Below are 218,315 nucleotides of genomic sequence, written 5' to 3'. Positions count from 1 at the left end.
AGAATAATCTCCAGCCCCCTTTCGGGGGCTTCTAAACCCCATGAGGAGGAATCAGTAGTGAAGAAAGAAATTATCTTCTCTGAAGAACCAAAAACTTTTGACTTTGATGCAATAGAGATTGGACTTGCTTCACCTGAGAAAATCAAAGAATGGTCCTACGGAGAGGTAAAGCTTCCTGAAACTCTTAACTATAGAACACTAAAACCAGAAAGAGATGGTCTTTTCTGTGCAAGGATCTTTGGTCCAATCAGGGACTGGGAGTGTCTTTGTGGAAAGTACAGGGGTTCCAAGTATGCAGGAGTCATTTGTGATAGGTGTGGTGTTGAAGTAACACTTTCCAAGGAGAGAAGAAAGAGATTTGGACATATTGAGCTTGCCGCTCCTTGTACTCACATCTGGTATGTGAAATCTGTTCCCAGTAAGATTGGTGCTCTCTTAGGGCTCTCTGTCAGGGAAGTTGAAAGGGTTGTCTATTTTGAGAGCTACATCGTTCTCGATCCAGGTGACGAAGAGGAAACCGGTCTCAAGAAATTCCAAATCCTCACAGAAGAGGAATACAGAGAAAAAGTGGAAGAGTTCGGTGAAGATGCTTTTGAAGTTGGTATCGGTGCTGCCGGCATAAAAGAAGCTCTAAAGAGGGTTGACGTTGAGGAACTTGCTGAGGAGCTCCGTGAAGAGATAAAGATGTACTCCGGTGAGATTAGCTCCATCAACGCAGACCTCCAGAAGAGACTTCCAAACGTATTTAAGGCTGCAGTTGAAACACTCTCTTACTACACAGGACTCTCTGAAGACACAATTGTTGGTATTGTGAAGAATGTACTTGTCGTTGTTACAGACCCAGGCGATTCAAACTTAGAGAAGGGACAGATAATTGAGTACAACGAATACAAAGTTTTAAAGGATAAAGTAAACATTGAAGTCGAGAGGGGCGGAAAAGCTCTTGACTGGTATGTTGATTTCCTGATCGAACAGGGTAAGATCCAGAGTAAGGAGCTCCTCAAAGAGGAGATAAGGAGAGCAACAAGAAAGGACACAACAGAAGCAAAACTTAAAAAACTGGTTAGAAGGCTTAAAATCGTTGAGTCTTTCCTCAACTCAAATAACAAACCTGAGTGGATGGTTCTTGAAGTCCTTCCAGTTCTTCCACCAGAACTCCGTCCACTTGTTCCTCTTGAAGGTGGAAGATTTGCAACTTCTGACCTTAACGATCTCTACAGAAGGGTTATAAACAGGAATAACAGACTTAAAAGGCTCATTGAACTCGATGCTCCAGACATCATCATCAGAAACGAAAAGCGTATGCTTCAAGAAGCTGTTGACACTCTCATAGATAACGGCAGAAGAGGAAGACCTGTTAAGAGTTCAAAAGGCCATCCACTTAAGTCCCTCTCCGACGTTCTAAGGGGTAAGCAGGGTAGGTTCAGACAGAACCTCCTTGGTAAGAGGGTTGACTACTCAGGTCGTGCTGTCATCGTTATCGGTCCTGAACTTGAAATGCACCAGTGTGGTCTTCCAAAGGTAATGGCTCTTGAGCTCTTTAAGCCTTTCATCTATAGAAGACTTGAAGAAAAGGGCTACGCCAACACAGTAAAGCAAGCCAAGAAAATGGTTGAAAGGCAGGAGCCAGAGGTCTGGGAGTGCCTTGAAGAGGTTATCAAAGAACATCCAGTTCTCCTGAACCGTGCTCCAACACTCCACAGGGTATCTATTCAGGCGTTTGAACCGGTTCTCGTTGAAGGTAAAGCTATTAAACTTCATCCACTTGTCTGTACTGCGTTCAACGCAGACTTTGACGGTGACCAGATGGCTGTTCACGTTCCACTCTCCTTAGAGGCACAGCTTGAAGCCTACACACTCATGCTCTCAACACAGAACATCCTTTCACCAGCCCACGGAAAGCCACTGGCAGTTCCATCACAGGACATGGTATTGGGTCTCTACTATATGACCCTTGAAAAACCTGGAGCTAAGGGAGAAGGTAAAGCATTTGCTTCCATAGATGAAGTTCTAAAAGCCCTTGACCTTGGAGAAGTTGAGCTCCATGCAAGGATTAAGGTAAGACTTCCAGGAAATAAGACCAAATCTGGAAAGCCAGAGATAATTACAACTACAGTTGGAAGGGTTAAGTTCAACACACTCCTTCCAGAAAACTACCCATTTGTAAACAAAGTAATGACCAAGAAAGCCGTTGCTGAGCTCATTGCAGATATTCACAAGAAGCTCGGAAACGAGATTACGGTTGATATGCTCGACAGGATCAAAGAAGCTGGTTTCATTCAGGCTACACTCGGCGGACTTTCAATCGGAATTGATGACCTTCACATTCCACCATCCAAGAAGGAGCTTATCGAGAAAGCCAAAAAAGAAGTTGCTGAGATTGAAGAAGGATACAGAAAGGGGCTTCTCTCCCAAGATGAGCGTTACAACAAGATCGTTGATATATGGACAAGGGTTACAGAGCAGCTCACAAAAGACATGATGGAATACATGAAGAGCCACGACCTTGATTCCCGTGGAAGGCTTCCAAACGATGGAACTTTCAACCCAGTATTCATGATGCTCCAATCTGGAGCCCGTGGTAGCCAGACACAGATCAGACAGCTTGCCGGTATGAGAGGTCTTATGGCTAAGCCTTCCGGTGAGATTATTGAAACACCAATTATTTCTAACTTCCGTGAAGGTCTAACAGTTCTTGAGTACTTCATCTCAACTCACGGTGCAAGAAAAGGTCTTGCAGATACTGCTCTGAAGACTGCTGACGCTGGTTATCTAACAAGAAGACTTGCAGACGTTGCACAAGACGTCATCGTTACAATGGAAGACTGTGGATGTGACGATGGAATCGAAGTCTCTGCACTGATTGAAGCCGGTGAAATCGTTATCCCTCTCTCCAAGAGAATTGCTGGAAGATATGCGGCTGAAGACATTGTTGACCCCATGACGGGAGAGGTTTTAGTTAGAAAGGACGAGGAAATTACAGACGAGATTGCCGAAAGAATTGAAGACCTTGGAATTGACTCAGTTAAGATAAGGTCTGTCCTTACCTGCCGTGCACCATTTGGAGTCTGTGCAAAGTGTTACGGTAGGGACCTTGCAAGGAGAAGACCAGTTCAGCTTGGTGAATCAGTCGGTATCATCGCTGCACAGTCCATCGGTGAACCGGGTACTCAGCTGACGATGCGTACGTTCCACATTGGTGGTATCGCTATGCGCGGTGCTGAAGCTTCTGAGTACAGAGCCAAGCACGACGGTATTGTAAGGATATTTGATGTCAATACTATTACCGATAAGGATGGAAATACAGTTGTTATCAACAGAGCTGGAAAGATTGCAGTCGTTGATGAAAAGAGCGGTAAGCATCTTGAAAGATACGACCTCCCATACGCTGCAATTCTCAAAGTTAAGGATGGAGAAAAAGTCGAGAAAGGACAGATCCTTGCAGAATGGGATCCTCACGCCATTCCAATTCTTGCCCTCAGGAAAGGAACTGTTAAGTTCAAGGACATCATTCCTGGGTTAACAATTTCTGAGACAGAACCTGTTGTTCTTGAGTATAGAACGCTGCCTTACGAGCCAACTATAGAACTTCTCGATGAAGAAGGAAACGTTATTGACTTCTACCCACTTCCAGTTGGCGCAAGGATAATGGTTAAAGAGGGTGAAAAGGTCGAGATTGGAGCTCAGCTTGCAAGACTCCCAAGGAAGATCGGAGGAACAAAGGACATTACAGGTGGTCTTCCAAGGGTTGCAGAGCTCTTTGAAGCAAGGAAACCAAAGGATACTGCTATCCTTGCAGAGATTAGCGGTAAGGTTTATATCGAAACTGAGAAAAACAAGAAGATAATCACAATTCTTGATCCAGAAACTGGCGTTAAGAGGGAATACGAAGTTCCAAAGGGTAAGTACATCTATGTAAGAACCGGAGACTACGTTAAAGCTGGAGAGCCACTAACAGATGGACAGCTCAATCCACACGACATCCTTACAATCCTTGGAGAAAGGGCTGTTGCAAGGTTCCTCCTTGATGAAGTTCAATCTGTTTACAGGGCTCAGGGTGTTGATATCAACGACAAACACTTCGAGGTAATCATCAAAAAGATGCTCTCCAAGGTTAGAATTGAGGATTCCGGAGACAGCAACTTCCTTGTTGAAGAGGTTGTTGATAGAGAGGAGTTTGAGAAGGTTAGAGATCAACTCTTCAAAGAGGGCAAGAGACCTCCAAAGGCAAGGCCTGTTCTTACAGGTATAACAAAGGCTGCACTTTCTACAGACTCATTCATCTCTGCAGCTTCCTTCCAGGAGACAACAAGAGTTCTCTCAGAAGCTGCAATTGCAGGTAAACGTGATTACCTGAGAGGTCTCAAAGAAAACGTAATTATCGGAAGACTTATCCCTGCTGGAACAGGAAGGAAAGAGTACAGAAAAGTTACTTGGGACTACTGCGAAAAAGTTGAAGAGAAGCAGTAAACTTAGCCAGTAAAACCATTCAAGCCCCGCCAAATGGCGGGGCTTTTTATTATCACCAATTTCTTCCTTTGACTTACCCACCTTTAATTTCCTTATCCCAAACTCCCTCTTTCAACCTCCCCTAAGCTGTAACAATCTTTTATTCAATATTGCATTTATCAGGATATTTAGTATGATTCATTATGATATTTTTCATACTATTTAGGCGGGAGAATGGAAGATGATGAGAAGATTGCTACTTATATCCGCTCTTTTCTGCTTACCAGCTTCTGCTCAAGAAGTTTTAATAGAATCTTCATCCTTAGTGGGACCCCAACAGACAGAACAAAAGGTATCTTCCCAGCAGATATCTCTGAAAAAGGATCTTGACCTACTACCAGGACTGACTTTAGCAGTATTGAGTAGTACAGTATCTCCAAGGGATAAATTTTTCCTTAGAGGTTTCAGTCCGGAAAGATTCTACATTTATATGGATGAGTTTCCTCTCAATGGTTCAGGTATAAGGGGTAACTTCTACGTTGATTTATCAACTTTAAGTCCTGAAGAGATAAAGAAAGTTGAAATTATCTATGGTCCTTCGGTCATTTATGGCTCAAATCCTGGCGGAAATATTGTCATCAAAACAAAAGGATTCCCGACTGAGAACAGACTTGAAATCGATTCGATCACAGGTTCATATGGAATGTTCAAAACCAACGTTAACTACAGAGGAACCTTTGGAACTACCGGGATAGATATATCAGCTGGTGGAGTAAAGAGTGATGGGTACCTGAGAAACGACTTTTTAAACAGTATCCACGGAAAATTCACACTTTACCAGATAGTAGGTGACTCTACAGTTTTAAAACTCTTTACAGAAAGATATAGGGTAAAAGACGGTTTACCTGTTCTTAACGATCCAAACAATCCAGCTACTAACTACGATAGCGATCATCCTGTAGTCGAGGAGACCTACTTCAGCTTAGCCTGTGCTCCTTACTGTAAGCTCAAACTAATCTACAAAGATGGTGAGAACTACATTGAGAGAACAACGGACAGATACGGACTTTCACTGTCAAGGGACACAGGAAATGGACTTCTGAACTTTACAGTCTACACAAATAGGAACTACAAGAAAGAAAGATACTACGGATTCTTTAAAACTCCGTCGGGAGAAGTGAAACTGACTGACCTTAGATTTGACGGGCAGGACGACAGAACTTATGGGTTCAGAACAACCTACGAGGACTTTTCAATCTTTGGTGGTGAAGGAACCACTGGTTTTGAATTTCAAAACTCTGGATACGGTCAGATAGATAAAAATGGCACTCTTTTTGTTTCTGAAAACCACAATGCTCTAAGAAGATTTGCCCTCTTTGGAGAGCTCAAAAAAGAGTTCTCTCTTTTCACCGTTAAAGCTGGTGTAAGAGTTGAAAAATGGAAAGGTAACAGCATCACTGACGCACCAAACATCGAAGGAACGGAAATTCTTCCATCAGTAACATTAAGCAAAAGAATTGGAAGTACAGAGTTCTTCGTAGGAGCTGGCAGAGTTTACAGACCTCCAAAGGCAGAGGAGATTCTCTGGTATAGCAAGGAATATTCCGCTATCAAAAACATAGGCTACAACTATGACCTAAAAGCAGAAAGGGGCTGGGACTATGAAGCAGGAATCAGGAAGGAGTTTTCAAATCTAAAACTCACAGCAAGAATCTACAGATATGAAATGAGAGATTTCATAGTGAGCAACTTTGAAGCAGCAAAAGACGTTTTAGGACAGAGTTTTCCATACAGGATAGTAGAAAACCTCAGCTACTACAGATTAAATGGAGCTGAAATAAGCGAAAACTGGAGTCCTTTAAAAAATATCTCGATATATGCTGCCTATACTTACCAGGATTCAAAGGTTTCTGCTTCTCAGTTTACACCTGACAAAACTCCAGACCCTTCAGTTTTAATTCCAAAGCATAAGTTCACAACAGCGGTAACAAAGAGAGAAGTAATAAAAAATGACTCTTTAACGCTATCTGGAATCTTCTACTCCAAAAGAAAAGGTTATGAGGAAAAAGTTCCAGGATTTGGAGTTTTTAACGTCTCCTATTCCATCTCACCAGTTAAAAACGTTACGTTTAACCTTCAGATAAACAACTTGTTCGATAAAAAGTACTTCTACATTGAAAACTATGAAATGCCTGGAAGAAACTACCTACTTTCCATGAAAGTAATCTTTTAGCCGTCTTTTAAACCTTCCATGTCCCGAGGCTTTCCCGGGACCTCCCTTTCCTCCTTTAGAGGAGGATTTTCTTTTACAGAAGGAGCTCCGGGATTTGAGAAATGGAAGAAATACCAGAAACAACTTCAAATCCGTTCTTTTTAGCCTCTTTCTCCCTTAACTCCTCAAGTTTTACCCTTCTCACTTCACCTGTTAGACCTATCTCCCCGAACAAAACAAGATCTTCCTTCACAGGTCTCGCAAGATAACTGGAGATAATAGCAGCAGCCACGGGAAGATCAATGGCAGGCTCTTCAACTTTCACACCGCCAACAACGTTTACAAATACGTCAAAGTTCCGCAAAGGATAGCCAAGCTCCTTCTCAATAACTGCAACGATGATCGAAAGCCTGTTGGCATCAATCCCTTTTGCCCTTCTCTGAGGAGTGGAGAAAACAGCTCTTGTTACAAGTGCCTGAACCTCTAAAAGCAGAGGTCTACTTCCTTCTATGCCTGCAAATATCACAGACCCAGGTTTCCCAACAGGTCTTTCAGAGAGGAAGAATTCTGAAGGATTAGGAACCTCTACAAGTCCTCTTTCTGTCATCTTAAAAACGGCGAGCTCTCCAGTAGAGCCAAACCTGTTCTTGAGACTTTTAAAGACCCTAAGATTGTAGCCTTTATCTCCTTCAAACTGGAAAACTGCATCGACAATGTGCTCTAAAACCTTTGGTCCTGCAATGGTTCCTTCTTTTGTTACATGACCAACGATAAAAGAAGTCATTTTTTTCGTTTTTGAAATGTTTGTTATAAAAGCAGCTGATTCTCTGACCTGAGAAACAGAACCGGCAGCAGATTCTATGTAGGGAAGATAGAGGGTCTGGATAGAATCAAAAACAGCAAAAGCTGGTTTAATCTTCTCTATCTGTTTTGCAATCTCTTCAAGGTTGTTCTCGGCAAGAACGTAAATATCCTGATTTTTAATGCCCAATCTCTTCGCTCTTAGGGCAATTTGCTCAGGAGACTCCTCTGCAGTAATGTAGAGAACTTTTCCGCAATTTGAAAATCTATCTGAAAGCTGCAGGAGAAAAGTGGATTTTCCGATTCCCGGTTCACCGGAAAGAAGGGAAACAGAACCTTTAACAACACCTCCACCAAGAACTCTATCAAACTCGGAGATTTCGGAGAGTATTCTCTCAGCCTTCTCTTCTCCTATCCTTTCCAGAGGTAGAGGCACTGTTATCGAAGGTTTTACCCAGCATGTTCTTATATTTCTCTCCTGAGTGCTTGAAGTTTCTACTTCCTCAACGAGACTTCCCCAACTACCACACTCAGGACATTTTCCTGCCCATTTGGGAGTTTTATAACCACACTTTTGACAGACGTAAACGTTTTTCCTCTTTGCCATTTCTACCTTTAAAATACAAGTTTTGCGATGTTATAGACTACAAAAGCAACTATCCACGCTGTAGTTAACTCTATTGCTACAGAAAAGACTGGCCACTTCCAAGAACCGCTCTCCTGCTTTATCGCCGCAATTGTTGCAACACATGGAATATAGAGAAGTATAAAGACCATGTAAGCCAGTGCACTTTCTGGAGCAAAAACATGAGAAAGTGCATGGACAACATTCTCTTCACTACCGTAGAGGGTTCCAAGCGTACCGACAATAACCTCCTTTGCGAGTGCTCCGAATATAAGAGCAACAACAGGTTTCCAGTCATCTATACCAAGTGGTTCAAAGAGCGGAACAAGGAATTTCCCGACATGACCGATCAAACTATTCTCACTGGCGTACTCAACTCCCGCAGGAAGTGTTGCAAGGGCCCAGATAAAGACAGAAACTGCTAAGATAATGGTTCCTGCCTTATAGACAAACTCCCTTACCTCAATCCATGTTTGATTAAAAACCACATTCCAAGAAGGAAGCTTGTATGCAGGAAGCTCTATAAAGAACTCTTCTCCTTCCTGACGGAAAAACCGGGAAAGAATCAAAGCAAGAAAGAGAGCAAGGAAAACCCCAGCAAGGTAGAGGAAGAAAATAACCAGAGACTGATACTCTCCGAAAAACGCTGCCACAAAAACCGTATAGAGAGGAAGCCTTGCACTACAGGAAATCCAGGGGATTATGAGCATCGTAATTAGTCTCTCGGTAGACGATCTCATTGCTCTTGTGGCATAAACTGCTGGGACGTTACACCCAAAACCGAGGATCATTGGAATGACAGAAGCTCCACTTAAACCAAAGAGTCTCATAAAGTTATCCCAGAGAGCAGCTGCTCTCGCCATGTAGCCTGTGTCTTCAAGGATTGACATCAGGAGATAGAGAATTCCTAAAACGGGAAGAAAGACCATTACCGCACCGACACCAGCAAGAACACCGTCATTTATGAGGGATATCACAAAATTGGGAAGGAAGGAAAGATACTTTGAGACAAACTCCGGAAGCAGCTCGCCAAAAATTGAATCAATGAAATCACTTATCGGAGCACTCCAGTAAAACGTAAGTTTAAAAACAAGCCACATAATGAAGAGGAAAATGGGAATTCCCGAAAGAGGATGGGTTACAAACTTATCTATTTTATCGCTGAATCTCTCCTGAGGGAGTTCTACAACATTCTTTATTGATTTTCTGGCAATCTGAGAAGCTAAGTTGAACCTCTCTCTTGCAATATAGGATGGAAGATCACACTTATGTTTTCTTTCAAGAGTTGATTTTATAACTTCAATCTCTTTAAACACCTCATCTGCAAAAACCAGTCTCTTCTTTGCTTCTTCAATAATTTCAGGGTCATTTTCAAGGAGTTTTATGACGAACCATCTTTTGTTATAAGGAAGATTCTCTTCCTTTATTTTCAAAAGCAAAAGAGAGATGGCATTTTCAAGATCTTCTGAATACACAGGAACTATGCCTTCTGGTTTCAAATCACCAGTAGCAACTCTTAAGATTGTTTCAGAAAGTTCCTCAAGCCCTTTCTTTTTAGTAGCTGAAACAGAAACAACTGGCAATTTAAGAATTCTTTCCAGCACTTTTTCATCTATTGAATATCCTGTATTCTCCAGCTCATCTATCTTGTTGAGGACAAGAACCGGCTTAATTCCCATCTCAAGGAGTTCTAAAGTAAGGTAGAGATTCCTACCAAGAAGCGTAACATCGACAACGTTCAGAACTACGTCATAGTTCTCTTTAAGTAGGAAATTCCTGGCTACCCTTTCTTCAAGGGTGTAAGAGGTTAAACTGTAAATTCCTGGAAGGTCAATGAGCTCTATGTCAACACCACGAAAGTTGTACTTTCCAGTTTTCTTCTGAACAGTAACTCCAGGCCAGTTTCCAATCTTCTCGCTGGTTCCAGCAAGAGCATTCATTATTGCGGTTTTTCCAACGTTAGGATTACCAGCAAGAGCTACCTTTAAGCTTCTCTTCATTCTTCCTCCACCTCAATTCGGGCTGCCATACCTTTTCCAAGAGCAAGGCGAGTTCCAGAAACCTCAATAATCATAGGACCTGGTAGAGACTTTACAACTTTCACAGTTGCTCCTGGATAGATTCCTATCGCTGCAAGTCTGTTTTTCATTCCCATTCCGCCAGTAACGTCTACAACCCTTGCACTCTTCCCAGCAGGAATATTTATAAGTCGCATATTAACCTCCTCTCTTTAGTTAGATAATATTAACTTTTTAAGTATTGTCAACACAATCTTCTGCGAGCCTCTGCCACTCTAATCTTTCAACTCTCTAATCTTATGAGATATAATTGTTTGCAAACACATACGGGAGGAGAAAATGGACGTAAAGAAAATACCCGCTGGAAAGAATGTCCCAGAAGATATCTATGCGGTTATAGAGATTCCTCAAGGTTCAAACGTTAAGTACGAAGTAGATAAGGAAAGCGGAGCGATTTTCGTTGACAGGTTCCTTTTTACTCCGATGTTCTATCCAGCAAATTACGGCTTTGTTCCAAACACACTTGCCGATGATGGAGATCCAATAGATGTTCTTGTCATCTCCAGGCAGCCAGTAGTTCCTGGAAGTGTCATCAGATGCAGACCTATAGGCGTTCTTGTAATGGAAGATGAGAGTGGACAGGATGAGAAGATTCTCGCAGTTCCAGTTGATAAGCTTGATCTGACTTTCAAAAATATTAAAGAGATAACAGACCTTCCAGAAGCCACGCTGAATGAAATCAAACACTTCTTTGAGCACTACAAAGACCTTGAGCCTGGAAAGTGGGTAAAAGTTAAAGAGTTCAAAGGCAGCGACGTTGCAAAAGAGATGATTAAAAAAGCTGTTGAAAACTATAATGAGTAACGAGTAAGGTGGGCTATGCCCACCAATTTAATTTATAAAATACAGCTCAAATTCTCTCTCTTCACTTTTACATGATACTTCTTTTTTAGCTCCTCCAGAAACTCCTTCTCCTTTTCTCTCAACTTTTCACGGGAAAGCCTTAAGTTAATGTAACTCTTAGCTTCGGTAAGCGTTATTTGCTTTTGAGGAACAACCTTGAGAATCTTTATAACAACAAACCTATTTTCTCCAAGATCTGCAACGATAACGTTTTCTTTATTTCCACTCATGAAAATCAGTGTTCCGATCGGATCCTTAGGATCATTGTAGTAGTACTTAGGTTTTGAGTTGAACTGTCCAAATCGCCTTGCCACATTCTTCCAGTCCTTAGAGGCAAGTTCCTTCTTCGCTTCCATCGCTTTATCTTTAGAATTGAAGTAGAAGACGACTGCTTGAGCCTTTTCAGGCATCAGAAACTTGTCTTTGTTCTTTTCATAAAACTCCTTTATTTCTTCATCAGAGATTTTTATACCCCTTTTTAGCTCTTTTCTGAAAATGTTAATGGCTTTTGTAGCAAAGTATTCTGTAAATGTCCTCTGAAATTCAGGATTTCTATCATATCCATTCTCAACAGCTTTTCTATAGAAATACTCCGTCAAAAACTTCTCGGTGAGCTTTTCTTTAGCCTTTTTCTCATCCTTCTTTATCGGCATCTTCAGTTCAATTCCACAGCAGGAGGCAATCAACATCTTGCCATCTTTCTTGAATTGAAGCTTTTTTCTGACCTCATCGTAAATCTCTTCCACAGCCCTGTCGTAAGCTTTTACTTTTAGTTCATTTCTTATAAACTTCTTGTCTGCTTCTGTCATCTTTGATGGATCTTTGTCAGGGAAGAGCTCCTTAAATCTTTTTACAATATCTTTTTCCGTAACAGTTTTTGCTCGTTTCTCAGCCTCAGTAGAGACGTAGTACCTTGCCAAATACTCCTTTTTAAACTCTTCCATCTTTTCGTTAAGCCCATATTTCTTTGCAAGTCCTGAATCTTCAACGTACTTGACCACAAGACGTCTATTTATCATCCTTTCAAGAAGATCTTCCGGATGTGAAGCGAAAAACTTTTTTGCCTTTGGATTTAGAAGCCCCTTGACGTATTTGTAATCCCCAACAGTAATTCTGATATTATTTCCAGTAACTAAGGTTGTGTTTTCAGAACAAACAACCTCTTTCTTCTCTTTCTGAAATTTTGAAACAGTCTGAGTTTTACTTCCTGTATCGCAAGAAATAAGAAGAGATGATAAAAGAGAAATTATTAAAAGTTTCCTCATTGATACCTCCAAAGAAATTTGAAAAATTCTATAAAAAACCCCCTGCCACGACTTAGCGTAACAGGGGGTAATTGCGTCATATTTTTAGTGCTTTTTCCTTCTAAATCTAAAGAGTCCAAGTAAGCCAGAGAGAAGAACTCCAAGGTTGAAGAGTCCGGAAGTTGGTGTAGCAGGTGTTACTGAACAACCACCTCCACCGCCACCTGATATAGTGGTAGAAGTTGTCACTGGAGTGGTAGAACCTTCTCCAAGAACGACGGTTACAGGCTCGGAAGCTTTCACAATCACTTCAGGGTTTACTACAGCTTCTATTGTTCCGTTACTAATTCCGGTTATTTCAGCTTCAACTTCTTTATCTCCTACAAGGGCTTTAACAACGGGATTGTTTACAAGTTCCGTAACATTTTCAAACTTAACTTTAAACTCGGTTGAAGCTTCAAACTTTAAAGCAACAGCAATTCTGCTAAGTTGTAACTCCGATGCAAGATTCAGGAGCTCCGCCCTTTCATCATCGTTATCACCAAGAACATCAAAAATCGTTGCATAAGTGGTAACAACCTTTACTTCAGCCTCTCTGTTATCAACTTTGACTTTTATCTCAGCTTCTGTTCCGTTGGTTGAAACTGTAGAATTCTCTATCTCAAGGATTTCAACAGAACTGCTAACTTTCTTTAGTACAGATATAGCCAACTCTCCTTCCTCTTCTGCTCGTGCATTTGCCCTAATAGCTGCTATATTTAACGTTAGTTTCTTAGAATAAGAATCGTAAGAAGCCCATCCTCTATCTATTGCCTCTCTCATTGTAATGGACTCTGGATGGAATTTCTCCTCATCTACTTCGTAATGAACGCTATTACCTTCAGACTTCCTGACTTTGACGATGGTTACATAGTTGAGGTAGAGATCATCTATGCTGGCAACCCCAAGATCAGCAAGATTGAACTCAAGTTTTTCAATATAGTGGGAAAGGATCATTGGAGTAAAGACCGGTTCTACTCCTTCTCTCTCACCAGCATCCATTATTTCATCAGCAAGGTGCTCAAAACCAAGGAGCTCTGGAAGTTCGTTTTTGAGTCTAATTATGATAGCCCTTCTTGGGAACTCTCCTTCGTCGAGAACTTCGGTCTCAACTTCAACTGGAATTCCTTCAAATTTCATCAACCATTTCTTGTTCTTCCATTCATCTGGAGCTGATGCAGGAACAGCAAATGCGATACCATCAACCCCTGAGCTTTCAACAGGAATTGGAACAAGATGTCTATCAATATCAATGCCATTATTGAGGGCGTTAACAAGAATATCGCCAGACCTTGTTACCATGACCTCAAAGGTCTGGTTATCAATTTTCATATTACCGTAGTTTGGAGAACCGTCAGAATTTTCTGGTGAGTTGAAGAAGACCCTCACAGCTTCCTTGTATGCAGAAGGTGGAATCTTAACGGGAACTGTGACAATCTCTCTACCAAGTCCAAAGAATTTAACATTTCCGTTTTCATCTCTCTCGATAAGAGAAGACAATGTAGTGTCTCCGTTAATATCATTCATGTTAGCCTGAGGTAGTCTTCCCCTCTTGACATCGTGGCAGGAGTTACAGTTCAGTTCTTCGCCGTTAATGGTCTTTCCAGCTCCAAGAGCATACTCTTTTGGTAAGACCCCATGGTCAATGCTAAACGGAGCTGTCCAGATGTAGAAAACAGGATCAGGATTGTGAACACCTTCTTTTGTGAGTACATCTGTAAGAGCTGCTTTCATTGCCTGATATTCAGTATCTGTGTCGATTTCAGGGAGATAGTCTCCGTTGTCATCGCAGATAAAGTCTCCCTTGATAGTCTTAACACAGACCTTCCCGTTCTGGATGAAGTAGGCCGGAATATTCTTATCAGCAGATGGCGAATACTCTGCACCATCAAGAGCAGCTGCCATTTCTCTTGTATAGAGGACTTTCCCTGTTGATTTGTCGCACCAGGTTACAAGTGTGAGAGGGTCTGCAATTCTATACATGAACTTCTGTCCACCTGCTTCGTCCGGTCTGAATCCGTTATTAATAATTACTGGAGCCCAGACCCATGGGAATGAATCATTCGGAACTTTCCAGATACGAAACATTTCCTGACCTTTTCTGAGAGCAGCTTGTCTTGGATCAAAGTCTGTTTTGTAAATAGGAACAACCTTATCAATCAATCCCTTATCCGGATCCCATATACTCCTGGCTATTGGGAATGGCTGAGGTGCACCATACCCTGCAATTGGCATAAACGGTCCAAATCCTGGAGTAAACATATCTACAGGAAGTGGAATGGTGGTGTTATTTCCGAAATCATAATCAAGCATTCTGTTGTCAAAGTTGTAGGAGTATCCAAGGACATCATAGAAAGCTCTGAATGTCCAGTGGGTTTTGTATGGAATATGACACACTTCACAGGAGATTTTTTCCATGTGGATGGAAGCACCACCTTCTGGACCAAAAGCACTTGTGTGAACTTCAGCTGCAAGTTCCCTTGAGCCACCGAAGTGACAGTCTAAGCAGGTTTTCAGGGATGGATTGTAATCTAAGGACTGATCCCAGTGACCTCCCCAGTCGTTACCCTTCAAGAAGTCGTGATGGACTGGGTGGAGCTCTTTCTCTTCAGTGGAAAGTGAACCTTCACCGTGACAGGAAAGACAGGTCATACCCCCTTCTTCACTATCAAAGTGAACATCGTAACCAATAGGGATTGGATTTTCATCATCTATAGCCTGGACAGACTTGGCGGTGAGCATTCTTCCGAAAGCCTGTTGTTTCTGGGTTTCATTGCTGAAGTCAACATCTACAAAAGCATCAGGGGGTAAGTTGCCCTTGTCTTCTCCGCCTAAGTGGATATCGTACGAGAAGACATCTCCTCTCTTAACAATTTCAGCTCCCAAGCCAAGAGTTCCCTTTCTTGTTACCCAGGTATAAACAGGAACTGTTCCGTTGTCTGTATCAACAGTACCGCTTTGGTAAGGAATAGCCATGTGGCAATAGGAACAAACATATCCCCACTCTTTATTTTTTGTTCCATTGGTCATATCTGGATAAGGATGAGAACCATCTCCTAAGGCTGTTGGAACAGAGTAATAGTAATCTTCTGGTGTTAACTCTTCAGAAGGAGTGTCCTTGTCTCCTCCCCTGTTTTCCAGTATAGGAAGGGCTACAGACTTTTCAGCATCAAATTCGTCTGCATCGTAGTAAACTTCTGGGATCCATATATCACCCTTCTTGACAAATCTTACATAGGCAAGTGGAACGCCGTCCTGGTCGGTATCAACTCCCATGAGAGAAGCTGTTGAAATATATTTAAAGAAATATCCTGCAAAGGTTCTATAAACAGTTTGATTATAATCATCTTTGAATGTAACTGCTCCACCATTTACATAAACTTCACCACCATCTTTGTCTTTTGTTGATTCGGGATGTTCGAAATAAACAACTCTTGCAACTTCCCTTGTCGCACCATTTGCGTTGTTGGGATAGAGGAAGAACCTGTTATCTGTCCCGTTTACTATTCCATTTATGAACTCCGTAGCGTTGTCTGGTTGGTAAACAGCCGCAAGAACCCGAACAGGAACTGAGTTATAGTAAGCAGAATCAACTTTTTCAACGGTTTTTCCATCAATGATCTCACCAACCTTTGGAGGAACACCAAGAGAAATAACGATAGTTTCGTTATCTGCCGTCATTCCCTTGAATACCATGACCCTTGGGTTGGCAGGCATAATTGGTTCTACAGTAACGTTATTAATTACCGTTTTTATCTTCTTAGGAGAAGATGCATCGGCATGACACATGAAACAGTCTGTATCATTTACTCCAGAACGCTTAAAGTTGAAGACCTTGGGCTTACCGATGTATCCGGCTCCAACGTCATAATCGGAATATCCAAGAAAGTCGCCGTCTATTCCGACCTTTGACAAAATGGTCTCATTATCGACAAACCATTCCTTCTCTGAAAGCTGTTCAAAAAGATCTGTCCCAAGTTTCTTTTCAAGTAGCTCATCAAGAGGCTCATTTTCCCTTCCAAACTGTGCGGGACCACCTCCAGCGTGACAGGAGTTACAGGTTATATTCTGATTGACAGTTCCCATGTCGAAGTTGAAACCTTTATATGCATTAGCATCTGCTGGGTTTACTCCATCAACAGCGCTGTCTGGAACAGCAGGGTCTGTAAGAGGATTCTTTGCCGCCAACTGGCGGTAGGAAGGTGGTCACCAGCCCCCATAGTGAGACTTGCTCCTGAAGTAACGCATCTTTAAAACAACGTTTGTTACAAAATCCTTTGTTCCTGTGTCATCTCCCTTTGTCTCACCGTCCATCCAGCCCATATCGTGGAGACCGACAGCTCCGTGATGGGACATTCTTACATCTTCTACAATCTTCTCGTGACACTGGGCACAGGTTTTTTCAAAGCTTACTGGATTACCTCTTAAAAGGATTGTCTCATTCCCTGCGTTGTTATCAATAGTTACATTGTCTGTTGAATTTAGAGTATTAACGATTGGGTTTCCTTCCAAATCCAGAAGCTTTACTGCAGGGTGTTGAGCAAACCCCTGAGAAGCAAGCATGGCAGACATTATGAAGCCGGTAGTAAGCGAAAGCTTACTTCTCCTCCATTTTGTTCCCATCTTTACCTCCGAATTTTTACAAAATTTTTACAATGCATTTTTTATGATTTTAGCAAAATATATATAAATTGCAAGGAATATTCTGATAATTTTATATTAAGAATGGCTGGGGCATTTTATATCCCAAGAGCTCTAGAGCTTTTGCTGTTACCTTCCTTCCTCTTGGTGTTCTTACAATAAGTCCCAGCTCTATTAGATATGGCTCATGAACGTTTTCTATTGTGTCAACGTCTTCTTTCAGAACCGTTGCAAGAGCGTTTAATCCTACAGGTCCCCCTTTGAACGTTTCAGCTATTGTTTTGAGAATTTTCCTATCCATATGGTCAAGACCGTGGGAATCGATTCCGAGCTCTGTCAGAATTTCCTCAGTCCTCTTTTCATCTATTTTATCCCAGTTATTGACGGTTGCATAATCTCTAAATCTTTTTAACAACTGATTGAGAATTCTTGGAGTTCCTCTGCTACAGCGGGCTAAAACTTCCAGAGCTCTTTCTGTCATGTTGATGCCCAGCTTGATAGAGTTTCTCTTTGCTATCTCTTTAAGCTCCGGAACAGAATAGAGCTCCAGTCTGCAGATGATTCCGAACCTCGACCTGAACGGTGGAGTCAATAGATTAAGTCTGGTAGTTGCTCCAATCAGTGTAAATCGCGGAAGGTCTATTGAAAAACTCTTAGCCCTTGTCCCTCCAGTGACAATATCAATTCTGAAATCTTCCATTGCAGAATAAATGCTTTCCTCTATTGTTCTGTTTAGTCTGTGGATTTCATCAATGAAAAGAACATCCCCCTCATTCAGTGATGTTATCAGTGCTACAAGATCCCCTTTTCTTTCTATTGTGGGAGCAGAAACAATCTTTATCTCCCTTCCCAACTCTTTTGCAATTATCATTGAAAGAGTCGTCTTTCCAGTTCCTGGAGGTCCATAGAAAAGAACATGGTCAAGGGGTTCTCCCCGCCGTTTTGCCGATTCTATGGCAACCTTTAAAATTTTCCGGACCTTTTCCTGTCCTAAAAATTCTTCAAGTCTTTCAGGACGTTCTATCAAAACTTTCTCCCGGAGAGTTTCTTAATGATTTCCTTCACCACTTCCTCAATTGATCTATCCTTAACTTTTAAATCTATTTCTTTGACAGCACTCATGATCTCTTTTCTACTGTAACCCAAAGAAGCAAGAATTTCAAAGAGTTCCTCAGGAATACTCTCTTCCTTCACCAACTTTCCTTTCAATTCTAAGATAACCCTTTCGGAAAGCTTTTTACCAAGCCCCGGAACAGTAGAGAGGGTTTTTACATCCATAGAGGAAACAATCTCTTTAAGCTCCTCATAGGAAAAATGAGAAATGATGCTCATTGCAACTTTTGAACCAACTTTTGGAACTTTTAAGAGCTCTTCAAAAAACTCTCTTTCCTCCCTTGTTCTAAAACCATAAAGGGATGGTGTCCCTTCTGGAGGAAATATGAGCTTTGTAAAGAGCTCCAAACTATCCCCTTCTCCTACCTCTGTAAGAAGACTCAAAGGAACAAATACACGAAAAGCAATACTTCCACAGAGAAGAGAAACGCTATCCGGATACTTGAATATAACTTGACCTTTTAAGCAATCAATCATCTCTACTTAAACGAAAGGTTTTCAAGAAATCCTTTTATTCTAAAAGAAAAAGTTTGCCCCTTAAACGGCTCTACATAGGGAGTTAGCTTTACTCTAAGATTCACGTAAGACTTTTCTATCTGGCGAACATTCAGATTAACATAGCCTTTCACTGACAACCTTGCATCCTTACCCTTTCCCTGCACATCAATATCAACAACATTTTTCCTTTTAACTTTATAGGTTACCTTAACATCCCCTATGTCGGCACTCTGGAGAGAAAGAAGTCCAAATACAATCTTCCTTAGTTTAAGGTTTTGTAGTTTAAAGTTTCCCAAACCACCTACTAAACTGTTCTTTGTGAAAGAAAGAGTGCCACTGCCGAAAAGAACGCCGGATATAGAAAAAGGAAGAGAACTTTTCTTCAGACAGTTATCTACTCTCAGCTTTTCAAGTTTAAACTTTACACTACGGATAGGGTAATTGGCGTCTGCTTTTAAAATACCTCCACAGACCCTTGCCAGAACGTTAAATCTCTTCTCTTCTGATAGAAGAGAAGAAACTTGCGGATTTATGATAACTTTATCAAATTCAAAGGGTAGAAAAGAAAGTTTGACATCATCTAATTCAACCTTCAAAGGTAATCTTCTAACTTCAACCTTTTTGCAGGAAATCTTCTGATGACATAGACTGTTTTCAACAAATCTCTCTATCGGGAAAGTGAGGTAGAGAAAAAAAGGAAACGAAAGCAGGAATATAAGAACAACAATCAGCTTTCTCATTCTACTCTCCTGTAAAAGTTAAAAGTCACCTTTCCCGATACCAGTCCGTTTTCATCCATATCGGAAATTTCAATTCCCGTACAGCGAAAATAGTAGGAGCTCCTTTCTAGATTGTAGATTAAAGAAGTCACCTTATTAAGAGGTGTTTCTCCAAAATCAACAGAGACCATCTTAACTTCTATACCTTCAATTCCTTTACCTATTGAAACTTTCAAATTTTTAAGATTCATTCCAGCCTTTTCTGCTTGAGATTTCACATAAGTTGTAAGATTAAGCGTCTTTCCGTTATCAACTCTCCGGAGAACTGGATCCAGTTCTTTTTTCAGAACAATAAGTTCCTCAAGGGAAGGTTTTATCTTTTCAACTTTTTCCTGGAGTTTCCTTTCCTTTTCAACGAAAGTGTTTGTCATGCTCTTAAGGGGGAAATAGACAAGAATTACATAGAGCAGAAATATAAAAACGGGAACTCCCAAAAAGATAACAAATCTCTCCCGCTCGTCGAGGCCCGAAAGATACTCAATCACAAAATCCTTTACTCTTTCAAACACCAGATTTAACTCCTGAAACCGAAATTGAGAACTGAATTCCCTTAGTAACTTTTTTAACCTTATCAGTATTTACCTTTTCAAAGTACTTTGATAGATTATCGGTAAAGACTTTAAGAGATTTCTCTTCATCCGCATAGCCAGATATACGAAAACTCTCAGAAACGGCAGAACCTTCAAGCTTCAAAATCTTAATACCTTCTACAACCGATTTTGATACTCCAGAAAGAGAAAAGAGAATAGAAGGTTTATCAAGTAGAAGAAACGACTTTAGTTCTTTAAGTTTTGAGAGCTTTTGAGAAACCTGAATCTCTGGTGCAAGAACTTTTTCTTGCAGAACTTTCCTAACCACTTTTTTATACTCTTTTGAGACCAACTCATAATTTTTCTTTTCATGAATGTAGGTAAAGAACTGTGAAACCGTAAAAAGAATGGTAGCTGCAAGAATAATCGCTCCTCCCGTGATAAGTGCACTTCTATGTTTGATGAAAAACTCAGAACTGAAAAGGGAGAACTCTTTAAATGCAGCTTTGCAGGAAGCTTTTCTGAAATGGTAAAGACCAAAAGCATTAAAGTACAATGGAGTTTCTTTTCCGAAAACCTCTATTTCCGGTATTTCCAGTGATTGAACGTACTCCTTTAAAATATTCATAAACTCACTATCTAAAGCACCTCCTCCAACAACAATCACTCTTCCTTCAAGGCGGGGAGTAATCCTCTCTTCTAAAAAAGCTTTGTTCTTTTTCAGAAAAGGAAAACCCGCTCTGAAAATTTCCACTTCTTTTAGTTTTCCTGCTTTTAGAGAAAGGATTGCCGTCTTTGCAGCCCCGAAATCAACAATTGTTAAATCTTCTTCTCCATAGAGAATAGCAGCAGCCGTGGCTGCGCCAATAATGTCAACGGTTATGACTGAGGATTCTTTTAAACTTCTATCCAGTGAATCTATAGTTTCCTTCTTTTCAATAAATATCAGAAATTCGCAACCTCTTTTCTCTTTCCTGACAGGGCAGAAAGAGATAGTAAGATTTTCCGGTTCAACGCCTATATCGGCAGAAACATCGTTGAGTATCATCTTTCGTAGCTGAGATCCGCGGCAAACAGGATAAAAAGACTTTTTAACAAAAACTGTCTTTGAAGAGACTCCCGTTATAAAACTCTTTCCCTCTTTTAGACCTGTTCCAAACTTTTCGCCATCAAACCATTTTATTGCAGCCGAACCTGCATCAATTCCAATCATTCAACTACCTTCCACTCAAGAACTCTATTTCTATCAGTAAATGCTACTACGTTTACAATAGAGTCACCATAAGAAGCAGTAACTTCCATCTTGAAGTAGTCACACCTGTTTGTTATTAAAGGTTTAATCAAAAAGTAGAGCTCCTCTGTAAATCCAGGTAAATTTTTTATATCCTCCAGTCTTTTTATTGGTCGATTCTCAATTATACTATCTACCGCTGTCTCATCCATCTGCTCAGAAAGAGCAAGAAGAAGTTCCTTTGAAGCAGAATTGACGTTTATCCTTCCATCTCCATACACAGTAAGGTAATTTGAAAGCCTTTTAAACGTATTTGCATCAATTCCCTTAACGTAAAGGATTTCAAAAAGGCTTTTAGTAGCTCTGTTGGAGGGTCTATATCCAAGTCCTTCATAGTAGTAACTCTCTGCTCCGTTGTCTGTCACGGTGTCGTCTGAATCTATCCAGTCTTTGAGGGTTGCTGCAGTGTCGGTGTTGAGCTCAAGGTTTTCAAATAGTCTGATAGCCATTTTGTAGTAAAGGGAACTACTGAGTTTGTTTACGTTGAACTTTCCACATTCATCGGCAATTCTTACTGAGAGAAAAATTCCTCTATAGTTATAGACTATGGGACTGTACCAATCATCTCCTTCACCGTCGTAGCCGTTATTATCATTTTTCAAATAGTTTAGACCTATCTTTATGGCAGAAACCGCGGCGTGGTAAGCAACGACATAGTCCCGAAAAGATTCTGACTTTGAAACGCTTCTGGTAGATAGAAAGTAGACGGAAAAGAGAAAAGAAGTTACAACCGCAATCATAACGAGAACAAGGAAGAGGACAAACCCCTTCCTACTCTTTGAAGAACTCAAGAATCTTCTCCTCATCGGGAGAGTTAATTACGCCCTTCTCAGTTATTATTCCCGTTATGTTCTCATGGGGAGTGACATCGAAGGCGGGATTCTTTACCTTCGCACCGTAAGGAGCGATTCGACAATCCTTACAATGACAGCAAAGAACCTCATCCGGACTTCTCTCCTCAATTGGTATCTCTTTTCCACTTCGTAAGGAAAGATCAAAAGTTGAAGTTGGAGCAGCTACATAAAAAGGAATACCATGTTCTTTTGCCAGAACAGAAAGGGAATAAGTTCCAATTTTGTTGGCGGTATCACCATTCAGAGCAATTCTGTCCGCTCCAACAATAATACAGGTAATCTCTCCAAGAGACATAAAGTAGCCCGCCATGTTGTCGGTTATGAGGTAGTAAGGAATCCCTTCTTGCTGGAGTTCCCAGGCGGTAAGCCTTGCTCCCTGAAGGTAAGGCCTTGTTTCATCAACATATACAACGATATCCTTACCTGATTCTACTGCTGCTCTTATAACCCCAAGAGCCGTTCCATAACCAGCAGTAGCCAGAGCTCCAGTATTACAGTGGGTGAGAATAACCTCTCTTGAACCAAGGAGCTCAGCTCCGTAGTAGCCTATTTTCTTGTTGGTTTCAACATCCTGTCTCTCTATGTTTATCGCTTCTGTTTCGAGGGCTGCAACAATATCTTCTTCTTTGAATCCCGCCTGAACAATTTTCTTCATCCTCTTTAAAGCCCAGAAAAGATTTACAGCTGTAGGTCTTGTTGCAGCAAGTCTGTTTATAATGAGCTCCATTTTCGCTTTAAAATCAACAAAACTTTTCGTTTCCATCAAAAGCTGCTTTGCACCGAGGGCAACTCCGTAAGCTGCAACGACTCCAATAGCTGGAGCTCCTCTTACAACCATCTGCTCTATAGCTTGAGCAACACACTCGTAATCTTTACACTCAATCCACTCTTCTTTAAGAGGAAGCTTTTTCTGGTCAAGAAGCAAAAGAGATTCTCCAGTCCACTTCAGAGGACGAATATCCTTAATTCTCCCCATACTAAGCCTCCTTTTTAACTACAAGAACTGGACACTTAGCGTTCTTTATCACAGCTTTTGCAGTACTTCCCATCTCTAAGATTCTTTCAAGGAGTCCTTTACCGTGGTAGCCTATAACTATTACGTTAACCTTTTCTTCATCTGCGATCCTTACAATTTCCTCCTTAGGGTCGCCAATGGTCATAATCCTTTTAACTGTGAATCCCAGTTGTTCCAGTTCATCAGCCATCATGTTGAGCATTTCCTCATGTCTCTTCAGAATTTCCTTCTCTATTTCAGGTATATGGGCATAGATAGTCGCCACATCCATAGCAAACGGGTCATCAAACTGAGGAAGGCTGAACTCTAAGGGATGAATCACATGAAGAATAACCACTTCCTGAGCGTTTGCCTCTTTCAACTTTAAAACGTAATCCTTTGCAACTTCAGCAAGTTCAGAAAAATCTGTAGGATAGAGAACTTTCTTGAAAAGTGGCATTTTTCACCTCAAAAACTTTTAATTAACAAAATCATACCATTTCCTTTTTTGCCTTTTGCCACAACTCTTCCATTTCATCAATGGTCATATCCTTTAACTCTTTCCCGCTCTCTTTTGCCAGCTTCTCCATAAACCTGAATCTTTTTTCAAACTTGTCGTTAGACTTAGAAAGTGCAATTTCCGGATGAACTCCAAGAAACCTTGCAAGGTTTACAGCCATAAATAGAAAATCTCCAACTTCTTCCTCAACTTTTTTCTTGTCTCTACTTTTTAGAGCCTCTTCTATCTCGTTAAGCTCCTCTATTACCTTTTCTTTTATTCCTTCAAAATTGCTCCAGTCGAAACCGACTTTCACAGCTCTTTTCTGGAGCTTGTAAGCCCTTTCAAGGGCAGGTAAAGACTTAGGAATTCCGTCCATCTCGGATTCTCTTTTTTTACCCTCCTGCTCTTTAAACTTTTCCCACTCCCTTAAAACATCTTCAGCATCTTTTATGTCGTCTCTATCACCAAAAACGTGGGGATGGCGGAAAACCAGCTTTCTTGCTATGGAGTCAACAACATTGTTAATATCAAACTTACTCTTCTCCTTAGCAATCTGGGAGTGGAAAACTATCTGAAGGAGGAGATCTCCAAGTTCTTCCTTTAAGTTCTCATAGTTATTATCCTTTATAGCATCTACAACTTCGTAAGTCTCCTCTATTAAATAAGGAATAAGACTTTCGTGGGTTTGCTTCCTGTCCCATGGACACCCTTCTGGAGATCTCAATTTCTCCATAATCTTTACAAGATCATCAAACGTATATTTCTCCTTCATTGTCTATCTCCTCAATTAAGTTGGAATACTATAATTTAGAATTCCGTAATTTTAATCCCACGGAGGAAAAATGATTAAGATCTTCAATACACTCACAGAGAGAAAAGAAGAATTTAAGCCTTTAGAAGATAAAACCGTAAGGATGTACGTCTGTGGTCCCACAGTCTATGACCACGCTCACATTGGACATGCAAGGAGTGCCGTTGTTTTTGACGTCATAAGAAGATGGCTTGAGTATAAAGGTTATAAGGTCATCTACGTCAGGAACTACACGGATGTTGACGATAAGATAATCAAACGGTCAAGAGAAGAAGGAATTCCCTGGTATGAGGTAGCTGAGAAGTATATAAAATCCTACGAAGAGGACATGGAAGCTCTCAATGTAAAAGAGCCAACTTACAAGCCAAGAGTTACTGAACATATAAGAGAAATTATCGAAATGATAGATGGTCTTATAGATAAAGGTTATGCCTACGAAGCTGGTGGAGATGTTTATTTTTCAGTTGAAAAGTTTCCGGAGTATGGAAAGCTTTCAAAGAGAAAGATTGATGAATTAATAGCCGGAGCGAGAATAGAACCGGGGGAGAAGAAAAGAAATCCTCTCGATTTTGCCCTCTGGAAAAAATCAAAGGAGGGAGAACCTGGCTGGGAATCTCCGTGGGGAATCGGAAGGCCGGGATGGCACATAGAGTGCTCAGCCATGTCAATGAAATACCTCGGTGAAACGATGGATATCCATGGCGGAGGACTGGATTTAATATTCCCCCACCATGAAAATGAGATTGCCCAATCAGAAGCCTACACAGGAAAAAACTTCGTTTGCTACTGGATTCACAACGGCTTTGTTATGGTAAACAAAGAGAAGATGAGTAAATCCCTCGGTAACTTTTTTACAATAAAGGATATCCTTAAAGAATTCTCTCCGGACGTTCTAAGGCTCTTCCTCATCTCCACCCACTACAGGAGCCCGATAGATTTCTCTTTTGAGAGATTGAAAGATGTAGAAAAGAGTTTTAAAAGACTAATAAACTTTGTCAAGTCAAAAAGCATCATCGATTCTATTCCTGAAAGCAAAGAAGAAGAAGGAATAATTGCAAATGACATTAAAAGTTTCAGAATCAGGTTCGAACATGCAATGGACGATGACTTTAATACTGCAAAGGCATTAGGTGTTATTTTTGAATTAGTAGGATACGGAAACTTTCAGCTCAAATTAGCACTTGAGAAAAATAGATTGTATATCTACGAGAAAAAGTGGCTTTTGGAAGCTATTGAATTCGTAGAAAACAGCCTCAAAGTGCTTGGATTTAGATTAGAAGAAGAAAAAAAATCTGAGATTGAAGATAAACTTATAAAACTGCTCATCGACGTCAGAAGTGAACTCCGCAAAAGAAAAGCCTTTGATCTGGCAGATTTAATAAGGGATAGATTAAAGGAACTCGGAATAACCTTAGAGGACCTGCCATCCGGAACAATTTATAAGAGGAGCTGAAATGGGAATATACGATAGAGACTACTACAAAGAAAAGCATGAAAAGAAAAAAAGTTCAAAGGTATTTTCATTTGTAAGGTGGCTTTTTATAGTCCTTTTTATCCTTGCCTTCATTGTCTATGTTCTGGCAATCTTTTCAGAACATTAAATTAAAAAAGCCCCCATTACGGGGGCTTTAAGAAATCTTATTTAAACTCTAATTTCTCTTTCTTCTGAATCTCAATCCGATAGCACCCAGTCCCATAAGCAAGAAGTTGACAATTCCTGAAACTGGAGAAGTAGCTGGTGCAATTGAACAACCACCTCCTCCACCGCCTGCAGCAGTTGTTTCGGCTTCAGGATAACTCTCTGATGAAGCTGTTCCGACTACAGCAAAGTAGCTAAGGTGTGTTCTTGAGAATGAAACGTAAGGGTTATTAGGATCAACCTCAAACTCTCCTATTTTCGTCCAGGTCTTTCCATCTTCACTGGAAATAACAATTACCTTTCCAGAAACTTTATCTGGATCATACTTAAGTGTTATGTGAATAGGTTCTTTAAATTCGTTTGTCTTAGTGTGAATATCCAAAATCTCTGATGCAAGCACAGGTGTCTTGATACCTTCTTCCCGTGCCTTCTCAATTGCAGACTCTTCAAGTTCAGGTTCTTCCACCTTTTCTATCTTGATAATTGTCGGTGTATCCACTGCTCGCGCTGGAATAGAAACCGTAATACCCTCTTGAGATGTAACACTGCCCTCAACTGTAACAAGCGCAAAAGCTGCATATTCCTTGCTTTCAACAGGAACAGACTCAAACTGACCAAGAGCACCCTGGGTTAGTCCCATTATTTCTCTGCCATCTGGAGTTCTGACAGTAGTAACTCCTTCTGGTACACGCCAACCACCGTAAGCTTTTGATTCTTCAATAGCTTTCTCTGGAAGAGCAAATGGAGCAAGAGTTATAAACCTTCCAGCGTTAAAGTCTCCACTCTTCACGGCTGGACTGTACCTGTTCTTTGATTCATCTGAATTGTGGCACGCATTACAGGAGAGAGGACCTGACCTTTGAGCTCCAAGAGCATATTTAGCTGGAAGAACTCCATGGTCAATACCGAAAGGAGCAATTCCCAAGAATATGACAGGATTGTGAGGATGGTTCGGGTCTTCTTCGTTAAGAACCTGAATTAAAGCATCTTTCATAGCATCGTATTCATAATTGCTATCAATTTCTGGCACCATATCTCCATCGTTATCGTAAATAAACTTGCCGTTTATTAGCTGAACTGCTGCTACCATTCCCGTATCGTTTCCATTGGCATCCTTCATGGAAATAGCAGGTTTGACAGTGTCAGCCTCTGCCTGAGATGCAGAAACCATAGTTATTGCTGGAACTTCTTTTTGTGGATCTTCTGGATCGATAGTTGATCTTCCTATTGGCTTACCAGTATTTGGATCAATAGCAACCCCTCTGACAGCAGCGTGAAGCTCTCTGACAAAGAGAACTTTTCCTGTAGATGCGTCCATCCAGGTTGCAACAGTAATTGGGTTAATTAAACCTGCTCTTACGACATCATTACCATTATCATCAATTGTATGTCTCCTTACTATTGCTGGTGCCCATCTCCATGGGAAAAGGAACGGTTTCATCTGCGGATTAGCACCTGTTGCCCACATACCAAACATTGTTCCGTTATCGTTCCACCTCATAAGAGCCCTGTTTGGATCCATATCGATCATTGTCATAGGAACAATTGCATCTCCACCGTCATCAGTTGTCTGAGTAATCGTAAAGGCATAGTTAACACCGTAAGTCGGAGATGGAGAGAATGCTGGAATGGCCCACTCAGGTGGGAACTGATACATTGTTACATTTCCGTTGTCCACTACAAACTTCATAAATCTATTGTCAAATTGGCTGGAATAACCTATAAGATCGTTGAAGAATCTAAAACTCCAATATGTCTTATAGGGAATATGGCAAACCTGACACATCATAGAGTTTATGTGAACTGAAGCTGCCGGTCCGAAGTAAGCTTCGTGTTCCTTAGCTGCATCAGCATCAGAACCCCAGTGACACTTTGTACAGGTCTGAAGTGAAGGATTGTAGTCAAGTGCCGGCATTACCTCACCTGCAGGATCATTTCCTTTCAAGAAGTTATGAGGATTGTGGTGTGATTTTTCTTCATCAGAGAGATTGTCTTGACCGTGACAGGAAAGACAAGAAAGATTTCCTTCATCCTCAGCAAAGTGAACATCATATCCAGAGGGAAGTCCCGCTGTAGCGTTGTTCGGATCAGCTATTGTTCCATCTGGATTCATAAATATTGGAGCATCTGTTGTATCACCCTCTGCCTCTCTGCTGAAAACAGCAGCTCTTTTTACGACATCAGCGCCCATTCCAATAATCCCACGTCTTACGTACCAAGATGGATAGCTGTTGCCGTTCATATCAAACCATCTGTTATCCCTGTCTGGTATTGCAAAGTGACACTGGGCACACATCAGAGTAAGTTCGTCATCTTTCCTATCTGCAGGTAAAGATTTGCTAACTCCAGCTTCTTTTGAACTATCTGCTTTACAGAGAGTATAGTGTCCACTCGTTTCAAGAATTGGCAGCTTGACACTTGAAAGGTCAGCATCTTTTGCATAGTAAGCAACAGCCTTAAACGTCCCATCTTCCTGTTTTTCAAGTTTTACGAAAGCCAGAGGTTTGGAAGGATCATCAGGATTAGCAACTCCCATCAAAGTTCCAGTATCAGCCCAACCGAAGAAGAAACCTGCCCTTCCAAGGTTTACGAACGGCTTTGGATTACTCATATCCATTGGATTGTAAGAGAACATGTCGTTTATTGTTGTAGCTCTAAGGAACATACCAGCGCCGACGTAAGGTTGACCTTCAACTGTTGATTCAAAGAAAGCATTTCTCAAGTAATCTCTTGCAGAAAAGTTTGGAGCTCCGGGGTCGATGAAGAAAGTGGAAGTGAAATTACCAAGAGCTGGAGCAGTTGTATTATTCATGGTACAGATTGTTGAGTTATCTGCAGGATTCACTATATTTATGTTGTAATCTGGGCTATAAAGATCTCCTTTTCTTATGGCTTCTGTTAACTGAGAAACTACGATTGTTCTTAATGTCATGTTATCAGTAGCGTTTATATTTTCCAAACAGTTTGTAATCTCTTCGTTATAATAAAGGTTTATTATTCTTTCTAAAGGATTAGAGTAAAATGCCACTGAGTCTATTGTGTAATTATTACTAATTTCGGTGGAATTTAAACTTGGTGGGAAACCAAGTGAAATTTCAACAACTTCCCCCTCTGCATTTTTCTTTTCAAAAATAAAAACTCTTGGATTAGCAGGTGTAGGATTGTCGGCACGCCATATACCTGTTTCTACAGACAGATTCTGAGATCTGTCAGCGTGACAGAGAAAACAATCTGTATCAAGAACTCCAGACTTCTTCCAATTGAACTTATGAGGTTTACCTAAGTAACCTCTTGAGTATTCATCAGGTGTATAAGAAAATGCGTCACCATCCACTTTACTGTTGCTGTAAGTTGCATTTGAGAAGAAACCAGTTCCATCTGTTGAGTTATCCCAGGTTGAAATCTTATCGTGTCTTTCTGCAGAATCCCTGTCAAACTCTAAGATTCCACCGGAGTGGCATGATGAACATGTAAATGCCTTATCTGGTGTTCCCAAATCCATTGAGTAAGCAGTATTTCCTCTAAAGTCTGTTCCATTGTTTACATCTGGAGCAAGTCCTGGTTCGTTAGCAGGATTTTTAGCCGCCAACTGGCGGTAAGAAGGTGGTCACCATGCTCCATCGTCACCAAAAGAACGGAGAAACTTCCTAAAATCTTTACCAGCTTTTACCCTTTCAGCTCCGTAGTTGTCCGCCAGTTCCTCCCATCCACGTCCTATATGGTAGGCTGCATGAATAGGACCTGGAGAATTAACACCGCCGCTTACATCTCCCGTTATTTCTTTGTGACATGCACCACACGTAGCTTCCCAGCTTACAGGATTTCCCTCACAGTACTCGATGCCGTTGATAGGAAGACAGTTGTTCGGCTTAAGGGTAACAGCAATATCTGTACCGTTAATATCCTTTAACGGCACATCGGGGTGGGAGTAAGCCGTAGTTGAACCGGTTAAGGCTCCCAAGGCAAAGAGAGAAGCGACTGAAAGAACCTTTCTTAGGGATCTTGAAGCCATGACAGCCTCCTCTATTTAGAATTAGCATCTAATATCTTATTTTATATCTAATCTTCGAAAATTACAAAACAAGAAATAAAGTATTAACTTTTTAAAATATAAAATTTTCTTTATAAATGAAACAATCCTAACACATAAACTAACATTTGAAGAAGCTGAAATCGTAGGTGTTATTTGGAATAACAGAGAAAATCCAGCCAAACTATTGGAAATTAACGGAATTTGCTATCAAAATCTGGAAAATAGGAACATCCCCTTTTTGTTATTTTTTGTAAAAGTTAGTCCAATCACAATCTTAATTTTGAAAAAAAAGTGGAACAGAATAACGGGACTATCCGTGACTATTCGGGATATAACGAAACACTTAATAATCTGATTATAGCAAAGAATTTTAGACTAACGTGATATCCTAAAATCCTCAGGTGTTCCATTTTTTTTCAAAAAGGTGTTCCATAGTTTTTCAAAATACTAATGCTTTTAATATTTAACTACCAGGTGGGTAGCCTTTTTTCTTGGGTATGAGCGGGGAAGATGTACATACCTGCAGGGGACACAACACCGTAGTAGTAAATGTTTTAATTGTGGGGAACAAGAAGTTACAAATTTTTTACATAATAGGTTATATCTTCTTGGTCTCTCTTTTTGAGAAATGGAAATTTATCAAGTAACTCTTTCAAATCTTTATCCTTTGTGGCTTTAGGAGCACTTCCGGTAAAGATAATTACAGCAAAAGTTTTATACTTCCATTCATACTTAGGGAATTTTCTCATAAACGCTTTTATGGTCTCTTTTATTTGTTTAACAGCGTGGTTTGTATCACTTCCTTTAAGCTCTATGAATGTAACGCTTTTTAAGGGATTTTCCGAATTATTCGTGTTAACGAACAAAATGAAATCGCAGAAGTTGCTGGAATTTAAGCAGTTATCAGGTTCACTATCCCTACAGTTTCCTTCATGCTGTGGATCAACTACAAAAAGACAAGCTATCTCATTAGGTTCTATTTTACAAATAAATTTTGCATTGTTTTCTTCACAAGAAATGATTTTCCGTCTCTCCGGGCATTTGTAGCTATGTCTTGTAAGACAAGCAGATAGCGTATCAGTAAGCCTATTGTAGAATTCACACTCACACATAGAAACTTCTTCTCCCTAAATCTTATAGTAAAGCTGAGATATCTCCTCAGAAACAGAACTAAAGGTTTCCCAGTCAATAATTCCTGTTTCGGAATCCAAGATGTTCTTTACTTCTCCGTCATCCGAAAAAAGGTAAACAGAAACCTTATTTTTAGCTATAAACACATCTTTGGTTCTGAGAAAAAACATAGAAGCTAAATCATCTGGATTTTTTTCTTTTGACTTAACAGCATTATCAGCTTCTATCAAGTTTATAAGATGGTCTACTATGTAGGGAGAATGGGTCGTGGTAAGAACCCTAATTCCTTTATTCACCATGAAAGATAGAAATTCAACCATTTTAACTTGGGCTCTTGGATGTAGGTTGTTTTCAGGTTCATCTATTATTAAAAGGTCATTTTCCTCAGCTTTATAAGCAATGTAAGCATAAAGTCCTCCAAGACTCTTAATCATAGAAGAGGAAACCATAATAGGAAGTGTTACTCCGCCGTTTGTTTTGTAAACAATCCCTGTTTCGTCAATTTTGATTTCACCCTCTATTATTTCCTGTAAAAAGGAAAGTAAAAGCTTATTTAGAGAGTTTTCTTTAGGCTTCAAAGAGGCAAGACGCTGAACGAAATCTTTGAAATCTTTGACAGGAACCGGATAGTTGTAGTTGAAATTCTTTGGACGTAACAACTTGTGGATATTATTTAGTTCTTCAACCGTACGTTCTATATTTTGCAGTAATGTTACCCTTTGTGAAAGGGCTTTTTCAAAGAGTTTAGCATCTTGAATAAGTCTTCTTAACAGGTTTAAGATTCTCCTCAAGGATGCTCCAATTTCAGAAAGATTGTAAATGGAACCTTCACCAAGGTTAATAAGATTAGAGAAAGTTATGAGAGTATTCCTCTCAACCGGAAGGTTGAAGGGATTACCAAATAGACTTCGTACAATAGTCTTTATAATCAAAGATAAGTAGCATTCATAAGCTAACGAACGTTCAAAACAGTCTTCAAACCACTTACTACGAGCAAACTGATTAAAGGTTCTATTAAATAAGTCTAATAATTCCTTGAATTCCTTTTCTTTTTTCTTAGTTGGCCAATACAAAGTGATTTTTAGGTTTTTTACTTGTTCTTTATTAATGGAAATAAAGTAAGGAAATTCTTTTGCTACATAGCTTAAATAGTCCTTTATCAGCTTTTTAATGAAGGGGATGTCTTCCTCTGTAAAAAAAGGAGAAACTCTTTCTTGTTGTGCGAGTAATTCAATATACTTTGCTACTTTTGGAAGATAGTTTTGGACAAAATCAACCTTTATCTTCAGATTCCAAGGCCTACTCCATGTGAAGTTACTTACATAGTTTTCAATTGTCTCTTCAGAAGCTATTGAATGAATCACATAAGCCATCCAAGTCTTGTTAGTGTTATTCTTACCAACAAAGACTGTTAAATTGCCTACTTTTATCCGAGCGTCCTTAATGTTCCCTAAGTTTTTTATCCTTAGTTGAAGCGTTACCATTTCATCTCCAAGAAAAGTCCAGTAATTCTATATTAGTTATCATAGCAAACTGTTAACATTTGTTGTCAAGCAATCGAGAGAGTATTTAAAAAATCCTCCAGAAAACTGAAAACGTCCAGAAATTGAATAGCACAAACTTTGACACAACAAAGAGTTGAGCTAACTAATAACCTCTTGTCCTCTATAGCTTCTTTAAATTCGGGGAAGTGGTCTCGTAAGACGATGAAGAGGTTGACGAGTAGCTCGTTGGCGTCGCTATAGACTTCTGAATTGATGGTCTACTCCAAAAACTTCAACGTAGGTCATTTTTGTGTAGTTCTCAGGAAATTGGCTAATGATCCAGCTTGCTAAACGTGATTTTCCTCCAATGTAAGGAATCATCTCTTTCCTCCTTTTGTTTCAAAATAGGAAAGAATAGATGAATTGTGTTTCAAAAAGGGAAGATTCTGAAACAACAGGAGGGGAACGGCAGGAGTTCAAGGATGTCTCCTATCTCCCAGTATTTAATTTTTTGAGAATCTCTGTTTTTTCTTTACTTCCAGCAGAGCTCCCAAAGTAAAAGGCAAATATTTGAGTGGTTATGGTAGAGAGAACTCCGAGGATGTAAATCACAATGTCTTTCTTATCCCCAGTAAACTGTCCTCGAGCAAAGTAAAAAAAGAGCAGGAAGGTTGCTATTACTGTTGTTAAAGCAAGGACAGAGGGGAAAATCTTATTTATAAATGGAGCTGAATCCGAAGTAGAAACTTTCGCATAGGTTTCTCTGGCACTTTGAGTATCCTGTAGGTAGGCTTTCTCTCTTTCAAGTTGTAGCTGTCCTTCTTTAAGCTGTAGTTCGGCTTTCTTTATCATCTGCTCAAACTTTTCTTCATCTGTCGTAACAAAATCATCTACGAGGTCTTTTACGCCATCTATTATTGATTTTCCCAGTCCGCCTGTAAGGAAATTCAAGAAACCCATGACATAGCCTCCAGTGCACGGTTGACCCATCCTCTTAAGTAAAGAGCGTATCTCTTCGGGTTTTTGTTCGCTAATGCCGTATAGAACGCTATCCTTGCAAGGGTAAAGTCCCTGATAAGATCTTCTTCTGGAACTGAATCAAGAGCCTGTAGTGTTATGACTCCCAATATTCCGTCTGTTTTAACTCCAAGGATTTTTTGAAGTAGTTTCACTGTCTGCTTTACGCCGAGATTGACTGCTGTTTCAAAAAGTAGGCTTTTTACTTTTTCATCTTTCACTTTTTCAAATGGCTTGTAGAAGTTGTCGTAGTAAAAGCTCTCTACAAGCTCAAAAGGCGGTTTTTGACCTCTATCTATCCATTTCCAACCTTCCCACGTGGGGTGAGCCTTGCGATAGATGCCAGCGTAGGTTTCTGCTTGCTCTGTAGGATTGCGGTGAAGTTTAAGACCGCCTTCAAGCTGTAACACTTTTGGGAGTACCTCTTTGAACGCCACTTTTCACCTCTGGGAGTTTTGTGGAGTATTCAAACTGGAGAAGTGGAGACTTCAAGAATAGACGGGGACTGACTTCTGAAGGATGAGTGTTTTTGAGAAGTTCTACTCCTGCCTGCTTAAATGCTGTGAATACCAATTCAGAGCAGAACCATCTGTTCTTGCTTTCCAGATTCGGATTAAAGAAGACAAATCCTAAAATTCCAAGCCAGTCGTAAGGTTTTCCTATCTGTCTCTGGAGGAAGTGTCTGATTTCGTCTCTCTGCTCTTTTGTGACTTCTACTGAGTAAACAGCAAATTCCGTTCCTGGAGTATGGACTTCTGAAAACTTTCCGTATCTTACTCCGTTCCACCAGGCTTCTATGACAACCGGATCGTTCCTGTCTTTAAGGTCAACAATGAAGGCTATATGAGTAAAGGGGAAGCCCCACTGCCTTATCCTTATAGGCTGGCTTGTAAGGGACTTCCCTATGGAAGCAAGGATATACACTTTGAGGAGGTCTCTCGCTCCCATTGTTAAACCTCAAGTGGAATTTCTGAATAGGCATCCTCACAGAGTTTCTTCACGTCAAGCTGGAGTAACTCTTCAAGGGTCATTGAGTCTATTTGACTCTCAAGCTCTCCTTCCTTATCCCAGATTTCCTCTTTCCAGTTGAATATCCTGGCAATCTCCACTGCACGGGCAAGAAGAGGAAGGATTTTCTGGACAGACTCGTCTGATAGTCCTTTTGCCTTTAAGTCTTCAATTGCCTGCTCTTGCGTGTAAGCTCCAGCTACAAATAGAGCAATTTTCTGCTTAACTTCATCTGTGGTAATTGCAATGCCTTCCTGTGCTGCTATGTAGAGAATCCTTCCTTCTATTACCTGAGCTTCTGAGGTTATGTCTGCAAGGTCTTCGTCTAATTCAGAGAGTTTTTGGTGGATGTAGGAGTCAGTTCTACTTGAAATACCCTGTTTTACCACCTCTTTCGCATCACCTTCATCAATCTGCCCGAATCTGGGTAATGTTCCCCATTGCTCTATCCATTTTTGTAATGATTTCCTATTCCAGCAAATTTCCTGCAGATCATTCTTCGCAAGGGTTTCCATCCTTTCCTCCTTAAGTAGCTTTTTCAAGAATTGCTGAAAGTGCTGTGTTAGCTAAGCATGATGGATGAGTAAGGATAATCTCTACTGGTGTTAAGGGATCATCTGTTCCAAATGAAAAGCGGAGCAAATCTATACGATCCCAAGCTATTATTGAACCAACATCCTTACCTATTGATTGAAGTAAGTGCCAGCCTTTTGCGAGGTGTAGATTACTATTTCCAGTTTCAGAACCATCAACCAAAAGAGTAGTACCCAAGTATTCTGGAACTACCACGAAACCTAAATCCAAGAAAACATCTCTGCTAAACCAGATCCAAATTTGTCCTTGAGAGCTACAATTTTTAGAGCGGGTTCTCGGATTTTTATTTATTACATCCACCTGAATGTGAAATTCCCTTTCGGTGTCCTGACTTTCTATGTGAACTTTAACTGCTTTGTAAACTGCGGTTTTATAATCAGCCATTGGATGTAGATCAACAGTTAACAAATGATTTCCATTTGCATCGTAAAGGTCTGATTGAGTAGGCGTCCCGTCATCATTCGGGTTTGTATCATGCTTTAGAATACAGCCTGTTGTTATGGCTATTGTTCCGGAGCTTCCATAAGACGTGGCAACAATAGTGTTTTCATTCCAGCTGGCTCCTATTAATTGAGTTCCTACAAACTCCCCTCTCGCACCAGCTATAAATCCGTCAATCTTACTTTTTCCATAGTTAACTAAATCATTAACCTGCTGGTCCCACTTATCACTCTGGGTTGTCCATCGTTCCAGGAGCTGGGAAGTGTTATCTTTTACCTCCAGAAGAAGTTCAGTTAAATCTGCCATCGTAACCTCCTTAAATGAGTTTTGTTATTGAAGCTTTTCCTGTAATTTTTCTGTATTGACCTGCTTCATTTAAGCCATAAGTGAGGGTTGAATTACCTGATGAACCGTTCGATTTGTGAAAAACGAATTCCCCGTAGCTCCCTCCACCACTTGTGTTATCTACGTCATAGGCTATCGTTCCCTTGAAAAGTACTGAATCTTGTGTAACAAGAAGTGTTCCTTTTATCGCAAGTGGTTCTCCAGACTCTATTCCCGTATCCCAGGTTACATCTTCAAATCCAAAAATGTTTTTTCCTTTGTCTATTACTTCTGACCACGTTATTAGAATCGCTATTTCGTACACACCGTAGCCTATGTTAGTAAAGATTATAGATTCTGTGTTTGTCACAGTAACACAGGCTGTTTCTCCTACACCACTTGGAGCTTCAAGACTTTCAATTAATTTTTTGTAACTTTGAAGTTCTTCTTTCTTTGCAAAATTCTCATCCACGTAAGAAATCTTGGCATAACTGTCTAAGTTAGAGGTTCTTACAAAAGTATTATCGACATAGGTTTTATCTGCTTTTGTATCTTTCAGGTTTTGAACCTGATCTTTAAGGTTATCTATCTCCGCCTGGAATCCTGCAATAACATCTGAGTCAACTTTGTCTTTTACCTGCTGGAGGAGTTTTTCTATTCGGTCTATCTCTTCTTCTACCTCTTGAAGTTTACTTGTGTTAACAAGGTTTAGCTTTTCTGTTAGGGTGGTAATAGCCTGCCCTATTCTTGCAAGGACTGTCTGGTCTGTGAGTTGTTCCAAGAGCAAGTTCTCTTCTGTTTTGTCTGCTCTTTCCTCTAATGCAGTTATCCTCGGTACATGGACATTTTCAAGTTCCTCTTTTACAGCATTGGCAGTTGCGATGGCTTCATCTGCTTTCTCCTTGATGGCTACAATCGCAATTTCATGGTTTGTGAGAATTCGGGATATCTGAGCAAACTCTTCCGTGTAAAGAAGTTTCAGGTCTGGATTACTCTCAACTATCTCTATCTTGTCCAGAGGAACGTCTGTTACTCTTACGGATATTCCAGTCAAAAGCTTTAGATTTTTGTTTTTCCATGCAATAGGAACTTCTGGATGAGACCAGACAAAAGCGAGAGTGCCGTCTTCAAGATACCAGCCTATTTCCCTTATCCAAAATTCAGGGGCATCTTCTGGAAGAAGAGCCGATAGATCCATATAGCCATCGGAAGGGAAAACCTTTCCAGAAGCAATTGGAACTCTGATTATTTCGTTTTTTAGACTTGTTTGGCTTTTCTTTGGAGTATATCCTGCATCCCCAAAACCTATGTGAGTGAGCTTTAGCCTTACTTCTGGAAGTCCACTAACTTGAAAGAATTTTTGCAATCCTGCTGTTGTGGTTATCGGAATTAGTTTAATCTCTTCTGCCATTAGTTGATTCCTCCAGTGAGGTTAATCCTGACAAAGGCAACTGAGTTGAAACTGCCTGTAACTGCACAAGTAGAGGAGAAATTCCATTCTGTTTCTGTTGATTCAAAGGAAGCTTTCAAGAAACCATCTGCGGTAACGTTTCCAGCGAAGATTGAGATTCCGTCTCCAGCGGTGATTACTTTTTCGCTGTTTTCCTCAAAAGTGGCAGTGGTGAAAGTAACTGGCTTTATGCCAGTTCCGAGGATTTTGTATTCTCCATCCTGGGACATAAGGATTTTCTTTTCACTGTCTTCTTCAAATGTGGCTTTTGTGAAGGTGGAGAGGTTAGAGCTTGTTGCTATTTTCTGCTCGTTTTCAAGGAAGACGTTGAACTTTAGTTCTTCTAACCAGCTTCTTTCGTTTTTGTAGGCATTTATGAGGTCAAGGAGTTTTTCTTGAACTTCCGGTGTTAAGGTAATTCCAGCTTCTAATAGACTATTGAAGAAGAGGTCTATCTTGAATCTGTAAGCTTTTCCATCGTATTCAAACCATTCTGTTACTCTTCCACCAAGATTCAGGGTTTCAAGAACTTTCTCTATTGCGTATTTTGTTCCCTTATAGCGGTGAAGTTCTATTGAATTTTTAACAAGGTTCCTCTTTTCTTCAACGGTTTTGGCAAGGTCGTAGCCTTCTACGTGGAACTGCCAGGCAAGTAAATCAAGAAGAGACTCATCTTCTATTTCGTCTATACGGGGGTATATGACAACATTGGTTATCAGTTCCTTGACTTTTTGAAGTTCTGGGTCGGTGGCAGAAAGAAGTGCCTTTATAATTGGGTCATTCAATAGATTCGGAGGTGTTATTTCTCTAAACATTTTCTGCACCTCCGTAGATGATTTCTACTTCTTCAACCTGTGCCACCTGGCTGGCGTCCACAGGTAGAAAATGAGGAGAATGGACTTCCACCCGTTTTACTCCTTGAACAGACATTACAAGGTCTATAAGACGGGAAGGGTTTACATCGTAGCCGATTTTTGATTTTGTTTCGTCTATGAATTGGAAAACTTTTTCTTTTACCTGCTGGTCTATAGACCCTTGAAGTGGAACATAGTCCTTCCTTATGTAATAGGTCATTCTTATGTTGTAAGTTACAATCTCAGGAGCTTTTACTTCCACAAGGTCTGTAAGTGGACGTACTTTTTCATCATTGAGGGTCTCTTCTACGAGGGAGAGAATTTCGGGGGTTGGGAGTTTTCCGTCTTTCATCAGAACTATAACGGTTACTCTGCCAGGTTCTGGGGAGAAAACAGAAACATCAGCTATTTCCTGATGGGCGGACTTTGCAAAGTAGATGTACGCTCCACGGCTTCCGGCGTTACTGAATTTTTCTGGTGCTATTCTGATTCTCTCTCTTAACCTTTCGTCATCTTCTTCGTCTGAACCGTAAAGGGAAGTTGTAATGTTTTCAACTTTGATCACGTAGGGAAGAGGAGTAACTAAAAGATTTATCTGTCCAGGCTGGAAGCCATTGCCAACTGTACCGGGAGTTTCACATTCAGCTTCTACATCAACGAAAGTTTCTCCAGGTTTGATTACTACTTCTTCTACTGTCTTAAAGAAAATTTTCTGATCCGGTGTTACCTCAGTTCCCTGTGGGATTACAACAGGGAAGGTTTTTGGAGAATCTATGTGAAAACGGACAGTTGTCCTTGAAGGGGTAGCAGGGAGCCTTTTCACTCCCAGAAGTTCCCCAAGTCTATCAAGAGCCTCTCCCCGTGCGAAGGCGAGGAGGTTTTGATTGGCAGCATCGTTTATCTGGAAGTTTTGAACAGAAACCACGTAGGCAAGAAGAGATACCAGCAGATTAACGGGGTCAGCAGGATAGATTTTTCTGTTTAAAAGTTCTCCAGCCCTGTTAAGAATTTTTTGATATGTTTTCTGTGAGTCATACTCCACGAATTTCAGCATCTTTTCCCTGCCGGTCGGTTTTACATAAGACTAATACCGGCAGGGTGGACAGGGTGGGCAACGATGGGCAGTCAGAGGAGGATCCAATTGCTTCTGTTTCCCACAAACTCAATTAGCCCTTTTCTTGGAACTTTCCAAATCCCCTCAATTTTGGCAGCTTCGAGTTTACCGGATTTGATCCATCTCCTTACGGTCTTCTTTGAGACTCCAAGAAGCCGTGCAATTTCTGGAACAGAAAAAAAGAGTTGGTCAGGTAGTTCTCTTTCAAGTTTTTCCTTAACGTAAAGAAAGTAGTAGTCAAGTTCCTTTGAAATTCTTTCCTTAAGTGTTGGATACATTTACTACCCCGAATTTTGTTTCGATTGTGACGGTTGCTTTTACTTCCCCTTCATTGCTTGTTTCAATTTTGATCTTTCTTACCTTTGCTCTTTTTTCCCCTCTTTCAATCTGGAAGTAAATTTCTTCTTTCATCTTCATTTCAAGCTCTGGACTAAGTGTATCAACTATTTGCCAGCTTACTCCAAAATCCCTCATAAGAGGGACAGTTCCTTTTGGTGTTGAGAGTATCGTTCTGACGTTTTGAATTATCTCTTCAAGCTCGGTTTCAGGGTTGACTACCAACATTTTGAACATCCTCTTTTAAGATTAAGTTTACCAAAATCTGCAAGGGGTTGCCATGTTTATCCGTTCTGCCACTTTCCTCTCGTAACTCCTCTATAACGAATCTGCCTTTTACGTAATCTCCAATAATCAAAAGGTAACTCTCTCCTCTTTCAAGATACTCTCTGAGTTTTTCAACTTCAGCGGCAGGGTTGCAGAAAGAGTGGTGGAATTTGATGGACATCTCAATCTGTTCTGGTTCAAGTCCCGTGAAGTGGAGTTTCTCTTTTTCTCCAAAGATAGAAATTCTGGCGTATTTGGCTCTTGAAGAGCGATTAAGAGTCTCTGGAGTTTTAAGAAGTTGAAAAATCACTTCTCCTAACTTTCCCCACATTTTCAACCTCAGTGAGTGTGATGTGGTGTGTTTCCACCCTCATCAATTATTGAACCTGTAGCGTGAATGTTTCCGTCCACCTCTACGTTTCCTTCAACGGTGAGACTTCCCACAATCCTGAAATCTCCTTCAAGAAATCCCATAGTAGGAGAATTGTTTTGAAGGTTTATGGCTGGAGCTTGCAATGTGATTTTTGTTTTGCTTTTAACAAGAACATCTTTTTCAACAACGGCGGACATGTGTCCGCTTACCTCTATTTCAACGTCTCCTTTTACGTTTGCTGTTAGTTTGTGATTGGCAGTGTCGTATTCAATGACTGTTCCATCTTCAAATTTTGTGTGAAATTTGTTTTTATCTTTAACTGGAGGAGGGTTGTCGGCGTGGTAAACTGTGCCGATTATGAAGCCATCGGTAGTTCCAGACTGAGGCAGGAGAAGGCAAAGGACTTTTTGACCTTCTCTTAAGGGCATGTAACTTTTGTTCTGATAGGTAAAAGGTTCTACAATCTGGAGTTCTCTTGAAATAACAGTTTCAAAGTCTTTGAATTCAACAATTGCAGTATGGTTGTCTGGATTGTACCGTTTGACCGTTCCCACTTTCACCGTGTTCATAATGAGCTGGAAAAGTTTTTGAATTTCTGAAATCATTACAGTCTCCTAAGCGTTAGCGTGGTTTTATAACCGCCTGAATCAACTTGATGCCTTGATTCCTCTATCAAATAGTTTCCTGTGAACAAATCTCCAAGCTCCAGTCTTACTACCGTTCCTGCAACTAAGGACATATCTCCTTCAACTGTTAAGCTGCCAGAAGTTCTCCAGCGGTTTCTTTTCTTTAGTTCTGCTATTGCTCTTTTCTTTGCCTGCTCTAACGATTCCACCTTGTCATGAACTTTCAGGATTTCTCCAACAGGAACGTCTTTTAGAACATAAGTGTAGGAAAGGTCTTTGTTTTTGACCGGATCGTGATAATAGACTGTGCATGACTTAAAGATTGAGTGGGTCTGGTCTTCAAGGTCAATGTCTATTAGCTGATTTTCAGTTATCACAGCTATTGGTTCCTGATTCTCAAATTCGTCTCTTTCCACAAAGAAAAGCCTATCTGGCTGAATCTTGAGGTAGCAGTTCCATCGGTCAGCAAGGCTTTTCAAAAATTCTGCATCTGTCTGCTGGTTCTGCTGGAGGTTTTCTATTTGAATGTCTTCTATTTTCACAACCGGAATCAGGCTGTTTTCCTGTGCTATCTGAGAGACGATTTTTGAAAGGCTTGTGTTTTTGAAGTTTCTATTTCTTTTCGTTTTGTGGATTTCAGAATTTCTCCTGATTGCTGTTGCCTCTATTGAGAACGTGTAGAGTCTTCTTCTCATGGAGTCTATCCTGAATTTTCCACAAAAGTAGCCATCTATGAAGGCTGAAATTTCAGCATCGGGAGTGGGATAAGAGGTAAGAGAAAACTCTTTATCCTCGTTGTAAAGTTCAAGGGAGAGTGTATCTGCCTTTTCGGTGGAGTCTGTGTATGTCAGGGAAATCAGGTATTTTTCGAGGGCTTTCGTAACGTCTCTGTTTTCGTAAAGTATTTTCAGTTCGACTTTACGGGGCATGGTTACCTCTTCCAGATGGGCAGTTTGTCTGTTTTAACTTCTTCTGGCTTTTCAGGAACTATTACTTTCAGGTTGGCAGGTAGAAGCTCGTATTTTGCAAGCTCCGGGTTAGCTTCAAGTAGCAGGTGCATAAAGTTTTCGTTTCCGTAATACCTTTTTGCAATTTCATCCCAGGCTTCATTATGATGTGTAATGTGTTCCAACACCATAGCCAATCCTCATCTCCTTTCTTAACTGTTCTCTCTGGAGTTTTTCCACTTCTGCCCTTACGATTTTTGCTATTTCTATGGCATCTTCCCTGTTAGCCTTTCCGTTTACCGTTATGTGGATGTGGATTTCGTTATGGTGGTGAATGGCCGGTGAATTGTGGGTTGAAATGTGGCTGATTGATAGGGGTTTCTGGTAAGGAACGGGAAAAGAGGGCTGTGCGAGTCCAGTTGTTAAAAGTGCAGGGAAAATTAGAGGCGGAAGGTTGACTTCTGGTAGTCTGGAGAGGATGAATTTAACTGGCTGGAAGAGTGGGGTGAGCGAAAGTTTGGGAAGTTTCTCCAGTGCAAGTTTTACTGTCTGAACAAGTGGAGGGAAGTTGATTTCTGGTAGTCTGGCAGGCTGGAAAAGTGGAGTGAGTGTCTGGATTAGCGGTGGGAGTTTAACTTCTGGTAATCTGGAAAGGAGAAATCTGATAGGCTGGAAAATGGAAAGGGGCTTGATTTCGGGAAGTGTAAGGGAAGGTAGCGAAATGTCTGGAGCTTTGTGAAGGAGTTTAAGAGGCTGGACAGATGTCCGAATCTGGACAGGTGTCCAGAAGAAATCTTCTACCTTTTTCATTATTGAGGAGACTTTAGCAATTAGAGAATCTTCCTTTATTCCTTCTGCTATGGTTTCAACAAATCGCAAGCCTGTTTTGTGAAGGTCTGATAGTGGTCCTTCTTTTGCAGGAGAGAAAGGAAGGAGGTTTCTAACTTTTGAAAGAGTTCCTTTAACTGCATTGATAAGTCCTCCAGCTTTTGACTTGATTCCTTCTACGAAAGTGGAAATGAGCCTTTCACCTGTTTTGAAAAGGTTTATGCTTTTCAGAAAGTTGAATACAGACTGCCATTCTTTGTAGATGATTCCAAAGGGAGAGAAGTTGAGAAAAAATTTCATCAATCCTGAAAAAATATCAAATACCGGGATAGACATTAACTCATTTAATTTACTCCATCCTTCTTTCACAAAAGAGATAGCTTTTCCAAGTAGCTTAAAACTTTCCACAACTGCAAAAATCGGAGTTAATGGAAGTTTTAGGATTTCTCCTACAAGGTGTCCAACAGCAAATCCCCACTCTTTTGTTGCTTTTCCGCCGTCATCTACAAGTTTGAGTATTGAAGAGATAAGGTTTCCCACTGGTTTTAGTATAGATCCTATTAAGGAGATTCCTTTCGCTACTCCTGAAAAAACAGGAGATAGAAAGGAAAAACTGTCTGCAAGTCCTTTGAAGAATCCTTCAAAGAAGTGCTTTATAGGTTTCCAGAATTTGTAAATCAGTAGAGCAGTTCCAGCTAATGCTGCACCTATCCAGATCCAGAAAAGTGGATTGGTGAGAGTGGCAACCGTTAGTGCTCTTATACCTGCAAGAACCGTTTTTAACGAAGTAAACAGGTTTGTTTTTAGAGTAAGGGCAAGGTTTTTAAGTCCTGAAATGGAAAGTAAGTTTGTCTTTGCCCAGAGGATTTGAGCTTTTGCAGTCTCTACTATTGCATTTTTGACAGTGGACAGTGCAGTTACAGCAGTAGCTTTTAAGTCAAGAAGTTTGTATTTTGTTTTCAAGAGTTCAAATTGAAGGAAGTTAAGGAATCCTCCTCTGTATTGAATTGTGTTTATTAACTGCTCTATTCTTAAAATCTCATAAAGTTTTTTGCCTGCTTTTCTGGTAAGTTCCAGTCCTTCAATGAAAAGAGATAGAGTTTTCGAAGCTACAGCGGTAACTGCTGCTACTCCTGCAATTGATGTCAGGATGAGTCCAAAACCGCCAATTCCGATTCCCACTACTTTAGCAAGGGTGGAATGCTCAGAAATCAGGCTTTTTATTGAAAGTGAAAGTTTTGTGAGTCCTGATGCCAGGAGATTAACAGCAGGTAAGAGGAAGGAACCGAAGGCTATTTTTGTTGAAGCAATAGCTTGAGACAGTCTATTGAATGCGAACCAGGTTGACTCGCTCATTTTTTTGAAGGCTTCGTCTGTTTCGCCACCTACTTGCTGGAACTCTTTAAGGGTGTTAACAAAACTCTCAGGGTCAGCTATGAACATATTGACCACTTTTTGAGCTTCTACACTTCCAAAAATTTCAGAAAGCATCTTTGCCTGTTCGGCTTCTGTTAAGCCTGCCTGTTTCATTGCATCGGTTATCTCTTTGAGGGTCCCAACAAGTCCTTTTTGTTTTAAGGTTTCTTTGTTTACAGTTATTCCGAGTTTCTGGAAGGCTTTTTCTGCCTGTGTGGTGGGAGAGATAAGGGCGTTTACGATTTCCCTGATAGAGGTCATTGTTTGAGCTGTATCAAGACCTTTAGCGGTTGCGGTGGCAACGATGGCGGAGAATTCTTTGAACTTAACACCTGCAGAGGAAATTATCGCTGCCACTCCACCGATGTTGCGGGCGATTTCCGTGAATGTGGTCCTACCTTTAGCAACGGTTTTGAATATGTAATCGGAAGCTTCTTTGAGGTTAAGTCCCCATGCTTTCATTACAGTTATGAGGGTGTTGTTGGCAGTTGAAATATCGCTCACTCCAGCAACTGCAGATTTACCTGCTACTTTGATGATTTCAAGGGCTTTCTTTGGGTCAAAACCTGAGGAGATTGCATCGTAAAAGGCTTTTGTGACTGCACTCTTTTCCTGTCCCAGAGAAACTGAAATTTCAAGAAGCTGGCTGGAGTAGAGTTTTTTAAACTTTTCAAAGTCGGTTTTGACAAGAGTTGAAGCTTCTGCAAGTCCTTTTTCAAATTCGGTTGCATCGGTGACTACGCTTTTCAGTCCGAGCGTTATCGCTCCACCTATCGTTCCAAGTTTCACAGTTAAGCTCTCAAGTTTTTCTCCAAAACTGTCAAGATTCTTAGGGTCAAAGGTTTTCTTGATTGTGTTTCTTAACTTTTCAAAACCGCTTTTCGCTTCATTTGTTTCTTTGACAAGTTTTTTCACTTTTTTTACGCTTTCTTCAAAAGAGGAGACCTTCCCAATGCTTTCGACTATGCTTTTGAATTCGTTGGTTTTCCTTGATGTCTCTGCTATTGCCCTTAAAAAGTTATCTGCGAAAAGGCTCAGTCCGATAGCAAGCTCGAGATTAGATGCCATTTCAAATCCTCTGGCATAAATTCAAATTTGCTATGGAAGTGGTAATCGGTATCTTGATTCTTCTGTTTATAGCTATTGTTTCTATTGGTTTCCTTCTCTTCATGGTAGGAGGAGGTATCTATTTTCTCCTTTCTCTCCCCGAAAGAGTCAGGGAAAGAAAAATCAGGAAAGTTAACCGTAAGTATCTAAAGAAGAGGCTCTCTTATCTTCCCTGATTTTTTCAAGTTCGCTCCACTTTCTCAGTAGGTAGAAAATTCTTTTAAGTTCCATTCTCATAAACTCCGAGTATGTAATCCCGACCTCCTTTAAAAGTAGAACAGGAAGGAGATCGGGACGGTCAAACTTTCTTATCCCACTATTTGCAAAAAATGTCTGTAGAGCTTCAGAAAATCCCTAATAGGCATTGTTCTCAGTTCTGGCTCGGTAACTTTCTTTCCATCGATTTCTACGAGGAGTTCCATCAACGCAATCACAATATCTTTGAATCCCGGTGTTCCGTTTGTTACGGCTTCAGCGGTTTCAACTGCGGTAAGAAAATCTTCTCCAGTTCCGTCATAAATAACTGCTTTCCTGTTTTCTGATAGTTCAACTTCGGCTAATACTTTCCTTTCTTGCATCCTCTACCTCCATTTTGTCTATTATCCCATTCCGAGATTTTTCCTAACATCGGAAAGGTGATCTTTGCCGTTTATGATGCAGATGCAGTTAAGAGGGTCAACCTCGTAAATTGTCTTTCCGTCAACTTCGAGCTTGTAGTAGGTTACCGAGAACTCAAGCTCCGAGTCCTGTGGCTTGTTCATTTCAAGTTTTCCGGGATTAAGCGAGAGAGGTAAAACTTTCATTGAGGCAACAAGTCCAAATGACCTGAATGTCCCGGAAGCCGGGTCGTATTGCTGAAGTGCCCCGTAAACGGTTATGAGGTGATCCTCGGGTTCAAGGAGTCTGGCAAAATCTTTTGTGGTAGTGGAGAATTTGAGTTTCAATTTCATTTCTTTTACGTGACCGATGGTAGGAGTATTAACTTCCCCACTTATACCAAGGGGGGACATTTTGTCTGATAGGAATTCAACCTTTGGAAGTTCTACACTTGCTGTGCCTGCGATTACATTTCCTTCGAGATAGACTTTGGCATTTTGAACCTTGTCGGGAATCGTGGCCATTTCTCACCTCCAATTAACTGCCGAACAGTGTTTTCCAGTAATTGGGGTCGTACTCGGTTATGAAGTGGATCTCCCTTGCAGGGGAAGGTGGCGTAAACCAGACGTGGAATGTGGCTATTCCGTCCATGAGGTCTGTAATCGGGTTCTCCTCTTCTACGAAGGCAATCCTGCCACCAAGGATGTCTTCCCTTGCAGAGAGACCGTTGAGCCTTGTCTGGTAGGAGTCAACGATTGTTCTTGTGAACCTTCTTGTTATGGGGGTATCAACCTTCTGGTTAAAAGTGAGAATCAGCTCGTTATTGAGGAAGTTGAACATGTGGCGAACATTGTCGAAGGTGTCTTTTGGGTCTGTGGAGGATGGATAGGCGGCAGTTCTTGCTCCCCAGAACACCCATCCATTGGCATTGTTAAAAAGCGGAGTTACTCCCTGACCTGCTAAGTAGTTTGCCTGGTCAAGTCCGAGGTGAAAGTCAGAATCGTTTATGTAGAGAGGCTTGTTTGAGACAGTTTTTGATGGAATTCCAGAGTTTTCTGCATCTATGCGGGCTTTTCTGAATGCTGCCAGGGTAGAAGGATGATATTTCTTCTCTCCTGAAATGCCTTTTCCAAGGAGAGCCTTAATCTGTGGGAACTTTAAGCCGTTATCTACAAGGTATGCTGGAGCATCGGTGTATTTTTCAACCTCAATATCAACATAAGCCATAGCCTTGAAGTGTCCGTTAATTGCACCTGCTTTTGCTGCCATTGCCGTTGCAACAGCAGGATCCTTTGAAAATCCAGGAGCTATGAGGATTGATGGAACAAGGCGGAATCTCGGATAGACTTCTTCTACAACTTCAAGTCCAGAAGGTTTTAAGGTAACCGGGTCAATTCCTCCTATGACCTGTGAGGAGCTTATAGAAGAGGCGTCGTTTCCAACGCTTATGAAAATCACAGGAGATACAGCTTCAAGGGCGAATGCAACCTGAGCGACTTCTTCAAGGGTATGTTTTTCCCAGTCTCCGCTAATACCAAAGGTATCTCCATACTCTTCAAGGGTGAAAATCGGAACCGCTTTGTTTACAGGTCCTTCTTTTGCAGTTCCAATTGCTACTGCAATTGTGCCTGTTCTAACAGGAGGCAGGAGACTGGTTGGTTTTTCTTCTACGGTTACTCCTCTTGGGTAGGGAGATGTTCCCATTATTTGCCTCCTTTATCTTTTTTGGCTTTTTTCTGCTGTTCCTTGATGTACTTGCGTCTTTCCTCTTCAAGTTCTTTCTCTTTTTCGGGGGAGTATTCAGAAAGAGAGATGAAGAACTTTTTGAGTTCTTCCGGAGCGTAGTGAGGAACTTCGGTGAATATTTGACCTTTTCTGAGGAAGAACTTTTCGTTGATGATTGTGGGACCAGCGTAGATTACTCTGGTATCTTTGGAATTGGTTTGTTTTTTGGTTTTCTCAGAAGATTCTTGTTCTCTTTGTTCCTGAACGGCTTTTTCATTAACTTCTACTTCTTGAACCTGCTCTTTCTTTTTTGCCATAACACCCTCCGGGAGTGGATTTGTTTTAGGTTAACTCCCGAAGGGTGGACAGGGTGGGCAACGGTGGGCTATTGGTTTTTCAGTTTAGAAATTAATCTCTTTACCCCTACAGATTCATCAAGGGATAGTGCTTTTTGGGCTAACTTTAAAGCTTCTTGCTTTTTTCCATTCTCGTAGGCATATTCGGCAAGTAACCTATAAGTAAAAGCTATGTCTTTTACGTCTCTCTTTTGATCTATAATCTGCTCCAAAAAGGGTAAAAGTTCTTTCAAAGAAAGTATTTTATGTTTTCTAACAAGTTTTAAAATGTAGTGAAATTCCGGGATTTTAGGCTCAGCAATGAAAAAAGAAAGAAGCTTTTTAACTGCTAACTTAGAAACTTCTCCGTTAAGATAGACCAGTTCAAAGGCTTTTCCAAAACTTCTGGTCTTAAGAGAGTTGGAGTTTTCCATCGTGAAAAGTTCAGCGTAGGATAAGTGAAGAGGTTTGGGAAGCAAATTACCTGGGGCGTTTCCAACACTCTCTATAATAACCGGATACTTCCTCTTCCCTGGGAGAATTCTAAAAGTACCTGTAATTCCGTTGTAGAGGAAGTTTGCTATTAGACTTGGTTTTCCTTTCTTTTCTTGGCAAATCCCCACCAATTTTGACTTCGATAGGACTGTGAGAATGGGAAAAATGTAAAAGTATTCAGCTAATTTCTCAGCACTGGTTGGCGTCAAGTGAAAGAGAGTACCGTAATTATAGAAACTTTTTGGCTTGAAGAGAAAAAGAACATAACCGCTGGAGGCATTTTTCTCAAACTGGTAGGCAGGAGGAATGATTTGAACAAACTTTACTGGAGTTTCGCCGATAAGGAGGTTTTTACTCACGTTAGCAATTTTAATCTTCCTTTCTTGAAGAACCGCAAATAGCTGTTCTCCTGCGAGTTTTATAGGAAAGCCGAACATGCTTAAGCCCATGTCGGCAAGTTTCAGTGAGCCTCCTTCCAATTTCAGTTTCCTATTGAACTTTACACAGCCTTCACAGACTTCAGGACACCTTAGAATAGAGAGTTCTTTGACCCTTTCTTTCGCTTTTGTGTCCTTGGATTCGGAGTGGATTGATTGAGATGTGGAACTTTCAGATTTTAACTTATTTGTAGCTTCTACATTTGTAGGTTCTACAACTTTTATGTCTACTCCCGTCAAAGATTCAGCTTCCGTTCTTAGCGGAAGGCTAATAGCAAGCTTTTCCTTATTTCCGGATTCTTCTATTCTGTTTTCTCTTTTGGACAGACGGAAACCAAACCACAGCCCACCTATAATTAACAAAGTTAGGATTATGAAGGCTTCCATAGTCCTATTTCCTACTTTGCCTTTCTCTTTATAGTCCTATAAGCTTTGAACATTTCAAGAAGATCTATTTCTCCAAAATTATCTGTTCCCCAGCGTTTAAGGGCTTCTTCCCTTGGATCAATACCTGCCCTACCACAAGCGAAATAGAATTTTTTTATCATTATGTGTCTTTCATACGGAGGAATCTTGTTCTTGTACAAAACCCCAGCAACTGAATCAATCCAGCTGTTCAAATAACGAAAAACACACTTAACCTTTTCTTTAGGTAAGAGATCTATTTTGGAATACCTACACCTTCTTTGAAGCTCAGAATGAATAGTAGGAAAGAGGTTTTTAGTAATTCTGAAGTCTAACTTTAAGCTTCTCTTTGAAAAGCCGTGATTAAGAGCTTTATTTATTAGCTCAACAAGCTCTTCTATAAGATCTTTTATTGTGCGTTGAGTAGAAGAATCAGCATAAAGAGATTCATCTCTGATTATCTTAATTTTCTTGACTTCTCCAACATGAACCTTTTCGGCTTTATGTATAACCGTGCTGTTTTCATAATGATTATTAGCTATTATTTGCTCAACTTCTATTTTTGAAAATTCTGCGAGTTTCCGGAAGATTAATTCCTCAGAAACTCCATATCTCTGATGAAGGTCTTTTACCCAAGCTCTTGTTAAGTTCTCGAGTTCTTTTTCCCATTCGGCTTTCCACTCCCCTCCCATCCTCTATCTCCGTATGCTACAGCGTCATACATGTTTCAACTGAGGATTCAAGAAGTTTGGCTTTCCCTTCTTTCCTCATGCTGGCTACCACATGGGTAAAGTAGTTCCATAACAATTCAGCTTTTATATCCCTTTTCTTAAGTAAAGATACTTTGAGTCCAAGTTCTTTAGCCTCTTTCCATCTTATTGGTCTACCGTGACTAAGGTGTCTGTTTGCATCTGATAGATACCGAGCAATATCATCTGCTTTTTGTCTTCTTTGCTGCTGTGGCAGGTTCTTAAGCATATACTTGGTAAGCAACTTCTTAGCTAATTCCTCAGCATGTTTTATGGTTTTACTTGCCCAGTCCAAGGTGGTTAAGTCTATGGATTGAAGTAGCATAGCAGCAATTGTTGGATTAAGCTGATTTGAGGAAAGCCAGTTCGTGAGAAGTTTAACACTATCAAGAACAGAGTGAGCAGGTCTCCAAACTTCTCCAGAGGGTGTCTTTATTCGAATCTGAGGGTCAATGGGACCAAGTTCTGAGCTTTCCAGCATGTAGATTCTATCGCTACCAAGAGAAATGATTGTTGCTGCTGACTTTGCTCTTTCTGGAATAGCAACATAGAACCGACGGCAGTTTTCCCTAAGAATCTCAACGAGTTTTTCAGCAATATCTGGGTCTCCACCGTAGCTGTGGAGAATCAACAGAATAGATTGGACTTTCCTTTCAAGTTTGGATAGCGGTTCGTTAAAGAGCAGAGGATCCCATTGGTCAATGGGAAGTCCCAGAGGGGAAATGTAGCTTATAACTAACGAGACTCTAAATTCCTCAGCAATTCGTTGAAGGAACCCTCTCCTTACATACTTGTCGTTGTTAAAAGCTTTATAGAGAGGGGTAAGAGGTTGTTGCTCCTTCACCATAGAAGAAACTCCTTTCTTCTTTTTCTTTACGGAAAATGCCGTTTTCCCCGTAATATATTTCCCTGACCAGTTTCATTGCTCTGTTGGCTTCTTCAATTATTTCCTGAAGACCGGTAGAACGTCTAAATTCCTCCATTTCTTTTACAAAACGCTTAAGATCTTCTATATCCTTAACTTCTTTCGCCTTCACCATTTTCCACCTCCTTGCAAATCAATCAATGCTGATGGGAGTCTTTACGGTCAAAGTAATAGGGAATAGCTACCATCATTACAGCAAATATTGTAATGATTGCACCGATAATAAAGACGACAGCTATGGCGAAGGTATCACTCATCTTTCAACTCCTTTAATAAGAGTTCAATCTTTATAGCCAACCCTCCAATCATTAGGAGGAGAGTTAGCGACGCCCACATTCCTACAATTGCAATCCAGAAAGCAAGCTCATCGTTCCTTTTGAATAACATTCCTAACGTACCGCCAGCACTTGCTATCAAGAATGCTGACAGCACTTTCAGAACTTCTATATAGAAATCTACTTTCTCTTTAATATATTCCTTATTCATTCTCTTAGCTGTTTTGACTACCAACTAATTAAGTTAAAAAAATTTTAACATACTCATGGCTTAACTTCTGAAGTTCTTCTCTCCATTTAGTTTCTTCCTTGTCTTTCAAAGGCTTAATCTTTTTGTAAAGGAACTTAATCATTTCCATCACCTCTTCTTCAGGAACTCCTTTTAAAAGTCCTGCTTTGTAATATTCCTCTATTGTTTCCGTTATCCTCTGGAAAAGTTCTCTGTCGATAAGGGAAGTAGCTGGAAGAGAAGAAGATGGAGATTCTTTTTTTACAAATATTTCTCCTTCGCCAAGAAGCAACCAGTTTAGGTTGATACCGAATTCGGTTGCAATAGCTTTAAGCTTTTCAGTAGTGGGTTCGAATTCTCCTTTTTCCCATCTTCTTACCACTGTATCCATTACCCCGATTCTTCTTCCAAACTCTCTTTGAGTTAACCCTAATTTCCTTCTTAACTCTTTGATTCTAATTCCAACTTCGCCTTTCATAATAACCTCCAACAAATAGAACATTTTAGGTTGACAACAGACCGATACTGTTCTATATTTCCTTGTAGGCTGACATACCAGCTAACAAGAAAATCCTATCAGAAGGAGGAGCAAATGGGCAAAGTGGTAATCAAAGAAGTAAAACGACGGCTCTACATGAAGGACAAGAATCTTACTCAAATGGCAAAAGATCTGGGAATTTCATACTCCTACATGCTGGATGTCCTGCACGGAAGAAGAAAGTCAATACCTCTAATTGAGCGAATAGCTGCTTATCTGAATTTTCCTGAGCTCGTGGAGCTCTACGAAGAAGAGTTTGCAGGAGTTAAGTGATGTGGTATCTGGAACTGCTTGTATTGATTGTTTTCTTTGTCTGGTACTGTTTGCCGGATGTTGATTCAGAGCTTGAGGGCAGTGAAGATGAATGGAGGAGGTTCACCGATGGAGTTTAAGACAGGAGAAAAGAAATTCAGGGACTACCTGAAAGAAGCCATGGAGGAGTTAGAAAAGGAGAACTGGAACTACGAAAAATGCAGAAAGGCGGTAGAAGGGGCGGTTTCGGTGGTGATTGATAACACGACCGAAGAGGTGGTCAAAGTAAAGGCAGGGAATCCCGAAACAGCTTTAGCACAGGCACTTTCAAGGTTAACACCCGGAGTAAAAACCATTGTGGAGGAGGCGTAAGCCATGGCAAAGATAATGAAATACAGGGTTTCAGAGTTGGAGATTCCGCAGGGACTACTTCCCAGGGTCATAACCGGAACGGTAGAGGAGAAGGTTAAGGAATATGCAGACCTTATGGAGAACGGAGTGGAGTTTGACCCGATAAAGGTATGGGAAAGGGAAGACGGAAGAGTTTGGGTAGTTGACGGAGTTCACAGAATCGAGGCAAGCAGGAGAATCGGAAGAGAATACATAGAAGGCGAACCGCTAAACATAAAAGACGAGCTCCACTACAGAATGGAAGCAATCAAGCACAACCTGAAGCACGGACTTGCATTAAGACCGGAAGAGCGGAAGCTCTGTGCTCAACAACTCTACCTTGCAGGAGTTGACCCGGTTAACATTCAGAGGCTCTTCGGAGTCAGCGATAGAACAATCAGGAGATGGCTATCGGACATAAAGAGCGAGAAGAAAGAGGAACTAAGAGAAAAGATTAAAGAACTCCATAAGAAAGGCTATGGAGTAAGGGAAATTGCCAGAAAACTTGAGATTGAGCCTTCCACAGTTTCACGGGTGTTGCAAAACGGACACGATGTCCAAAATGCAACACTTACAGACAATCATTCTCAACAACACAAACCAGACTCTTACAGTTTAACACATTCCAGCTCTTCATCAGTTAGAGATATTCTGGACAACCCCGAAAAGTTAGTTGAAGAGGAAGAAAGGGAGATTGCCTCTGCTGAGGATGACATTCCTGAAGCACTGAAAAAGTTTGAAAGCTCCGAAATGAAGGCAAAAGTCATTGAGCAGATAAGGAAGGCGAAAGAGAGGGAGGAGAGAAAGAAGAAAGAGAAGAAGCTAAAGACAAAAGAGGAAATCATTGCTGAAATCTGGGGAAAACTCTACGAGCCACTTGCCGAGTATCAGGTCAGGTTCTGTGAGGATACAGGTCAACGGGACTTCAGGCTTGAGGACATGCTTGCCTTCATTGACGAAATCAAGAAGTTCTTCACAACCGGCAGGTATCTGACGGAAAAGGACTACCTTACCTGGCTTGGTATATGGAGAGCAAGAAAAACAGAAGGATACAAACAATTTTAAGGAGGAATTATGAAAGCAGAACTTTTAGACAAGAAACGAACGGATAAAGCCGCAAGACTGGTTGAACTGGAGGTTTTGCCTTACGAAGGCGGACAGATAACTGGTAACGAGAAAGAGCCAAGCCTTGTTGCCTTTGCAAATCTTCTGACTGCAAAAGGAATTACGAAAGAAACAGTCTTTTTAGATGATGGAACTCTTGAAATCAGCTTTTACCGTAGGGGAAAGCTCAAAAGAGTTTTCAGAATTGAACCTAAACCTTATTAAGGAGGTAATAGGAGGAAAACATGAATCCACGCCAATTTGAAGAGCGATTCAGGAGAAAACAGGAAGAGATAGAAAGACATCAAAAAGCAGTGAGAAAACTCTCCTTCTTAGCAATTGTAATGGGATTTTTTATGTGGAGTCTTCTTATAAGCTCTGTGGTCTTTGCAATAAAAACCTTCTGTGGAGGTCATTGAAATGGAAGTGAGAACAGTAAAACCTGATGCACTCAAAGAGTATCTTTCATTTCTTCGCAAAGACGTCGGGATAGATGCTGACAGGTTTATTCTCCTTGAAGAAGAGCCTGCAGTTTACGTTGATCCTGATGTTAGGGTAAAGGTTGGTTCCATAGCTGATTTACGGGTAAAAACTGATTTCCTGCTCGAAGATGGGATGTTGAAAAAAGTTTGTTTACTAAAACCTCGACCTACCACAGATCTTGAAGATGTCTGGAGAAGTAAATGGAAAAAGTATGTTGAGAGAAGAAAACTACTTGAAGGAGGTGAGGAAAATGTGCAACGTGAATCCTGTTGAAGTAGAAGAAACACCGACCCCCGAAGGGATCAGCACAGAACAAGAACAACAAATAAACCTGACCAGCCTTCTTAATGAGTATGAACAACTCGAAGCCAGATTGCAAGAGCTTACCGAGAGAAAGCAATGGATAAGGAAAATGATTCACGGAGAACTTGCAACTCAAAACATTCAAGAAACTTCGGTTATCACCGCAAGTGGAACAAAGTTTGTTCTCCGAATCCAGAAGACCCGTAGAGAAAGGGTTGATGTAAAGCTCCTTCGAGCAGACTTAGGAGAGAAGGCAGAAAAGTATATCACCGTTACTGAGTCTGAATTCCTGTCAATTAGACCAGCAAAGAAGAATCAAAACGAGTTAATTGGAGGAGGTAAAAAATGAGAAAGGTAAAGATAGAGGTAGAAATTTTTCTAAAAGGGAATCCACCTTATATAACTTCGGCAGAAGTTACCAGAGTAATTGAAATTCAAGGGGAACTGACCCAGGATGACCTTGAAGAGATAGAAGAAAATTACTCCCTTTACATCCCTAAAAGCCTGTTAAACCAAAAGAATTTGGAGGCAAATTCAGGAGGATCGAGATGAGAATTTTACTGGAAGTCATAAAAAAGGAAACAACTAAATACTTAGTAGAAGTCGATGAAGAACGGTTAAGGAAAGAAATCCCTCTTTCTATTGAACCCATAGAGGCTTTTGAAAAAGCACTTCTCAAAAATTCACTAATAGAGTTAGAGATGAAAGGGATTATCAAGAACATTCAGGAATATTCAAGAATAGTAAAAGAGCTTAAACCAAAAGAATTTGGAGGTAAGTGATGGGAGATACAGCGGTTAAGAATATAAAAATCCTTGTTGCCGACGATGGCACACAATGGACTGAGGAAGAAGTTAAAGATTACCTCAAGTATCACGTATCTGCAAAGAATATTACGGAGGAAGATGTAAGAGAATTCTTCCGCTACTGCAAAGCCAGAAAGCTCAATCCCTACGACGTTTATCTCCAGAAATACAGAGTCAGGAAAGGTAACACAGAGGAGTGGAAAACAGTCATCGTTGTTTCGAAATATGCTTTCTTCAAAAGAGCAGAAAGGAGCGGGAAGTTTGCAGGTTACAGAGCCGGAGTAATCGTCCAGGGAAAAAGCGGAAAACTTGTGTACAGAGAAGGAAGTATCGTTCTTGATGGCGAAAAGCTAATCGGAGGCTGGGCAGAAATCCACAGAACGGACTGGAAAATTCCGGCAAGAGTGGAAGTTAGCCTATCCGAATATCTACGTAAGGATAAAAACGGAAAAACTTTTGATATGTGGGAAGAAAAACCTGGAACAATGATTCGAAAGGTTGCGTTGGTACACGGATTAAGGGAGGCATTTCCGGATGAGGTTGGCGGACTGGAAATTATCGGTGATAGCGGCAATGATGACTTTAGGGGAAGAATTGAAGAAGCTGGATCAGATGAATCTGAATACACGTGGGACGAAGAAGAAACTCAGGAAGGAGAAAAGGAAGAAGAGAAGAAAGATTCAGAAAGCGAGCAGAAGGAAGAACCGAAGATAACGGAGAAACAGAGAATTTGTCTCATGGCAGAAGCCAGGAAGTTGTGGGGAAAGGATTACATAGAGAAGTTTCACCAGGTAATCAAAACCAGGTATGGTAAAGAATCCTCAAAAGAACTGACAGTCAAAGAAGCTTCCCGGCTTATAGATGAACTTAAAAAGCTCAATGGTTCAACAAAGGAGAGTTAATCATGTGGGCAGGGTATAGGAAATTGACGTTTGTTAATGCTTTCAGGTTTGACGGAGATTACACGACAGAAGAAGTCAATCAGCTTGTTTCCGAATTCATTCGAAACGGAGGAGTAAAGGAAGATAAATCCAGACTCGTCTGGTATGTGAAGAGCTTAAAGCTCAACGAGGAGTATATCTTCATCAAGACCAGCGAGGAGATTAAATCCAAATCGGGTCTTGTGACTGTATTCAGACCTGTTTCAACACTTTCCTAAATTTCGCCCGCCCTGTGCGGGCTACTTCAAGAAAAGGGGAAGGAAATGAAGGAAAGCAAAAAAGCACTCAAAGAAAAAGCAAAAGAACTAAAAGAAAAAGGATACTCCATAAGAGAGATATGCCAGATTTTGGGAAAGTCAATAGCCACAGTCCACAGGTGGGTAAGTGAAAAAGGAGAAAAGGAAAAAAGAGAACCCAGACTTTTCCAATACATTAGAAAACTTGAAGAAACGGAACTCTACGAAAAATTACTTGAACTCCTCTTTTACAAGGTAAAAGAAAAAGGACACGACAGGTATCTGCCTCTTGCAAAAGTTTATCACGCACTACAGGTAGAACTGGAAATGGCTGGAATCTCGGTAGGCTACCACAGATTCAGACAAATAGTAAAAGCAATAGTAGTGGGAAGGCTTGGAAAGAACTGGGAAGAATTCATATACAAAAGGAAAAGCAGAGGAGTTAACACAAAAACCTCTTATGGAGCAGTTGAAAGACCCCGTGAGGTTCTTGAAGTTGACCTCACAGGTTACGAGTTCGGAGGAAAGAACTACGCTCTAATTTTTGCATTCGATCTTTACACGGGATTTGTTTTCCCTCCGTTCATAATTGAAAACAAAGAAAAAGGTAAAGGAGTGAACCACTATAACAAAGCATTCAACTCGATGGAAGTTGCACTTTACCTTGTTGAAATTTTCCAGAAAGCTGGAGTTCCAAAAGTTGTAAAAACGGATAACGAAAAAATCCTGAAAAGCCAGCTAATAAAAAGTGGACTTAAAAAGTTGGGAGTAACACTTTCAAACACATATCCTAACAGACCCAACCAAAAAGTTATCGAGGTTGTCATAAAAGAACTTAAAAGCTACCTGAGGCTTCACAGAAGAAATGCAGAAACCATAGAAGAGCTAACACAACTTGCAGTTGAAAGCTACAACAGAAACTACCACAACTTTAAACACCTCAGCGAAAAAGTAATCCCTGCCGAACTTTTCAAAGGATACTCAAGGAAACTCGATGAAACCGTTATAAAAACCGCATTTGTTGAAATCAAGGAAAGAACCCTTAAAGACAACGAAATCCAGATAGACAACCTCATATATCAACTCAACTATCCAAAGAAAAGAGAAAAAGTCATTGTTCACAGATTTCTCCACGACCTTACGCAGGTTGCAGTCTATTCAAAATCGACAGGTGAATTCATAGGAATTGCAAGGCTCTTCTCAAAACCACCGAAAGGAATAGAGACCACAGTTGAATTCAAGCAGGAGAAACTACGCTCAAAGAGGATAGACAGGAGAGAGAAGAAGGTAAAAGAAGAACTTGTGAGGCTTCAACAAGAAAAGGAACCTGCCGTAAAACTCGAAGAGTTATCCCAACAGGAAAAAAAGGTTGTAGTTCTTGAAGAAATTGAAAACAACCTGCTACTTGAGAACACTTTTGAAGAAGAAGGTCAACCCAAAGGGCTGACCCTTGAGGACCTTGACTTCTGAAGGAGGTAAAAACATGAGGACACACGTTCAAATTGCAATGGAAAAAGCAGTCAAAAGCCTAATTCAATTCTACCACGAAAGAGGAGAGCCTCTTCACGGTGCAATGTGGGGAGTTTGGATGAGTGGAAAGACAAGAGCTGCTGTTTCCCTTTCCAAGAAAAACAGAATAATTAGATACCTCAAATTTCCTGAGAGAAACGTGACTGATACACAATTTGTAAAAAGCATAGCTCTTTCACTTGGTTTGGGACCTGGTAGAAGTTTCATAGAAACACTTGACAACATAAAGGAAACTGTCAATCACAGGGGTGGAATTTACGTTATCGTGATTGATGAAGCCCAAAGGTTATTTGCAAAAAAGAAATTCCTCTCTATCCTCAAGGATCTTTCTGAAGAAGTTGATCTTATTTATCTTTTCTTGGGAGACAGAAATCTATCAAGGTATCTTCATCCAACGTACCATTCTTTAGTAAAAAGAATTCTCATAAGAAAAGAAATTGCTCCGATAGAAAGGGAAACAGTATCTGTTTTGTTAAAGAAGCACGGATACAATTCTGAAAGTTCTGAAATCCTGGTTTCCCTTCTGAAAAAAGAAGGAATCACCACGGGAGAACTTGACATTGCACTTCATCTGGCACGGAAGAAAAAAGTAGAAAAGCTAACAGAAGAAGAATTGAGAATCTTCCTTGAAGCTGCTGTGGAGGGAATACGATGAGAAGAAGTGACATCTGGGTGGCAATAGAGGATTTAAAAGTTTTCCAGATTAGAGAGCTTGTTGACTATCTCCACAGAGAGTGGGATTTTCTTCCCAAAAGCCAGGTAAAAAAGAAAGTCTGGACATCTATCCAGAGCTGGATAAAAGACGGTCTAATTGTAAGAGTTCATAAAGAACCGCCAATATTTGCACATTCAGAACACAAAAGTAACTGGAAAGAAATTTATAAAAATAAAATCAAATTTTGTTCTCATTGTGGAAAGCCTTTCATTCCAAGATCGCCAAATCAAAAGTTCTGTCACAGGAAACTCTGTGACAGAGACCGTCAGTTACTCAAAAAGAAAAACTTCAAGAGAAAACCAAGATGGAAGGAAGAAGAAGTAAAACTCCTCTGGGAAACCTTTGGACTCAAAGGTTTTTCCAAAGAGAAAGCAGAAGAACTCTCCCAAAAACTTGGCAGAAGTGTAACAGCAATCAAAGAAAAATATAGGGAATTAAGGAGGGCGACACAATGCGTTTAGACACGGTAATCAAAAGAGTGGAGCTAACAATTTTTTACATTGAAGAAGGTGAATTTGTGAAAGCCTACAGGGCACTCAGGGATTTAAGAAAAAAACTTCTTGAAGAGAGGGAAAAGAAAAAGGAGAAAGAACTTTCAAGAGAACCAGAAGTCAGGAAACTAATTAGCTGGTATGAGAATTTATGGAATGGGACACCACCGGAGTTTTACAAGTACGGCGAACCGAGAAAAGTTATAGGAAAACACTTCAAAGACCTCATAAAGATTTACAGAAACAACAACTTAGATGTTGAAGACCTGAAAATGGAATACGAAGCCTTCAAAGAAGCAAACCTTAAACTTATCGGCTGGAAGAAGAAACTACTCGGAAACAGAGGAATAGTTCAGTTCCGCTACGTTCTCCCCCAATGGAAAGGAATTTCCGACACAGAACAGAAAAAATGGACAACGTCCGAGAATGAAAGAGGTCTTGACTACTATACAGGTCAGGTAAATGACGAAGAACTCGAATTTTGAGGTAGGCAATGCTTGTGGCGAAAAGCCTTTCTGAGCTTGAAAGAAGGTTCCCTGATTCAATGATTTATGAACAGGAAAGTTGTTATTTCGTTTTTACGAAAACAGGGGTTATCAGATTCCTCAAGCCAAGAAACAAAGAAGAAATAGCTAAAAGACTTAAAGAAGGAAGATTTCCTCAAAAATACATAACTGCAATTATGAAAGAGAAGGAGAGGACAGAGGCTTTAAAAGCTGTCCTCTCCGCAAGAAAGGGAGTGTTGCTATCCGGAAAGGCAGGAACGGGGAAAACTTTCGCTTGTATTTTGAAAATAGCATTTCTTTTGAGAAACTACAAGGTAAACCTTCCCCTTTACGTTCCTCTTCAAAATCTCGGAGATGTATTTGAATACAAAAAGTTAATCTGGTTATACGACTCTTTTCTCCTTGACGACTTAAATCCAAACCTTGGGGAATGGGAAAGAAAACTTGTGGTGGAAACGATTTACCATGCTTATAATGAAAACAAACCACTTTTCATAACCAGCAACGCTAATTTCAGAGTAATTGCTCACTTCCTTAAAGAAGAACCTCTCATTTCAAGGCTTTTAGAGATGTGTGAAGTCAAAACAGTCACAGGAGAAGACCTGAGAGTCACGAAATAGCCCACCGTTGCCCACCCTGTCCACCCTTCGGGAGTTAACCTAAAACAAATCCACTCCCGGAGGGTGTTATGGGAAGCGAAGAAGCAAAGAAGCAGAATCAGGAACAACATAACAGCGAACAGCATAATAACAGTCAAGAACAAAACCAGAATACTCAAAACCAGTCTCAAACACAGCCCGCACCTGACCCTGAAAAAATACTACAGGAGAAGCTGAAAGAGTTAGGATTTAACTCCCTTGAAGAGTTAAAAGCCCTCAAAGAGAAAGCCGAAAAAGCTTCAAAGGAGTCTCCAGAAGACAAAAACCTCAAAGAAGAACTTACAAAACTCCAGACACAACTAAAAGAACTTGAATCTGCTTACAGAACTGAAAAGGTAAGAGCTTCCATTGTTGCTTCTGCCACAAAGCTTGGTGTCATAGACCCCGACATGGTGGTTCTCCTTGCAAAAGAAAAGGCAGAAGTAAAAGATGGCAAAGTCCTTGTTGACGGTAAGACCGTAGAGGAGTTCCTCAGCGAACTTAAAGAACAGAAGGCGTATCTCTTTAGAGCATCTGACAAAGAAGGTTCTGGAGCTGGAGTAGCAAAGGAACCTCCAAAAGAGAAATCAACCGATGAAAAGCTATCAAAACTACTTGATTAAGGAGGGTTACAATGCCAGATGCTATTCTTTCAGGACTTATGACAGAACTTGAAAAACAGGTTCAGGATGAAGTTCTTCAAGGTGTTATTGAAACGATTGTCTCAACAGATGAAATTTTCAACATCTTGCCTTTCAGGAAAGTAGAAGGTTCTGGTTTGAAAGTTACATGGGAAAAAGAAATACCCGAAGCCGATTTCATTGATCCTACAGACACCATTCCGCAAAGTAGTGGAACAAAACTTGACCAGTTTACAGAAACTGTGAAAGTAATCGCAAGGAACATAGATATTCCCAAGTTTTCCACAGAGGTGGAAGGTGCACCGATTCTCCCCTTTATCAAAGGCGAAATTAAGGCAATAAGCAGGGCTTACAGGCGAGCAATGTTTACAGGCAATTCTTCAACAAATCCAAAAGTTTTTGACGGACTTCAAAAGCAAATTGCCCGCATAGAGTCTAAAGGACTCCAGAGAAGCATAGATGCAGGAAAAAATCCCCTTGCCTTTTCCATGCTTGACGAACTTATAGCCCTTATGAAACTCGGCGTTGACGCAATAGTAATGCATCCAAGGGCATACATAGCGTACAAAGAACTCCTGAGACAGAAAGGGAATACAGATTCTGCAACGCTCCAGCTCAAGAACTTTGGACGTCCCGTTCTCACCTTTGATGGAAAACCTGTTCTCCAGAGTGAATATGCCCCTCTAACAACGGATGCGGATGGTAATGCTCTAACAGAGATTTATGGTCTCTACTTTTCTGTTGCAGACGGTGTAACGGGACTTTACGGCGGAAACGGTGGAGCCGGGATACAGTACAGAAAATTAGGAGATGTCCAGGATAAACTGGCAATCAGATACAGGTTTGAATGGTATTGTGGATTCACTGTTCTATCTCCATACGCCGTTGCTGTTGTCAAGAACGTTAAAGTGGAGTGATAGATGTCAATTGAAATAACAATAATGCAAAACTTTGACTTTACTAAAATCTCCCGTAAGCTCCTCCAGCTTGCGGGAGCTACTTTGGGTTTTATAGGGGATTCATACGTTAATCAGACAGTTGAAAGGATTAAAAGAAAAAAGCTTTTCAAAAGCAGGACTGGTAATCTCATTCAGTCCATAATGGCAGTTCCAGAATCGGAAACAAGAGTTGTAATCTACGGAGCAGGGAAGAATAACTTTCTTCAATACGGTAGATTCCTTGAGTTCGGCACAAAAGGACCCTACACCATAAGACCAAAAGAGAGAAAAGCTCTCAAAATACCGACTTCAAAAGGCTTTATCTTTAGAAGAAAAGTTCTCCACCCCGGTATAAAAGCAAGACACTACTTCTTTGGAGACTATGAACAGAAAATGAAAACCGCAGTGGAAGAGGGAAGGCTTTACTTCCGTTCAAAGTTCCCGGAGGTTCTAAATGACTGAGTTCATTACCTTAGAAGAACTTGAAGGGAGTTCCGTATCTGTTGATGAGAAAAATATTGAAAGGGCGAACCTGTATGTTGAACGGGTTCTTGCAAAACTTGGAGTTTCTCCTTCCATTTTTCCGGAGCTCAAAGACAACCCACATTTAAAAGAACTTGCAAGGGTCTATGCCTGCTACATCTCCGTAATTGACTATTACACAGGGGACGGAAACGAAAGCGAATACAACGAAAAAGTAAAAAACTACAGAGAACTACTCAAAAGCCTTGAAAATTCAATAACTCTTGAAGCCCTTGGACTGACCAGCACAACAACCCAGAAGATAGGCTACGCATCTTTCCCGATAAGGAGAGGCTAATGTGGTTCGGGTTCATAGAAGAGCTTAAGAAAAGACTTGAAAAAGGAACCGGGGTAAACGTTTACATAGGCATTGACCAGCCGAGGGACGTAAGGCAGTTTCCTTTTATTTCGATTATCCCTGCTGAGTTTACAGAAGAAGCGGATAAAAAGGTAATGATTCTTGCCATAGCCTTTGGTGTGAGAGAAGAGGAGAAAATTCCAGAAGACCCCGCCCCAATGTATGAAAGAGGTGTTAACAATATCCTCAACCTTATGGGTCAAATAGAGAAAGTCCTTTCAGAAATCAAAATTGGACAGTTTCAGGTACTTGAGGAAAAAGAAACAGTTAGAAATTTCGAAGTAAAAGCTCCGAAGTTCTTAATGGAAATGCACATAGCTGTTGCCGTTCCAAAGTTTGCTCCAGCAATGGAGGACTTTTGATGAAAAACCCAAAAGCTAAGGGCACAAGGTTTGAAAGGGAAGTGAAAAAACTTTTTGAAGAAAAAGGTTTCACAGTTGTTCGTTCTGCTGCCTCTCTTGGAAAGGCAGATCTTTTTGTCGAAGGCATTGGCTCAATTCAGTGCAAAGCGAGAAAAAGACTTTCTCTATACAACCTTTTTGATGGAGCAGACGTTCTTGTTGTTAAAGCAGATAGGAAAGAACCTCTTGTAGTTATTCCCGTTAAGAAATTCCTGGAGGTAGTGAATGGACAGCCTGACGCAGGTAATTAGTCTGATTGGTAACGGTGGATGGGTGGCAATAGGTATTTTCCTCGGGTTTTTCATCCAGAGGCTTGACAGGAGAATGGAAAGGCTTGAAGGAAAGATAGAGGCAATGAGAGAAGAGTACGTTCTCAGGGAAGAGCACTACAGGGACATTTCAGGATGGAAAGGAGAAATTAACAGACTTGATGCAAAGATAGACAGACTGACAGAACTAATCCTTGGAGGACGCAGATGAAGGAACTTCGAGGACAGATTCTTGACTTCCTGAAAAGGGTTTACCCTCATACGATAGAGGAGCTTGGGATTATAAGTGTCTTTTACGAATATTACAGCGATAAAGATATTCGTCAGTCCCTTGAGTATCTGGTTGACAAGGGATACGTTGCAAAAGAGAAGAAAAACCATCCTTACAGAAGAAGGAAAAGCCTCAATTTTTACAAAATCACTGCTAAAGGAATAGACCTCCTTGAAGGAACGATAGAAGATGTAGGGATAATCCTGGAGGATGAATAATGCCAAGGCGAAGTAAAGCCAATCTGTACGACCTGATTACTCGCATTGTTCACATGTATGAAAGAGAAAAACTCTCCTTTAAAGAGATAGAGTCAATTCTGAGGTCGGAAGGCTATAACATCTCAAAAGCTTCTATTTACAGAGCTTACCGCTCCTATGCAGAGGCAGCAGAGGACTACAAGAAAATCTACGAAGAGACAAAAGCTCTTATAGACACCCTAAAAGAAAACCCTGCAACCGATGTTATAGAGAGCATCTCGGTTATCCTTGCAAATAGACTTTTCAAGTTTGTCAAGGACATTGAATCAATGGACTTTGATGACCCCCACGAGCTAATCTCCTCCGTTCAAAAGCTTGCAAAGACCATCTCTCAACTTCAAAAGACACGGGAAGAGAGGGAGAAAAAAGCAATGGAGATTCTCCAGAAAGGGGCGGAAGAAGGTAAGGTTGATGCCGAAATAATCAGAAAGATACAGGAACTGTATGGAGCGTAAAAGAGATGGCAATTCTCCTGCCGTATCAGGTTGAAATAGTTAAAGGAATTGATTCCCACAAATTCAGTGTGGCGAAAATGGCAAGACAGACAGGAAAGTCCTTCGTAGTTTCCTACTGGGCAACAAAAAGAGCAGCTACAAAGCCGAATCACACAATAGTTGTAGTCTCTCCAACAGAAAGACAGTCAAAGCTATTTGTTGACAAAGTAAAACTCCACGTAAAAGCAATGAAGTTAACGGGAGTTAAGTTTTTTGAAAATGCAGAACTTAAAAAGTTAGAGGTCAACTTTCCAAACGGAAGTCAGATAATAGCCCTTCCTGCCAACCCTGACGGTATCAGAGGTTTCTCCGGTGATGTCATAATGGATGAAGTTGCTTTCTTTAGAGACTGGCAGGAAGTTTACAGAGCTGTTTTCCCCATCATTACCAGAAAAAAGGACTACAAACTGATAGCCATATCCACCCCTTTTGGTAAAAACGACCTTTTCTATTACCTGTGGAGCATAAGTGAGAACAATCCCAAGTGGTTCAGATACTCCCTGAACATTTTTGAGGCAGTGGAAAAAGGGCTTTCCGTTGACATAGAGGAACTCCGAGCAGGCATAAAAAACGAAGATGCATGGAAAACGGAATACCTTGTTGAATTCATAGATGAAGCCGATGCAGTCCTTCCTTACGAATTAATTCAAAAGTGTGAAATGCCAAAAGAAGAAATCCTTGCAAAAGACATAAGAAAGCTCAAAGGAGACCTATACTGCGGGGTTGACGTCGGAAGGAGAAAAGACCTGACAGTTATCACTTTACTTGAAAAGCTCGGAGACGTTCTCTATTTAAGGAGAATAGAAGAGCTAAAAAAGACCCCTTTCAGAAAACAGCTTGAAATAATTGACCATTACGCTTACTACTGCCGTAAATTGGCAATAGACGAAACAGGAATTGGAATGCAACTTGCAGAAGAACTGAAAGAGAAAAGAGGCTCAAAAATCCTTCCTGTCCACTTTTCAGCCAAAACAAAGGAAGAACTTGCGGAAAAGCTCCGTGTGAAATTCCAGGACAGGCTAATACGAATTCCATCAGATCCCGACTTGAGGGAAGACCTGCACTCCGTTAGGAAAACTGTAACTGATGCAGGCAACATAAGGTATGAAGGTTCTACGAAAGAAAGCCACGCCGATAGGTTCTGGAGCTTAGCATTAGCCGTTTACGCTGCAGGTCAAAAAACCTTTAACTTCATCTTCAAGGGGGTAAAAATCCCATGGCTATAAACTTTGACCTTGACTACCAGTTTCTCAAAGATTCCTACACAGGAAGAGGTGGATACCTTGACGGAAAATACCTCGTTAAATTTCCCAACGAAAGCGATGAAAAGTTCAAGAACCGCAAAGAATACACTCCTTTTTTCAACTTCTGCAAGAAAATCGTCAACTCAATAGTTGGACACGTTTTCAAAAAATCTCCTGTCAGAAAAATAGAAGATTCTCCATGGTATGAAACCTTTATGAACAACACAGATCGGCGGGGAACTTATATAGATGACAAAATGAACCAACTCCTTAAACTTACCCTTATTAACGGAGTAATCTTCACAATTGTTGATAAACCAAGAATCTCCGTAAAAACAGCATTAGAAGAAAAAGAGCTCAAAGTTTTTCCATACATTACTTTCAGAAAGCCAACACAACTACACGACTACTCAATAGATGAGTTTGGAAATCTTACATACATCGTATTTAAAGAAGTCAATCCCGAAAATCCTCAGAACTTTATCTACCGTAAGTACACCGAAAATGAATGGTTTATAGCAGACGATGACCAATTTTCAAAAATAAGAGACTCTGGAGAGCATAAACTTGGAGTGGTTCCTGTAATTCCTTTCTCTGTTACCCAGCTTGAAGACGACGAAGTTCTCTCCACTCCTTTCATCCTTGAAATAGCAAGACTCCAGAAAGACTTTTACAATGTCGTTAGTGAATTAAGAACAATTTTGAGAGACAACACCTTTCCTATTCTTACCTTCCCTATAAAAGATGATTCTTCAGTAGAAGCTCTCAGAAATCAGGGACTTTCCCTTTCCACAAACAACGGACTCCTCTATAACGCAGAAGCTGGAGCAAAACCCGAATTCATAGCTCCACCTTCTGAACCTGCGGAAGTTTACCTCTCTTACATGGAAGTCCTTATAAGACAAATCTTTAAAGAAGTGAACCTTGACTTTGCAAATTCAAAAGCTGAATCTGGACTTGCCAAACAGTACGATTACCTTGAGTTCACTACAATGCTTGTGAACTTTGCTAATGCCTTAGAAGCTTGTGAGTACAGAATCGCAGAACTTGTAGGAAAGTGGCTTGACGAAGAATTCAAAGGCTATATTGAATACTCCAAACAGTTTACAATTCTCGACGCTGAACAGTTCATAAACAACGTTCTTACAGTCCTTGACAGACCTGACTTGCCGCCAATACTTCACAACGAACTTATGAAACTTACAGCAAGGTTTATTTTAAACCCATTTAAAGATGAAAAAGAACTTGATCAGATAGAAAACGCCATAGACTCAAGTGAGGACTACGAGCTGAAACTGAGAGCTGAAGGATGGAACAGTTAGAAAGAGCAAGACAAGAAGTCCTTAATTACCTTGAAGAAAACCTTGACCGTTTATCAAAAGATCAAGAAAAACTCGTAGAAGAAATAATTGCTTATCTTTCCGCTAAAGACTACGTAATAGACAGAAAGCTCCTGAAGATGATTTATGAAATAATAGAAGAAAACTACCGCTTCATAGAAACCTTCCTTAAAAACCTTACAGTTGAGAAACTACCTCTTCCAGGAGAAGTTGACAACAATGCCTTCAGACAAAAACTTCTTGATAGACTTTTCAACTTTCTTTACCCTGATGGGCTTAACCTTTCAGAAAGACTCTGGAAAAGAAAAGAAGAAGCAAAAAAAGAATTCTTCCAGGTTCTCAAACAGCAACTTCACCTAAGACGGTCAGCTGTCCAGACTGCTTATAAAATTCAGTACCACATGGAAAAGAAGCTTGGCAGAAAGTTTGCAAAGCTAACGAAAGAAGAAATAAAACTCATAGAAAAGCTTCGCCAGAATGCTAAAGCTATGATAAAGGGAGAAATCTCAAAGAAAAAGTGGAATTCCATCTTAAAACAATACGAACGCTACATTGAACAAAGAAAAGAGACTGGTGTATTGCACGCTCACAAAACACTTTTAAGAGAACTTACAAGAGCTGTAGAAGAAGCCTCAACAAGGGCAGTTGATGAAGCAGTTCACTGGTACATGTATAACAAGCAACTCTATAACCTTAAAAGGATAGCCAGAACAGAAACGGCAAGGATACTTAACACAGCAGTAGTGGAGGCTTACAAAGACAATCCCTTTGTAGTAGGATTCAAGTGGAATCTAAATCCAGCTCACAAAATAACAGACATCTGCGATAAATATGCTTCGGTTGATTTTGGTCTTGGGAAAGGAGTCTTTCCTGCAGATAGATTGCCGATGTGTCCTGCTCACCCTAATTGTATGTGTAAGCTCACTCCAGTATTCAAATAATTAACCATAAATCTGGGATATTTTGAAAAAATATGGAACACCGTGTAAAAACAAAAAAATTTGGAACAGGGACGTGATAAATAACGGGACTTACAGGGATTTGGCGGGATATTCTGGGACAGAGAATATTAGTGTATGATGAAAGTGGGGCGTTCCATTTTTTCTGCATGGTGTTCCATTTTTCTTGTATAGTGTTTCATCTTTTGTTGTATCCATCGGGTTGCTACCTTTCATAATATTCTTATATACCCTCTACAAACTCAGAAAATGAAATATTAGGTAAGTTAGCTTCTATTCCTTCAGCAATTTCTTTTCCTAATTTCCTGGCATTTGAAATTGGAGTATTAGTGTGAATGACTATTTGTCGGATATAGACAGTGTTAACACTTCTCTTTTCTGTCTTTTGAATTGTAGCCCTGGAGTATTCAACCTCAGGTAAACGAGGAAACTCTATTTCAGGAAGCAGTCTCTGTGGAAAGATACCTGTTATCTGTGGAAATTTAAAAGGTAAAAGTTTAGGAACTAAAGGAAACTCCTGCTTCAGTTTAGGAAGCCTAAAGGCTTGGAGGTTGGGAATTATATTCAAGACTTGATTGAGCTTCGGAAGTCCAAAAGATAAAACTTTTGGAATTATAGAAAGTGTATGTGTTAATCTCGGAAGAGAAGGAATCTTAAATGCTTGTATAGTTGGGATAACTCTTAAAATCTGTTTTAAATCTGGAATCTTGAAGGGTAAAAGTTTAGGGACTAAAGAAAATATATGCGTAGGAGAAAAAGAGCTGAAGATAGATTTCAGTTTCCCTACCACTGTATTCACTTTGTAGATTAGAGGATCTCCTTTTATCCCTTCGGCAAATGTTTTCACAAATGCCAGTCCTGTTCTGTGAAGATCTGATAGTGGTCCTTCTTTTGCAGGTGAAAAGGGAAGGAAGTTCCTGATTTTTCTTACTACCTCTTTTACAGCATTGACCGGTTTCATAAGGGTAGATTTAATTCCTTCTGTTAGAGTCTCCAGGATTCTTTTTCCTGCTTTAAAAAGATTTATGGATTTAATAAAGTCGTATAGTTTCTTAAATGCCATGATTGGAAATGTTGTTGGATTAATCCATAGGTAAACTTTCAGGAGAGTTCCCCAATATTTGGTTACAAGACCAACAGCAGAAGCTGTTAAATTGATGAAGAACGCAAGACCACTGGCAATTTTACCTATTATCCAGGCTATACCTTTTGCGGCTTGAAGTCCCAATCTTGCAAATGTTAGAAAAGCATTATTGTTCGGTTTAACATCCAATCCGAATAGTCTGCCTACTGCATTAATCAGTGGAGATATAGCCCGTCCAAGATTAGCGAAAGCCTCTTTTATAGGCTGAAGAGCCTGCTTGATGTAGGAAAAACCTTCCTTAAATCCCATGAAGAAAGCTTTAATCCTGTCCAAGTACAAATATTGCCAGATGGCAGAGAAGGATTTCTTGACTTTATCCCAGTTTTTATAAATGAGGTAGGCACCAAATGCTATAGCTGTGACAACTGCCCCTATTGGAGTAAATGTGAACCGGATTGCTTGAATTGTGGCTGTTTTGATTACCGAAGCTGCAAGTCTCAATGCTGGAACAAAACCTGTAACTAAGCTCCTTGCTGTTGAAACAGAAAATGTACGAATTGCTTCAAAAGCAGAAACAGCAGTTCTTTTTATTTCCGTAAAGACGGATTTAAATATGCTTCTGTAGGAAACGGTTTGTCTCATCGGCACAATATAATTCATGGTGTTCGGCTGTACAGCCGTTCCAAACTTCAGCACATTGATAGTTTCTTTTAGAGATTTTTTTAGAGTTGCAAGCGAAGCTATTCCTTTTACAATCCCCATTCCCAGGAGTCCAAGAACAGCCAGAAACCCACCAACGGCGAGAGTCAGAGCTCCAAAAGCTCCAACAGGAAGGAAAACTATTTTCGCAAGAGTTTGATGCTGATTTATAAAAGTTGCAATTGGTGAAAGAACGTAAGTAAATGTAGAAGCAATAGCATTAAGAGGAGGAAGGAAAACAGAACCTATGGTTGTAGCTATGTTAGAAAGAGTATTTTTAAGTTTTTGGAACTGGGCAGCAGTTGTTTCTGAAAGAGCTTGAAACTCCTGTTCCATTGAGCCTAAGTATTTCTTTCCAGATATTTCGGCTAATTTTTGTTTGAGACTATCAATATTATTCACAAATACTGCCATCTTTGTTGCATGTTCAGCTCCAAACAGCTTTGCAAGCGCATTTATTCTCTCCGTGCTGGATAACTTTTTAAGACCTTCAAACAATCTTACAAGTGCCTGTTCAGGATGAACCTTTTGAAGTTCCAAAAATTCTTGTCTTGTTATACCAAGCTTTCCCAGTACACCCATTATATCTTTATTCATTGATAGAAGTCTTTGAAGAGACATGCTTAAAGCTGTTCCAACTACTTCGGAAGCATAACCTGCTTCCTTCATCGCTGCACCAAAAACAGCTGCGTAACGGGCGCTTAGACCAAACTGCTGAGCTACAGGACCAACTCTTTTAAGAATATCAATTATGTCCCTTGCCTCAGCTCCCATCGTGTTGGACAGATAATTGATAGTATCTCCTACTTCTTTTAGTAGTTTAATCGTCGGTATCCCAAAGGCTTTTTTAATTTGACCAAAAGCTTTACCTGCTTCTTCCGGTAACATGTCAAAAGCAAAAGCTGCTTTAGTAACCATCTTGGTAAATTCAATTAACTGTTTTCCTTTTAAAGTGGAATCCATTTGAGCAAGGCTTGCTGAAAGTCTCGCTATTTCATTCCGGGAGATAGGTATCTCTGTGGAGAGTTTCATGAAAGCCGTGGAATATCTTGTGAGCTCTCTTTCTGAAGCTCCAACGACTTTGTTAAATTCTGCCATAACCTGTTCATACTTAATGGCTTCATAGACTGGAAAAGCAAAGGTTCCTGATATTGTTCCACCAATAACGGCAAGCTGTTTCCCCAGCTCTGCCAGTTTGTAGGAAGCTCCCCATAGATCTTCAAGAGCTTTCTTTGCTTTTTGAGTTTCTATATGAAGCTTTTGAAGAGGAGAAGTAAACCTATCAACAACTTCAAGAACTACGCCAACTTTAAACCAGTCAGCTGTCCAATCCATTATTTACCTCGGATTATGGTCTTAATTACATGTCCAGGAAATTCTTTCGCAACTTCTGTTTTTGCTTTTTCAAAGAATCTCTTAGGTTTGATTGTTGCTTGCTTTCGTAACTTGAATTGAGGTTTTGGTTTGCCTTTGCCTTTTTGAACGTAGATTACACCATCTTTAACAAACACAGAATAACCATCCATCTTTGCAGCATCCAAGTAAACTCGTACACTTCCAAACTTTTCAACTTTCTTTCTAACTTTTTTGGAAACAGGAATCGCCAGATATTTGGCTTTAAAGGGCTTAATTGTTGCTCCAAATTCGTGAGCTGGGGCGTATTCAATATTGGTGCCAACAACTGCCCAGCCTTTTCCATACTCTATTTGAATAGACCTTCTTAAAGTTCCCGTATCGTGGGGTGCATTTTCAACTGCCACTTTTTGAGCTAATGATGCCATATTTTTTAAAACTTGCTGACGGCGTTGCTCAAATTCCTGAAGATTTTTCTTTATCCAGTTGTTAAGTTTGTCAAACCCGAATGTTCCACTCATTTCTCACTCTCATTCCAGTTTTTGTCCGGATTGTAGTCAGATTGTTCAGCTTGAACGATTTCAGGTAGGAGATCCTTGACGACTTCTCTACCCTCTTCTGGAGAAATGATTCCACTTCCAACAAGCTGTGCAACAGACCTGACAACTGCCTCAAGGTCTTTTTTGCTCGGCTCTGGAAATTGAACAGTCGTTTTATAAGAAGAAAACTTTTTACCTTCATAAGCTTCAAGGGTTTTAAGAATTAATCTGTTAGCTTTCTGGAGAGCTTCCTTCCAGATTAACTGACGTCTTTTGGTTTTTCTGATTATTGGGTGAAGCTGTTCTTTTACGCTTGCCCAGGATGAAGGAGTATGAGAACCGAATAGAAATTCTGGAGTTTCGGAGAGGACAACTATGTTGTAAAAAAGAGTTTGCAGAAAGTCTTTGAGTTCTCCAAAGGGTCTTTGGGATTCAAGGAAATAGGCTTTGCTGCCTGAGGGTAAAACAAGAGCTTTCTGAGAAGTCCATTTTCCTTCTTTGATTTGTTTTTCAAGGGATTGTGTATCCTCTGTTTCTATTACAGGGATTGGTGTACCGTGGTACTTAATATTTTTCCTGGCAGCTTCAATAATGTCTTCGTAAGCTTTGATAACCTTATAGAGAGCCTCATTTATATCGCCAGTTCCGTAAAGTTCACCATTAAACCTTTCATAGGCAATATGAACGATAGGAATTTCCTTGATGCGGTTAGGACGGATTTCTGTAAGTTTGCCGTTTCTGAAAAGTCTAATACAATCTTTTGTTAATTCCTGTCTTATTTCCTCTCCACCAAGTTCAAGAGGTAGTCTGTGGGTTATGATAACTTTTTCATAATTTCTGAGGTCGAGAGGGTTAGGTTTTATGGACACTTTACTTGGAAATAGAGAGATGAGATCAATGCCGTTGTTGTAGCCAACGAATATGTAGCTGTTCCCGCAAAGTGAAGAATCTCTTGCTGTTGAAATCAGAAGTTCATGATTGTCCGCCCAGATTTCGTTGAGTATCTCCTGAGCTTCTTCATCTTCTGCCTCGATAGAGGGAAGTTCTGAGAAGAGAAAGCTTGCAGATATGTTAACAATCGCTTTGATAAAGAAGTTTTCTCTATAAGCTTTTTTCAGGATTTCAGGATCAAGTTGAGATAAATCATCCTCGGTGGAAGACAGAAAGTTGTCAATGAGGGTGGCAACTTTTCGAATGGGTGAACGGAAAATGTCAAAAAAGCCCATACTGAACTCCAGAGGGTTTTAGAGGAAATTAGGGATAGAGCTTGGATTTGATTAGGACAGATGGGACAGAAAATCAGGCGGTTTGTTTTTGTTCCATTTCTCGGGATAAATACTTCTTTAGACTTTGAAACCTATCAGGGAGACAATTGGCAAAAAGTTCCAGATTACCGTAAAGTTTTTCTATTTCGGAAGAGTGCTTCTTGAAGAATTCATCAACTTTAGGTTTAAGGACGGAAACACTAAGGGCTCTCTCAAGGACAGGAGCATCTGTAGCAAGAAATTCGTCATCGTCAAATCCTTGCTCTATTAGAATGTTAATATATCTTTCAAGTTCTTTAAGGTTTTCCTTTGCCATCACCCAACCTTCTAACTTCCTTTTCAATTCCTTTAGATTTACCAGCTCTTTTAAGCATTTCTTCCTGCTCTTTTACATAATTTAAGACCCTTTCCATTGGAGTGCTACCAAATTCTTCCCCTGGTTTGAAGAATGTTCTCACTTTCAGTGTTTCCGCATCGATTATCGCAAGAGAGCCTGTTTTGAATTTGACAAAAAGGTATTTTCCGGGACCTTCTATGTCGTCAAAATAAAAAACCCTTGAAGCTTTAAGAATTGTATCTCTTACAAGCTCTTGCAGTTTCTTCTTGTACTTTTGCTTGCTTTCTTCTGTTAGGTTTTCCCACTTAACTTTGAAAAATTCTGAGAGGTGTTTTTGAAGCTTCTTTTCGAACTCTTTTTCTGACTGCCATTCCAGGGTTTCCCTTCTTGCCATGCTGAAAATAGTAGAACACTTTTTTATGTCCCTGGTCTTCCTTTTGCTGAATTCTCTTTCTTCTTTTGAAACAAGATCCGTGTTTTTTGTTGCTACCGGAACTGCAACACATGTACAGTGCGGATGCATGGGAATGTCATTGGCAACTTCCCTTTTGAAGATTCTTTCACAACGGGCTTCGCACTTAGGGCAGGGAGATTTACCACACAGCCATTTGATTTCCGTTACTCCCATCTTCTGCCAGATAGCAAGATTACTCTGAGTGTAAGCTCTGGCAGTTTCTGTCCTGGCTATGGCAACTGCTCTACTGTAAGAATCTCTAAATACTTTGTTTGAGGGTAAGGGAAGTTTTGCGATTCTTCTTGCTATTTTTGGAATTGACTCTCCCTGTAAGATTCCAAGAGAAAGCTCTTTCTTGATGGCATTGATAAGATCGTCGGAAAGCTTGTCTGAAAAAGTCAAAGCATAAGTGGTTAGAAACTTTACTGTTTCTGTGGGAACCTTAAAAAGAGAAGTTGCAACCGGAACGGCGTCCGGGAACTCTTTTTGGATTAATTTTGCAAGCTCTTCTGTATGTTTCTCAGCATTTGCTTTTTGTTTTTGAATTTGTTCTTTCAAGAGGTTGTTAAGTTTTTTATTAAAGCCTTCTTGCTCTTTGGAACCGTAAATGATTTTGTCTATTTCCTTTTTTAGTTTATTGAGTCTCCAGGCTTGATAAGGTGTAACTTCATCATCCTCCTGGGCAAGTAGATGAACTACTTCTTTTTGAGTTTCCTGAAGAAGTTTGATAACTTCCTTTTCGAGAGCTAAGCCGTCTTTGAGCATTCTCTTTCTTGCTTCAAGAGCAAGGCGTTTAAGTTTGCTGTGAAGTTTTTTCTTTTTCCTATCATCAGACATCGACAAGCTCCAGTTCTACCTTTAGTGCTACTCTTTTGCTTCCTATCATATAATCCTGCAGAGAGATTATTCTAAATGTTCTTCCATAGGCAGTAAGCTGGTCCCCAACTTCAATATCTATCTCTCCAGGAAGAAAAGCGGTTGAGGTGCTTTTTTCTATAAATCCTAATTCATCAGTGGAAGCTTTTGTGGATGGAAGAGGTAAATAACCTTCAGTCGTGAAAGATGTCCCACTGGATTTCAAGATAACGATTTCTGTTTTTTCAAAAGGAAATTTTTCAAAAAGTTTTTCAAAGGTTTCAGGGCTAATCATAAACAGGTTCCTCCGGTGGAAGTTTTACAATGCCACCAGCAAACTTAATCTTTGATTCTTCTTGTTTTAGAAGTTTTTCATAATGGGAAAGCGTTTCTTTTAAGCTGTTGAGTCTATCTGTTTCTCTTGCCTCAAGGTCTCCAATCCTTGCTGACTGGAGGGAAGAAATTTCTCTCACAATAAGAGCAATACAAAGTTTATAAAGAGCAATGTTTTCATTTGGCTCATTAACATAGTCACTCGCAAGCTCGATGGCGATTTCTTCGGATGCAAATGGAAGCCGTATTAAGGCTTTCTGGGCAATTGTTTTCGGATCAGTCATCTGGTCACTCCTGAAGAAAAGAGGGCGAAAAGCCCTCAATTATTAAGGAAGCTTGATCTTAATTCCTGTTCTTGTATCTGTAATGATTCCGTTGTAGCGTTCAGTGAAAACGATGTCTATAGACTGCGTTGTAATGTTGAAATCCCTATCAACTCTCAGACCCTGCCTGTGCTGGTAGTACTGATCAGTCTTTGGAAGAGTAAGAGTGATTGGATCGGTTGGATCATAGTGAACGGTATCTATAACCTCAAAATCAAAAGTCAGTCTTTCTCCTCTTTCAGCTGCAACGGCAGAATCTTTCTTTGCCTGTAAGAGTGCAGCTGCAATTTCAGGAGCACAGACTGCAATTGGTTTCTTGAGGTAATCTCTTCCAACGTTTCTTCTAAGCTTTGCCCATGCAGTATTTAGAGTCTTTATCCAGGAATCTGTGAAGCTTATCTCTTCATACTTTGTATTTTTCAAAAGATTCCACATGAATTTCGCTTTGTTGTTAACAGCTTCTACTTTGGCTCTCCAGATGGCATCTTCTATTTTCCACCACTTATTGTCTTCAAGCCAATTTCTGTAGAGTCTAATTCCTGCTGCATAGGTAAGGTTCTTAAGTGCTACTGTTTTGCCTTTAGTGAAGTAAGTGAATTCAACCGTTTCACCAGGCTTGAGTTCCTTGAAGGTTACAGCCTGACTTCCTACTTGGTATTCTTCAAATTCGGAATCGGAATTTACTGTTCTAAATATCTGCATCCAGCGGTCGTCAACTTCAGGGAGTATCTTGTCGAGATCCACAACTACAGGCTTGGGAGGTTTCATTGCTTCTGGTGGATAGGAAGCAGCAGCTTGAAGTTTTGCTTTGAGGATTTCCTCTCCTCTTTCTCTTGGAATAGGAGTTCCGGTTTCATCGTAAAGACCTGCTTTTAAGAACTTATCGACAGCAGAAAGAAAATCATTTCTCAGTTTTCCATCATCAAGAATCTGGCTTGCATGAATCTTCTCTGGATCTTTGACAATTATTCCCGGCATTTCCAATAACCTCCGTTAATAAAGTTCGGGCATAAGGGTTATGTAAACAGTTTCTTCACCACTTGCCTTTGCTTTAAAGGCTTTCCCTACTTTTGGATTGGTGTCGTCAGATTCGTCATACGGCTTTACTTTTCCATTTCCTGCATACTGAAGAACGGTTCCACTCGCAATTTCAACGGATGAATCTGCTACCGGAACGTCAAAGACACCTCTCACCATTAGAATTCCTTCTTCTCCAGGCAGGATGTCTTCAAAAGGGACTCCTACCCAGTTACCTACCTTAACGAGGGTATCTTTCGCAAGAGTGTCAGTTCCAGTGTTAGTAATTCTTACTCTATCGTCCCGCTCGTATCTAAGCATTTTCAATTCCTCCTTTCAGGGTTTAGTAAGTCATGAATGGAGAGTCTTTTTCCCTGGTTTCTGTCTCAGTTGGCGGATTAATTGTCCCCGTCCCTGCAGTTAGCTTTGGAAGATTTTCTTTAAAGGTAGCTGTAAGCTTTTCTATTTGCTCTTTCGTCGTTGCAACTTCAAGTGATGCCTTCAGTATGTCTCTTACATCTTCTGGAACTTCGGAAAGTTTTTGTGCTTTCAGCTGGTCAAGTTCAAGCTTTGCTTTTTCGGCTTTGAGTTTCTCTACTTCTTCTGTTCTCGCTTTAAGTTCAGCCTGAAGTTTTTCGATTTCACCTTCTTTGAGTTTTAGTTCTGCCTGAAGCTTTTCTACCTGCGCCTGTAAAGCTTTAAGCTTCTCTTCCACCTTGTCCTCCGTATTATTAGGTTTTTTAGCATCAAGTCTTTTGGCATCTGGATGAGCACCTCTAAAGACGAGAGAGATTTCGTCTGCTTCAAAATCTTCAATGGTGATTACCCTCTCCTCCCCTTCTGAAACGGTGTATTCCTTGATTGATCCTCCAATAGAAACTGCTTTAATTGGAGTGGGTTTCATTTTTATTAGAGCAATGAGTTTTTCCTGTCCCTGTTTCGGAATCCTCAAGAATGCTATGACTTCTTTTTCTTTGTCTCCTTTGATTTCTGTTTTTGAAACTACTCCAACAACGTTTTCTACACTCTCCCAATGCTCAAGCAGGACAGGTTTCCCTTTAAGGGTTTTCCCTGCTTTTTCAACTGCCCGGGAAGAGAAAACGACGGTTGTAGGCTCGTAATTAACAAGAGGAGTCATCTGTATTCCAGAAGAGATAGCCCTGACCGGGATTTCAACGTAATCATCTGTTTCCACTAAGTCATAACCTGAAGCAGAAGCCTGGAGAATAAGAGTTCTGTTTTCCATTTCCTTCTCCTGAAGGTTTCATGGAGATAGATTAAGGCAGGAAAGTAGAGTTGATTAGGACAGATGGGACAGAGTGAAAGAATCAGGCGTTCACAACAGGGTTATCAGTATCGGCAGAAGGTGGAAGGGGTTTCTGTTTTGCCCATTCAGCAAAAGAAAGCTGGGTCTTCCCTTCCATCTTTTCTTTTTCCCACTTCACGAGTAACTCACGGCAGTATTCCGAGGTGTTTTGCTCTGTGCAGGTTTTTGTTTTCTGATCCTGAGATGCTGTGGTTTCAGCCTGAGCTGTTTTTTTCTCTTTATTTAATTCTGGAGGAATGTATTCTATTAACTCAAGAACTGCCTCTATTCCATCCTCTACTTCCCTCGTTCTGAAAGAGGAGACCTGTACCTGCTTTATTCCTCTTGCTCGGGTGTGAACGTCAACAATTTTCCATACTGCAGGACGGGAGTTAACAAGCTTTGTGAAGAGCTTGTTAAGTTTTTCTGCTTTTTCAATCGCTGTTACTCCTGAGTCCTCATCATCGTAAAGGGAAAAGTTGATAGTGATTGACGCTGGTTCATAACCCTGATATTCACGAGAGAGGGACGAATTTCCGTCGCCAGACGTATCGTCCCAGCGAATGTTTTTCTGGATTTCAATGCCATTTTCGATTTCTACGGGAAGAATAGCTTCTTCTCCAGTCTCGCAGATTAACTTGACAACTTTCACATCTTCCATTGACATCATTCCGTCCCTTCAACTACCGTGATATTCAGAGAGTTAATTACTGGAAGTTCACCTTTTGCAACAGGAACGTCCGCCGATGGAGAGTTAATCTCAACTTTTGAAACTCCTGCAATTTCCATCAGAGGATAAATAAGGCTCGAAATCGTTACGTCTTTAGAGATTCTGAACCTACGGTTATCGTAATCAAAGATTACCGATTTGTATTCTTCGTTATATACAAAGAGAGCGTTTATTCTTCTTTCAGCTTCTGCTTTTATGAGGTCTATTTCCGTAAAACCTGGGTAAGTGTAAATGGTTACGTCAATATCTATAGCTTTGGGTGTTGGAGCCTTAACAAGGACGTCGGCTGCTGGAGTCTTTTTGAGATTCATTACCTCCTGAACTTTTGTTATCAGGTCACTTGTTGGAAGTCCGGCGGTAGAGACGATGTAAACGTCAACTGTTCCCTGCCCTCTTGGATGCTGGTCATCTATTTCAACGTCCACTACACCATCAATGGATAAAGCCCAGTACTTATAATAATCTGCTATTTGCAGCGACAAAGTAGCCCACCTTAAGATGCACCTCTGGCGTAAAGATTCATCGTCTTCCTGATCCGTTCCTTCCTCTATCAGCCAATCTGGAGAATTGTAAACGGAATCTATACCGGGTATGTAAGTGGTGAGTATGGAAATCATGCCTTCGCCGACATTGTATTTTGCACCTGTTTCTTCGGACTCAACTTTAACTGCAATTTCAGATTGACCATCCTGGAGGACTTTCTCTTCTATGGTTATGTAACGGAGTTCTTCCCCGAAGATATTAGGTGGAGTTTTGATGATGGTCCCCTTTGGTATTAAGACGTTTCCAGAAGTATCTTCTCTTCTGAATAGAACGTAGCCCACGGCTTTTTTGGCTGGTTTCCTTTCTATTCCCAAGCCTGCAGCATGTAGATCCAGCCAGCTGCCCCGTGCAGTAACAACAAAAAGATTAGGAACAATGTGTTCTTTGAGCAGGTCATAAAGTTGCTTAATAAGCTCAGAATTTACTTCAAGAAGTGTTCTATAGATACCACCTACGTTGTAGTTTGTGATTTTGGGATTCTTCTGTCTTGAAATTGCAATGCTTTCTGTAAGAAGTTCTTCGAAAGTAGGGTAATCAGTAATAGCTTGAAGGAGAACGTCATAATCAACCATAGCTTAGCCCTCTCTTGTGTTTACCACTCTTGCAACCACTTCGCCGGTATTTCTGTCAACAGAAATGATGAGATTAAAAGGGTTATTGAATCCAACAGGTGTAACGGTAAGAAGAATTTTTATAGAGCGAAGTGTTAAATCTTTTCTTGTTGCCTTTGCTTCCAGAACTCTTGGGTCTTTTTCAACCTCGTCTTCTATAGCTGATAAAAGGTCAAGCTCTGTAATAGGATCCCACTGGCGTTTAATGAAACGGTATAGATCAATGCCATAATCGGGATGGGCGAAATGAGAACCTTTCACCGTTTTAAGCCTGTTAATAATGTCCTGAGCCAGGCAGTAAAGGTCGGAAACCAGCGTCAGGTCCCCAGAAGGCAAAACCTGAAAATCCCCGTTTTGACAAAAAATGTCAATACCGAAATCAGCTGGCATTTTATTCTTCCCCCACTATTTGGTGAGGCTGACTTGTACTTCCACCGTCATCTCCTGTGTGGATGTGGATGTTGTAAGTCTCCCGAAGGGTTCTGAGAGAACCCTTCTTTCCATTCCAGTCAGAAATATCCTTGCTTGCTTTAATGTTTCCCTCAACAAACAAATCTCCATAAAAGTAGAATCCTGCTGGAGCTGTAAGCTCAACCTTGTTGTATTTCCCCTTCCAGAGATTGGGAATTATTTCGACCATATCGTTTGATGGATGATCAGGAATAGACTTAAAGTATGGAAGAAATCCGTCTATTACAGGGTAGGAAAGTTCTCCATAAAGAAAAGAAACCTTACAGATAGTTCCCCTTTCTGGAAGAAAGAAGATTCCTCTATTGTTTCCTATTCCAATTGCAAGAATTGGAACGTCAGGGATAACAAGGTCTGAATCTGCAAACTCTCCATTTTCTTTAAGCTCAATTAATCTGACGTCAGCTGAATAGAAGCAGTTAAGAAAAGAGGATTTGCCGGCAGAGGTGTAGACTCTTTCCACTTTTCCCAGAACTGGAGGAACCGGAATAATTCCAAGTTTCTCAATAAGCTTTTTCTGGTTTTCAAGATTTTTTCTAACCATAGTGGATAAAAAGATAGAGGGGAAAAGGAAGGAAAATTAGGACAGGTGGGACAAGGTTGTTAACCCCCTTTAATTAAGGAGATCAGATAAAAAAAAGGAATCATTGTTTGATACATTCTCTATTAATTTTGGCTCATATAAAAAAGAAAAAGAAGGATGGAGGGTTACCTGATGTACTTGTTTAAGGTAATTTCTCACTTCTACTTCTATAGAATTTCCCGCAAATAGTACAGGCTTAATGAAAACGTTGAACTCCTGAAAGTCGTTTAAAAACAAGAACATCAAGGCAAACTTTATCCCAAATTCAAACTTCTTAATGGTTTTTGAAGCCTTTTTTTCATCTACGGAAGACTTTACCTCGACCGGGAGAATGGCTAATTCCCTCCTCGTGAGGTTACATGCAAAGATGAGTGTTTCCGGTTTCTTGGCCTCAAAGGCAAAGAGCTTTATATCCTCATCTCGCCTTCCTCTCGTATCCACCTTTAACTGCCAAACCCTTTCGTAGTCGGTATCGTCTATTAGGATTTCAACCTGCTTCAAAGTTGCTTTTTTATCTTCTTCTTCCACTGTAATAGTAGAACCAACAACAAGCTCCTCAATGGCTCCAGAAAGCTTAATAAACCTTAGAATATCACTTTTTTTGACTTTCACCATTTCTTCTACTTGCCAGTTTGAATATCTCTTCTCTTAATATTCTTGAGTCTAAGAAAACCTTTTCTTGATTTTTGGCGAAGTCGCTCAGGAGTAGACCAAATCCTCTATCTTCATAGGGAATAATCTCTTCGCCACTAAAGAAGTAAGCACCCACACTTCGGGGCTCAAGAGATAGCCTTGGATCAAGCTCAAGGTACCCTATCAATTCTTCTAACTCTTCCTCAGGCAAGGCTTCTTTTAACTTTCCGAAAAGAAGATAGTTTTCCAGAACTCGAACAAAAAGCGTACTGTGCGTCGTAAGTAAAAGCTTATTTCCATTCTTAACAAAATCAATTAGAAACTCAGCAAATCTAACTTTTGTCTCTGGGTGAAGGTGAATTTCTGGTTCATCAATAATGAAGAACAACTTTCCCAATAAGTACGATTCAAAAAGCACGTAGAATAGAGAAAGTTGGTTAACCATTGAAGAGGAAAGGGTCATAGGAAGTTCAATGTCCGCTGATCTGTAGGAAAAGCTTGGAATTGGGACAACTTCTTCTGAAACTTCTACTTGGATCTGACCCTTAAGAATTTCTACGAGTTTACTAAGAAGTTTAGTATTCTTCATATTTAATACTGATTCAGGGGGTATTATTTTCATTTTATGCTTCTTAAACTCTGAAATCTCCAGTAAGGTATCAAATATCAGCTTCTCCACTGGCTCTGTGTAGGTTTTCCTTTCGTGGATTTTACCCTCAACTATTGACTCACTTTGAGCCTTAATGAGCTTACTTATTACTATTGGAATAGATGTTCTAAACGCTGGAAGGTAAAAAGTCTTGTCCACTCCTATCAAAGGTTTAATTAAGATATCTCTAAGAGTAATTGCCAATAAAACCTGAAATCTACTTTTAAGTTTATTGGGATCAACGAGGAAGTTAACTTTGTATGAATTCCTTCTCTTTTTTACACTACCAAGAAACGGTAAAAACCTATTTTTGTAGTCTGAATCATATCTTAGATATCGAATACGTTTTAGGAACTCATGGGGATCTATTTCTAACTCAAACTTTATAGCCTCATGGGGAATTCTATCCCCATAGATATCTGGTAACTCTTGATGCAAGTATTCCCCAAGAACTTTTTCAAAGAGTTTAATAACTTCCTCATTAATCCTTAGAAATGGGATATTACTGTCCTTTTTTACCAGTTTCTCTATCTGTTTTATGTAGGAAGAATGCAAGAGATAATTAAGAAAATCTGTTTCCTTCGGTTTATAGAATATGCTCCAAATTAGTTGGGATACATAAGTTTTACCAGAATTATTGGGGCCAACAAAAATAATGAGGTCCTTCCCAAGGTCTATTTCACACTCCTTCTTTATCGGTGGAAAACTCTTAATTTTAAGTCTTATCAACTTTTATCTCCGTAGTTTCTATCTTCCAGCTTCTATGCAAGAAGCCAAAACCTTTAAGTACTTATGTGCCAACCTATTGTAATCTGATTTCAAGGCAGCTACCTGCTCCAAACTGAGCCTAAGCTCTCCTGTTATAGGAGTGATTGTATAATTGTTACATATTCTGAGACAAATATTAAGTTTCATTTGTCTTTCTTTCCCCACGATTATTCACATTTTTCCGTCCTTTAATCATTCAATAATTCTCTACAAAACGGTCCAAGTCTCCAATTTTCATTTTTACAGTATTTCAGATAGGCTCTGTAGAGAGAAGAATTTCTTTTGTAAGGTTCTGAGTTATTAAGTACATAGAAGTGGAAGACATTCTTTTTCTCAGGTTCTATGTTCCTGTAAATGTCGAGAGCAACTTTGTTAGGCATTTTAATTCCGATAATTAGCTTCCCTCTGTTGTAAAAGTCAACGTAGGTATAAACTGGCAAATGCTTTGCTTCATCTAAGTATTCAACTACATAAGGTATAGAGGCAATAGCTTCAGAAAAGTCAAAAATTTTTCTATCAAACTCAACTAAAAGATGCAGATTTCCCAATTCGTCAAAACCATAATCAACACGAGATGCAAAACCCATAAGGATAGGATTCTTCTTAAGATTGTTAAGAATATCTTTTAAAGGTTTTTTGGGAGATGTGCTTTTAGAGATTTCTGTTTCATTGGAATTAGGAGTTGAAGAACTTTCTAAAGTTGGCTGTTCAGGAGCTGTTAATCCTACTATGAAAAAGGATATAAGAGCAATAATGCCAGCGGTTTTCTTGGATTTCTTCTTAATCCAAGCATAGACAAAATATCCGAAAGAAATGATAAATACTATGGCAAACAGATAAGCAAGAATTTCCATTGTCCCTCCTTATTAATTCTCATTTAGATTTTCTTTTCCTCGTTGCATACCTTGTATAGACATACCAGATATGTCCCGGTAAAGCTTCTCCAAGAGTTAGTGAAAACTTTTGAAGACAGTAAAGCTCTAAGTCTTCTTTTGATTTACCATTAGCTTTTGCTACTCCAAAAAGTTTTCTTAGTAAATACCGTTTGCTTATGTTTATGTCCCAAATTTTTCTTTTAACAAACTGGTTTAGCAAAGCACTTTCCCAATTTCTAAGGAACGTCAAAGCAGATTGATAATGCTTTCTTGGAAGCATCTTGTAATCGGTTATCTCATATTTGTCATGAATAACTTTCCAAACTTGGACAAATGCTTTCCTTCTTTCTCTGGCTGTTATTCCATGGGGACTGCGGATTCTATGTTCTCGAGCCTGCAACTCAAGTGGAACTATTCTGTGAACGAAGTCACGTAGAGTTTTACGTTCCTTTTCGGAAAGCTCGGGTTGTAATTGAGCCTTTACTTTTGAATTGTGAAAGTGGTTATGAATCTCTTTTTTTACATTCCCGAGTATAGAAACAAAGTTTTCCTTCCCTTTGATTTCTATTCCAGAAAAAAACTTTTGAACTTCCTCATCTTCCATTAGCTTTTCTAACTGCTTGAGCTTCTTTTCCAGATCCTCCCTTCCCATGGGTAACCTCTATGCTGTTATTGCTTCTATTAATTTCTCTCCTTTCTTTTCAAGTTTTTCTTTTATCTTGCCTATACCCTCATCTTCTTCAAGGAATTCTATTAGTATTCTTGCAACCTTTATCCTTTGCTTTTTAGAGAGTTCTATTCCTTTCTTTTTCTCCAGTTTCCTAACTATTCTCAACGCCAGAATTAGAACATCTAACTCCTCTTCTGTAAACTCTTCAAGGAGTTCTTCCAGATCAGGTTTCTTCTTAACAAACATCTCCCCCTTACCGTGGCGGAGCCATTCCGGATTGACGGAAAAAGTTTGCTCGATAAGGCGAAGAACTCTTTCGGATGGTTCATTTCTGCCACTCTCCCATTCCTGAATAGAACGTTTTGAACGTCCCAATTTCTCGGCAAACTTTACCTGAGTTAATCCCAGTTGTTTCCTAAGTAGCTTAAGTCTCTCTCCAATATTGTCCATCTTTTAACTTTCCAAAGATAGTGGTGCAAAAACCACTCAGGTGGAAAATGCACCGCCGGTAAATATTCAAAATTTCGCCAACATCTATTGACAAGGTTCAAAAATGAACCTATAATTCCTTATAGAGCATAGGCATATAGCAAAGCACAACCCACTAACGAGGTAATAAATATGATAGCACAAAAACGCTACCTCAAAAAGAGAGAGATAAGCAAGATAAAGAAGTTGCTAAAAGAGAGGGGATTTACCTACAACGACCTTGCAGAGCTCCTTGGCAAATCTCACTGGGCAATCAAGAACGTAGTCAATGGATACACCTATTCCTACGGAATAGCAAAAGGAATAGAAAAAGCACTGGGAGTAGAGGGACTTTTCCCATACGTCAAAGAAATGGAGGAAAGAGAAAGAAAACGCAAGTTAGCAATAGAAACAGCAAAGAAAAATCTGAAGGGGGTTAAGTAATGGAAAAGTTAGAGAAGAAAGAAGCATACAAAAAACTGGCTAACAAAATCCTGCGTGAAGGTGTGCAGGAACTGCTGGCTCAAGGACATTCGATTCCTGCTGCAGCGAAAATACTTGGAATCAGCGAATACCAAATGGTTGACATCTGGTACAAGAACAAGGTTGTCTCTTTCCCAAAAGTTGTTGAGATGGTTGAAAACGGTTGCAAGGGAATTGTCGACGGACTTGCAGACCTTTGCAACTGTGTGGTTGTTCAGCTACCTGAGCAATTTGAACCGTTGCAGAAGGGAAAGGAAGCAGCGAAAGTTCTCAAGGAAGTGGGGGAAGTTATTGAAAAGTTTGGAGAGGCTATTGAAGACGAGAAAGTAACAGGAGAAGAAAGAGCAATTCTGAAAAAAGAAATCAAAGAAGCGATTGTGACTCTGTTAGCTTTAGAACTCAGAGTAGAAGAAGCTTACAGGGAGGGCGAGTGATGGAGTATCTCGCCCTCCTGTTTCTGATTTTGTGGTTTGCCCTCTCTCTGCCAGACGAGGAGTAAGCGATGCAGAACTTTGACGTTCTTTTCACGCTGATTCTTTTTGGTGCAGCTACCTACTTCGGAATTTTAAAACCAACCTTGGAGGCTCTAAAAATGAAAAATATGAAAAAAGAAAAGAAAAATCAAGTAAGAGTGGTGGTAGATAGCTTAACCCAGACCGAAATCACCCTCCAACTGAAAGACGAGGAACTCTCTGACGAATCCATTGTTCTATCAAAAACGCTTCAGAAACTAACTGCTGGAGGTGAAAAATGAGAATTACTCCAGAGGCGTATTTAGCTACGATGTTTAGATTTCTTGGAAATGGGCTTCGTGAAGATGAAAGAGCTGATGTAGCGATCTGTATTCTCGATGAGCTTGAAAAAGTAGCGGGAATTAAGTTTTCATCCGAGGAAAGAAAAGAACTCACGAGTCAGGTTGCAGATCTCTTAAACCAGGGAACAACAATTCAAGATGTTGGAAGATTCATCAATTTTAAATTTGGGAAGTCAAAGAATCCATCTGTATCAGAACTCCCCTCCATCAATATTTATTTCCTCTGTTGCTGTCCTTCAAAGAAAAAATACCAGCTAACACTTGGAGACGGCACAAAGATACCTCTCCTCGATAAGAAATCGGTAATTGGAGAAATTACCAGAGATTTCCTGAAAAACGGCGTTATCAGGAAAGCAATCACTGGAGGAAATGAAAAATGCTAATTGCCAAGCCATGCCACACTTCCGAAGAAATTGCTGATTTTGTCAATACTTATTCAGAGCTTGTGGATGGTTATGGAGTTGTTAGAGAAGTAATCCCTCCGGTGGTTATCCTCTTTGTCCAGGAAGGCAAAGAAGAAGAAGCCAAAAGGATCAGAGATGAATTAGAGCAACTCCAAAAAGTAAAAGGAGAGGAGAACAAATAATGGCTCGTTTGGAGTTCACCGCCAAAGAACTTGCTGAGAAGTTAGGCGTAAGTATCGGAACATTCAGGAACCAGTATGCAAACAACTTAGAGCGTATCAATAAACGTCTTGAAGCAGTTGGAGAAAGCTTCAGGGTGGTAGAGAAAAAGAGAATTGGAAAGCATGTCTATTTCATTCTTTCCGATGCTCATGAAGTCCCTCCTTCCAACTTTTCTGCCGAGGGTACCTCCTCTATCGTGGACATCTCCAAGCCTGTTTCTCCTCTCCTTGATGAGGCAGGTTCACCCCCGCCTGCCTCTTCTTTTTCGCCTGCACTTACCGAACACGAAAAAGAGATACTCAATGTCTTGAAAGAAAAGGATAAAAGGGAAGTCTGGAAGAGATTGGTAATTGCAAAAGATCCATCTTCCGTAAACCAAAAAGCAAAGAAATATGGACTACCCAAATCAACAATTTCAAGATGGGTAAAAGCATACGCAGAAAAAGGAATTATTGGACTTATTCCATGGAGAAGGGAACCAGAGGAAATACCCGAAAAAATAAAAAGAGAAGCAGAAAAGATATACGCAAATTCCCATATAACCATCAGGGACATTCACAGAAGACTTGAGGTGTTAATGGCAGAACTTGGTGAATATGTCTCTTATGAAAGACTTAAGAAGTATCTACAGGAGCTCCACAAAAACTTTAAATACGAAGTAACCCTAAGAAAATACGGAAGGAGTGCTGCTATGAAATTTACACCGAAAATCGGGAGGTGGAAAAAGAAAAATCCATTCGCCGTATGGCAGGCGGATCATACGAGAATGGATAACTGGGTTGTTTTCTCAGACGGCAGAGTTGACCGTCCCTGGTTTTCTGCCGTGATTGATGAAGCTACCGGTTATATCCTGACATGGGAAATCTCAGAAAGACAGCCGAACGCAAGAGTTACCACCTTCCTCTTCATAGATGCAATAGAAAGGTGGGGACTTCCGGAAGCTGTAAGGATAGACAGGGGTAAGGACTTCGTTTCAAAAAGAGTGGAAAGCGGATTTGAAGCCCTCGGAGTGGAAGTCATAAAGTGCCATCCCAGAGCTCCCTGGGAAAAGGGACAGGTGGAAAACCTTATGGGAATAATAAAGAAGGGGTTCTGTCCACAATTAATGAATTGCTATACCTACAGGAATCCCAGAGACAGAGAAGCTCTTCCAAAAGAGAAAGTCCAGCCTGTTCCTATTAATGACTACATAGTCAAACTAATGAACTACATCAAGGACAGGAATGCTCAGATCGCCCACCAAAAAAGGCTTGTTATTCCTGAAGAACCATTTGGATTCAACCCACTTGCATATTACTACTTCTTAGAAGAGAAAGAAAGGACGGTTGATAGAGGTGAAATTCATATTGACGGAATTACCTATAGAGCAAAAGAGCTTCTTGATTCTAAATGGTTCGGAGAAAAGGTAATCTGCAAGTTAGACGATGAGGATGCTTCTCACATTTGGGTATTCACTCCAGAAGGAGACTTCATCTGTGAGGCATTCGCCGATGGCTCTGGATACCAAGTTCCTCTTGAAGTGTTAAGAGATGAGAAGAAAAAGCTTGCAAAGAACAGGAAGGTAATAGCAAAGGCAAGAGAAGAGATAGTAAAAGTAAAAACAAAACAGAAAGCAAGAGAATTTCAGGACTTGAAAGCTTCCCAGGAGAGCTATGCAAGAGTAAACCAGTCTAAGACAGAGTGGGATAGGTCTCTAAGAGAATTAGAAAGAATAGAAAAACCTCTTGAAATTCCAGAGGTTTTCAGGAGTGGAGAAGTAATCACGTTCCTTTACGAGAACAGAAACAGGATTTCGGAAATTCCAGAGTGGGTAATCGAAAAATTCAATGAAATCAAAGTAAATCCAAGATATTCAAGGATTTACAAAGAAGAAATAAAAGCTGTGGAGGAAGCTCTCACTTCCTCCACGAAGGGGGTTAAGTAATGGAAAAGTTAGCACTAACAACGGCGGTGAAAATGCTAACAGACATCTGCTATGAACTTAAAGAATATGCCGAAATGGGAATAGAAGCAATAGGCTTAATGTACGGAGTATATGGAATAGGAAAGACAAAAGCTTCTCAACTCGTAGCAGATCCTACAAGTGAAGATCACATACCGTTTGTTGCGAGAGTAAAGTGTGACCCTGGAATCAAAACTCCATCCCAGCTCGTCAGGGCGATAGCCTCAGCAATAAAAGCACCTCCCTCCAGAAACTACCACGAAGGAAAAATCTTGCTTAAAACAAGAATCAAACATAAAGCCCAATATGTTTTTGTCTTAGATGAAGCAAGCTTTGTCTTGAGAAGAAGAGAAACTGCACTTGCGATAAAAGATATCCTTGAAGAATATATGACTCCATTTGTTTTACTTGGAAATGAAGAACTCCCTGCATTAGTTGAAAAGTATGGTGGTCTAAATGAAAGGGTTAAGAGAAGAGTCAACCTTGACGTAGTAACAGAGCTTGACATCAAAGCAATTTTTGACTCTCTCAGTATTCCACAAGAAGAAGAACTTATAAAAACTGTTTATGGACTTGTTAAGAAAAAGAACGCTTCAATCCTAAAGCTTTCAGCAGCTCTCAAACTTGCCTACTTAGAAAACAAAAAACTAACAAAGAAAGCCATAGAAGAAGCTCTGGATAGAGTAATTCTGGGGGTGTAGGGATGATTCTCCAGATTTACGAAGAAATTTACAAAAGAAAAACCTTTACCATCCCCCAGATAGTTGATGCCCTTATGCCGGAGTATGGAATATGTGGAAGGGATTACATAAGAAAAATGGTAAGCCAGGCGGTATTTAAGTTGGTTAGAGAAGGACAGATCAGGAAAGTTGGCGATGACCCTGTGGTTTTCGAGAATCTTTACCCGACGGAAGAAAATCCAGAGGAAGTAAGTTTCAAGATCTGTCCTGTATGCGGAAAAAAGTTTTATCCAAGGAGAGGGGTTCAGGATAAGTACTGTTCTCGCAGGTGCTACGAAAGAGCAAAAACCAAAAGAAGAAAAGCAGACACCAGGAGAAGGGTAAGAGCGTATATGCATTCAGCAGACGGAAGAGCTAAAAACAAAGGAAAGAAGTGGACACCTTTAGATGATCAGCTTCTAAGAAAGCTGCTTGAAAAGAAGATGACTCATAAGGAAATAGCCGAAAAGCTCGGGAGGACTGTTTACTCGGTCAGATGGAGAGTTCAAAAACTCGGATTAGCAGGAGGGGTAAACCATGGCTAATGGAACATTTGAAGAAATTACAAAGCTTGGGATTCAGAACAGAAGACCTGACCTCTATAGGCTTCTTCAAAAAATTGGAGCAAGACCAAGAGGTTACGCTGAGATTGAAATCAAGAGGATTAAAAGAGACCAAGGAATTTACCCAAGAGAAGCAACAGACTGGGACAGAGTGGAAATCTACACAGAAGCAATCCAGGAAGGAGCGGTATTTCCTCCTGTTCTTGTGGCTGCTGAACCAGAAAACCTTTTACTTGATGGCAACCACAGACTCGATGCTCACGAGCAAGCTGGGCATGAAAAAATCTGGATTGAAAGGTGGGATGTCCCAAAACATTATCTGAAACTTATAGCACAGGCAGCAAACACAGAAGCTGGAAACATAGACACTCCTTTGAGTGGAAAGGAAAAGAAGAGAGCAATAATCCAGGACTGGGAAGATGGAATCAGGGATGTAGAACTGATTGCAACTGCACTCAAGACTTCTGTTAAGTATGTCAGAAACGTTCTTTCAAAGGCTGGATTGATAAAGTCCAGAAAAGGAAAGATGAAAGAAAGGGCGAAAGAACTGAGAGAGCAAGGACTTTCTTATAGGGAAATAGCTAAGAAATTAGAGGAAGAGTTTAATGAAAAAATAGAACATACAACAGTTGTAAGGTGGTTTAAAGATAGTGGTGCAAAAACCACTCAGGTGGAAAATGCACCACTTACCCCCACCGTCCGTTCCACCCTTGATTCTCCTGAAAAACTCGTAGAGCAGGAAGAAAGAGAACTTTTAAGAGCAGAGGAAGAGGAGAACAAGACAAAACTTCCAGAGGATCCAACAAGACCTGCAAAGCCAATAAAGGAGGCAGATACTAAACCTCTCGTTGAGCAGGTTTGGTATTGGCAGAGGAAGTATGGGTTTGACGAAAACGACGCAAAAGCTTCGGTTGAACTTGCAAAAATGGGAGAGACAAATGAGAAATTGATACTTGCTCTTGCTAACCAAAGAAGAAGAGAAAACGGACTTCCTGAATACTATGAAAACCCCAACTGGCAGCGTGAACCTCATCCATTTGAACTGGAGAGACAGAAAAAAGCATTAGAAAGAAGCAGAGTAGATATTTTGTGGGAAAAGTTCATTAAAGAGATAGAGACTTTCATCAAATCCTTAGACATGATTGCTCACTACTTTGAACTCTTTACTTACAAGCTGGAAAATGAGCCAGAGGTAATGAAATACGTTAATGATCCTCGTCTCGGCGGTGGGTGGTTTGTTTTCAAAGTCCTTTTCAAGCACATCATGGATAAGGACTATGACGACACCACCTTAGACATCATCAAAGGTCTTGGCGATGAAAGAGTAGGAGTAATGGCAGACTTCCTTCATACTCTCGTAGAAAAAGGAGCAGAAAGATACCTCTGCCAACAGTGCAAAACATCTCTTGAAGACAGGAAATTCCACTGCAAAGAGCTTGTAAAGAAAGCCGCCATCCAGACCCTCAAGGCTCATGGGCTAAAGGTTGAATACTACAAGGACAAACACCCTTACTGGTTTATCAAGGACATTCTTGACAAGCTTGAAAAGTGAGAGGTGAAAGATGGCAAGGTGCAGATACAAAAGCCTTCTGAAAGAGGTAACAAAAGCAGAAGAGTTCCTCACCGAGGGAGATAGATTAAATGCTCTCGTTAAGATAAAGAAGATAAAAGAAATCCTTGAATCCGAAGTTAAGAAAATGGAGGAGAAGGGTGTAAACCCTGAAATTCCTGAACTTCTCTCCTGGGCTTATAGAACATACGAAGAGGAAACAGGAAATCCATACGCCAAGAACTGGGGAAGAGACGGGAAAATACTTGCAGAAATCCTTCAGCAACTAAAGGACCATTCAAAAGAGCTTGGCATACCAGAATCTGAAATATTCCAGGCTCTCTGGCAACTGTTTATTAACAGATACAGAAGGAATAGAGCAAAAGGATTTCCGTTCTTCAAAACAGAACTTCAAAAACTTTACGAATGGTGGAGAAAAGAAGCAGACGCCCCTATCGACTTTGGTGCTGATTCCATCAACACTGAACCTGGAGAAAACGAGAACTACTATCCAGGAGAGTTTTAACCGTGATTTACGAGGAAGTCATGAAAACAGCAGAAAAAACAATTCTCTGTGATAAGTGTAGCCTCATTTACTTCAATGGGTTTAGAGACATAAACGGTTGTAGAAAGTTTCACAAGCTATCCCATAAAGAATGTCGTTCGATGAGGGAGTATCTTTCCCTTGAAAGACGGTTCTTGTCTGAATCTGGAGTTCCAGAAAAGCTCCTTGATTCACTCTACCATCCACCGTACATCGAACTTGAATCCCTTCTCTACATGAAAGAGAAGATGAGGGAGCTCCTTTCTGGTAGATGGTTCATGCTTATCGGTAAAACAGGACTTGGAAAATCTTTTGCTGCTGCCTGGGCAATGAGAACTTTCCTGAGAGTGAAGTTTTCAATTGAATGGATCAGCAACCTCAAAGGAAGCTTTTACTGGATACCTGTTAGAAGGGTTGAGACCTTTATTAAGCTATCTGAACAGCAGGTGGAGTTTTACGAAAAAGTAAAAAATGCAACCCTTGTAGTTCTTGACGATATTGGAGAAGAAGCACCAGACGGAAAACCAAACTGGAAAACCCGTTACATTTCCTACCTCATAGAAGAGAGATACGACAGGAACAAACCAACCATTTTCACAACTAATCTCCAGATAACTCCTGAAAACAAAGAAAGGATTATCTCAACCCTCTATGGAAAAAGAGTTTTCTCAAGACTTGAAGAAGTCTGCACTTATAAAGGCTTTTGGGGTGAAGACATAAGGAGAACCAGATGAAAGGAGGAGTCATGGTAGGAGAACTTGCAGATAGGAAACGAACGGATAAAGCTGCAAGGCTGGTTGAACTGGAGATTCTGCCTTATGAAGGCGGACAACTCATTGGTCATGAAAAAGAGCCGAGCCTTGTGGCTTTTGCAAATCTTCTAAATGCAAAAGGAATTACGAAAGAAACACTCTTTCTGGATGATGGAACTCTTGAAATCAGCTTTTACCGTAGGGGAAAGCTCAAAAGAGTTTTCAGAATTGAACCTAAACCTTATTAAGGAGGTAATAGGAGGAAAACATGAATCCACGCCAATTTGAAGAGCGATTCAGGAGAAAACAGGAAGAGATAGAAAGACATCAAAAAGCAGTGAGAAAACTCTCCTTCTTAGCAATTGTAATGGGATTTTTTATGTGGAGTCTTCTTATAAGCTCTGTGGTCTTTGCAATAAAAACCTTCTGTGGAGGTCATTGAAATGGAAGTGAGAACAGTAAAACCTGATGCACTCAAAGAGTATCTTTCATTTCTTCGCAAAGACGTCGGGATAGATGCTGACAGGTTTATTCTCCTTGAAGAAGAGCCTGCAGTTTACGTTGATCCTGATGTTAGGGTAAAGGTTGGTTCCATAGCTGATTTACGGGTAAAAACTGATTTCCTGCTCGAAGATGGGATGTTGAAAAAAGTTTGTTTACTAAAACCTCGACCTACCACAGATCTTGAAGATGTCTGGAGAAGTAAATGGAAAAAGTATGTTGAGAGAAGAAAACTACTTGAAGGAGGTGAGGAAAATGTGCAACGTGAATCCTGTTGAAGTAGAAGAAACACCGATCCCCGAAGGGATCGGCAGAGTAGAACAAGAACAACAAATAAATCTGACCAGCCTTCTTAATGAGTATGAAGAAATTGAAGCTCAAATTCAAGAGCTGAATGACAGAAAGCGGCAGATTAGGAACATTATCCACGGAGAACTGGTTGATCAGAACGTTCAAGAAACCTTGGTTATCACTGCAAGCGGGACAAAGTTTGTCCTAAGAATCCAAAAGGTTAAGAGAGAAACTGTTGACAAAAAACTCCTCAGAGCAGATCTGGGAGAGAAGGCAGAAAGGTATATCACCGTTACGGAAACAGAATTCCTCTCAATCAGACCTGCCAAGAAAAATCAGAATGAAATAAAGGAGGTGGACAATGGAAAAGACAATGACATCCGCTTCTAATATAAAAATCCTTGTTGCCGATGATGGTACACAGTGGACAGAAGAAGAAATCAGGGACTATCTCAAGTATCACGTGTCTGCAAAGAACATTACAGAAGAAGATGTAAGGAATTTCTTCCGCTACTGCAAAGCCAGAAAACTTAATCCCTATGACGTTTATCTCCAGAAATACAGAGCTAGGAAAGGTAACACAGAGGAGTGGAAAACTGTCATCGTTGTTTCGAAATATGCTTTCTTCAAAAGAGCAGAAAGGAGCGGGAAATTTGCAGGTTACAGAGCTGGAGTAATCGTCCAGGGAAAAAACGGAAAGCTTGTGTATAGAGAAGGAAGTATCGTTCTTGATGGCGAAAAGCTAATCGGAGGCTGGGCAGAAATCCACAGAACGGACTGGAAAATTCCGGCAAGAGTGGAAGTTAGCCTATCCGAATATCTACGTAAGGATAAAAACGGAAAAACTTTTGATATGTGGGAAGAGAAACCTGGAACAATGATTCGAAAGGTTTCGTTGGTACACGGATTAAGGGAGGCATTTCCAGATGAGGTTGGCGGACTGGAAATTATCGGTGATAGCGTCAATGATGACCTTAGGGGAAGAGTTGAAGAAGTTGGATCAGATGAATCTGAATACACGTGGGACGAAGAAGAAACTCAGGAAGGAAAAGAGGAAGAAGAGAAGAAAAATCCAGAAAGCAAGCAGAAGGAAGAACCGAAGATAACAGAGAAGCAGAGAAATTGTCTCATGGCAGAAGCCAGGAAGTTGTGGGGAAAGGATTACATAGAGAAGTTCCATCAGGTAATCAAAACCAGGTATGGTAAAGAATCTTCAAAAGAACTGACAGTCAAAGAAGCTTCCAAGCTTATAGATGAGCTTAAGAAGTTAAACGGTTCACGGGGGAGCTAATCATGTGGTCAGCATTTAGAAGAATACCATTTATTAAATCCTTTCGTTACGATGGAGAGTATACAACCGAAGAGGTTCAAAACATCATCAAGGAACTTGGTGAAGTAACCGAGGATAAAGCAACGCTCGTCTGGTATGTGAGAAGCGAAAGGCTAAGAGAAGAATACATCTTTATCAGAACTACAGAGGAAATCAAATCTGGAACAGGTATAGCGACAATCTTTAAACCGATATCAACACTTTCCTGAGATCCTGCCCGCCTTGTGCGGGCTACTCCAAAGAAGCGGAGGAGAAATGCCTCGGGTAAACGTAGAACTAACAGAGAAAGAGGTTAAAGAAATAATCCTCAAGACTAAAAAGAGCGTTGCAGAGGGCATTAAAGAGCTAATTACGCAAAACAAGGATAGACTTTCCCTCTCAAAAGAGGAGCTTCAGGAGCTTGTAAACGGAGTGGTTTTTTCCCACACCAACAATCTACTTTCAGAATTAAAGGAACTTTTCAAGGTTACTTCAAAGAGCAAATCTTCGACGATAGACAAAAAAGAGTTTGAAAGAACAAGAAGTGCCTTGCTGAAAGAGATAGATGATCTAAGATCCAAATTGGCATACCTTGAAAGGAAATTTGACCAGACGGATACAGACCTAAGGGTTTTTGTGGCTAAGAGGCTTGATGAACTAAAGGAAGAACTGCCTAAAAAAGAGTTGAACAACCTGAAAGCAGAGCTTGCAGCCTTATATAAAAAACTCCCCCAGCTTAAAGAGGAACTTCAAGAAGAAGTTAAAAAAGTAAGCTATTGGACTGTAGAAATGATGATAACCGTTGGCAGACTTAAAGGGGAAGTGATTAAACTTAAAGATAGGGTAGAAGCTCTCGAACGTGGAGTAAGAGTATGCAGCACCAGCCACAAAAAAGAATAAACATGGGCTTAATGAAATTTAGAAGAGTGTTAACAAACTCTGTAAGGATTGCTTTTCTACCTATTGTGATTATCTCAGGAGTGCTGTTCCTGCTGTTTGCTGGCATCTTTTTCATCTCCTGGTCTATCGTCTTTCATCAAGAAGATAATTTTTCAAAAAGAAACAGTTAGGACGGCTGGGACGGCTGTCCCATCTGTCCTAATATCCTTTCCTCTTTTCCCCTAACTTTTCCTTAAAACTTACTGGAGGATCCAAATGCTTGAGATTGCTATCCAGCTTGATGGGAAAGAGTACCTCTTCAACTGTAAAAAACCAGCAGAAAAAGTAATTGAAGCCTTCTTTGATCTGACTCTTTCAGGAAAAGTTGAAAAAGCCAATAAGCTCCTCGTTAATTCCTGTCTTGATGAAGAATCCCTGAAAACCTTTGAGGATGCTCCAGAAGAGGTCAAAGCTGCCTTTGTTTCCGCACTCTCAGAAGCTCTCGGTGCTGTTATTAATAATCCCTACGTCGAAGGAAAAGCTCTCTTTGTTCCCGTTTACGACCCGGAAATTGATGCTGAAATTTACCAGGAATTTGTACTTAAAAATCTCCCGTTTTCTGAACTAAAACAACTAATAGAAAAAGCAGGTGGAAGAAACCTCTTTAAGACAAGCAAAAATGCCATTCTTGATGTAGTTGAAGAAAGAGAAAAGATGGAGGAACTACTTTCTGAATATCCGCTACTTGCTCCAAGGATCTTTGCAGCAATCACTGAAAGTGTGACAAACAGAACCAGGGTAGTAGTAAAAAAGTTCAAGAATTCAAAACAGTCATAGAGAAAAGCGGGATTCACCAGCTGGAGGCACTAATTCTGAAGCACTTTAAGAGACTTCCAGAAACTGAAGAAGAGTTTATAAAGCTTGGCGGTTATGCTCTATGGCTGGAAGACAAAGAAACTGAAAGGTTAAGGCAAATTTATGAAAGCGATTAGAAAACCTTCTTTCAGACTAATAATGGGTGGAGCGGAAATTACAGACTCCCTCCTGGAGTTCAAAGTTATCCGTTCCGCCTTCTTCCATTCCCAGACTCTTAAGCTAAAAATATCAGGAACAGAACCAAACATTGATAGTCAGGTTTCCCTTGAAATTGGCTACTACTCAGATTTACACACCGTTTTTAAAGGCTACGTGACAAACGTCTATCAGCGAAAAAGAATAGAGATAGAAGCCAAAGATGAGTACGTAAACCTTGAAAGAAAAACAGCAACCGTATGCTTTAACAGAATTACTCCAGGAGAAATTGTTAAATCCCTTGTCAGGTACCCATTATTATTAACAGGCAGATCCTTCCAGCAAAAGCACCACTTTCCCATCTGGAACGAATCAATAGACAGAGCTTTAAGAAGAATAGAAAAAACCTGGAATCTGAAGGACTGGTGCTGGTATTTTGATATTGACGGAACATTTCACTGGCATGAATTCAGGGAAGTGAAAAACTCTGAGATTTCTCTCTCTTCTGAAGAGATAGCTTTTTTTAAGCCTTCAGATAACCCTCAAAAACCAACTATTCTCATTCCCCTTTTCATACTTCCACAAATAGAGCCGTGCCATTCAATAGAGGTTAACGGCAAAAGGTTCATTATTGAAACTGTTATCCATCAATTTGAAAAGCAGAAGTTGTTATCGATTCTTTACTTGTCCCGCCTGTCCTAATCAAACCATTTTCGTTGCTTATCCTCAAAAGAGAAAAGCAACCAAGGAGATGGAATGCTGTGAACAAAAAAAGTAAAGGGATAAGGTTTGAAAGGGAAGTGAAAAGACTTTTTGAAAAAGCTGGCTTTTCCGCAGTCAGATCGGCTGCAAGTCTTGGAAAGGCAGACCTTTTTGTTGAAGGCATTGGTTCAATTCAGTGTAAAGCAAGGAAAACCTTTAACGTTTATAACCTATTTGACGGTGCAGACTTCCTGGTTCTGAAAGCAGATAGGAAAGAACCATTAATTGTTATGCCTCTTTCCAGATTCCTCTGTGACTTTGCAATACCAGGAGTGAAAAGATGAACGAATGGCAGGTAGGTATAACCTTAGGACAACTTGTGGGAACCGTTGGAACTCTAATCTGGTTCACGAGAGGTTTGAAAGCGGATTTTCAGAAATTCCAGGACGAACACAATAAGCAGCTGGAAAAAATGAAAGAAAAACACGACAAACTAAGAGAAGAACTACTCAGGGATTATCTGAGGAAAGATGAGTTTATCGTTCTCAACAACAAATTAGAAGCTACCATGAAAGAAAAATTTGACGAGCTGAAGGAACTCATTCTTACCCTTACCGAAAGGAGGTAACCGTGAAAAAGATTAAAGCACAGACCAATGGATTAATTCTCAAATTTTTAAGCAAGGTATATCCCGATGGACTCACTCTCAAGCTTATAGAAGGACTTTTATATGACTGGAAAATTTTTACGACTGAGGGAGAGCTCCTCAAAGAGAATATAAGATACCTACTGAACAAGAAATATGTTGAAGTAAAAGACGTTGATTTTCCTTCTTTATCTTCCAGCATTAAGAAAGTCTATCTGACGGCAAAGGGTAAAGCTCTTCTTGAAGGGGAATTCATAGATCACAATGTAGAGCTGGAGATATGAGATGGGAAGGAGACATAACCTTGACAAATACCCAGAAGCAAAAAAAGAAGCAATAAAAATGTATCAGGAAGGTAAGACGATAAGAGAAATTGAAAAGGAAATAAAGGTAAAGTTCCCAAATGCTCAGACCTCAAAATCCGCAATTCACAGGATAATCAAGAAGATAAGACCCTTCTTGCAGCTAAGAGATGCTGGAGTAATTAGCGACAATGATATAAACCTCATAGCCCAGGCGGAAAACTTGTCAGCTCTATCCTATGGTCTTCTTATGGAAGTAATAGCTGAATGGCAAGAAAAAGGCACAATTGAAGAAGCAAAGCTTGATAAATTGATGGATCTGCTTGCAACAGCCGGAAGACTTGGAAGAGATGCAGCTTACATAGAAAAGACTAAAAACCAGCTTCTTCAGTTTACAGAAAAGCTCTTCGAAAAGGTTACTGCAGTTATAGTCAAGAACATTCCGGATGAAGAGACAAGGGAAAGAATTCTGAGGGAACTAAGAGATGAGTTACAAGCTTGAAGCTTTTGATAGAGCCATACAAAAAACCAAGAAGGAATTACCCAAAGCCGATCCAGAAAAGAAAAAGAGAATTGAAAAAGCAAAAAACGACTTCTGGTTCTTCTGCCATTACTACCTTTCTCACAAATTTTTCTCGGAACCTGCTCCCTATCAAAAAATACTTCTTGAAATTTTCAACAAAAGAGCAGTTACCCCTGAAATGGTGGAAGAATTAAAGAACTGGACTGATCCAGAAGACTGGAAGTATTTAAGACCTGTTAAAGGAATCAAAGGAATTATCAATATAGAACCTCGTGGACACGGTAAAACGACAAGGGCAGAAGCCTACCTTCTCTGGAATGCTCTTTTTGCTAAGCACAAAAACATAATGGTAGTTGCAGCTTCTAAAGAAGCAGCAGAGGAGATACTTGAAAACATCAAACTTGAAGTTGAGGAAAATGAAAGGATATATGAGGACTTTGGAGAAGTAGAAGGTTCTGTCTGGAAAAGTGACCGTATAAAGTTCAAGAATGGAGTGAATATCTCCGGAAAAGGAATAGACGGAAGACTCAGAGGTTCAAGGAAAGGAGCGGTAAGACCTGATCTAATTCTTTGTGATGACCTTCTAAAGGATGAAGCTGCTGAAAGTGCTACTTTACGAGAGAAAATTTACCGCCGTTTTAAAAGAGCCGTTCTTCCTATGGCAGATAGAGACGCTTTCCTGATATTTACCAATACTGTTCTTCATCACGATGATCTTCCATCAAGGCTATTGAGAGAGTATGAAAACGGAGACTTTCCAGACTGGTTTGCAGTTAAGTTCAAGGCTATTATTAAAACTGATAAAGGAGAAAAAGCACTCTGGGAAAGCTACTGGAGCTTAGATAGGCTTTATGACAAAAAAAGAAAAATCGGCAGCATAGCCTTTGCGACAGAATATCTGAATGAACCTTTAAGTGAAGAGGACATGGTATTTAAACCCGATTGGATTCAATACTACGAGCCCTCGGAAATAACAGATAAGCTTTCAAAAGGAAAACTTGAAATAGTAATGGCAGTTGATCCTGCAACCGGTAAGAAGACAGGAGACTATTCGGCAATTGTTACGGTTGGCAAGGATAAAGAGACAGGTATTATCTATGTTCTTGACGCCTTTGGTGAAAAAATTTCAGACCTAAAACTTATAAACAAAATAATTGAGAAATATCTGGCATTCAGACCTAAAAGGATAATTTTTGAAGAAGTTGTATTTCAAGAGATTTATAAAAATCAGGTAATGAGGGAAGCAAGTAAAAAGGGAATTCACTTACCAGTTAAAGGAATAAAGCCAAAGGTAAACAAAGAAATGAGAATACAGAAACTTGCTCCTCTTGTAGAGAACGGACTAATCAGATTCAAAAAGAACCAGAAACTTTTGATTGATCAGCTTGTCGAGTTCCCCAAAGGAGCCCATGACGACTTGCCAGATGCTTTAGTTTACACAATTGATGCCCTTGAGAAGAAGACTGGAACTTCAAAATTCATAGATAGCCTATGGAAATACTTTGACTGATTGTGCTACAATTACTTAACCGCTTTCAAGAGGCAGACGTGCCAGCAGCATACATTTGCAATTCCTACATAGATAGACAGCTGAACGAGCTAATTAGACAAAAAGAAAAACTACTTAAACAAATTGCTTCATTATCACAGCAGTTAGAAGAAGTAGAAAAACAAATAATGAGCTTATTCCCAAGAAGAGAAGCAATTATTGTTGATTATGAGGAGTGGGTAAGACAGCGTTCTATTGAGCTTTTTGGGGAAGTTAAGAAACTCTATCCCATAAGACACGTAGCACAAATTCTCGGAAGAGGAAAATCAACAATACATAGAAGGGTGGAAGAAGGACACGTTAAAACTGTAGCCGGTCTGATTCCATTTGATGAAGTAGTCAAGCTGGCAGCTTTCTACGACAGCTTTCGGCGATAAAAATTTCACTCTGTCCCATCTGTCCTAATCAACTCTACTTTCCCGCCTTAATCTATCTCCATGAAACCTTCAGTTGAGAAATTAATGGAGAGACTAACACAAATGTTTGAAGACATTGTTCCGACAGTCAGAGGACATCAGGGATTTCATAACAAAGCCAAGGCTCCAATGCTTGCTCTTCTCTACTCAGGACAGAACTTAAGGAAATCACCTCAGAGATTCAAAACTCTCCCAAATGAAAGCCTGAAACAGACGATTATCATCAGGAAAACCCACGACATTCTTTATCACTTTCAGCTTGTCCTCCTTACAAAAAAAAATGCTGACGCAATAGCAGATTCCGTGATAGACAGGGTTATAGAAAATCGAATTCTCACAGACGAAAACGGAAACCCTTTAGAACTCTCCATTTCTCCATTTGAGTTTGACGAGGAAGAAAGTAAAGAAGGAGCGAACAAGTACCGTGCAACCCTGACTGTAAAGGGAATTATCGCCAACTCAAAAGCTTTTTCCTGGATAACAGAATACAGCGACGAGGTGAGCTATGAAAGCTAAAGAAATTGCAGAAAAATTTTTAGTCAAAAAAACGAAAGTGAGAAAGGGAAATGAAGAAAAAGAAATCGTCCTCAGAGACCGAATGTACATCTTCGACGGCATTAAAGAAGCTTTTGGAATCAAGGATGACACAGAGATAACTGAAACACAATTCAAAGAAATGCTCAACACATTTTTGAAGAGCAAATCTCACGAAACGCCGAAGCTCCAGAAAGAAGTTAAACATCAAGCCAAAGGAGGAGAACAATGAACCTTCTTGAAGGACAGGTATCAATACTTCCGGACGTTGATATACGGTTCTGGGATGGGGCACTCGGAAGAATTCCATCAACAGGAACAGGAGTCTTTATAACAATTGGACTTAAAACGGCAGAAGGAGAGGCAGAAATAGGCAAGGTTTACAGGCTGTCCCTTCCTTCAGATCCAGACACTCCAATTAAACTTTTTGGAAACGGAGAATATGCAAATAAGCTCCTTGATGCGGCTTCTTGCGGTGCAAATGTCATCTTTGCAGCTGCTGCTAATTCAGACTCCACTGATGACATCCTGTCTGCAGTAGAAGAAGCAGTTGAACAGTCTCTTGTAAATGGAGATGCAATCTTTGAAGGCATCATTGTAATGGTACCGGTTGACAAATCCACAGCTGCAGCCATCGGGAGCTATCTCACAAGTCTTGTTTCCCGCCACATATACGTTTGGGCACTCCTTGAGGCAAGACCTAAAACAAAAGGCGAAAAGATGGACGACTACGTAACAAACCTCATTTCTGAGTGGGAAGGATTTATCCACCCGAGAGTTGCTGCTTCAGCATTCTGTGCAACAGTCACAAACTTAAAAGGAAATACTGGTTTCCGAAATGCTATTGGTTCTTTAACTAAAAATACGCTCTAAGTCCCCTTCCGTAAGGGAGGGGATACAGAGCGACGCCGCAAGGCGTTGTTGACAAGCGTCGGTTCTGACTATAGAATAAAAGCATGGAATACAAGCTGGACAAGGGATGTCATTCTGTATATTCACTTCAGTTCCACCTTGTATTAGTGGTAAAGTATAGGAAAAAAGTTCTTGTAGGAAAACTTGCGGATAGGCTAAAAGAGATAGTTGTGGAAGTAGCAGAACACTTTGGTATTGAGATAATAGAACAGGAGACAGATAAAGACCACATTCACATTTTGTTTTCCGCAAGACCTACGATTATGCTTTCAAGATTTGTGAACTCGCTCAAATCAGTAACCTCAAGGAAACTTAGGAGAGAGTTTCCAGAAGTTATGAAAAGAGAGTTGTGGGGTGGGAAGTTTTGGTCTCCATCCTACTTCATAGCGACAACTGGACAGGTCAAACTGGAGGACGTAAAGAGATATGTCCAGAGTCAAGGAAGAAGATAAGTTTTTGCTTACTTATAAGTTCAGAGCTTATCCTACAGCGTTACAGGAATACAAACTGGAAAACTGGCTTTTTGCTTTATGCTGGCTCTACAACCATGCACTTGAAGAAAGAAAAAGAGTCTGGAAGGAAGAACAGAGGACTGTAAAGTATTCGGAACAGCAAAACAATCTACCTAAGCTCAAGAAAAAAGAACCGATACTAAAACTTGTCCACTCTCAGGTTCTCCAGGATACACTCAGGAGAGTAGATAAAGCATTTCAGAAGTTTTTTCAGGACATAAAGAGAAAGAAAAAAGGAGAAAAGGTTAAGGTAGGATATCCCAAAAAGAAACCGACAGCGAAATACAAGTCCCTCACATTTCCACAAGTCTGGATGAAACAGAAAGGGGAAATAGTTCCTATAATCAAATTGGAAAAGAAAAACAACCGATTTGCATATCTCCACTTACCTAAAATAGGTAAGCTCAAAATAAGACTCCATAGAGAAATAGACTGGACGAAAGCAAAAACAGTAACGATAAAGAAGGAACCATCGGGAAGCTGGTATGTATGCGTGAGCGTAGAAGTTGACCTTGACCAGATACTCAAAGAAGCTGAAGAAAGAGTGAGGGAAAGAGAAAAAGCAATAGGAATAGACTTAGGCGTAAAACATCTTGCGGTAACGAGTGAAAAAGAATTCATAGAGCATCCTAAGTTTTTACAGAAACTTGAAAAAAGACTAAAACGACAGCAGAAGAAACTCTCCAGAAAAGAGAAAGGAAGCTCAAACTTTGAGAAGCAGAGAAAGAGAGTAGCTAAGGTTCACGAAAAGATAAAGAACGCAAGGAAGGACTTCCTTCACAAGCTATCAAGATACCTTGTTGACAACTATGACTTGATAACCTTTGAAGACCTTGACATACCTGCACTTGTAGAGGATAACAGATTAGCAAAACTGATACTTGATGCAGGATGGGGAACTCTTATTGCCTTTGCTACCTATAAAGCTGTAATGGCAGGGGCAAGGGTAGTAAGAGTGAATCCTGCATACACGAGTCAAAAGTGTAGTGTATGTGGACACAAAGTTCCGAAGACCTTAGCAGACAGGATACACAAATGTCCTATTTGTGGAGTAGAGCTTGATAGAGACTACAACGCAAGTGTAAACATACTGGAAGAAGGGCTCACCCACCTTACGGGTGGTAGGGTCGGAGCGACCCGAACTTACGCCTGTGGAGAGGGCACTGGCGGGGTCTCCTCAAAAGAGGGGATTAGCTATCCCTCGCTGAAGCAGGAATCCCAAGCGGGTCTTCTGGGTGGGAGTCCATCCCTACCAGAAGCTCCGTCCGTAAGGGCGGAGTAGTTCACCAGGACTTCTTGCCAGGGCAAAGGTTTCGCAGGACATTGGAGAAGTTGGAGCATTTCCTATTCCAAACATCGTTTCACTTCCTGAGGATCTCAAATATTCTCATATCTACGCTCTTGACCAGGCAAGATTTATCACCGGTAGAACCTACGACGGATATGCAGGTTACTACGTAACAAACCCCAACATGATGATGCCAGAAACTTCAGACTATGCTTTCATTTATGCCCGCAGGGTAGCAGATAAAGCAGCAAAGATTACGAGAAAAACAATCCTCCCAAGACTTAAAGGAGAAGTTTTACCTCCTGCAAATGATAACCCTGAAAGTCCAACAAAACCGACAAAATCTCCAACGATGCAGGAGCTTAAGGGCTTAATAGAACATGCACTTCACTACGGAATGTATAAAGAAGGAGAACTTTACGGATACAGGGTAATTATTCCTGAGGATCAGGATCTCTGGGCAACAAGAAAGCTCAAAATCAAGACAAAACTTGCTCCAACTCCTCACATGGACTGGATAACAGTTGACCAGTCTTTTGAAAACCCATTCCTGACAATCGGAGGATAACGCCATGGCTTTGATGGTTAACGGTAGAGAGGTTGATTGGGGACAGGTTGAAATAGGAATAGCAGACTGTCCACAAACATTAAAGGACCACATTATCGGCATTGAGTACGAAGATAAAGAAAACGTGAAACCCAGATATGGAAGAGGAAACGTTCCCATTGGCTGGACTAAAGGAAGATTTGAGGGAAATGGAAAACTCACTTTGACAGCCACGGGATTTCAAATTCTCATGGACTGGGTTAGAGGAAAAGGAAAAGAGAGAGTTTCTCAAATACCACCTTTTCCAATTGTCATAACCTATCTCGATGACGAAACCAATGTGATGATGAAAGACACTATTCCTTCTGTAAAGCTTGATAACCCAAAGACCAAGGCAAACGAAGGAGACGAAAAGATAGACGTTGAAATCTCCTTCATCATTCTCCAGCCAATCAAGTGGAGGGAGAAAGTCTAATGATAGAAAAGTGGCTCTGGGAACTACTACCATCATCTTTTAAAACGTCCAACAAGGAACCAGAAGATACTGACGTTTATAAGCTCCTTAAAACCTGGGCAAGTGTAGCTGAAGGTTTCAGGCAATCTGCTTTTTCTGCCAGACGTCAAAAGTTCCCGGAGCTTTCTGACGACAAAGTTCTCTATTTGCTTGGAAAAGAAAGAAATCTTGAGAAGTTTAGATACGAAGGTTCTGATGAATTTCGAGAAAGAATTAGGAAATCTGTTGATTTTTGGTTCCAAGCTGGAAGCGTAGAAACCCTAAAGGAAATTCTAACAATTTATGGATTCCCTGGGGTAGAAATTAAATCTGTTAGACGGGAAGATCCTGAAAAGTGGGCTGAGTTTGATGTTGCTCTGGAAAGAAGAACTCTAATCGAAAATGTGAAAGAAAGAGTAGAGCTTGTAACGAATGTAATCAACCATCTAAAACCTGCCCATGAAAAGTTAAGGTATTTTCAGTTGAATTTTATATTTGAGACTGAACACCAAATAGCAGCAAGCTCTAACCTCTCCACCTTCACAAAAGCCACATTTGAAGAAGACAGTGAAAAGAAAATCCTTATGTCCCAGGATGGAGAATACAAAATCCTCGGAACTGGCATAAAGCCAGTTACTTTTACCACTGCCACTTTTGAGGAAAACAGCGAAAAAGTAATCACCGCTGGAGACGGAGTTTCAATCTTTGCTGGAAACGTTACCGCAGATGGTTTCTTGAAAGCTTCCTTTGAATCAACAGAAACAGAATGGGATTTCTCCTCTACTTGTGCAGTTACAGGCAGTTTCAACTCAGTTGCCTTTATCAGGATTAACCTCACTGGAGGAATCAACTAATGGCAGAAGAAATTAAACTAATACCGATAACCACAACAGCAGGATTGCAAAAATTCTTTCAGGTTAGTGGACTTCCAGAAGTAAGACTAAAGCTTACTCATATAGGTTTTGGAGATGCAGGATATACTCCAGAGAAAAGCCAAACAAGTCTGAAAAACGAAATAATCAGAGTTCCAATTGCTTCTGGAAAGGTTTTCCCTTCCGATGGCTACATGGACTTATCTGCCCTCCTTCCAGAAGATGCTCCTGAATTCTGGATAAGGGAGATAGGCTGGTATCTTGAAGACGGCACTCTCGCTTTTGTCTGGTCTCATCCAGAAGTTCCTATTGCATGGAAAAATAAAAATCTAAAGCTTTTGACTGGAATATCTGTAAGAGTAACAGACGTTCCTCTGGACAAGATAGAGATAGTTGAAAGCAATCCAGACCTGAAACTTCTTTACACGGAAGAGTTTGCTCAAGTTTCCCGAATTCTCACAAACCATGAAATTGCGATTGTAGCCATTAAAGATAAGGCAGACGAAGCCATTGAAATTGCAAACGACATAAAAGAAAGACTTGAAGCTCTACTACCTTATGTCAGCAGTATTGATGAAAAGACAGCTGACATAGAGAACAACCTTCTCCTTGAACAACTTACAGATCAGACGGTTCTTGCAAGAATAGGGCAGGCTATTACCACCCTTACGGAAAAGCTGAACCTTGTTAACACAAGTAAACTTCAAGAGGTAGAAGAAGAGATAGACCGAATAGAAAAACTCCTCCAGCAGGTCAAGGACAAAGTTGACTCAGATGTAGTTGCAGGTTTCCAGAAAGAAATAGACAGCCTCAAAAGTCAAGTTGATTCCCTGAAAGACTCAAAAGCAGATAAAACTTATGTTGATAATACTTTTGTAAAAACCACAACTCTTGAAGATTACGCAACTAAAAGCTACGTAGATAACAACTTCACGAAAACAGCAGACTTTACCACTTCAAAAAGACGTTTTTCCGATTCTTCACCAACCCTTAGAGTAGGAGATTCTATCGTAGTTGAATTTGATGGGACTGAAGCCAAAGTATCTTCAATCTTAGAAAAGGGGATCTACACCGTGGCAGTTTTTGTGGATGACTGCCACGGCAACAACGGAACGCCGGTAATACAGATAACAGACAACAAAGGAAATGTTCAAGAGTTTAAACCGATTGGAGACGGAACAATCAATGACGACGCACTCTTCCTATTCAGACTTTTCTGCGGAAACGAGGGACTAACCATAGTTGGAGAGGCAAGCTACGACATAGACACAAGCAGAAGTTTTAACAGCACCTATTCTTCCTTCAATCAGCACTTTGACTTTGGTGTAGATGCTTCAACGGTAAGAGACATCATATTCAAAGTTTTAGACAACAACGGCAGTGCCATTTCAATAGCTGGAAAACTCTCAATAACCAAACTCATATAAAGGAGGTAAGCGATGGACTTAACACAAACGATACTGGAGCTTAAAGAAAACACTTCTGAACTTTTACAACGCTGGACAACCCAGAGCGATAAGTGGAACCAGCAGGTTAATGATTTAGTTAACTATGGGAAAAGTAAGATTGATGGGTTTATAGCTGGAGCAGAAGCAACAATAAAAAGTTGGTGGGCACCAATATTCTACGTTAATCAGCAAACTGGCAGTGACAACAATGAAGGTTCAGAATCTTCTCCTTTTCAGAGCCTCAAAAAGGCAATTGATTCCGTTCCAGTAGGCGGATATGGCATAGTTGTGCTTCAGGATAACTACACACTTCAAGAAAATATAGATGTTAGAAACAAGACTATTTCTGTTGTCGGTACATATTCTTCCGACCAAGATGATTTTAAAGAACTTTTTGCATCTGCCTATGAAACTTGGACAGGAAAGGCATCTGTACACGGCTTCCATCTTTATGGAAGTGCAACAATAGGTTTTCGTGGCTTGAAGATTACATTAGGTCACATAGATAACAAGAACGTAGAAAATTACTCAGGGGACGCAGGCTTTATAAAGCTTGGTACAGGAAGTATACCCATAACAGCAGGAATTAACTTCAACAGGTGTGCAATTCATTATACAGGGACTTGCAATGGCAACATAATACCCATACTTGCTATTCCTTACTGGGACACAGGAACGTTTGCCCATTTAAACTTCTATGCATCCTCAATTACTTTACCAGTTTCGAGTGGGAGTTTTATAAGAGTCCACGGGATTTTAGGACTAACTGTAAAAGGAACTTCGCTTAAAGACGAGAGTTCGAATGACTTAGAGTGGAAAGGGGTTATCGCAGGCATCATAGAAGACACTAATGGAAGACCAATAAACATTATCTCTACAACTGTTCTATAAGGAGGGTAAAAATGATAAGAGTACTTAAAGTAGGAAAAACCATATACAGAAACTTTAATCCCAAGGTAGTAAAACCAGTTGCTTTTGATGAACAAGGAAATCCAGTTCAATTTGAAGAGTCTTATGCTCTTCAAGAATTATCGAATGAAAACATTGCAAAAGGATATTTTAAGGACACTCTCTCTTGGTTCACTGACTTCTACATCCAGCAAAAACTCTCTGAAATAGACGAAGACCTTGCAGACATAACCTCAGAAGCTCAGGTAATAGAAGGAAGGATTCTCTACATAGCAGCACAGGAAGGCATTGCAATTACCACAGATGAAGTTAAGCAGAAAATTGCTCTATTTGTAGCTGGAGCTTACACGCAAGAGCAAGCAATTGAAGACTTAAAGGCAAAAGGACTATCAGACGAGTCTGTCCAGAAAATCCTTCCTCTTCTTGCCCGTGCAGTGGAGATTGCCAGGATATTCAACTGGAAAGAAGAAATCTGGGATAAGGAAGGAGAGCTTGAGAGTCAAATAGACTCAATGAACCTTGAAGAACTCCTCCAGCTTGATGTGAAGAAACTCTGTGAGGATACCTATTCAGAAATTCCACTTGAGGTTTAACAATGGGAGCGAGAGACCTCCTCAAAGTGTATATCCTTGCTTCCATAGGGAAGTCCCTTACAAGCCAGCCTATAAGGATAAGGCAGTGGGGCTTCCCCTTTACTCATATAGCCTTCATTGTTGACCTTAAAGACAGGAACGATCCGGTTGTTATCGAAGCCTGGTGGAACGGAGTAAGATACGGAAAGTTTTCAGAAGTCCACACACCAGGGACAGAGTTTGCTGTTTACTCAGTAGAAGTCACAAAAGAGCAGAGAGATGAAATAAGACACTTCCTCCAGAGACAGATAGGGAAACCTTACGACTGGCTTGGAATTTTAGGATTTGTCTTCTTTAATCCGAATCTGGAAAGCAAGAACAGATGGTTCTGCTCTGAATTGGTATTCACAGCATTTAAGCAGGCAGGAGTAGAACTTCTGAAAAACACTCATCCTTCAGAAGTCAGTCCCCGTCTATTCTTGAAGTCTCCACTTCTCCGGTTTGAATACTCCACAAAACTCCCAGAGGTGAAAAGTGGCGTTCAAAGAGGTACTCCCAAAAGTGTTACAGCTTGAAGGCGGTCTTAAACTTCACCGCAATCCTACAGAGCAAGCAGAAACTTACGCTGGCATCTATCGCAAGGCTCATCCAGAATGGGAAGGTTGGAAATGGATAGATAGAGGTCAAAAACCGCCTTTTGAGCTTGTAGAGAGCTTTTACTACGACAACTTCTACAAGCCATTTGAAAAAGTGAAAGATGAAAAAGTAAAAAGCCTACTTTTTGAAACAGCAGTCAATCTCGGCGTGAAGCAGACAGTGAAACTACTTCAAAAAGTCCTTGGAGTTAAAACAGACGGAATATTGGGAGTCATAACACTGCAGGCTCTTGATTCAGTTCCAGAAGAAGATTTTATCAGGGACTTTACCCTTGCAAGGATAGCGTTCTATACGGCATTAGCGAACAAAAACCCGAAGAGATACGCCCTTTACTTAAGAGGATGGGTCAACCGTGCACTGGAGGCTATGTCATGGGTTTCTTGAATTTCCTTACAGGCGGACTGGGAAAATCAATAATAGATGGCGTAAAAGACCTCGTAGATGATTTTGTTACGACAGATGAAGAAAAGTTTGAGCAGATGATAAAGAAAGCCGAACTACAGCTTAAAGAAGGACAGCTACAACTTGAAAGAGAGAAAGCCTACCTACAGGATACTCAAAGTGCCAGAGAAACCTATGCGAAAGTTTCTACTTCGGATTCAGCTCCATTTATAAATAAGATTTTCCCCTCTGTCCTTGCTTTAACAACAGTAATAGCAACCTTCCTGCTCTTTTTTTACTTTGCTCGAGGACAGTTTACTGGGGATAAGAAAGACATTGTGATTTACATCCTCGGAGTTCTCTCTACCATAACCACTCAAATATTTGCCTTTTACTTTGGGAGCTCTGCTGGAAGTAAAGAAAAAACAGAGATTCTCAAAAAATTAAACACTGGGAGATAGGAGACATCCTTGAACTCCTGCCGTTCCCCTCCTGTTGTTTCAGAATCTTCCCTTTTTGAAACACAATTCATCTATTCTTTCCTATTTTGAAACAAAAGGAGGAAAGAGATGATTCCTTACATTGGAGGAAAATCACGTTTAGCAAGCTGGATCATTAGCCAATTTCCTGAGAACTACACAAGAATGACCTACGTTGAACCTTTTGGTGGTGCTGGCTGGGTTCTATTCAAAAAAGAGAAATCACTGGTAGAGGTCTATAACGATAAGGATGAAATGCTTGTCAACCTCTTCATCGTTCTCAGGGACCACTTTCAGGAGTTCCGCAGAAGAGCTCATAGAACTCTCTACTCCCGACGGATATTTACCCTTGCAGTAGAACAAATAAGGAACAACTACTTCAAAGACAACATAGATAAAGCTGTTGCTTTTGCTGTTTCTGTTGTTCAATCCTTCTCAGGAACACGACATAGCTGGTCATACGGGATTTCTAAAAAAAGCAGAAGCGAAAACTGGCTTGCTTTCCTGAGAAGACTAAATGAAATCAGATACAGACTTTCAACTGTTCAGATAGAATGTTTAGACTTCAGAAAAGTTATTGAGAAATACGACACTCCTAACACACTTTTCTATCTTGATCCTCCCTACGTTGGAAAAGAAAGCTATTACCAGGGAGGCTTTACCGAAAAGGATCATATAGAACTTGCAGAACTTTTGAAAAACATAAAAGGCAAGTTTCTTCTTTCTTACTATCCCTGTGAACTTGTAGAGGAACTTTATAAGGATTTTAATTGGGAAACGAAAGAAGTTAGTAAATTCAGCTCTTATGCGAAAGAGAGGAGCCGTCCACGAGGGACAGAGCTCCTCATAAGAAACTTTTAAGTGGCAGTATGTCCCCCTTTGGGGGGACATTTATAATCATAAAACCTGGTCATAAAATAATAGCATATTATCAGTTTTGACTTTTTTCTAAAATTCTCTTTTATGGGAAAGGCAAAACGTATCTTACAACTCATTAGAAACAAAGAAAGAAATGCTCACTTACTTGTAAATCCAGTTCTATGGGAACTCTTTGGAATGACATGTCGAGAAGAGGGGGTTTCCGCCAACCATAAGATATCCGAATTAGTCTTAGAATATCTTGAGGAAAAAGGAGTTCTTGAAAAGTTTCTTAATGGAGAAATTAACATAGAAGAGGGTAAAAACTAATCCGTTTTGGTATAGATAACAGCCTTCAATAATTAGTGATGTCTAACATTATTTGTCATGATTAATGAAAGGGATACAAGAAAAATGGAACAGATAACTTTTATAATATGCTAATATTGATTGAGAGATTTAATCTTGCTGAAGTGTGATATATCATGACATATCATGATACGTTGTTCCATTTTTCCTTGTTTTTACATTAATCTTGCTGAAGTGTGATATATCATGACATATCATGATACGTTGTTCCATTTTTCCTTGTTTTTACACAAAAATAAAAAATGGCTCCCCGGGCCGGCCTCGAACCAGCGACCTGGTGGTTAACAGCCACCCGCTCTACCCGCTGAGCTACCGGGGAACCTTGCTGAACAATAATATAGGAAGTAAGGTGACATGTGTCAAGTGGGATTAATGCTTCCATCATCAAAATTAGCTGTTCCTTATCCTTCCAGTACTTTACGAGTTGAAAACCTTTGATTCCATCATAACATTACTCTTAAATAAATTGAACACATTCAGAGCTCTGGAGTAAGTTCTATGAGAAAAGCCGTATTTCTTGACAGAGACAATACTCTCATAAAAGATGATGGGTATATCCACGAACCAGAGAAAGTTGAGATTCTTCCTACGGTTCCAGAAGGGTTAAAACTTTTGAAAAAAGCTGGCTATCTTCTTATCGTTGTTAGCAACCAATCTGGAATTGGCAGGGGCTACTTTGAGGAAAAGGATTTCCATGCTGTGAATGAAAGACTTCAGGAACTCCTCAAACCTCATGGTGTCCAAATAGACGACTTCTTCTTTTGTCCCCACAGACCTGATGAAAACTGCAACTGTAGAAAACCAAAAACAGAAATGGTTGAAAAGGCAGCTAAAAAGTGGAACATTGATTTATCAAAGAGTTTTGTTATAGGGGACAAGGAAATAGACGTTATGCTGGCTTTCAATGCAGGCTGTAAAGGAGGAATACTGGTAGGTTCAGAAACCTTTCAAGATTTTCTCTCAGCAGCCAAACAGATCCTGTCTCTGACGGAGGAGAAGTGAAGCTATACAACAAGATAAAGAGAAAACCTGAGGATTTCATAGTTGAAGAAATTCCTCTCCTAAAACCAGAAAAGGATGGTAAGTACTGGCTGGTAAAACTGAAAAAATCCAATGTTTCCACTCTGGAGGCTTTAAGAGTTATCTCTCGACTTTTGAAAATTCCCCTTAAAAAAGTCGGCTTTGCTGGCCTTAAAGACAGATATGCAATAACAGAACAGTACTTAACTATTCCTGTTGATTATGAGGTAGAGAAAAAGTGCTTCAAACTGGTTAATAACCGCTGGATAGAGACGGAATCTGTTAACTTTGAAAAGGAGATGGGATTCTGCCTTGAGCCTTCAGGAAAGGTCAATAGACCGCTGACTCTTGGAGATTTGAAAGGAAACAGATTTATCCTCACCGTCAGGAACTTCGAAAAAAACCTGAGAGAAAGGTTTTACAGAAATCTTGAGATAGTCAAGAAATACGGCTTTCCAAATTACTTTGGAGAACAACGGTTTGGAAGTGTAAAAAGCCGTGACGATTTTGTTTTAAGATACCTTTTGAAAGGAGATTTTGATGGAGCTCTGAGGAGCTACTTCTTCGGCAAAAGTACCGTTGACTACTGGGGAGACTGGCGAAAACTTTACAAAACTCTTTCTCCAGCCCTTGAGGAATACGAAAAGGATTTGATCAGAGGCTTGATGAGGGGACTTACAGCCGAAAAAGCCTTTAGAATTCTTCCAAAAAACGTAAGACTTATGTTCAACTTCGCTTTTCAGAGTTTCCTCTGGAATGAGTACCTAAGAGAGTACATTGAAGCAAAATATCCTTTTGAGAGAGTTCCTTTCATAAACAACTGGAAACTGAGCTACTACCTTAAGGTCTACGACGTAAATTACCTAAGGGAACTTCTGATTCCCTATACAGGCCATCAATTTCCACCTGAAGACAAACTATTGAGAAAAATAATCAAAAAGGTTCAGAAGAAATATAAAATAAAAGAAGAGTGGTTTGATATGGAAGTTGGTGGAATGAAAGTTATGACCGATGGTGTGAGAAAAGCCACTGTTTTTCCAGAGGAATTTAAAATACTTGAAAAGACAAAACGTACTATAAAGCTAAGGTTTTCTCTTCCACCTGGCTCTTACGCAACAATCTTATTGAGATTTTTACTTAAAGTTTAAAACGTTCCTGTTCCTATTTCTTTTTGACTTTTCTTTGCAGAAAAGATAATTTCTTTTCCTTGTTTTTCTCCCAAGGGGTTTATGGAAGGAAAAGAAGGAGAAGGAGAGGGTGTTTTAATCATCGCTCTAAGATTTTCTATTTCTTTTAAGAGAGCTTTTCTATCCTCTTGAAGAAACATTATAGCTTCTTCTAACTCCTTTATTTTATCTTCTGTTTCTACTTCTTTTACTATTTCTTTAATAGAAGAGTTCCTAATTCTCTTCTTCTTAATTTTGTCTTCTAACTCGTATAATTCCCTTTCTAAGCTTTCTTTTTTTCCGTACAGAATAGAAATCGTATTTTCTAAGGATCTATATACTTTATACAGCTTCTTTAAATCATCTTTTAATTTTCTTTTCTCGTCCTTATACTTTTTTATTTTACCTCTATAGAAATAAAAAGCAGCAAAAGTACCTGCTGTACCATAACCAAAGCCAACCATGAAAGACAAAAGAACCACCCCGGCTTCTATTTTCATTTCTTCCCCTCTTTAATTCGATTTCTTTAAAAAAGCATAAAAGAAACCGTCCATATTATCTCTATGAGGGAATACTCTCAGAATTCCCCTCTCCTCAAAAGGTTTAAGATTGGTTGGCAAATTATATAATATTGCTCTCTTATATCCTACTATATATTCAGAGAAATATATATTCTCTTCTCCTTCTTCTCTTTCCAACGAACAAACGCTGTAAAGAAGAATTCCCCCTGGTTTTAAAAGCTTGTAACAACTACTTAAAAGATTTCTTTGAATTATCTGATTGTTCTTTATCAATTTCAAAGACTTATTCCACTTACCCTCTGGATGTCTTCTTATTACACCTGTTGCACTGCACGGAGCATCTATGAGAATTCTATCGAAACTACCTTCATATTTTTCAATAAATTTTTTGTCCTTTTGAATGTCTGTTACTATTGGTTCAACATTTGATATACCAAGTCTTTTAATGTTATCTTCTAAGAGTTTCATCCTCTCTTTGCTAATATCAACAGCAATTACCTTTGCTCTGTCCAGTGTCAAAGAAGAAATGGCTGTTGTCTTTCCTCCCGGTGCTGCACCAACGTCAAGAATAAGTTCTCCTGGTTTCGGATCGAGGAGGTAAGCCGACAGAAAAGAAGCTGGATCCTGAATGTAAAAGTAGCCTTCCCTATAACCAGGAATTGTTTCTATAGAGACTCTTCCTTTGATTCTGATCATATCTGGAATAAATGGATGAGCTTCAGCATCTATACCAGCTTTCTGGAAAAGATCTAAAAGTTCCTGTTGAGAAATTTTTATTCTGTTAACTCTGATAAAAAGAGGCGCAACTCTATTTAACCCCTTTAAAAGCTCTTCTATTTCTTCCTTTCCGTAAAACTCACTCCACCTTTTTATCATCCAAGTTTCAAAAGAGTAAAATGTAGAAATCCTTTCAAAGTAATCGGAGATATTTTCAATTTCTCTTCGGTAATCAAAGTTTATTAGTTTTTTTGAAACAGCGTTCACAAATCCTGCTATCTTCTTTCCTGCTAACCTTTTCACCGCCTCAACGGTTTCGTTCACGGCAGCATAAGGGGGAACATTTGTAAAGAAAAGCTGATAAGCAATGAGTCTCAGTCCATTTCTAACAGCGTTTTTCTGTTGTTTTAACCTCTTTCCTGTAGCTTTCTCAATAGAAAAATCAAGAAGTTTTAAATACCTTACAGTTCCTGAAACAATTTCTCTTATGAAAGCCCTATCTAAAGGGGAAAGATTTACGGTAAACCTTTCTACATGCTCCTTAAGTTTTTTATCCTTCTCAAAAGCATTGAGGATTTTTATTGCAATCAGTCTCTCATTCCAGCCAGTCAACTTCTTCAAAGACCTCTTCACCGCTCAGCCCTTTCAGTATGAGTTCCACTATCTCTTCAGGAGTTCTATTGGTTGTGTCTATATGCAAAATTCTTTTAGCTTTTGGATTTTCTATTGCTTCCGTGGCAATTACAGCAAACCTTTCTGCTTCTTCATTTTCCTTGATTTTCTCTTCAGAATATCCCCTTCCTGCCAGTCTTTCGGGAATTTTTTCTGGATTAACCCTGAGAATAATTAAGATGTCGGACGGAATGTAGTGTGCAACAAGTCCTTCTGCTACAAAATCCTTTTTATCTTCAAAAAAGTTCTCCAGTTTCTCAATGTCAACTATAAATGCATCTCTTCTTTCATCAAACTCTGAGTATAATTTCTCTTCCTTGACGACCTCGGAAATGTTGTAAATCGGTAGCGCTAATTTTTTAGAAAGAATCCTTGCAATAGTTGACTTTCCTGTTCCGGGTGTTCCAGTTATGGTCAGTTTCAAGTTTTCCTCCGGCAGTAATTTTAACACCTCTGAACAAAATTTAGATAAAATTTCCTAAAACATATAACCTGGAGGCTCCTTTGCCAAAGAGAACGGATCTCAAGAAAATACTGATAATCGGCTCTGGACCTATAGTCATCGGTCAAGCTGCAGAATTTGATTACTCTGGAACTCAAGCCTGTAAAGCTCTAAAGGAAGAGGGTTATCAGGTAATTCTTGTAAACTCCAACCCAGCAACGATAATGACCGATCCAGACATAGCAGACAAGACTTACATAGAACCTCTAACTGTTGAAGTTCTTGAAAAAATCATTGAAAAAGAAAGACCGGACGCCCTCCTTCCAACAGTTGGTGGACAAACTGCTCTCAACCTTGCTGTGGAACTCCACGAAGCTGGAATTCTTGAAAAGTACGGCGTTGAACTGATAGGTGCTAAGGTTGAAGCAATAAAAAAGGCAGAGGATAGAGAACTTTTCAAAGAAGCAATGCTAAGAATAGGGCTTGAGGTTCCCAAAAGTGGGCTCGCACGCTCCTTAGATGAGGCTATGGAGGTTGTGAAAGAAGTTGGTCTTCCAGCAATTATCAGACCTGCATTTACACTCGGTGGAGAAGGCGGAGGAGTAGCTTACAACATTGAGGAGTTTAAAGAAATTGCTAGAAAAGGTCTTGAGGCGAGTCCAATTAACGAGATTCTCATTGAGGAGAGTGTCCTCGGGTGGAAAGAGTACGAACTTGAAGTTATGAGAGACCTAAACGACAACGTTGTTATCATCTGTTCAATTGAGAACGTAGATCCAATGGGAGTTCACACTGGAGATTCTATAACTGTTGCTCCCGCACAGACATTGACAGACAAGGAATATCAGATTCTGAGAAATGCCGCTATTGCAATAATCAGGGAAATTGGTGTTGAAACTGGTGGTTCAAACGTTCAGTTTGCCGTTAACCCGGAAAACGGCAGGATGATAGTTATTGAAATGAACCCCAGGGTTTCCCGTTCTTCAGCCCTTGCTTCAAAAGCTACAGGATTCCCTATTGCAAAGATAGCAGCGAAGTTAGCAGTTGGATATACACTTGATGAGCTCCCCAACGACATTACAAAGAAGACTCCAGCCTCCTTTGAACCAGCTATTGACTACTGCGTTGTGAAATTTCCAAGGTGGGCTTTTGAAAAGTTTCCAGAGGCAGATCCAACACTTACAACAAGGATGAAATCTGTCGGCGAAGTTATGGCAATTGGTAGAACCTTTAAAGAAGCTCTTCTCAAGGCTATAAGATCTCTGGAAACTGGAAGATATGGTCTTCTCATGAAAGGAGTTAGTGAAATCTCAGATCAGGAACTTGAAAGCAGGATTGCCGTTCCAAGTGCCGACAGAATCTGGTACATTGCAGAAGGTTTAAGAAGAGGATGGTCTATAGATAAAGTCCATGAACTTTCAAAAGTTGATAGGTGGTTCCTCCATAACATAAGACAGCTCGTTGAACTTGAAAGCGAAATCAAAAAGTACACAATTGACACTGTTCCCCCAATCCTTTTCAAGTTTGCCAAAAAGTGGGGATTCTCTGATAGATACATTGCAGAGCTCCTCTCTGTTTCTGAAAAAGAAGTAAGAGAAAAGAGAAGAAAACTTGCACCTGTCATGTACAAAACTGTTGACACCTGTGCTGGTGAGTTTGAAGCATACACGCCTTACTATTACTCTACTTACGATGGAAGGGAATGTGAGGCTAATCCAACTGAAAATAAAAAAGTAACAGTCTTTGGTTCTGGGCCCAACAGAATCGGTCAGGGTGTAGAGTTTGACTATTGCTGCGTTCACGCTGTCTGGGCTTTGAGAGAGCTTGGTTATGAAGCTCACATGGTAAACTGCAACCCTGAAACTGTTTCTACAGACTACGATACTTCAGATAAGCTTTTCTTCGAACCGCTTACTCTCGAGGATGCTCTGAACATCGTAGAAAAAGAGAAGCCAGAAGGGGTTATCGTTCAGTTCGGTGGACAGACACCACTCAAGCTCTCTGTTCCACTTGAAAGAGAGGGAGTAAAGATCCTTGGAACTTCATCTGAAAGCATTGACATAGCAGAAGACAGAGAAAGGTTCAGAGAGCTTCTCAACAAGCTTGGGCTGAAACAACCTCCATCAGGAATCGCCAGATCACTGGAAGAGGCCGAAAAAATTGCAGAAGAGATAGGTTTTCCCGTCCTGATGAGGCCTTCCTACGTTCTTGGCGGAAGGGCAATGAGGATTGTCTATGACATGGACGAACTCAGGACTTATATGACAGAAGCTGTTGAGGTTTCCGAAGATAGACCTGTCCTCATAGACAAGTTCCTTGAAGATGCAGTCGAGTTTGACGTTGATGCCGTTTGCGACGGCAAACGTGTAGTTATCGGTGGAGTAATGGAACACATAGAAGAAGCCGGTATTCACTCAGGTGATAGTGCTTGTGTTCTACCAACCTTCTCAGTACCAAAAGAGATAGTTGAGGAAATAAAGGAAATCACAAGGAAAATAGCCCTTGAGCTAAAAGTCAAAGGATTGATAAACATCCAGTTTGCTGTTAAGGATAACGAGATTTACATAATTGAAGTTAACCCAAGAGCTTCAAGAACAGTTCCTTTCGTCAGCAAGGCAACAGGAATCCCACTTGCAAAAATAGCCACAAAGGTTGCAATGGGTAAAACCCTTGACGAGTTGGGAGTTGAAGAAGTTGAACCTGAATACTACTCTGTGAAAGAAGCTGTCTTTCCATTCAACAGATTTCCAGAGGTTGATCCGGTTCTGGGACCGGAGATGAAATCAACTGGAGAGGTAATGGGAATAGACGACAACCTTGGAATTGCCTTCTACAAGGCTCAATTAGCAGCTGGTTCACGACTCCCTGTGGATCCTTCAAGAGGAAAGGTCTTCATCAGCGTTAAGGATAGGGACAAGGCCAAGGTTTTCGGTATAGCTAAAAAACTTGCAGATATGGGATTCAAGATTATTTCAACAGAGGGAACCTACAATTTCCTTAAAGAGAAAGGAATTCCTGTTGAGCTCGTTTACAAAATCCAGGAGGGAAGGCGTCCAAACATTGGTGATCTAATCAAAAATGGTGAAATCATTCTCATAATCAACACTCCATCTGGAACGAGATCAACAAAGGACGCCGTTAGCATAAGAAGACTTGCCGTTAACTACAACATTCCTTACTACACAACAATAAGAGGGGCTCAAGCTGCCGTAATGGCAATAGAATCTATGAGAAAAGGACAGCTTAAAGTAAAGTCACTTCAGGAATATTACTCATAATTTGAGGAGGAAAAATGGCAGAAGAGAAAAAGCAACAAGAAAATCAGGTTATAGTTGGAAGCATGCCCTACAGGGTATCAATGGCCGAAGTTGATGCGTATGGCGTTATGTACTATGCAAGGTTCTTTGAAATGTTTGAAAGAGGAAGAACAGAACTCTTTAGAGCTCTCGGCTTCGAGTATAAGCAAATATTCCAGCAAAGACAGATTCTCATGCCTGTTGTTGAAGCTGCATGTAGATATATTGCACCTGTAGTTTATGATGACCTTGTAACTGTCGAAACTGCAATAACAAGCATTGGCTCAAGAGGTATCAGATTCGACTACAGAGTTCTAAGGGATGATGTCGTATTGGCAGTTGGATTTACTCAACACATTTTCATCGATCCACAGGGAAGGCCAGTTAACTTTGGAAAGGAAATTGTGGAAGAGCTCAAGAAAAAAGGCATCATAAAAGAAAATCAAGAAGTTCTGGCTCAAGAACAGGAAGAGAAAAAAGAGGAAAACATATCTGACAAGCTCAAGAAGTTAGTTGTTGAAAGAATTAAAAATGAAGAAAAACCCAACTAACAAGATTTCTCCATTACTAAAGTAGGCAGAAGGGGGGAAAACTTCCCCCTTTATTTAAAAATTATCATCACTTCCAAGAAGGTCTTTATTGTTGTTTACAGCTTGAGTCTGGGATTTCTTAGGCTTTTTCTTTATCACAGGCCTTTCCACTATCTTGTCGTGAGCGTACTTTTCCGCTAAGGAGTTAACTGCTTGAACTATAACATCTCTTGCAACCGCATCAAGGGCAAGGTTCTTAGACCAGCTCCAACCTCCTCCAACACCGGCACCACCAACTCCACCAGCTCCAAACAGTCCCCATGAAGTTTCCTTGCTATTTGCGCTAAATGTTTTGGCAAAGTCAACTTCTAAGGTTGTAGGATCAAGTACAGAAATATCTACGCTAAGTTTTGCTTCCTGAGTATCTTTCTTGATAGCTCCAAGAACAGGTATAAAACCTCCTCCTAAGGCTCCACTGCTTCTTGACAGAGATATATCTGTAATAGTTAGGTTAATGAACTTGTCAATTTTTGGTGGTTTGATTTTTTGGCCTGTTGCCTCCAGTTTCTTTTTTAGTTTATTAAACCTATCTAAGTCAATAATTTTAAAGCAATTGCTTTCTCTTAAAGCGGTAAGCAACATGTCTCCTAATCCTTTCCCTACAGATTGAACACTACCTGAGCCTCCAAACAGTCTTGCTAAAACGTTCTGTTGAGGAGATGAGGGAGATACACATGCTTCTGCCTTACATTCAACATCTCCCAGGGCTACTGTCATTACGGGAGCAGAACACTTATAAACAGGAATTTCTTTTTCTTTGACCTCTGTTGTTCCTGCTATTGCTTGGTGGGAAAGCAGAAGCATCCCGGCAACCAACATTAGTTTTTTCATCCTTGTCCCTCCTGTCAAACTTTCTTATGTTGCTTTTTTGAGAGATATGATAATAAAATTTAGTGGCACTTGCCACTTGTTATAGGTTAAACTAACCAACCAATTTAGGGCTTGCTGTAAATAAGAAAAAAATTTCCTATATTTCACTTAGTCTAAAACTTTCAGAGGGAGCTCTATGAACCAGGAACTTATAAGGAATTTCTGCATAATTGCTCATATAGATCATGGAAAGTCAACTCTTGCGGATAGGCTTCTTGAATATACGGGAACGGTTTCAAAAAGAGAACTCAAAGAGCAGATGCTTGATACTCTTGAGTTGGAGAGAGAAAGGGGTATTACCATTAAACTTAACGCAGTTCGAATGAAGTACACGGCGGATGATGGTAAAACCTACACAATGCATCTCATAGACACTCCCGGACACGTTGACTTTACTTATGAAGTTTCAAGAAGCCTTTCTGCCTGTGAAGGAGCTCTTCTCGTCATTGATGCAACACAGGGAATAGAGGCTCAAACTATTGCTAACTTTTTCCTCGCTCTTGATGCTGGACTGGAGATTATTCCGGTTATAAACAAAATTGATCTTCCGAGTGCTAATATTGAATGGGTGAAAGAGCAGATTGCTGATGTTTTAGGTCTTGATCCAGATGAAGCGATCTTAGCGTCTGCCAAAGAAGGAATTGGAATAAAGGAGATTCTTGAGGCGATAGTTAAAAGAGTTCCACCTCCTTCTGGTTCTCTTGACAAGCCATTGAAAGCTTTGATTTTTGATTCTTTCTACGATAACTACAAGGGAGTTATTCCTTTCATTAGAGTTTATGATGGGGTTATCAAACCTGGAATGAGAATCAGACTGATGTCGAATAACAAAGAATTTGAAGTTGTTGAGGTAGGAACCCAGTCTCCAAACATGGTGAAACTTGATAGCCTTGGAGCAGGAGAGGTTGGCTGGATAGCGGCAAACATTAAGAATATTGAAGATACTCAAGTTGGAGATACGATAACTGATGCTGAAAATCCAACTGAAGAACCATGTCCTGGTTTTAGACCGGCCAAGCCGATGGTTTTTGCAGGCCTCTACCCTGTGGATTCTGATCAGTATGAAGCTTTGAAAGAAGCTCTTGAAAAATTGAAGCTAAATGATGCAGCACTCTTCTTTGAACCTGAAACTTCAGCTGCTCTTGGATTTGGTTTCAGGTGTGGTTTCCTAGGGCTTCTCCACATGGAAGTAATAAAAGAAAGGCTCGAAAGGGAGTTCGGACTTGAGTTAATAGCAACTGCTCCAAGTGTTGTTTATAAGGTTTACCTTAATGATGGAACTGTTTTAGATGTTCAGAATCCAGCAGAGATGCCACCACGAGAGAAAATAGAGAAAATAGAAGAACCTTATATCACAGCTTCGATTATTACTCCTGCAGACTACGTTGGTCCGATTATGCAGCTCTGTCAGGACAGGAGAGGTATTCAGACAGGTTTCACATACCTTGACCAAAGTAGAGTTGAACTGAGATACGATATGCCACTTTCAGAGATTCTCTTTGATTTCTTTGATAAGTTGAAGTCTGTCTCGAGAGGTTATGCATCATTCGATTACGAATTTGCGGGTTATAGACCTTCTGAACTTGTTAAACTCGACATCCTGATAAATGGAAAACCTGTAGATGCTCTCTCTGTTATAGTTCACAAGGATAAGGCATACCAGAGGGGAAGGCAGCTTGTTGATAAGCTTAAGGAGATAATCCCGAGACAGCTCTTTGAGGTTGCTATTCAGGCTGCCATTGGGAATAAGATTATTGCCCGTTCAAACGTTAAGGCTTTAAGGAAAGACGTCCTTGCCAAGTGTTACGGTGGTGACGTAACCCGTAAGAAAAAACTCCTTGAGAAACAGAAAGAAGGTAAAAAAAGAATGAAGATGCTTGGAAGAGTTGAAGTTCCTCAGGAGGCATTTCTTGCTGTTTTGAAGGTAGAGTGAGAATTAATTCCCTACCCTGAACCTCCCCCATCAAGGGGGAGGAAACTGAATAAGGGTAAATAAAGGTTACCTGCAGGAAGGCATCTCTATCAATCCTATGTTTCCATCTTTTCGTTTATATACAACAGTTGCGTTTCCCGTTTCTACATTACAGAAAATAACAAATTCCCTGTTTGAATCAAGGAGTTTAACTACAGCATCTTCTACAGAAATTGGCTTATAAAGCTCAGGCTCTTCCTCAATGATTTCAATGGGTTTCTCGACGACCTCTTTTTCTTCTGCAAGAGTAATACCTCTTTTGAAAGAGTTTTTCTGGGCTTCTCTTATGGCTTCAGTCCTAACTTTATCCTTTAGCCTTCTTAACTGCTTTTCAGCTGCATCTATAACGTAATCGATAGCTGTATAAAGGTCATCAGTTTCTTTCTTTATAATCAATGTGTGGTCAAAAACGTGGTAAATGATAATTTCTACAGAAGAGCGATACTTCTCTTTTTTTACAATTATGTCTGCAAAGAATTCTCTCCTGTCGTCGTCTCCCAAGTACTTTTCAAGTTTTCTAAATTTCTCCTCCAGTATGTTTTTAATAGCTCCTGTCAGGTCAATACCGTCACCTATCATGTTCAGTCTTAGAGTTGCCATCCCTTCCTCCTTTTACTAATATCTCCTACTTTTAAATTAAATCAAATAGGGAGCTGTGTCTATGGAAAAGAAAAAAGTTTACCTTCTTTTTTCTGGAGGGTTGGACAGCATTATTGCTGCGAAGCTTTTGAGGAATTTGGGATATGAAGTTGTTGGAGTTCATATAACTTCTCCCTTTTTCCAGAAAAACTTAGAAGAGTTAAAGAAACTTGCGGAAAAACTTGGTATAGAGTTGAAAATCATAGAAGCTGGGGATGACTATCTGGAAATGCTAAAAAATCCTGTTTATGGATATGGAAAAAACATTAATCCCTGTATTGACTGTAAGGCTTATATGTTGAGAAAACTTGGAGAAATAGCTGGGAATAACATTATCGCTACCGGTGAAGTTCTTGGTCAGAGGCCTATGTCTCAGCATTTAGATGGTTTTAGAAAAATAGAGAAGCTTTCCGGATTAAAGGGGAGAATTCTAAGGCCTCTATCCGGTAAGTTGCTTCCTCCGACAGTTTATGAAGAAGAAGGTATAGTTGAAAAGGAAAAGCTGCTGGATTTAAAGGGGCGTTCAAGGAAAAGATATCCAGAGATTCTGGAAAAGTTAGGAGTGAATTTGGAAAATCTTCCGACCCCAGCAGGAGGGTGTCTTCTAACAGAACCAGCTTTTGCAAAGAAAGTGAAAGATTTAATGGATAACGATGAACTAACGTGGGAAAATGTGAGACTTCTGAAAATTGGAAGGCACTTCAGGATTGGAAACTGTAAGCTTGTTATCGGTAGGAATAAGAAAGAAAATGAACTTCTGAGAGAGTATAGTAAAAAAGACGATTTTCTGTTGAGGACTCCTGGGGTGCCTGGTCCTACTGCTATTTTAAGATGTAAGGTAGAACCTGAACTATCTCAGCTTGAAACAGCAGCAGGTATTGTTGCGAGATACTCTGATGCGAAGGAAGAGCCTTCTGTTGAGGTGGTGGTGGAAAAAAATGGTAAACTAATAAATAAGCTGTTAGTTAAACCAATATTTGATCTCAGTAGGTTTGCTATTACTTAGGAGGGAGAAATGCCGCTTTTTGAAAAAGTTCTCTATTCGACAGATTTTTCACCGCTTGCTGAATATTCTCTTGACTATGTTAAGAAATTGAAAGAAGCAGGAGCAAAAGAGGTAATTGTTGTTCATGTTGTTGATGATATATCTATAGAGCTTCCTGATGGGGCAGATCTTTTAAGAGAAAAAGAACTATTTAAAATTCTTCCAGAGATTGATCAGGAGTATGTGACATCAATAGTTGAAAGACTGGAGGCTATAAAGCAAGAGCTAGAAAGAGAGAGGCTGTCTGTTAAGCTTTACCTGAAGTATGGAAATATTCCTCGTCAAATCGTGAAAGTGGCAGATGAAGAGAATGTGAAATTAATAGTTATGGGAGCTCACGGTAAAGGTTTACTTACAGAAATAATTCTTGGAAGTGTTTCGACTGACGTGATAAGGAATGCGAACTGTCCTGTTTTAATTGTTAAAAAGAGGGAAGAGTGATGCTTTTCCAGAAGATTCTTTATCCGATAGATTTAGAGAAAGCAAGTTTGGAGGCAAAGCCGTATATTTTCAAATTAAAAGATGCAGGATGTATGGAAGTACATCTTCTCTACGTTATAGTTCCTTCTGAATGGGGATTAATTCCAAGAGGAAACTACAATTCTGAAGAAATGATAGAATCCCTGAAAGCTTCTATGAGTGAAGGATATGTTGATGGATTGAAAAGAAGGTTCAGAAAACTTCAAGAAGTTGCTAAGGAATTTGAAGAAAGGGGCATAAAAGCGTTTATTTCTATAATACCCGGAGAACTCGATGAGGTAATCTCATCTTATGCAGAGGAAAATGACATAAAGCTTGTTGTCCTTGGTGTTTCTGCTGGGTCTTTATCTTTCTTCAAGATAGGAGAAATTGTAGATATAATAAAAGCTTCTACTAAGCCATTGCTTATTGTGAAGAGTAAAGAAGATTAACTTTTTGAAGTGCAATTTTTCCACTGTTGGTCAAAGAAGAGCAGAAATGGTTTTATAATGGCTTCGTTCTCGGTATAAAGGCCGTTTGGGGTTCCTTTTTCGTCGAAGTAAACAATTAAGAGTTTTTTATCATCGGTTATTACGAGATACTGGCAACATGCTGGAGTCTCGCAGTATTCTCCTCCAAGTTTTTTGATTTCCTCCTTACAGGGTTTGTCAAACTCTCCCATTGCAAGAATCTTTACGTGTTTTCTTAGATATTTATCAAGATTTCCTTTGCATCCTAAGGTAAATAGAGGTTTAACCCCAGCGATTTTTACTATTGATTCTGCAGAGCTTATCATTGATAATGCTTGATTTACTATTGATTCTCTTCCTTCAAGTATGAATACTTGGAAGCCTTCGTCAAAAGCAGATTTTACTTCTGGAATTTTTTCCTCAATTTTTTCTATGAGTTTTTTAAGGTTATCTTCCTTTATTTCAAATTCAAGTCTTAGCTGTCTTATTCTGTTATTGAGAGCTTTTCTTGGGGGAAGAGGAATGTATTTCTTGGGATTCGTGTTTTTAACCTGTATAAATCCTTTCCTTTCCAGAGATCTAAGAGCATCATAGACTCTCTGTTGGGGTATTTGAGCTTCTCTGGCGATAGAAGTTGCGGTAGTTTCTCCTAACAGTAACAGAACATAGTAAGCTTTTGCTTCGTAGCTATTAAGATTGTATTCCTTAAGTAGTTTTATAACTTCTTCGTCCAATTGAACTTTCATTCTATCTCCTGACAACTGTTATCTACCACAAGGAGTAGTGGTCAAGGTAAATATTAGAGGAAAGTTGACAAGTGACAACTTAGTTGATAAATTAACCACCAAAAGGTGGTTAAGGAGGAAGCTGTGGACAGAAGAAAATTCTTGAGAGACGGCTTAAAAGTTGGATTAGGTGTTGCTGTGGGTTTTACAGCGGGAAATAGTATTGCGCTGGCAAGTGGAGTAAAAGGGCACCGACAAATGGAACTTCCATATCCATACGTAAAGCTTGATCCTGAAAAAGTTGCTAAAAGGGCTTACCATTACTACAAAAAACACCATTGTGCGTATGCTGTATTTGCTTCAATACTTGATGAGCTTAAAGAGAAAGTTGGAGAGCCGTACACTTATATACCATCTGAGCTTTACGTGTATGGCAAAGGTGGAGTTGTTGGCTGGGGAACAGTATGTGGAGCTTTAAACGGTGCATGTGGAATAATTACATTAACTTGTAAAGGCTACGGAAAAGTTATAGATACACTATTTGATTGGTATACAAAAACGGAACTACCTAACTTCACGCCTGAAGGAAAAGAGGCTTATCCTAAGAGTGTTTCTAATTCTCCACTGTGTCATGTATCTGTTATGAAGTGGTGTAAAGCTGCAACTAACCACTTCAAAAGAACAATAGCTTATAACAGCAAAGAAAGATCAGAAAGATGTGCAAGACTTGCAGCCAGTGTAGCTAAGAAGACAGTTGAGCTTTTAAACGAGTACCACGAAGGCAGGCTCGTTCCTGTAAAAATTGAAGGTTTTCAAAAGACTAAAATGGACTGTAGGGAGTGCCATTCACAAAAGGGATAGATAAGAGATAGTTTAAGAAATAGTTAAAGAAGGGGAGGCAAAGGCTTCCCCTTTTTACACTGCCTACTCAGGTAGAATTTCTTTATCTTTGATGAACACTTGTCCTGTAAATAGTGCAACGAGTTGATTATTTTCTTCTTTTCTTACTTCTATCTGATAAAGTCCAGTTCTTCTTGTTCTATTTAATTCTTTTGCTTCGGCTATAAGCTTTTCGTCTTTAAAAGCAGGGTTTGTAAAGTTTATGTTTGCAGAAATTGCAAGGGCTACTTTTCCATAGCTGTTTGATGCAAGAGCAAAGGCGAAATCTGCAAATGAAAAAATGGCTCCTCCCTGGCAGATTCCAGCAGCGTTCAACATATCTTCTCTGACAACCATGGCAATCTTTGCATAACCCTCTTTTACTTCAATTAGTTCAACGTTCAACCAAACTGCAACTTTGTCATTTTCAAGCATGAATTTTGCGATTTTTTCTACCATGGCAGCTCCATGAAATTTAATTTGTTAATTATTTTAAACAAATTTGCTGATAGAGATAAAGGGCAGTGTATTCAAAAGATGCTTTTTTATCAAAGGGAGAGTATAGAGAATCTTCCTTTCTTAAATGTGGTTTGGAGTTTGGGCATCTAAAGGGGGAGTTACCGAAAATAGTAAGGTCGGGAATACTCCCGACCCGAGTTTATGCTCTCTGAATGGCAGCCTTTCCTAACTTGACGCCTTCAAGAAAAGCTTGTCTGTTGAGGTCAATAAATCTTGAAGGAACGTTCTTCTCTATTGCTTTGAGGAAGCTTTCTTCAGAGATGAGAGGTTTTCCATCAAACTGAAGAGAGCTTGCAACCTGGAAAACTCCAAGAGCTACGATGTTCATTACCTGTCTTCTTCCGAGGACTTCTGCTGCAGTTCTTGCGATGGGAGCGGAAACGATTCTGTACATATTACAGTCAACGCTACACTGAACGAGGTCTTCATCAACTATGACGAGACCTCCTGGCTTTACATTTACAAGAATATCTGCATCCTGCTCGCCACACTCTGGATCAAACTTTACAGGGTTTCTTTTAACCATATCATCGTAAGCTTCCTGGGATTGAATGATCACAGCATCGAGGTTGATGGTTTTAGGAAAGTCTATAGGCTCAGTAGAAATAACTACATCTCCCAAGGAAACACCGCTTCTCATTGCGGCACCGTATGTAGCTGTTTGAGTTGCATTTAGCCCTTCTTCTGCTGCAGCATTTGCAAGAACTACAGCAGCAAGAATAGAACCCTGTCCTGCTGATCCTATAACTCTAACCTCGTATCTCATTTTTGACCTCCAGATAGCGCTTTGACCTGATTCCAGTAAACTTCTGTGTACTCTGGTCTTGAAGTGTCATGGTAGAGTACACCTCTTGGTATCTTTCCTGCTCTTTTTTCTTCAGGGAGTTTTTCCCAAGCCTTTACAGGAAGAGTATTTTCCTTGAACCAGAAGTACATCTCCTCAATAGACATTCTGTTCTTTCTTCCGTAGATAATCGTACATGGAGAAAGAACTTCAATGAGAGAGAAACCTTTGTGCTTAATTCCATCAGCTATGAGTTTTGCTAATTCTGTTGCGTGGTAGGCTGTTCCCCTTGCAACGTAGGTGGCTCCTGCAGCAATTGCCATTTTTGCAATGTCAAAGTTCGGTTCATAGTTACCGTAAGGAGTTGTTGTTGCATAGGAGCCCTTAGGAGTTGTAGGAGAAACCTGTCCACCTGTCATACCGTAGATCCAGTTGTTGATGAGAACAAGTGTTATATCAATATTTCTTCTTGCAGCGTGAATGAAGTGGTTTCCACCAATGGCAAGGGAGTCACCATCTCCTGAAAAGACGATTGTTGTGAGTTCTGGTTTTGCAAGTTTAAGTCCAGTTGCAAAAGCTAAAGCCCTTCCATGTGTTGTGTGGAGTGTGAATCCATCAAAGTAACCTGGAGTTCTTGAAGAACATCCGATACCTGAAACCATTGCAACTTGGTCATTATCGATTCCAAGGTCATGAAGTGCCATACAGGTTGCTCTAAATGCCTGGCCGATACCACAACCAGGACACCAGATAGTTGGCATTTTATCGAGTCTTAGATATTTAAAGTAAGGTTTTTTCTCGATTATTTTTTCCATAGGTATACTCATTTTTACCTCCTACTTAACAATTTCCTCTACTTTTTCGAGAATCTCGTGAGGATAGATTACTTTTCCATTGGCTCTGTTGAGTCTGTAAATGTCACATTCTCCTTTAGCGCATCTTTCTACTTCAAGAACGTACTGTCCCATGTTAAGCTCAGGAACGAGAATTGCCTTTACATGTTTTGCAAGTTTGTTTAAAGTTTCTTCAGGAGAAGGCCAGATTGTTATAGGTCTTAAAAGTCCTGCTTTTATTCCTTTTTCTCTTGCAAGCTGAACTGCTGTTCTTGCAGCCCTTGCTGTTGTACCAAAAGCTACAATTGCAATTTCCGCATCGTCAAGCATGTATTCTTCATTCTTTTCCATTTCTGGTTGACATCTTTGAACCTTTCTTATGAGTCTTTCAATTAATTCTTGGCACATTTCAGGGTTTGTAGTTGGGAAGCCTGTGTAATCGTGGTGAAGTCCTGTAGCGTGTCCTCTGTAGCCTGGTGTTCCGTAGTCTGCTATTGCTGGAACGTCATCTTCTCCAGGCTTGTAAGGGAGGTACTCTTCAGGGGGAACGTCCGGCTGTTTCCTGTTCCAGATTTCAATCTTGTCTTCCGTAAATTGTTCCATGTCAACTGTTTCTCTCATGTGTCCAAGAACTTCGTCAAGGAGAAGAATTACTGGGGTACGGAGTCTCTCGGCCCAGTTGAAAGCTCTGATGGTTTCTTCCATGATTTCTTGAACATTTCCAGGATAGAAGACTGGAATGAGCTTGTCTCCGTGAGTTCCCCACATAGATTGCATAATTTCTTGCTGGCCTATCTGAGTTGGAAGACCTGTTGAAGGACCACCTCTTTGAACATCTACTACTACACATGGGGCTTCAACCATAAAAGCATAGCCAAGGTTTTCCTGCTTTAGAGAAAGGCCTGGACCTGAAGTTGCTGTCATTGCTTTTACACCTGTGAAAGATGCTCCAACAATTGCAGCCATAGAAGCTATTTCATCTTCCATCTGAATAAAAGCTCCTCCTACCTTAGGAAGAAGCTCAGACATCTTTTCAGCAATTTCAGATGAAGGAGTGATTGGATAACCTGCGTAAAATCTACAACCTGCTAAAATCGCTGCTTCAGCACAGGCGTGGTTTCCATACTTAAGCTCAAGCTTTGCCATACTTTCCTCCCTTATGCGCTTTGTATCTCTTCGTATTCTTCAGGAGTGAATACGTAGATGCAGAAATCTGGACAGATCATCTCGCATTGCTTACAGCCGATGCACTTATCAGGATGTGCAACGGTCATGATTGCTCTTACTTTGTCGAGTTCCAAAACCTTTGTAGGGCAGATAGCTGCACAGATATTACACCCTTTACACCATTCCTCTTTAACTACAACAATTCCCTTTGCTGCCATGCTTTCCTCCTTCTTAGATTAAGCCTCTTTCTTTTAGAGCTCTCTCTACAGTCTCTCCAATTACTGCAGGAGTTTCGCAGACGTAAGCTCCAGCAGCTCTTAAAGCTTCCATCTTGCTTTTGGCGTCTCCCTTACCACCAGAGATGATAGCGCCGGCGTGTCCCATTCTTCTTCCGGGAGGTGCCGTTACGCCGGCGATGTATGCGATTACAGGTTTTTCAACGTTTTCTTTTATGTATTCAGCAGCTTCTTCTTCCATAGTTCCACCGATTTCCCCGATAAGAACAATTGCATCAGTTTCAGGGTCGTTGTTAAACATTTCGATCGCTTCTTTGTGGGTTGTTCCTGGAACTGGATCTCCACCGATTCCAATAACTGTTGACTGACCGATTCCCCTTTGAGTTAGCTGGTATGCAGCCTCGTAAGTTAAAGTTCCACTACGGGAAACGATACCAACTCTTCCCTTTTTAAAGATATGTCCGGGCATAATTCCCATTTTACACTCTTCTGGAGTAATAACACCTGGACAGTTTGGTCCTACGTACCTTACTCCTGTTCCTTGTAGAGCTCTCTTAACTTTTACCATGTCATTTACAGGAATTCCTTCTGTAATACAGACAATGAGCTTAATTCCTGCGTCTGCAGCTTCCATGATTGCGTCAGCAGCAAAAGCTGGAGGAACAAAGATTAAAGAAGCATCAGCTCCCGTTTCTTTTACAGCTTCTTCTACCGTATTAAAAACAGGTACCTTGTACTTTTTCTCATCGTCCTCCCAGATTATTCCACCTTTACCAGGTGTAACCCCTGCAACAACTTGTGTTCCATAATCAAGACACTGCTTAGCATGGAAAGAACCTTCTTTTCCTGTAAGTCCCTGAACAACTACTTTCGTATCTTTATTTATAAGTACGCTCATTTCTATCCTCCCCTTATTTTATAGTTCACCTTTGGCAGCTTTTACAGCTTTTTGTGCACCATCAGCCATGTCTTTTGCTGGAATGATGTTTAGACCACTCTCTTCAAGCATTTTTCTACCAAGTTCAACGTTTGTTCCTTCAAGTCTTACGATGAGAGGTCTATCGAGTTCAACCTGCTTTGCAGCTTCAATAATTCCTCCTGCAATCCTATCGCACCTTACGATTCCACCGAAGATGTTTACAAAAATTGCCTTAACGTTTGGATCGGAAAGAAGGAGCTTAAATGCTGCTGCTACTCTTTCAACTGTCGCAGTACCACCAACGTCTAAAAAGTTTGCAGGTTCTCCGCCGTAGTACTTGATTGTATCCATAGTAGCCATTGCAAGACCTGCACCGTTAACCATACAACCGATGTTTCCATCAAGCTTAACGTAGTTGAGATCCCACTTTTTAGCTTCAAGCTCAAGAGGATCAATTTGAGTTGTGTCTTCAAGCTCTTGTATGTCTTTATGTCTAAAGAGTGCATTATCGTCAAAGTCAATTTTTGCATCGAGGCAGATGAAATCTCCTTCTTTTGTCTGAACAAGTGGGTTAATTTCAATAAGGGATGCGTCAAGTTCAAAGTACATTTTGCTTAGAGTCATTGCTATCTTTACAAACTGGGAAAGGAGTTTCTTATCTGTAATTCCAACTTTGTAAGCAATTTTTCTTGCCTGGTATGGAAGAAGACCGATTGCAGGATCGATATGTTCTTTAATGATGAGATCTGGATTTGTCTTTGCTATTTCTTCAATTTCCATTCCACCAGCAGCAGAAACCATTAAGACAGGTCTTGAAACCTCCCTGTCAAGAGTTAGACCTACGTAAAACTCCTTATCTATGTTTACACCAGCTTCGACTAAAACGCAGTTTATTGGAAGACCTTCAGGGTTCTGGTAGGTTTTAAGGCGGCTGCCTATCATTTCAGCAGCAATTTTTCCAGCTTCTTCTAGAGACTTTGCAAGCTTAACTCCTCCAGCCTTTCCCCTTCCTCCAGCGTGAACCTGAGCTTTTACAACAACTACAGGTGTTCCCAGTTCTTTTGCAGCTTCTTCAGCTTCATGAGCATTATGAGCTACAATTCCATTGGGGATTGGTAAGCCGTACTTTTTAAAAATGTCTTTTGCCTGATACTCGTGTATCTTCATTCTTTTCCTCCCGCCAGTGAGTTGGGAACTATTTTAACAAAATTTTTACAAATTTTTAACAAGGTTGAAATAGGAATAATCCATCGTTAAGATGCTATTTGGGGTCATTCTGGGGACTAACTCCGAAGAATCTCTGCTTGAAATCCTTAGAGATTCTTCACCTGCTAAAGCAAGTGCAGAATGACAATTAAAATATCTTTATAATAGAATACCGAAGTAGAGGGAATTCATCAAGGGAGAGCAACAAAAGATAACTTGATTTCAATTATTCAATGCACTTAGCAAGTAGATCCGCAATATGGAGTGATTGGGTTGATGAATCTATTCTCTCGAGGCCTTCGGCGATGTTCATTACGCATCCAGGACATTCTGTAAGAACTGCATCACTTTTGGTTTTCTTTATGTTCTTTGCCTTTTTAATTTGGATTTCTCTTGAAATTTCTGGATGAGAAAGTTTAAATGAGCCTCCCATTCCGCAGCAGTTGTCTGCCTCTTCCAAACTGGTAAACTCAACGTTTCCAACAACTTTTAAAACGTCTAATGGATAGTTCCTTGGAATTTTCTGTCCTCTAACGATGTGGCAAGGATGGTGCCATGTAACTCTTATTTTCTCTGGAAATTTCCACTTACCTATTTCATTAATATTTTCGAAGAGAACCTCTATTAGTTCTCTTGTTTCGTAGGGAAGTTCCTTGTATTCTTTCTTCAAAATGTGTCCGCAGGTTGCACAGGCTGTTACTACAAAGTCAACATCTAATTTTTGTAGCGTTTTGAGGTTTTTTTCTTTCATTTTCTCAAATGTTTTAAGGTCTCCTGAGAAAAATGCTGGAGCTCCACAGCAGTGTTGATCTCGGGGAACAAAGACAGAATATCCAAGAGCGTTTAAAACCTTTACAACGTTCATTGCAGTTTCTGTGTAGAAGTTGTTAAACATACAGCCTGTGAAGAAAACTACTTTTCCCTTTTCATCTCCTTTTGCTCTGTACCATCTGTCTTTATCGTTGAAAGGTTTAGACTTTATTTCGGGAAGAAGAACCTTTCCAAGTCTGGGAACGTTGATTAGGAGCAGTCTGTTCTGTGGACTTTTTGAACTTTTTGTAAAGAGTTTTGTTAGAGGAGCTGTTATCTTTCCAACAGTCTCAAGGAGAGTTCTGTTTGAAAAGAGCATAACTGCTGCTTTTTTTTCTGGTGGTAGTCCAAACTTTTCAACTGCAAGAGCTCGTGCAGAAATGATTATCTTTTCATAGTCAACCATTACCGGGCAAATCTCTGCACACCTGAGACAAGTTGCACAGAGGTTGAAGAACTCAGCAGCCTCTTTGTCAAGCTCAACCTTTCCTTGGTTTATCATGTTTGCAAGAAAGATCTTGCCTCTGGCAACAGAAGGCTCTTCATGGGTAACGTTGAAGACAGGACAGACAGTCCTACAGGAACCACAACGGACGCATCTCTCTATAATTTCATCGCTGATACCAAATATCTTCTTTTCTCTCTCCTTCTCTGTCATTGAGCTCTCCACAAATTAGAAAAGGTTAGCTTTATAAATTTATGAAAAAAACTGACAATTACTAACTAACGGCAGTTCTGGAAAATTTGGAACTTATTTAAGTGGATTGGAGGTCACTCAAACAGAACAAGCTTAGAGTTGAATATAGGCCCTTCTACGCAGCACCTCTGGTAGCCTTTTGTTGTCTTTACAGTGCAACCGAGACAGGCACCAACTCCACAGGCCATTCTCCTGTCAAGGGAGAGAAGGCATTCTACGTTAAGTTTTTCTGCTATCTCTTTTACAGCCTTTAGCATCGGCGTTGGTCCGCAGACAAGCCATTTGTAGTCTGTGTACTTTTCAAGATCAGCAGTTACAAAACCTTTCTTTCCGTAACTTCCATCTTCTGTGTAAACTTCAAAGTCAATGTTGTACTTATTCAGGAATTCGAGTCCGGATAGATTTTCGCTATTTTTCTCTCCGTAGAGAAACTTTACCTCTCTTCCTTTTTCAGAAAAGAGCCTTGCAGCGTAAAAGAGTCCTCCAATCCCAATTCCACCTGCAATGAAAAGGTACCTTTCACTGTCATCTTCAAAGTAGTTCCCAAGGGGCAAGAGAACGGAAACGTTTCCTTCAACCTCTGTCAGGAGTGCAGTCCCCCTTCCATATACTCTGTAGAGGAAGGAGACTGTATTTCCTTCAACATTAAAAATTCCCAGAGGTCTTCGAAGGAGTGGATCAAGCTGCTTTTTATCCCTTACCTGAACCATTCCAAACTGGCCAGGCTTTATCTTTTCCAAGGTGTCTCTATCAACTTCAACAGTTAGAAGATAGTCTCTGCCTGTAATGTGTCTGTTTTCAACTACTGGAAACTCCATGTTAATCTCTCTTAAGACAGATTTTTCCTTCTGCAATTTCCATGAAAGCGATAATTGTCTTTTTGTGGTCTTCTCCTTTTTCGTCCTTTCCGAAGGTGTAGGAGTCAACTGTGTAGAGGTGCCTTGCTCTCTTTGCCGCTACGTGGACTGTTTCGTAGTAGTTTCCAATCTTTTCAACAACAGGCTCTAATGGAATTCTCTTAGACATTTTCAGCCTCCTTTAAAAGCTTCACAATTTCACTATCTTTTACGATTTTTTCAAGCTGTCTTTTGAGTCTTTCAGTTTTGCACTTTTCAGCCGTAATGATAGACCTTAATTTCTCAAAGGCAACCTCAAGAACGTCATTAACCACAAGGTAATCGTAGTAAAGAGCTTTTTCTATTTCATCTCTTGCTATTTTCAATCTCTTTTCTATGGTTTCCTCGTCGTCTGTTCCCCTGCTTCTCAGTCTTCTTTCGAGCTCGCTAAGGGATGGGGGGAGAATGAAGATGAGAACAGCTTCGGGGAAGTTTTTCTTGACCTGAAGAGCTCCCTGAGTGTCTATGTCAAGAAGAATGTCTTTTCCTGCTTCAAGAGCCTTTGTAACCTGACTCTTTGAGGTTCCATAGAGGTTTCCATAAACCTCTGCCCACTCTAAGAAATCTCCTTCGTCTATCATTCTTTCAAAAGTTTCTCTATCGACGAAAAAGTAGTCTTTTCCGTTTATCTCTCCCGATCTTGGCTTTCTTGTTGTATAGGAAACAGAAAACTCCATATCCGGGAAGGCTTTCAGTAGCATGTGACAAAGCGTTGTCTTTCCTGTTCCAGATGGAGCTGAAATGACTATGAGAAGTCCTTTCAGTTTTTCTGACAAGGGAGCCTCCAACTATTCGACGTTTTGAACTTGTTCTTTTATTCTTGCTATCTCTGTTTTTATTTTAATAACAGGATCTGTTATGTCTATCTCTTTTATCTTATTACCCAAAGTGTTGATTTCTCTATGCATCTCCTGACATAGAAAGTCGAGAGTTTTTCCGACCGGTTCAGTTGAATTTAGGAGTTCCCTGAACCTATGGATGTGTGCGTGGAGTCTTGAAATCTCCTCTGAAACATCCTGCTTTTCAGAGAGGAAAGCTACTTCTAATTCGACTCTCTTTTGAAAGTCTTCCGAAATTTCCTCTCCATAGAGGAGTTTCTGTACTTTTTCCTTTAGTTTTTTGAAGAGCTTTTGTTCTATTTCCTCTATCTGAGATTCGAGCTCCTTGAGGATCTTTTCTATTGTTGTAAGTTTCTCCTCAAAGTAGGCTTTGAGCTTTTCTCCTTCTTTTTTCCTTGCTTCATTTACCTCTTTAAGAGCACACCTAAGAGCTTCAAAGAGAACCTCTTTGTACGGTGTGACGTCCAATTCTTCTCTCATGAAAACATCTGGAATTGAGAGGAGATCCTTTAGCGATACGTTAATCTTTTTTCCAGAGAGTGCTCCGATTTTATCGGCAGCTTCAATGTACTTCAGTGCCTCTCCGTAATTTATAGCCACTGGAATTGTTACATCGGGAGAGAGTCTGTAATGGATATGGAGATCAACTTCTCCTCTCTTTATGTACTCTCCAACTGTTCCATTGATATCGTTCAAAAAAGGATTAAAAACTCTTGGAATTGAATATCTAACTCGGAGAGCCTTGCCGTTAAGTGTTCTTATCTCAACTGTTATCTCTATCTCTTGGTTTGACTTTACACACTTTCCAAATCCAGTCATGCTTTTCAAGATACACCTCTACTGGAAGAACTTCTGATTTATTTTGATCGTTGCTTTCTGTCTCAGGAGATTTACAAAGTTCTGGTAGTTACTCTCCGTTTTGGCGTTAAGTATGAAGTTTTTAAGCTTTTCCATTTTATCTTTGTCGAGCTTATCGACTGTCAGTTCTGTAATTGGTTCGAAGACTCCAAATCCGTTTTCGAGAGCTATCAGGAATTTCTTCCCTTTATCTCCCATGAAGAGAGTTTCGACATCCTGAGGGTTCACAGGCTTAAACTGGTCGAAAAATTGTTCCCTCCCGATGGATTCTGTCTTTTCCGAAAAGTTAGAACCTTTTTTAAGAAACTCCTCTGCAGCTTTTCTTGCCATTTCGAGAGCTTTTTTCTCTTTGAGAGTTTCCTCTATCTCTTTTCTGACAGCTTCAAGTGGTTTTACTTTTTCTCCCTCCTTCTTGAAGAAAACGTAGTAGTTGTTCTCATCGCTATAGAAACCAAAGTTTTTTCCTTTGAACTTTTCGGAGATGAGCTTTTTGTCTGTCACTGGCTGAGGATTGAAACTGTTTAGCTCTTCTGTTTTGCCAGTCTTTGCCAGATTGTAAGCCTTTCTGGCAAGATCCTCTGCGCCATTCTCTTTCTTTGGTATCCGTAACAGGAAGTACTGTTCTCCCGTTTTTTCACGGAACTGATTCAAGTTTTTCCTGTAGAACTCTTCTATTTCTTTTTCTGAAACTTCTGGTTTGAAGTCCTTGTTCAGGAAGAGTTTGTATTTGAACTCTCTCTTTCCAAAGGTCTTCCTGTAAAGGTTCTGGAGCTCAAATTCTGTAACTGATGAGGACCTGTTGATAACTGCCATAAGTTTTTCAATCAGCAAGTCTTCTCTTATCATCTCTTCGAAAACTTGAGGAGAGAGTCGGTTTGCTTTTAGAAATTCCCTGTAAAGTTCTTCAGAAAACTTTCCATCTTTTTGGAAGATGGGAAAAGCTCTTATCCTTTCGGCTACAGCCCAGTCGCTGACCTTTATTCCCTCTTTTTCGGCTTCATCAAGGAGGAGCTTTCTTGTTATTAGTCTCTGGAGTGCGGCAATTTTCACGTCCTTGTCTGGAAAAAGTTTTCTGTAGTTCTCTCCAAACTGTTGCTGGAGCTGGTTTACAAGCTGGTTGTACTCCCTGTTAAACTCAATCAGATCTATAGATCTGCCGTTTACAGTTGCTACTTCATTTCCAGAGGGACCAGATACAGATCCTCTTCCCCAGACCAGAAAGATTGTGCCAATGAAAGATGCCGCCACTATCCAGAGGGGAATGCTGAAAGCTCTCATGTTTTTCCTAATTTTTGAAAGCATAAATCCTCCGCTTGCAAATTTATAAGAGAGATTTATACTTAAAATTGAGGTTTATCTCAACCTTAATTATTTCAGGAGAGTTCTTGGTGAAGAAGAGTTTCAAAGAAACACGATTTGAAATGAAACCTATCTTAGAAAAAGCTGAAAATCTAATTAAATCAAAAAACTACAGGAAAGCTGTTGAAGAGCTTGAGAAATATAAAAATAAGATAAGGCATGTTGATTTTTATCTCCTTCTTGCTGAAGCCTACGAAGGGCTTGGAAATAAGGAAAAGGCTGAAACCTATTTTGAAGAAGCAAGATTCCTGGATACAGAACTCCGTTCAAAGGAAAAACTCCAGAGGGGGGTTTCTCTTGCAGCTATAAAGGATTTCAGGGCTGCAGAAAAGGAGCTCCTTGAGTCTGTCAGGTTGAATCCATTTGAAAAGGATGCTTACCTTGAGCTTTACAGGCTCTACAGGGAGATGAGCAACCAAAAAGGAATGATTAAAGCCCTTGAGAGCCTTATGACTGTGGATCCATATAGCGTTTTCCCTTACTTGGAACTTTCAAGATTTTACGGGATAAGGAGACAGTTTAAGAAGGCAGAAAGGGTTCTTCTTTCGGGTATCTCCATAACCGATTCCCCAGAGCTTCATTTTGAACTCGGAAAACTCTACGCTGAAATGGGTAGAGTGGAAGAAGCAAAGGAGGAGCTCTCTGAAGCCTGCAGATTGGATTTCAGGAATGTCGAATATAGACAGAAACTTGCGGAAGTTATGGTAAACAACGAGGAGTATGAAGAGGCTCTGGAAGTTGTGATGTCAACACTGGAGCTCTTTCCCGATGCGGTTTATGTGATTCAAAGTGCTGCAGCTCTCTATGATCTCCTTGGAAAAGAGGAACTTGCTGAGTACTACTACAGGCTTGCAGTTTCAAAGTCAGAAGGGTTTGTTAGGGAAGATGCAATGAAGCTCCTTTCGGAATTTCTGGTTGAGAAGGGAAGGTTTGATCAGGCTGAGGAGCTTCTGAAGGAGATAATTGAAAACACGGATAATATCTGGATTCTCCTTGACTCTTTTTCTGAGCTGGCGATTCTTCTCATTGATCAAGAAAGGTTTAAGGAAATTGCTGAAATGGGTAAGTTTATCTTAAAAAATCCTGAACTTTCGGAAGAGGAGTATTGTGAGATTGCAGAGATAGTAGCAGATGCTCTCTATGAGGAAAAGGAATACGAAGAGGCTATGGAATACTACAAGGAAATTGTTGATTACTCAAAGGATGAAAAGTTGATAAAGAGAGCATACAACAAACTAAGAGAAACTGAAGAGATAATATCCTTAGAAAAGATGCTTTAATTTTTAATCCAATATTGAAAGTCCATTCCCAATCTACTGGGGTAATCAACTTAAGTCTTTAATTAAGTCCGTAAACTACAATGATTGTTCCCAGAAACCTTGTTCTGAAGGTTCCAAAACAGTATTTCCAAGGTATAGTAGTTATCAATCTAAGACTTTTTAAGTTTTAAGTTTCTAAAACTTAATCATTTCTAAAATTTGACATAAATCATTTTTAAATTCTCGCTTGTTTGGAATATATCATTTTTAAATCTATTAGGAGGAGGGAATTATGATTAGAAAACTTCTTTTGATGTCGGCAGTCGTCGGGGGGATGTTGCTTTCTCAACCTGCTCTTGCGAAGAGCAACTGTATATCCTGTCATGAGAAAGTAACTCCGGGTATTGTTAAACAGTTTCTCTCCGGGAAAATGGGACACAAGGGAGTTGACTGTTCAGCCTGTCACGGCTCCGAGCACATGACAAATACCGACTATAAAAAAGCAAAAATGCCAACTCCAGAAACGTGTAAAAGGTGTCATCCAAAACAAGTGGAACAGTTTAAAGCTGGTAAACACGATCTTGGTTGGATAGCTTTCAATGCTATGCCTATGGTTTCCCATCAACCGTTTGCAATTGTAGGGGATGGGTATAAAGGATGTTCTGGATGCCATAAGATAGGAGCAAAACCACCAGCTGAGATGGCGCATTACAGGTACGGAAATGCTCAATGTGACGCATGCCATACAAGACATAAATTCAGCAAGGAAGAAGCTCTTTCCCCAAGGGCTTGTTCTAACTGCCATATGGGATTTGACCATCCTCAGTGGGAAATGTATATGTCCTCAAAGCACGGAATTATCTGGGATATAGACGGCAAGAAACCCAATGGTAGAGCCCCGACCTGTCAATATTGTCATATGCCAAACGGAGACCACAATGTTGTTGCTCCATGGGGATTCCTTGCCCTTAGAATACCTACGAAAGAGAATGTTCTGGCTTTAATAAAAGTTGCTCCAAACCTTGAGAAGCAGTTAAGGTCACTGGCTGAGAAACTTCCTTCTGGACACTATATAGACCTTGATGATGATCCTCAATGGACCTTTGACAGAGCTATAATACTGCAGGCGATAGGTGTACTTGATGAAAACCTTCAACCGACAGAAAGGTTTAACGTTGTTTTAAAAGCAAGACTTGTTAGAGGACCTGAAGAGTTTAACAAGCTCAGGAAGAAGATGAAGAATCTTTGTTACACATGCCACTCTAAGCCTTACATTGATAAGCAGTTTGTGGCGGCAGACGAAATAATTAAGAATGCAGACCACGAATTTGCGAAAGCTATCCAAGCTGTTCAAGGACTTTACAGGGATGGAATTCTCAAGAAACCTGAGGGATGGAAGTATGCACCAGACATACTGCAGTTCTACGATTCTAAGAACTCTCTTGATCAAAAGCTTTACCTTATATTCCTTGAATACAAACAGAGAGCATTCCAGGGAGCCTTCCACATAAGTAACGATTACATGCACTGGTATGGTTGGGCTCCGTTGAAGGAAACAGTAACTGAAATTCTTGAGAAAGCTAAGGAGCTCCGAGAATTTCACGAGCTTAAAAAAGAAGTAAAATAGATTCCTGTTGCGGGCTTTAAGCCCGCAACATTAACAAACCAGAGACCTTATTCTATTTTCTTTCGACAAGTAGTTTAAGCTGTTAAGCTTGGTTATTCCTTTTTAGAAGTTTTCTAATACCTTTTGGAAAACCACTTTACAAGTTGACGTCTCTTTGCTAAATTTCTTCTTGCCTTTTGCCACCGGTGAAACAGTATATGAGGAGGTTGCCTTAATGCCAGTAGATAAGGATGTTAAGCAGGAAATTATTAAGAAGTACGGGTTCCACGAGAAGGATACAGGTTCTCCAGAGGTTCAGATTGCAATTCTTACAGAGAGAATTAAGAACCTGACAGAACATTTCAAAGTTCACAAGCACGACAACAACAACAAGAGAGCTCTTCAAAGACTCGTTGGTAGAAGAAAGAAGCTTCTCAAGTACCTCAAAGAGAAGGACTTCAATAGATACCAGAATATTGTTCTCAAGCTCGGTCTTAGAAAATAATCCTCTGGAGGCGTTCTGCCTCCGTTTACTTTACATAGATAATCTCTCCACAAACACTCCTGCTGATCTAACTTTAGCTTCAGAGATTTGGTTGTATACCCAGAAAAGTTTTTCTTTTAACTTCCTACCCCTTTATCAATTGGGAAATACAGAAACTTTCCTTTCTTGAAGGGGACTGGGGGATTTAGCATTTATAGAATAAACTACCGGAGATTTGTGTCAGGTTAGATTGTGTTATCATTTTGCCAGAATCGATTTTGTTTTCTAAGTTTAACTTCAACAAAATTTGGAGGGTAAAAATGTCTATATCTGAAGTTGCTGGAGAGGTTGGTGGAAGACCTCTTAGATTTCAAACGGGAAAGGTTGCCAAGCAGGCTGATGGTGCCGTTATCGTTTCTCAGGGTGATACAAAGGTTCTCGTTACTGCTGTTATGAGCGATGAACCGAGGGAGGATGTTGATTTCTTTCCTCTCCTCGTTGAGTATAGAGAGAGAGCTTATGCTGCAGGAAAAATTCCTGGAGGATTTGTAAAGAGAGAAGGAAAACCTTCTGATGAAGAGGTTCTTAAATCAAGAGTTATTGACCGTTCAATAAGACCTATATTCCCCAAGGGTTTCAGGAACGATGTTCAGATTGTAGCTTTTGTCATTTCTGCTGATCAGGAAAACGATCCTGCGGTTCTTGCAATAAATGGTGCCTCAGCAGCTCTTCACATTTCAAGAATCCCTTTTGAAAAGCCTGTGGGTGCTGTAAGAGTTGCAAGGGTTAATGGAGAGTTTGTGATAAATCCTTCTTACGAACAGCAACAGGAAGCAGATATAAACCTTGTTGTTTCTGGAACTGAAGATGCTGTTGTAATGGTTGAGGGTGGAGCAAAAGAGGTTCCAGAGGAAGAAATTCTGGATGCCATAGAGCTTGCCCACGAAGAGATTAAGAGATCCATAAAGGTTCAAGAGGAGCTCAGAAACCTTGCTGGTAAGGAGAAGTATGAGTTCATTGCTCCATCCCTTGATGATGATACAAAGGCGAAGATTGAGAAATGGGTCTTTGAGAGAATTGAGCCAATTATTACGATTCCTGATAAACATGAAAGGCGTGAGAAGTTAAGAGAGCTCAGGGAGCTTATGTTTATTGAGCTCAATATTCCTGAAGAAGAGCAAGCTCTTGCAAAAGAAGCTTTTGCCGAAGCTGAGAAGAAGTTTGTAAGGCAACTGGTTCTTGAAAGAGGTGTCAGGATTGACGGCAGGAAGCCCGATGAGATCAGACCTATCTCCATAGAAGTTGGACTTCTTCCAAGAGCTCACGGTTCAGCTCTCTTTACAAGAGGTCAAACACAGGCTCTTGTTACAACTACACTTGGAACACCGGAAGAGTACCAGCTTGTTGAAGGTTTGATGCCTGAAGAGCAGAAGAGATTTATCCTTCACTACAACTTCCCGCCGTTCTGCGTGGGAGAAATTGCACCTCTGAGAGGGCCAGGAAGAAGGGAAATCGGTCATGGAGCTCTGGCAGAGAGAGCACTTGCTCCTGTTATCCCTGATGAAGAGGAATTCCCATATGTCATAAGGGTCGTCTCAGATATTCTTGAATCGAATGGATCTTCTTCAATGGCAACCGTCTGCGGTGGTAGTCTCTCATTGATGGATGCAGGTGTGCCTATAAAAGCTCAGGTTGCTGGTATTGCGATGGGTCTCATCATGGAAGGCGATAAATTTGTAGTTCTTTCCGACATTCTTGGAGATGAAGACCACCTTGGAGATATGGATTTTAAAGTTGCTGGAACAAGAAAGGGTGTTACTGCAATCCAGATGGATCTGAAGGTTAAAGGAATAAGCCGTGATGTTCTCTCAAAAGCTCTTGCTCAGGCGAGAGAAGGAAGGATGTACATCCTCGATAAGATGGATTCTGTGATCTCTAAACCAAGAGAAGAAGTTTCGCCATTTGCACCAAGGATTGTTTCAACAAGAATTGAGCCTGAGAAGTCTAGAGACCTTATAGGACCTTCAGGAAAGACAATTAAGACGATCATTGAAAAAACGGGAGTTAAGATAACTATTAAAGAGGATGGAACTGTTCTGGTTTCTGCTCCATCAGAAGAGGCGGCAGCTCAAGCTCTGAAAATGATAGAAGATGTTACAAGGGATTTGGCAATTGGAAATACTTATCTTGGAAAAGTTACAAGGGTTGAAAACTACGGAGCGTTTGTAGAGCTTGCTCCAGGAAAAGTAGGTCTCATCCACATTTCAAAGCTTCCTCCTGAAGTAAGAGAGAACATTTTTGAGAATATCAAAGTTTCAGACGTTATTCCAGTTAAGATTATTGAGTTTGATCAGATGGGAAGACCAAAACTCAGCCGTATAGACGTTACTCCAGAGGAGGAAAAAAGGCTGAGAGAACAGGGTGGATTCTACGCTGAGCCGGAGAGGTGTAATGAGTAACTGGGCTGCTGGTTGGGTTTACTCGAAAGGTTTGACATTGGAATTTGACGATAGATTCTTAGATGTTGCTGTTAAGATTTACAGCTACTCTAAGGGAAAGCTTGAAAAGAGAGGAAACAGATTTTTCCTCTCTCTCCATTCCTATCCTGAGGTTAAGGAAATTGACCTCTCATTTGTGAGGGGTGTTTTTGAATCTTCTGGAAGCTGGGGAAGTAAAACTGTTTTTGTTCCTTTTGTTGAGAAATTTAAACAGGAGATGAAAGAGCTTTTTTCCGGTTTTTCTCCAGTTTTTACAGAAGATGGAGTTTTTCTTACCGGTGAAAGTGCCGATCTCTTCATTCATTCTCTTTACGATGAAGACACAGAAGAGAGATCGGAATTCTTCTTTGAAAGATATTTGTCAATGCTCACTGGAGAGGTATGGGAGAGAAAATCTTTTAAGGTTTCTCTCGAAGAAGGAGCTATTGCACCATTTAAGAAGAGAATTTCTGACAGCGGTTGGGATTTGCACCTTGTAAAATTGATAAAGAAAGAAGGGAATCTTTACTTTTTCGATACAGGTGTAAGAGTTGCTCCACCGCCAGGTTTCTACTTTGACCTTGTTCCAAGGTCTTCTATCTACAAAAGCGGTTTTGTCCTTGCAAATTCTGTTGGAATAATAGATATGACCTACAGAGGAACGATAAAAGTTCCGCTCATAAAAGTTGATTCTTCAAAACCTGACCCAGAACTTCCTTGGAGAGCGGTTCAGCTGATTCCAAGGAGATTTTTCCCCCTCGAAGTTGAACTCTCAACTTCCCTTGATAGGACAATCAGGGGGGAAGGAGGGTTTGGAAGTACAGGTTAGAGGTGAGAGTTGATACCGATAAAAGATATCAATCCAAGCAGTACTGCTCCAGTTGTGACGATTTTTATCATTATTATTTGTTCGCTTGTATTCATCTATGAGCTTATGCTTGGTCCTTACAATGAACTTTTTCTTAGAATGTTTGGGGTCATTCCCTATGAAATTGTTAGTGGTGTGGATATTCCACCACCAGATCCGCTTACACCCTATGGCAATTTAGTTTCCTACCAATATCTCCATGGAGGTTTTCTCCACATATTTGGTAATCTGCTTTTCCTCTGGGTTTTTGGAGACAATGTTGAGGACTATTTTGGAAAGTTGAAGTACTTTATTTTCTACACTCTCTGTGGAATAATAGCTGCTCTTATACAAGTTGCAGTTTATCCCGATTCAAACATTCCCCTTATTGGGGCATCTGGTGCCATAAGTGGCGTTTTAGGGGCCTATATGCTTCTCTTTCCAAGGGCTGGAATTGTTACTTTAATCTTTATCTTTTTCTTCATAGATGTTGTAATTCTTCCTGCAGCAGTCTGGATAGCTATCTGGTTTTTCATTCAGTTTGCAAGTGCTCTTGTTTCAATCAACCACTTGGCAATGGGAGGAGTTGCTTGGTTTGCCCATATTGGTGGTTTCTTGGCAGGGGTTGCTCTTACTGTCCTGATTGGTCCCCGTAAGGGAAAAGAGAGAGAAAAAGAAATTTTTGGGTTGAAATATTAAATGGAAGAAAATAGCTTTAATGTAGTTGCAAACTGTTTGCAATAAGGAGGAAGCTTTGGAAAAGGAAAAGCTTTACATATTTGATACCACTTTAAGAGATGGAGAACAGACTGCTGGAGTTAACTTAACTGTTGAGGAGAAGGTTCAAATAGCAAAGCAACTTGAAAGGTTAGGGGTTGACGTAATAGAAGCTGGTTTTGCAATAAGTTCTCCAGCAGATTTTGAGGCGATTCAGAGGATCTCTAAGGAAGTTAAAAAGTCAACCATCTGTTCACTTGCAAGGGCTGTTGAAGCTGATATTAGAACTGCCTGGGATGCACTGAAAGAGGCTGAAAAGCCCAGAATTCACACCTTTATTGCTACATCTGATATTCACCTCAAGTACAAACTGAAGATGACGAGGGAAGAAGCTTTAAGGAGAGCTGTTGAGGCTGTAAGACTTATTCAGGATGTAAGTGAGGGAAGGGCAGAAGTAGAGTTTTCTGCTGAGGATGCTGGAAGGACAGATCTCAAGTATCTCTATGAAGTTCTTGAAGCCGTTATTGAAGCGGGAGCTAAGGTTGTAAACATTCCAGATACTGTTGGTTATGCTATTCCTGATGAGTGGTATGAGAAGATTCTCTCAATTAAGAAAAACGTTCCAAACATAGATAAGGCAATAATCAGCGTTCACTGTCATAATGATCTTGGCCTTGCAACTGCAAACTCTTTGATGGCTGTTAAAGCCGGGGCGAGACAGGTTGAATGTACTGTTAACGGCATCGGCGAAAGAGCTGGGAATGCTGCAATGGAAGAGATTGTTATGGCAATAAATGTAAGACCTGATCAGTTTTCAGTCTATACAGATATAGATACAACTCAGATCTATAGGACTTCTCAGCTTGTAAGCAGATTAACCGGAATGATGATTGCAAGGAACAAGCCAATTGTTGGTGAGAATGCTTTTGCTCATGAATCTGGAATTCACCAGCATGGGGTTCTTGCAAAGAGAGAAACCTATGAAATCATGAAGCCTGAGGATATTGGTCTTAAAGAATCAAAAATTGTTCTTGGAAAACACTCTGGAAGACATGCCTTTAAGAAGAAGCTTGAGGAAATGGGAATTTTACTTTCTGATGAGCAACTTGAGGAAGCTTTTAGAAAGTTTAAAGAATTGGCATCTCGTAAGAAGGAAATTTATGACGTTGATATTGAACTTATCGTTGAAGGTCTTGATGGAGAAAAAGAGAAAAGGTTTGAGCTCATTTACAACCAGGCTGTTAGTGGAGAAGGGATTATTCCTTCTGCAACTGTGAAAATAAAGACTCCTGAAGGAGAGAAATTAGGTCTTGCAGTTGGAAATGGTCCAGTAGATGCGACTTATAAAGCCATTAAAAATGCTCTTGGTCTTAATGATGAAATTCAGTTAAGAGATTTTAAAATACGAGCGATGACTGCTGGAACAGATGCCCTTGCAGAGGTTTATGTAACAATTGAAGGTGATGGTAGAAGAGTAAGCGGTAGGGGAGTTGATTCAGATATCGTGAGAGCTTCAGCTCTGGCTTTCCTTGAAGCTCTCAATAGGTTAGAAAGGAGGAAGTCAAAGAACAGTTAAATGCGTGAGTTTTTGACTTGAGGGAAGTTAAAGATTTTGGAGTTATTGTTTCTCTTTGTGTTTTTCCTCCTGTACATTTCCATATCTGCAAGATGAATCGCATCGCTTATGCTTATAGCATCATCTGGAATTACAGATATTCCATAACTGATGGAGATGTCAAACATCGCAAGGGCTTTTTCTATTTTCCTTTTTAAATCCTCTAATTTTTCTTCAATTTCTTTTTTGTTAAATCTTTCTCTTCTTAAAAATACAAGAAACTCATCTCCTCCAATTCTTGCAACGTAATTTCCTGCAAAATGTGAAGAGATTACATCTGCAACGACTTTAAGAACTTCATCTCCTCTGCGGTGTCCGTAATTGTCATTTACTTCTTTAAAGTTATCAAGATCAATGTAGATAATTATTGCTTTTTCGTTCTTTTGTTTGGTTACTTTCTCGGTTTCATTTTCAAGAAGCTTAAAGATATAGCCTCTATTAAAAAGACCTGTAAGGGCATCATACGCCGCAAGCTTCATTACCAGTTTTGTATCTTCGTCAAGTTTTCTACTGTACAGATGGAGGAAAACTCCTATAGCGGTGTAAGGAGCAAGGGCTAAAAGCAATTCTTGGTAGGAGTAGGCGATTTTCAAAAATCCAATACCGCTTACTACGGCTGTGAGAATTATAATAACCTGAAGTAGTATCTTCCAGATGATAGCCTTTTCAGTTTGAAGAATAGAAGACGCAATGATAGGAAACGTAAATGTCCAGAATATTCCTGTTCTTTCAGTACCACCATTAATAATAAGTCCCAGGATTATTACTATTGTAAGTGTGAGCATCAGTTCCCTGAAGTAGTTTTTAATCTTACCCTTTATGTAAAGGAAAAAGAGTACAAACCAAACTGTACCTATGCCAAATTCAAAAAGTGCCATACCAGCTTCGCCCTTCATAGAATGAATAAGAGTAAAGAACATGAGGAGGGCAATAGCAATAATAGAAATTATCCAGGCGTTTCTTTCCTTGAAGTCTTTTACACTATTAATATGAAGTGGTGGTTTCATGATTCCCCTCTTCATTATATTAAAGAGAAATATCATGGCGAGGATTATAACACGTTTTTTTTTATGAATCTTGACTTTTGAGCGTCAAAGCTTATTCTCCTCCTTGACAAACTCTTTTCTGTTTGCTTATATTCAACCGCCAAACTAAAGTAGGAGGAGTAGTATGCCCACAATTAACCAGCTTGTTAGGAAGGGGCGTGAGAAGAAGGTAAAGCGCTCCAAGGCACCGGCTCTTCAGGGTAACCCTCAAAAGCGTGGTGTCTGTGTAAGGGTTTTCACAACTACACCTAAGAAGCCAAACTCTGCTCTTCGTAAGGTTGCAAGGGTAAGGCTCTCTAACGGTATTGAGGTGACTGCCTATATTCCAGGAATTGGACACAACCTTCAGGAACACTCTGTTGTTCTTGTAAGGGGTGGAAGGGTTAAAGACCTTCCAGGTGTTCGTTACAAGATTATCCGTGGAGCTCTTGACGCTGCAGGAGTAGAAGGTAGAAAACAGTCAAGATCTAAGTACGGAACTAAAAGACCTAAGGAGAAAAAATAATTAGGAGAGGAAGGACATGCCAAGGAAAGGACCAGTTCCACCAAGAGAAATTCTTCCTGACCCGGTCTATGGAGATAAGCTTGTTGCAAAGCTTATCAACAAGGTTATGAAGGACGGTAAGAAGAGTAAAGCTGAAAAGATCGTTTATGGTGCTTTTGACATCATCAAAGAGAAGCTTGGAGAAGATCCACTTGCAGTATTCCACAAGGCTGTAGAAAACGTAAAACCTATTATGGAAGTACGTCCACGCCGTGTTGGTGGTGCCACATATCAGGTACCAATGGAAGTAAGACCAGAAAGACAGATTCACCTTGCACTTAAGTGGATCGTGGACGCTGCACGTGCTCGTTCTGAGCGCGGAATGGTAAACAAACTTGCAAATGAACTGATTGATGCCTACAACGAAAGGGGCGGAGCGTTCAAGAAGAAGGAAGATACCCACAAGATGGCAGAAGCAAACAAAGCTTTTGCTCACTACAGGTGGTAAGTAACACGATCGTAGGAGGCTAAATTGAGCAAGCAAGCAGCTGTAAAGCAGATTAAAGTTCCTCTTGAAAGAGTTAGGAACATTGGAATTATTGCCCATATTGACGCCGGTAAAACAACAACTACTGAGCGTATTCTCTACTATACAGGTAGGATTCACAAGATCGGCGAGGTTCACGAAGGCGCTGCAGAAATGGACTGGATGGAGCAGGAGAAGGAAAGAGGTATTACAATTACCTCTGCTACAACGACCTGCTTCTGGAAAGACCATAGGATTAACATCGTTGATACTCCTGGACACGTTGACTTTACAATCGAAGTTGAACGTTCTCTCAGGGTTCTTGATGGTGCTGTAACAATTCTCTGTTCTGTTGGTGGTGTTCAGCCTCAGACAGAGACTGTCTGGAGACAGGCTGATAAGTACGGTGTTCCAAGAATTATCTTCGTTAACAAAATGGACAGAATTGGTGCGGACTTCTTCAAAGTTGTAGCTGACGTTGAGGAGAAGCTTGGAGCAAAACCTGTTCCTCTTCAAATCCCAGTAGGTGCTGAAGATGAGTTTAAGGGTGTTGTTGACCTTATTACTATGAAAGCAATCATCTGGGAAGAGGAAACCCTTGGTGCCAAGTTCCACTACGAGGAGATTCCAGAGGATCTCAAGGATCTGGCTGAAGAATACAGAGAGAAGATGATTGAGGCGCTTGCTGATGTTGATGAAGAGATTATGATGAAATACCTTGAAGGTGAAGAAATATCTGAAGAAGAAATTAGGCAGGCTATAAGGAAAGGTACGATTGAACTTAAATTCTTCCCAATGCTCTGCGGTTCAGCATTTAAAAACAAAGGTGTTCAGCCACTCCTTGATGCAGTAGTTGATTACCTTCCATCACCTCTTGATGTTCCTCCAATTAAAGGAATTAATCCAAAAACTGGAGAGGAAGAAGAAAGACACGCGTCTTACGAAGAGCCTTTTGCAGCACTTGCATTTAAGATTCTTACAGACCCATATGTTGGTCAGCTAACTTTCATTAGGGTTTACTCAGGTTTAATGGAATCTGGTTCTTATGTTTACAACGCTACAAGAGACAAGAAAGAAAGACTTGCAAGAATTCTCCGTATGCACGCTAACAAGAGAGAGGAAATTCCAGTTCTTGGTGCTGGAGATATTGCTGCGGCCGTTGGTTTAAGAGAAACCTACACAGGTGATACTCTTTGTGATCCAAACCATCCAATTCTTCTTGAAGCTATGGAATTCCCAGAGCCTGTTATCTCTGTTGCTGTAGAGCCAAAGACAAAGGCAGACCAGGAAAAGCTTTCTCTCGCTCTTCAAAAGCTTGCAAAGGAAGACCCATCTTTCAGGGTTTCAACAGATCATGAGACCGGACAGACAATCATTTCCGGTATGGGTGAGCTTCACCTTGAGATCATCGTTGACAGGCTCAAAAGAGAGTTTAAGGTAGACGTTAACGTGGGAAGGCCTCAAGTTGCTTACAGGGAGACAATCAGAAAAGAGGTTACTTCTGAAGGTAAGTTCATCAAGCAGACAGGTGGTAGAGGTCAGTACGGTCACGTATGGCTCAAGATTGAACCTCTCGAACCAGGTAAGGGATTTGAGTTCTACGAAACAATTAAAGGTGGTGTTGTTCCAAAAGAGTACATTCCGGCTGTTGAGGCAGGTATAAGAGAAGCAATGGAAACTGGTGTTGTTGCCGGTTATCCAATGACAGACATCAAAGTTACTCTCTTTGATGGTTCATACCACGAAGTTGACTCTTCAGAAATGGCATTCAAAATTGCTGGCTCCATTGCCTTTAAGGAAGGTGCTAAGAAGGCAAATCCTGTTCTTCTCGAACCAATCATGGAAGTTGAGGTTACAACTCCTGAAGAGTTCATGGGAGACGTTATTGGTGACCTCAACAAGAGACGTGGTAGAGTTCAGGGAATGGAAGCAAGAGGTAACGCTCAGGTAATCAAAGCCCTCGTTCCACTTGCAGAGATGTTTGGTTACGCTACAGACCTCCGTTCTATGACTCAAGGTAGAGCTACTTACATCATGAAATTCAGCCACTACGAAGAAGTTCCACCAAACGTTGCTGAGCAGATTATTGGAGAAAGAACTAAGTAATTTTGCATAACTTCAAAAAGGGGAGAGTCCACTTAGGGCTTTCCCCTTTACAATTTTTCAATTTGGCATATAATTTTACGCCGCTTGATCTTTAACAAACCAATAAGGAATTTCAGGAGGAATAGACCATGGCAAAGCAAAAGTTTGAAAGGACAAAGCCCCACAAGAACGTGGGAACAATCGGACACGTTGACCACGGAAAGACAACTCTCACAGCAGCAATCACCCACTGTCTCGCTCTTCAAGGAAAGGCTCAAGAAGTAGCCTACGATCAGATCGACAAAGCCCCAGAAGAAAGAGAAAGGGGAATTACAATCGCTACAGCACACGTTGAGTACGAATCTGACAAGTACCACTACGCTCACGTTGACTGTCCCGGACACGCTGACTACATCAAGAACATGATTACTGGTGCTGCTCAGATGGACGGAGCTATCCTCGTTGTATCTGCAGCAGACGGTCCAATGCCACAAACAAGAGAACACGTTCTCCTTGCAAGACAGGTTAACGTTCCATACATCGTAGTATTTCTCAACAAAGTTGACATGGTAGATGACGAAGAACTTCTTGAACTCGTTGAACTTGAAGTAAGGGAACTCCTCAACGAATACGGATTCCCAGGAGATGAAGTACCAGTAATCAGAGGATCTGCTCTCAAAGCTCTCGATTGTACATCACCTGACTGTCCAGACTGTCAACCAATCTACGAACTTGTAAACGCCCTTGATGAATACGTACCTGAGCCAGTAAGAGAAATAGACAAACCATTCCTCATGCCAATCGAAGACGTATTCTCCATTTCTGGTAGGGGAACAGTAGTAACAGGAAGAGTAGAAAGAGGAAAGCTCACAGTAGGAGAAGAAGTAGAGATAGTAGGACTCAGGGAAGAGCCAATCAAGACAGTAGCAACAGGAATTGAAATGTTCAGGAAAGTACTTGACGAAGCACTTCCTGGAGACAACGTAGGAATTCTCCTCAGGGGTGTAGGAAAGGACGAAGTAGAGAGAGGAATGGTAGTAGCCAAGCCTGGCTCAATTAATCCACACAAGAAGTTTAAGGCTGAGGTTTACATTCTCTCCAAGGAAGAAGGAGGAAGACACACACCATTCTTCAACGGATATCAGCCACAGTTTTACTTCAGGACAACAGACGTAACAGGAAAGGTTAAGCTTCCAGAAGGCGTAGAGATGGTAATGCCTGGAGACAACGTTACATTTGAAGTTGAACTTCTCAAGCCAGTAGCTATTGAAGAAGGACTCAGGTTTGCTATCCGTGAGGGTGGTAGAACTGTAGGTGCTGGCGTTGTTACGGAAATTCTTGACTAATAGAGGGGTAGGTAATGGCTCAGGATCGTATAAGAATAAAGTTAACAGCTTATGATCACAGGCTTTTAGATAGATCTGTTCAGGAGATCATCGATACAGTTAAAAGGACTGGTGCTATTGTCGCCGGTCCTATTCCTCTTCCAACAAAGCGCTCCGTTTGGAGTGTAATCAGATCTCCACACAAGTACAAGTACTCACAGGAGCAGTTTGAAATCAGAAGGCACAGAAGACTTCTTGATATTAAAAATCCAAAGCCACAAACCGTGGAAGCTTTGATGGATCTCAAGCTTCCCGCCGGTGTAGATGTAGAGATAAAGCTTGACTAATGAAGAGGTGAAAGGATGAAAGGTATCCTCGGTAGAAAAGTTGGAATGACACAGATTTTCACTGAAGATGGAAAGGCGATTGCCGTTACAGTTATAGAAGCTGGTCCATGTACAGTTGTTCAGAAAAGGACTCCTGAGAGGGATGGATACTCTGCTCTTCAGCTTGGTTTTATGGAAAAGCAAAAGCACGAGAGCAAGTTTCCAAAGCCGCTTCTTGGCCATTTTAAAAAGGCTGGAATTAAGCCAACAAAGTGGCTCAAAGAAGTTAAGTTTGACAACATTGACCAGTACAACATTGGTGACAAGATAACTGTTGAAATCTTCCAGCCTGGTGAGAAGGTAGATATTACTGGAACTTCAAAGGGTAGAGGTTTCGCTGGTTACCACAAGAGACACGGATTTGGCGGTGGTAGAAAATCCCACGGTTCAGACTTCCACGAAGGACCAGGTTCTATCGGTGCCTGTGCTTTCCCTGGTAGAGTTCACAAGGGTAAGAGGATGGCCGGACATTACGGAAACGAGACTGTAACCGTTAAGAACCTTGAAATCGTTGACATTATCCCTGAGAAAAATCTTATCCTCGTTAAAGGTGCGGTTCCAGGACACAAAGGTGGACTTGTTATAGTCAAAGGAAAGTAAGGGGTGAGAAATGGAGATTAAGGTAGTAAATACAGCCAATCAAGAGGTTGGAACAGTTACTATAAAAGATGAAATCGCCAACGCTCCCATAAAGAAACATGCAGTTTGGGAGACTGTTAAGTGGCAACTTGCCAAGCGTAGAAGAGGAACCCACTCCACAAAGACCCGTGGAGAAGTTAGGGGTGGTGGTAGAAAGCCATGGCCTCAGAAGCACACAGGTAGAGCAAGACAGGGTTCCATTAGAGCTCCACAGTGGGTTGGTGGTGGAGTAGTTCACGGTCCAAAGCCAAGGGACTACTACTACCCACTTCCAAAGAAAGTTAGGAAGGTGGCTCTCAGGAGCGTTGTCGCTGGAAGACTTCAGGAAGGAAACGTAATCGTTGTTGAGGACTTTGCTTTTGAAAAGCCCAAGACAAAGCAGGCAATTGAGTTTCTCAAAAACCTTGGACTCGAGAACGAAAAGGTTCTCATTGTTGTTCCAGAACTCGAGGAGAATACATACAAGTCCTTCAGAAATCTTCCGAACGTTAAGCTCCTTGAGATCGAAGGACTCAACGTTTACGATATGCTCTGCTACGACAAGTGCATATTCTTTAAGTCAACCCTACCCAAATTAGAGGAGAGGTTATCGCTATGAGGACTCCCTATGATATAATCCTGCGCCCTGTTATTACAGAGAAGAGTGTAAGACTTGCAAATCTTGAGGTTAAGAGCTCCAAAACCAAGGAGACAAAAAAGATTACAAAGATAACTTTTGAAGTTGCAATGGATGCAACAAAGCCAGAGATCAAGGAAGCAGTAGAGAAGATCTTTGGCGTTAAGGTTGAAAAAGTTAACACTATGATAGTTAAAGGTAAGAGAAAGGGTATTAGATTCCTGAGAGGGAAGAAGAGAGACTGGAAAAAGGCTGTAGTTACCCTCAAGCCAGGATATGAGATCGACCTTGAGAAACTCTAAGAAGGAGTTGAGAAATGGGAATTAAGAAGTTTAAACCATACACGCCATCAAGGCGTTTTATGACTGTCTCAGATTTCTCTGAGATTACGAAGACTGAACCTGAAAAGTCCCTTACAGTTGGTTTTGTAAGGGGAACAGGTAGGAATAACCAGGGTAGAATTACCTGTCGCCATAAAGGTGGTGGACACAAGAGACGTTACAGAATCATAGACTTTAGAAGGAACAAGATTGGAATTCCTGCAAAAGTTGCTGCTATCGAGTACGACCCAAACAGGTCTGCAAGGATTGCTCTTCTCGTTTATGCCGATGGTGAGAAGAGGTACATTCTCTGGCCAGATGGACTCAAGGTTGGTGATACAGTAGTTGCTGGTCCAGACGCTGAAATCAAAGTTGGAAATGCTCTTCCACTGAGGAATATTCCAGTTGGTACAATAGTTCACAACGTTGAGCTTAAGCCAGGTAAAGGTGGACAGCTTGCAAGGTCTGCTGGTTCCTTTGCACAGCTTATGGGTAAGGTTGGAGACTATGCTCAGTTGAGACTTCCATCTGGAGAGCTGAGGCTTGTTCACCTTGATTGTATGGCTACCATTGGACAGGTTGGAAACCTTGACCACGAAAACATCGTTATTGGTAAGGCTGGAAGGTCAAGATGGCTTGGTATCAGACCAACTGTTCGTGGTACAGCGATGAACCCAGTTGATCACCCACACGGTGGTGGTGAAGGTAGAACATTTGGTAAGCATCCTGTTACTCCATGGGGTCAACCTACCAAGGGGTACAAGACAAGGAGAGCCAAGAAGTACTCCGATAAATTCATTATTAAACGCCGTACTAAGTAGGAGGTTTAAATGGGACGTTCACTGAAAAAGGGTCCCTATGTGAACCCTAAGATACTTAAGAAAGTTAGAAAGATGAACGAAACTGGTGAGAAAAAAGTTATTAAGGTATGGGACAGAGCGTGTACAATCGTCCCTGAGTTCATTGGACATACATTTGCCGTTTACAATGGCCAGAAGTTTATTCCTGTTTACGTTACTGAACAGATGGTAGGTCATAAGCTTGGGGAGTTTTCTCTTACAAGAACCTTTAGAGGGCATGCTGGTCAGAAGCAGAAAGTAGCCAAGAAGAAGTAAGGAGAGGTAAACCATGGCAGTTGAGCAGAGAGAATATTACCAACAGGGTGAAAGAGGCTTTGCCACTCCAGAGGAGGCAAGAGCCGTCTGGAGAAGGGCAAGAATGTCTGCCTCTAAGGTTAGACTTGTTATTGATCTCATAAGAGGAAAGCAAGTTGATCAGGCGCTTGCTACGTTAGCAAACAGCCCAAAGAAAGCTGCAAGGATGATTGAGAAGGTTTTAAAGAGTGCTATTGCAAATGCTGAGCAGAAGGGACTTGATCCGGAAGAGCTCATTGTTAAGAGAGCCTATGTTGATGAAGGCCCTACAATGAAAAGGGTTAAGCCCCGTGCTATGGGTAGGGCAAATATTATCAGAAGAAGAACCTGCCACATTACAGTTGTGGTAGGAAAACCTGAATCAAAATAGTGGGGGTAAACCTTGGGACAGAAAGTACATCCTATAGGATTTAGACTTGGAATCACAAAAGATTGGGAATCAAAGTGGGTAGTTAAGGAGAAAGGCAAGTACGTAAACTTTCTCCATGAAGATCTCAGAATCAGAGATCTCATCAAGAAGAAGTACTACCACGCAGGAATTGCGAGAATTGATATTGAAAGGACTCTTGACAAGATCAACATAAGAATCTGGGCTGCAAGACCTGGTCTTCTTATTGCGAGAAAAGGAGCTGAAGTTAAAGCACTCAGAAAGTTTCTTGAAGACCTTACAGGAAAGAGTGTCTACATTAGCATTGAAGAAGTTAAGTATCCACAGCTCAATGCCCAGCTTGTAGCTGAGAACGTTGCTCAGCAGCTAGAGCGCCGTGTGGCGTTCAGGCGTGCAATGAAGAGAGTTATTGCCGATGCAATGAAGGCTGGTGCAAAGGGAATTAAGGTTCAGTGTGCCGGAAGACTTGGTGGCGCCGATATGGCAAGAACTGAATGGTACCGTGAGGGAAGGGTACCGTTGCAGACAATTAGAGCCGACATAGATTATGGCACTGCAATTGCAAAGACAAAATACGGTGTCATCGGTGTTAAGGTTTGGATCTACAAAGGCGACGTCTACAAAGACGAAACTGAAGAGATTCTCAAGAAGATTGAAAAAGAAGTAAAACAAGAGATGGCGAGAGGTGAATAACCATGTTGATGCCAAAGAGAACCAAGTTTAGAAAGCAGCAGAGAGGAAGACTTAAGGGTAAGTCTTACAGAGGTAATACACTTGCGTTTGGAGACTATGGGATTCAAGCCCTTGAACCAGCTTATGTTACAACAAATCAGATTGAAGCTGCAAGGGTTGCTATGACAAGAACTATGAAGAGGGGTGGTAAGGTCTGGATCAGAATCTTCCCTGATAAACCTTACACAAAGAAGCCCCTCGAAACCCGTATGGGTAAGGGTAAAGGTAACGTTGAAACATGGGTTGCAAAAGTTCTTCCTGGGAGAATTATGTTTGAAGTTGCAGGTGTTAGTGAAGAAGTCGCTCTTGAAGCCCTCAGACTTGCTGTTCATAAACTTCCTATGAAGTGTAGAATTGTTAAGAGAGAAGAAACTCCAAAAGGTGAGGAGTAAGATGAAGAAGTACACAGAAGAACTTAGACAGAAATCCACCGATGAACTCAAGAAGATGGTTGTGGAGCTTAAAGAAAAGCTCCTTAAACTCAGGTTTAAAAATGCTTTTGGTCAGCTTGATAACCCTATGGAGATCAGGAAGGCTAAGAAACAGATTGCCCGTATTCTCACAATCCTCAGAGAACGTGGCGTTAAGGCTTGATGGAGGAAGTGATGGCTGAAACCAGAGTTAACAGAAGAAAGGTAAGAATTGGAGTTGTTGTTAGCGATAAAATGGATAAGACCGTAGTTGTCAGGGTTACAAGGGAATTCAGGCACCCTGTTTACGGTAAGAGGGTTAAGTTTTCCAAGAAATACATGGCTCATGATGAGAACAACCAGTGTCAAGTTGGTGATGTTGTAAAGATTATGGAGACAAGACCTCTCTCCAGACATAAGAGGTGGAGAGTAGTTGAGATCATTGAGAAAGCCAAGAAGCTTGGCGGTGAGGAAGTAGAGGAGTAAATCTCTGTTAAAGGAGTGGAGAGATGATTCAGGTTCAAACATATTTAGCAGTCGCTGATAACACTGGAGCAAAGAAAGTCCAGTGTATCAGGGTTTTAGGTGGTTCCAACAGGAAATATGCGTCTTTGGGAGATCAAATAGTTGTTACCGTAAAGGACGCCATTCCAAACGCAACTGCCAAAAAGGGTGAAGTTTACAGGGCAGTTGTGGTTAGAACCAAGAAAGAGGTAAGGCGTCCTGACGGAACTTACATAAAGTTTGACGACAATGCTGTCGTTCTTCTGAACAAACAGGGAGAACCACTTGGAACACGTATTCTTGGGCCTGTTGCAAGAGAAGCGAGACAGAAAGGTTACACAAAGATAGCTTCACTTGCTCCAGAAGTTATTTAAGGAGGATTCTAATGGCTAAGAAGAAGTTCAAGATAAAAGCCGGCGATAAGGTTATGGTAATAGCCGGCAAGGATAAGGGAAAGGTAGGGAAGGTTTTAAAAGTTCTTCCTGAGGAAGAAAGGGTTATCGTTGAAGGTGTGAGAATTGTCAAAAAGCACCTCAGACCAAGCCAGAAATATCCTGAAGGTGGAATTATCGAGAAGGAAGCTCCTATCCACATCAGCAACGTTATGCTTGTTGATCCTAAGACTGGAAAGCCAACAAGGGTTGGCATAAAATTTGAAAACGGCAAGAAAGTAAGATACGCCAAGCGTTCTGGCGCTGTTATTGATGAAATCAGCAAACCCCAAAAGGCGGGTCGGTAATCCGCGATTTTAAGGAGGAAAGATGGCTGAAGAGAAGTACATTCCAAGACTTAAGCAAAAGTACAAAGAAGAAGTTGTTCCAATGCTCATGAAGAAGTTTGGTTACAAGAATATTATGGAAGTTCCAAGAATTGAAAAGATTGTTGTCAACATGGGTGTTGGTGAGGCTGTTCAAAACATTAAGGCCCTTGAAAATGCTATGAATGACCTTGCACAGATTACTGGTCAGAAGCCTTCCGTTAGGAGGGCGAAGAGATCTGAGGCTGGATTTAAGCTCAGAAAGGGAATGCCCATTGGTGCAAAGGTTACCCTCAGAAGGGATAGAATGTACGATTTCCTTGATAAGCTTATTTCAATTGCCCTTCCAAGGGTTAGGGACTTCAAAGGACTTTCTCCAAGATCTTTTGACGGAAGAGGTAACTACAACTTTGGTCTGGAAGAGCAGACTGTTTTCCCCGAAATTGACTACGACAAGGTTGACAAAATCAGGGGAATGAACATTACTATCGTTACAACTGCTGAAACCGATGAAGAGGCTAAAGCTCTTCTTGAAGCTCTTGGCTTCCCATTCAGGAAATAATTAAGGAGGAACGATGGCAAGGAAGGCTTTAATTGTTAAGGCTCAGAGAGAGCCAAAGTTTAAAGTTAGAAAGTACAACAGATGTCCCCTCTGTGGTCGTCCAAGGGGATTCATTAGAGAGTTTGGTATGTGCAGACTCTGTTTCAGAACTCTTGCCCTCCAGGGAAAAATACCTGGAGTTAAGAAGGCAAGCTGGTAAAACTTAACGGGAGAGGTAGAGTAGCCATGGTGATGGATACAGTAGCTGATTTCTTGACGAGAATCAGGAACGCCAACCTTGTTTATCAGGAGTACACAGACGCTCCTTACTCCAAGGTTAATGAGGCAATAGCTAAGATTCTTAAGGAAGAAGGTTTTATTAAGGATTATGAAATAAAAGAGGAAGAGTTTAAGAGAACTAAGAATCCTGAAAACAAGAAGAAGGTTATCAGAGTTTATCTCAAGTATGGCCCAAATAAGGAAAGGGTTATAAACGAGATCAAGAGGGTTAGTAAGCCAGGTAGAAGGATCTACGTTGGTAAAGATGAAATTCCTCTCGTAAAGGCTGGACTTGGCGTTGCAATTCTTTCTACCAACAAAGGAATCATTCCTGGTTACAAAGCAAGAAAACTTGGAGTTGGTGGAGAAGTTCTCTGCTACGTCTGGTAAAACTGATTAAAGGAGTGGGAAGATGTCAAGAATAGGTAGGATGCCTGTTGAGATACCACAGGGCGTAACTGTAGAAGTTAAGCCAGGTAATCATGTAATTGTTAAGGGACCAAAGGGAACCCTTGAGTATACTTTCAATCCAAGACTTACAATAAAGGTTGAGGACAACAAGGTAATCGTTGAAAGACCTACGGATGAGAAGCAGATGAGAGCTCTTCACGGAACGACAAGAGCTCTCATTAATAACATGGTAACTGGAGTTTCAAAGGGATTTGAGAAGGTTCTTGAAGTAAAAGGTCTTGGTTATAGGGCTTTTGTTAAGGGTAAAACCCTTGAACTCCACCTTGGTTTCTCACATCCAGTTCTCTACCAGATTCCAGATGATATTCAGATAGAGGTTGACAGGGACAACAACATCTACGTTAGAGGAATTGACAAGCAAAAGGTTGGTCAGGTAGCTGCTGAGATCAGATCCTTCAGGCCACCAGAGCCTTACAAGGGTAAAGGTATCAGGTACAGAGGCGAGAAAATCATCCTCAAGGCTGGTAAGTCTGCTAAGAAGTAATCCTTAATTGGGAGAGGTCAAGAATGGCGAAGTTAACTAGAAGAGAAAGGATAGCTAAGAAACACAGAAGAGTAAGGAAGAAGATTTTTGGTACTCCAGAAAGACCAAGACTTGCAGTATATAAGAGCCTTAAACACATCTATGCTCAGATCATAGATGATGTTAACGGTGTAACCTTAGCTTCTGCTTCTACTCTTGACAAGGAACTCAGACCAAAGCTTGCTGAACTCACAAAGACAGAGGAAGCTAAGGAAGTTGGAAAGCTTGTAGCACAGAGAGCTCTTGAAAAAGGCATTAAAAAAGTTGTCTTTGATAGAGGTGGTTTTATCTACCACGGAAGGATAAAAGCCCTTGCTGAAGGTGCAAGGGAAGGTGGACTTGAATTCTAAGGAGGTAATTGATGGCTGAGAGAGTTAGACCAGAAGGGCTTGAGCTTAAAGAAAGGCTTGTTCATATCAATAGAAACGCTAAGGTTGTAACTGGTGGTAGGAAGTTCAGCTTTACAGCGTTTGTTGTAGTTGGTGACGGTAAAAGCGTTGTTGGATTTGGTAGAGGAAAGGCTGCTGAAGTCCCAGATGCTATCAGAAAGGCTACAGAAGATGCCAAGAAGAACCTCATTAGAATTCCTGTTATTGATGGAACTATTCCATTTGAGGTTCAGGCTAAGTTTGGTGGTTCAAAGATAATTATGAGACCTGCTGCTCCTGGTACTGGAGTTATTGCTTCTGCTCCAGTTCGTGCAGTTCTTGAGTCTGCGGGAATTACAGACATTCTCACAAAAGTTATCGGTTCAACAAACCCTCACACAGTTGTTAGAGCAGTTCTCAAGGCACTTGAGCAACTCAAGACTCCAGAAGAGTTCGCCAAACTTAGAGGTGTTTCTGTTGATGAGCTGAGGAGAAGATGGAAACTCCCTGGCAGGAGAATTACAAAGGAAGGTGAAATCGTCAGGAGGTAATGATGGCTAAGGTTAAAATAACCCTCATTAGAGGACTTGCTGGGAAAAGCAAAAGGAAAAGGGCTACCCTTGAAGCCCTTGGCCTTCGCAAGAGAGGAAAGAGTACTGTTAAGGAACTCAACCCTGCAATCGAGGGAATGATTGAAAAGGTAAAAGAACTTGTTAAAGTTGAGCCAGTGGAGGAGTAAGATGGAGCTTAAATTACATAGCTTGAGTCCAAATCTAGGTGCTGTAAGAGAAAAGAAAAGAGTAGGTAGAGGCCACGGTTCTGGCCACGGTAAGACATCAGGTAGAGGTCAAAAAGGACAGACTTCAAGGTCTGGATGGAAGGGAGGAACAAGACCTGGATTTGAGGGTGGACAGACACCTCTCTATATGAGATTCCCAAAGAGAGGTTTTTCAAACGCCCCATTCAAGAAAGAGTTTGCAATTGTTAACCTCAAGGATCTAAATGAGAGATTTGAAGACGGGGCAGAAATTACTCCTGAGGTTCTAAAAGCGGCTGGGCTTGTTAAGAAAAACCTTCCTGTAAAGATTCTTGGAGATGGTGAGGTTACCAAGAAATTTACAGTTAAAGCTCACAAGTTCTCAGCCTCTGCAAAGGCTAAAATTGAAGCTGCTGGAGGCGTTTGCGAGGAGATAGCTTAGGAGTAGAGAATGAACCTATCAAAGATTCTATTCAACGTAACTGAAGTTCCAGAGCTCAGGAAAAGATTCATCTTTACAATATTGCTCCTGGCCATTTACAGGCTGGGAGCTCATATCCCTACCCCTGGAATTGATGTTGTAGCTCTTTCAGAGTTTTTCAAGAGGGCTCAGGGAACTGTCTTCGGCTTTATGGACGTTTTTTCCGGTGGAGCTCTCAGCAAGTTGACGATTTTTGCCCTTGGTGTAATGCCTTACATCAGTTCTGCCATTATTATGCAGCTTCTTACTGTTGCTATTCCGTCTATTGAGAAACTTGCAAAAGAAGAGGGCGAGTACGGAAGAAGAAAAATAAACCAGTACACCCGTTACGGTGCGGTACTTCTTGCTTTCATTCAGGCACTTGGTATTGCCATTGGACTTGAAGGCATGAAAAGCCCTTCTGGTGTTCCCATAGTTCCAAATCCTGGTTTTACGTTTATTTTCGTTTGTGTTACCTGTCTCACTGCCGGTGCAACATTCCTCATGTGGCTTGGTGAAAAGATAACAGAGAAAGGCATTGGTAATGGAATGTCGATTCTCATCTTTGCAGGTATCGCTGCAAGTATTCCAAATGCTGTAATCACTACTTTTACTCTCTTTAAGAATGGTGAAATCTCTCTCTTCAAGATAATAGGGATTTCTGTGATTATCTTTGTGATGATTGCAGCCATTGTCTATATCCAGGAAGCTGAAAGGAGAGTCCCTCTTCAATATGCAAGGAGAAATGTTGGAAGACAGGCTGTTGGTAAATATACAAGCTATCTTCCAATAAAACTGAATCCTGCTGGAGTTATTCCGATTATCTTTGCAGCTTCGGTTCTAATGTTTCCCGCAACAATTGTTAAGTTTATCCACCACCCCGTTGCTCAGGCGATCTATGATGCTCTTCAACCAGGAAGTACCCTCTACTTAGTTGTTTATGGTGCTTTAATCTTCTTCTTTACCTATTTCTACACAGCGGTAATCTTCAATCCAGAAGAGATAGCTGAAAACCTCAACAAGCACGGTGGATTTATTCCTGGGGTAAGAGCAGGAACAGATACTGCAAACTACTTAGATAGGATAGTTTCAAGACTTACATTTGCCGGTGCAGTTTTTCTTACCTTAGTTGCCATTATTCCATTGATTATTACACAGAAGATGCAACTTCCGTTCTATTTTGGTGGAACAGCAATTCTTATTGTCGTTGGTGTTGCACTTGATACGCTAAGAAGAATGGAAGCATACGCTCTTTCCATTTCCTACGAGGGATTCCTTGGTAGAAGAAGGAAAAAACTGAAACTGGGTGCTGGAGGTTAAGGTGATAAAAGTAGTTTTTCTTGGACCACCAGGAGCAGGAAAGGGAACGCAGGCAGTAAGGATTGCAGAAAAGTACAACGTTCCTCACATATCAACTGGAGACATCTTAAGGGCAGCTGTGAAAGAGGGAACAGAGCTTGGAAAGCTGGCAAAAGAGTATATGGATAAGGGGGAACTTGTTCCAGATGATGTAATCATTGGCATTATCAGGGAAAGACTATCTCAATCGGATGTTAGAGAGAGAGGTTTTATCCTTGATGGTTTTCCAAGAACTCTCCCTCAGGCTGAAGCTTTAGACAAAATGCTTTCCGAACTCAACATGCCTCTTGATAAGGTTGTTTACCTCAACGTTGACGATGAGGAGATAGTAAAGAGGCTTTTAGCCCGCGGTAGAGCAGATGATACTGAGGAAGTTATAAGGAATAGACTTGAAGTTTATAGAAAGCAAACAGCTCCTCTCATCGATTACTACTCTGAAAGGGGCATCCTTGTTGAGATCTGCGGTGTTGGTGAAATTGATGAGATAACGAAGAAAATTGAGGAGAGCTTGGGACTAAATGGTTAAGACGCTCAGAAAAACAAAGCATGGAATAATCCTAAAAACTTCAGAGGAGATTGCAAGGCTAAGAACTGCTGCAGCAACAACTATGGAAATTCTCCTCAGAGTTGCTGAGCAAGTAGCTCCCGGTATTACAGCTCTTGATATAGATAGGATTACAAGAAGTCTCTGTAAGGAATATGGCGTAAAGCCTGCTTTCCTCGGTTATGGTGGCTTTCCTGGTGCAATTTGTGTTTCCGTTAACGAGGAAGTTGTTCATGGACTTCCTACAAAGAAGAAAGTTTTCAAAGAGGGAGATATTGTAAGCCTTGACTTTGGTGCTGTCGTGGATGGCTGGATTGGTGATGTTGCAGTAACAGTTCCAGTTGGAAAAATAAGTGAGACTGCACAAAAGTTGATAGATGTTACGAGAGAATCTCTCTACAAAGGTATTGAAGCAGCTAAAGCAGGTGGGAAACTTATCGATATATCGAGAGCCATTCAGAAGTATGTTGAGTCTCATGGTTTTAATGTAACTCGTGGTTACGCAGGCCACGGAATTGGAAGGTCTTTGCATGAGGAACCTCAGATAACAAACTATGTTTACAAAGGCTATCCAGATATCACTCTTGAGCCAGGAATGACGTTTGCAATTGAGCCAATGGTAAATGAAGGAACAGGGAAAGTAAAAGTAAAGAGAGACAGATGGACTGTTGTTACTAAAGATGGTAAGCTTTCTGCTCATTTTGAGCATGATGTTGCTATTACGGAAGATGGGACTATAATTATGTCCGCAATCTAATTAAATTTAGCCTTTCGTTTTTATTTCCCTCCCCTTGATGGGAGGGGAATAAAATTAATCAAGCCTTTCAGGGGAAAGTATGGCAAAGGAAAAAGGAATTCAGGTAGAAGGCAAAGTAATTGAGGCTTTGCCTAACGCTTATTTTAAGGTGGAGCTTGACAATGGGCATCAGGTGCTTGCCCATGCATCTGGAAAAATGAGGGTTCACTTTATTAGAATCCTGCCAGGCGACCGTGTGGTTGTCGAGCTGAGTCCGTACGATTTAACAAGGGGAAGAATTATTTATAGAAAAGGCTAAACCGTCCCTTTTAAATAACCGCGGCTGAAGGCACGAAAAACCGAAATTTTCAAGGAGAGGTAACAGATGAAGGTAAGACCATCTGTAAAGAAGATTTGCCCCAAGTGCAAGATTATAAAGAGAAAAGGGGTAGTAAGAGTTATCTGCGAGAATCCAAAACACAAACAAAGACAGGGTAAGTAAGGAGGCTGACGGTGGCAAGGATAGCTGGAGTAGATATTCCTGATAATAAGAAGGTGCCCTATTCTCTTGCTTACATTTATGGAATAGGTATCAAGAGCGGATTCAAAATTTGCGAACAGGCTGGAATTGATCCAGAGAAAAGAGTTAAAGATCTTACTGAAGAAGAGATAGCAAAGCTCAGAAAGATCATCGAGACAGAGTATAAGGTTGAGGGTGATCTCAGAAAAGAGATCGCTATGAATATTAAAAGACTTATAGAAATTGGTTGTTACAGAGGTGTTCGTCACAGACTCGGTCTCCCTGTTAGAGGGCAGAGAACCAGAACGAACGCCAGAACAAGGAAAGGACCAAGGAAAACAGTTGCTGGTAAGAAAAAGGCAACTAAGAAATAAGTGATGAGTGACGCGTAACGGGTAAGTAACTTGAATTGGGAGGTTATTAATGGCAAGAGCCAGAAAAGGTGGTAAGAAAAAACAGAAGAGGACTGTAGGTTTTGCAATTGCTCATATACAGACAACTTTCAACAACACAATTGTTACCTTTACAGATAAAGAGGGTAATACTCTTTGCTGGGAAAGCGGAGGAACTGTAGGTTTTAAAGGAACAAGAAAGAGTACTCCATATGCGGCTCAGCTTGCTGCAACAAAGGCAGCTGAAAGAGCTATGAAGGAGTATGGTGTTAAAGACGTTGAGATAAGAATCAAGGGTAACGGTGGTGGTAGAGAAACCGCCATTAAAGCAATAGCGGCTGTTGGTCTCAATGTAAAAGCTATTAAGGATGTTACTCCTATTCCACACGATGGATGCAGACCACCAAAAAGAAGAAGGGTGTAACGGAGGTAATCGATGGGAAGATATGCAGGACCGAAATGGCGTATTGCTAGACGCCTTGGCGTTAACATATACGTTGGTGAAGAGAAGTCTCAGAAAGGTAAATCTATTCTTGATAGAAGACCCTATCCACCAGGACAGCATGGTCGTAGTCGTAGAAAGATCTCTTACTACGGCCGTCAGCTTATGGAAAAGCAGAAGGTTAAGTACTACTACGGTATAAGGGAAAGGCAGTTTAGACGTTTCTACGAGATAGCTGAAAGAATGAGAGGCCAGACTGGTGAGAACCTTCTTAAACTCCTTGAAAGTAGGCTTGATAACGTTGTTTACAGACTTGGTTTTGGTAAGTCCCACAGACACGCAAGGCAGCTTGTTGTTCATGGTCACATCCTTGTAAATGGGAAGAAGGTTGATAGACCATCTTACCTTGTAAAACCTGGAGATATTATTGAGGTTAAGGAAAGGAGTAGGGATATTCCTCAAATTAAAGAGGGAATTGAGCTTGCTCAAAGAAGAGGTATTCCTTCCTGGCTTGAGCTGGATGCTGAGAACTTCAAGGGTGTTGTAAAAGCTGAACCAACAAGGGACGAGATAGAGATTCCAATTGAGGAGCACCTGATCGTCGAGCTCTACTCCAAGTAATAGTTAACGGAACTTGTGGAGGAAATAATGGTTGAATTTATCACTCCTGATAAGTTTATCTGGGAGGAACATACAAAGGATTATGGAAGATTTGTTGTAGAACCCCTCGAGAAAGGGTACGGTACTACCATAGGAAATGCTCTCAGAAGAGTTCTACTCTCTTCCATTGAAGGTGCTGCTCCAACTGCTGTTAAGTTTGAAGGGGCTTATCACGAATTTACAACTCTTCCTGGTGTTGTAGAGGATGTTACTGAGATTGTTCTCAACATTAAGCAACTTAGGTTTGTTCTCCATGGAGAAGGACCTATTTTCATAGAGCTCAAGAAGAAGGGACCAGGGAAGGTCTATGCAAAAGACTTTGAACTTCCATCTCAGGTTGAGCTCTTAACACCAGATCAGGAGCTGGCAACTCTCGATAATGAGAATTCAGAAATAGAGATTCACCTCAGGATAGATAAAGGTAAAGGTTTTGTTCTATCTGAGGATATCCAGGAAATCTTCGATATCTCTACAATAGGTTGGATTCCTCTTGATGCTGACTTTTCGCCTGTCAAGAAGGTGGCTTTCAGGGTTGAGGATACCAGGGTAGGAAGAAGAACTGACTACAACAGGCTTACAATGGAAATATGGACAGATGGTAGCATTACTCCGAAGGATGCTGTTGTTAGAGCTGCAAACATCCTTATAGATCACTTCTCCATGGTTAGAGATAGGCTTGTAGAAGCCATTTTTGCTACTGTTCAGGCTGAAGAGGTTGAGCAAGAGAAAATGCCTGAAATCTACAGTCAGACACTTGAAGAGGCTGGTTTAAAGGGTAGAGCCCTTAAGGTTCTTGTAGAAAATGGCATTAAGACTGTAGAAGATTTGGTGAAGCTTTCAAAGAAAGAGCTGGAATCGATAAAAGGACTTGGAAAGAAGTCATTGGCAGAGATAGAGAAACTCTTAGCTTCTCTCGGATTTGAACTTGGAGGTGGAGAGAAATGAGACATAGGATAAAAAGGAAGAAACTTGGAAGACCTACTGAGCATAGATTGTTGATGCTTAGAAACCTTGTTACAGATCTTATGGAACATGGAAAAGTTGTTACAACAGTTGCAAGAGCTAAGGAACTGAGAAGACTTGCTGACAGAGTAATAAACAAGGCAAAACAGGAAGACAAAGTAAAGGCTATAAGAGAAGTGCTTGCTATTGTCACAAAGAAAGATGTAGCTTACAAGCTTGTAAATGAAATTGCTCCAAAGTATGCGGATAGAAACGGAGGATATACAAGGCTTCTCCACTACGATTTCAGGAAAGGAGATGCTGCTCCAACTGCGATCGTTATGCTTGTTGAGCCAAGACAGGAAAGTGGTGAAGAGTAATTTTAGATTGTTGGTGTTGGTTCATGTACCTAAAAGCCCCCAAGTGGGGGCTTTTCTATTGTTGGGCTTCTAATTTTTGACAGGGACTTCAATTTCTATCTTTTCCAGATCGTCATGAGAAACGTTTATTGAAACACCAGCAGCATCAATAAATGGAAACTCCTTTAAGGCATTTAAAATGGCGTTTTTTACCTCTTCTATAGCATTTGGGGGTAATCCAGCCCTGTCATATTTAAGCACCAACTGTAATCTTTTCTTGGCGATCTCTTTACTTGATTTTTTTCCAAATGGCCATAGCCCCATTTTTACTATTCTCCTCCAAACAGTTTCTTGAGCTTTTCAAAGAGACCTTCGTTATATTCCAGGTTAAGGAATGGAACTTCTTTTCCAAGTAGTCTTTCTCCAATGTTTCTAAGGGCTTTACCTGCAATAGATTCTTCGAAAAGGACGGCTGGTTCCCCTCTATTTATGTAGGAAACCATATTTTTATCTTCAGGAACGATTCCCAGAAGTTCGAGTCCAAGGATTTGAACTACATCTTCAGCATCAAGCATGTCTCCTTTTGCAACTTTCTTGGGGTCAAGCCTGTTAACTATCAGTTTGGGTTCCGGTTTTCCCATTGCTTCACAGAGTCCAGTGACTCTATCTGCATCTCTGATTGAAGCCATTTCTGGGTTTGCTATAACCAGTATAGTATCTGCAGGGGTAACGGCTGTTTTGAAACCCTCTTCAATTCCAGCCGGTGAGTCAATGAAAACAAAGTCGAACTTATCCCTCAGCTTTTCAACGATGTTAACGAGATCTTCTGGTTTAATGGCACTTTTGTCTTTTGTTTGTGCAGCCGGAAGCAGGTATAGATTCTTTGTCCTTTTGTCCTTTACGAGGGCTTTCTCCACAGGACAAACACCTTCTGCAACATGAACTATGTCATATACAATCCTGTTTTCCAGCCCAAGGATTAAATCAAGATTTCTGAGTCCTATGTCAGCATCAATTGCTACAACTTTATAACCTTTTGCTGCAAGAGTTGTTGCAAGATTTCCTGTTATGGTACTTTTACCCACTCCTCCCTTTCCAGATGTCACACAGATTACTTTGTCAGCCATTATCTCCCCTTCTTAGAGAATTCTATTTTTAAATTTCCAGATTTTACTCTTGCCCTGAAGTTGATATAGGATTCTTTTCTATCAAAAATCTTTTCCTGATTGCAAATTTCCAGTCTGGGGGCTTCAAAGTAGAGAGCTCTTATCTCTGCCTCAGATTTACCAATTCCTGCTTTTACCGTACCACGTAAGCTCCCCATCACGTAGACATTCCCCCCTGCTTCAACTTCTGCTCCTGGGTTTACGTCTCCCAGTATGACAAGATCTCCCGTAGATGTTACTTTATCTCCCGAACGTAAGGTTCTCTTTATAAATTTTATCTCTTCTGTTTCAGCTCTCTCTTTTTCTTTTTCTAATTCCATTTCGGATAGGTCGCAAGGAATCCCCAAGGAGATACAAATTTCCCTGTTCTCTTTGATATTAGTTTTAAAACCACAAAACGTCAATTCTTCGACGTTTTCTAAGAACTGTTTGAGTTCAAGTATTTCTTCTTTTGTTAGTGTTCTATCTTCTACAGAGATAATGAATCTTGAACCTCTTAGGAGTTGTCTTTTTTCTAAGATAAAATTCTTTATATTATCAATATCAAACGATTTATTATCTGTTAAGATTCCAATTCCAATTACGTTTGTTCCCCTTAACTTGAAGTTCATTTCTGTACAGTTCTCCTTGTTTAGACAGAATTTGGGTTAAACTTTAACTTCAAATTTTATCACAGAGGGTAAGATGACTTTTCTGGGAGCATCTCAATCCGGAGATATTTCTATTTTTGGGATTCCTTACGATTCTACAACCTGTTTTAGACCAGGAACAAGGTTTGGTGCTGATGGTGTTCGATTCTTTTCAGAAAATCTTGAAACTTACAGTCCTTCTCTAAATAGAGATCTGGAAGATATAAATTTCCGGGATCTTGGTAATGTGGATATTCCTGCTGATTCGGAAGGTATGGTTGGAGCAGTAGAAAGTTTTATGGAAAATGTGGAAATTCCGGTAATGATTGGTGGTGAACATTCGGTAACCTATCCTGTAGTTAAGTCTCTTTTTAATAGGTATGGGAAATTAACAGTTGTTCAGTTTGATGCCCACGCCGATTTAAGAAATGAGTATTCAGGGACAAGGTATTCACATGCCTGTGTTATGAGGAGAGTCTTGGAGCTCGGATGTGACATAATTCAGGTTGGAATCAGGAGTGGAACGAGAGAAGAATTTGAACTTATGAAAAACAGTCCACAGATTACATATCTTTCTGCTCCAGAGAAACTGCCTGAAGTTTTAGAAACTGTTAAGACACCAATTTACATTACGATAGATATCGATTTCTTCGACCCAGCCTATGCCCCCGGAACAGGAACTCCAGAACCGTGCGGTTTCTCACCTGTTGAATTCTTTGAAACCATCTATAAATTACCGCCTGTCGAGATAGTTGGGTTTGATGTTGTAGAAATTTCTCCTCCCTACGATCCATCTGGAATTACGCAAATGCTTGGAGCAAAGATCATTAGAGAACTAATTTTGAAGTTCTGGGGGTAGAGATGCTCTGGTTTACCGAGTACTACACTGGTGAAGGAATGGATTTAAAAGGAACAGGATTGACCATAAAGGTTAAGAATGCAGTGACAACTAAAACTCCATTTCAGGAAATTATGCTTCTTGATACTGAAGACTTTGGAAAGATGCTTGTTCTTGATGGTGCAATCCAGACCACAGAGAAGGATGAGTTTGTCTATCACGAAATGATAGTCCATCCAGCTCTTTTTACGCTTGGCAGGAAACCGGAAAGAGTTCTTGTTATTGGTGGCGGAGATGGTGGAACTGTGAGAGAAGTTGTAAAGCATAATCCAGAAAAAGTTGAGATGGTGGAGATAGATAGAGAGGTTGTCGAGTTTGCAAAGCGGGAGCTCCCTACAATTTCCTGTGCTCTGAGTGATGAGAGAGTGGAGCTCATCTTTGATGATGGGAGAGAATACGTAAGGGGAAAAGAGAATATTTACGACGTCATTATTGTTGACTGTTCAGATCCAATTGGTCCCTCAAAGGTTCTCTATGAAGAGGAGTTTTATAGAGATGCCTTTAAAGCTTTGAAAGATGATGGAATCTTTGTTACTCAGTCTGAGTCTCCATTTGCTCAGAATAAAGTTCATAAAATGGTGGTCAGAGAGCTCCAGAAAGTCTTTCCAATAGTTAGACCTTACCTTGCATTTATTCCAACCTATCCTTCCGGAATGTGGAGTTTCACGATTGCTTCAAAGGTCTGTGATCCTCTTACTCTAAATCCGGAAGAGCTTTCAGGTAGAGTTTCAGACCTTGAAAATTCATCTGGAAAGCTTAAATACTACAACCCCCAGATTCACTACGGCGCTTTCGCCATTCCAAACTTTATATATGAGGAGGAGTAAAAATGGAAATACTAAAGCAGATTGCACAGGAAGCAGAGAAGAACACCCAGGTTCCTGCCTATCCAAGAAGTGTAGAAAAAGTAATTGCTGCTATCATGTCATCTTCAAACTTCTGGAAGATTGTTGACCTGTCTGATGAGCCACTTCCACTGGTTGCTGAGATTCTCAAGCTTCTCAACAAGCACGACCTTGTTGTTTTTGAAGGAACTCAGATTCTCCTTACAGAAGCTGGAGCTGAGCTTGTCAAAAAACTTGGAATTGAGACATTTGTTTCCCACAGATGTCCAACATGTAATGGAAGAGGAGTTGTTATTACAGACTGCCTCAAAGAAGCTTTTGAAAAGTTCCTTAAGATTCAGGAAAATAGACCTCCAGCCATACACCAGTATGACCAGGGTTATGTAACTCCTGAAAACACATTTGCAAGGGTTGCTCTTGCAGACAGCAGGGGAGATTTAAGAGGTAAAAACGTTGTTGTTCTCGGTGATGATGACCTTATGAGCATTGCTCTTGCTCTAACAGGACTTCCAAAGAAGGTTACAATCCTTGAGATTGACGAAAGACTTATCAACTTTATAAAAGAGGTTTCTGGCGAGTACAACCTCAACATAGATGCAAGAGTTCATGACCTTAGACAGCCTCTTCCAGAGGACGTTGTTGGAAACTACGATACTTTCTTCACAGATCCACCGGAAACTGTAGAAGCTATTAAGGCTTTCGTTGGAAGAGGAGTTGCAACCCTTAGAGCAGAAAGATGTGCTGGTTACTTTGGTGTAACAAGAAGAGAATCTTCACTTGATAAGTGGAGAAGAATTCAGAAGGTTCTACTCGATATGGGACTTGTGATTACTGACCTCCTTCACAACTTCAACGAGTACGTTAACTGGGATTACTACGAAGATATGAGAGGCTGGCAGCTTACGCCTGTTAAGGAGCCTCCAAAGGATATCTGGTACAAGTCAACTCAGTTTAGAGTTGAAACTGTAAGAGGATTCAAAGGCTTCAACGACCCAATCGTTGGCGACATCTACAACGACGCTGAGAGCTCTACTACCTAACTTTTCTGGCGGGCTTTTGCCCGCTTTTACCTTTTAACTCTCCGCCTTACAGCTAAGATGAATTGATAAATTAGAGTAGCTATCAATATCGAATAAAAAGTATAGAGAAATTGATACCCATGAAAGTGATTGTTTCCGTTCCCCTTAAAAGCTTTTGTTAAGTTTAGTGTTTGAGCAAAAACATCTAAGGCTTTTAAAAAAGATAGTTCTTTAGCCCATAGGCCTACAAAAGAACCTACGGAAAATGCAAATAATAATGTTATAACGACATTCTCTATTAAGTTAAAATCATCTTTTCTGATGTTATTTTTAATTTCACGTTTATCTTCTTTACTATTTACTTTGTAGAGTAAGATAAAAACCATTAAGGCAGGCATTAAGAAAAGACTAAAAAGGGACAATCCAGCTATTTCATTGGTGGGAAATTTTTTAAAAACAGATAAAAAACCAAGTATAGCTGTCAATATGAGGATTCCTGCAAAAGGTCTAAGGTAACTCATTCCAAAATTTGAAATAAATTTGTGGAAAATAAAAACAATTCTGTCCTGCCAGTTATCTTTTGTCCAGCCTTCTTCTTTTAATTGCTTTTCATAAGCTCTCATTTCAAGAGCGTAAAACTTGTTTGCATTTATATGGTTTTTCTGGTTATCTAGAGCCAATTTTAGTTGTCTATAGGTTTCTCTTGCCTTTTCTGGACTATTCTCAAATAACTCAGAACATATTTTTTCTTCTGATATCTTTCCCCAATCTACATTCACAAATTCAATATCTGCCAAAGAAGAATCTACTATCATTAACTTTCTAGCTTCTGAAAAATCACAGTTAATAAAACATATATTTTCTAAGATAGAATTTCTTATTTCTAGACCTAAACCAGATAACTTTATTCCAAACAATACAAAGTTTTTTGAGAGATTAAATACATCTTCCATCATAAGATGACTTAGAACCGTAAAGTACCCTCCTTTTATGGTAACTCGTGAATTTTCTTCTATATCAAGGTTTGAAAAGTAAAGCTCTTTACACTGTTCGTGTAAATAAATTCTTACATTATCTTTAAATTTAACACCTTCAAACTTGAGCCGTTCCCCAAGAGAAGAAATTTCTGTAAACTTGTGAAAAGTAACTCCTGAAAATCTTACTTCTCTAATGAATTTTGTATTTAAATTATCAAGTTTAGTGTCTAAAAAATAGACTTTACTAACGAATTCTACGTTATCAAAGACGGCAATCTCTTTTAAACTTATGCCTATAAAAAAAGTCAATCCTTTAAAACTTACTCCTTCAAATTTAACATTTTTGAATTCTGTCTCTTGAAATCCAGCGTCTCCATAAAACTTTGTTCCAGAAAAACGAGCTTTTCCTTTAAAGATTACTTCCTCAAAAAGTACGTTTTGATTAAATTCTGTCCCTATAAAATAACAATTGTTCATAAAGAGAACACTCCCTAAATCGAGGAAACCTATAAATTTTGCCTTTCTAAAGGAAACTACTTTATGAAATTCCTTTTCTTCTTCTTTAAAAAAAGGAAATATAAAATAATGGAAGTTATATTCCTTTTTCTCCTTATCATCTTCTACTTCAGACATATACTTTCTCAGATTTTCCAAAAACTCGTCGATTAGATTTCTCTTCCATTTTATTTTTATGCCCTCATCCAATTCTCTACTTCCTTTTAGAATTCTCTTCCTCCTACTCATACACTCCCTATATTCTTCTACATTTTCTATCCATATCTCATTCTCTTTCTCACAATGAAAAATACATGTTTTGCCATCTTGTTCTTTATGGATTTCTTTTACCAACTCCTTGACTTCTTTTTTTAATCTTTCTTCTTGATTTCCAAATTCTTCCTGCAGTTTTATGAGTTTATTTTCAATTTCCTCTACTCTCTCCTCTTCGACAAAAATTGCAACCGGCTCAATTACGTTTCTTCTTATCTCTTTGCATACTTCACATTCTATTTCGGGCAATTTCCCCTTTCCCTCAATTTCCCGTCCATCAAGATAGATAACTCTGTAGCCCAAAACATCCCCATCTTTTTTGTTATGGGATTAATTATATCGTAGCTATTTACCCAAATACGATGAATACGTAATCATTTTCCGATATCGGCTCTTCATCGGCAGGATTAATCAGAACTTTCCCCCGTTTTTCAACGGCTATGGGTAGAGCACTGTGTTTTCTAAGGTAGGATAGTAGTTCTCCAAAGTTCTGGAATTTACCGAGCTCTCTTACCTGAATCTTTCTAACAGTTCCCTCTTTTGTGAGAAGACTTTCAATCAGCTTGGCAGCTCCAGGAGTAACAATACTTGTAAAAATTAACCTTCCGATAACTTTACCGTATATGAAAACAGAGGTTACCCCCAATCTTCTTTCAAAAACTTCTGCATTTTCATCGTGGAGAACTTCAACGTAGATTTTAGCTTTAGGGTTTATTGTCTTGACGAGCATTGCTGTAAGAGCTGTCCTTGCGTCAACGTTCCTGTCGGAAAGTCCCTCTTTTCTCTCTCCAAGAATTACAACTTCAGAAGCGTTCTGGATGGAAACTTCCATTAGCACGTTTTCCTTTGTGAAATCACCTTTTTTGTAGAGGATATACTTGCTTATATCAACTCCAAGTTCTGATTTATCCATCTCTGTTACAAGAACTACAGGCTTTTCTTTATCGAGTCCGGACTTTATTATCTCTTCGACCAACTCTTCCCCACTTTCACTCCATCCGCAGATTACAAGATGATCCTTTAGCTTGTTCATTTTTAACCCTTCCCCTTTTAGAATGTTCATTCTGTTGACAAGAGTTGCAGAGAACGTAGCAGTTAGAGCTGAAACAAGGACAATTCCTCCACTGATTAGGAGGGAAGCCAAAAATTTCCCTTCTTTTGTTATGGGAGTTATGTCTCCATATCCAACAGTTGATATGGTTACTATTCCCCAGTATAGAGCCTCAAATACAGAGTGAAAAGCTTTGTTTCCAGCGTTGTATTCGTATATGTAGACGGTTACGGAGATAGTTACTATCCAGAGGATTAGGGTTATTACGATGAAAGAGATGATAGGAGCTTCTTCTTTAACTGCAAGGATGAGGCTTCTGAGTGCGTAGGTATATCTGAAAATTTTGAGTAATCTTAAGAGTCTGAGCAGTCTGAGAGTTCTGAAAGGTCGGAATATTGGGAGAATAGCCAGAAAATCTATGATTGAGTAAGGTTTTACCATCCATTGAAGTTTTGGTTTAAGGGCGAAAAAGAGTGCTTTTGTGGAGCTCTTCGTTTGAGCAAGTCCCTCTTTAAAATCATCGACAAAGTCGGAAATTACCCAGAACCTCAGCAGATATTCAACGACAAAAAAGTAGAGGGTAATCTCTTCATAGTTGTCAAACAGGGATTGAAGATCCTGTGGTAGAGGTATGTTTATCCAGAGCTCCAGAATAACGGGAATAGAGGAAGTTACGACAATAAAAAGAGCAAAAGTATCGTAAAGAAGCCTGTAAGGTCCTGTATCGCTCTCAAGAAGGTTGTAAAGCCATATCTTTAACTTCTTGAGTCTTGTTAGAACTTTTTTCTGAATACCTTCATCAAACAGATTTTTATTCACTACTTACCGGTTACTCCTTTTATGCTTCCCCACTCTATGAGTTTTGCTGTTCATCATCTTTCATCAGCTTGTACTTTAATGCATCAACAAGAGCAAGCCATGAAGCCTCGATTACGTTCGGTGATACTCCAACAGTTCCCCATTTTCTTTTTCCATCTGTTGATTCTATCAGAACCCTTGGAGAAGCTGCTGTTCCAGAGGCTTCATCGAGAATTCTTACCTTGTAGTCTGTCAGTTTAACTTCTTTTATCGATGGATAGAACTTTTCAAGGGCTTTCCTGAGAGCCTTGTCCAGTGCTTCAACAGGCCCTCTTCCCTCCGCTGCCGTATGTTCAAATCTGTCTTCTATTCCCTTTTCTTTTGCAATCTCTTCCGGGATTTCCACTTTTACGGTGGCTTCTGCGTAGGCTTCCTCGTCTTCTGACCTTTTTTCTGCTATGACTCTGAACCCTTTGAGTTCGAAGTACTTTTTGGTTAGTCCGAGGGTCTCTTTCAGCAGGAGCTCGAAAGACGCTTCTGCTCCCTCAAAGTGGTACCCCTGAGCTTCAAGGTATTTGATTTTTTCAAGTATCTTTTTAACCTCTACAGAACTCTTGTCCAGTTCAATTCCCAGTTCTCTTGCCTTGTTTACAATGTTACTCCTTCCGGAGAGTTCAGAGACCATTATCCTTCTTCTGTTTCCAACGAGCTCTGGATCTATATGTTCATAAGTTCTTGGATTTTTCTCAACTGCCGAGACATGGACACCTGCCTTGTGGGCAAAGGCGTTATCTCCAACAAATGGAAGGTTTACGGGATGTGGTCTGTTTGAGAGCTCTGAAACGAGCCTTGAGACGGAGTAGAGCTTTTTCAGATTTTCAAGTGGGATTGATTCATATCCCATCTTTATTACAAGATTTGGAATGATTGAGCAGAGGTTTGCATTTCCAGCTCTCTCCCCAAGCCCGTTTATTGTTCCTTGAATCTGAATTGCCCCTTTTTTGACTGCTATGAGTGAGTTCACAACTGCCATATCTGAATCGTTGTGGGCATGAATTCCGAGAGGAGCTTTCACCTCTTTTAAGACAGCATCAATTATCTCTTCAGTTTCATACCAGAGCGTCCCACCGTTTGTGTCGCATAAAACAAGGCAGTCTGCTCCAGCTTCTTCTGCAGCCTTGAGGGTTTTTATCGCATACTCGGGATTTTCTTTATAGCCGTCGAAGAAGTGTTCAGCGTCAAAGAAGACTTCATCAAAGTACTTCTTTAGATATTCGATTGTTTCGTAGATAAGCTCTAAATTCTCCTCGAGGCTTATCTTCAGTGCCTCGGTTACGTGTAGATCCCAGGATTTTCCAAAGACTGTAACTGCTGGTACTTCTGTTTTTACGAGCTGCCCGATGTTTGCATCTTCCTCTATTTTTATTCCCTTTCTCTTTGTGGAACTAAATGCAACGATTTTGGAATTCCTTAGATCAAGTCCTTTTACAGTCTCAAAGTAGGCTAAATCCTTTGGGTTTGAACCTGGCCAGCCACCCTCAATGTAGTGAACTCCAAGGTCGTCAAGTGCCTGAGTAATCCTCAGTTTATCTTCAAGAGAAAAGGAAACTCCTCTTGTCTGAGCTCCGTCTCTAAGGGTTGTATCGTATATGTAAATCATTACTGAACCTCTTTACTTTGCTTCTTTTCCGCGATAAAAAGCGATAAATCTTTTCATTCATTCTTATCCAGTCCAAAAGCCTCGTGGAGAACCCTTACTGCGAGCTCTGTAAATTTCTCATCTACGATGCAGGATATTTTTATTTCAGAGGTTGAGATCATAACGATATTTATTCCATACTTTGCAAGTGTTTCAAACACTTTCCCTGCAACTCCTGCATGGCTTCTCATTCCAAGTCCAACAACGGAAACCTTGGCAATCTTATCGTCTCTTATGACGTTCTTTGCTCCTATTTCGTTTGCAACCTCTTTGGTTATCTTTTCAGCTTTAGCAGCGTCGTTCTTTTCAACTGTAAAGGAAATATCTGTGAAACCATCAACAGAAACGTTTTGAACTATCATGTCAACTGGAATGTTAGCTTCGGCAAGAGCATCAAATATCTTTGCGGCAATTCCAGGCTTATCTGGGACTCTTTCTACCGTAATTCTTGCCTCATTTTTGTTGTGGGCTATTCCTCTTACGACTACTCTTTCCATTGTTTCATCTTCCTCCTTGATAAGCGTTCCCTCGTCTTCTGTGAAAGTACTCCTTACTCTAAGAGGAACTTTGTACTTCATTGCAAACTCGACAGATCTTATCTGGAGAACCTTTGCACCAAGTGAGGCGAGCTCCAGCATTTCCTCATAGGAAAGGACATTAATTCTCCTCGCCTCTGGAACGATCCTTGGATCTGCTGTATAAACTCCATCAACATCCGTGTAGATGTCGCATCTGTCAGCATTCAAAGCTGCCGCGAGAGCAACTGCCGAGGTATCAGAGCCTCCCCTTCCAAGAGTTGTAATGTCTCCCCCTTCTGTTATCCCTTGAAATCCCGTGATTACAACGATTTTCCCATCTTTCAGGTGCTTCTTTATTCTTTCAACGTCTATGTCAAGAATTCTTGCCTTTGTAAATGCTTCATCTGTCTTTATTCCAGCCTGCCATCCAGTTAGAGAGATTGCAGGATGTCCCATACTGTTGAGAACAATTGAGAGAAGACCAGCAGAGACCTGTTCTCCAGTAGAGACAACAAAGTCCATGTCTCTCTCGTTTGGCTCAAGCGTTATTTCCTTAACAAGGTTTATAAGCCTATCTGTTTCACCAGCCATTGCAGAAACAACTACAACGACGTCGTTTCCCTTCTCCTTCTCTTGAAGAACTCTTTTGGCCACGTGCTTAATTCTATCTATTGAGCCCATAGAGGTTCCACCGAACTTCTGAACAACGAGAGCCATTAAATTACCTCCCAAAAACATTAGTCAGGCAATTTGTCCATTCCTGAAAGCTTTATTTCAAGCTCTTTAACTCCTATTGGAACAACTTTCCTGATTGATTCCAAGAGAAATCTATTCTCTAAGATAGCTGCTGCAATTTTACTCCTTGTAAACTTATAATGTTTTGAGAGTAAGGATTTTAGAACTTCGTAATCCTCATTTGAAAGTTTTCTTACCTCAACGTAGTCTTTGTTAATCTTATCTTCAATCTCGTCATCAAGGACAAAGGCAGTTCCTCCTGTCATTCCTGCACCAAAATTCTTTCCAACTTTTCCAAGAATTACAACAATTCCTCTGACCATATACTCACAGGCGTGCTGTCCTGCACCTTCAACAACTGCTATTGCACCGCTGTTTCTGACTGCAAACCTTTCTCCAACAATTCCAGATGCAAAGAGAACTCCACCAGTTGCCCCGTAAAGGATTGTATTGCCAGCAATTACGTTTTCAGTAGTTTCTCCTTTAAACTCTTCGGGAAATCTCAGAACTATTGTTCCTCCACCGAGCCCTTTTCCAACATAGTCGTTTGTTTCTCCTACAAGTTCCAAAGTTACTCCTGATGGCAGAAAAGCACCAAAGCTCTGACCTGCGACTCCGTGGAATTTGAGGTGAACAAGGCTTGATGGAGCTCCTTCCTTACCGAATAGTTTTACTATGTGGTAACTCAGGGAAACTCCAACGCTCCTGTCTGTGTTTTTAATCTCATATTCCTTAAAGACTTTTTCTCCCCTTTCAAGGTATGGAAGGACGTCTTTAACAATCTTTTCGTTGAGCTTTGACTCCACTGGGTTGTAGGGGTAATCTTTTCTTTCAATCCTGTAAACCGGGTTATTGGTTATAAAGCTGAGATCAAGGTTTCTTGCCAGTTTAAACTTGCTTTTGACCTCTTCGTTCTCTTCAAGGAGATCGTACCTTCCGATAATCTCTTCAAGGCTTCTATATCCCATTTTTGCTAATATGTGTCTTATGTCCTCAGCAACGAGCCTGAAATAGTTGACAACTGTTTCAACTGCTCCTCTGAACCTCTTTATTCTGTTTTCATCCTGTGTGGCTATTCCAACAGGGCATCTGTTTGTGTGGCAGTCCCTGTCCATTACACAACCTTCAGCAATCATTGCCGCTGTTCCAAATCCAAACTCCTCAGCTCCCATGAGAGCCGCTATCACAACATCTCTTCCTATCTTGAATCCACCATCAACTCTTAGAGCTACGTTCTCTCTTAGGCCATTTTCAACTAAGTTCCTCTGTGTTTCAGGAAGTCCAATCTCCCAAGGCATTCCAGCACCTTTTATTGAAGAAAGAGGGGAGGCTCCAGTTCCACCACTTGCACCGCTAACCTGAACGAGGTCAGCCTTTGCCTTTGCAACGCCAGAGGCTACAGTTCCAACACCACTTTCGGCAACGAGCTTAACGGAGATTCTTGCCTTTGGATTTGCAAGTTTAAGGTCATAGATGAGCTGGGCTAAATCTTCGATGGAGTAGATATCATGATGTGGAGGTGGAGAGATGAGGGCAACTCCTGGAACAGAGAACCTGATAGACGCTATGTAAGGAGTAACTTTGTGTCCTGGAAGGTGTCCACCCTCTCCTGGCTTTGCTCCTTGAGCAATCTTTATTTCAATCTCCTCGGCAGATGCAAGGTAGGCAGGTGTAACTCCGAACCTACCAGATGCAACCTGCTTGATCTTACTGTTTTTGATAGTTCCGTATCTTTCAGGGTCTTCTCCACCTTCACCAGAACAGCTCTTTGCTCCAAGAATGTTCATTGCCTCTGTGATAACTTCGTGGGCAATTTTTGAAAGAGCCCCAATAGACATTCCGGGAACCATGAGCTTTTTGACAATTGACTCTACAGGTTCAACCTCTTCTATTGGAATGGGAGCTCTATCGGATTTTATCCTTAGCAGGTCTCTTATATAGGTTGGCCTTTTTTGAACTGCTTTAACAACCTCTTTAAAGTCTTCGTACTTTCCACTCTTTGCAGCCTTGAAGATTCCTCTTACAACTTCAGGATTCCACGAGTGGTGGATTCCATTGGGACGGAATTTGAGCTCTCCGTTGTACTCAGGTTCTTCTTTCTCTTCCGAAAGCTTTACCCTCTCTTTGACAATCTCTTCAATATCTTCAAGTGTGATTCCACCAATAGGGGAGAATGTATAGGGGAAGTACTCTTCTATTACTTCCTTTGAGATTCCCACAACGTCAAAAAGTTGAGACCTATGGTAGGATGCAAGAAGAGAGATACCCATCTTTGACATTATCTTGAGGAGTCCTGTGTCTATTGCCTTCTTGTAGTTTGCTTCAAGCTCAGAATAGGAAAGGTTTAGATCGATCTCCTTTGTTTTTAAGTACTCAAATACCAGATACGGATAAACTGCTGAGGCACCAAATGCAATCAGAGCTGCTATCTGGTGAGTGTCTCTAACCTCTCCTGTCTCAACAATTATTGAGACTTTGTGGAGAAGTTTTTCTCTTTCAAGGAACGTTACAAGTCCAGAGACTGCAAGGAGGGAAGGAATTGGGTATTTAACGTTTTTATCTGATAGGATGACTATTTCAACACCTTCTTCAATGATTGAATTTTTGACTTCTTCAAAGAGCTTGTTAAGTCCATCTTTCAGGGAGTTTTCAAACTCTATCTTGAAGGTTTTAATCTTCAGAAACTTAGCTTTTTTAATTTCTTCAAACGCTGAAGGTGTAAGGAGCGGAGAATCTATCTCAAGTCTTCTTGGAACTTTACCTTTTAGGTCAAGGAAATTAACTTTAGCACCTAATCTTATTTTTAAGGACATTACAGCCTTTTCTCTTATTGGGTCAATTGGAGGGTTTGTAACCTGAGCAAATTTTTGCTTAAAGTGTCTAAAAAGGAGGTAAGGTTTATCAAGAAGATTTGGAATCGGCGTGTCGTCTCCCATTGAGAAAACGGGCTCTTTGCCCATCTCTGCCATGTATTCGACCACTTCTTCCAGATCTTCCTTGGAAAAACAGAACTTTACGAGTTCCTTGTTTAGCTTCTCTGAAGGTTCAGGCTCTACTTTTTCTGTTCCTTTGAGCTTAAAGAGCTTTCTCCTGACTTCTCTCTCAACGTCAAATTCTGAGGCGATTTTGTTCAGTATCTCGTCGTTCTTTTCAACAGTTCCAGCCTTGGTGTCAACGACAATTGTTTCACCGGGTTTTAACCTTCCAAACTCTTTAACTTTCTCCTCTGGAACGTCGACCATTCCGACTTCAGAACCAAAGATGATCTCTCCATCTTCAGTTATAACGTACCTTGCAGGTCTTAGACCATTTCTATCAAGTTTCCCACCAATTACTCTACCATCCGTAAAGGCAATTGCTGCTGGACCATCCCATGGTTTCATGAGAAAGGCTGAGTACTGGAAGAAGGCTTTTACCTCGTCTGTCAAATTATCAAGAAGCTCGTAAGCCGGTGGAACCAGGACGTTTATCGCAACTGCAGGGTCTATTCCGCAAATTACCATGAGCTCAAAGACTTTATCTAAGGATGCTGAATCACTTTCGTCAAACTCAACAAGGGGTAGAACTTCTTTTATCCTTTCTCCCAAAACTGGGGAATCGATTATTGGTTCAATTGTTTTGATGAAATTCCTGTTTGCAGTGATTGTGTTTATTTCTCCATTGTGGGCAATGAGCCTTAAAGGTTGGGCAAGTCTCCACTCTGGGTTTGTGTTTGTCGAGTATCTCTGGTGGAAGATGGCGAGGGAACTCTTTAGTTCTTCATTCTGAAGATCTAAGTAGAATCTCTTTAGGTCTGGAGCAAGGAGCATTCCTTTGTAGGCAACAAGTTTGTCAGAAAATGAGACAACATAGTTTTCGTAAGATATTTCTTTTAAAAGTTTTTCAAGTTTTCTTCTCAAAATGTAAATTTCAATAGAACTTTTATTTGCCGGAGCAATAACCTGAAAGATCTCAGGTATTGATTTCCTTGCAATTTCTCCACACTCATTCTCATCAATGGGAACTTCTCTGATAACGCAGTTTCCAAGAACAAGCTTTGTTTCACTCTCTATAACTTTTAAAGCTTCGTCAACTTTTCCTTTAAGGAAAAAAGTACCAACTGCAACCTTTTCAGCATTAAAGCTTTTATCTATCTTCTTTGCCTCTTTTATAAAGAATTCGTGGGATATCTGGAAGAGAATGCCTGAACCATCTCCTGTTCTTCCATCTGCAAGGGTTGCCCCTCTGTGGGTAAGGTTTGACACGGCTTTTAAGGCATTATCTATTATTGAATAGGATTTCTTTCCTTTAATGTTTGCGATAAAACCGACTCCACAGGAATCTTTGAATCCAAATTCCATTGCTACTCCTTTTTTATCTTGGGTTTAATGAGAATTAATTCTATCAAAGGTGAAGAATATATTTTCCCTTAGGAGAAGTTATATTCTCAAGTCCTATGAAAGTTGTTTCTCCTACCTTTTCCTTTATATATGAACCGGAAGGGAAGAATAGATATTTTGGTTTGACAAGCTCTATGATTTCTTTGAAGATCTGTTTTTTAGGAGAGTCTGCAATGAAGAACATGTCCAATCTTTCAAGTCCAGAATTTTTAAATGCTTGTACAAGAGAATCTATATCCTCTTTGAATAGGTAATTTTGCTTGTGTTTTTCCAGTTTTCCTCTTGATTTTATCCATTCTCCTCTGGTCAATTTAATGGTTGATGGGTGATAGATTCCACTGATACCTGAAAACGTTGAACCATTTTTGAATTGGAATATTCTTGATAACATGTCAATGCCATTGCTTTTTAGCAGTGGAGCTAAGTTATCTTCTTTACCTCTAACAAAAAACCAAGTCAGATTAAGTTTTAAGGGCTGGAAAAGCTTAAGAGGACCAATAATAAAAACGACCTCAGGCTGTGAAACTTCTATTAATCCGTTTAGTCTTTCGGTATTTTCGTGTAAAGGTCCCGTGATCAAAATTTGCATTTTGTTTCTCCGCTTTGAATCGGGTTTTTCTCAAAGGATTGAAAATAGTGAAAGAATTATACGAAACCATGGATTCCTGAAAACCGATGTGTTTGTAGTATTCTAAAATCGTTTTGTTGGGTAAGAATTTTTGATTGGCACTTGACACCAGAAAAGAACCACCTATATTATTCACCGTCCAGTAAGTGCCGGCTTAGCTCAGTTGGCTAGAGCGGGTGACTTGTAATCACCAGGTCGGGGGTTCGACTCCCTCAGCCGGCACCATGCTGGAGGGGTGGCCGAGTGGTCAAAGGCAGCGGACTGTAAATCCGCCGGCTGACGCCTACGCAGGTTCGAATCCTGCCCCCTCCACCACTAAAGGGCGGGCGTAGCTCAGCTGGCTAGAGCATCAGCCTTCCAAGCTGAGGGTCGCGGGTTCGAATCCCGTCGCCCGCTCCATATCAATGACGCGGGGTAGAGCAGTCCGGTAGCTCGTCGGGCTCATAACCCGAAGGTCGCGGGTTCAAATCCCGCCCCCGCAACCAATTTCATTCCAACCCTCCTTTCTGCTCCCTTCCAAATTTCAAAAGCTCCTGAACAACCTATCTATTTTTCCTCAAGTAATGAAATTACCAGATGCTATCGTAGTGTATTCATGAGGTGCTTAACCTCTTAGCCTATGGTTTTTCCTTATGATAAGGAGAAATAAGAAAAATTCCTGTTTCTAAGGAGGGTCGGGGAGATTTAAATTTTCGAAATTAAGCGTTTGTAGAATACGCTACAGCCGTTAATAGCCCAATATGTGTTTCCTTACTTTTACTGGTATAATTGCCTAAATTTCTACCTGCCACAAATAATTTCAGGAGGATAAAATGTCTGAAGTTTTTAAAGGAAGAGCTTTTAAGTTTGGAGATGACATTAATACAGACGAAATTATTCCTGCAAGGTATCTGAACACTTCTGAACCCTCCGAGCTTGCAAAGCACGTTATGGAGGATGCAGATCCAGAATTTCCAAAGAAAGTTCAAGAGGGAGACATAATTGTAGCTGGAAAGAACTTTGGATGCGGTTCTTCAAGAGAACATGCTCCAATAGCCATAAAAGCTGCTGGGGTTTCTGCTGTAATCGCGAAGTCTTTTGCAAGAATTTTCTACAGAAACGCCATTAATATTGGACTTCCGATATTTGAGTCTTCAGAAGCGGTAGAAGGAATTGAAGAGGGGGATATCGTTGAGATAAATCCGGAAACAGGAGTGATTAAAAACGTTACAAAGGGGACAGAGTACAAGGCTAATCCAATTCCTCCAGACATAAGAAGAATTATGGATGCCGGTGGTCTTATGGAGTATGCAAAGCAGAAACTGGGATTGAAATAAATATGGAAGTTTAGTGGATTGGAAGGTTAGAAGTTTAGAAAAATCAGTAAAAATTTGGAGGTAGAAAGTTGAAGACGTTTAAGATAGCAGTTCTTCCGGGTGATGGAATTGGGCCTGAAATAGTTAAGCAGGCTGTTAAAGTAATGGATGCAGTTTCTGAGAAATTTGACGTAAAGCTTGAGTACCAGTATGGTCTTATTGGTGGAGCTGCAATTGATGAATATGGAATTCCATTTCCAGAAGAGACAAAGGAGATAATTCTCTCTTCTGATGCTGTTCTCCTTGGGGCTGTTGGAGGTCCAAAGTGGGACAATCTCGATTTCTCCATAAGACCTGAAAGAGCTCTCCTTGGAATGAGGAAGCTCCTAAATGCCTTTGCGAACTTAAGACCTGCAAAGCTTTACGATGAGTTAATAGACGCTTCAACATTGAAGCCAGAAGTTGTTAAAGGCGTTGACATAATGGTAATAAGGGAACTCACCAGCGGTATCTACTTTGGAATTCCGAAAGGAATCTTTGAAGATGATGGAGAGAGAGTTGGAATAAACACTCTCAGATACAGAGAGCACGAAGTTGAGAGAATTGCAAGGGTAGCTTTTGAAGTTGCGAGAAAGAGGAACAAAAAAGTAACAAGTGTTGATAAGGCTAACGTTCTTGAGGCTACGGTTCTCTGGAGAGAGGTTGTTGAAAGGGTTCACAAAGAGTTCGAAGATGTTGAACTCAACCACATGTACGTTGACAATGCAGCAATGCAGATAATCAGATGGCCAAAGCAGTTTGATGTAATAGTTACAACAAACATGTTTGGCGATATCCTCTCAGATGCCTGTGCAATGCTTACTGGTTCCCTTGGAATGCTTCCATCTGCAAGCATAGGTGGAAAGATCGGACTTTACGAGCCAATTCACGGTTCAGCTCCAGACATTGCAGGGCAGAACGTCGCTAATCCGATTGCAACGATTAACTCTGTAGGAATGATGTTTACTTACTCATTTGATATGCCAGAAGTTGAGAAGGCAATTGATGAGGCTGTTAAGGGAGTTCTTGCTAAAGGTTACAGAACTAAGGATATCTATTCTGAAGGAACAAAGCTTGTTTCAACTGAGGAGATGGGAGACCTGATTGCCGAAGAGATAAAGAGAATGTAGGGGTAAGAGATGAAGGGATACAGAGTTGCCGTTGTTGGTGCAACAGGGGCAGTTGGACAGGAGATGATAAAGGTTTTAGAGCAGAGGAACTTTCCAGTTTCAGAGCTGAGACTTCTTGCTTCTGCAAGGTCTGCTGGCAAGAAGCTGAAGTTTAAAGGTGAAGAGATAACTGTTGAAGAGCTAAAGCCTTCAAGCTTTGAAGGAATAGATATAGCTCTCTTTTCTGCTGGTGGAGATAGGAGTAAGCAGTTTGCTCCAGAGGCGGTAAAGAGGGGAGCAGTTGTAATTGATAACAGCTCTGCATTCAGGATGGAGCCTGATGTTCCTTTAGTCGTTCCGGAAGTTAACCCTGAAGATGTTGACTGGCACAAAGGGATAATTGCAAACCCTAACTGTTCAACTATTCAGATGGTTGTAGTTCTGAAACCTCTTTACGATATCTCAAGAATTAAAAGAGTTGTGGTTTCAACATATCAGGCAGTTTCTGGTGCTGGTGCTGCAGCTATAGAGGAGTTGAAAGAGCAGACAAAAGCTGTTCTTGAAGGAAAACCTGTTCCACCACCAAACAAAATTCCAAAGCAGATAGCCTTCAACTGCGTTCCACACATTGATAAGTTCTTCCCTGATGGCTATACAAGGGAAGAACACAAAATGATAAACGAGACAAAGAAGATTATGCACGATGACGAAATAAAGGTATCTCCAACCTGTGTAAGAGTTCCGGTTTTCATAGGACACTCAGAAGTTGTAAACATTGAGTTTGAGAAACCCATTTCTGTTGAGGAAGCAAGGGAGGCTCTTGAAAAGGCTCCGGGTGTTACTGTAATAGATGATTTTGAAAATGCTATCTACCCAACTCCGATAGATGTTGCAGGAAAGGATGATGTTCTTGTTGGCAGGATTAGGAAAGATGATACAATAGGAAATGGGTTAAACTTGTGGATTGTGGGGGATAATCTGAGAAAGGGGGCAGCTCTAAATGCTGTCCAAATTGGAGAGGTTCTTATAGAAAGGGGATTAATATAGTTTCTGAGAGGGGGGTATGGAGAGAAAGCTTAGAGAGATTGCAAATTCGATACCTGAGCTCAAGTCAATAGCTATAGTGGATGAGGAGGGATTCATCGTTTATAGATATGACAAACCCGATATTGATGTAGATCCAGAGGAAATATCTGTTCATATAGTCAATCCGGTAAATAGATTAATAGAGACCATGGAGGAAGTGTTCGGGGAAAGAGACAGCCTTGAAGAGATGGTTTTGTTTACAGGAAAACATACACTTCTGGTTTATAAGCTTATAAACGATACGTTTCTGGTGGTTCTTGCGGAAAAAGACCCTCTCTATGGGAAAATCAGGTTTAAAGTTCGTTCAAAGTTAAATGAAATCAAATCGGCTTTATAAGGGAGGGAAGAGATGGCAAAGCTATGGTACCTTGGACATTCAACATTTTACCTTGAAGGGGAAGGACTTAAAGCTCTTATAGATCCATTCCTTACAGGAAATCCATGGGGAATTGCAAAGCCTGAGGATTTTACAGATCTCAACTATATCTTTGTAACCCATGGTCATGGTGATCACCTTGGTGACGCTGTTGAGATCGCAAAGAGAACAGGGGCAACGATAGTTAGTATCTTTGAAGTAGCTCAGTACTGTCAGTCTAAGGGTGCGAATGTTCATGCAATGCACATTGGTGGCACTTACAACTTCCCGTTTGGAAGGGTGAAACTTGTTCCAGCAGCTCATGGGAGTTCTGTGATTGAGGATGACAAGGTCGTTACTCTTGGAAGTCCATGCGGAATAATTGTTGAAGTGGAAGGTAAAAACGTTTACCATGCTGGAGATACTGGACTTATTGCGGATATGGAACTCCTTGGTAAATACGAGAACATTTATGTTGCTCTTCTTCCAATTGGTGGAAACTTTACGATGGACATCAGAGATGCAGCCATAGCTGCAGAACTCATCAAACCGGCATTAGCCATTCCAATGCACTTCAAGACATGGCCAATTATTGATGCTGAACCAGAGGACTTTAAAGCTCTTGCAGAAGCAAGAGGTGTTGACGTTCAGATTCTCAATCCAGGAGATGAATTAGAGTTCTAATGAAAATAGGAGTAACTCTTTCGGGCGGCTTCGTTCAAGGAGTCGCCCATGCTGGTCTTTTAAAGGCTCTTGAGTTTAAGGGAATATCTCCTTCCTTCATAGCAGGTTCCAGTGCTGGTGCAGTAATAGGTGCTCTTTACGCTGCCGGATATTCTCCAGAAGAAATAAAAGAGCTGGCAGCAAACCTTTCATGGAGAGATTTGGTTAAACCAACATTTAAAGGTGGGGTATTTTCCCTTTCTGGCCTAAGGGATAGATTGTTGCAACTTATAGGAGATGCTGATTTTAAAGATCTTAAAATTCCCTTTGGACTTACCGTTGTAAATTTGAAAACCCTGAAGCCAGAGTTTGTAACAGAAGGAAAGGTTGTGGATTACGTTGTAGCTTCCTGTTCAATTCCTCCTCTCTTTGCTCCTTACAAAATAGGTAAAAATTACTACGTTGATGGCGGGATAAGAAACTGTCTTCCTGCAGAAATGCCGAAAGTTTTTGGTTGCACCGTGAATATCTGTTCAAATGTTAATCTTGTGTCTGAAGAGTTTGATCCTTCATCAATGATTGATGTAGCAATCAGAATAAGCCTTGCAGGTGTAATTGAAAATCAGGAAAAGAGGCACGGGTATTGTGATATCCTTGTAAACCACAAGATTGATGGTTCTCTCTTTGATTTTGAGAGTGTAGAAATCTTCTTTGAATCAGGTTACAAGAACGGATTAAGGGCAATCGAGGACTTGGAGAGCTGGCTGTGAAAGCACTACAGGCTTTTGTCAGTGGGAGAGTTCAGGGAGTAGGATACAGAGCTTTTACAAGAAATAAGGCGAAACTCCTTGGATTAAAAGGGTTTGTTCGGAACCTTCCCGATGGAAGAGTTGAAGTTTATGCTGAGGGAGATGAGGAGAAACTTATTAGGTTTCTGAACTATCTGAAAGAAGGACCTTTCTTTGCAAAAGTGACAGATATTGAATATCAGTTTTTGGAATCCAGAGGTAACTATGAAGATTTTGTTGTTCTGTATTAGTCTTTTGATGCTGACAATTTCTGCCTTTGCTGATGTGACATATACCGTTAAAAAGGGTGATAACTTAGGGAAGATTGCAAAGAGATATGGAGTATCTGTAAGAGAGATAATCAAAGCAAACAACCTTAGAAAGCCATACATAATCAGACCTGGACAGAAGTTAAGAATACCCACTAAAGGAAGAGTAAGTAAGAAAAAAACTTATATTTACTACAAAGTGAGAAAGGGGGATTCTCTTGCGAAGATAGCAAAGCGTTTCAACACTTCTGTAAAGAAACTTATAGCGCTTAACAATTTGAAGAAACCTTATATTATCAGGCCCGGACAGAGGTTAAAAGTTCCATCTACGCATGGTTATTCGAAAAAAGGGAGTTCAAAGAAGAAAAAATCAAGTTTTAAAACGAATAATCGTGCAATTTATAAATCTTCACTTTTCTCAAAGGTACCTGTTTACAAGTACTATCGAGTAAAGAGAGGAGATTCTGTTATCAAAATAGCCAAGAAGTTTAGAGTTTCTCCAAAAACTATAATAAGAGAGAACAGACTGAGAAAACCCTACATTCTGAGACCCGGACAGAAGTTAAAAATCCTTGTTGGTTATAGGGATGTCCTGAAACTTAATAGGCCAATTCAGTTTAAATTTCCCCTTGATGGGAGAGTTGATCCAACTGTGAGGGAAAAGGGATATCCAGGAATATTTATACTTAGTCGTCCAGGAACTAAGGTTAAAGCAGCTGAGACAGGCATAGTAAAGTTTGCAGGAAAAGATGAGCATTTTCTAAAGACATACGGGAATGTTGTTGTGATTGAGCATCCGGAAGGTTACCAGACCGTTTACAGCAATCTGGACAAGATTTTCGTTAGGCCAAAGCAGACGGTTAAAAGAGGAGAAGTTATTGGTACTGCTGGAGTATCCGGAGACTGGGGAAAAACTGGAATCTATTTCGAGATTAACAAAGTATACAATAGAAAAGTTTATCAGATTAATCCACTTGAGGTTCTAAAGTAGATCACTCCTTGTTGACTACTTTTATAACGGGTTTCTCTTTTTCTTCCTCTTCTCCTTCCAGTCCCTTCTTGAATTCCTCTTTTGCAACAAAGAAGGACTTAATGAGGTTAACTATCTTGTCCCATCCAAAGAGCACACCAACAACGATTAGGAGGAGGACTATCTTCATCAACAATTTTCACCTCTCAGATTAGCGATTAACTCTATTATAATCCATATTTGAAGGGCATGCCTTCCAGGCATACCCTAAGGTTGATTTCAAAGGACAAACTGTCCTTTATTTTTAGCCTCAGCCAAACGGTGAGCAGGCATTTGCAATGTCGATTACTTCAACATCTTCAGATCCACAAAATGGACACTTGATCTCCATTAATTGAAGAGGAGTATAAATTGCCTCTTCAAACTCGGCACCGCAGCTGTTACACTCAAAGATGTAAATTTGCATGCCTACCTCCGGTGATTAGAATTTACGTATCCATTAATTTAGGAGTTTTCTGAGAAAATGAAAATAATCAAAGTTTTAGAATCAAGTAAATTTAATGGTAAAACAGGAGTTGTAGAGTATATCTTAGAGGGCGAATTAAAAAAAGAGACTCTTGTTCCTGTAAAGGATACAGAGTTAAAGGTTTCCTTTAAATTTCTCAATCCTATTCAGACGTTATTCTTCAAGTTTTACGAAGGTGGGAATGCTCTTGTCTCTTCTCCTACAAGTTCCGGAAAGACATTGATAGCTCTTCTCTTCTATTTAAAGAACAGGGACAATGGACGCTTTATCTACACTGCCCCTACAAGGTCTTTGATATGGGAAAAGTTCAGAGAATTCAGAAGTTTCTTCAGAGCGATAGGGATAAGAACTGGCGATTTAGTAGAGGAACTGGATGAAATTGTTCAGCCAGCAGTTGTCGCCACCTATGAAAGTTTGCTTTCTGCTGCGAGAAACAGAGCCAGATGGTTTGAAGATGCCGGTGCAGTGGTGATTGATGAGATACACATAATCAGAGATCCTTCGAGGGGAGCAGGAATCGAGGAAATCGTCAGTTATTGTCTTGAGGAGGAAATTCCTGTTTTGTCCCTTTCTGCCACCATACCGGGAGCGGAGGAGTTAGCAAGATGGATTGATGCGGAACTGTTCATTGAATCGGAATGGAGACCCGTTCCCTTAGAGAGAAAGGTTTTCAATATGCCAAAGCTTTTGAGAAAAATAAAGGCTCCCAAGAGTTCTCCAGAAGAGAAGATTGTATCCGTCTTGGAATATTTGAACTTAGAGGGAAAAACGATTGCGTTTGTTCCAAGGAAAGATCTGGGCTGGCAGTCTTTGAAGGTGGAAAATACAATCTACAACAGAAAAGTTTTAAATGAAACGTTGCCATTTGAAGTGGAGGAAACGGAGAGTAAAAATATAGTTGCTTTCCACAATGCAGATGTTCCGCAAGAAGAAAGAGAAGAGATAGAAAAGGAGTTTAAAGAGGGGAATCTCAATCGGCTCTATGCTACCCAGACCCTTGCTTACGGAGTGAATCTTCCGGCAGATAACGTTGTTATCTTTGTCAGAGGAAGTTTTGATAGGTTTACCTACAAGTATCGCTTTTTTCCCGATCCTCTTACAATTCTTCAAATGGAGGGAAGGGCAGGAAGGTTTGGACTTTCAGAGAAAGGTTACTCATTTATAGTCGTGACTGGGGCAAAGGAAGGAGCTCTTGAAAAAGCTCTTGAAGAGGAGCTCCAGATGCCCTTTGAAACTGCCCTCTCTTCTGGAATAGAGAGAAGAGAGAGTGCTGCCTGTCCCAACAGGAGAAAGGCTTATCTGAGCTTAATGATTCTGGGGCCTCTGATAAGGTATGGAAATAGGTGGAAAGAGGCTGTGAAGTCAATGTTCAGCATAAAGAGGAATCCGCTCCTCATTAACGAGATTGAGGAGATTTTGGAGGAGCTGGAATCTACAGGTTTTATAGTGGATGGGAAGCCTTCTCTCCTTACCAGAATCCTTGTTTCTTCTTTTGTTTCTCCATTCTGTTACAGGGAATTTCAGGAAAGACTTCAGTCAGCTAAGGAGAGCCTTGAAGCAGGAATAGAGAGGACGTATCTCTATTCCTTTATTGTGAGACCCTTTATAAGAAGGGAACTGAATCCGTCAACAGTTGCGCTTTTTACAGGTAAATCTTTTTATGAAGAAGCACAGAAGATAAGGGATAGAGTGGAAGAGGTTACGGGGCTGGATGTTGATGATAACTCGGATGTTCTGGCTTTTTATACATCTGGAAAGTTCTTTCCCTTCAAGAATGTTGCCAGACCTCCAGGTGACCTTTCTACTTTGCCAACAGAGAGCTCTCTCCTTGGACAGCTTCTGTGTAGATTGAATATTTTCGATTTTGAGACACTTCACAGGGTTGCAATGATGATAAGATCCGGGATTCCTTTTGAGTTTTCTCTTTTGGGTGCTGTTGAGGGTCTGGGTTATATGAGAGGGAATGCTCTGGCACTGACGGGACAGAGAGCTGGAATCACAAATGAGATAGCCTTAGTAAATGGAATCCGTGAAGAGAACCGGGAACTGCTGGAAGCTCTCAAAGAGACCCTTTCACTTAGGTATGACAGGAAGGAGAGTCTTGAAAAAGAATTCTCTGCAATTGTTAAGATTGTGAAAGGGATTAAATTTCCCCTTGGGAATTTGAAGTTTCTGCGATTTTTAGCATCTCTATTTGTTGGCAGACAGGAAGCTATTAAACTTTCAAAGGAAGACGCCCTGGAGGTGCTCTTTGAAAATGTCTCAGGACAGAAAGAAAATGAGAGTTAGGATAGATGGCAAATATCAAGAGATAGAAGTTAGCAGCAAAATGCCTAAAACTACGTCAGGGCTCTTGAGGCTTATTGAGTACAGGTATCTCTTTCCGGAACGTTCCATAAAGTACGTTGAAAAAGACGGTGAAGTACTTCATCCGACGAAGGTGGACGAGATAAAAGATCTGGAAACCATAAACATAGTAACAGAACCTTCTGTGAACATGATAAAGAAACAGATAGAGTTGGCACTAATGGCCCTTGATGCAATGGTTGTTTCGATCAATCAAATAGTTAATGACTGGAAAATAAAAGGGGATTTGGCAAAGCTTTACCTCAATAACCTTCTGGATTCCTTAGAGTGGACTGTTAAGGTTGTTGAAAATGGTTCAAAGATACTTCCCATATACGATGGACTTGAAGAGGCTATAGCAAAACTTGAGGATAAAATCTTTAGAATTGATGATCTCATGTTTGAGGGGAAAGAGGAAGAAACAATAGAGGTTCTCATTGATGAGTTTCCGAAGGCTATAGAGGAGTGGAAAGAGTTTTTAAGGGGCATGATAAGGTTTATTAAATCAGCTTCTGGAGAGACTCACTAAATGGAATACCTAATGGCGTTTATATTTGGAACGATTGTAGGTAGTTTTCTCAATGTCTGCACCTACAGAATCCCTATGGGAGAATCTGTAATCTATCCATCTTCTCACTGTCCTAAATGTGGTGAAAAGATTAAGTGGTATGACAACATTCCAATTATCAGTTATTTGATCCTAAGGGGAAAGTGTAGAAACTGCGGGGAGAAAATTTCAGTTCAATATCCTCTAATAGAACTTTTAACAGGAATTCTTACAGCAGGAGTTATCTGGAGATATGGAGTTTCATTTGTCTCTCTCTATTTTCTGATTCTAATCTATGTGTTAATTGTGGTTTCTATGATTGATCTAAAGACAATGCTCGTTCCTGTAAAGCTCTGCTATTTTGCAATGGTTGCAGGAATTCTGCTTTCGCTTTTTGTTCCTGTTATCTCTTTCAAGGACTCCATTTTAGGAGCATCCTTTGGAGCAGGAATTATTCTCTTTATCATTGAGACCTACTACATATTTACAGGTAAAGAAGGTATGGGATATGGAGATGCCAACATAATGGCAGTTATTGGTGCTTTCTTAGGATGGGAAAAAGTGTTGTTGACGATATTCTTTGCTTCACTGATTGGATCTGTTGTTGGAATTGCCCTTATGGTTCTGAAGGGTAAAAATGTAAAGTTTGCACTGCCTTTCGGACCCTTTCTCTCTGCAGGGACATACATTACAATACTGTTTGGTGATGAAATAATCAAATGGTATTTGGGGAGATAGGAAAATGTTTTTGAAGAAAGTAGAAAGTTTTCTGTTAAAGACCTCAGAAGTTTTTCTTATTGCTATAACCGTAGCTTTGCTGGTTATCTCTTTTGTTCTCTTCTTTGAATTTCTGGCAATGTCTCCTCATTTCTTTCACATTGAAGAGATAATCTTCTCAGGTCATATGAAAGATGCTACAGAGAGTCTGAAAGAGATCATTTCTCCTCTCTTGATGTTTGTTATCGTTGTCGAACTCATCATTATGCTCATAAAACACCAACCAAGAATCGTTTTTGATGTTCTTTTGATTGCGATTGCAAGAGAAATCATCATTGCAGGGCATAATTTCAAGGATGTTTTGCTGGGATCTATTTCTCTTTTGGTTCTTTTCTTCGTCAGGAAGTTCCTGACTTTTAAGAGTGTTCCACCTGGAACAGCAGTTATCATAGATCCATATATAACGGTTGAAGCCTTAAATGAGATGCTGGGTGTTCACATTCCTTTTGAAGAGGAAAAGTATCTGGTTGATCTTATAGAGAAGGTTTCTAAGGAGAGAGGAGTTGTTCTCAAGAAACGGAAGACGATAGATATTGCAAATGTTAAGATAGAAATACTGGATGTTGATGAAAGAGGAAAGCCTATTTTAGTAAGGGTAATAAAGACAGCATAGAACAGGGAAAGCCGTGACGGTTATCGGAATAGATCTTTGTACTTCTGAAGGAAGTGTTTCCCTTGTGAAAGAAGGGGAACCCTTAGGCGTCTCCATGTGGAATCAGTCCAGAAAACATGCTGAGAGAGTTTTCGTAGAAATAGAGAGACTATTAAAGGAATCAGGTATAGGAAAAGAAGATGTAAACCTTGCTGTGGTTACTTCAGGCCCCGGTTCATTTACAGGAGTGAGGCTTTCTGTTACTGTTGGAAAATCCTTGAGGGTCTTAGGACTTGATGTGAAAGCGGTTTCAACTCTTCAACTTGTGGGTTTTGGGATCCTTAAAATGGGATTACCTGTGGTTTCACTCTTTCCTGGTAGAAGAAATAGGTACTATACACTAATCAGGGAAAGGATTGGGGATTCTACAGAGGTTTTGGATTTGACTGAGGAAGAATTGTTCTCTGCCCTGAGAGAGCGTTCTGAGTATAGAGTTGTTTATAAGGGAACTGTTCCGGAAACTATAAAAAACGAGTTCAAAGCTCTGTATGAGACAACTCCCCTTTCCCTTACTGCTGCACTTCTTCCTTTTGAAGCTCCTCAGATGCTCAAATCTCTTCACTTCTACTACGTAAGAGATCACGATGCAAAACCTTCTTGTAAGAGACTGTAGAAGGGAAGATTTAAGTGCTATACTAAAAATAGAGAAGGAATCTTTTCCTGATCCATGGGGAAAAGAGCTTCTTGAGAAAGAGTTGTCTCTTTCCTTTTCTTGGTTTATCGTTGCAGAAGTGGATGGAGAAATTGTTGGTTATCTGGTAGCCTGGATAGTAGGAGATTCCTGCGAATTGAATAGGATAGCGGTTGCACCTTGTATGAGAAGTAGAGGAATAGGAAAAAAATTACTTTATGAACTAATAGATTACTGTAAAAATAGAAACGTTAAAGAGATTTTTCTTGAAGTTAGAGAATCCAATTTAAATGCAATTAAACTTTACGGTAGTTCCGGTTTTGAGAAAATCTCTGTCAGAAAAAATTATTATGGTAGAGAGAGTGCTTTTATCTACCGGCTTAAACTTGATAGAGGAGGAGAAAATGCTCAGGGATGAGAATCTAAAGGCTCTTGCAAGGGAGAAATTTCACCACTTTAAGACCCTGGAAAGGAAACATCAAGAACTGGACGACATGATAGATGAACTGGAGAAAAAAGCTGTCATTACACCCAAGGAAGAACTCGAACTGGAAAGAATGAAGAAAGAGAGACTGAAGCTCAGAGATGAGATGATGCTTCTCATGAAGAAAGCCAAGGAGGAAGTTGAGAATGAGAAGTGATGTTTTGAGGGAGTTCGAAAAGCTTCCTGCCCGTGCTCTCATGATGGCAACCGGAATTCAGAGGAAGGACATAGATAAACCTCTGATCGGAATAATATCAAGCTGGACAGATCTTGTTCCCGGTCATGTCGATATGTTCTCTCTTGAGAGGTTTATAGAAAGAGGAATCGCAGCGGCTGGCGGTACACCGTTTGTTGTTCGTGTTCCTGCTGTTTGTGACGGTATTGCTATGGGACATGAAGGAATGAGATTTTCTCTCCCATTGAGGGAACTCATAGCCGATGCAGTTGAAGATGTTGTAACTGCCCATCAACTTGATGGTGTTGTCCTTCTTACAGCTTGCGACAAGATAACTCCCGGAATGCTTATGGGAGTTGCAAGGCTAAATATTCCTGCAATTGTTGTTACAGCAGGTCCAATGCTTGCAGGAAGGAGAGGAAAGGAAAGGCTTGACCTTGTTACCCATACATTTGAGGCTATTGGAAGGTACAAGACAGGAGAGATAACACTTGAGGAACTACTTGAGCTCGAAGGAGCAGCATGTCCTTCTTCAGGATCGTGTCAAGGAATGTTTACTGCAAACACGATGGCCTGTCTTTCAGAGGCTCTCGGAATGTCCCTTCCATACTGCGGAACCTCTCCTGCACCGCTGGCAGAGAAGAAAAGAATAGCAGAGGCATCTGGAGAGAAAATTGTTGAGTTAGTTAGAAAAGGGATAAAGGCACGGGACATACTGACACCAGCAGCTTTCAGAAACGCAATAAGGGTTGACCTCGCCCTCGGCGGTTCTACAAACACGGTTCTCCACCTTCCGGCAATTGCCCATGAGGCGGGAGTTCCTTTTGAAATTAAACTCTTTGACGACCTGAGCAGAGAAACTCCAAAGATATGTAGCATGAGACCTGGTGGAAAGTACCTGATGGAAGACCTCCACTCTGCTGGAGGAGTTCCAGGGGTTCTCAAAAGACTTTACGATAGTTTAGAAGATAACCCAACAGTTCTTGGAGTGAACATCAAGCAGATTGCTGCAAGCGCAAGGATTTGGGATGAGGACGTTATAAGGCCGGTTGACAACCCATACAGTCCAGAGGGTGGGATTGCGATTCTCTACGGTAACCTTGCTCCACATGGGGCTGTTGTTAAACAGGGTGCAGTCTCAGATAAGATGAAGGTCTTTACCGGGACTGCGAGAGTCTTTGACTGTGAAGAAGATGCAATGAAAGCTGTAATGGATGGAAAGATAAAAGCTGGAGATATCATCGTTATCAGATATGAAGGGCCCAAAGGTGGTCCCGGAATGAGAGAGATGCTTGCCGTAACGGCTTCTGTAATGGGAATGGGACTTGGAGAATCGGTTGCTCTCATTACAGATGGAAGATTCTCAGGTGGAACCCACGGTCCCTGCATTGGTCACATCTCTCCTGAGGCAGCAGAAGGCGGTCCTATTGGAGTTGTTCAGGAAGGGGATAAGATTCACATAAACATTCCTGAGAGGAAGCTTGAGCTCCTCATTTCTGAGGAAGAGCTCAAAAAGAGACTTGAGAACTTCAAACCAAAACAGAAAGAGATAAAATCAAAACTCCTCAGAAAGTACGCGAAGCTTGTAACTTCTGCCGCAAAAGGAGCAATTCAGGACGTCTAATCCTTCCCTGCAGGGCTTCCTGCCCTGCTTTATTTATCTTCTTTATTTAAGTAAAGATTCAATAAAAATCCTATTCTTCGCTTCTATTTTTTCTAATGGAAGTAAAGAGAACTAACTCTTTTAAATCTGGCAACTATAGAATAAACTACCATGGTATAAATAGAAGTAGTTGAGATCAACAATACAGAATCAGGAGAAGAGGTAGGAGATGAACGTTTTTGAGAAGACAGAGAATTTTGTAATGAAGACTTACAACAGATTCCCGGTGGTTTTTGTAAAGGGAGAGGGTTGCTGGCTCTACGACGATAAAGGTAAGAAATACCTTGATATGTTAGCAGGAATTGCAGTCTGCAATCTTGGTCACTGTCATCCTACTGTCTCTGATGCTATCTGTGATCAGGCGAGGAAGTTGATTCACGTTTCAAACCTTTTTCACATAGAGACTCAGGCAGAACTGGCGGAGTTCATTTGTAAAAACTCCTTTGGAGAGAAGGTCTTCTTCTGCAATAGTGGAGCAGAGGCAAATGAAGGAGCTATAAAGCTTGCAAGAAGGTACGGAACAGAGAAGAATCCAGAAAAGTACGAAATAGTTGCTTTTAGACAGTCCTTTCACGGCAGGACAATGGCAGCAGTCTCTGTTACAGGACAGGGGAAATACAATGAAGGCTTTGGCCCCATGCTGACAGGAGTCAAATTTGCTGAATTTAACAACCTTGACTCTGTCAAAGAGGTGGTTTCAGAGAAAACTGCTGGAATAATCGTTGAACCAATTCAGGGTGAAGGTGGAATTGTTCCTGCTGAAGAGGAGTTCATAGAGGGATTGAGAAAGATAGCAGATGAGATAGATGCTATTCTCATATTTGATGAAGTTCAGACCGGAATTGGAAGAACCGGAAAGATTTTTGCCTATCAGCATTACGGTGTTGAACCGGATGTAATGACACTTGCCAAAGCTCTTGGAAATGGTGTTCCAATTGGAGCGATAGTGGCAAAAGGGAAAGCAGCAGATGTTCTAAAGCCAGGTCTCCACGCTTCAACCTTTGGTGGAAATCCTCTCGTTACAAGAGCTGGTGTTGAGGTCATGAGAATTGTTTCGGATGAGAGTTTTCTGAGAGAGGTGGAAAAGAAAGGAGAGTATTTTAGGAAGGGGCTTGAAGAACTGAAGGACAGATTTCCTGGTGTCATTGACTATGTGAGAGGAAAGGGACTTATGGTTGGTGCTGTCTGTAAGATTCCTTGTGTTGATATAGTAAAGTCAGCTCTTGAAAAAGGACTTATTATTAACTGTACAGCAGGAAATGTTTTGAGGTTTGTTCCACCGCTTGTTATCACAGAGGAAGAGATTGACTACGGACTGAAAATACTTGAAGAGGTTCTAAAAGAACATGAAAGTTAAGGAAATAAGTACTTCTCTGCTTTTTGAGTCGGATGAGCTGAGGCAGGAGTTTGTTATCGATGCTCTCGATTTTTTTATAGAAAAGTTCAAAAAACTTGATTCAAAAGTTTCTGCCATATACCCGGCAGATCCTTTGGCGTTGCCCTTTTCCATGTACCTTTCGGATAGACTTTCTGTTCCGGTGAAGACAGAGAAGTTTCTGAATAATTCTGATAGAGTGTTGATGGTCTTTTCGTATCTGCCTTTTAAATATCTGACAAAAAGTTACGTTTACGAGAAGATAAAGCTTTTCAGGAAGAGTTTTCCAAACTCTCCTTCTCTTCTGATTGCTTCAACAGAAAAGAGTGTAAGTGTTGATTTTCAGCTTCTCAAGGTTAAAGAGATTTCAAGAATTAACTCTTACAGGTTTATATCAGAAGCTTTGAAGAACTTTTTCTATCCCGTGGAAGGGGAATTTATTCACTTTTCGCAAGAATTTTGGGAGCTTTCTAAAAGAGAGATAAAAAGTTTTGAAAAGGCAAAGAGAATAAGGGATAGTGCAAAGAAATACCTGCGGGAAGAGGATGGAACTCTTAGATTGCTTGAAAACTACCTTGAGATAGCAATCTGGGAGAGGTTTCAAAAGAACCTCTTGGTTGTTCCAGAGAAGGAAGAAAGAAGGGAAGAACTTCCTAATATGAAAATAGAGAAGTTAATACAGATATCGGATGACGTTTTAAACTCGGCAGTTACGTCTCTTCTTGAGTACTTTGCTCAAAACTTAGAGTATCTCTTCCCAACCCATCTTGCATATTCAAACCTTGAGATAGTTGAGAGAAGAGGGATTGTCATCATACCGAAGATTACTCAGGTAATGGATGGTGCAGATGTAAAGCTTGAAATTGTTCTTAGGAGCGAAAAACTGGAAGCAGACTTTAAGAAGGTAGTAACAACGATTAAAGGGACTTTAAAAAACATGTTTACTGAGATTTTTCACAGGGAAGCCTTCAGGCCGTCGATAGATTCGGTAGTGGAGAAGGAGCTAAAGAAGGCAACCATCTACATTAACTGGTTTTTAGACAGAGAAATGGTTGAGAATCTCTACAAGAAAATAAACAGGAGATGGTTGCTGACGAGACTTTTCTACCGTAAACAGTTTAAATCCAGACTAAGGGAGTTTATAAAATCACTAAAGGAGTTTTCCTTTTCTCCTGAAAGTGTTGAAAACCTCTTTAACACTTTGGAATCTCTCTGGAAGAAGAATCCTCTGATTGTAAAGCTGTATAAAAAGGAGATAAGAAGTGCTTTTGAAGAAAATGAGCTTTGGCCTTTGATAGGAATTTATGGGTTGAAACTTGAAAACTCTGGAGCTCCAATTTTGAGGGAGCTCCTCAAATTTCTCCTTTCGCTGAAAGAGTATGAGAACGTTCATCAGTTTCTGGCAAAAGAGAATAGGTATTTTGTTCCGATTAAAACTAAAAGAATCTATAGACCTAACTGGGAAAGGGTGATAAGGGAAAATCAGGAGGTTTATCTGAAAGCAGAGCCTCTCAACCCTGAATCTCCTGTAACCTATACTCTCCATTCGGAGGATGGTAGATTCCTTGGGACGATTCCGGAGATTATCGGTCATTACGTTGCTGCTAAGGAGTCTTCGGGAAAGACCATCAGATGTAAAAAACTCTACTTTGATTCCGATATCTTTTCCGATACCTCTTACTGGGTAGAGATAGAATGTCTTTAGTAGTCGGGAATCTTTCAATTGAGACAGGAAACTACAGGATTGTTAAAGATGCGTTTCTTGAAGTTAAAAAGGGAGAAAGAGTTGCAGTAGTTGGAGAGAGTGGAAGCGGGAAATCGCTTACAGCACTTTCCATTTTAAAGCTTCTTCCAGAAAACTTACGTATTGCAGGAGAAATAAACGTTGATGGATTAGACGTACTTTCTCTCCAAGGTGAAGAGCTCCGTAAGTTTCGCTGGGAAAAAGTTTCAATGATCTTTCAGGATCCTTCCGCTTCTCTCAATCCGTTGATGAAGATAAAAGAGCAGATAGGAGAAGCCCTTTTATATCATGGGAAAGCAGAGAAGGGAGAGATAGAGGAAAAAGTTGTGGAGCTCTTGAAACTTGCTGAAGTTCCGGAACCTGAAGAGAGAATGAATGCTTATCCCCATCACCTTTCCGGTGGACTTAAGCAAAGGGTTGCAATAGCTATGGCGCTTGCTTGTAATCCTGACTACATCCTTGCTGATGAACCGACAACAGCCCTTGATGTTACAGTTCAAGCAAAGATTTTGAACTTACTGAAAAATCTTTCTATTGAGAAAAATACAGGAATTCTCCTTATAACCCACGATATGGGTGTTGTAGCTGAGTTTTCGCAAAGAGTTTTTGTTATGTATGCAGGTTACACGGTTGAGTCCGGAAGAACAGAGGAGATATTTGAAACACCTTTTCATCCATACACTAAGGGACTTATAGAGTGTTCTCCTGTTTTAAACGGAGGGGAAAAGAGAAAGCTCTTTCCCATTCCCGGTAATATTCCTGAACCTTCAGAGAAGATTGTTGGATGTCCTTTCCATCCAAGATGTCCGAAAGTAAAGGAAATCTGTAAAAGAGAAGTACCCCCTACCGTAGAGGTAGAGGGCAGAAAAGTTAGGTGTTTTCTTTACTGATTGAAGAAGTTATTAATTTGCTCCCTTGCAGCTTTTTGAGCTTTCTGGAGGAATTCAACGTCTAAGTGTCCTTCTGCTTCTGGATAGTTTTCAACCTCTGTGTGAAGAAGGAAGGCATGGTTTACCCAGTTTTCACCACCACCGAACATGTACCATCCAGGAAGATCTGCAGGAGGATTATCAGGATCTGGTAGTTCGATAGACTGGTAACTGTCGAATCCAACTTTCTTTGCCAGAGCTTCGTTTGAAACGTTTGGAACGACAGTATCGTTGTAAGCAGTCTGAATTATTGTCCTATCGCTCTTTGTTTCTCCAATGTAGAGAGGATCTGCTGGATCAAGAATTAGCTGGAAAATTCCAAGGAGCATGCAGTATTTATTTGTGTTCTTTTTAGCTCCTGTTGATTCAAGGAGAGATTCAATCAACTGGTTAGTTGCTCTATCAGTGATGGAGACAAAATTAGCGCCACCAACGTTGAGAACGACTTTATCAGGAGTTCCGTAGTTGGCGTAGATTGAACCGACAATAGATCCCATGGAAATTCCAAGGAAATTCACGGTATTTGCACTATCAGGGTTTCCATCGCCGTTTAGATCGTAAAAACCGTTTCTTAAGAGAAGTTCCAGTAGTCTTAAATTAAATACAGATTGATAGATGTTGAGCCTGTCCTGGGCAACGTTTGATGTGAGGAAACATTTTCCTTCACCGCATTCAAAAGTACTGTTCTCTGTGAGCTTTGTATAGTTTCCGTGGAAAGGCAGGTCAATTGCAATAACTGGAAGTTGGATATCTTGAAGAAGGGCTTCAACCCTTTCTTTGCTTCCGCCAAGTCCATGCTGGAAGATGTAAACAGTGCCGTTATATAGATCTCTGTTTCCGAAGTATACAGGAATGAATTTGACATAGTCGTCAATGTCAAAAGGTTCTTCTAATTTAACTTTGGTAAGGAGTTCTGAAAGCTTTGTGATATCAAATGCTGGGAATTTTCCTGTAGAAATTAAAGCTTTGAGATTACTGTTGTTAGCTATGAGTTTAAAGACACCGTAGAGAGGAGACAGAGTAGTGTTTTCTGAATCAAAGTTTCTATAATCATTTTCTATTTCACTATAGGAAATTCCCGAGATTGTTAACGTTGTATTTTCCCCCTGACTGAGGGCTTCAAGGTAGCTCTTTATAGCTCCAAGATCGAAAACAGAGAGAGTTTTATCTGCAGTTGTAAACGTGAATGCTTCAAGAATAGTGTCTTTGTTTAAGTTTGGATCAATTTTCGAAAGAGCTCCGTAAAGTTCATCAAGTTTTCCATCTTCTTCAAGCTTGTTATAGGCTTGAGGAGGAAGAATAGGATTACCATTTACATCTTTAATTCCATTTATAAGTACAACGGCATACCTATGCCCAGCCTCTAAGGGTTTTATAGGATAAAGTTTAAGGTAATTTCTTTCTTGAATAACCTCAAGCCTATCTGTTTGATCTATTAAGCTACAAAATGTATTGTCTGAAGGGCATAAAGCTAAGGCTGTTAAGTCAAAAATTTTCAAGTTACCGTTAAGAGATTCCATATCCAGTTGGATAGAGTCCATAAGAGGAATAAGTATTGGTGTATTTGGACTTAAACCTTTTATTTTTAGCTGGTTTATGGCTTCATAGAGCGCTCTTGTTCCGGGATCTTCTGTAGTTGAAGGGTCAAGGTAAACATAGTTCTCTTCATCAGCTTTTGTCTCTGAAGATGTCCAGATTATATCGTTGGGGAATGGAATTCCTAAGGGACTATCCGGCTCTTGTGCAAATGGGTCAAACACCAATCCGTTCCTCTCAAATTGAGAAGCATTTGCTGGAATCTCTGGAGCTGAATCCGTACTCTGGAGACTTCCTCCACAGGAAAAGAATATCATAGAAGCCATCAGTAAACCAGTCAACTTCCTCATCTTTTCCCCCGTTAAAACCTGTAGTTAACTGTTATTCCATATCCCCATAGATGACCATCTGCAGACATGGCAACAGTTCCAGGATTTCCAGTTTCGTAACTGTCGTTAAGCTCAACGCTTTCACCGCCTATTTCCCTCTTGTATTCGGCAATGCTATACTGGAGAACTGTATCTATTGAAAGCCTTCCAAAGTTCAAACCAACACCGAAAGAGTAGGTTTTCTTATCGGCATCTGGCCAGAGCATATCAAAGGTTTTGTCTGGAATTGGAGATGGGTCGTAAAAATAACCACCTCTGAGAGTAACTATCTCGTTCCATTTGTACTCGATACCAAATCTTAACTGCCTTGTGTCCTTCCACTCCCTTGGATAGTGTTCTTCCGATATAACTCCCCCGAGGGGTCTATCAAACTTTACCGTATAATCATGAACAGTGCTCCAGTTTGTCCAGACAACATCTGCTGTAAGAGTTAATCTTTTGTTCGGCTGATATTTAACACCTGCCTGTATCTGCTCCGGGTGGTCTATACTTGTCTCTCCATTGACTTTATCAACACCTACGATTTCGACAGTTCCTTTAAAATCTGTATTTGTCCTTGATCTATAGGTAATACCAAAAGAAAGGTTATCGTAAGGTTTGTACATCAGACCTACGTTGAAAGAGTAGTTGAAGTCGTCACTGAGCTCTCCTTTGATTATTTTGTTGTGAAAAGTTGGAATTGAGGGAGAGTAGATTCTCCTCTGTGTTCCAGCATCAGATCTTCCAAGAGATATTCCAAAACCGGCAGAGAGCTTATCTGTGAGTTTTACAGCAATGGTTGGTGTTACAACTCCCCTTAAATAGTAAGATTCAAAACCGTTATAAGCAGCAGGATTTTTTGTGGGGTCTGATTCCCACTTAATATGAAGACCATAAGGAATATAGGCTGCAATACCAAAGTAAATGTTGTTAAAGAGATGGGTAGCAAAACCTATGTGGGGAACAATGAGGTTGTCGGAAGTGTCTGTGAATGAGACGTTGTAAGGTAAAACTCTGACATCGCTGCCATCTGTTGCTTTAAAATTATGGATTTTTAGAGTCGGATTCAGGTATTCAGCTCCGATAGAAAAGATGGAACTCTCAATCTGTGTAAGACCTGCCGGGTTATAGTAGACAGCAAACGGATCATCAGCATAACCCGAAAACGCCCCTCCCAGCGCTGTGGCTTTTGAACCAATGCCGAAAGTGTCAACGTTTCCTGCCTGGGCTGTCAGTGGAAGAGAGAGTAAAAAGAAAAAAGCAAAGAGTTTTTTCATGCTTACCTCCTCCCTATTGAATTAAGTAACAGGTGACGGGTAACGTCATAATAAATCTTTTACTCATTTCTCATTACTCGTTACTTGTCTCTTGTCACTTACCAGGAAACGCTTCTAACTTCCTTTGAGAAGGAGAGAATAGGGAAATTTTAATTGATGAAAAACAGAAATTCAAAGTATTTCTTTATAGTAGTTGACTACTTTTCCGGGATAGAGGTCTTCAATAAACAGGATAACCTTTTCCAGAGTGGCATCTACCACCTTTCTACTGCTGCCGATTGTTACCACACCTATTATGGAGCTCTGCCACTTGTCCTGGTCGCCAACTTCGCTTACAGAAACGTTAAATTTATTTTTCAATCTTTCAACAACTCTTTTAACCACTCCCCTTTTTTCCTTTAGAGAATGGGCTTCTGGAATTCTCAGATGAATTTCTAAGAAACCTATAATAGCTGACATCTACACCTCCATAAGTTTATTCCAATTTTCCCGTAGGGTATCCCTAATATCCATGTAGTCTTTTCCCTCTTCCATAGCTTTTTCAATTGCAGGAGAAAAGCCCTTGTAGTAAAAATCCTCTCCCATTCTCTTTATGATCTTTTCATTGAATTCTTCTGGTGTTGCAAGCTTCTTCCACCATTTTTCAGTTGTTTTTCCCTCAAGATAAGCTTTTGTAGCTCCTCTGTATTTTATAGGATGTCCGTAGAACTTCCTGGCAGCTACAACCTTTGCAACGGCAAGGCCAAATGTCTTTGCTTCATTCTCTGGAAATCCATATTTTTTGATAGCTTTTAGTCTGTTCCACTCAGCAAAGACATCAAATCTTCTGATAGGTGCAAGAGGTTTCAGAACTTTTACCTCTGTTTTATTTTCTATTTTTCGTCTCATGATAACTCCAAAGAGTTTATAATTAGAGTATAGTATTGAGGAGGAGAAATGGAAGTAAGGCACAAACTCTGGAGATGTACCGTCTGCGGATACATTTACAACGTTGATGAGGGGGATCCTGACAACAACATTCCTGCCGGAACACCTTTTGAAGCTCTACCTGTTGACTGGGTATGTCCAATTTGTGGAGCTACAAAGGATAAGTTTGAACCTGTTGACGACTGATGAGAATACTCCTTGTAAGGTTGTCCTCTCTTGGAGATGTGATTCTTGTAAGCTCTGTTCTCTCGCCGTTAAGAGAGAAAGGAGTGGAGGTAGATCTTCTAACCTATAGACCGTTTGGAGAGATCTTTAAAGGAGATAAAAGATTAAGGAGAGTCATTGAGGTAGATAGAAAAGATTTCAGGAATCTATCTTCCATCAGGTCTCTTGCAGAAAGCCTGAAAGGTTATGACTATGGATTTGATCTTCACGGAATTTTAAAAACCTATCTCCTTAGCAGATATCTTCCTTTCCCTGTGTTCAGGTATAAGAAAAGATCTCTTCTGAGACGGTTAATGGTTATTTTTAAACCTTTTAGGGCGAAGTGGCTCTATGTTCCGGAAATGTATTCGGAAGTTTTCAGGAAAGTTGGAATTGAAATTGAAAATCCAAGACCGGAGCTTTATATATCTCCTTATGAGATTGAAAAGGTTAAAGAGTTCGTACCTTTAAAAGGGTTTGTAGTGGTAGCTCCTGGTGCAAGATGGAAAACCAAAAGGTATCCTGAGGAGAAGTTTAGGAATGTGATAGAGCTCCTGAAATCGATTGAAATTCAATCTGTTATTGTTGGAGGAAAGGAAGAAGAAGAAATAGGAAAAAAACTGTCATCAGAAACTGGAGCTGTTAATCTTTGTGGGAAACTTTCAATAAGGGAAAGCCTATCGGTTATCTCTCTATCGATTGGTGTAATTTCCAATGATTCGGCAGTTGTTCACATGGCAAGGGCTGTAAAAAGACCGGTTGTAGCCATTTTTGGACCGACCCATCCAGCATTTGGCTTTGCTCCTTATCCAGATGAGGGTGTGGCAATTACAAGGAATCTTCCTTGTTCTCCCTGTTCTCTCCACGGGAAGACTAAGTGTAAAAATAGAGAGTGTTTTGAAATTTCTCCGGAAGAAGTGGTATCAAAATTTCTCTCTCTGGTAGAATTCAGGGGACGAAAAAAAGGGAAGCCTTGAAATGACGTTTAGAAAGTTATTAGTTGAGTTTTCAATCGTCTTCATAGTAAGCTGGTTAATTGAGTTCTTCTACATGGGAATCAAAGGTATCTTTGAAGGAACAACCCTTTCCCTCCTTGAGATTTCCCTTTCCTTTGATAATGCTGTTATGAATGCTGTCATTTTGACCGGTATGTCGCAAGTTTGGAGACGAAGGTTTCTTACCTGGGGAATGGTAATAGCTGTTTTTGGAATGAGATTTCTTTTTCCTGTTCTTATAGTTGCCCTGACTGCTGGTATTGGAGTAGGTAAAGTCATTGAGCTGGCTTTCTCAAATCCTGAAGAGTATGGACACTACCTCGAGGTAGCAGAACCACTGATTCTCTCTTTTGGTGGTTCATTCTTGCTGATGGTTTTCATAAACTGGCTTTTTGACGCAGGAAAAGAGCTCTACTGGATAAGGTTTTTAGAGGAAAAGGCTGCCAAGCTTGCAAAACTGGGAGAGATAAAGCTGATAGTTGCACTGACGATAGTTCTGGTTATCGGTTTTCTTAAGAAAAATCCTGGAATAATACTTGCAATGATACTTGGAATCCTTCTCTTTGAGCTTGTTCATTTCATAAAAAAATCTATGGAATACTTCGAAAAAGATGGTATTTCTGCTGGAGGACTGGGAGGATTTATCTACCTTGAACTTTTGGATGCTTCATGTTCTCTTGATGGAACAGTAGGAGCTTTTGCGATAAGCCAGAATCTTATAATTATCACTCTCGGTCTCTCTGTTGGTGCTTTTATTCTAAGGTCATTAACCATTTACTTTGTTGAATCTGGTAAACTCCAGCAGCTTCCTTACCTTGAACATGGTGCTCACTGGGGAATTGGTGGATTGGGAATAATGATGCTAATTCAGCTCTTTCACCACATTCCAGAACCAGTTATCAGTACTGTTGCACTTGTGTTTATACTATCTTCACTCTACTCATCTATTAAAAGAACAGAGTTTCTTCTCAAGGAGTAAATATCCACTCTTTCCAGTTATCTCCGATTCTTCCTTTTTTCCGATATCTTTCCATTAGGCTCTTGCAGGGACACTTTCTTTCTTTCTGAACAAGGAGTTCCACAACCCTTTTCATTATTTCTGGGAATCTGCTTACAGCAAGATCGACTAACTTTTTCTGTTCTTCTGGCAGCATTCCTTCAAAGAGAACTCCAGATTTGAACTCGTAAGGTTTTATTCCCTCTGCGTAGTTTGTTACATAACAGAGGGCTCCATAACACATCTCCAGTTCTTTCGCCAGAAAAGCTTCAGGTACAAGAGTCATGCCAACAAGATCACCGTTCAATTGCTTGAACATTCTTATCTCAGCCGGAGTTTCTAATCTTGGCCCTTCGGTGCAGACGTAAGTGCCACCGTTGTGGTAAGTAAACCCCAAGAGGTTTAAAACTGTATCCAAAACATCTCTTACCTCAGGGCAGAAAACGGGGTTTTGTCTTACAAAACCAAGACCTCCATTTTCAAAAAAAGTATTCTTTCTACCTTTTGTGAAATCTATGAGGTCATCTGGGATAACGTAATCTCCAGGTTTGAACTCTTCCCTCATTGACCCGGGACCAGTCCAGGCAACTATTCTCTCAACCCCTGAGAGTTTCGCAGCATAAATGTTCGCCCTGTAATTAACAAAAGGTGCAGTTATCTCGTAATCTTTTTCACCGTGTCTTGATAAAAAGAAGAACTCAAAGCCGTTATCGTGTTTGAGCCTATAGAGAGGATTTGAAAGACCAAAAGGGGTATCTATACGCTTCTTTTCAAGGATTTTTCCAAAAGATTCTTTTTCAAGGAAATAAGCACCACTCCCTCCAATAATCAAAACCTTAACCACGGTTTCTCCTTATTTCTGGTGGTGTGATTCTGTGAAGCTTAAAACGTTCCTTTGCCAGTTCTATCACCCAGTCGATTTTCTGGAATCTCTGGACGTAAGGATCTATGGAGATTCCACCTCTTGGATTAAACTCACCGTATACTTCTATATAGAAAGGATTGAGAAGTTTAAAGAGGTCGTCAGCTATCGTGTTGACCGTGTCCTCGTGGAATCCTTTGGCATTTCTAAATGAGAAAAGATAAAGCTTTAAAGATTTACTCTCAACGAGCCATTTGTCTGGAATGTACTGAATATAAATTGTTGCAAAGTCCGGTTGTCCTGTGATAGGACATAGAGTGGTAAATTCAGGGCAGTTAAAGGAAACCCAGTAAATTCTGTTGGGAAACTTGTTGGGAAACTTCTCCAGAACATCTGAAGAGTAATCAAAAATATACTCTGTCTTTTTTCCCAGTTTTGAAACGGTTCCAAAGTCTTTTCTTTCCATGAGAATCACCATTAAAAGAAGATTCTTTGAATTATATCAGGAGCTAAGAAAAATTTTCTCTGGAAGAGTGAGTCATGATTCATAAAAAAAAGGGTGGCGCTTCGAAGCGCCACCTTTCTCCTAATAAAGGGGAGGGAGGGGGAAAAGGGGGGATTATGAAGACTAAAACCTCCCCTATTGTCCGAACAAAATATAATGGCGTCCCCAGGGGGATTCGAACCCCCGTCGCCGGCGTGAAAGGCCGGTGTCCTAGGCCTGGCTAGACGATGGGGACGCTTTGCGCAATAGAAATATAGTCATCCTTATGAGGATGTCAAGTATGTGTTCGAGTTCAATACATGGTGGACACCTTGATGACTTCTAATATAGTCCTCAAACTTCTCAGCAGGAGTCTTATAATTCAAAGACTGATGGGGTCTTAGAAAGTTGTAAACCTTTAAATACTCAAAGAGTTTCTTATTCATCTCTTCAAGTGTTGGCTCTGTCCCTTCTATCATCCACAGTTCATTCTCTGTCGTCTGAATAAACCTTTCTACGTGTGCATTAGTCTTCGGGGACTTCGGATAACTAAAGTAGTGTTCTATCCCTCTTTTTCTAAGGTATTCATCCAGTTCTCCTAAAAATTCGCTTCCATTATCGGTCTGCACTCTCTCTATCTTAAAGGGAAGGTATCCTTCAATTTCCTGGAAAAACCTCTTTCCGTTCATGCTACTTTTTGTAGAATAAACCCTTGCAAAGCCTATTCTTGTGAATTTGTCTATTGCTGTAAACTGATAAAAGGTTTTACCGCACCAGTAGATGTATTTGACGTCTATTAGGATTGTCCCTGGTTTGTCTGCTTTTAATCCCCTTCTGGTGCGGTTCTTTTTTCCTTTCTGTTTCTTTTTTGTGTAGTTATTTTTCAGTTTCCGAGTCCTTTCTATTAGTCCTTCTCTTTTGAGAACCCTGTAAACTGTGGAGGATGATACTTTTACATTCAGGTATTTTTCCATGAAGGCTGATATCTTTTCTTTGCTCCAGGTTGGATATTTCTCCCTTATTGTGATGATGAGGTGTTCTATTTCGGGTTCTATTTGGGGTTGTCTTACTCTATGGGGTCTTTTGCTTTTGTCTTTGAGTCCTTCTATGCCGTATTTTTCGTATCTTTTCTTCCATTTATAGAAAGTTGTTGGGCTTATTCTGAAGTATCTACAGGTTTTTCTGACGTTATTTGTTTTCTTGTAGTATTCGATCCATTTGAGTCTTTTTTTGATGTTTCGATCTTTTGTTAGGTTAAGTTTCTTTTTTACTCTTCTTCCTTTTTTCAGGGTTTCTTTGAATGCTGTATTTATGCTTGATATATGGAGGGATGTTCCTTCGAATCTTTTCAATTGTTTCATCGGTGGACACCTCCTCGTGGTATTCAAAGGTTATTTTAGGGTGTCCACCTTCTGTCTGAACTTCAACAATAAAGTTGTAAACCCTAATCCAATCAAGTAGCTTTCTGTTTATCTCTTCTACTGTTGGCTTTGTCTCTTCTATCATCCATAGTTCTGTCTCTGTAGTTTGAATGAATCTCTCCACCTCTGCGAGTAGTGTTGGATACCTATTTCTTGAAGATATTTCTCAAATTCTCCTAAGAACTCGCTTCCCGTATTTGTTTCGTATAATTCTTAACAGATACCTATGATTTTAAAACCAAGGAGGAGTCGATGATTAAGTTCGGAACCGATGGGTGGAGGGGCATAATTTCCAAAGATTTTACTTTTGACAATTTGAAGAAGGTTACTCTTGCTCACGGAAAGGTTTTGAAAGAAGAAGGAGCTAAAAAAGTTGTTGTTGGTTATGATTTGAGATTTCTCTCTGAAGAGTATGGAAAGTTCGTTGCTGAGATTCTGGCAGGAATGGGATTTGAAGTTGTTCTTTCAAAAGGTTTCTCTCCAACACCAGCTGTTTCGTTTATGACAAAGTATGGAAATTTTGACAATGGAATAGTAATAACTGCTTCCCATAACTACGGAAAATACAACGGCTACAAAGTAAAAGAGTCCTTTGGTGGTGCAGCAAGAACGGAATTCACGAGGAAAATTGAGGAGAAGCTACCAGAAGTAGAGAATCTGGAGGCACCGAAAGGAGAGTATAGAGAGGAAGACATTACCACTCCTTACGTTGAGGGAGTGAGGAACCAGCTGGAGCTATCTCTTTTCAAAGAGAAAGAAATTACCATTGTTCACGATCCAATGTATGGAGCTCAACAGGGACTCATGTTCAGAGCTCTTGAGGGAACGAAGGTTAATGTTACAGAGATTCACGCTTACAGAGATCCTCTTTTTGGTGGAAAGCATCCTGAGCCGATTGTTGAGAAGAACATAACAGGTCTTATGGAGAAAGTGAGAGCTGTAAAGGCAGACATTGGTATAGCCAACGATGGTGATGGAGATAGAGTTGGAATAGTTGATGAAAACGGACGATTTGTAACTTCTCAGATAGTTTATGCTCTTCTACTTCTCCACATAGTTAGGAATAAAGGTAAAAGAGATGGCGTGGTTGTGAAGACGGTTTCCACAGGTTATCTGGTGGATAGAATATGCAGGAAAGAGGGATTGGAGCTGATAGAAACACCTGTGGGATTTAAAAACATTTCCGAAGTTGCAATGGAAAGGAAAGTTCTCTTTGGGGGAGAAGAAAGTGGTGGATATGCTTTGATGGAATACCTTCCTGAAAGAGATGGACTTCTGATGGGACTTTTAATTGTGGAAAAAATGATAGCAGAAGGAAAAAAAGTTTCTGAGCTGGTCGATGATCTCTTTAACGAGTTTGGAACTGCCTATTACAAGAGAATAGACCTACCAGTTACGGAGAAGGAAAGGGAAGTCTTGGAAAAGCTTAAGCAGAATCCTCCCGAAAAATGGGAAGAACTAAAAGTTCAGAAAGTTTTAACGATAGATGGTCTAAAGATCATTTTTGAAGATGACTCTTGGCTTCTATTCAGACCTTCAGGCACAGAACCTGTTTTCAGAGTATATGCAGAGACTTCTGAGGTTAAGAGAACAGAAGAACTTCTAAATTGGGGAGCTTCTTTACTAAGGGCTTAAAAAACGTTTGGGGAAGGGAGAGATGGCAGATTATCAGTTTCAGGATAGACAACCGCAGGTAATGAAAGATAACGTCTACATTCTTGGTGAAGCCATAAAAAAAGCTCCTGAACTCAAAGGGGTTTCAACGGGAGTAAAGGGGCTTGATGAACTCTTCTTTAAAGTTGAATGGGAAGATGGAAAGCCTGTAAAGAAACCTCTTGGTGGAATTCCGGAGTATGCAGTTGTAAACCTTACAGGAATGCCAGATACCGGTAAAAGTTTGATAGCTGAACAGTTTACAGTTAAACAGGCTTCCCTTGGACAGAAGGTTTGTTTTGTTACTGTTGAAAGTCCTGCAGCTTTTGTTGCAGCGGGTTTAAAGCAGAGAGCAACTGCAATGGGAATAGATTTTGAAGAAATTGAAGACAACATTATCCTCATAGATGCTGCCAGCAACTCAAGGTTAAGGGATGATATTCCGACGATGCTTGATACTCTTGCTTACGTCTATAGGACCTATCACTGTCACAGAACGGTGATAGATTCTATTACCGGTCTGTACGAAGCCAAAGAGATGCTTGCTCGTTCTATCGTGAGGGCTTTCTTCAACTTTATGAAGAAGTGGTACCAGACTGCAATTTTCGTTTCTCAAAAGAGAAGTGGCCATGATGAACTCTCAGCAGAAGCTGCTGGTGGATATGCTGTAGGACATATTGTTGACTGTACAATGGTTCTTTCAAAGGAAATTCTTCTCTCTCCAAGTAGAGCAAGAGCTTTTAAAAAAGAACTTGGAGATATACTGAGGCTTTTCAGGATAGATGGTTGCAGGCTCTGTGGACACGATACAAGACTACATCTCATGGAAATTACAGAACTGGGACTTGTGGAAATAAAAGAACCTCTCGTTGAATACTTGAGAGGAGGAAGAAAGTAGAAGTGAGGTCTATTTCCCTGATTGGAGATGGAAAGATTCAGGAGGATTCTGAGCTCTATAAAGTTGCGGAAGAAGTGGGCTATTTAATAGCTAAAAAAGGTTATGTTCTTGTCTGTGGTGGACTCTTTGGAGTTATGGAAGCTGGAGCAAAAGGTGCTAAGAAGGGAGGAGGTCTAACTGTTGGTATTCTCCCTGGATATGAAACCTTTTCAAATCCATATATCGATATAAAGATACCAACAGGAATGGGACAGGCGAGAAATGTACTGGTGATTTCAAGTTCAGACATTATCGTTGCAGTTGGTGGAAGTTACGGAACTTTAAGTGAAATAGGACATGCTCTTAAACTTGGTAAGGAAGTAATAGGATACAGAACTTGGGAGATAGAAGGAATAAAAAACTATGAGACGGCTGAAACTTTTCTCTCTTATATTGATAGTGTTATTTAGTCTTTCTGAGAAGGATTATAAGCCAATCTTTGCAGTTCCTGTGAGGTGAGATTGAAGATAGTTTTATTGGGTTTTATGGGAAGTGGAAAGTCAACGATAGGAAAGCTACTTTCAGAAAGGGTGGAAGTTCCATTTTTTGATCTTGATGAAGAGATTATTCGAAAAACGGGATTGTCTATTCCTGAGATATTTTCAAGCTTAGGAGAGGAAAAGTTCAGAGAAATAGAGAGAGAGACTCTTACAGGTTTACTTTTAAAGCCTGGAAGCTTGGTAGTATCAACCGGAGGAGGAGCTCCTGCTTACAAAGATAACATGGAGCTAATAAACAAGAATAGTATCTCTATTTACTTGAAAGCAGATTTTGAAAAGCTGTGGGAAAGAATCTCTAAGGATGGTAATAGACCACTTGTGGCAGCTGGAAAAGAAAAGGTAAGAGAGCTCTTTGAAAGGAGAATTCCTTTTTACGAAAAGGCAGATATTGTTGTAAGGACTGATAGTCAGACACCAGAAGAAACAATTGATGAAATTCTAAAGAAACTAAACTCTTTTCCAGATTTTCTCAAGGTCTATTGAAAAACTACACGTTACTTGGAAGAGAAAACTTCCAGTTTCATCGTCGAAAACTTTCTCGTATTTGTTTTTTTCAAGTTTAAATACTCTCATTTTTTTTAAGTCTGGATACACAATAGCATAGTATTTAACCTTTTCCCTTTCGTAAAGTGCAAACTTCAAATTTTCATCTTTAAATGCTGTGGACTTAGACACTATCTCAAAAACAACTTCCGGCGTTGACTTAAGGTATTCATCAACTCTTTTACACACAACAAGAACATCCGGTCTTACAACTGTATCCTCATCAATTATCCAATCAAGTTCCTGATAAACGAAGTACCCTTGAGGACAATTTTCTATTTGCTCTTCTATCTGCTTGAAAATCAGTCCTGAAATTCTCTGATGCTTTCCGAACGGAGAAGGTGCCATTGCATACGGAATACCCTCTATAAGTTCCCAGTCTCCTTCCCACTTGAAGTAGTCTCTGACAGTATAATGGGGTAAATAGTCTTTAACAGTGTTCATTTCTCTTTTCCTCTAAGGTTAACCTGTATTTTAATTTATGTTCTCTTTAACCTTCTTGAAAGGTAGAACCATCCAATAAGTGCTAAGATACCGGACATTAAAAGAAGGAGAATGTGGAAATAAAAAGCAACCGTTAAAGCATAATCGACTTTAACTCCTATTAGTGAGAATCCCCCAACAAGTCCTGCTTCGTAAGTTCCAAATCCTCCAAAGCTATGAATTGGCAAAATTGTTGTTACTTCTCCAAAGGTTGAGACAAAAACAGTTTTAAAGAAATTGAGATCTATTTTTCCTGCTTTGAGAATGAAGAAGAAGGAAACAAACTTGAATAGCCATGTCAAAAAAGAGTAGAAAAAGATTTTTCCAACAGATTTAAACGAAATAAAACTCTGAACAAAGGAGAAAACGGTTCCAATGATAAAGAAACGGTTACGAAACTTTTTAAGTAATTTAAGTCCTAAGTAAAGAAAAACAATCATTATAGAAATAGTGATGATTGGAATCCAGAGAAGCTCTTTATTTCCAATAGCAACAAAGAGAACAGAAGTGAGAAAGAATAAGGAAAGGACAATGAGATCCAGTATCCTTACAAAGAGAAGAGCTACAGAGGAGATTGTTGCATCGACTCCAAAGAGTTTTTTAAGAATTATTGGGAAAGAGGCTTCTCCTGACCTGAAAGGGAGAACATTGTTAAAAAAGGTATGAACTCCCATAACAGCTGCAAGGTCTGTAGAGGAAATGGATGAAAAGATAATATTGAACCTTTTAGCCCTGAAAATGTAGGTGAAAAGATAGAAGAAAAGAGAGAAAATCAAATAAACTGGATCAAGATTCTCAAATATTTCTTTCAGCTTACTGAATACATCGAATCTATACAGAAAGTAACCAAAAACAATCAGTATAAACGTAGGCCAGAAGAGACTATTCTTCTTCAAGGTTCACAACTCTCCCAACAACGTAAGGTTTCTTGTCCTGAGATTCAAAATAAATTCTCATCAGGATTTCGCTGATGATCCCTGTTGTAAACATCTGGATTCCGGAAAGTATGAGAAGAACAGAGATAATTAAAAGGGGTCTTCCTCCGATTGAGTGCCCTGTCAGTTTAAGTCCAACAAGATAAAGAAATGGAATTAGACCTGCGAAGAAAAGAACCAATCCGAGTATTCCGAAAAAGTGAATTGGCTTCTGCATAAACTTTTTCAGGAACCAGATAAAGAAAAGATCTGCAAGAACCTTAAAAGTCCTTGAGATGCCGTACTTTGACTTTCCATAAATTCTCGGATGGTGTTTTACAGGTATCTCTATGATCCTGCTTACAGAAGTGACTGTTGATGCAAGAGCTGGAATAAATCTGTGGAGCTCCCCATAAAGCCTTACCTTCTTTATAACGTCGCTCCTGTAAGCCTTTAAGGTACAGCCGTAGTCGTGAATTTTTACTCCTGTCATCTTTCCTATTAGCCAGTTTGCAATCTTTGAAGGTAGTTTCCTTGAGATTGCAGCGTCCTGTCTGTTTTTCCTCCAGCCGCTGACTACATCGTAACCTTCTTCTATCTTTTCAAGGAGTCTTGGAATGTCCTCAGGATCGTTCTGAAGATCTCCGTCCATTGTTACTATTACATCACCTGTGGCGTAGTCCATTCCGGCCATCATTGCGGGGGTCTGTCCAAAGTTTCTGGCAAACTCAATGACTTTAACTTTTTTATCCTTAGAAGCAATCTCTTCAAGTATTTCCCTTGTCCTGTCAGTGCTTCCATCGTCAACGAATATTATCTCGTAGTCGTAGGGTATCTTCTCAAGAACTTCTTTTAACTTGTCGTACAGAATTGGAACGTTCTCTTCCTCGTTGTAAACAGGGATAACAATCGAGATTTTCTTTACACTACCCATCTATCTTCTCCTTTGGATAGTTTGAGATTATCACAATACTGTGTTTTGTAATCAGCTCTTTTTTCTTATCCCAGATGTGGAACTTTTCACCTTTAATTTTTTTCAGTCTGTTCTCTCTCGTTACAATAACAACAGGAGTTTCAGAATGTAGTAACTTTTGGGCTTTGTCGGAATTTATGTCTTCCAGTTTTCCTTTCCTGAAGTAATAGACAATTTCAGGACTCGTGTAGTCAAGGAAGAAAAATTTACACTCTTTGCACTTTTGGGCAATTTCGTAGAGCTCCTTTCCAGCAGCAGGCTTGGCTCTGTAGGGTTCGAGGGATGGAAGTGTTACCCATTTGAATAGAAGCAGGGTTGTTATGAAACCAGCTGTGAAAACTTTGAGGTAATCCTTTTTGAGGAATACGATGAAAGATGCTATCAGTGCAGGCAGAATGACCACAAGTCCTGTAGCTGGCCAGCCTTTGATTTTAAAGAAGATAACTGCTGCAATAGAAAGAACAATGAGAACAAAAGCTGTAATGTAAGCAGGAATTCTGTCTTTGTACTTTGATAGATACCATGTAATAATGACGGCAAAAGCTGGAAAGGAAGGAAGAAGGTAGTGAGCAAGCTTAGTGTGGGCAATCTGAAAGAATCCAAAGATTGTGAAGAACCAGACAAGTGAGAAGTTGAGAATGTTGTCTGTAATTGATTCTTTTTCTTTAAACACCCTGTAGAAAGCAAACGGGAAGAAGAAAGCATAGGGAAGGTAGAGCCAGAAGTAGTTTGCTAAGTAGTACCACCACTCAGTTGGATGACCTG

At 40.4% G+C, this 218,315-nt stretch carries 264 protein-coding genes, 6 tRNA genes and 1 pseudogene (2 of these 271 only partly in view); 162 read left to right on the top strand and 109 right to left on the bottom strand.

Annotated features, from left to right (window positions below; genetic code table 11):
* From rpoB to ACYQ3A_RS03660, 3 genes are all read left to right on the top strand, one after another.
* On the top strand, positions 1 to 7 hold the end of the coding sequence (gene rpoB, locus ACYQ3A_RS03670; protein ID WP_459895720.1) for a DNA-directed RNA polymerase subunit beta. The gene continues 4,310 nt to the left of window position 1, outside the view; only the last 7 of its 4,317 coding nucleotides appear in the window; its start codon lies off the left edge, out of view; the stop codon is at positions 5 to 7.
* Between the two features lie 50 nt (positions 8 to 57).
* On the top strand, positions 58 to 4,470 hold the full coding sequence (rpoC, locus tag ACYQ3A_RS03665) for a DNA-directed RNA polymerase subunit beta' (protein ID WP_459895718.1): 4,413 nt from the start codon (positions 58 to 60) through the stop codon (positions 4,468 to 4,470).
* A gap of 220 nt (positions 4,471 to 4,690) precedes the next feature.
* On the top strand, positions 4,691 to 6,682 hold the full coding sequence (locus ACYQ3A_RS03660) for a TonB-dependent receptor (RefSeq protein WP_459895717.1): 1,992 nt from the start codon (positions 4,691 to 4,693) through the stop codon (positions 6,680 to 6,682).
* A 73-nt stretch (positions 6,683 to 6,755) separates the two neighbouring features.
* Here ACYQ3A_RS03660 and radA read toward each other — a convergent pair whose 3' ends face one another.
* Genes radA through ACYQ3A_RS03645 form a run of 3 tightly spaced genes read right to left on the bottom strand, consistent with a single transcriptional unit; the run spans position 6,756 to position 10,302 of the window.
* The gene (radA, locus tag ACYQ3A_RS03655) at positions 6,756 to 8,069 is read right to left on the bottom strand and encodes a DNA repair protein RadA (RefSeq protein WP_459895715.1); all 1,314 of its coding nucleotides are present in this window, start codon (positions 8,067 to 8,069) and stop codon (positions 6,756 to 6,758) included.
* A gap of 8 nt (positions 8,070 to 8,077) precedes the next feature.
* Entirely contained in the window at positions 8,078 to 10,087 is a 2,010-nt protein-coding gene (gene feoB, locus ACYQ3A_RS03650; protein WP_459895714.1) for a ferrous iron transport protein B, read from the bottom strand.
* Positions 10,084 to 10,302, bottom strand: coding sequence for a FeoA family protein (locus ACYQ3A_RS03645; protein WP_459895713.1), 219 nt, complete (start codon positions 10,300 to 10,302; stop codon positions 10,084 to 10,086). Before ACYQ3A_RS03645 ends, feoB begins: the two co-directional genes overlap by 4 nt.
* 142 nt (positions 10,303 to 10,444) lie before the next feature.
* On the opposite strand from ACYQ3A_RS03645, the gene ppa reads away from it, so the two are divergent.
* A complete protein-coding gene (ppa, locus tag ACYQ3A_RS03640) occupies positions 10,445 to 10,969 on the top strand; it encodes an inorganic diphosphatase (protein WP_459895712.1) in 525 nt (174 codons plus the stop codon).
* Between the two features lie 32 nt (positions 10,970 to 11,001).
* Here ppa and ACYQ3A_RS03635 read toward each other — a convergent pair whose 3' ends face one another.
* The 12 genes from ACYQ3A_RS03635 to mazG form a co-directional block, all read right to left on the bottom strand.
* On the bottom strand, positions 11,002 to 12,273 hold the full coding sequence (locus ACYQ3A_RS03635) for a peptidyl-prolyl cis-trans isomerase (RefSeq protein ID WP_459895711.1): 1,272 nt from the start codon (positions 12,271 to 12,273) through the stop codon (positions 11,002 to 11,004).
* 84 nt (positions 12,274 to 12,357) lie between these two features.
* Positions 12,358 to 16,479, bottom strand: a complete 4,122-nt coding sequence (locus ACYQ3A_RS03630; protein WP_459895710.1) for a hypothetical protein — start codon at positions 16,477 to 16,479, stop codon at positions 12,358 to 12,360.
* 18 nt (positions 16,480 to 16,497) lie between these two features.
* On the bottom strand, positions 16,498 to 16,914 hold the full coding sequence (locus ACYQ3A_RS03625; RefSeq protein WP_459895709.1) for a hypothetical protein: 417 nt from the start codon (positions 16,912 to 16,914) through the stop codon (positions 16,498 to 16,500).
* A gap of 91 nt (positions 16,915 to 17,005) precedes the next feature.
* Positions 17,006 to 17,959 (bottom strand): Holliday junction branch migration DNA helicase RuvB, encoded by a 954-nt coding sequence (gene ruvB / locus ACYQ3A_RS03620; RefSeq protein WP_459895708.1) that lies wholly within the window; start codon positions 17,957 to 17,959, stop codon positions 17,006 to 17,008.
* The gene (gene ruvA, locus ACYQ3A_RS03615; RefSeq protein ID WP_459895707.1) at positions 17,956 to 18,522 is read right to left on the bottom strand and encodes a Holliday junction branch migration protein RuvA; all 567 of its coding nucleotides are present in this window, start codon (positions 18,520 to 18,522) and stop codon (positions 17,956 to 17,958) included. The genes ruvB and ruvA overlap by 4 nt, the downstream gene beginning before the upstream one ends.
* A 2-nt stretch (positions 18,523 to 18,524) precedes the next feature.
* On the bottom strand, positions 18,525 to 19,283 hold the full coding sequence (gene gspN, locus ACYQ3A_RS03610) for a type II secretion system protein GspN (protein WP_459895706.1): 759 nt from the start codon (positions 19,281 to 19,283) through the stop codon (positions 18,525 to 18,527).
* Positions 19,280 to 19,831 carry a hypothetical protein gene (locus ACYQ3A_RS03605; RefSeq protein WP_459895705.1) on the bottom strand — a complete coding sequence of 184 codons (552 nt, stop codon included), beginning with the start codon at positions 19,829 to 19,831 and terminating at the stop codon, positions 19,280 to 19,282. Before ACYQ3A_RS03605 ends, gspN begins: the two co-directional genes overlap by 4 nt.
* The gene (locus tag ACYQ3A_RS03600) at positions 19,824 to 21,065 is read right to left on the bottom strand and encodes a hypothetical protein (protein WP_459895704.1); all 1,242 of its coding nucleotides are present in this window, start codon (positions 21,063 to 21,065) and stop codon (positions 19,824 to 19,826) included. The genes ACYQ3A_RS03605 and ACYQ3A_RS03600 overlap by 8 nt, the downstream gene beginning before the upstream one ends.
* Positions 21,062 to 21,934, bottom strand: coding sequence for a type II secretion system minor pseudopilin GspK (gspK, locus tag ACYQ3A_RS03595; protein ID WP_459895702.1), 873 nt, complete (start codon positions 21,932 to 21,934; stop codon positions 21,062 to 21,064). The genes ACYQ3A_RS03600 and gspK overlap by 4 nt, the downstream gene beginning before the upstream one ends.
* A complete protein-coding gene (gene mtnA, locus ACYQ3A_RS03590) occupies positions 21,915 to 22,973 on the bottom strand; it encodes an S-methyl-5-thioribose-1-phosphate isomerase (RefSeq protein WP_459895700.1) in 1,059 nt (352 codons plus the stop codon). The genes gspK and mtnA overlap by 20 nt, the downstream gene beginning before the upstream one ends.
* Before the next feature lies 1 nt (position 22,974).
* On the bottom strand, positions 22,975 to 23,451 hold the full coding sequence (locus tag ACYQ3A_RS03585; protein WP_459895698.1) for a universal stress protein: 477 nt from the start codon (positions 23,449 to 23,451) through the stop codon (positions 22,975 to 22,977).
* A 31-nt stretch (positions 23,452 to 23,482) separates the two neighbouring features.
* On the bottom strand, positions 23,483 to 24,265 hold the full coding sequence (mazG, locus tag ACYQ3A_RS03580) for a nucleoside triphosphate pyrophosphohydrolase (protein WP_459895696.1): 783 nt from the start codon (positions 24,263 to 24,265) through the stop codon (positions 23,483 to 23,485).
* A 70-nt stretch (positions 24,266 to 24,335) separates the two neighbouring features.
* Between mazG and cysS the strand changes: the two genes are divergently transcribed.
* Both cysS and ACYQ3A_RS03570 read left to right on the top strand, forming a co-directional pair.
* Complete coding sequence (gene cysS, locus ACYQ3A_RS03575; RefSeq protein ID WP_459895695.1) at positions 24,336 to 25,757, top strand: cysteine--tRNA ligase; 1,422 nt, start codon at positions 24,336 to 24,338, stop codon at positions 25,755 to 25,757.
* Between the two features lies 1 nt (position 25,758).
* Positions 25,759 to 25,905: a hypothetical protein gene (locus ACYQ3A_RS03570; protein ID WP_459895694.1), complete on the top strand. Its 147-nt coding sequence runs from the start codon at positions 25,759 to 25,761 to the stop codon at positions 25,903 to 25,905.
* Between the two features lie 48 nt (positions 25,906 to 25,953).
* Here ACYQ3A_RS03570 and ACYQ3A_RS03565 read toward each other — a convergent pair whose 3' ends face one another.
* The 20 genes from ACYQ3A_RS03565 to ACYQ3A_RS03470 form a co-directional block, all read right to left on the bottom strand.
* The gene (locus tag ACYQ3A_RS03565) at positions 25,954 to 29,532 is read right to left on the bottom strand and encodes a cytochrome c3 family protein (RefSeq protein ID WP_459895692.1); all 3,579 of its coding nucleotides are present in this window, start codon (positions 29,530 to 29,532) and stop codon (positions 25,954 to 25,956) included.
* An 18-nt stretch (positions 29,533 to 29,550) separates the two neighbouring features.
* The gene (locus ACYQ3A_RS03560; protein ID WP_459895691.1) at positions 29,551 to 29,955 is read right to left on the bottom strand and encodes a hypothetical protein; all 405 of its coding nucleotides are present in this window, start codon (positions 29,953 to 29,955) and stop codon (positions 29,551 to 29,553) included.
* A gap of 596 nt (positions 29,956 to 30,551) precedes the next feature.
* Positions 30,552 to 31,088 carry a hypothetical protein gene (locus tag ACYQ3A_RS03555; protein WP_459895689.1) on the bottom strand — a complete coding sequence of 179 codons (537 nt, stop codon included), beginning with the start codon at positions 31,086 to 31,088 and terminating at the stop codon, positions 30,552 to 30,554.
* 15 nt (positions 31,089 to 31,103) lie between these two features.
* Positions 31,104 to 32,591 carry an AAA family ATPase gene (locus ACYQ3A_RS03550; RefSeq protein ID WP_459895688.1) on the bottom strand — a complete coding sequence of 496 codons (1,488 nt, stop codon included), beginning with the start codon at positions 32,589 to 32,591 and terminating at the stop codon, positions 31,104 to 31,106.
* 255 nt (positions 32,592 to 32,846) lie between these two features.
* The gene (locus tag ACYQ3A_RS03545) at positions 32,847 to 32,972 is read right to left on the bottom strand and encodes a DNA adenine methylase (protein WP_459895687.1); all 126 of its coding nucleotides are present in this window, start codon (positions 32,970 to 32,972) and stop codon (positions 32,847 to 32,849) included.
* Between the two features lie 108 nt (positions 32,973 to 33,080).
* Positions 33,081 to 33,551: a hypothetical protein gene (locus tag ACYQ3A_RS03540; RefSeq protein WP_459895528.1), complete on the bottom strand. Its 471-nt coding sequence runs from the start codon at positions 33,549 to 33,551 to the stop codon at positions 33,081 to 33,083.
* Positions 33,539 to 34,018: a putative peptidoglycan-binding domain-containing protein gene (locus ACYQ3A_RS03535; protein ID WP_459895686.1), complete on the bottom strand. Its 480-nt coding sequence runs from the start codon at positions 34,016 to 34,018 to the stop codon at positions 33,539 to 33,541. Before ACYQ3A_RS03535 ends, ACYQ3A_RS03540 begins: the two co-directional genes overlap by 13 nt.
* Positions 34,005 to 34,556, bottom strand: coding sequence for a YiiX/YebB-like N1pC/P60 family cysteine hydrolase (locus ACYQ3A_RS03530; RefSeq protein WP_459895685.1), 552 nt, complete (start codon positions 34,554 to 34,556; stop codon positions 34,005 to 34,007). The genes ACYQ3A_RS03535 and ACYQ3A_RS03530 overlap by 14 nt, the downstream gene beginning before the upstream one ends.
* Before the next feature lie 2 nt (positions 34,557 to 34,558).
* Positions 34,559 to 35,131, bottom strand: coding sequence for a hypothetical protein (locus ACYQ3A_RS03525; protein WP_459895684.1), 573 nt, complete (start codon positions 35,129 to 35,131; stop codon positions 34,559 to 34,561).
* Between the two features lie 10 nt (positions 35,132 to 35,141).
* The gene (locus ACYQ3A_RS03520) at positions 35,142 to 35,957 is read right to left on the bottom strand and encodes a hypothetical protein (RefSeq protein ID WP_459895683.1); all 816 of its coding nucleotides are present in this window, start codon (positions 35,955 to 35,957) and stop codon (positions 35,142 to 35,144) included.
* 10 nt (positions 35,958 to 35,967) lie between these two features.
* Entirely contained in the window at positions 35,968 to 37,386 is a 1,419-nt protein-coding gene (locus ACYQ3A_RS03515) for a phage tail-collar fiber domain-containing protein (protein WP_459895682.1), read from the bottom strand.
* On the bottom strand, positions 37,386 to 38,240 hold the full coding sequence (locus ACYQ3A_RS03510) for a phage tail protein I (protein ID WP_459895680.1): 855 nt from the start codon (positions 38,238 to 38,240) through the stop codon (positions 37,386 to 37,388). Before ACYQ3A_RS03510 ends, ACYQ3A_RS03515 begins: the two co-directional genes overlap by 1 nt.
* On the bottom strand, positions 38,233 to 39,333 hold the full coding sequence (locus ACYQ3A_RS03505; RefSeq protein WP_459895679.1) for a baseplate assembly protein: 1,101 nt from the start codon (positions 39,331 to 39,333) through the stop codon (positions 38,233 to 38,235). The genes ACYQ3A_RS03510 and ACYQ3A_RS03505 overlap by 8 nt, the downstream gene beginning before the upstream one ends.
* Before the next feature lie 71 nt (positions 39,334 to 39,404).
* Positions 39,405 to 39,671, bottom strand: a complete 267-nt coding sequence (locus ACYQ3A_RS03500) for a helix-turn-helix domain-containing protein (RefSeq protein ID WP_459895678.1) — start codon at positions 39,669 to 39,671, stop codon at positions 39,405 to 39,407.
* Entirely contained in the window at positions 39,655 to 39,957 is a 303-nt protein-coding gene (locus tag ACYQ3A_RS03495) for a GPW/gp25 family protein (protein WP_459895677.1), read from the bottom strand. The genes ACYQ3A_RS03500 and ACYQ3A_RS03495 overlap by 17 nt, the downstream gene beginning before the upstream one ends.
* Positions 39,938 to 40,327 carry a phage tail protein gene (locus tag ACYQ3A_RS03490; protein WP_459895676.1) on the bottom strand — a complete coding sequence of 130 codons (390 nt, stop codon included), beginning with the start codon at positions 40,325 to 40,327 and terminating at the stop codon, positions 39,938 to 39,940. The genes ACYQ3A_RS03495 and ACYQ3A_RS03490 overlap by 20 nt, the downstream gene beginning before the upstream one ends.
* Before the next feature lie 8 nt (positions 40,328 to 40,335).
* Complete coding sequence (locus tag ACYQ3A_RS03485) at positions 40,336 to 40,974, bottom strand: phage baseplate assembly protein V (RefSeq protein WP_459895675.1); 639 nt, start codon at positions 40,972 to 40,974, stop codon at positions 40,336 to 40,338.
* Positions 40,974 to 41,924 (bottom strand): phage late control D family protein, encoded by a 951-nt coding sequence (locus ACYQ3A_RS03480; RefSeq protein ID WP_459895673.1) that lies wholly within the window; start codon positions 41,922 to 41,924, stop codon positions 40,974 to 40,976. The genes ACYQ3A_RS03485 and ACYQ3A_RS03480 overlap by 1 nt, the downstream gene beginning before the upstream one ends.
* Before the next feature lie 2 nt (positions 41,925 to 41,926).
* On the bottom strand, positions 41,927 to 42,133 hold the full coding sequence (locus tag ACYQ3A_RS03475; protein WP_459897425.1) for a tail protein X: 207 nt from the start codon (positions 42,131 to 42,133) through the stop codon (positions 41,927 to 41,929).
* Complete coding sequence (locus ACYQ3A_RS03470) at positions 42,105 to 45,254, bottom strand: phage tail tape measure protein (RefSeq protein WP_459895671.1); 3,150 nt, start codon at positions 45,252 to 45,254, stop codon at positions 42,105 to 42,107. Before ACYQ3A_RS03470 ends, ACYQ3A_RS03475 begins: the two co-directional genes overlap by 29 nt.
* Between ACYQ3A_RS03470 and ACYQ3A_RS03465 the strand changes: the two genes are divergently transcribed.
* Complete coding sequence (locus tag ACYQ3A_RS03465) at positions 45,248 to 45,469, top strand: hypothetical protein (RefSeq protein WP_459895670.1); 222 nt, start codon at positions 45,248 to 45,250, stop codon at positions 45,467 to 45,469. The genes ACYQ3A_RS03470 and ACYQ3A_RS03465 overlap by 7 nt on opposite strands.
* A gap of 132 nt (positions 45,470 to 45,601) precedes the next feature.
* Here the strand turns inward: ACYQ3A_RS03465 and ACYQ3A_RS03460 are convergent, their stop codons facing one another.
* The 10 genes from ACYQ3A_RS03460 to ACYQ3A_RS03415 all read right to left on the bottom strand — a co-directional run bounded on the left by ACYQ3A_RS03460 (position 45,602) and on the right by ACYQ3A_RS03415 (position 51,943).
* A complete protein-coding gene (locus tag ACYQ3A_RS03460) occupies positions 45,602 to 45,871 on the bottom strand; it encodes a hypothetical protein (RefSeq protein ID WP_459895669.1) in 270 nt (89 codons plus the stop codon).
* 21 nt (positions 45,872 to 45,892) lie between these two features.
* Positions 45,893 to 46,414, bottom strand: a complete 522-nt coding sequence (locus tag ACYQ3A_RS03455) for a phage major tail tube protein (protein ID WP_459895668.1) — start codon at positions 46,412 to 46,414, stop codon at positions 45,893 to 45,895.
* A gap of 13 nt (positions 46,415 to 46,427) precedes the next feature.
* Positions 46,428 to 47,594, bottom strand: coding sequence for a phage tail sheath family protein (locus ACYQ3A_RS03450; protein WP_459895667.1), 1,167 nt, complete (start codon positions 47,592 to 47,594; stop codon positions 46,428 to 46,430).
* The gene (locus ACYQ3A_RS03445) at positions 47,594 to 47,932 is read right to left on the bottom strand and encodes a hypothetical protein (RefSeq protein WP_459895666.1); all 339 of its coding nucleotides are present in this window, start codon (positions 47,930 to 47,932) and stop codon (positions 47,594 to 47,596) included. Before ACYQ3A_RS03445 ends, ACYQ3A_RS03450 begins: the two co-directional genes overlap by 1 nt.
* A gap of 68 nt (positions 47,933 to 48,000) precedes the next feature.
* Entirely contained in the window at positions 48,001 to 49,269 is a 1,269-nt protein-coding gene (locus ACYQ3A_RS03440) for a tetratricopeptide repeat protein (RefSeq protein WP_459895665.1), read from the bottom strand.
* 11 nt (positions 49,270 to 49,280) lie between these two features.
* A complete protein-coding gene (locus ACYQ3A_RS03435; protein WP_459895663.1) occupies positions 49,281 to 49,979 on the bottom strand; it encodes a hypothetical protein in 699 nt (232 codons plus the stop codon).
* A gap of 16 nt (positions 49,980 to 49,995) precedes the next feature.
* A complete protein-coding gene (locus tag ACYQ3A_RS03430; protein WP_459895661.1) occupies positions 49,996 to 50,883 on the bottom strand; it encodes an SDH family Clp fold serine proteinase in 888 nt (295 codons plus the stop codon).
* Positions 50,846 to 51,076 (bottom strand): hypothetical protein, encoded by a 231-nt coding sequence (locus ACYQ3A_RS03425; protein ID WP_459895659.1) that lies wholly within the window; start codon positions 51,074 to 51,076, stop codon positions 50,846 to 50,848. Before ACYQ3A_RS03425 ends, ACYQ3A_RS03430 begins: the two co-directional genes overlap by 38 nt.
* Positions 51,077 to 51,210: 134 nt before the next feature.
* Positions 51,211 to 51,447, bottom strand: coding sequence for a hypothetical protein (locus ACYQ3A_RS03420; RefSeq protein ID WP_459895657.1), 237 nt, complete (start codon positions 51,445 to 51,447; stop codon positions 51,211 to 51,213).
* A 28-nt stretch (positions 51,448 to 51,475) separates the two neighbouring features.
* On the bottom strand, positions 51,476 to 51,943 hold the full coding sequence (locus ACYQ3A_RS03415; protein ID WP_459895656.1) for a helix-turn-helix domain-containing protein: 468 nt from the start codon (positions 51,941 to 51,943) through the stop codon (positions 51,476 to 51,478).
* Between the two features lie 114 nt (positions 51,944 to 52,057).
* Here ACYQ3A_RS03415 and ACYQ3A_RS03410 point away from each other — a divergent pair, with 114 nt between their 5' ends.
* From ACYQ3A_RS03410 to ACYQ3A_RS03270, 29 genes are all read left to right on the top strand, one after another.
* Positions 52,058 to 52,276, top strand: a complete 219-nt coding sequence (locus ACYQ3A_RS03410) for a hypothetical protein (protein ID WP_459895655.1) — start codon at positions 52,058 to 52,060, stop codon at positions 52,274 to 52,276.
* Entirely contained in the window at positions 52,273 to 52,395 is a 123-nt protein-coding gene (locus ACYQ3A_RS03405) for a hypothetical protein (RefSeq protein ID WP_459895653.1), read from the top strand. Before ACYQ3A_RS03410 ends, ACYQ3A_RS03405 begins: the two co-directional genes overlap by 4 nt.
* On the top strand, positions 52,385 to 52,627 hold the full coding sequence (locus ACYQ3A_RS03400; protein WP_459895652.1) for a hypothetical protein: 243 nt from the start codon (positions 52,385 to 52,387) through the stop codon (positions 52,625 to 52,627). The genes ACYQ3A_RS03405 and ACYQ3A_RS03400 overlap by 11 nt, the downstream gene beginning before the upstream one ends.
* Positions 52,628 to 52,630: 3 nt before the next feature.
* Complete coding sequence (locus ACYQ3A_RS03395) at positions 52,631 to 53,710, top strand: helix-turn-helix domain-containing protein (protein WP_459895651.1); 1,080 nt, start codon at positions 52,631 to 52,633, stop codon at positions 53,708 to 53,710.
* Positions 53,711 to 53,719: 9 nt separating this feature from the next.
* Positions 53,720 to 53,974, top strand: a complete 255-nt coding sequence (locus tag ACYQ3A_RS03390) for a hypothetical protein (RefSeq protein ID WP_459895650.1) — start codon at positions 53,720 to 53,722, stop codon at positions 53,972 to 53,974.
* Between the two features lie 20 nt (positions 53,975 to 53,994).
* Positions 53,995 to 54,168: a hypothetical protein gene (locus ACYQ3A_RS03385; protein WP_459895566.1), complete on the top strand. Its 174-nt coding sequence runs from the start codon at positions 53,995 to 53,997 to the stop codon at positions 54,166 to 54,168.
* 1 nt (position 54,169) lies between these two features.
* Complete coding sequence (locus ACYQ3A_RS03380; protein ID WP_459895564.1) at positions 54,170 to 54,505, top strand: hypothetical protein; 336 nt, start codon at positions 54,170 to 54,172, stop codon at positions 54,503 to 54,505.
* Positions 54,483 to 54,884 (top strand): hypothetical protein, encoded by a 402-nt coding sequence (locus ACYQ3A_RS03375; RefSeq protein WP_459895648.1) that lies wholly within the window; start codon positions 54,483 to 54,485, stop codon positions 54,882 to 54,884. The genes ACYQ3A_RS03380 and ACYQ3A_RS03375 overlap by 23 nt, the downstream gene beginning before the upstream one ends.
* Positions 54,881 to 55,087, top strand: a complete 207-nt coding sequence (locus ACYQ3A_RS03370) for a hypothetical protein (RefSeq protein WP_459895647.1) — start codon at positions 54,881 to 54,883, stop codon at positions 55,085 to 55,087. The genes ACYQ3A_RS03375 and ACYQ3A_RS03370 overlap by 4 nt, the downstream gene beginning before the upstream one ends.
* Positions 55,084 to 55,317 carry a hypothetical protein gene (locus ACYQ3A_RS03365; protein ID WP_459895646.1) on the top strand — a complete coding sequence of 78 codons (234 nt, stop codon included), beginning with the start codon at positions 55,084 to 55,086 and terminating at the stop codon, positions 55,315 to 55,317. The genes ACYQ3A_RS03370 and ACYQ3A_RS03365 overlap by 4 nt, the downstream gene beginning before the upstream one ends.
* A complete protein-coding gene (bet, locus tag ACYQ3A_RS03360; RefSeq protein ID WP_459895645.1) occupies positions 55,317 to 56,243 on the top strand; it encodes a phage recombination protein Bet in 927 nt (308 codons plus the stop codon). Before ACYQ3A_RS03365 ends, bet (ACYQ3A_RS03360) begins: the two co-directional genes overlap by 1 nt.
* Positions 56,244 to 56,245: 2 nt before the next feature.
* The gene (locus ACYQ3A_RS03355; protein WP_459895643.1) at positions 56,246 to 56,500 is read left to right on the top strand and encodes a hypothetical protein; all 255 of its coding nucleotides are present in this window, start codon (positions 56,246 to 56,248) and stop codon (positions 56,498 to 56,500) included.
* Between the two features lie 45 nt (positions 56,501 to 56,545).
* A complete protein-coding gene (locus ACYQ3A_RS03350; protein ID WP_459895641.1) occupies positions 56,546 to 57,988 on the top strand; it encodes a terminase gpP N-terminus-related DNA-binding protein in 1,443 nt (480 codons plus the stop codon).
* A 13-nt stretch (positions 57,989 to 58,001) separates the two neighbouring features.
* On the top strand, positions 58,002 to 58,703 hold the full coding sequence (locus tag ACYQ3A_RS03345) for an AAA family ATPase (protein WP_459895639.1): 702 nt from the start codon (positions 58,002 to 58,004) through the stop codon (positions 58,701 to 58,703).
* On the top strand, positions 58,700 to 59,224 hold the full coding sequence (locus ACYQ3A_RS03340; protein WP_459895638.1) for a hypothetical protein: 525 nt from the start codon (positions 58,700 to 58,702) through the stop codon (positions 59,222 to 59,224). The genes ACYQ3A_RS03345 and ACYQ3A_RS03340 overlap by 4 nt, the downstream gene beginning before the upstream one ends.
* Entirely contained in the window at positions 59,215 to 59,739 is a 525-nt protein-coding gene (locus ACYQ3A_RS03335) for a hypothetical protein (RefSeq protein WP_459895637.1), read from the top strand. The genes ACYQ3A_RS03340 and ACYQ3A_RS03335 overlap by 10 nt, the downstream gene beginning before the upstream one ends.
* An 8-nt stretch (positions 59,740 to 59,747) precedes the next feature.
* Positions 59,748 to 60,380, top strand: coding sequence for an ATP-binding protein (locus tag ACYQ3A_RS03330; protein WP_459895635.1), 633 nt, complete (start codon positions 59,748 to 59,750; stop codon positions 60,378 to 60,380).
* Positions 60,381 to 60,448: 68 nt separating this feature from the next.
* Entirely contained in the window at positions 60,449 to 61,021 is a 573-nt protein-coding gene (locus ACYQ3A_RS03325; protein WP_459895633.1) for a hypothetical protein, read from the top strand.
* Positions 61,022 to 61,032: 11 nt separating this feature from the next.
* Positions 61,033 to 61,956: a major capsid protein gene (locus ACYQ3A_RS03320; protein WP_459895631.1), complete on the top strand. Its 924-nt coding sequence runs from the start codon at positions 61,033 to 61,035 to the stop codon at positions 61,954 to 61,956.
* Between the two features lie 3 nt (positions 61,957 to 61,959).
* On the top strand, positions 61,960 to 62,439 hold the full coding sequence (locus tag ACYQ3A_RS03315) for a hypothetical protein (RefSeq protein ID WP_459895630.1): 480 nt from the start codon (positions 61,960 to 61,962) through the stop codon (positions 62,437 to 62,439).
* On the top strand, positions 62,432 to 62,797 hold the full coding sequence (locus tag ACYQ3A_RS03310) for a hypothetical protein (protein WP_459895628.1): 366 nt from the start codon (positions 62,432 to 62,434) through the stop codon (positions 62,795 to 62,797). Before ACYQ3A_RS03315 ends, ACYQ3A_RS03310 begins: the two co-directional genes overlap by 8 nt.
* Positions 62,797 to 63,219, top strand: coding sequence for a hypothetical protein (locus ACYQ3A_RS03305; protein WP_459895627.1), 423 nt, complete (start codon positions 62,797 to 62,799; stop codon positions 63,217 to 63,219). Before ACYQ3A_RS03310 ends, ACYQ3A_RS03305 begins: the two co-directional genes overlap by 1 nt.
* Positions 63,219 to 63,509: a Holliday junction resolvase gene (locus ACYQ3A_RS03300; protein ID WP_459895625.1), complete on the top strand. Its 291-nt coding sequence runs from the start codon at positions 63,219 to 63,221 to the stop codon at positions 63,507 to 63,509. The genes ACYQ3A_RS03305 and ACYQ3A_RS03300 overlap by 1 nt, the downstream gene beginning before the upstream one ends.
* Positions 63,484 to 63,738 carry a hypothetical protein gene (locus ACYQ3A_RS03295; RefSeq protein ID WP_459895624.1) on the top strand — a complete coding sequence of 85 codons (255 nt, stop codon included), beginning with the start codon at positions 63,484 to 63,486 and terminating at the stop codon, positions 63,736 to 63,738. Before ACYQ3A_RS03300 ends, ACYQ3A_RS03295 begins: the two co-directional genes overlap by 26 nt.
* Positions 63,735 to 64,016, top strand: coding sequence for a hypothetical protein (locus ACYQ3A_RS03290; RefSeq protein ID WP_459895622.1), 282 nt, complete (start codon positions 63,735 to 63,737; stop codon positions 64,014 to 64,016). Before ACYQ3A_RS03295 ends, ACYQ3A_RS03290 begins: the two co-directional genes overlap by 4 nt.
* Positions 64,016 to 64,510 (top strand): phage protein Gp27 family protein, encoded by a 495-nt coding sequence (locus tag ACYQ3A_RS03285; RefSeq protein WP_459895620.1) that lies wholly within the window; start codon positions 64,016 to 64,018, stop codon positions 64,508 to 64,510. Before ACYQ3A_RS03290 ends, ACYQ3A_RS03285 begins: the two co-directional genes overlap by 1 nt.
* Before the next feature lie 5 nt (positions 64,511 to 64,515).
* Positions 64,516 to 65,775, top strand: a complete 1,260-nt coding sequence (locus tag ACYQ3A_RS03280; protein ID WP_459895618.1) for a terminase large subunit domain-containing protein — start codon at positions 64,516 to 64,518, stop codon at positions 65,773 to 65,775.
* Entirely contained in the window at positions 65,766 to 67,115 is a 1,350-nt protein-coding gene (locus tag ACYQ3A_RS03275) for a phage portal protein (RefSeq protein ID WP_459895616.1), read from the top strand. Before ACYQ3A_RS03280 ends, ACYQ3A_RS03275 begins: the two co-directional genes overlap by 10 nt.
* A complete protein-coding gene (locus ACYQ3A_RS03270; RefSeq protein WP_459895614.1) occupies positions 67,103 to 68,074 on the top strand; it encodes a structural protein in 972 nt (323 codons plus the stop codon). The genes ACYQ3A_RS03275 and ACYQ3A_RS03270 overlap by 13 nt, the downstream gene beginning before the upstream one ends.
* A gap of 241 nt (positions 68,075 to 68,315) precedes the next feature.
* Here the strand turns inward: ACYQ3A_RS03270 and ACYQ3A_RS03265 are convergent, their stop codons facing one another.
* The 19 genes from ACYQ3A_RS03265 to ACYQ3A_RS03175 form a co-directional block, all read right to left on the bottom strand.
* Positions 68,316 to 71,210 carry a phage tail tape measure protein gene (locus tag ACYQ3A_RS03265; protein WP_459895612.1) on the bottom strand — a complete coding sequence of 965 codons (2,895 nt, stop codon included), beginning with the start codon at positions 71,208 to 71,210 and terminating at the stop codon, positions 68,316 to 68,318.
* A complete protein-coding gene (locus ACYQ3A_RS03260; RefSeq protein WP_459895610.1) occupies positions 71,210 to 71,749 on the bottom strand; it encodes an HK97 gp10 family phage protein in 540 nt (179 codons plus the stop codon). The genes ACYQ3A_RS03265 and ACYQ3A_RS03260 overlap by 1 nt, the downstream gene beginning before the upstream one ends.
* Positions 71,746 to 72,993, bottom strand: coding sequence for a phage portal protein (locus tag ACYQ3A_RS03255; RefSeq protein ID WP_459895608.1), 1,248 nt, complete (start codon positions 72,991 to 72,993; stop codon positions 71,746 to 71,748). The genes ACYQ3A_RS03260 and ACYQ3A_RS03255 overlap by 4 nt, the downstream gene beginning before the upstream one ends.
* A 73-nt stretch (positions 72,994 to 73,066) precedes the next feature.
* Positions 73,067 to 73,348 (bottom strand): hypothetical protein, encoded by a 282-nt coding sequence (locus tag ACYQ3A_RS03250; RefSeq protein WP_459895607.1) that lies wholly within the window; start codon positions 73,346 to 73,348, stop codon positions 73,067 to 73,069.
* Complete coding sequence (locus tag ACYQ3A_RS03245; RefSeq protein WP_459895606.1) at positions 73,329 to 74,660, bottom strand: hypothetical protein; 1,332 nt, start codon at positions 74,658 to 74,660, stop codon at positions 73,329 to 73,331. Before ACYQ3A_RS03245 ends, ACYQ3A_RS03250 begins: the two co-directional genes overlap by 20 nt.
* Entirely contained in the window at positions 74,653 to 74,973 is a 321-nt protein-coding gene (locus ACYQ3A_RS03240) for a hypothetical protein (RefSeq protein WP_459895605.1), read from the bottom strand. The genes ACYQ3A_RS03245 and ACYQ3A_RS03240 overlap by 8 nt, the downstream gene beginning before the upstream one ends.
* Complete coding sequence (locus ACYQ3A_RS03235) at positions 74,966 to 75,295, bottom strand: hypothetical protein (protein WP_459895604.1); 330 nt, start codon at positions 75,293 to 75,295, stop codon at positions 74,966 to 74,968. Before ACYQ3A_RS03235 ends, ACYQ3A_RS03240 begins: the two co-directional genes overlap by 8 nt.
* Before the next feature lie 42 nt (positions 75,296 to 75,337).
* On the bottom strand, positions 75,338 to 76,312 hold the full coding sequence (locus ACYQ3A_RS03230; RefSeq protein ID WP_459895602.1) for a hypothetical protein: 975 nt from the start codon (positions 76,310 to 76,312) through the stop codon (positions 75,338 to 75,340).
* Between the two features lie 15 nt (positions 76,313 to 76,327).
* Positions 76,328 to 76,672 carry a DUF2190 family protein gene (locus ACYQ3A_RS03225; RefSeq protein WP_459895601.1) on the bottom strand — a complete coding sequence of 115 codons (345 nt, stop codon included), beginning with the start codon at positions 76,670 to 76,672 and terminating at the stop codon, positions 76,328 to 76,330.
* A gap of 22 nt (positions 76,673 to 76,694) precedes the next feature.
* The gene (locus tag ACYQ3A_RS03220; RefSeq protein WP_459895599.1) at positions 76,695 to 77,597 is read right to left on the bottom strand and encodes an HK97 family phage prohead protease; all 903 of its coding nucleotides are present in this window, start codon (positions 77,595 to 77,597) and stop codon (positions 76,695 to 76,697) included.
* A gap of 82 nt (positions 77,598 to 77,679) precedes the next feature.
* Positions 77,680 to 78,327 carry a hypothetical protein gene (locus ACYQ3A_RS03215; protein ID WP_459895597.1) on the bottom strand — a complete coding sequence of 216 codons (648 nt, stop codon included), beginning with the start codon at positions 78,325 to 78,327 and terminating at the stop codon, positions 77,680 to 77,682.
* Positions 78,324 to 79,502 carry a baseplate J/gp47 family protein gene (locus tag ACYQ3A_RS03210; RefSeq protein WP_459895595.1) on the bottom strand — a complete coding sequence of 393 codons (1,179 nt, stop codon included), beginning with the start codon at positions 79,500 to 79,502 and terminating at the stop codon, positions 78,324 to 78,326. Before ACYQ3A_RS03210 ends, ACYQ3A_RS03215 begins: the two co-directional genes overlap by 4 nt.
* A gap of 3 nt (positions 79,503 to 79,505) precedes the next feature.
* Positions 79,506 to 79,931, bottom strand: coding sequence for a hypothetical protein (locus tag ACYQ3A_RS03205; RefSeq protein ID WP_459895594.1), 426 nt, complete (start codon positions 79,929 to 79,931; stop codon positions 79,506 to 79,508).
* Between the two features lies 1 nt (position 79,932).
* Complete coding sequence (locus ACYQ3A_RS03200) at positions 79,933 to 80,553, bottom strand: hypothetical protein (RefSeq protein ID WP_459895593.1); 621 nt, start codon at positions 80,551 to 80,553, stop codon at positions 79,933 to 79,935.
* A gap of 69 nt (positions 80,554 to 80,622) precedes the next feature.
* Entirely contained in the window at positions 80,623 to 81,207 is a 585-nt protein-coding gene (locus tag ACYQ3A_RS03195) for a hypothetical protein (RefSeq protein ID WP_459895592.1), read from the bottom strand.
* Positions 81,185 to 82,603, bottom strand: coding sequence for an AAA family ATPase (locus ACYQ3A_RS03190; RefSeq protein WP_459895591.1), 1,419 nt, complete (start codon positions 82,601 to 82,603; stop codon positions 81,185 to 81,187). Before ACYQ3A_RS03190 ends, ACYQ3A_RS03195 begins: the two co-directional genes overlap by 23 nt.
* A gap of 227 nt (positions 82,604 to 82,830) precedes the next feature.
* Positions 82,831 to 83,496 carry a hypothetical protein gene (locus ACYQ3A_RS03185; RefSeq protein WP_459895590.1) on the bottom strand — a complete coding sequence of 222 codons (666 nt, stop codon included), beginning with the start codon at positions 83,494 to 83,496 and terminating at the stop codon, positions 82,831 to 82,833.
* A gap of 19 nt (positions 83,497 to 83,515) precedes the next feature.
* Positions 83,516 to 84,169 (bottom strand): ORF6C domain-containing protein, encoded by a 654-nt coding sequence (locus tag ACYQ3A_RS03180; RefSeq protein WP_459895588.1) that lies wholly within the window; start codon positions 84,167 to 84,169, stop codon positions 83,516 to 83,518.
* A gap of 9 nt (positions 84,170 to 84,178) precedes the next feature.
* A complete protein-coding gene (locus ACYQ3A_RS03175; protein ID WP_459895587.1) occupies positions 84,179 to 84,637 on the bottom strand; it encodes a helix-turn-helix domain-containing protein in 459 nt (152 codons plus the stop codon).
* Between the two features lie 171 nt (positions 84,638 to 84,808).
* Between ACYQ3A_RS03175 and ACYQ3A_RS03170 the strand changes: the two genes are divergently transcribed.
* The 42 genes and pseudogenes from ACYQ3A_RS03170 (at position 84,809) to ACYQ3A_RS02965 (ending at position 111,568) form a co-directional block, all read left to right on the top strand.
* A complete protein-coding gene (locus ACYQ3A_RS03170) occupies positions 84,809 to 85,099 on the top strand; it encodes a helix-turn-helix domain-containing protein (protein ID WP_459895585.1) in 291 nt (96 codons plus the stop codon).
* Entirely contained in the window at positions 85,099 to 85,572 is a 474-nt protein-coding gene (locus ACYQ3A_RS03165; RefSeq protein ID WP_459895584.1) for a phage regulatory CII family protein, read from the top strand. Before ACYQ3A_RS03170 ends, ACYQ3A_RS03165 begins: the two co-directional genes overlap by 1 nt.
* Positions 85,573 to 85,640: 68 nt before the next feature.
* Positions 85,641 to 85,892, top strand: coding sequence for a hypothetical protein (locus ACYQ3A_RS03160; RefSeq protein WP_459895582.1), 252 nt, complete (start codon positions 85,641 to 85,643; stop codon positions 85,890 to 85,892).
* Positions 85,889 to 86,335 carry a hypothetical protein gene (locus tag ACYQ3A_RS03155; RefSeq protein ID WP_459895581.1) on the top strand — a complete coding sequence of 149 codons (447 nt, stop codon included), beginning with the start codon at positions 85,889 to 85,891 and terminating at the stop codon, positions 86,333 to 86,335. The genes ACYQ3A_RS03160 and ACYQ3A_RS03155 overlap by 4 nt, the downstream gene beginning before the upstream one ends.
* Positions 86,329 to 86,538, top strand: coding sequence for a hypothetical protein (locus tag ACYQ3A_RS03150; protein ID WP_459895580.1), 210 nt, complete (start codon positions 86,329 to 86,331; stop codon positions 86,536 to 86,538). Before ACYQ3A_RS03155 ends, ACYQ3A_RS03150 begins: the two co-directional genes overlap by 7 nt.
* A complete protein-coding gene (locus tag ACYQ3A_RS03145) occupies positions 86,538 to 88,502 on the top strand; it encodes a transposase (RefSeq protein ID WP_459895579.1) in 1,965 nt (654 codons plus the stop codon). The genes ACYQ3A_RS03150 and ACYQ3A_RS03145 overlap by 1 nt, the downstream gene beginning before the upstream one ends.
* Positions 88,502 to 89,221: an AAA family ATPase gene (locus ACYQ3A_RS03140; RefSeq protein ID WP_459895577.1), complete on the top strand. Its 720-nt coding sequence runs from the start codon at positions 88,502 to 88,504 to the stop codon at positions 89,219 to 89,221. The genes ACYQ3A_RS03145 and ACYQ3A_RS03140 overlap by 1 nt, the downstream gene beginning before the upstream one ends.
* 2 nt (positions 89,222 to 89,223) lie before the next feature.
* Positions 89,224 to 89,784, top strand: a complete 561-nt coding sequence (locus tag ACYQ3A_RS03135; RefSeq protein ID WP_459895576.1) for a hypothetical protein — start codon at positions 89,224 to 89,226, stop codon at positions 89,782 to 89,784.
* A complete protein-coding gene (locus tag ACYQ3A_RS03130; RefSeq protein WP_459895574.1) occupies positions 89,777 to 91,354 on the top strand; it encodes a hypothetical protein in 1,578 nt (525 codons plus the stop codon). Before ACYQ3A_RS03135 ends, ACYQ3A_RS03130 begins: the two co-directional genes overlap by 8 nt.
* A 10-nt stretch (positions 91,355 to 91,364) precedes the next feature.
* Complete coding sequence (locus ACYQ3A_RS03125; RefSeq protein WP_459895572.1) at positions 91,365 to 91,877, top strand: hypothetical protein; 513 nt, start codon at positions 91,365 to 91,367, stop codon at positions 91,875 to 91,877.
* 20 nt (positions 91,878 to 91,897) lie between these two features.
* Entirely contained in the window at positions 91,898 to 92,629 is a 732-nt protein-coding gene (locus ACYQ3A_RS03120; RefSeq protein ID WP_459895570.1) for a P-loop NTPase family protein, read from the top strand.
* Entirely contained in the window at positions 92,626 to 92,895 is a 270-nt protein-coding gene (locus ACYQ3A_RS03115) for a hypothetical protein (protein ID WP_459895568.1), read from the top strand. The genes ACYQ3A_RS03120 and ACYQ3A_RS03115 overlap by 4 nt, the downstream gene beginning before the upstream one ends.
* 20 nt (positions 92,896 to 92,915) lie before the next feature.
* Positions 92,916 to 93,089 (top strand): hypothetical protein, encoded by a 174-nt coding sequence (locus ACYQ3A_RS03110; protein ID WP_459895566.1) that lies wholly within the window; start codon positions 92,916 to 92,918, stop codon positions 93,087 to 93,089.
* 1 nt (position 93,090) lies between these two features.
* Complete coding sequence (locus tag ACYQ3A_RS03105; protein ID WP_459895564.1) at positions 93,091 to 93,426, top strand: hypothetical protein; 336 nt, start codon at positions 93,091 to 93,093, stop codon at positions 93,424 to 93,426.
* Positions 93,404 to 93,829, top strand: a complete 426-nt coding sequence (locus ACYQ3A_RS03100; RefSeq protein ID WP_459895562.1) for a hypothetical protein — start codon at positions 93,404 to 93,406, stop codon at positions 93,827 to 93,829. Before ACYQ3A_RS03105 ends, ACYQ3A_RS03100 begins: the two co-directional genes overlap by 23 nt.
* Positions 93,801 to 94,730: a phage recombination protein Bet gene (bet, locus tag ACYQ3A_RS03095; protein WP_459895560.1), complete on the top strand. Its 930-nt coding sequence runs from the start codon at positions 93,801 to 93,803 to the stop codon at positions 94,728 to 94,730. Before ACYQ3A_RS03100 ends, bet (ACYQ3A_RS03095) begins: the two co-directional genes overlap by 29 nt.
* A 2-nt stretch (positions 94,731 to 94,732) precedes the next feature.
* Entirely contained in the window at positions 94,733 to 94,978 is a 246-nt protein-coding gene (locus tag ACYQ3A_RS03090; RefSeq protein ID WP_459895558.1) for a hypothetical protein, read from the top strand.
* Between the two features lie 46 nt (positions 94,979 to 95,024).
* Entirely contained in the window at positions 95,025 to 95,648 is a 624-nt protein-coding gene (locus ACYQ3A_RS03085; RefSeq protein ID WP_459895557.1) for a V-type ATP synthase subunit I domain-containing protein, read from the top strand.
* A 255-nt stretch (positions 95,649 to 95,903) separates the two neighbouring features.
* Complete coding sequence (locus tag ACYQ3A_RS03080; RefSeq protein ID WP_459895555.1) at positions 95,904 to 96,464, top strand: hypothetical protein; 561 nt, start codon at positions 95,904 to 95,906, stop codon at positions 96,462 to 96,464.
* 141 nt (positions 96,465 to 96,605) lie between these two features.
* Complete coding sequence (locus ACYQ3A_RS03075) at positions 96,606 to 97,340, top strand: hypothetical protein (RefSeq protein ID WP_459895553.1); 735 nt, start codon at positions 96,606 to 96,608, stop codon at positions 97,338 to 97,340.
* A gap of 59 nt (positions 97,341 to 97,399) precedes the next feature.
* Positions 97,400 to 97,684 (top strand): Holliday junction resolvase, encoded by a 285-nt coding sequence (locus ACYQ3A_RS03070; protein WP_459895552.1) that lies wholly within the window; start codon positions 97,400 to 97,402, stop codon positions 97,682 to 97,684.
* On the top strand, positions 97,681 to 97,968 hold the full coding sequence (locus ACYQ3A_RS03065) for a hypothetical protein (protein ID WP_459895551.1): 288 nt from the start codon (positions 97,681 to 97,683) through the stop codon (positions 97,966 to 97,968). The genes ACYQ3A_RS03070 and ACYQ3A_RS03065 overlap by 4 nt, the downstream gene beginning before the upstream one ends.
* Positions 97,969 to 97,970: 2 nt before the next feature.
* Entirely contained in the window at positions 97,971 to 98,270 is a 300-nt protein-coding gene (locus ACYQ3A_RS03060) for a hypothetical protein (protein WP_459895549.1), read from the top strand.
* A 1-nt stretch (position 98,271) separates the two neighbouring features.
* Complete coding sequence (locus ACYQ3A_RS03055; RefSeq protein ID WP_459895547.1) at positions 98,272 to 98,790, top strand: hypothetical protein; 519 nt, start codon at positions 98,272 to 98,274, stop codon at positions 98,788 to 98,790.
* Complete coding sequence (gene terL, locus ACYQ3A_RS03050) at positions 98,774 to 100,321, top strand: phage terminase large subunit (protein ID WP_459895545.1); 1,548 nt, start codon at positions 98,774 to 98,776, stop codon at positions 100,319 to 100,321. Before ACYQ3A_RS03055 ends, terL begins: the two co-directional genes overlap by 17 nt.
* 38 nt (positions 100,322 to 100,359) lie before the next feature.
* On the top strand, positions 100,360 to 100,737 hold the full coding sequence (locus ACYQ3A_RS03045) for a hypothetical protein (protein WP_459895544.1): 378 nt from the start codon (positions 100,360 to 100,362) through the stop codon (positions 100,735 to 100,737).
* A gap of 84 nt (positions 100,738 to 100,821) precedes the next feature.
* Complete coding sequence (locus tag ACYQ3A_RS03040; RefSeq protein ID WP_459895542.1) at positions 100,822 to 101,292, top strand: hypothetical protein; 471 nt, start codon at positions 100,822 to 100,824, stop codon at positions 101,290 to 101,292.
* Complete coding sequence (locus ACYQ3A_RS03035; protein WP_459895541.1) at positions 101,282 to 101,542, top strand: hypothetical protein; 261 nt, start codon at positions 101,282 to 101,284, stop codon at positions 101,540 to 101,542. The genes ACYQ3A_RS03040 and ACYQ3A_RS03035 overlap by 11 nt, the downstream gene beginning before the upstream one ends.
* Entirely contained in the window at positions 101,539 to 102,183 is a 645-nt protein-coding gene (locus tag ACYQ3A_RS03030) for a DUF2586 family protein (RefSeq protein ID WP_459895539.1), read from the top strand. The genes ACYQ3A_RS03035 and ACYQ3A_RS03030 overlap by 4 nt, the downstream gene beginning before the upstream one ends.
* An 83-nt stretch (positions 102,184 to 102,266) precedes the next feature.
* The gene (gene tnpA / locus ACYQ3A_RS03025) at positions 102,267 to 102,674 is read left to right on the top strand and encodes an IS200/IS605 family transposase (protein WP_459894824.1); all 408 of its coding nucleotides are present in this window, start codon (positions 102,267 to 102,269) and stop codon (positions 102,672 to 102,674) included.
* A complete protein-coding gene (locus tag ACYQ3A_RS03020) occupies positions 102,649 to 104,016 on the top strand; it encodes an RNA-guided endonuclease InsQ/TnpB family protein (protein ID WP_459894822.1) in 1,368 nt (455 codons plus the stop codon). The genes tnpA and ACYQ3A_RS03020 overlap by 26 nt, the downstream gene beginning before the upstream one ends.
* A gap of 19 nt (positions 104,017 to 104,035) precedes the next feature.
* A pseudogene (locus tag ACYQ3A_RS03015) lies at positions 104,036 to 104,590 on the top strand (DUF2586 family protein); the annotation flags it as partial.
* A 4-nt stretch (positions 104,591 to 104,594) separates the two neighbouring features.
* Positions 104,595 to 105,044, top strand: coding sequence for a hypothetical protein (locus ACYQ3A_RS03010; protein WP_459895537.1), 450 nt, complete (start codon positions 104,595 to 104,597; stop codon positions 105,042 to 105,044).
* On the top strand, positions 105,044 to 105,916 hold the full coding sequence (locus tag ACYQ3A_RS03005) for a phage tail protein (RefSeq protein ID WP_459895535.1): 873 nt from the start codon (positions 105,044 to 105,046) through the stop codon (positions 105,914 to 105,916). The genes ACYQ3A_RS03010 and ACYQ3A_RS03005 overlap by 1 nt, the downstream gene beginning before the upstream one ends.
* A complete protein-coding gene (locus ACYQ3A_RS03000; protein WP_459895534.1) occupies positions 105,916 to 107,361 on the top strand; it encodes a phage tail-collar fiber domain-containing protein in 1,446 nt (481 codons plus the stop codon). The genes ACYQ3A_RS03005 and ACYQ3A_RS03000 overlap by 1 nt, the downstream gene beginning before the upstream one ends.
* A 12-nt stretch (positions 107,362 to 107,373) precedes the next feature.
* Complete coding sequence (locus ACYQ3A_RS02995) at positions 107,374 to 108,273, top strand: hypothetical protein (protein WP_459895533.1); 900 nt, start codon at positions 107,374 to 107,376, stop codon at positions 108,271 to 108,273.
* Between the two features lie 11 nt (positions 108,274 to 108,284).
* Entirely contained in the window at positions 108,285 to 108,884 is a 600-nt protein-coding gene (locus ACYQ3A_RS02990; protein ID WP_459895532.1) for a hypothetical protein, read from the top strand.
* Positions 108,885 to 108,886: 2 nt separating this feature from the next.
* Positions 108,887 to 109,438: a YiiX/YebB-like N1pC/P60 family cysteine hydrolase gene (locus tag ACYQ3A_RS02985; RefSeq protein WP_459895530.1), complete on the top strand. Its 552-nt coding sequence runs from the start codon at positions 108,887 to 108,889 to the stop codon at positions 109,436 to 109,438.
* Entirely contained in the window at positions 109,425 to 109,904 is a 480-nt protein-coding gene (locus ACYQ3A_RS02980) for a putative peptidoglycan-binding domain-containing protein (RefSeq protein WP_459895529.1), read from the top strand. Before ACYQ3A_RS02985 ends, ACYQ3A_RS02980 begins: the two co-directional genes overlap by 14 nt.
* Positions 109,892 to 110,362, top strand: a complete 471-nt coding sequence (locus ACYQ3A_RS02975; protein ID WP_459895528.1) for a hypothetical protein — start codon at positions 109,892 to 109,894, stop codon at positions 110,360 to 110,362. Before ACYQ3A_RS02980 ends, ACYQ3A_RS02975 begins: the two co-directional genes overlap by 13 nt.
* 108 nt (positions 110,363 to 110,470) lie before the next feature.
* Positions 110,471 to 111,241: a DNA adenine methylase gene (locus ACYQ3A_RS02970; protein ID WP_459895526.1), complete on the top strand. Its 771-nt coding sequence runs from the start codon at positions 110,471 to 110,473 to the stop codon at positions 111,239 to 111,241.
* A gap of 102 nt (positions 111,242 to 111,343) precedes the next feature.
* Positions 111,344 to 111,568 carry a hypothetical protein gene (locus ACYQ3A_RS02965; RefSeq protein ID WP_459895524.1) on the top strand — a complete coding sequence of 75 codons (225 nt, stop codon included), beginning with the start codon at positions 111,344 to 111,346 and terminating at the stop codon, positions 111,566 to 111,568.
* A gap of 282 nt (positions 111,569 to 111,850) precedes the next feature.
* Here the strand turns inward: ACYQ3A_RS02965 and ACYQ3A_RS02960 are convergent.
* A tRNA-Asn gene (locus ACYQ3A_RS02960) sits at positions 111,851 to 111,926 on the bottom strand.
* 179 nt (positions 111,927 to 112,105) lie between these two features.
* Between ACYQ3A_RS02960 and ACYQ3A_RS02955 the strand changes: the two genes are divergently transcribed.
* A complete protein-coding gene (locus ACYQ3A_RS02955; protein ID WP_459895523.1) occupies positions 112,106 to 112,609 on the top strand; it encodes a D-glycero-alpha-D-manno-heptose-1,7-bisphosphate 7-phosphatase in 504 nt (167 codons plus the stop codon).
* Entirely contained in the window at positions 112,606 to 113,775 is a 1,170-nt protein-coding gene (truD, locus tag ACYQ3A_RS02950; protein ID WP_459895521.1) for a tRNA pseudouridine(13) synthase TruD, read from the top strand. Before ACYQ3A_RS02955 ends, truD begins: the two co-directional genes overlap by 4 nt.
* On the opposite strand, the gene ACYQ3A_RS02945 is transcribed toward truD, so the two are convergent.
* The 3 genes from ACYQ3A_RS02945 to ACYQ3A_RS02935 are packed head-to-tail and all read right to left on the bottom strand — an operon-like array spanning position 113,772 to position 116,154.
* Positions 113,772 to 114,293: a hypothetical protein gene (locus ACYQ3A_RS02945; RefSeq protein ID WP_459895519.1), complete on the bottom strand. Its 522-nt coding sequence runs from the start codon at positions 114,291 to 114,293 to the stop codon at positions 113,772 to 113,774. The genes truD and ACYQ3A_RS02945 overlap by 4 nt on opposite strands.
* Before the next feature lie 12 nt (positions 114,294 to 114,305).
* Positions 114,306 to 115,652 (bottom strand): 16S rRNA (cytosine(967)-C(5))-methyltransferase RsmB, encoded by a 1,347-nt coding sequence (rsmB, locus tag ACYQ3A_RS02940; RefSeq protein WP_459895518.1) that lies wholly within the window; start codon positions 115,650 to 115,652, stop codon positions 114,306 to 114,308.
* The gene (locus ACYQ3A_RS02935; RefSeq protein ID WP_459895516.1) at positions 115,627 to 116,154 is read right to left on the bottom strand and encodes an adenylate kinase family protein; all 528 of its coding nucleotides are present in this window, start codon (positions 116,152 to 116,154) and stop codon (positions 115,627 to 115,629) included. Before ACYQ3A_RS02935 ends, rsmB begins: the two co-directional genes overlap by 26 nt.
* Positions 116,155 to 116,207: 53 nt before the next feature.
* Between ACYQ3A_RS02935 and carB the strand changes: the two genes are divergently transcribed.
* Positions 116,208 to 119,423, top strand: coding sequence for a carbamoyl-phosphate synthase large subunit (gene carB / locus ACYQ3A_RS02930; protein ID WP_459895515.1), 3,216 nt, complete (start codon positions 116,208 to 116,210; stop codon positions 119,421 to 119,423).
* A 14-nt stretch (positions 119,424 to 119,437) separates the two neighbouring features.
* Positions 119,438 to 119,992: an acyl-CoA thioesterase gene (locus ACYQ3A_RS02925; protein ID WP_459895514.1), complete on the top strand. Its 555-nt coding sequence runs from the start codon at positions 119,438 to 119,440 to the stop codon at positions 119,990 to 119,992.
* 54 nt (positions 119,993 to 120,046) lie between these two features.
* Here the strand turns inward: ACYQ3A_RS02925 and ACYQ3A_RS02920 are convergent, their stop codons facing one another.
* Positions 120,047 to 120,862 carry a CsgG/HfaB family protein gene (locus tag ACYQ3A_RS02920; RefSeq protein WP_459895512.1) on the bottom strand — a complete coding sequence of 272 codons (816 nt, stop codon included), beginning with the start codon at positions 120,860 to 120,862 and terminating at the stop codon, positions 120,047 to 120,049.
* Positions 120,863 to 121,037: 175 nt separating this feature from the next.
* Here ACYQ3A_RS02920 and lepA point away from each other — a divergent pair, with 175 nt between their 5' ends.
* The gene (gene lepA / locus ACYQ3A_RS02915; RefSeq protein ID WP_459895510.1) at positions 121,038 to 122,834 is read left to right on the top strand and encodes a translation elongation factor 4; all 1,797 of its coding nucleotides are present in this window, start codon (positions 121,038 to 121,040) and stop codon (positions 122,832 to 122,834) included.
* A 66-nt stretch (positions 122,835 to 122,900) separates the two neighbouring features.
* On the opposite strand, the gene hpf is transcribed toward lepA, so the two are convergent.
* Positions 122,901 to 123,473 (bottom strand): ribosome hibernation-promoting factor, HPF/YfiA family, encoded by a 573-nt coding sequence (gene hpf / locus ACYQ3A_RS02910; RefSeq protein WP_459895509.1) that lies wholly within the window; start codon positions 123,471 to 123,473, stop codon positions 122,901 to 122,903.
* Between the two features lie 61 nt (positions 123,474 to 123,534).
* On the opposite strand from hpf, the gene ACYQ3A_RS02905 reads away from it, so the two are divergent.
* Genes ACYQ3A_RS02905 through ACYQ3A_RS02895 form a run of 3 tightly spaced genes read left to right on the top strand, consistent with a single transcriptional unit; the run spans position 123,535 to position 125,468 of the window.
* Positions 123,535 to 124,518, top strand: coding sequence for a DUF814 domain-containing protein (locus ACYQ3A_RS02905; RefSeq protein ID WP_459895508.1), 984 nt, complete (start codon positions 123,535 to 123,537; stop codon positions 124,516 to 124,518).
* 9 nt (positions 124,519 to 124,527) lie between these two features.
* On the top strand, positions 124,528 to 124,998 hold the full coding sequence (locus ACYQ3A_RS02900; RefSeq protein ID WP_459895507.1) for a universal stress protein: 471 nt from the start codon (positions 124,528 to 124,530) through the stop codon (positions 124,996 to 124,998).
* Positions 124,998 to 125,468: a universal stress protein gene (locus ACYQ3A_RS02895; RefSeq protein ID WP_459897424.1), complete on the top strand. Its 471-nt coding sequence runs from the start codon at positions 124,998 to 125,000 to the stop codon at positions 125,466 to 125,468. The genes ACYQ3A_RS02900 and ACYQ3A_RS02895 overlap by 1 nt, the downstream gene beginning before the upstream one ends.
* Here ACYQ3A_RS02895 and ACYQ3A_RS02890 read toward each other — a convergent pair.
* Positions 125,465 to 126,232 (bottom strand): TrmB family transcriptional regulator, encoded by a 768-nt coding sequence (locus ACYQ3A_RS02890; protein ID WP_459895505.1) that lies wholly within the window; start codon positions 126,230 to 126,232, stop codon positions 125,465 to 125,467. The two genes, ACYQ3A_RS02895 and ACYQ3A_RS02890, sit on opposite strands and share 4 nt — an antisense overlap.
* Before the next feature lie 123 nt (positions 126,233 to 126,355).
* On the opposite strand from ACYQ3A_RS02890, the gene ACYQ3A_RS02885 reads away from it, so the two are divergent.
* Entirely contained in the window at positions 126,356 to 127,072 is a 717-nt protein-coding gene (locus tag ACYQ3A_RS02885; protein WP_459895503.1) for a C-GCAxxG-C-C family (seleno)protein, read from the top strand.
* A 63-nt stretch (positions 127,073 to 127,135) separates the two neighbouring features.
* Here the strand turns inward: ACYQ3A_RS02885 and paaI are convergent, their stop codons facing one another.
* From paaI to ACYQ3A_RS02820, 13 genes are all read right to left on the bottom strand, one after another.
* Positions 127,136 to 127,549 carry a hydroxyphenylacetyl-CoA thioesterase PaaI gene (gene paaI / locus ACYQ3A_RS02880; protein ID WP_459895502.1) on the bottom strand — a complete coding sequence of 138 codons (414 nt, stop codon included), beginning with the start codon at positions 127,547 to 127,549 and terminating at the stop codon, positions 127,136 to 127,138.
* 199 nt (positions 127,550 to 127,748) lie between these two features.
* Positions 127,749 to 128,375 (bottom strand): 2-oxoacid:acceptor oxidoreductase family protein, encoded by a 627-nt coding sequence (locus ACYQ3A_RS02875; protein WP_459895501.1) that lies wholly within the window; start codon positions 128,373 to 128,375, stop codon positions 127,749 to 127,751.
* Positions 128,372 to 129,220, bottom strand: a complete 849-nt coding sequence (locus tag ACYQ3A_RS02870) for a 2-oxoacid:ferredoxin oxidoreductase subunit beta (protein ID WP_459895499.1) — start codon at positions 129,218 to 129,220, stop codon at positions 128,372 to 128,374. The genes ACYQ3A_RS02875 and ACYQ3A_RS02870 overlap by 4 nt, the downstream gene beginning before the upstream one ends.
* Before the next feature lie 9 nt (positions 129,221 to 129,229).
* Complete coding sequence (locus tag ACYQ3A_RS02865) at positions 129,230 to 130,372, bottom strand: 2-oxoacid:acceptor oxidoreductase subunit alpha (protein WP_459895497.1); 1,143 nt, start codon at positions 130,370 to 130,372, stop codon at positions 129,230 to 129,232.
* 11 nt (positions 130,373 to 130,383) lie between these two features.
* Positions 130,384 to 130,611 carry a 4Fe-4S binding protein gene (locus ACYQ3A_RS02860; RefSeq protein WP_459895496.1) on the bottom strand — a complete coding sequence of 76 codons (228 nt, stop codon included), beginning with the start codon at positions 130,609 to 130,611 and terminating at the stop codon, positions 130,384 to 130,386.
* A gap of 13 nt (positions 130,612 to 130,624) precedes the next feature.
* Entirely contained in the window at positions 130,625 to 131,527 is a 903-nt protein-coding gene (gene sucD, locus ACYQ3A_RS02855; RefSeq protein WP_459895495.1) for a succinate--CoA ligase subunit alpha, read from the bottom strand.
* An 18-nt stretch (positions 131,528 to 131,545) separates the two neighbouring features.
* Positions 131,546 to 132,715, bottom strand: coding sequence for an ADP-forming succinate--CoA ligase subunit beta (gene sucC, locus ACYQ3A_RS02850; protein ID WP_459895493.1), 1,170 nt, complete (start codon positions 132,713 to 132,715; stop codon positions 131,546 to 131,548).
* Between the two features lie 265 nt (positions 132,716 to 132,980).
* On the bottom strand, positions 132,981 to 134,222 hold the full coding sequence (locus tag ACYQ3A_RS02845) for a (Fe-S)-binding protein (RefSeq protein ID WP_459895492.1): 1,242 nt from the start codon (positions 134,220 to 134,222) through the stop codon (positions 132,981 to 132,983).
* 113 nt (positions 134,223 to 134,335) lie between these two features.
* Positions 134,336 to 135,079: a dihydroorotate dehydrogenase electron transfer subunit gene (locus tag ACYQ3A_RS02840; protein ID WP_459895490.1), complete on the bottom strand. Its 744-nt coding sequence runs from the start codon at positions 135,077 to 135,079 to the stop codon at positions 134,336 to 134,338.
* A 1-nt stretch (position 135,080) separates the two neighbouring features.
* Positions 135,081 to 135,287, bottom strand: a complete 207-nt coding sequence (gene rpoZ / locus ACYQ3A_RS02835; protein WP_459895488.1) for a DNA-directed RNA polymerase subunit omega — start codon at positions 135,285 to 135,287, stop codon at positions 135,081 to 135,083.
* Positions 135,280 to 135,933 carry a guanylate kinase gene (gmk, locus tag ACYQ3A_RS02830; protein WP_459895487.1) on the bottom strand — a complete coding sequence of 218 codons (654 nt, stop codon included), beginning with the start codon at positions 135,931 to 135,933 and terminating at the stop codon, positions 135,280 to 135,282. The genes rpoZ and gmk overlap by 8 nt, the downstream gene beginning before the upstream one ends.
* 12 nt (positions 135,934 to 135,945) lie before the next feature.
* Positions 135,946 to 136,815, bottom strand: coding sequence for a YicC/YloC family endoribonuclease (locus ACYQ3A_RS02825; protein WP_459897423.1), 870 nt, complete (start codon positions 136,813 to 136,815; stop codon positions 135,946 to 135,948).
* 18 nt (positions 136,816 to 136,833) lie between these two features.
* Positions 136,834 to 138,156 (bottom strand): peptidylprolyl isomerase, encoded by a 1,323-nt coding sequence (locus ACYQ3A_RS02820; protein ID WP_459895486.1) that lies wholly within the window; start codon positions 138,154 to 138,156, stop codon positions 136,834 to 136,836.
* A gap of 86 nt (positions 138,157 to 138,242) precedes the next feature.
* On the opposite strand from ACYQ3A_RS02820, the gene ACYQ3A_RS02815 reads away from it, so the two are divergent.
* The 7 genes from ACYQ3A_RS02815 to ACYQ3A_RS02785 all read left to right on the top strand — a co-directional run bounded on the left by ACYQ3A_RS02815 (position 138,243) and on the right by ACYQ3A_RS02785 (position 147,179).
* Positions 138,243 to 139,493 carry a tetratricopeptide repeat protein gene (locus tag ACYQ3A_RS02815; RefSeq protein WP_459895485.1) on the top strand — a complete coding sequence of 417 codons (1,251 nt, stop codon included), beginning with the start codon at positions 138,243 to 138,245 and terminating at the stop codon, positions 139,491 to 139,493.
* 271 nt (positions 139,494 to 139,764) lie between these two features.
* Positions 139,765 to 141,099, top strand: a complete 1,335-nt coding sequence (locus ACYQ3A_RS02810) for a multiheme c-type cytochrome (RefSeq protein WP_459895483.1) — start codon at positions 139,765 to 139,767, stop codon at positions 141,097 to 141,099.
* A 214-nt stretch (positions 141,100 to 141,313) separates the two neighbouring features.
* On the top strand, positions 141,314 to 141,583 hold the full coding sequence (gene rpsO, locus ACYQ3A_RS02805; RefSeq protein WP_459895482.1) for a 30S ribosomal protein S15: 270 nt from the start codon (positions 141,314 to 141,316) through the stop codon (positions 141,581 to 141,583).
* A gap of 299 nt (positions 141,584 to 141,882) precedes the next feature.
* Positions 141,883 to 144,021 carry a polyribonucleotide nucleotidyltransferase gene (locus ACYQ3A_RS02800; protein ID WP_459895481.1) on the top strand — a complete coding sequence of 713 codons (2,139 nt, stop codon included), beginning with the start codon at positions 141,883 to 141,885 and terminating at the stop codon, positions 144,019 to 144,021.
* Positions 144,014 to 144,868 (top strand): dUTP diphosphatase, encoded by an 855-nt coding sequence (locus ACYQ3A_RS02795; RefSeq protein ID WP_459895479.1) that lies wholly within the window; start codon positions 144,014 to 144,016, stop codon positions 144,866 to 144,868. The genes ACYQ3A_RS02800 and ACYQ3A_RS02795 overlap by 8 nt, the downstream gene beginning before the upstream one ends.
* A 9-nt stretch (positions 144,869 to 144,877) precedes the next feature.
* A complete protein-coding gene (locus ACYQ3A_RS02790; RefSeq protein WP_459895477.1) occupies positions 144,878 to 145,585 on the top strand; it encodes a rhomboid family intramembrane serine protease in 708 nt (235 codons plus the stop codon).
* A gap of 55 nt (positions 145,586 to 145,640) precedes the next feature.
* Positions 145,641 to 147,179, top strand: a complete 1,539-nt coding sequence (locus ACYQ3A_RS02785; RefSeq protein WP_459895476.1) for a 2-isopropylmalate synthase — start codon at positions 145,641 to 145,643, stop codon at positions 147,177 to 147,179.
* Here ACYQ3A_RS02785 and ACYQ3A_RS02780 read toward each other — a convergent pair.
* Positions 147,176 to 148,225, bottom strand: coding sequence for a GGDEF domain-containing protein (locus ACYQ3A_RS02780; RefSeq protein WP_459895475.1), 1,050 nt, complete (start codon positions 148,223 to 148,225; stop codon positions 147,176 to 147,178). The two genes, ACYQ3A_RS02785 and ACYQ3A_RS02780, sit on opposite strands and share 4 nt — an antisense overlap.
* A 163-nt stretch (positions 148,226 to 148,388) precedes the next feature.
* Here ACYQ3A_RS02780 and rpsL point away from each other — a divergent pair, with 163 nt between their 5' ends.
* From rpsL to rplQ, 35 genes are all read left to right on the top strand, one after another.
* Positions 148,389 to 148,769 (top strand): 30S ribosomal protein S12, encoded by a 381-nt coding sequence (gene rpsL / locus ACYQ3A_RS02775; RefSeq protein ID WP_013637806.1) that lies wholly within the window; start codon positions 148,389 to 148,391, stop codon positions 148,767 to 148,769.
* 16 nt (positions 148,770 to 148,785) lie between these two features.
* The gene (gene rpsG, locus ACYQ3A_RS02770; RefSeq protein WP_013637807.1) at positions 148,786 to 149,256 is read left to right on the top strand and encodes a 30S ribosomal protein S7; all 471 of its coding nucleotides are present in this window, start codon (positions 148,786 to 148,788) and stop codon (positions 149,254 to 149,256) included.
* 24 nt (positions 149,257 to 149,280) lie between these two features.
* A complete protein-coding gene (fusA, locus tag ACYQ3A_RS02765; RefSeq protein ID WP_459895473.1) occupies positions 149,281 to 151,380 on the top strand; it encodes an elongation factor G in 2,100 nt (699 codons plus the stop codon).
* Positions 151,381 to 151,508: 128 nt separating this feature from the next.
* Positions 151,509 to 152,705, top strand: coding sequence for an elongation factor Tu (gene tuf / locus ACYQ3A_RS02760; protein WP_459895471.1), 1,197 nt, complete (start codon positions 151,509 to 151,511; stop codon positions 152,703 to 152,705).
* Between the two features lie 14 nt (positions 152,706 to 152,719).
* Positions 152,720 to 153,031 (top strand): 30S ribosomal protein S10, encoded by a 312-nt coding sequence (rpsJ, locus tag ACYQ3A_RS02755; protein ID WP_132525551.1) that lies wholly within the window; start codon positions 152,720 to 152,722, stop codon positions 153,029 to 153,031.
* A 15-nt stretch (positions 153,032 to 153,046) separates the two neighbouring features.
* A complete protein-coding gene (gene rplC / locus ACYQ3A_RS02750; RefSeq protein ID WP_459895469.1) occupies positions 153,047 to 153,670 on the top strand; it encodes a 50S ribosomal protein L3 in 624 nt (207 codons plus the stop codon).
* Positions 153,671 to 153,680: 10 nt separating this feature from the next.
* Positions 153,681 to 154,307 (top strand): 50S ribosomal protein L4, encoded by a 627-nt coding sequence (gene rplD / locus ACYQ3A_RS02745; protein ID WP_459895468.1) that lies wholly within the window; start codon positions 153,681 to 153,683, stop codon positions 154,305 to 154,307.
* Positions 154,304 to 154,627: a 50S ribosomal protein L23 gene (rplW, locus tag ACYQ3A_RS02740; protein WP_459895467.1), complete on the top strand. Its 324-nt coding sequence runs from the start codon at positions 154,304 to 154,306 to the stop codon at positions 154,625 to 154,627. Before rplD ends, rplW begins: the two co-directional genes overlap by 4 nt.
* A 14-nt stretch (positions 154,628 to 154,641) precedes the next feature.
* On the top strand, positions 154,642 to 155,466 hold the full coding sequence (gene rplB, locus ACYQ3A_RS02735; RefSeq protein WP_459895466.1) for a 50S ribosomal protein L2: 825 nt from the start codon (positions 154,642 to 154,644) through the stop codon (positions 155,464 to 155,466).
* Positions 155,467 to 155,475: 9 nt separating this feature from the next.
* Positions 155,476 to 155,760: a 30S ribosomal protein S19 gene (rpsS, locus tag ACYQ3A_RS02730; protein WP_013637814.1), complete on the top strand. Its 285-nt coding sequence runs from the start codon at positions 155,476 to 155,478 to the stop codon at positions 155,758 to 155,760.
* 13 nt (positions 155,761 to 155,773) lie between these two features.
* A complete protein-coding gene (rplV, locus tag ACYQ3A_RS02725; RefSeq protein WP_459895464.1) occupies positions 155,774 to 156,169 on the top strand; it encodes a 50S ribosomal protein L22 in 396 nt (131 codons plus the stop codon).
* 12 nt (positions 156,170 to 156,181) lie between these two features.
* A complete protein-coding gene (gene rpsC, locus ACYQ3A_RS02720; protein ID WP_459895463.1) occupies positions 156,182 to 156,880 on the top strand; it encodes a 30S ribosomal protein S3 in 699 nt (232 codons plus the stop codon).
* 2 nt (positions 156,881 to 156,882) lie between these two features.
* The gene (gene rplP, locus ACYQ3A_RS02715; protein WP_459895461.1) at positions 156,883 to 157,311 is read left to right on the top strand and encodes a 50S ribosomal protein L16; all 429 of its coding nucleotides are present in this window, start codon (positions 156,883 to 156,885) and stop codon (positions 157,309 to 157,311) included.
* Between the two features lies 1 nt (position 157,312).
* Entirely contained in the window at positions 157,313 to 157,513 is a 201-nt protein-coding gene (gene rpmC, locus ACYQ3A_RS02710; protein ID WP_459895460.1) for a 50S ribosomal protein L29, read from the top strand.
* A gap of 11 nt (positions 157,514 to 157,524) precedes the next feature.
* Positions 157,525 to 157,815 (top strand): 30S ribosomal protein S17, encoded by a 291-nt coding sequence (gene rpsQ, locus ACYQ3A_RS02705; protein WP_459895458.1) that lies wholly within the window; start codon positions 157,525 to 157,527, stop codon positions 157,813 to 157,815.
* 23 nt (positions 157,816 to 157,838) lie between these two features.
* Positions 157,839 to 158,207, top strand: coding sequence for a 50S ribosomal protein L14 (gene rplN, locus ACYQ3A_RS02700; protein WP_459895456.1), 369 nt, complete (start codon positions 157,839 to 157,841; stop codon positions 158,205 to 158,207).
* Between the two features lie 11 nt (positions 158,208 to 158,218).
* Positions 158,219 to 158,572, top strand: coding sequence for a 50S ribosomal protein L24 (gene rplX / locus ACYQ3A_RS02695; protein ID WP_459895455.1), 354 nt, complete (start codon positions 158,219 to 158,221; stop codon positions 158,570 to 158,572).
* A gap of 22 nt (positions 158,573 to 158,594) precedes the next feature.
* A complete protein-coding gene (gene rplE / locus ACYQ3A_RS02690; protein WP_459895454.1) occupies positions 158,595 to 159,152 on the top strand; it encodes a 50S ribosomal protein L5 in 558 nt (185 codons plus the stop codon).
* A 13-nt stretch (positions 159,153 to 159,165) separates the two neighbouring features.
* The gene (locus ACYQ3A_RS02685) at positions 159,166 to 159,351 is read left to right on the top strand and encodes a type Z 30S ribosomal protein S14 (RefSeq protein WP_013637823.1); all 186 of its coding nucleotides are present in this window, start codon (positions 159,166 to 159,168) and stop codon (positions 159,349 to 159,351) included.
* 26 nt (positions 159,352 to 159,377) lie between these two features.
* Positions 159,378 to 159,800 (top strand): 30S ribosomal protein S8, encoded by a 423-nt coding sequence (rpsH, locus tag ACYQ3A_RS02680; protein ID WP_459895453.1) that lies wholly within the window; start codon positions 159,378 to 159,380, stop codon positions 159,798 to 159,800.
* A gap of 22 nt (positions 159,801 to 159,822) precedes the next feature.
* A complete protein-coding gene (gene rplF, locus ACYQ3A_RS02675; RefSeq protein ID WP_459895451.1) occupies positions 159,823 to 160,365 on the top strand; it encodes a 50S ribosomal protein L6 in 543 nt (180 codons plus the stop codon).
* Between the two features lie 23 nt (positions 160,366 to 160,388).
* Positions 160,389 to 160,754, top strand: a complete 366-nt coding sequence (gene rplR / locus ACYQ3A_RS02670) for a 50S ribosomal protein L18 (RefSeq protein ID WP_459895449.1) — start codon at positions 160,389 to 160,391, stop codon at positions 160,752 to 160,754.
* Between the two features lie 11 nt (positions 160,755 to 160,765).
* On the top strand, positions 160,766 to 161,323 hold the full coding sequence (gene rpsE / locus ACYQ3A_RS02665; RefSeq protein ID WP_459895448.1) for a 30S ribosomal protein S5: 558 nt from the start codon (positions 160,766 to 160,768) through the stop codon (positions 161,321 to 161,323).
* 2 nt (positions 161,324 to 161,325) lie between these two features.
* Positions 161,326 to 161,511 carry a 50S ribosomal protein L30 gene (rpmD, locus tag ACYQ3A_RS02660; protein WP_459895447.1) on the top strand — a complete coding sequence of 62 codons (186 nt, stop codon included), beginning with the start codon at positions 161,326 to 161,328 and terminating at the stop codon, positions 161,509 to 161,511.
* Between the two features lies 1 nt (position 161,512).
* Positions 161,513 to 161,971 (top strand): 50S ribosomal protein L15, encoded by a 459-nt coding sequence (rplO, locus tag ACYQ3A_RS02655; protein ID WP_459895446.1) that lies wholly within the window; start codon positions 161,513 to 161,515, stop codon positions 161,969 to 161,971.
* A gap of 9 nt (positions 161,972 to 161,980) precedes the next feature.
* Entirely contained in the window at positions 161,981 to 163,309 is a 1,329-nt protein-coding gene (gene secY, locus ACYQ3A_RS02650; RefSeq protein ID WP_459895445.1) for a preprotein translocase subunit SecY, read from the top strand.
* A 1-nt stretch (position 163,310) separates the two neighbouring features.
* Entirely contained in the window at positions 163,311 to 163,874 is a 564-nt protein-coding gene (locus ACYQ3A_RS02645; protein WP_459895444.1) for an adenylate kinase, read from the top strand.
* On the top strand, positions 163,867 to 164,649 hold the full coding sequence (map, locus tag ACYQ3A_RS02640) for a type I methionyl aminopeptidase (protein WP_459895443.1): 783 nt from the start codon (positions 163,867 to 163,869) through the stop codon (positions 164,647 to 164,649). The genes ACYQ3A_RS02645 and map overlap by 8 nt, the downstream gene beginning before the upstream one ends.
* Before the next feature lie 79 nt (positions 164,650 to 164,728).
* Complete coding sequence (gene infA / locus ACYQ3A_RS02635; protein WP_121171331.1) at positions 164,729 to 164,947, top strand: translation initiation factor IF-1; 219 nt, start codon at positions 164,729 to 164,731, stop codon at positions 164,945 to 164,947.
* A gap of 66 nt (positions 164,948 to 165,013) precedes the next feature.
* Positions 165,014 to 165,130: a 50S ribosomal protein L36 gene (gene rpmJ / locus ACYQ3A_RS02630; RefSeq protein ID WP_013637834.1), complete on the top strand. Its 117-nt coding sequence runs from the start codon at positions 165,014 to 165,016 to the stop codon at positions 165,128 to 165,130.
* An 11-nt stretch (positions 165,131 to 165,141) separates the two neighbouring features.
* A complete protein-coding gene (gene rpsM / locus ACYQ3A_RS02625; protein ID WP_459895442.1) occupies positions 165,142 to 165,522 on the top strand; it encodes a 30S ribosomal protein S13 in 381 nt (126 codons plus the stop codon).
* A 49-nt stretch (positions 165,523 to 165,571) separates the two neighbouring features.
* A complete protein-coding gene (gene rpsK, locus ACYQ3A_RS02620) occupies positions 165,572 to 165,964 on the top strand; it encodes a 30S ribosomal protein S11 (RefSeq protein WP_459895441.1) in 393 nt (130 codons plus the stop codon).
* A gap of 12 nt (positions 165,965 to 165,976) precedes the next feature.
* Positions 165,977 to 166,603 carry a 30S ribosomal protein S4 gene (rpsD, locus tag ACYQ3A_RS02615; protein WP_459895439.1) on the top strand — a complete coding sequence of 209 codons (627 nt, stop codon included), beginning with the start codon at positions 165,977 to 165,979 and terminating at the stop codon, positions 166,601 to 166,603.
* A gap of 27 nt (positions 166,604 to 166,630) precedes the next feature.
* Positions 166,631 to 167,587, top strand: a complete 957-nt coding sequence (locus tag ACYQ3A_RS02610; RefSeq protein WP_459895437.1) for a DNA-directed RNA polymerase subunit alpha — start codon at positions 166,631 to 166,633, stop codon at positions 167,585 to 167,587.
* Entirely contained in the window at positions 167,584 to 167,964 is a 381-nt protein-coding gene (gene rplQ, locus ACYQ3A_RS02605) for a 50S ribosomal protein L17 (protein ID WP_459895436.1), read from the top strand. Before ACYQ3A_RS02610 ends, rplQ begins: the two co-directional genes overlap by 4 nt.
* Before the next feature lie 69 nt (positions 167,965 to 168,033).
* Here rplQ and ACYQ3A_RS02600 read toward each other — a convergent pair whose 3' ends face one another.
* The 3 genes from ACYQ3A_RS02600 to ACYQ3A_RS02590 are packed head-to-tail and all read right to left on the bottom strand — an operon-like array spanning position 168,034 to position 169,720.
* On the bottom strand, positions 168,034 to 168,267 hold the full coding sequence (locus tag ACYQ3A_RS02600) for a cell division topological specificity factor MinE (protein ID WP_459895435.1): 234 nt from the start codon (positions 168,265 to 168,267) through the stop codon (positions 168,034 to 168,036).
* 5 nt (positions 168,268 to 168,272) lie between these two features.
* A complete protein-coding gene (gene minD / locus ACYQ3A_RS02595; protein ID WP_459895434.1) occupies positions 168,273 to 169,070 on the bottom strand; it encodes a septum site-determining protein MinD in 798 nt (265 codons plus the stop codon).
* Positions 169,070 to 169,720 carry a septum site-determining protein MinC gene (locus ACYQ3A_RS02590; protein WP_459895433.1) on the bottom strand — a complete coding sequence of 217 codons (651 nt, stop codon included), beginning with the start codon at positions 169,718 to 169,720 and terminating at the stop codon, positions 169,070 to 169,072. Before ACYQ3A_RS02590 ends, minD begins: the two co-directional genes overlap by 1 nt.
* 73 nt (positions 169,721 to 169,793) lie before the next feature.
* Here ACYQ3A_RS02590 and speB point away from each other — a divergent pair, with 73 nt between their 5' ends.
* The 3 genes from speB to ACYQ3A_RS02575 are packed head-to-tail and all read left to right on the top strand — an operon-like array spanning position 169,794 to position 172,521.
* Positions 169,794 to 170,597 (top strand): agmatinase, encoded by an 804-nt coding sequence (gene speB / locus ACYQ3A_RS02585; RefSeq protein ID WP_459895431.1) that lies wholly within the window; start codon positions 169,794 to 169,796, stop codon positions 170,595 to 170,597.
* Positions 170,598 to 170,599: 2 nt separating this feature from the next.
* On the top strand, positions 170,600 to 171,463 hold the full coding sequence (gene speE, locus ACYQ3A_RS02580; protein WP_459895430.1) for a polyamine aminopropyltransferase: 864 nt from the start codon (positions 170,600 to 170,602) through the stop codon (positions 171,461 to 171,463).
* Positions 171,464 to 171,465: 2 nt separating this feature from the next.
* The gene (locus ACYQ3A_RS02575) at positions 171,466 to 172,521 is read left to right on the top strand and encodes a bis-aminopropyl spermidine synthase family protein (protein WP_459895428.1); all 1,056 of its coding nucleotides are present in this window, start codon (positions 171,466 to 171,468) and stop codon (positions 172,519 to 172,521) included.
* A 26-nt stretch (positions 172,522 to 172,547) separates the two neighbouring features.
* Here the strand turns inward: ACYQ3A_RS02575 and ACYQ3A_RS02570 are convergent, their stop codons facing one another.
* Genes ACYQ3A_RS02570 through ACYQ3A_RS02545 form a run of 6 tightly spaced genes read right to left on the bottom strand, consistent with a single transcriptional unit; the run spans position 172,548 to position 184,014 of the window.
* A complete protein-coding gene (locus tag ACYQ3A_RS02570; protein ID WP_459895426.1) occupies positions 172,548 to 174,548 on the bottom strand; it encodes a pentapeptide repeat-containing protein in 2,001 nt (666 codons plus the stop codon).
* A gap of 46 nt (positions 174,549 to 174,594) precedes the next feature.
* A complete protein-coding gene (locus ACYQ3A_RS02565) occupies positions 174,595 to 176,115 on the bottom strand; it encodes an ion transporter (RefSeq protein ID WP_459895424.1) in 1,521 nt (506 codons plus the stop codon).
* A 34-nt stretch (positions 176,116 to 176,149) separates the two neighbouring features.
* The gene (gene cimA, locus ACYQ3A_RS02560; protein ID WP_459895423.1) at positions 176,150 to 177,754 is read right to left on the bottom strand and encodes a citramalate synthase; all 1,605 of its coding nucleotides are present in this window, start codon (positions 177,752 to 177,754) and stop codon (positions 176,150 to 176,152) included.
* Positions 177,755 to 177,807: 53 nt separating this feature from the next.
* A complete protein-coding gene (locus ACYQ3A_RS02555) occupies positions 177,808 to 179,028 on the bottom strand; it encodes an aspartate kinase (RefSeq protein ID WP_459895421.1) in 1,221 nt (406 codons plus the stop codon).
* 20 nt (positions 179,029 to 179,048) lie between these two features.
* A complete protein-coding gene (gltB, locus tag ACYQ3A_RS02550) occupies positions 179,049 to 183,386 on the bottom strand; it encodes a glutamate synthase large subunit (protein WP_459895420.1) in 4,338 nt (1,445 codons plus the stop codon).
* A gap of 43 nt (positions 183,387 to 183,429) precedes the next feature.
* Entirely contained in the window at positions 183,430 to 184,014 is a 585-nt protein-coding gene (locus ACYQ3A_RS02545) for a hypothetical protein (RefSeq protein WP_459895419.1), read from the bottom strand.
* Between the two features lie 187 nt (positions 184,015 to 184,201).
* Between ACYQ3A_RS02545 and ACYQ3A_RS02540 the strand changes: the two genes are divergently transcribed.
* From ACYQ3A_RS02540 to ACYQ3A_RS02485, 12 genes are all read left to right on the top strand, one after another.
* Positions 184,202 to 184,278 (top strand) — tRNA-Thr (locus tag ACYQ3A_RS02540).
* Between the two features lie 4 nt (positions 184,279 to 184,282).
* Positions 184,283 to 184,368: transfer RNA gene (locus ACYQ3A_RS02535), tRNA-Tyr, on the top strand.
* A gap of 7 nt (positions 184,369 to 184,375) precedes the next feature.
* Positions 184,376 to 184,452 (top strand) — tRNA-Gly (locus ACYQ3A_RS02530).
* Between the two features lie 9 nt (positions 184,453 to 184,461).
* Positions 184,462 to 184,538, top strand: a tRNA-Met gene (locus ACYQ3A_RS02525).
* Between the two features lie 327 nt (positions 184,539 to 184,865).
* Positions 184,866 to 185,369 carry a 3-isopropylmalate dehydratase small subunit gene (gene leuD / locus ACYQ3A_RS02520; RefSeq protein WP_459895418.1) on the top strand — a complete coding sequence of 168 codons (504 nt, stop codon included), beginning with the start codon at positions 184,866 to 184,868 and terminating at the stop codon, positions 185,367 to 185,369.
* Positions 185,370 to 185,437: 68 nt separating this feature from the next.
* Positions 185,438 to 186,517 carry a 3-isopropylmalate dehydrogenase gene (gene leuB, locus ACYQ3A_RS02515; RefSeq protein WP_459895417.1) on the top strand — a complete coding sequence of 360 codons (1,080 nt, stop codon included), beginning with the start codon at positions 185,438 to 185,440 and terminating at the stop codon, positions 186,515 to 186,517.
* A 9-nt stretch (positions 186,518 to 186,526) separates the two neighbouring features.
* Positions 186,527 to 187,543 carry an aspartate-semialdehyde dehydrogenase gene (locus tag ACYQ3A_RS02510; protein ID WP_459895416.1) on the top strand — a complete coding sequence of 339 codons (1,017 nt, stop codon included), beginning with the start codon at positions 186,527 to 186,529 and terminating at the stop codon, positions 187,541 to 187,543.
* 16 nt (positions 187,544 to 187,559) lie between these two features.
* Entirely contained in the window at positions 187,560 to 187,919 is a 360-nt protein-coding gene (locus ACYQ3A_RS02505) for a roadblock/LC7 domain-containing protein (protein ID WP_459895414.1), read from the top strand.
* 12 nt (positions 187,920 to 187,931) lie between these two features.
* The gene (locus ACYQ3A_RS02500) at positions 187,932 to 188,621 is read left to right on the top strand and encodes a metal-dependent hydrolase (RefSeq protein WP_459895412.1); all 690 of its coding nucleotides are present in this window, start codon (positions 187,932 to 187,934) and stop codon (positions 188,619 to 188,621) included.
* On the top strand, positions 188,621 to 189,370 hold the full coding sequence (locus ACYQ3A_RS02495; RefSeq protein ID WP_459895410.1) for a patatin-like phospholipase family protein: 750 nt from the start codon (positions 188,621 to 188,623) through the stop codon (positions 189,368 to 189,370). Before ACYQ3A_RS02500 ends, ACYQ3A_RS02495 begins: the two co-directional genes overlap by 1 nt.
* On the top strand, positions 189,367 to 189,639 hold the full coding sequence (locus ACYQ3A_RS02490) for an acylphosphatase (protein ID WP_459895409.1): 273 nt from the start codon (positions 189,367 to 189,369) through the stop codon (positions 189,637 to 189,639). Before ACYQ3A_RS02495 ends, ACYQ3A_RS02490 begins: the two co-directional genes overlap by 4 nt.
* On the top strand, positions 189,614 to 190,648 hold the full coding sequence (locus ACYQ3A_RS02485) for a murein hydrolase activator EnvC family protein (RefSeq protein ID WP_459895408.1): 1,035 nt from the start codon (positions 189,614 to 189,616) through the stop codon (positions 190,646 to 190,648). The genes ACYQ3A_RS02490 and ACYQ3A_RS02485 overlap by 26 nt, the downstream gene beginning before the upstream one ends.
* A gap of 1 nt (position 190,649) precedes the next feature.
* Here ACYQ3A_RS02485 and ACYQ3A_RS02480 read toward each other — a convergent pair whose 3' ends face one another.
* Together ACYQ3A_RS02480 and ACYQ3A_RS02475 are read right to left on the bottom strand one after the other, a co-directional pair.
* Positions 190,650 to 190,817 (bottom strand): twin-arginine translocase TatA/TatE family subunit, encoded by a 168-nt coding sequence (locus ACYQ3A_RS02480; protein ID WP_459895406.1) that lies wholly within the window; start codon positions 190,815 to 190,817, stop codon positions 190,650 to 190,652.
* 120 nt (positions 190,818 to 190,937) lie between these two features.
* On the bottom strand, positions 190,938 to 191,093 hold the full coding sequence (locus ACYQ3A_RS02475; protein WP_459895405.1) for an FmdB family zinc ribbon protein: 156 nt from the start codon (positions 191,091 to 191,093) through the stop codon (positions 190,938 to 190,940).
* A gap of 57 nt (positions 191,094 to 191,150) precedes the next feature.
* Between ACYQ3A_RS02475 and ACYQ3A_RS02470 the strand changes: the two genes are divergently transcribed.
* From ACYQ3A_RS02470 to ACYQ3A_RS02420, 11 genes are all read left to right on the top strand, one after another.
* Positions 191,151 to 193,442, top strand: coding sequence for a DEAD/DEAH box helicase (locus tag ACYQ3A_RS02470; protein ID WP_459895404.1), 2,292 nt, complete (start codon positions 191,151 to 191,153; stop codon positions 193,440 to 193,442).
* Positions 193,411 to 194,028, top strand: a complete 618-nt coding sequence (locus ACYQ3A_RS02465; protein ID WP_459895403.1) for a hypothetical protein — start codon at positions 193,411 to 193,413, stop codon at positions 194,026 to 194,028. The genes ACYQ3A_RS02470 and ACYQ3A_RS02465 overlap by 32 nt, the downstream gene beginning before the upstream one ends.
* Positions 194,029 to 194,784: a prepilin peptidase gene (locus ACYQ3A_RS02460; RefSeq protein ID WP_459895402.1), complete on the top strand. Its 756-nt coding sequence runs from the start codon at positions 194,029 to 194,031 to the stop codon at positions 194,782 to 194,784.
* 4 nt (positions 194,785 to 194,788) lie between these two features.
* Positions 194,789 to 195,436 (top strand): hypothetical protein, encoded by a 648-nt coding sequence (locus ACYQ3A_RS02455; RefSeq protein WP_459895401.1) that lies wholly within the window; start codon positions 194,789 to 194,791, stop codon positions 195,434 to 195,436.
* Between the two features lie 13 nt (positions 195,437 to 195,449).
* Positions 195,450 to 196,088 carry a tRNA (adenosine(37)-N6)-threonylcarbamoyltransferase complex dimerization subunit type 1 TsaB gene (tsaB, locus tag ACYQ3A_RS02450; RefSeq protein ID WP_459895400.1) on the top strand — a complete coding sequence of 213 codons (639 nt, stop codon included), beginning with the start codon at positions 195,450 to 195,452 and terminating at the stop codon, positions 196,086 to 196,088.
* Positions 196,060 to 196,524 (top strand): ribosomal protein S18-alanine N-acetyltransferase, encoded by a 465-nt coding sequence (gene rimI / locus ACYQ3A_RS02445; protein ID WP_459895398.1) that lies wholly within the window; start codon positions 196,060 to 196,062, stop codon positions 196,522 to 196,524. The genes tsaB and rimI overlap by 29 nt, the downstream gene beginning before the upstream one ends.
* A complete protein-coding gene (locus ACYQ3A_RS02440) occupies positions 196,511 to 196,747 on the top strand; it encodes an HP1242/YdcH family protein (RefSeq protein ID WP_459895396.1) in 237 nt (78 codons plus the stop codon). The genes rimI and ACYQ3A_RS02440 overlap by 14 nt, the downstream gene beginning before the upstream one ends.
* Positions 196,737 to 198,389: a dihydroxy-acid dehydratase gene (gene ilvD / locus ACYQ3A_RS02435; protein WP_459895394.1), complete on the top strand. Its 1,653-nt coding sequence runs from the start codon at positions 196,737 to 196,739 to the stop codon at positions 198,387 to 198,389. The genes ACYQ3A_RS02440 and ilvD overlap by 11 nt, the downstream gene beginning before the upstream one ends.
* Positions 198,390 to 198,597: 208 nt before the next feature.
* Complete coding sequence (locus ACYQ3A_RS02430; protein WP_459895392.1) at positions 198,598 to 199,785, top strand: aspartate aminotransferase family protein; 1,188 nt, start codon at positions 198,598 to 198,600, stop codon at positions 199,783 to 199,785.
* The gene (locus ACYQ3A_RS02425) at positions 199,775 to 201,508 is read left to right on the top strand and encodes a hypothetical protein (protein ID WP_459895390.1); all 1,734 of its coding nucleotides are present in this window, start codon (positions 199,775 to 199,777) and stop codon (positions 201,506 to 201,508) included. The genes ACYQ3A_RS02430 and ACYQ3A_RS02425 overlap by 11 nt, the downstream gene beginning before the upstream one ends.
* Positions 201,499 to 202,437 (top strand): ABC transporter ATP-binding protein, encoded by a 939-nt coding sequence (locus ACYQ3A_RS02420; RefSeq protein WP_459895388.1) that lies wholly within the window; start codon positions 201,499 to 201,501, stop codon positions 202,435 to 202,437. Before ACYQ3A_RS02425 ends, ACYQ3A_RS02420 begins: the two co-directional genes overlap by 10 nt.
* Here ACYQ3A_RS02420 and ACYQ3A_RS02415 read toward each other — a convergent pair.
* From ACYQ3A_RS02415 to ACYQ3A_RS02400, 4 genes are all read right to left on the bottom strand, one after another.
* Positions 202,431 to 204,362 (bottom strand): Ig-like domain-containing domain, encoded by a 1,932-nt coding sequence (locus ACYQ3A_RS02415; protein ID WP_459895387.1) that lies wholly within the window; start codon positions 204,360 to 204,362, stop codon positions 202,431 to 202,433. The genes ACYQ3A_RS02420 and ACYQ3A_RS02415 overlap by 7 nt on opposite strands.
* Positions 204,363 to 204,373: 11 nt before the next feature.
* A complete protein-coding gene (locus ACYQ3A_RS02410; RefSeq protein ID WP_459895385.1) occupies positions 204,374 to 205,657 on the bottom strand; it encodes an OmpP1/FadL family transporter in 1,284 nt (427 codons plus the stop codon).
* Positions 205,658 to 205,828: 171 nt separating this feature from the next.
* Complete coding sequence (locus ACYQ3A_RS02405; protein WP_459895383.1) at positions 205,829 to 206,116, bottom strand: DUF503 domain-containing protein; 288 nt, start codon at positions 206,114 to 206,116, stop codon at positions 205,829 to 205,831.
* Positions 206,117 to 206,545 (bottom strand): hypothetical protein, encoded by a 429-nt coding sequence (locus ACYQ3A_RS02400; RefSeq protein WP_459895382.1) that lies wholly within the window; start codon positions 206,543 to 206,545, stop codon positions 206,117 to 206,119.
* A 48-nt stretch (positions 206,546 to 206,593) separates the two neighbouring features.
* On the opposite strand from ACYQ3A_RS02400, the gene ACYQ3A_RS02395 reads away from it, so the two are divergent.
* From ACYQ3A_RS02395 to ACYQ3A_RS02385, 3 genes are read left to right on the top strand one after another with little or no spacing between them, the layout of a single operon-like run.
* Positions 206,594 to 206,770: a rubredoxin gene (locus tag ACYQ3A_RS02395; protein ID WP_459895380.1), complete on the top strand. Its 177-nt coding sequence runs from the start codon at positions 206,594 to 206,596 to the stop codon at positions 206,768 to 206,770.
* Positions 206,770 to 207,765: a glycosyltransferase family 9 protein gene (locus ACYQ3A_RS02390; RefSeq protein ID WP_459895378.1), complete on the top strand. Its 996-nt coding sequence runs from the start codon at positions 206,770 to 206,772 to the stop codon at positions 207,763 to 207,765. Before ACYQ3A_RS02395 ends, ACYQ3A_RS02390 begins: the two co-directional genes overlap by 1 nt.
* A 1-nt stretch (position 207,766) precedes the next feature.
* Positions 207,767 to 208,762 carry a DUF475 domain-containing protein gene (locus ACYQ3A_RS02385; protein WP_459895376.1) on the top strand — a complete coding sequence of 332 codons (996 nt, stop codon included), beginning with the start codon at positions 207,767 to 207,769 and terminating at the stop codon, positions 208,760 to 208,762.
* On the opposite strand, the gene ACYQ3A_RS02380 is transcribed toward ACYQ3A_RS02385, so the two are convergent.
* The 5 genes from ACYQ3A_RS02380 to ACYQ3A_RS02360 all read right to left on the bottom strand — a co-directional run bounded on the left by ACYQ3A_RS02380 (position 208,752) and on the right by ACYQ3A_RS02360 (position 211,671).
* Positions 208,752 to 209,624, bottom strand: coding sequence for an MTAP family purine nucleoside phosphorylase (locus tag ACYQ3A_RS02380; protein ID WP_459895374.1), 873 nt, complete (start codon positions 209,622 to 209,624; stop codon positions 208,752 to 208,754). The two genes, ACYQ3A_RS02385 and ACYQ3A_RS02380, sit on opposite strands and share 11 nt — an antisense overlap.
* Positions 209,617 to 210,108 (bottom strand): preQ(1) synthase, encoded by a 492-nt coding sequence (gene queF, locus ACYQ3A_RS02375; protein ID WP_459895371.1) that lies wholly within the window; start codon positions 210,106 to 210,108, stop codon positions 209,617 to 209,619. The genes ACYQ3A_RS02380 and queF overlap by 8 nt, the downstream gene beginning before the upstream one ends.
* 196 nt (positions 210,109 to 210,304) lie before the next feature.
* Positions 210,305 to 210,382 (bottom strand) — tRNA-Glu (locus ACYQ3A_RS02370).
* 28 nt (positions 210,383 to 210,410) lie between these two features.
* A complete protein-coding gene (locus tag ACYQ3A_RS02365) occupies positions 210,411 to 211,487 on the bottom strand; it encodes an IS481 family transposase (RefSeq protein WP_459895369.1) in 1,077 nt (358 codons plus the stop codon).
* On the bottom strand, positions 211,381 to 211,671 hold the full coding sequence (locus tag ACYQ3A_RS02360; RefSeq protein ID WP_459895367.1) for a hypothetical protein: 291 nt from the start codon (positions 211,669 to 211,671) through the stop codon (positions 211,381 to 211,383). Before ACYQ3A_RS02360 ends, ACYQ3A_RS02365 begins: the two co-directional genes overlap by 107 nt.
* A gap of 128 nt (positions 211,672 to 211,799) precedes the next feature.
* On the opposite strand from ACYQ3A_RS02360, the gene ACYQ3A_RS02355 reads away from it, so the two are divergent.
* The 4 genes from ACYQ3A_RS02355 to ACYQ3A_RS02340 are packed head-to-tail and all read left to right on the top strand — an operon-like array spanning position 211,800 to position 215,120.
* Positions 211,800 to 213,182: a phosphoglucomutase/phosphomannomutase family protein gene (locus ACYQ3A_RS02355; RefSeq protein ID WP_459895364.1), complete on the top strand. Its 1,383-nt coding sequence runs from the start codon at positions 211,800 to 211,802 to the stop codon at positions 213,180 to 213,182.
* 22 nt (positions 213,183 to 213,204) lie between these two features.
* Positions 213,205 to 214,098 (top strand): KaiC domain-containing protein, encoded by an 894-nt coding sequence (locus ACYQ3A_RS02350; RefSeq protein ID WP_459895363.1) that lies wholly within the window; start codon positions 213,205 to 213,207, stop codon positions 214,096 to 214,098.
* Between the two features lie 2 nt (positions 214,099 to 214,100).
* Positions 214,101 to 214,547: a TIGR00725 family protein gene (locus ACYQ3A_RS02345; protein WP_459895361.1), complete on the top strand. Its 447-nt coding sequence runs from the start codon at positions 214,101 to 214,103 to the stop codon at positions 214,545 to 214,547.
* A gap of 45 nt (positions 214,548 to 214,592) precedes the next feature.
* Positions 214,593 to 215,120 (top strand): shikimate kinase, encoded by a 528-nt coding sequence (locus tag ACYQ3A_RS02340; protein ID WP_459895358.1) that lies wholly within the window; start codon positions 214,593 to 214,595, stop codon positions 215,118 to 215,120.
* Here the strand turns inward: ACYQ3A_RS02340 and ACYQ3A_RS02335 are convergent.
* The 4 genes in view from ACYQ3A_RS02335 to ACYQ3A_RS02320 are tightly spaced (at most 35 nt apart) and all read right to left on the bottom strand, a layout consistent with a single transcriptional unit that may run on beyond the window.
* Positions 215,085 to 215,624, bottom strand: a complete 540-nt coding sequence (locus ACYQ3A_RS02335; protein ID WP_459895355.1) for a Uma2 family endonuclease — start codon at positions 215,622 to 215,624, stop codon at positions 215,085 to 215,087. The genes ACYQ3A_RS02340 and ACYQ3A_RS02335 overlap by 36 nt on opposite strands.
* A 35-nt stretch (positions 215,625 to 215,659) precedes the next feature.
* Entirely contained in the window at positions 215,660 to 216,559 is a 900-nt protein-coding gene (locus ACYQ3A_RS02330; RefSeq protein WP_459895353.1) for a lysylphosphatidylglycerol synthase transmembrane domain-containing protein, read from the bottom strand.
* Positions 216,546 to 217,511 (bottom strand): glycosyltransferase family 2 protein, encoded by a 966-nt coding sequence (locus ACYQ3A_RS02325; RefSeq protein WP_459895350.1) that lies wholly within the window; start codon positions 217,509 to 217,511, stop codon positions 216,546 to 216,548. Before ACYQ3A_RS02325 ends, ACYQ3A_RS02330 begins: the two co-directional genes overlap by 14 nt.
* Positions 217,504 to 218,315: the 3' portion of an ArnT family glycosyltransferase gene (locus ACYQ3A_RS02320; RefSeq protein ID WP_459895348.1), read on the bottom strand. The gene runs 745 nt beyond the window's last position; the window shows 812 of its 1,557 coding nt (coding positions 746-1,557); its start codon lies off the right edge, out of view — the gene reads right to left on this strand; the stop codon is at positions 217,504 to 217,506. The genes ACYQ3A_RS02325 and ACYQ3A_RS02320 overlap by 8 nt, the downstream gene beginning before the upstream one ends.

The organism is Desulfurobacterium crinifex, from assembly GCF_054656775.1.
This window is presented reverse-complemented; position numbering and strand designations above follow the sequence as displayed.

Excerpts from the sequence above, each read along its gene's own strand:
- ACYQ3A_RS03660 (WP_459895717.1), top strand. The coding sequence starts at position 4,691 with ATGATGAGAAGATTGCTACTTATATCCGCTCTTTTCTGCTTACCAGCT.
- radA (WP_459895715.1), bottom strand. The coding sequence starts at position 8,069 with ATGGCAAAGAGGAAAAACGTTTACGTCTGTCAAAAGTGTGGTTATAAA.
- feoB (WP_459895714.1), bottom strand. The coding sequence starts at position 10,087 with ATGAAGAGAAGCTTAAAGGTAGCTCTTGCTGGTAATCCTAACGTTGGA.
- ACYQ3A_RS03645 (WP_459895713.1), bottom strand. The coding sequence starts at position 10,302 with ATGCGACTTATAAATATTCCTGCTGGGAAGAGTGCAAGGGTTGTAGAC.
- ppa (WP_459895712.1), top strand. The coding sequence starts at position 10,445 with ATGGACGTAAAGAAAATACCCGCTGGAAAGAATGTCCCAGAAGATATC.
- ACYQ3A_RS03635 (WP_459895711.1), bottom strand. The coding sequence starts at position 12,273 with ATGAGGAAACTTTTAATAATTTCTCTTTTATCATCTCTTCTTATTTCT.
- ACYQ3A_RS03625 (WP_459895709.1), bottom strand. The coding sequence starts at position 16,914 with ATGGGAACAAAATGGAGGAGAAGTAAGCTTTCGCTTACTACCGGCTTC.
- ruvA (WP_459895707.1), bottom strand. The coding sequence starts at position 18,522 with ATGATTGATTGCTTAAAAGGTCAAGTTATATTCAAGTATCCGGATAGC.
- gspN (WP_459895706.1), bottom strand. The coding sequence starts at position 19,283 with ATGAGAAAGCTGATTGTTGTTCTTATATTCCTGCTTTCGTTTCCTTTT.
- ACYQ3A_RS03600 (WP_459895704.1), bottom strand. The coding sequence starts at position 21,065 with ATGATTGGAATTGATGCAGGTTCGGCTGCAATAAAATGGTTTGATGGC.
- mtnA (WP_459895700.1), bottom strand. The coding sequence starts at position 22,973 with ATGGGGAGAATTAAGGATATTCGTCCTCTGAAGTGGACTGGAGAATCT.
- ACYQ3A_RS03585 (WP_459895698.1), bottom strand. The coding sequence starts at position 23,451 with ATGCCACTTTTCAAGAAAGTTCTCTATCCTACAGATTTTTCTGAACTT.
- mazG (WP_459895696.1), bottom strand. The coding sequence starts at position 24,265 with ATGAAGGAGAAATATACGTTTGATGATCTTGTAAAGATTATGGAGAAA.
- cysS (WP_459895695.1), top strand. The coding sequence starts at position 24,336 with ATGATTAAGATCTTCAATACACTCACAGAGAGAAAAGAAGAATTTAAG.
- ACYQ3A_RS03570 (WP_459895694.1), top strand. The coding sequence starts at position 25,759 with ATGGGAATATACGATAGAGACTACTACAAAGAAAAGCATGAAAAGAAA.
- ACYQ3A_RS03560 (WP_459895691.1), bottom strand. The coding sequence starts at position 29,955 with ATGGCTTCAAGATCCCTAAGAAAGGTTCTTTCAGTCGCTTCTCTCTTT.
- ACYQ3A_RS03555 (WP_459895689.1), bottom strand. The coding sequence starts at position 31,088 with ATGTGTGAGTGTGAATTCTACAATAGGCTTACTGATACGCTATCTGCT.
- ACYQ3A_RS03550 (WP_459895688.1), bottom strand. The coding sequence starts at position 32,591 with ATGGTAACGCTTCAACTAAGGATAAAAAACTTAGGGAACATTAAGGAC.
- ACYQ3A_RS03545 (WP_459895687.1), bottom strand. The coding sequence starts at position 32,972 with ATGATTCCTTACATTGGAGGAAAATCACGTTTAGCAAGCTGGATCATT.
- ACYQ3A_RS03540 (WP_459895528.1), bottom strand. The coding sequence starts at position 33,551 with ATGGGTTTCTTGAATTTCCTTACAGGCGGACTGGGAAAATCAATAATA.
- ACYQ3A_RS03530 (WP_459895685.1), bottom strand. The coding sequence starts at position 34,556 with ATGGGAGCGAGAGACCTCCTCAAAGTGTATATCCTTGCTTCCATAGGG.
- ACYQ3A_RS03525 (WP_459895684.1), bottom strand. The coding sequence starts at position 35,131 with ATGGAAACCCTTGCGAAGAATGATCTGCAGGAAATTTGCTGGAATAGG.
- ACYQ3A_RS03520 (WP_459895683.1), bottom strand. The coding sequence starts at position 35,957 with ATGGCAGATTTAACTGAACTTCTTCTGGAGGTAAAAGATAACACTTCC.
- ACYQ3A_RS03515 (WP_459895682.1), bottom strand. The coding sequence starts at position 37,386 with ATGGCAGAAGAGATTAAACTAATTCCGATAACCACAACAGCAGGATTG.
- ACYQ3A_RS03510 (WP_459895680.1), bottom strand. The coding sequence starts at position 38,240 with ATGTTTAGAGAAATAACACCTCCGAATCTATTGAATGACCCAATTATA.
- ACYQ3A_RS03505 (WP_459895679.1), bottom strand. The coding sequence starts at position 39,333 with ATGCTGAAATTCGTGGAGTATGACTCACAGAAAACATATCAAAAAATT.
- ACYQ3A_RS03500 (WP_459895678.1), bottom strand. The coding sequence starts at position 39,671 with ATGTATCCAACACTTAAGGAAAGAATTTCAAAGGAACTTGACTACTAC.
- ACYQ3A_RS03495 (WP_459895677.1), bottom strand. The coding sequence starts at position 39,957 with ATGTTGGTAGTCAACCCTGAAACCGAGCTTGAAGAGATAATTCAAAAC.
- ACYQ3A_RS03490 (WP_459895676.1), bottom strand. The coding sequence starts at position 40,327 with ATGTGGGGAAAGTTAGGAGAAGTGATTTTTCAACTTCTTAAAACTCCA.
- ACYQ3A_RS03485 (WP_459895675.1), bottom strand. The coding sequence starts at position 40,974 with ATGATTTCAGAAATTCAAAAACTTTTCCAGCTCATTATGAACACGGTG.
- ACYQ3A_RS03480 (WP_459895673.1), bottom strand. The coding sequence starts at position 41,924 with ATGCCCCGTAAAGTCGAACTGAAAATACTTTACGAAAACAGAGACGTT.
- ACYQ3A_RS03475 (WP_459897425.1), bottom strand. The coding sequence starts at position 42,133 with ATGGTGTTGGAACACATTACACATCATAATGAAGCCTGGGATGAAATT.
- ACYQ3A_RS03465 (WP_459895670.1), top strand. The coding sequence starts at position 45,248 with ATGCCATTTCAAATCCTCTGGCATAAATTCAAATTTGCTATGGAAGTG.
- ACYQ3A_RS03470 (WP_459895671.1), bottom strand. The coding sequence starts at position 45,254 with ATGGCATCTAATCTCGAGCTTGCTATCGGACTGAGCCTTTTCGCAGAT.
- ACYQ3A_RS03460 (WP_459895669.1), bottom strand. The coding sequence starts at position 45,871 with ATGCAAGAAAGGAAAGTATTAGCCGAAGTTGAACTATCAGAAAACAGG.
- ACYQ3A_RS03455 (WP_459895668.1), bottom strand. The coding sequence starts at position 46,414 with ATGGCCACGATTCCCGACAAGGTTCAAAATGCCAAAGTCTATCTCGAA.
- ACYQ3A_RS03450 (WP_459895667.1), bottom strand. The coding sequence starts at position 47,594 with ATGGGAACATCTCCCTACCCAAGAGGAGTAACCGTAGAAGAAAAACCA.
- ACYQ3A_RS03445 (WP_459895666.1), bottom strand. The coding sequence starts at position 47,932 with ATGGCAAAAAAGAAAGAGCAGGTTCAAGAAGTAGAAGTTAATGAAAAA.
- ACYQ3A_RS03440 (WP_459895665.1), bottom strand. The coding sequence starts at position 49,269 with ATGGAAGCCTTCATAATCCTAACTTTGTTAATTATAGGTGGGCTGTGG.
- ACYQ3A_RS03435 (WP_459895663.1), bottom strand. The coding sequence starts at position 49,979 with ATGGGAGGGGAGTGGAAAGCCGAATGGGAAAAAGAACTCGAGAACTTA.
- ACYQ3A_RS03430 (WP_459895661.1), bottom strand. The coding sequence starts at position 50,883 with ATGGTGAAGGAGCAACAACCTCTTACCCCTCTCTATAAAGCTTTTAAC.
- ACYQ3A_RS03425 (WP_459895659.1), bottom strand. The coding sequence starts at position 51,076 with ATGGTGAAGGCGAAAGAAGTTAAGGATATAGAAGATCTTAAGCGTTTT.
- ACYQ3A_RS03420 (WP_459895657.1), bottom strand. The coding sequence starts at position 51,447 with ATGAATAAGGAATATATTAAAGAGAAAGTAGATTTCTATATAGAAGTT.
- ACYQ3A_RS03415 (WP_459895656.1), bottom strand. The coding sequence starts at position 51,943 with ATGAAAGGCGAAGTTGGAATTAGAATCAAAGAGTTAAGAAGGAAATTA.
- ACYQ3A_RS03410 (WP_459895655.1), top strand. The coding sequence starts at position 52,058 with ATGGGCAAAGTGGTAATCAAAGAAGTAAAACGACGGCTCTACATGAAG.
- ACYQ3A_RS03400 (WP_459895652.1), top strand. The coding sequence starts at position 52,385 with ATGGAGTTTAAGACAGGAGAAAAGAAATTCAGGGACTACCTGAAAGAA.
- ACYQ3A_RS03395 (WP_459895651.1), top strand. The coding sequence starts at position 52,631 with ATGGCAAAGATAATGAAATACAGGGTTTCAGAGTTGGAGATTCCGCAG.
- ACYQ3A_RS03390 (WP_459895650.1), top strand. The coding sequence starts at position 53,720 with ATGAAAGCAGAACTTTTAGACAAGAAACGAACGGATAAAGCCGCAAGA.
- ACYQ3A_RS03385 (WP_459895566.1), top strand. The coding sequence starts at position 53,995 with ATGAATCCACGCCAATTTGAAGAGCGATTCAGGAGAAAACAGGAAGAG.
- ACYQ3A_RS03380 (WP_459895564.1), top strand. The coding sequence starts at position 54,170 with ATGGAAGTGAGAACAGTAAAACCTGATGCACTCAAAGAGTATCTTTCA.
- ACYQ3A_RS03375 (WP_459895648.1), top strand. The coding sequence starts at position 54,483 with ATGTGCAACGTGAATCCTGTTGAAGTAGAAGAAACACCGACCCCCGAA.
- ACYQ3A_RS03370 (WP_459895647.1), top strand. The coding sequence starts at position 54,881 with ATGAGAAAGGTAAAGATAGAGGTAGAAATTTTTCTAAAAGGGAATCCA.
- ACYQ3A_RS03365 (WP_459895646.1), top strand. The coding sequence starts at position 55,084 with ATGAGAATTTTACTGGAAGTCATAAAAAAGGAAACAACTAAATACTTA.
- bet (WP_459895645.1), top strand. The coding sequence starts at position 55,317 with ATGGGAGATACAGCGGTTAAGAATATAAAAATCCTTGTTGCCGACGAT.
- ACYQ3A_RS03355 (WP_459895643.1), top strand. The coding sequence starts at position 56,246 with ATGTGGGCAGGGTATAGGAAATTGACGTTTGTTAATGCTTTCAGGTTT.
- ACYQ3A_RS03350 (WP_459895641.1), top strand. The coding sequence starts at position 56,546 with ATGAAGGAAAGCAAAAAAGCACTCAAAGAAAAAGCAAAAGAACTAAAA.
- ACYQ3A_RS03345 (WP_459895639.1), top strand. The coding sequence starts at position 58,002 with ATGAGGACACACGTTCAAATTGCAATGGAAAAAGCAGTCAAAAGCCTA.
- ACYQ3A_RS03340 (WP_459895638.1), top strand. The coding sequence starts at position 58,700 with ATGAGAAGAAGTGACATCTGGGTGGCAATAGAGGATTTAAAAGTTTTC.
- ACYQ3A_RS03335 (WP_459895637.1), top strand. The coding sequence starts at position 59,215 with ATGCGTTTAGACACGGTAATCAAAAGAGTGGAGCTAACAATTTTTTAC.
- ACYQ3A_RS03330 (WP_459895635.1), top strand. The coding sequence starts at position 59,748 with ATGCTTGTGGCGAAAAGCCTTTCTGAGCTTGAAAGAAGGTTCCCTGAT.
- ACYQ3A_RS03325 (WP_459895633.1), top strand. The coding sequence starts at position 60,449 with ATGGGAAGCGAAGAAGCAAAGAAGCAGAATCAGGAACAACATAACAGC.
- ACYQ3A_RS03320 (WP_459895631.1), top strand. The coding sequence starts at position 61,033 with ATGCCAGATGCTATTCTTTCAGGACTTATGACAGAACTTGAAAAACAG.
- ACYQ3A_RS03315 (WP_459895630.1), top strand. The coding sequence starts at position 61,960 with ATGTCAATTGAAATAACAATAATGCAAAACTTTGACTTTACTAAAATC.
- ACYQ3A_RS03310 (WP_459895628.1), top strand. The coding sequence starts at position 62,432 with ATGACTGAGTTCATTACCTTAGAAGAACTTGAAGGGAGTTCCGTATCT.
- ACYQ3A_RS03305 (WP_459895627.1), top strand. The coding sequence starts at position 62,797 with ATGTGGTTCGGGTTCATAGAAGAGCTTAAGAAAAGACTTGAAAAAGGA.
- ACYQ3A_RS03300 (WP_459895625.1), top strand. The coding sequence starts at position 63,219 with ATGAAAAACCCAAAAGCTAAGGGCACAAGGTTTGAAAGGGAAGTGAAA.
- ACYQ3A_RS03295 (WP_459895624.1), top strand. The coding sequence starts at position 63,484 with ATGGACAGCCTGACGCAGGTAATTAGTCTGATTGGTAACGGTGGATGG.
- ACYQ3A_RS03290 (WP_459895622.1), top strand. The coding sequence starts at position 63,735 with ATGAAGGAACTTCGAGGACAGATTCTTGACTTCCTGAAAAGGGTTTAC.
- ACYQ3A_RS03285 (WP_459895620.1), top strand. The coding sequence starts at position 64,016 with ATGCCAAGGCGAAGTAAAGCCAATCTGTACGACCTGATTACTCGCATT.
- ACYQ3A_RS03280 (WP_459895618.1), top strand. The coding sequence starts at position 64,516 with ATGGCAATTCTCCTGCCGTATCAGGTTGAAATAGTTAAAGGAATTGAT.
- ACYQ3A_RS03275 (WP_459895616.1), top strand. The coding sequence starts at position 65,766 with ATGGCTATAAACTTTGACCTTGACTACCAGTTTCTCAAAGATTCCTAC.
- ACYQ3A_RS03270 (WP_459895614.1), top strand. The coding sequence starts at position 67,103 with ATGGAACAGTTAGAAAGAGCAAGACAAGAAGTCCTTAATTACCTTGAA.
- ACYQ3A_RS03265 (WP_459895612.1), bottom strand. The coding sequence starts at position 71,210 with ATGGATTGGACAGCTGACTGGTTTAAAGTTGGCGTAGTTCTTGAAGTT.
- ACYQ3A_RS03260 (WP_459895610.1), bottom strand. The coding sequence starts at position 71,749 with ATGAGTGGAACATTCGGGTTTGACAAACTTAACAACTGGATAAAGAAA.
- ACYQ3A_RS03255 (WP_459895608.1), bottom strand. The coding sequence starts at position 72,993 with ATGGGCTTTTTTGACATTTTCCGTTCACCCATTCGAAAAGTTGCCACC.
- ACYQ3A_RS03250 (WP_459895607.1), bottom strand. The coding sequence starts at position 73,348 with ATGGCAAAGGAAAACCTTAAAGAACTTGAAAGATATATTAACATTCTA.
- ACYQ3A_RS03245 (WP_459895606.1), bottom strand. The coding sequence starts at position 74,660 with ATGTCTGATGATAGGAAAAAGAAAAAACTTCACAGCAAACTTAAACGC.
- ACYQ3A_RS03240 (WP_459895605.1), bottom strand. The coding sequence starts at position 74,973 with ATGATTAGCCCTGAAACCTTTGAAAAACTTTTTGAAAAATTTCCTTTT.
- ACYQ3A_RS03235 (WP_459895604.1), bottom strand. The coding sequence starts at position 75,295 with ATGACTGATCCGAAAACAATTGCCCAGAAAGCCTTAATACGGCTTCCA.
- ACYQ3A_RS03230 (WP_459895602.1), bottom strand. The coding sequence starts at position 76,312 with ATGCCGGGAATAATTGTCAAAGATCCAGAGAAGATTCATGCAAGCCAG.
- ACYQ3A_RS03225 (WP_459895601.1), bottom strand. The coding sequence starts at position 76,672 with ATGCTTAGATACGAGCGGGACGATAGAGTAAGAATTACTAACACTGGA.
- ACYQ3A_RS03220 (WP_459895599.1), bottom strand. The coding sequence starts at position 77,597 with ATGGAAAACAGAACTCTTATTCTCCAGGCTTCTGCTTCAGGTTATGAC.
- ACYQ3A_RS03215 (WP_459895597.1), bottom strand. The coding sequence starts at position 78,327 with ATGATGTCAATGGAAGATGTGAAAGTTGTCAAGTTAATCTGCGAGACT.
- ACYQ3A_RS03210 (WP_459895595.1), bottom strand. The coding sequence starts at position 79,502 with ATGGTTGATTATGACGTTCTCCTTCAAGCTATTACTGATTACCCTACT.
- ACYQ3A_RS03205 (WP_459895594.1), bottom strand. The coding sequence starts at position 79,931 with ATGCCAGCTGATTTCGGTATTGACATTTTTTGTCAAAACGGGGATTTT.
- ACYQ3A_RS03200 (WP_459895593.1), bottom strand. The coding sequence starts at position 80,553 with ATGGTTAGAAAAAATCTTGAAAACCAGAAAAAGCTTATTGAGAAACTT.
- ACYQ3A_RS03195 (WP_459895592.1), bottom strand. The coding sequence starts at position 81,207 with ATGGTGAAAGTCAAAAAAAGTGATATTCTAAGGTTTATTAAGCTTTCT.
- ACYQ3A_RS03185 (WP_459895590.1), bottom strand. The coding sequence starts at position 83,496 with ATGGAAATTCTTGCTTATCTGTTTGCCATAGTATTTATCATTTCTTTC.
- ACYQ3A_RS03180 (WP_459895588.1), bottom strand. The coding sequence starts at position 84,169 with ATGGGAAGGGAGGATCTGGAAAAGAAGCTCAAGCAGTTAGAAAAGCTA.
- ACYQ3A_RS03175 (WP_459895587.1), bottom strand. The coding sequence starts at position 84,637 with ATGGACAATATTGGAGAGAGACTTAAGCTACTTAGGAAACAACTGGGA.
- ACYQ3A_RS03170 (WP_459895585.1), top strand. The coding sequence starts at position 84,809 with ATGATAGCACAAAAACGCTACCTCAAAAAGAGAGAGATAAGCAAGATA.
- ACYQ3A_RS03165 (WP_459895584.1), top strand. The coding sequence starts at position 85,099 with ATGGAAAAGTTAGAGAAGAAAGAAGCATACAAAAAACTGGCTAACAAA.
- ACYQ3A_RS03160 (WP_459895582.1), top strand. The coding sequence starts at position 85,641 with ATGCAGAACTTTGACGTTCTTTTCACGCTGATTCTTTTTGGTGCAGCT.
- ACYQ3A_RS03155 (WP_459895581.1), top strand. The coding sequence starts at position 85,889 with ATGAGAATTACTCCAGAGGCGTATTTAGCTACGATGTTTAGATTTCTT.
- ACYQ3A_RS03150 (WP_459895580.1), top strand. The coding sequence starts at position 86,329 with ATGCTAATTGCCAAGCCATGCCACACTTCCGAAGAAATTGCTGATTTT.
- ACYQ3A_RS03145 (WP_459895579.1), top strand. The coding sequence starts at position 86,538 with ATGGCTCGTTTGGAGTTCACCGCCAAAGAACTTGCTGAGAAGTTAGGC.
- ACYQ3A_RS03140 (WP_459895577.1), top strand. The coding sequence starts at position 88,502 with ATGGAAAAGTTAGCACTAACAACGGCGGTGAAAATGCTAACAGACATC.
- ACYQ3A_RS03135 (WP_459895576.1), top strand. The coding sequence starts at position 89,224 with ATGATTCTCCAGATTTACGAAGAAATTTACAAAAGAAAAACCTTTACC.
- ACYQ3A_RS03130 (WP_459895574.1), top strand. The coding sequence starts at position 89,777 with ATGGCTAATGGAACATTTGAAGAAATTACAAAGCTTGGGATTCAGAAC.
- ACYQ3A_RS03125 (WP_459895572.1), top strand. The coding sequence starts at position 91,365 with ATGGCAAGGTGCAGATACAAAAGCCTTCTGAAAGAGGTAACAAAAGCA.
- ACYQ3A_RS03120 (WP_459895570.1), top strand. The coding sequence starts at position 91,898 with ATGAAAACAGCAGAAAAAACAATTCTCTGTGATAAGTGTAGCCTCATT.
- ACYQ3A_RS03115 (WP_459895568.1), top strand. The coding sequence starts at position 92,626 with ATGAAAGGAGGAGTCATGGTAGGAGAACTTGCAGATAGGAAACGAACG.
- ACYQ3A_RS03110 (WP_459895566.1), top strand. The coding sequence starts at position 92,916 with ATGAATCCACGCCAATTTGAAGAGCGATTCAGGAGAAAACAGGAAGAG.
- ACYQ3A_RS03105 (WP_459895564.1), top strand. The coding sequence starts at position 93,091 with ATGGAAGTGAGAACAGTAAAACCTGATGCACTCAAAGAGTATCTTTCA.
- ACYQ3A_RS03100 (WP_459895562.1), top strand. The coding sequence starts at position 93,404 with ATGTGCAACGTGAATCCTGTTGAAGTAGAAGAAACACCGATCCCCGAA.
- bet (WP_459895560.1), top strand. The coding sequence starts at position 93,801 with ATGGAAAAGACAATGACATCCGCTTCTAATATAAAAATCCTTGTTGCC.
- ACYQ3A_RS03090 (WP_459895558.1), top strand. The coding sequence starts at position 94,733 with ATGTGGTCAGCATTTAGAAGAATACCATTTATTAAATCCTTTCGTTAC.
- ACYQ3A_RS03085 (WP_459895557.1), top strand. The coding sequence starts at position 95,025 with ATGCCTCGGGTAAACGTAGAACTAACAGAGAAAGAGGTTAAAGAAATA.
- ACYQ3A_RS03080 (WP_459895555.1), top strand. The coding sequence starts at position 95,904 with ATGCTTGAGATTGCTATCCAGCTTGATGGGAAAGAGTACCTCTTCAAC.
- ACYQ3A_RS03075 (WP_459895553.1), top strand. The coding sequence starts at position 96,606 with ATGAAAGCGATTAGAAAACCTTCTTTCAGACTAATAATGGGTGGAGCG.
- ACYQ3A_RS03065 (WP_459895551.1), top strand. The coding sequence starts at position 97,681 with ATGAACGAATGGCAGGTAGGTATAACCTTAGGACAACTTGTGGGAACC.
- ACYQ3A_RS03055 (WP_459895547.1), top strand. The coding sequence starts at position 98,272 with ATGGGAAGGAGACATAACCTTGACAAATACCCAGAAGCAAAAAAAGAA.
- terL (WP_459895545.1), top strand. The coding sequence starts at position 98,774 with ATGAGTTACAAGCTTGAAGCTTTTGATAGAGCCATACAAAAAACCAAG.
- ACYQ3A_RS03040 (WP_459895542.1), top strand. The coding sequence starts at position 100,822 with ATGGAGAGACTAACACAAATGTTTGAAGACATTGTTCCGACAGTCAGA.
- ACYQ3A_RS03035 (WP_459895541.1), top strand. The coding sequence starts at position 101,282 with ATGAAAGCTAAAGAAATTGCAGAAAAATTTTTAGTCAAAAAAACGAAA.
- ACYQ3A_RS03030 (WP_459895539.1), top strand. The coding sequence starts at position 101,539 with ATGAACCTTCTTGAAGGACAGGTATCAATACTTCCGGACGTTGATATA.
- tnpA (WP_459894824.1), top strand. The coding sequence starts at position 102,267 with ATGGAATACAAGCTGGACAAGGGATGTCATTCTGTATATTCACTTCAG.
- ACYQ3A_RS03020 (WP_459894822.1), top strand. The coding sequence starts at position 102,649 with ATGTCCAGAGTCAAGGAAGAAGATAAGTTTTTGCTTACTTATAAGTTC.
- ACYQ3A_RS03010 (WP_459895537.1), top strand. The coding sequence starts at position 104,595 with ATGGCTTTGATGGTTAACGGTAGAGAGGTTGATTGGGGACAGGTTGAA.
- ACYQ3A_RS03005 (WP_459895535.1), top strand. The coding sequence starts at position 105,044 with ATGATAGAAAAGTGGCTCTGGGAACTACTACCATCATCTTTTAAAACG.
- ACYQ3A_RS03000 (WP_459895534.1), top strand. The coding sequence starts at position 105,916 with ATGGCAGAAGAAATTAAACTAATACCGATAACCACAACAGCAGGATTG.
- ACYQ3A_RS02995 (WP_459895533.1), top strand. The coding sequence starts at position 107,374 with ATGGACTTAACACAAACGATACTGGAGCTTAAAGAAAACACTTCTGAA.
- ACYQ3A_RS02990 (WP_459895532.1), top strand. The coding sequence starts at position 108,285 with ATGATAAGAGTACTTAAAGTAGGAAAAACCATATACAGAAACTTTAAT.
- ACYQ3A_RS02985 (WP_459895530.1), top strand. The coding sequence starts at position 108,887 with ATGGGAGCGAGAGACCTCCTCAAAGTGTATATCCTTGCTTCCATAGGG.
- ACYQ3A_RS02975 (WP_459895528.1), top strand. The coding sequence starts at position 109,892 with ATGGGTTTCTTGAATTTCCTTACAGGCGGACTGGGAAAATCAATAATA.
- ACYQ3A_RS02970 (WP_459895526.1), top strand. The coding sequence starts at position 110,471 with ATGATTCCTTACATTGGAGGAAAATCACGTTTAGCAAGCTGGATCATT.
- ACYQ3A_RS02965 (WP_459895524.1), top strand. The coding sequence starts at position 111,344 with ATGGGAAAGGCAAAACGTATCTTACAACTCATTAGAAACAAAGAAAGA.
- ACYQ3A_RS02955 (WP_459895523.1), top strand. The coding sequence starts at position 112,106 with ATGAGAAAAGCCGTATTTCTTGACAGAGACAATACTCTCATAAAAGAT.
- ACYQ3A_RS02945 (WP_459895519.1), bottom strand. The coding sequence starts at position 114,293 with ATGAAAATAGAAGCCGGGGTGGTTCTTTTGTCTTTCATGGTTGGCTTT.
- ACYQ3A_RS02925 (WP_459895514.1), top strand. The coding sequence starts at position 119,438 with ATGGCAGAAGAGAAAAAGCAACAAGAAAATCAGGTTATAGTTGGAAGC.
- ACYQ3A_RS02920 (WP_459895512.1), bottom strand. The coding sequence starts at position 120,862 with ATGAAAAAACTAATGTTGGTTGCCGGGATGCTTCTGCTTTCCCACCAA.
- lepA (WP_459895510.1), top strand. The coding sequence starts at position 121,038 with ATGAACCAGGAACTTATAAGGAATTTCTGCATAATTGCTCATATAGAT.
- hpf (WP_459895509.1), bottom strand. The coding sequence starts at position 123,473 with ATGGCAACTCTAAGACTGAACATGATAGGTGACGGTATTGACCTGACA.
- ACYQ3A_RS02905 (WP_459895508.1), top strand. The coding sequence starts at position 123,535 with ATGGAAAAGAAAAAAGTTTACCTTCTTTTTTCTGGAGGGTTGGACAGC.
- ACYQ3A_RS02900 (WP_459895507.1), top strand. The coding sequence starts at position 124,528 with ATGCCGCTTTTTGAAAAAGTTCTCTATTCGACAGATTTTTCACCGCTT.
- ACYQ3A_RS02895 (WP_459897424.1), top strand. The coding sequence starts at position 124,998 with ATGCTTTTCCAGAAGATTCTTTATCCGATAGATTTAGAGAAAGCAAGT.
- ACYQ3A_RS02890 (WP_459895505.1), bottom strand. The coding sequence starts at position 126,232 with ATGAAAGTTCAATTGGACGAAGAAGTTATAAAACTACTTAAGGAATAC.
- paaI (WP_459895502.1), bottom strand. The coding sequence starts at position 127,549 with ATGGTAGAAAAAATCGCAAAATTCATGCTTGAAAATGACAAAGTTGCA.
- ACYQ3A_RS02875 (WP_459895501.1), bottom strand. The coding sequence starts at position 128,375 with ATGAGATACGAGGTTAGAGTTATAGGATCAGCAGGACAGGGTTCTATT.
- ACYQ3A_RS02870 (WP_459895499.1), bottom strand. The coding sequence starts at position 129,220 with ATGAGTATACCTATGGAAAAAATAATCGAGAAAAAACCTTACTTTAAA.
- ACYQ3A_RS02865 (WP_459895497.1), bottom strand. The coding sequence starts at position 130,372 with ATGGCAAAGCTTGAGCTTAAGTATGGAAACCACGCCTGTGCTGAAGCA.
- ACYQ3A_RS02860 (WP_459895496.1), bottom strand. The coding sequence starts at position 130,611 with ATGGCAGCAAAGGGAATTGTTGTAGTTAAAGAGGAATGGTGTAAAGGG.
- sucD (WP_459895495.1), bottom strand. The coding sequence starts at position 131,527 with ATGAGCGTACTTATAAATAAAGATACGAAAGTAGTTGTTCAGGGACTT.
- sucC (WP_459895493.1), bottom strand. The coding sequence starts at position 132,715 with ATGAAGATACACGAGTATCAGGCAAAAGACATTTTTAAAAAGTACGGC.
- ACYQ3A_RS02845 (WP_459895492.1), bottom strand. The coding sequence starts at position 134,222 with ATGACAGAGAAGGAGAGAGAAAAGAAGATATTTGGTATCAGCGATGAA.
- ACYQ3A_RS02840 (WP_459895490.1), bottom strand. The coding sequence starts at position 135,079 with ATGGAGTTTCCAGTAGTTGAAAACAGACACATTACAGGCAGAGACTAT.
- rpoZ (WP_459895488.1), bottom strand. The coding sequence starts at position 135,287 with ATGTCTAAGAGAATTCCATTAGAGCCTGTTGTTGAAAAGATTGGAAAC.
- ACYQ3A_RS02825 (WP_459897423.1), bottom strand. The coding sequence starts at position 136,815 with ATGACTGGATTTGGAAAGTGTGTAAAGTCAAACCAAGAGATAGAGATA.
- ACYQ3A_RS02820 (WP_459895486.1), bottom strand. The coding sequence starts at position 138,156 with ATGCTTTCAAAAATTAGGAAAAACATGAGAGCTTTCAGCATTCCCCTC.
- ACYQ3A_RS02810 (WP_459895483.1), top strand. The coding sequence starts at position 139,765 with ATGATTAGAAAACTTCTTTTGATGTCGGCAGTCGTCGGGGGGATGTTG.
- rpsO (WP_459895482.1), top strand. The coding sequence starts at position 141,314 with ATGCCAGTAGATAAGGATGTTAAGCAGGAAATTATTAAGAAGTACGGG.
- ACYQ3A_RS02800 (WP_459895481.1), top strand. The coding sequence starts at position 141,883 with ATGTCTATATCTGAAGTTGCTGGAGAGGTTGGTGGAAGACCTCTTAGA.
- ACYQ3A_RS02795 (WP_459895479.1), top strand. The coding sequence starts at position 144,014 with ATGAGTAACTGGGCTGCTGGTTGGGTTTACTCGAAAGGTTTGACATTG.
- ACYQ3A_RS02780 (WP_459895475.1), bottom strand. The coding sequence starts at position 148,225 with ATGAAACCACCACTTCATATTAATAGTGTAAAAGACTTCAAGGAAAGA.
- rpsL (WP_013637806.1), top strand. The coding sequence starts at position 148,389 with ATGCCCACAATTAACCAGCTTGTTAGGAAGGGGCGTGAGAAGAAGGTA.
- rpsG (WP_013637807.1), top strand. The coding sequence starts at position 148,786 with ATGCCAAGGAAAGGACCAGTTCCACCAAGAGAAATTCTTCCTGACCCG.
- tuf (WP_459895471.1), top strand. The coding sequence starts at position 151,509 with ATGGCAAAGCAAAAGTTTGAAAGGACAAAGCCCCACAAGAACGTGGGA.
- rpsJ (WP_132525551.1), top strand. The coding sequence starts at position 152,720 with ATGGCTCAGGATCGTATAAGAATAAAGTTAACAGCTTATGATCACAGG.
- rplC (WP_459895469.1), top strand. The coding sequence starts at position 153,047 with ATGAAAGGTATCCTCGGTAGAAAAGTTGGAATGACACAGATTTTCACT.
- rplD (WP_459895468.1), top strand. The coding sequence starts at position 153,681 with ATGGAGATTAAGGTAGTAAATACAGCCAATCAAGAGGTTGGAACAGTT.
- rplW (WP_459895467.1), top strand. The coding sequence starts at position 154,304 with ATGAGGACTCCCTATGATATAATCCTGCGCCCTGTTATTACAGAGAAG.
- rplB (WP_459895466.1), top strand. The coding sequence starts at position 154,642 with ATGGGAATTAAGAAGTTTAAACCATACACGCCATCAAGGCGTTTTATG.
- rpsS (WP_013637814.1), top strand. The coding sequence starts at position 155,476 with ATGGGACGTTCACTGAAAAAGGGTCCCTATGTGAACCCTAAGATACTT.
- rplV (WP_459895464.1), top strand. The coding sequence starts at position 155,774 with ATGGCAGTTGAGCAGAGAGAATATTACCAACAGGGTGAAAGAGGCTTT.
- rplP (WP_459895461.1), top strand. The coding sequence starts at position 156,883 with ATGTTGATGCCAAAGAGAACCAAGTTTAGAAAGCAGCAGAGAGGAAGA.
- rpmC (WP_459895460.1), top strand. The coding sequence starts at position 157,313 with ATGAAGAAGTACACAGAAGAACTTAGACAGAAATCCACCGATGAACTC.
- rpsQ (WP_459895458.1), top strand. The coding sequence starts at position 157,525 with ATGGCTGAAACCAGAGTTAACAGAAGAAAGGTAAGAATTGGAGTTGTT.
- rplN (WP_459895456.1), top strand. The coding sequence starts at position 157,839 with ATGATTCAGGTTCAAACATATTTAGCAGTCGCTGATAACACTGGAGCA.
- rplX (WP_459895455.1), top strand. The coding sequence starts at position 158,219 with ATGGCTAAGAAGAAGTTCAAGATAAAAGCCGGCGATAAGGTTATGGTA.
- rplE (WP_459895454.1), top strand. The coding sequence starts at position 158,595 with ATGGCTGAAGAGAAGTACATTCCAAGACTTAAGCAAAAGTACAAAGAA.
- ACYQ3A_RS02685 (WP_013637823.1), top strand. The coding sequence starts at position 159,166 with ATGGCAAGGAAGGCTTTAATTGTTAAGGCTCAGAGAGAGCCAAAGTTT.
- rpsH (WP_459895453.1), top strand. The coding sequence starts at position 159,378 with ATGGTGATGGATACAGTAGCTGATTTCTTGACGAGAATCAGGAACGCC.
- rplF (WP_459895451.1), top strand. The coding sequence starts at position 159,823 with ATGTCAAGAATAGGTAGGATGCCTGTTGAGATACCACAGGGCGTAACT.
- rplR (WP_459895449.1), top strand. The coding sequence starts at position 160,389 with ATGGCGAAGTTAACTAGAAGAGAAAGGATAGCTAAGAAACACAGAAGA.
- rpsE (WP_459895448.1), top strand. The coding sequence starts at position 160,766 with ATGGCTGAGAGAGTTAGACCAGAAGGGCTTGAGCTTAAAGAAAGGCTT.
- rpmD (WP_459895447.1), top strand. The coding sequence starts at position 161,326 with ATGGCTAAGGTTAAAATAACCCTCATTAGAGGACTTGCTGGGAAAAGC.
- rplO (WP_459895446.1), top strand. The coding sequence starts at position 161,513 with ATGGAGCTTAAATTACATAGCTTGAGTCCAAATCTAGGTGCTGTAAGA.
- secY (WP_459895445.1), top strand. The coding sequence starts at position 161,981 with ATGAACCTATCAAAGATTCTATTCAACGTAACTGAAGTTCCAGAGCTC.
- map (WP_459895443.1), top strand. The coding sequence starts at position 163,867 with ATGGTTAAGACGCTCAGAAAAACAAAGCATGGAATAATCCTAAAAACT.
- infA (WP_121171331.1), top strand. The coding sequence starts at position 164,729 with ATGGCAAAGGAAAAAGGAATTCAGGTAGAAGGCAAAGTAATTGAGGCT.
- rpmJ (WP_013637834.1), top strand. The coding sequence starts at position 165,014 with ATGAAGGTAAGACCATCTGTAAAGAAGATTTGCCCCAAGTGCAAGATT.
- rpsK (WP_459895441.1), top strand. The coding sequence starts at position 165,572 with ATGGCAAGAGCCAGAAAAGGTGGTAAGAAAAAACAGAAGAGGACTGTA.
- rpsD (WP_459895439.1), top strand. The coding sequence starts at position 165,977 with ATGGGAAGATATGCAGGACCGAAATGGCGTATTGCTAGACGCCTTGGC.
- ACYQ3A_RS02610 (WP_459895437.1), top strand. The coding sequence starts at position 166,631 with ATGGTTGAATTTATCACTCCTGATAAGTTTATCTGGGAGGAACATACA.
- rplQ (WP_459895436.1), top strand. The coding sequence starts at position 167,584 with ATGAGACATAGGATAAAAAGGAAGAAACTTGGAAGACCTACTGAGCAT.
- ACYQ3A_RS02600 (WP_459895435.1), bottom strand. The coding sequence starts at position 168,267 with ATGGGGCTATGGCCATTTGGAAAAAAATCAAGTAAAGAGATCGCCAAG.
- minD (WP_459895434.1), bottom strand. The coding sequence starts at position 169,070 with ATGGCTGACAAAGTAATCTGTGTGACATCTGGAAAGGGAGGAGTGGGT.
- ACYQ3A_RS02590 (WP_459895433.1), bottom strand. The coding sequence starts at position 169,720 with ATGAACTTCAAGTTAAGGGGAACAAACGTAATTGGAATTGGAATCTTA.
- speB (WP_459895431.1), top strand. The coding sequence starts at position 169,794 with ATGACTTTTCTGGGAGCATCTCAATCCGGAGATATTTCTATTTTTGGG.
- speE (WP_459895430.1), top strand. The coding sequence starts at position 170,600 with ATGCTCTGGTTTACCGAGTACTACACTGGTGAAGGAATGGATTTAAAA.
- ACYQ3A_RS02575 (WP_459895428.1), top strand. The coding sequence starts at position 171,466 with ATGGAAATACTAAAGCAGATTGCACAGGAAGCAGAGAAGAACACCCAG.
- cimA (WP_459895423.1), bottom strand. The coding sequence starts at position 177,754 with ATGATTTACATATACGATACAACCCTTAGAGACGGAGCTCAGACAAGA.
- ACYQ3A_RS02555 (WP_459895421.1), bottom strand. The coding sequence starts at position 179,028 with ATGGCTCTCGTTGTTCAGAAGTTCGGTGGAACCTCTATGGGCTCAATA.
- gltB (WP_459895420.1), bottom strand. The coding sequence starts at position 183,386 with ATGGAATTTGGATTCAAAGATTCCTGTGGAGTCGGTTTTATCGCAAAC.
- ACYQ3A_RS02545 (WP_459895419.1), bottom strand. The coding sequence starts at position 184,014 with ATGCAAATTTTGATCACGGGACCTTTACACGAAAATACCGAAAGACTA.
- leuD (WP_459895418.1), top strand. The coding sequence starts at position 184,866 with ATGTCTGAAGTTTTTAAAGGAAGAGCTTTTAAGTTTGGAGATGACATT.
- ACYQ3A_RS02510 (WP_459895416.1), top strand. The coding sequence starts at position 186,527 with ATGAAGGGATACAGAGTTGCCGTTGTTGGTGCAACAGGGGCAGTTGGA.
- ACYQ3A_RS02505 (WP_459895414.1), top strand. The coding sequence starts at position 187,560 with ATGGAGAGAAAGCTTAGAGAGATTGCAAATTCGATACCTGAGCTCAAG.
- ACYQ3A_RS02500 (WP_459895412.1), top strand. The coding sequence starts at position 187,932 with ATGGCAAAGCTATGGTACCTTGGACATTCAACATTTTACCTTGAAGGG.
- ACYQ3A_RS02495 (WP_459895410.1), top strand. The coding sequence starts at position 188,621 with ATGAAAATAGGAGTAACTCTTTCGGGCGGCTTCGTTCAAGGAGTCGCC.
- ACYQ3A_RS02485 (WP_459895408.1), top strand. The coding sequence starts at position 189,614 with ATGAAGATTTTGTTGTTCTGTATTAGTCTTTTGATGCTGACAATTTCT.
- ACYQ3A_RS02480 (WP_459895406.1), bottom strand. The coding sequence starts at position 190,817 with ATGAAGATAGTCCTCCTCCTAATCGTTGTTGGTGTGCTCTTTGGATGG.
- ACYQ3A_RS02475 (WP_459895405.1), bottom strand. The coding sequence starts at position 191,093 with ATGCAAATTTACATCTTTGAGTGTAACAGCTGCGGTGCCGAGTTTGAA.
- ACYQ3A_RS02470 (WP_459895404.1), top strand. The coding sequence starts at position 191,151 with ATGAAAATAATCAAAGTTTTAGAATCAAGTAAATTTAATGGTAAAACA.
- ACYQ3A_RS02465 (WP_459895403.1), top strand. The coding sequence starts at position 193,411 with ATGTCTCAGGACAGAAAGAAAATGAGAGTTAGGATAGATGGCAAATAT.
- ACYQ3A_RS02460 (WP_459895402.1), top strand. The coding sequence starts at position 194,029 with ATGGAATACCTAATGGCGTTTATATTTGGAACGATTGTAGGTAGTTTT.
- ACYQ3A_RS02455 (WP_459895401.1), top strand. The coding sequence starts at position 194,789 with ATGTTTTTGAAGAAAGTAGAAAGTTTTCTGTTAAAGACCTCAGAAGTT.
- rimI (WP_459895398.1), top strand. The coding sequence starts at position 196,060 with ATGCAAAACCTTCTTGTAAGAGACTGTAGAAGGGAAGATTTAAGTGCT.
- ACYQ3A_RS02440 (WP_459895396.1), top strand. The coding sequence starts at position 196,511 with ATGCTCAGGGATGAGAATCTAAAGGCTCTTGCAAGGGAGAAATTTCAC.
- ilvD (WP_459895394.1), top strand. The coding sequence starts at position 196,737 with ATGAGAAGTGATGTTTTGAGGGAGTTCGAAAAGCTTCCTGCCCGTGCT.
- ACYQ3A_RS02430 (WP_459895392.1), top strand. The coding sequence starts at position 198,598 with ATGAACGTTTTTGAGAAGACAGAGAATTTTGTAATGAAGACTTACAAC.
- ACYQ3A_RS02425 (WP_459895390.1), top strand. The coding sequence starts at position 199,775 with ATGAAAGTTAAGGAAATAAGTACTTCTCTGCTTTTTGAGTCGGATGAG.
- ACYQ3A_RS02420 (WP_459895388.1), top strand. The coding sequence starts at position 201,499 with ATGTCTTTAGTAGTCGGGAATCTTTCAATTGAGACAGGAAACTACAGG.
- ACYQ3A_RS02415 (WP_459895387.1), bottom strand. The coding sequence starts at position 204,362 with ATGAGGAAGTTGACTGGTTTACTGATGGCTTCTATGATATTCTTTTCC.
- ACYQ3A_RS02410 (WP_459895385.1), bottom strand. The coding sequence starts at position 205,657 with ATGAAAAAACTCTTTGCTTTTTTCTTTTTACTCTCTCTTCCACTGACA.
- ACYQ3A_RS02405 (WP_459895383.1), bottom strand. The coding sequence starts at position 206,116 with ATGTCAGCTATTATAGGTTTCTTAGAAATTCATCTGAGAATTCCAGAA.
- ACYQ3A_RS02400 (WP_459895382.1), bottom strand. The coding sequence starts at position 206,545 with ATGAGACGAAAAATAGAAAATAAAACAGAGGTAAAAGTTCTGAAACCT.
- ACYQ3A_RS02395 (WP_459895380.1), top strand. The coding sequence starts at position 206,594 with ATGGAAGTAAGGCACAAACTCTGGAGATGTACCGTCTGCGGATACATT.
- ACYQ3A_RS02390 (WP_459895378.1), top strand. The coding sequence starts at position 206,770 with ATGAGAATACTCCTTGTAAGGTTGTCCTCTCTTGGAGATGTGATTCTT.
- ACYQ3A_RS02385 (WP_459895376.1), top strand. The coding sequence starts at position 207,767 with ATGACGTTTAGAAAGTTATTAGTTGAGTTTTCAATCGTCTTCATAGTA.
- queF (WP_459895371.1), bottom strand. The coding sequence starts at position 210,108 with ATGGAAAGAAAAGACTTTGGAACCGTTTCAAAACTGGGAAAAAAGACA.
- ACYQ3A_RS02365 (WP_459895369.1), bottom strand. The coding sequence starts at position 211,487 with ATGAAACAATTGAAAAGATTCGAAGGAACATCCCTCCATATATCAAGC.
- ACYQ3A_RS02355 (WP_459895364.1), top strand. The coding sequence starts at position 211,800 with ATGATTAAGTTCGGAACCGATGGGTGGAGGGGCATAATTTCCAAAGAT.
- ACYQ3A_RS02350 (WP_459895363.1), top strand. The coding sequence starts at position 213,205 with ATGGCAGATTATCAGTTTCAGGATAGACAACCGCAGGTAATGAAAGAT.
- ACYQ3A_RS02335 (WP_459895355.1), bottom strand. The coding sequence starts at position 215,624 with ATGAACACTGTTAAAGACTATTTACCCCATTATACTGTCAGAGACTAC.
- ACYQ3A_RS02325 (WP_459895350.1), bottom strand. The coding sequence starts at position 217,511 with ATGGGTAGTGTAAAGAAAATCTCGATTGTTATCCCTGTTTACAACGAG.